This window comes from Paenibacillus wuxiensis (genome assembly GCF_040195695.1).
Lineage (GTDB): Bacteria > Bacillota > Bacilli > Paenibacillales > Paenibacillaceae > Paenibacillus_B > Paenibacillus_B suaedae.
Genome location: NZ_JBEFZI010000007.1, coordinates 288,357 through 511,910, shown reverse-complemented (window position 1 = coordinate 511,910; position 223,554 = coordinate 288,357). Strand labels below are relative to the sequence as shown.

Annotated in this window: 210 protein-coding genes, 4 tRNA genes, 1 other RNA gene and 2 pseudogenes (1 of these 217 cut by a window edge); 27 read left to right on the top strand and 190 right to left on the bottom strand. The window is 48.3% G+C overall.

Annotated elements, in window-relative coordinates; genetic code table 11:
- The 15 genes from ABN764_RS18805 to ABN764_RS18735 all read right to left on the bottom strand — a co-directional run.
- A partial coding sequence (locus tag ABN764_RS18805; RefSeq protein WP_446672719.1) for a transposase occupies positions 1–719 on the bottom strand: 719 nt, incomplete at its 3' end.
- Positions 720–879: 160 nt separating this feature from the next.
- Complete coding sequence (locus tag ABN764_RS18800; protein ID WP_021256612.1) at positions 880–1,164, bottom strand: DUF4183 domain-containing protein; 285 nt, start codon at positions 1,162–1,164, stop codon at positions 880–882.
- A gap of 167 nt (positions 1,165–1,331) precedes the next feature.
- Positions 1,332–1,616 carry a DUF4183 domain-containing protein gene (locus ABN764_RS18795; protein ID WP_446672718.1) on the bottom strand — a complete coding sequence of 95 codons (285 nt, stop codon included), beginning with the start codon at positions 1,614–1,616 and terminating at the stop codon, positions 1,332–1,334.
- 354 nt (positions 1,617–1,970) lie between these two features.
- Positions 1,971–2,411, bottom strand: coding sequence for a DUF4183 domain-containing protein (locus tag ABN764_RS18790; RefSeq protein ID WP_446672717.1), 441 nt, complete (start codon positions 2,409–2,411; stop codon positions 1,971–1,973).
- A 417-nt stretch (positions 2,412–2,828) separates the two neighbouring features.
- Positions 2,829–3,299, bottom strand: coding sequence for a phage holin family protein (locus ABN764_RS18785; protein WP_446672716.1), 471 nt, complete (start codon positions 3,297–3,299; stop codon positions 2,829–2,831).
- A 306-nt stretch (positions 3,300–3,605) separates the two neighbouring features.
- Positions 3,606–3,968: a hypothetical protein gene (locus ABN764_RS18780; RefSeq protein WP_446672715.1), complete on the bottom strand. Its 363-nt coding sequence runs from the start codon at positions 3,966–3,968 to the stop codon at positions 3,606–3,608.
- Positions 3,969–4,087: 119 nt separating this feature from the next.
- Entirely contained in the window at positions 4,088–4,330 is a 243-nt protein-coding gene (locus tag ABN764_RS18775; RefSeq protein WP_021256618.1) for a hypothetical protein, read from the bottom strand.
- 94 nt (positions 4,331–4,424) lie between these two features.
- Complete coding sequence (locus ABN764_RS18770; RefSeq protein ID WP_021256619.1) at positions 4,425–5,675, bottom strand: cation:proton antiporter; 1,251 nt, start codon at positions 5,673–5,675, stop codon at positions 4,425–4,427.
- A gap of 19 nt (positions 5,676–5,694) precedes the next feature.
- Positions 5,695–6,180: a cation:proton antiporter regulatory subunit gene (locus ABN764_RS18765; RefSeq protein WP_174810904.1), complete on the bottom strand. Its 486-nt coding sequence runs from the start codon at positions 6,178–6,180 to the stop codon at positions 5,695–5,697.
- A gap of 203 nt (positions 6,181–6,383) precedes the next feature.
- Positions 6,384–6,743: a hypothetical protein gene (locus ABN764_RS18760; RefSeq protein WP_021256621.1), complete on the bottom strand. Its 360-nt coding sequence runs from the start codon at positions 6,741–6,743 to the stop codon at positions 6,384–6,386.
- 133 nt (positions 6,744–6,876) lie between these two features.
- Complete coding sequence (locus ABN764_RS18755) at positions 6,877–7,125, bottom strand: DUF3951 domain-containing protein (protein ID WP_446672714.1); 249 nt, start codon at positions 7,123–7,125, stop codon at positions 6,877–6,879.
- Positions 7,126–7,215: 90 nt separating this feature from the next.
- Complete coding sequence (locus tag ABN764_RS18750) at positions 7,216–7,995, bottom strand: SDR family oxidoreductase (RefSeq protein ID WP_021256623.1); 780 nt, start codon at positions 7,993–7,995, stop codon at positions 7,216–7,218.
- Between the two features lie 420 nt (positions 7,996–8,415).
- Positions 8,416–8,733, bottom strand: a complete 318-nt coding sequence (locus ABN764_RS18745; protein ID WP_155987170.1) for a hypothetical protein — start codon at positions 8,731–8,733, stop codon at positions 8,416–8,418.
- Positions 8,734–8,866: 133 nt separating this feature from the next.
- The gene (locus ABN764_RS18740) at positions 8,867–9,658 is read right to left on the bottom strand and encodes a hypothetical protein (RefSeq protein WP_021256625.1); all 792 of its coding nucleotides are present in this window, start codon (positions 9,656–9,658) and stop codon (positions 8,867–8,869) included.
- A gap of 165 nt (positions 9,659–9,823) precedes the next feature.
- Positions 9,824–10,465 carry a YitT family protein gene (locus ABN764_RS18735; RefSeq protein ID WP_021256626.1) on the bottom strand — a complete coding sequence of 214 codons (642 nt, stop codon included), beginning with the start codon at positions 10,463–10,465 and terminating at the stop codon, positions 9,824–9,826.
- 650 nt (positions 10,466–11,115) lie between these two features.
- Here ABN764_RS18735 and hmpA point away from each other — a divergent pair.
- A complete protein-coding gene (hmpA, locus tag ABN764_RS18730; RefSeq protein ID WP_446672713.1) occupies positions 11,116–12,330 on the top strand; it encodes an NO-inducible flavohemoprotein in 1,215 nt (404 codons plus the stop codon).
- A gap of 105 nt (positions 12,331–12,435) precedes the next feature.
- Here hmpA and ABN764_RS18725 read toward each other — a convergent pair whose 3' ends face one another.
- The 5 genes from ABN764_RS18725 to ABN764_RS18705 all read right to left on the bottom strand — a co-directional run bounded on the left by ABN764_RS18725 (position 12,436) and on the right by ABN764_RS18705 (position 15,059).
- Complete coding sequence (locus ABN764_RS18725; protein WP_021256628.1) at positions 12,436–13,005, bottom strand: manganese catalase family protein; 570 nt, start codon at positions 13,003–13,005, stop codon at positions 12,436–12,438.
- Between the two features lie 51 nt (positions 13,006–13,056).
- Positions 13,057–13,326 carry a spore coat protein CotJB gene (locus ABN764_RS18720; RefSeq protein WP_028531226.1) on the bottom strand — a complete coding sequence of 90 codons (270 nt, stop codon included), beginning with the start codon at positions 13,324–13,326 and terminating at the stop codon, positions 13,057–13,059.
- 2 nt (positions 13,327–13,328) lie between these two features.
- Positions 13,329–13,646, bottom strand: a complete 318-nt coding sequence (locus ABN764_RS18715; protein ID WP_081677085.1) for a spore coat associated protein CotJA — start codon at positions 13,644–13,646, stop codon at positions 13,329–13,331.
- A 197-nt stretch (positions 13,647–13,843) separates the two neighbouring features.
- A complete protein-coding gene (locus ABN764_RS18710; protein ID WP_446672712.1) occupies positions 13,844–14,377 on the bottom strand; it encodes a GNAT family N-acetyltransferase in 534 nt (177 codons plus the stop codon).
- A 169-nt stretch (positions 14,378–14,546) separates the two neighbouring features.
- Positions 14,547–15,059 (bottom strand): Crp/Fnr family transcriptional regulator, encoded by a 513-nt coding sequence (locus tag ABN764_RS18705; protein ID WP_446672711.1) that lies wholly within the window; start codon positions 15,057–15,059, stop codon positions 14,547–14,549.
- Positions 15,060–15,312: 253 nt separating this feature from the next.
- Between ABN764_RS18705 and ABN764_RS18700 the strand changes: the two genes are divergently transcribed.
- Positions 15,313–15,750, top strand: a complete 438-nt coding sequence (locus ABN764_RS18700) for a YhjD family protein (RefSeq protein WP_446672710.1) — start codon at positions 15,313–15,315, stop codon at positions 15,748–15,750.
- A gap of 372 nt (positions 15,751–16,122) precedes the next feature.
- On the opposite strand, the gene ABN764_RS18695 is transcribed toward ABN764_RS18700, so the two are convergent.
- From ABN764_RS18695 to ABN764_RS18685, 3 genes and pseudogenes are all read right to left on the bottom strand, one after another.
- Positions 16,123–16,626, bottom strand: coding sequence for a YhjD family protein (locus ABN764_RS18695; RefSeq protein WP_021256634.1), 504 nt, complete (start codon positions 16,624–16,626; stop codon positions 16,123–16,125).
- The gene (locus ABN764_RS18690) at positions 16,623–17,891 is read right to left on the bottom strand and encodes a DNA polymerase IV (protein WP_021256635.1); all 1,269 of its coding nucleotides are present in this window, start codon (positions 17,889–17,891) and stop codon (positions 16,623–16,625) included. Before ABN764_RS18690 ends, ABN764_RS18695 begins: the two co-directional genes overlap by 4 nt.
- 147 nt (positions 17,892–18,038) lie before the next feature.
- Positions 18,039–18,249 (bottom strand): annotated as a pseudogene (locus ABN764_RS18685) (Y-family DNA polymerase); the annotation flags it as partial.
- A gap of 311 nt (positions 18,250–18,560) precedes the next feature.
- On the opposite strand from ABN764_RS18685, the gene ABN764_RS18680 reads away from it, so the two are divergent.
- Positions 18,561–19,292 (top strand): SOS response-associated peptidase, encoded by a 732-nt coding sequence (locus ABN764_RS18680; protein ID WP_446672709.1) that lies wholly within the window; start codon positions 18,561–18,563, stop codon positions 19,290–19,292.
- Positions 19,293–19,379: 87 nt separating this feature from the next.
- Here ABN764_RS18680 and ABN764_RS18675 read toward each other — a convergent pair whose 3' ends face one another.
- The 8 genes from ABN764_RS18675 to ABN764_RS18640 all read right to left on the bottom strand — a co-directional run bounded on the left by ABN764_RS18675 (position 19,380) and on the right by ABN764_RS18640 (position 27,220).
- Positions 19,380–19,943 carry a DinB family protein gene (locus tag ABN764_RS18675; protein ID WP_268624461.1) on the bottom strand — a complete coding sequence of 188 codons (564 nt, stop codon included), beginning with the start codon at positions 19,941–19,943 and terminating at the stop codon, positions 19,380–19,382.
- A gap of 63 nt (positions 19,944–20,006) precedes the next feature.
- A complete protein-coding gene (locus tag ABN764_RS18670) occupies positions 20,007–20,945 on the bottom strand; it encodes a helix-turn-helix transcriptional regulator (protein WP_446672708.1) in 939 nt (312 codons plus the stop codon).
- An 8-nt stretch (positions 20,946–20,953) separates the two neighbouring features.
- The gene (locus ABN764_RS18665) at positions 20,954–21,346 is read right to left on the bottom strand and encodes a cupredoxin domain-containing protein (protein WP_021256640.1); all 393 of its coding nucleotides are present in this window, start codon (positions 21,344–21,346) and stop codon (positions 20,954–20,956) included.
- Positions 21,347–21,676: 330 nt separating this feature from the next.
- Entirely contained in the window at positions 21,677–21,964 is a 288-nt protein-coding gene (locus ABN764_RS18660) for a stage VI sporulation protein F (RefSeq protein WP_021256641.1), read from the bottom strand.
- Between the two features lie 169 nt (positions 21,965–22,133).
- Positions 22,134–24,182, bottom strand: a complete 2,049-nt coding sequence (gene recG / locus ABN764_RS18655; RefSeq protein WP_446672707.1) for an ATP-dependent DNA helicase RecG — start codon at positions 24,180–24,182, stop codon at positions 22,134–22,136.
- Positions 24,183–24,200: 18 nt separating this feature from the next.
- Positions 24,201–25,079 carry a fatty acid kinase binding subunit FakB gene (locus ABN764_RS18650; protein ID WP_021256643.1) on the bottom strand — a complete coding sequence of 293 codons (879 nt, stop codon included), beginning with the start codon at positions 25,077–25,079 and terminating at the stop codon, positions 24,201–24,203.
- 23 nt (positions 25,080–25,102) lie between these two features.
- Entirely contained in the window at positions 25,103–26,845 is a 1,743-nt protein-coding gene (gene fakA, locus ABN764_RS18645; protein ID WP_512699559.1) for a fatty acid kinase ATP-binding subunit FakA, read from the bottom strand.
- 15 nt (positions 26,846–26,860) lie between these two features.
- Positions 26,861–27,220: an Asp23/Gls24 family envelope stress response protein gene (locus tag ABN764_RS18640; RefSeq protein WP_021256645.1), complete on the bottom strand. Its 360-nt coding sequence runs from the start codon at positions 27,218–27,220 to the stop codon at positions 26,861–26,863.
- Between the two features lie 170 nt (positions 27,221–27,390).
- On the opposite strand from ABN764_RS18640, the gene rpmB reads away from it, so the two are divergent.
- A complete protein-coding gene (rpmB, locus tag ABN764_RS18635; RefSeq protein WP_005548278.1) occupies positions 27,391–27,579 on the top strand; it encodes a 50S ribosomal protein L28 in 189 nt (62 codons plus the stop codon).
- 327 nt (positions 27,580–27,906) lie between these two features.
- On the opposite strand, the gene spoVM is transcribed toward rpmB, so the two are convergent.
- The 19 genes from spoVM to ABN764_RS18540 all read right to left on the bottom strand — a co-directional run bounded on the left by spoVM (position 27,907) and on the right by ABN764_RS18540 (position 49,721).
- Positions 27,907–27,987 (bottom strand): stage V sporulation protein SpoVM, encoded by an 81-nt coding sequence (spoVM, locus tag ABN764_RS18630; RefSeq protein WP_019424875.1) that lies wholly within the window; start codon positions 27,985–27,987, stop codon positions 27,907–27,909.
- A gap of 166 nt (positions 27,988–28,153) precedes the next feature.
- Positions 28,154–28,549, bottom strand: coding sequence for a hypothetical protein (locus ABN764_RS18625; RefSeq protein WP_227774553.1), 396 nt, complete (start codon positions 28,547–28,549; stop codon positions 28,154–28,156).
- On the bottom strand, positions 28,503–29,180 hold the full coding sequence (gene rpe / locus ABN764_RS18620; protein WP_072728821.1) for a ribulose-phosphate 3-epimerase: 678 nt from the start codon (positions 29,178–29,180) through the stop codon (positions 28,503–28,505). Before rpe ends, ABN764_RS18625 begins: the two co-directional genes overlap by 47 nt.
- Before the next feature lies 1 nt (position 29,181).
- A complete protein-coding gene (gene rsgA, locus ABN764_RS18615) occupies positions 29,182–30,099 on the bottom strand; it encodes a ribosome small subunit-dependent GTPase A (RefSeq protein WP_028531233.1) in 918 nt (305 codons plus the stop codon).
- Positions 30,100–30,159: 60 nt separating this feature from the next.
- Positions 30,160–32,310, bottom strand: coding sequence for a Stk1 family PASTA domain-containing Ser/Thr kinase (gene pknB / locus ABN764_RS18610; protein WP_268624464.1), 2,151 nt, complete (start codon positions 32,308–32,310; stop codon positions 30,160–30,162).
- On the bottom strand, positions 32,307–33,080 hold the full coding sequence (locus ABN764_RS18605; protein ID WP_174810498.1) for a Stp1/IreP family PP2C-type Ser/Thr phosphatase: 774 nt from the start codon (positions 33,078–33,080) through the stop codon (positions 32,307–32,309). Before ABN764_RS18605 ends, pknB begins: the two co-directional genes overlap by 4 nt.
- Positions 33,081–33,086: 6 nt before the next feature.
- Positions 33,087–34,139: a dual-specificity RNA methyltransferase RlmN gene (gene rlmN, locus ABN764_RS18600; RefSeq protein ID WP_268624465.1), complete on the bottom strand. Its 1,053-nt coding sequence runs from the start codon at positions 34,137–34,139 to the stop codon at positions 33,087–33,089.
- A gap of 214 nt (positions 34,140–34,353) precedes the next feature.
- On the bottom strand, positions 34,354–35,751 hold the full coding sequence (gene rsmB, locus ABN764_RS18595; protein ID WP_072728823.1) for a 16S rRNA (cytosine(967)-C(5))-methyltransferase RsmB: 1,398 nt from the start codon (positions 35,749–35,751) through the stop codon (positions 34,354–34,356).
- Positions 35,748–36,698: a methionyl-tRNA formyltransferase gene (gene fmt / locus ABN764_RS18590; RefSeq protein WP_090511587.1), complete on the bottom strand. Its 951-nt coding sequence runs from the start codon at positions 36,696–36,698 to the stop codon at positions 35,748–35,750. The genes rsmB and fmt overlap by 4 nt, the downstream gene beginning before the upstream one ends.
- A 3-nt stretch (positions 36,699–36,701) precedes the next feature.
- Positions 36,702–37,178, bottom strand: a complete 477-nt coding sequence (gene def / locus ABN764_RS18585) for a peptide deformylase (RefSeq protein WP_021256654.1) — start codon at positions 37,176–37,178, stop codon at positions 36,702–36,704.
- A gap of 87 nt (positions 37,179–37,265) precedes the next feature.
- Entirely contained in the window at positions 37,266–39,947 is a 2,682-nt protein-coding gene (gene priA, locus ABN764_RS18580; RefSeq protein WP_446672706.1) for a primosomal protein N', read from the bottom strand.
- Positions 39,940–41,274, bottom strand: a complete 1,335-nt coding sequence (gene coaBC / locus ABN764_RS18575) for a bifunctional phosphopantothenoylcysteine decarboxylase/phosphopantothenate--cysteine ligase CoaBC (RefSeq protein WP_446672705.1) — start codon at positions 41,272–41,274, stop codon at positions 39,940–39,942. The genes priA and coaBC overlap by 8 nt, the downstream gene beginning before the upstream one ends.
- A 290-nt stretch (positions 41,275–41,564) precedes the next feature.
- Positions 41,565–41,783 (bottom strand): DNA-directed RNA polymerase subunit omega, encoded by a 219-nt coding sequence (gene rpoZ / locus ABN764_RS18570; RefSeq protein ID WP_065290281.1) that lies wholly within the window; start codon positions 41,781–41,783, stop codon positions 41,565–41,567.
- Positions 41,784–41,928: 145 nt separating this feature from the next.
- Entirely contained in the window at positions 41,929–42,507 is a 579-nt protein-coding gene (gmk, locus tag ABN764_RS18565) for a guanylate kinase (RefSeq protein WP_174808851.1), read from the bottom strand.
- A 13-nt stretch (positions 42,508–42,520) separates the two neighbouring features.
- Entirely contained in the window at positions 42,521–42,781 is a 261-nt protein-coding gene (remA, locus tag ABN764_RS18560) for an extracellular matrix/biofilm regulator RemA (protein ID WP_005548256.1), read from the bottom strand.
- Between the two features lie 36 nt (positions 42,782–42,817).
- On the bottom strand, positions 42,818–43,702 hold the full coding sequence (locus ABN764_RS18555; RefSeq protein ID WP_028531238.1) for a YicC/YloC family endoribonuclease: 885 nt from the start codon (positions 43,700–43,702) through the stop codon (positions 42,818–42,820).
- A gap of 32 nt (positions 43,703–43,734) precedes the next feature.
- Positions 43,735–45,639, bottom strand: a complete 1,905-nt coding sequence (locus tag ABN764_RS18550; protein ID WP_174808850.1) for a bifunctional homocysteine S-methyltransferase/methylenetetrahydrofolate reductase — start codon at positions 45,637–45,639, stop codon at positions 43,735–43,737.
- 253 nt (positions 45,640–45,892) lie between these two features.
- A complete protein-coding gene (gene dapF, locus ABN764_RS18545; protein WP_446672704.1) occupies positions 45,893–46,723 on the bottom strand; it encodes a diaminopimelate epimerase in 831 nt (276 codons plus the stop codon).
- A gap of 163 nt (positions 46,724–46,886) precedes the next feature.
- A complete protein-coding gene (locus ABN764_RS18540) occupies positions 46,887–49,721 on the bottom strand; it encodes a cation-translocating P-type ATPase (protein WP_268624469.1) in 2,835 nt (944 codons plus the stop codon).
- 330 nt (positions 49,722–50,051) lie between these two features.
- On the opposite strand from ABN764_RS18540, the gene ABN764_RS18535 reads away from it, so the two are divergent.
- A complete protein-coding gene (locus ABN764_RS18535) occupies positions 50,052–51,869 on the top strand; it encodes an Rqc2 family fibronectin-binding protein (protein WP_268624470.1) in 1,818 nt (605 codons plus the stop codon).
- A 140-nt stretch (positions 51,870–52,009) separates the two neighbouring features.
- On the opposite strand, the gene ABN764_RS18530 is transcribed toward ABN764_RS18535, so the two are convergent.
- From ABN764_RS18530 to ABN764_RS18490, 9 genes are all read right to left on the bottom strand, one after another.
- Positions 52,010–52,957: a PHP domain-containing protein gene (locus ABN764_RS18530; RefSeq protein WP_446672703.1), complete on the bottom strand. Its 948-nt coding sequence runs from the start codon at positions 52,955–52,957 to the stop codon at positions 52,010–52,012.
- A complete protein-coding gene (locus ABN764_RS18525; RefSeq protein WP_142543569.1) occupies positions 52,954–53,868 on the bottom strand; it encodes a selenium metabolism-associated LysR family transcriptional regulator in 915 nt (304 codons plus the stop codon). The genes ABN764_RS18530 and ABN764_RS18525 overlap by 4 nt, the downstream gene beginning before the upstream one ends.
- A gap of 186 nt (positions 53,869–54,054) precedes the next feature.
- Entirely contained in the window at positions 54,055–54,492 is a 438-nt protein-coding gene (locus ABN764_RS18520) for a hypothetical protein (protein WP_021256666.1), read from the bottom strand.
- Between the two features lie 207 nt (positions 54,493–54,699).
- Entirely contained in the window at positions 54,700–54,963 is a 264-nt protein-coding gene (locus ABN764_RS18515) for a YlbG family protein (RefSeq protein WP_021256667.1), read from the bottom strand.
- Between the two features lie 30 nt (positions 54,964–54,993).
- A complete protein-coding gene (locus tag ABN764_RS18510; protein WP_021262570.1) occupies positions 54,994–55,413 on the bottom strand; it encodes a YlbF/YmcA family competence regulator in 420 nt (139 codons plus the stop codon).
- A gap of 91 nt (positions 55,414–55,504) precedes the next feature.
- The gene (locus tag ABN764_RS18505) at positions 55,505–57,484 is read right to left on the bottom strand and encodes a helicase-associated domain-containing protein (protein WP_446672702.1); all 1,980 of its coding nucleotides are present in this window, start codon (positions 57,482–57,484) and stop codon (positions 55,505–55,507) included.
- Complete coding sequence (locus ABN764_RS18500) at positions 57,444–59,150, bottom strand: DNA repair helicase XPB (RefSeq protein ID WP_446672701.1); 1,707 nt, start codon at positions 59,148–59,150, stop codon at positions 57,444–57,446. Before ABN764_RS18500 ends, ABN764_RS18505 begins: the two co-directional genes overlap by 41 nt.
- A 136-nt stretch (positions 59,151–59,286) precedes the next feature.
- Entirely contained in the window at positions 59,287–59,712 is a 426-nt protein-coding gene (locus ABN764_RS18495; protein ID WP_021256671.1) for a CBS domain-containing protein, read from the bottom strand.
- Positions 59,713–59,925: 213 nt separating this feature from the next.
- Entirely contained in the window at positions 59,926–61,116 is a 1,191-nt protein-coding gene (locus tag ABN764_RS18490; protein ID WP_446672700.1) for a M20 metallopeptidase family protein, read from the bottom strand.
- A 211-nt stretch (positions 61,117–61,327) separates the two neighbouring features.
- On the opposite strand from ABN764_RS18490, the gene ABN764_RS18485 reads away from it, so the two are divergent.
- Together ABN764_RS18485 and ftsW are read left to right on the top strand one after the other, a co-directional pair.
- Positions 61,328–61,669 carry a YugN family protein gene (locus tag ABN764_RS18485; protein WP_021256673.1) on the top strand — a complete coding sequence of 114 codons (342 nt, stop codon included), beginning with the start codon at positions 61,328–61,330 and terminating at the stop codon, positions 61,667–61,669.
- 34 nt (positions 61,670–61,703) lie between these two features.
- Entirely contained in the window at positions 61,704–62,942 is a 1,239-nt protein-coding gene (gene ftsW, locus ABN764_RS18480; RefSeq protein ID WP_268624572.1) for a putative lipid II flippase FtsW, read from the top strand.
- Positions 62,943–62,978: 36 nt separating this feature from the next.
- Here ftsW and ABN764_RS18475 read toward each other — a convergent pair whose 3' ends face one another.
- Positions 62,979–63,368 carry an Asp23/Gls24 family envelope stress response protein gene (locus ABN764_RS18475; RefSeq protein ID WP_021256675.1) on the bottom strand — a complete coding sequence of 130 codons (390 nt, stop codon included), beginning with the start codon at positions 63,366–63,368 and terminating at the stop codon, positions 62,979–62,981.
- 197 nt (positions 63,369–63,565) lie between these two features.
- Between ABN764_RS18475 and cax the strand changes: the two genes are divergently transcribed.
- Positions 63,566–64,630: a calcium/proton exchanger gene (gene cax / locus ABN764_RS18470; protein ID WP_174807859.1), complete on the top strand. Its 1,065-nt coding sequence runs from the start codon at positions 63,566–63,568 to the stop codon at positions 64,628–64,630.
- A gap of 143 nt (positions 64,631–64,773) precedes the next feature.
- On the opposite strand, the gene ABN764_RS18465 is transcribed toward cax, so the two are convergent.
- The 5 genes from ABN764_RS18465 to ABN764_RS18445 all read right to left on the bottom strand — a co-directional run bounded on the left by ABN764_RS18465 (position 64,774) and on the right by ABN764_RS18445 (position 69,834).
- A complete protein-coding gene (locus ABN764_RS18465) occupies positions 64,774–65,064 on the bottom strand; it encodes an Fpa/YlaN family protein (RefSeq protein ID WP_065290268.1) in 291 nt (96 codons plus the stop codon).
- Between the two features lie 300 nt (positions 65,065–65,364).
- Entirely contained in the window at positions 65,365–65,607 is a 243-nt protein-coding gene (locus tag ABN764_RS18460; protein WP_021256678.1) for an HPr family phosphocarrier protein, read from the bottom strand.
- Between the two features lie 111 nt (positions 65,608–65,718).
- Positions 65,719–66,834, bottom strand: coding sequence for an aminopeptidase (locus ABN764_RS18455; protein ID WP_021256679.1), 1,116 nt, complete (start codon positions 66,832–66,834; stop codon positions 65,719–65,721).
- Between the two features lie 100 nt (positions 66,835–66,934).
- Entirely contained in the window at positions 66,935–67,759 is an 825-nt protein-coding gene (locus ABN764_RS18450) for a hypothetical protein (RefSeq protein ID WP_174807860.1), read from the bottom strand.
- Between the two features lie 110 nt (positions 67,760–67,869).
- On the bottom strand, positions 67,870–69,834 hold the full coding sequence (locus ABN764_RS18445) for a GGDEF domain-containing protein (RefSeq protein WP_446672699.1): 1,965 nt from the start codon (positions 69,832–69,834) through the stop codon (positions 67,870–67,872).
- A 371-nt stretch (positions 69,835–70,205) separates the two neighbouring features.
- Here ABN764_RS18445 and rpsD point away from each other — a divergent pair, with 371 nt between their 5' ends.
- Both rpsD and ABN764_RS18435 read left to right on the top strand, forming a co-directional pair.
- On the top strand, positions 70,206–70,805 hold the full coding sequence (gene rpsD / locus ABN764_RS18440; protein WP_021256682.1) for a 30S ribosomal protein S4: 600 nt from the start codon (positions 70,206–70,208) through the stop codon (positions 70,803–70,805).
- Positions 70,806–70,976: 171 nt separating this feature from the next.
- Positions 70,977–74,123 (top strand): penicillin-binding protein 1A, encoded by a 3,147-nt coding sequence (locus ABN764_RS18435; RefSeq protein ID WP_174807862.1) that lies wholly within the window; start codon positions 70,977–70,979, stop codon positions 74,121–74,123.
- Positions 74,124–74,226: 103 nt separating this feature from the next.
- On the opposite strand, the gene ABN764_RS18430 is transcribed toward ABN764_RS18435, so the two are convergent.
- The 6 genes from ABN764_RS18430 to acsA all read right to left on the bottom strand — a co-directional run bounded on the left by ABN764_RS18430 (position 74,227) and on the right by acsA (position 81,909).
- A complete protein-coding gene (locus ABN764_RS18430) occupies positions 74,227–75,066 on the bottom strand; it encodes a PRD domain-containing protein (protein ID WP_446672698.1) in 840 nt (279 codons plus the stop codon).
- A gap of 59 nt (positions 75,067–75,125) precedes the next feature.
- Positions 75,126–76,565 carry a PTS transporter subunit EIIC gene (locus tag ABN764_RS18425; RefSeq protein WP_268624475.1) on the bottom strand — a complete coding sequence of 480 codons (1,440 nt, stop codon included), beginning with the start codon at positions 76,563–76,565 and terminating at the stop codon, positions 75,126–75,128.
- Between the two features lie 41 nt (positions 76,566–76,606).
- The gene (locus ABN764_RS18420) at positions 76,607–77,461 is read right to left on the bottom strand and encodes a carbohydrate ABC transporter permease (protein WP_072728988.1); all 855 of its coding nucleotides are present in this window, start codon (positions 77,459–77,461) and stop codon (positions 76,607–76,609) included.
- A gap of 40 nt (positions 77,462–77,501) precedes the next feature.
- On the bottom strand, positions 77,502–78,449 hold the full coding sequence (locus tag ABN764_RS18415) for a carbohydrate ABC transporter permease (RefSeq protein ID WP_446672732.1): 948 nt from the start codon (positions 78,447–78,449) through the stop codon (positions 77,502–77,504).
- Positions 78,450–78,558: 109 nt separating this feature from the next.
- On the bottom strand, positions 78,559–79,956 hold the full coding sequence (locus ABN764_RS18410; protein WP_083189027.1) for an extracellular solute-binding protein: 1,398 nt from the start codon (positions 79,954–79,956) through the stop codon (positions 78,559–78,561).
- Positions 79,957–80,184: 228 nt separating this feature from the next.
- Positions 80,185–81,909 carry an acetate--CoA ligase gene (gene acsA / locus ABN764_RS18405; RefSeq protein WP_021256689.1) on the bottom strand — a complete coding sequence of 575 codons (1,725 nt, stop codon included), beginning with the start codon at positions 81,907–81,909 and terminating at the stop codon, positions 80,185–80,187.
- A gap of 252 nt (positions 81,910–82,161) precedes the next feature.
- Here acsA and ABN764_RS18400 point away from each other — a divergent pair, with 252 nt between their 5' ends.
- Both ABN764_RS18400 and ABN764_RS18395 read left to right on the top strand, forming a co-directional pair.
- Entirely contained in the window at positions 82,162–82,800 is a 639-nt protein-coding gene (locus tag ABN764_RS18400) for a GNAT family N-acetyltransferase (protein WP_021256690.1), read from the top strand.
- Positions 82,801–82,823: 23 nt separating this feature from the next.
- The gene (locus ABN764_RS18395; RefSeq protein ID WP_268624479.1) at positions 82,824–84,011 is read left to right on the top strand and encodes an acetoin utilization protein AcuC; all 1,188 of its coding nucleotides are present in this window, start codon (positions 82,824–82,826) and stop codon (positions 84,009–84,011) included.
- Positions 84,012–84,093: 82 nt separating this feature from the next.
- Here the strand turns inward: ABN764_RS18395 and ABN764_RS18390 are convergent, their stop codons facing one another.
- From ABN764_RS18390 to ABN764_RS18375, 4 genes are all read right to left on the bottom strand, one after another.
- Positions 84,094–84,813, bottom strand: a complete 720-nt coding sequence (locus tag ABN764_RS18390) for a 5'-methylthioadenosine/adenosylhomocysteine nucleosidase (RefSeq protein WP_446672697.1) — start codon at positions 84,811–84,813, stop codon at positions 84,094–84,096.
- Between the two features lie 120 nt (positions 84,814–84,933).
- On the bottom strand, positions 84,934–85,938 hold the full coding sequence (gene ccpA, locus ABN764_RS18385) for a catabolite control protein A (protein WP_021256693.1): 1,005 nt from the start codon (positions 85,936–85,938) through the stop codon (positions 84,934–84,936).
- A gap of 123 nt (positions 85,939–86,061) precedes the next feature.
- Positions 86,062–86,397, bottom strand: a complete 336-nt coding sequence (gene ytxJ / locus ABN764_RS18380) for a bacillithiol system redox-active protein YtxJ (RefSeq protein WP_028531252.1) — start codon at positions 86,395–86,397, stop codon at positions 86,062–86,064.
- A gap of 88 nt (positions 86,398–86,485) precedes the next feature.
- On the bottom strand, positions 86,486–86,947 hold the full coding sequence (locus tag ABN764_RS18375) for a hypothetical protein (RefSeq protein WP_446672696.1): 462 nt from the start codon (positions 86,945–86,947) through the stop codon (positions 86,486–86,488).
- Between the two features lie 446 nt (positions 86,948–87,393).
- Between ABN764_RS18375 and ABN764_RS18370 the strand changes: the two genes are divergently transcribed.
- The gene (locus ABN764_RS18370) at positions 87,394–87,918 is read left to right on the top strand and encodes a type 1 glutamine amidotransferase domain-containing protein (RefSeq protein ID WP_021256696.1); all 525 of its coding nucleotides are present in this window, start codon (positions 87,394–87,396) and stop codon (positions 87,916–87,918) included.
- Positions 87,919–88,014: 96 nt separating this feature from the next.
- Here the strand turns inward: ABN764_RS18370 and ptsP are convergent, their stop codons facing one another.
- From ptsP to aroA, 4 genes are all read right to left on the bottom strand, one after another.
- Positions 88,015–89,733 (bottom strand): phosphoenolpyruvate--protein phosphotransferase, encoded by a 1,719-nt coding sequence (ptsP, locus tag ABN764_RS18365; protein WP_268624481.1) that lies wholly within the window; start codon positions 89,731–89,733, stop codon positions 88,015–88,017.
- The gene (locus ABN764_RS18360) at positions 89,730–91,610 is read right to left on the bottom strand and encodes a glucose PTS transporter subunit IIA (RefSeq protein ID WP_174808893.1); all 1,881 of its coding nucleotides are present in this window, start codon (positions 91,608–91,610) and stop codon (positions 89,730–89,732) included. Before ABN764_RS18360 ends, ptsP begins: the two co-directional genes overlap by 4 nt.
- A 167-nt stretch (positions 91,611–91,777) precedes the next feature.
- The gene (locus ABN764_RS18355; RefSeq protein ID WP_174808894.1) at positions 91,778–92,221 is read right to left on the bottom strand and encodes a CoA-binding protein; all 444 of its coding nucleotides are present in this window, start codon (positions 92,219–92,221) and stop codon (positions 91,778–91,780) included.
- Positions 92,222–92,336: 115 nt separating this feature from the next.
- Positions 92,337–93,644 carry a 3-phosphoshikimate 1-carboxyvinyltransferase gene (aroA, locus tag ABN764_RS18350; RefSeq protein WP_174808895.1) on the bottom strand — a complete coding sequence of 436 codons (1,308 nt, stop codon included), beginning with the start codon at positions 93,642–93,644 and terminating at the stop codon, positions 92,337–92,339.
- Between the two features lie 81 nt (positions 93,645–93,725).
- Here aroA and ABN764_RS18345 point away from each other — a divergent pair, with 81 nt between their 5' ends.
- A complete protein-coding gene (locus ABN764_RS18345; protein WP_021256701.1) occupies positions 93,726–94,043 on the top strand; it encodes a rhodanese-like domain-containing protein in 318 nt (105 codons plus the stop codon).
- Positions 94,044–94,082: 39 nt separating this feature from the next.
- Here ABN764_RS18345 and ABN764_RS18340 read toward each other — a convergent pair whose 3' ends face one another.
- Positions 94,083–94,598 (bottom strand): shikimate kinase, encoded by a 516-nt coding sequence (locus ABN764_RS18340; RefSeq protein WP_446672695.1) that lies wholly within the window; start codon positions 94,596–94,598, stop codon positions 94,083–94,085.
- A 227-nt stretch (positions 94,599–94,825) separates the two neighbouring features.
- Here ABN764_RS18340 and ABN764_RS18335 point away from each other — a divergent pair, with 227 nt between their 5' ends.
- The gene (locus ABN764_RS18335; RefSeq protein ID WP_174808896.1) at positions 94,826–95,143 is read left to right on the top strand and encodes a methyltransferase; all 318 of its coding nucleotides are present in this window, start codon (positions 94,826–94,828) and stop codon (positions 95,141–95,143) included.
- A 72-nt stretch (positions 95,144–95,215) separates the two neighbouring features.
- Here ABN764_RS18335 and gnd read toward each other — a convergent pair whose 3' ends face one another.
- The gene (gene gnd, locus ABN764_RS18330) at positions 95,216–96,625 is read right to left on the bottom strand and encodes an NADP-dependent phosphogluconate dehydrogenase (protein WP_021258050.1); all 1,410 of its coding nucleotides are present in this window, start codon (positions 96,623–96,625) and stop codon (positions 95,216–95,218) included.
- A 146-nt stretch (positions 96,626–96,771) separates the two neighbouring features.
- Positions 96,772–97,368, bottom strand: coding sequence for a YkzI domain-containing protein (locus ABN764_RS18325; protein ID WP_021256705.1), 597 nt, complete (start codon positions 97,366–97,368; stop codon positions 96,772–96,774).
- Between the two features lie 286 nt (positions 97,369–97,654).
- On the opposite strand from ABN764_RS18325, the gene ABN764_RS18320 reads away from it, so the two are divergent.
- A complete protein-coding gene (locus ABN764_RS18320) occupies positions 97,655–98,284 on the top strand; it encodes a YktB family protein (RefSeq protein WP_021256706.1) in 630 nt (209 codons plus the stop codon).
- 288 nt (positions 98,285–98,572) lie between these two features.
- Here the strand turns inward: ABN764_RS18320 and ABN764_RS18315 are convergent, their stop codons facing one another.
- Positions 98,573–99,751, bottom strand: coding sequence for an MFS transporter (locus ABN764_RS18315; RefSeq protein ID WP_446672694.1), 1,179 nt, complete (start codon positions 99,749–99,751; stop codon positions 98,573–98,575).
- 207 nt (positions 99,752–99,958) lie between these two features.
- Here ABN764_RS18315 and ABN764_RS18310 point away from each other — a divergent pair, with 207 nt between their 5' ends.
- On the top strand, positions 99,959–101,434 hold the full coding sequence (locus ABN764_RS18310) for an aminotransferase class I/II-fold pyridoxal phosphate-dependent enzyme (RefSeq protein WP_174808898.1): 1,476 nt from the start codon (positions 99,959–99,961) through the stop codon (positions 101,432–101,434).
- A gap of 58 nt (positions 101,435–101,492) precedes the next feature.
- On the opposite strand, the gene ABN764_RS18305 is transcribed toward ABN764_RS18310, so the two are convergent.
- On the bottom strand, positions 101,493–101,780 hold the full coding sequence (locus ABN764_RS18305) for a DUF3055 domain-containing protein (RefSeq protein WP_021256709.1): 288 nt from the start codon (positions 101,778–101,780) through the stop codon (positions 101,493–101,495).
- Positions 101,781–101,980: 200 nt separating this feature from the next.
- Here ABN764_RS18305 and ABN764_RS18300 point away from each other — a divergent pair, with 200 nt between their 5' ends.
- Complete coding sequence (locus ABN764_RS18300; protein WP_174808899.1) at positions 101,981–102,391, top strand: DUF1885 family protein; 411 nt, start codon at positions 101,981–101,983, stop codon at positions 102,389–102,391.
- Positions 102,392–102,510: 119 nt separating this feature from the next.
- Here the strand turns inward: ABN764_RS18300 and ABN764_RS18295 are convergent, their stop codons facing one another.
- From ABN764_RS18295 to ABN764_RS18280, 4 genes are all read right to left on the bottom strand, one after another.
- On the bottom strand, positions 102,511–102,816 hold the full coding sequence (locus tag ABN764_RS18295; RefSeq protein ID WP_446672693.1) for a DUF1292 domain-containing protein: 306 nt from the start codon (positions 102,814–102,816) through the stop codon (positions 102,511–102,513).
- A gap of 110 nt (positions 102,817–102,926) precedes the next feature.
- A complete protein-coding gene (locus ABN764_RS18290) occupies positions 102,927–103,526 on the bottom strand; it encodes a stalk domain-containing protein (RefSeq protein WP_021256712.1) in 600 nt (199 codons plus the stop codon).
- A 157-nt stretch (positions 103,527–103,683) separates the two neighbouring features.
- Positions 103,684–104,229, bottom strand: a complete 546-nt coding sequence (locus ABN764_RS18285; RefSeq protein WP_446672692.1) for an N-acetylmuramoyl-L-alanine amidase — start codon at positions 104,227–104,229, stop codon at positions 103,684–103,686.
- A 147-nt stretch (positions 104,230–104,376) separates the two neighbouring features.
- Positions 104,377–104,580, bottom strand: coding sequence for a hypothetical protein (locus ABN764_RS18280; RefSeq protein WP_028531255.1), 204 nt, complete (start codon positions 104,578–104,580; stop codon positions 104,377–104,379).
- A gap of 161 nt (positions 104,581–104,741) precedes the next feature.
- On the opposite strand from ABN764_RS18280, the gene ABN764_RS18275 reads away from it, so the two are divergent.
- Positions 104,742–105,479, top strand: coding sequence for an MBL fold metallo-hydrolase (locus ABN764_RS18275; RefSeq protein WP_446672691.1), 738 nt, complete (start codon positions 104,742–104,744; stop codon positions 105,477–105,479).
- A gap of 72 nt (positions 105,480–105,551) precedes the next feature.
- Here the strand turns inward: ABN764_RS18275 and ABN764_RS18270 are convergent, their stop codons facing one another.
- Both ABN764_RS18270 and ABN764_RS18265 read right to left on the bottom strand, forming a co-directional pair.
- A complete protein-coding gene (locus tag ABN764_RS18270) occupies positions 105,552–105,785 on the bottom strand; it encodes a DUF3892 domain-containing protein (protein WP_174811521.1) in 234 nt (77 codons plus the stop codon).
- A gap of 104 nt (positions 105,786–105,889) precedes the next feature.
- On the bottom strand, positions 105,890–106,333 hold the full coding sequence (locus tag ABN764_RS18265) for a GNAT family N-acetyltransferase (RefSeq protein WP_021258062.1): 444 nt from the start codon (positions 106,331–106,333) through the stop codon (positions 105,890–105,892).
- A 144-nt stretch (positions 106,334–106,477) separates the two neighbouring features.
- On the opposite strand from ABN764_RS18265, the gene ABN764_RS18260 reads away from it, so the two are divergent.
- Positions 106,478–106,642 (top strand): hypothetical protein, encoded by a 165-nt coding sequence (locus ABN764_RS18260; RefSeq protein WP_162833935.1) that lies wholly within the window; start codon positions 106,478–106,480, stop codon positions 106,640–106,642.
- An 88-nt stretch (positions 106,643–106,730) separates the two neighbouring features.
- Here ABN764_RS18260 and ABN764_RS18255 read toward each other — a convergent pair whose 3' ends face one another.
- From ABN764_RS18255 to ABN764_RS18235, 5 genes are all read right to left on the bottom strand, one after another.
- Positions 106,731–106,925, bottom strand: coding sequence for a hypothetical protein (locus tag ABN764_RS18255; RefSeq protein ID WP_021256718.1), 195 nt, complete (start codon positions 106,923–106,925; stop codon positions 106,731–106,733).
- 99 nt (positions 106,926–107,024) lie between these two features.
- Positions 107,025–107,183 carry a hypothetical protein gene (locus ABN764_RS18250; protein WP_161627341.1) on the bottom strand — a complete coding sequence of 53 codons (159 nt, stop codon included), beginning with the start codon at positions 107,181–107,183 and terminating at the stop codon, positions 107,025–107,027.
- Between the two features lie 440 nt (positions 107,184–107,623).
- Positions 107,624–107,699, bottom strand: a tRNA-Val gene (locus ABN764_RS18245).
- 181 nt (positions 107,700–107,880) lie between these two features.
- Entirely contained in the window at positions 107,881–108,552 is a 672-nt protein-coding gene (locus ABN764_RS18240) for a uracil-DNA glycosylase (protein WP_419149766.1), read from the bottom strand.
- 159 nt (positions 108,553–108,711) lie between these two features.
- A tRNA-Leu gene (locus tag ABN764_RS18235) sits at positions 108,712–108,800 on the bottom strand.
- Between the two features lie 298 nt (positions 108,801–109,098).
- On the opposite strand from ABN764_RS18235, the gene ABN764_RS18230 reads away from it, so the two are divergent.
- On the top strand, positions 109,099–109,977 hold the full coding sequence (locus tag ABN764_RS18230; protein WP_446672690.1) for a hypothetical protein: 879 nt from the start codon (positions 109,099–109,101) through the stop codon (positions 109,975–109,977).
- 158 nt (positions 109,978–110,135) lie between these two features.
- On the opposite strand, the gene ABN764_RS18225 is transcribed toward ABN764_RS18230, so the two are convergent.
- The 18 genes from ABN764_RS18225 to lspA form a co-directional block, all read right to left on the bottom strand.
- Positions 110,136–110,212 (bottom strand) — tRNA-Ile (locus ABN764_RS18225).
- Positions 110,213–110,236: 24 nt separating this feature from the next.
- Positions 110,237–110,313: transfer RNA gene (locus ABN764_RS18220), tRNA-Met, on the bottom strand.
- Positions 110,314–110,707: 394 nt separating this feature from the next.
- Positions 110,708–112,186, bottom strand: a complete 1,479-nt coding sequence (locus ABN764_RS18215; protein WP_072728853.1) for an ABC transporter substrate-binding protein — start codon at positions 112,184–112,186, stop codon at positions 110,708–110,710.
- 4 nt (positions 112,187–112,190) lie between these two features.
- Entirely contained in the window at positions 112,191–113,066 is an 876-nt protein-coding gene (locus ABN764_RS18210) for an ABC transporter ATP-binding protein (protein WP_268624489.1), read from the bottom strand.
- Positions 113,067–113,069: 3 nt separating this feature from the next.
- A complete protein-coding gene (locus ABN764_RS18205) occupies positions 113,070–115,934 on the bottom strand; it encodes an FtsX-like permease family protein (RefSeq protein ID WP_446672689.1) in 2,865 nt (954 codons plus the stop codon).
- Positions 115,934–117,052, bottom strand: a complete 1,119-nt coding sequence (locus ABN764_RS18200; protein WP_268632466.1) for an efflux RND transporter periplasmic adaptor subunit — start codon at positions 117,050–117,052, stop codon at positions 115,934–115,936. Before ABN764_RS18200 ends, ABN764_RS18205 begins: the two co-directional genes overlap by 1 nt.
- Complete coding sequence (locus ABN764_RS18195) at positions 117,015–117,887, bottom strand: ABC transporter ATP-binding protein (protein ID WP_021256726.1); 873 nt, start codon at positions 117,885–117,887, stop codon at positions 117,015–117,017. The genes ABN764_RS18200 and ABN764_RS18195 overlap by 38 nt, the downstream gene beginning before the upstream one ends.
- A 232-nt stretch (positions 117,888–118,119) precedes the next feature.
- The gene (pyrE, locus tag ABN764_RS18190) at positions 118,120–118,758 is read right to left on the bottom strand and encodes an orotate phosphoribosyltransferase (RefSeq protein WP_065292673.1); all 639 of its coding nucleotides are present in this window, start codon (positions 118,756–118,758) and stop codon (positions 118,120–118,122) included.
- A complete protein-coding gene (pyrF, locus tag ABN764_RS18185; RefSeq protein ID WP_446672688.1) occupies positions 118,758–119,498 on the bottom strand; it encodes an orotidine-5'-phosphate decarboxylase in 741 nt (246 codons plus the stop codon). The genes pyrE and pyrF overlap by 1 nt, the downstream gene beginning before the upstream one ends.
- 134 nt (positions 119,499–119,632) lie before the next feature.
- Positions 119,633–122,851, bottom strand: a complete 3,219-nt coding sequence (gene carB / locus ABN764_RS18180) for a carbamoyl-phosphate synthase large subunit (protein WP_446672687.1) — start codon at positions 122,849–122,851, stop codon at positions 119,633–119,635.
- Position 122,852: 1 nt separating this feature from the next.
- Positions 122,853–123,983: a glutamine-hydrolyzing carbamoyl-phosphate synthase small subunit gene (gene carA, locus ABN764_RS18175; RefSeq protein WP_021256730.1), complete on the bottom strand. Its 1,131-nt coding sequence runs from the start codon at positions 123,981–123,983 to the stop codon at positions 122,853–122,855.
- Positions 123,984–124,064: 81 nt separating this feature from the next.
- Positions 124,065–125,339 carry a dihydroorotase gene (gene pyrC, locus ABN764_RS18170; RefSeq protein WP_446672686.1) on the bottom strand — a complete coding sequence of 425 codons (1,275 nt, stop codon included), beginning with the start codon at positions 125,337–125,339 and terminating at the stop codon, positions 124,065–124,067.
- Between the two features lie 101 nt (positions 125,340–125,440).
- The gene (locus tag ABN764_RS18165; RefSeq protein WP_446672685.1) at positions 125,441–126,349 is read right to left on the bottom strand and encodes an aspartate carbamoyltransferase catalytic subunit; all 909 of its coding nucleotides are present in this window, start codon (positions 126,347–126,349) and stop codon (positions 125,441–125,443) included.
- A 5-nt stretch (positions 126,350–126,354) separates the two neighbouring features.
- Complete coding sequence (gene pyrR / locus ABN764_RS18160) at positions 126,355–126,897, bottom strand: bifunctional pyr operon transcriptional regulator/uracil phosphoribosyltransferase PyrR (RefSeq protein WP_021256733.1); 543 nt, start codon at positions 126,895–126,897, stop codon at positions 126,355–126,357.
- Positions 126,898–127,044: 147 nt separating this feature from the next.
- Positions 127,045–127,227 carry a hypothetical protein gene (locus ABN764_RS18155; protein WP_174807529.1) on the bottom strand — a complete coding sequence of 61 codons (183 nt, stop codon included), beginning with the start codon at positions 127,225–127,227 and terminating at the stop codon, positions 127,045–127,047.
- Positions 127,228–127,253: 26 nt separating this feature from the next.
- Positions 127,254–128,507, bottom strand: a complete 1,254-nt coding sequence (locus tag ABN764_RS18150; RefSeq protein WP_446672684.1) for an LL-diaminopimelate aminotransferase — start codon at positions 128,505–128,507, stop codon at positions 127,254–127,256.
- A 198-nt stretch (positions 128,508–128,705) separates the two neighbouring features.
- Entirely contained in the window at positions 128,706–129,674 is a 969-nt protein-coding gene (locus ABN764_RS18145) for an RluA family pseudouridine synthase (RefSeq protein WP_446672683.1), read from the bottom strand.
- Positions 129,675–129,700: 26 nt separating this feature from the next.
- Positions 129,701–130,213, bottom strand: a complete 513-nt coding sequence (gene lspA, locus ABN764_RS18140) for a signal peptidase II (protein ID WP_174807527.1) — start codon at positions 130,211–130,213, stop codon at positions 129,701–129,703.
- Positions 130,214–130,395: 182 nt separating this feature from the next.
- Here lspA and ABN764_RS18135 point away from each other — a divergent pair, with 182 nt between their 5' ends.
- Positions 130,396–131,142, top strand: a complete 747-nt coding sequence (locus tag ABN764_RS18135) for a TraR/DksA C4-type zinc finger protein (RefSeq protein ID WP_446672682.1) — start codon at positions 130,396–130,398, stop codon at positions 131,140–131,142.
- Here ABN764_RS18135 and ABN764_RS18130 read toward each other — a convergent pair.
- The 34 genes and pseudogenes from ABN764_RS18130 to ABN764_RS17965 all read right to left on the bottom strand — a co-directional run bounded on the left by ABN764_RS18130 (position 131,136) and on the right by ABN764_RS17965 (position 168,414).
- Positions 131,136–131,627, bottom strand: a complete 492-nt coding sequence (locus tag ABN764_RS18130) for a DUF5665 domain-containing protein (protein WP_419149762.1) — start codon at positions 131,625–131,627, stop codon at positions 131,136–131,138. The two genes, ABN764_RS18135 and ABN764_RS18130, sit on opposite strands and share 7 nt — an antisense overlap.
- Positions 131,628–131,802: 175 nt before the next feature.
- Complete coding sequence (ileS, locus tag ABN764_RS18125; RefSeq protein ID WP_174807526.1) at positions 131,803–134,895, bottom strand: isoleucine--tRNA ligase; 3,093 nt, start codon at positions 134,893–134,895, stop codon at positions 131,803–131,805.
- A 79-nt stretch (positions 134,896–134,974) separates the two neighbouring features.
- Entirely contained in the window at positions 134,975–135,175 is a 201-nt protein-coding gene (locus tag ABN764_RS18120) for a hypothetical protein (RefSeq protein WP_174807525.1), read from the bottom strand.
- A gap of 120 nt (positions 135,176–135,295) precedes the next feature.
- Positions 135,296–135,787 (bottom strand): DivIVA domain-containing protein, encoded by a 492-nt coding sequence (locus ABN764_RS18115; RefSeq protein ID WP_021256741.1) that lies wholly within the window; start codon positions 135,785–135,787, stop codon positions 135,296–135,298.
- An 89-nt stretch (positions 135,788–135,876) separates the two neighbouring features.
- Positions 135,877–136,668, bottom strand: coding sequence for a YlmH family RNA-binding protein (locus ABN764_RS18110; protein ID WP_446672681.1), 792 nt, complete (start codon positions 136,666–136,668; stop codon positions 135,877–135,879).
- A gap of 19 nt (positions 136,669–136,687) precedes the next feature.
- The gene (locus tag ABN764_RS18105) at positions 136,688–136,960 is read right to left on the bottom strand and encodes a YggT family protein (protein WP_036592436.1); all 273 of its coding nucleotides are present in this window, start codon (positions 136,958–136,960) and stop codon (positions 136,688–136,690) included.
- Between the two features lie 2 nt (positions 136,961–136,962).
- A complete protein-coding gene (locus ABN764_RS18100) occupies positions 136,963–137,415 on the bottom strand; it encodes a cell division protein SepF (protein WP_021256744.1) in 453 nt (150 codons plus the stop codon).
- Positions 137,415–137,805 (bottom strand): annotated as a pseudogene (locus tag ABN764_RS18095) (alanine racemase); the annotation flags it as partial. The pseudogene ABN764_RS18095 and the gene ABN764_RS18100, both read right to left, overlap by 1 nt.
- Positions 137,804–138,661, bottom strand: coding sequence for a peptidoglycan editing factor PgeF (gene pgeF, locus ABN764_RS18090; protein WP_446672680.1), 858 nt, complete (start codon positions 138,659–138,661; stop codon positions 137,804–137,806). The pseudogene ABN764_RS18095 and the gene pgeF, both read right to left, overlap by 2 nt.
- Positions 138,662–138,710: 49 nt before the next feature.
- Positions 138,711–138,998, bottom strand: coding sequence for a YlmC/YmxH family sporulation protein (locus ABN764_RS18085; protein ID WP_036592529.1), 288 nt, complete (start codon positions 138,996–138,998; stop codon positions 138,711–138,713).
- A 141-nt stretch (positions 138,999–139,139) separates the two neighbouring features.
- Entirely contained in the window at positions 139,140–139,922 is a 783-nt protein-coding gene (gene sigG, locus ABN764_RS18080; RefSeq protein ID WP_005548072.1) for an RNA polymerase sporulation sigma factor SigG, read from the bottom strand.
- A 130-nt stretch (positions 139,923–140,052) separates the two neighbouring features.
- On the bottom strand, positions 140,053–140,775 hold the full coding sequence (gene sigE / locus ABN764_RS18075; protein ID WP_028531271.1) for an RNA polymerase sporulation sigma factor SigE: 723 nt from the start codon (positions 140,773–140,775) through the stop codon (positions 140,053–140,055).
- Between the two features lie 97 nt (positions 140,776–140,872).
- On the bottom strand, positions 140,873–141,862 hold the full coding sequence (gene spoIIGA, locus ABN764_RS18070; protein WP_021256748.1) for a sigma-E processing peptidase SpoIIGA: 990 nt from the start codon (positions 141,860–141,862) through the stop codon (positions 140,873–140,875).
- Positions 141,863–142,100: 238 nt separating this feature from the next.
- Entirely contained in the window at positions 142,101–143,234 is a 1,134-nt protein-coding gene (ftsZ, locus tag ABN764_RS18065; RefSeq protein WP_072728869.1) for a cell division protein FtsZ, read from the bottom strand.
- A 52-nt stretch (positions 143,235–143,286) separates the two neighbouring features.
- Complete coding sequence (gene ftsA / locus ABN764_RS18060; RefSeq protein WP_021256750.1) at positions 143,287–144,531, bottom strand: cell division protein FtsA; 1,245 nt, start codon at positions 144,529–144,531, stop codon at positions 143,287–143,289.
- Positions 144,532–144,810: 279 nt separating this feature from the next.
- The gene (locus ABN764_RS18055; protein WP_268624501.1) at positions 144,811–145,734 is read right to left on the bottom strand and encodes a cell division protein FtsQ/DivIB; all 924 of its coding nucleotides are present in this window, start codon (positions 145,732–145,734) and stop codon (positions 144,811–144,813) included.
- Positions 145,735–145,847: 113 nt separating this feature from the next.
- Positions 145,848–147,131: a UDP-N-acetylglucosamine 1-carboxyvinyltransferase gene (gene murA, locus ABN764_RS18050; RefSeq protein ID WP_065292689.1), complete on the bottom strand. Its 1,284-nt coding sequence runs from the start codon at positions 147,129–147,131 to the stop codon at positions 145,848–145,850.
- A 756-nt stretch (positions 147,132–147,887) separates the two neighbouring features.
- On the bottom strand, positions 147,888–148,994 hold the full coding sequence (gene murG / locus ABN764_RS18045; protein ID WP_446672679.1) for an undecaprenyldiphospho-muramoylpentapeptide beta-N-acetylglucosaminyltransferase: 1,107 nt from the start codon (positions 148,992–148,994) through the stop codon (positions 147,888–147,890).
- A 5-nt stretch (positions 148,995–148,999) separates the two neighbouring features.
- Positions 149,000–150,097, bottom strand: a complete 1,098-nt coding sequence (spoVE, locus tag ABN764_RS18040) for a stage V sporulation protein E (RefSeq protein WP_021256754.1) — start codon at positions 150,095–150,097, stop codon at positions 149,000–149,002.
- A 47-nt stretch (positions 150,098–150,144) separates the two neighbouring features.
- On the bottom strand, positions 150,145–151,563 hold the full coding sequence (murD, locus tag ABN764_RS18035) for a UDP-N-acetylmuramoyl-L-alanine--D-glutamate ligase (protein WP_446672678.1): 1,419 nt from the start codon (positions 151,561–151,563) through the stop codon (positions 150,145–150,147).
- 3 nt (positions 151,564–151,566) lie between these two features.
- Positions 151,567–152,529, bottom strand: coding sequence for a phospho-N-acetylmuramoyl-pentapeptide-transferase (gene mraY / locus ABN764_RS18030; RefSeq protein ID WP_021256756.1), 963 nt, complete (start codon positions 152,527–152,529; stop codon positions 151,567–151,569).
- Between the two features lie 27 nt (positions 152,530–152,556).
- Entirely contained in the window at positions 152,557–153,963 is a 1,407-nt protein-coding gene (locus ABN764_RS18025; RefSeq protein ID WP_446672677.1) for a UDP-N-acetylmuramoyl-tripeptide--D-alanyl-D-alanine ligase, read from the bottom strand.
- Positions 153,960–155,447 carry a UDP-N-acetylmuramoyl-L-alanyl-D-glutamate--2,6-diaminopimelate ligase gene (locus ABN764_RS18020; RefSeq protein ID WP_446672731.1) on the bottom strand — a complete coding sequence of 496 codons (1,488 nt, stop codon included), beginning with the start codon at positions 155,445–155,447 and terminating at the stop codon, positions 153,960–153,962. The genes ABN764_RS18025 and ABN764_RS18020 overlap by 4 nt, the downstream gene beginning before the upstream one ends.
- Before the next feature lie 12 nt (positions 155,448–155,459).
- On the bottom strand, positions 155,460–157,394 hold the full coding sequence (locus tag ABN764_RS18015; protein ID WP_021256759.1) for a stage V sporulation protein D: 1,935 nt from the start codon (positions 157,392–157,394) through the stop codon (positions 155,460–155,462).
- A gap of 129 nt (positions 157,395–157,523) precedes the next feature.
- Complete coding sequence (locus ABN764_RS18010; RefSeq protein ID WP_446672676.1) at positions 157,524–159,707, bottom strand: penicillin-binding transpeptidase domain-containing protein; 2,184 nt, start codon at positions 159,705–159,707, stop codon at positions 157,524–157,526.
- 13 nt (positions 159,708–159,720) lie between these two features.
- Positions 159,721–160,110: a cell division protein FtsL gene (ftsL2, locus tag ABN764_RS18005; protein WP_446672675.1), complete on the bottom strand. Its 390-nt coding sequence runs from the start codon at positions 160,108–160,110 to the stop codon at positions 159,721–159,723.
- Between the two features lie 14 nt (positions 160,111–160,124).
- Positions 160,125–161,078 (bottom strand): 16S rRNA (cytosine(1402)-N(4))-methyltransferase RsmH, encoded by a 954-nt coding sequence (gene rsmH / locus ABN764_RS18000; protein WP_138184891.1) that lies wholly within the window; start codon positions 161,076–161,078, stop codon positions 160,125–160,127.
- Between the two features lie 64 nt (positions 161,079–161,142).
- The gene (mraZ, locus tag ABN764_RS17995; RefSeq protein WP_044356991.1) at positions 161,143–161,574 is read right to left on the bottom strand and encodes a division/cell wall cluster transcriptional repressor MraZ; all 432 of its coding nucleotides are present in this window, start codon (positions 161,572–161,574) and stop codon (positions 161,143–161,145) included.
- 190 nt (positions 161,575–161,764) lie between these two features.
- Positions 161,765–162,835 (bottom strand): DUF4349 domain-containing protein, encoded by a 1,071-nt coding sequence (locus ABN764_RS17990; RefSeq protein ID WP_446672674.1) that lies wholly within the window; start codon positions 162,833–162,835, stop codon positions 161,765–161,767.
- A gap of 196 nt (positions 162,836–163,031) precedes the next feature.
- Positions 163,032–164,318, bottom strand: a complete 1,287-nt coding sequence (locus ABN764_RS17985) for an adenosylhomocysteinase (RefSeq protein WP_065290512.1) — start codon at positions 164,316–164,318, stop codon at positions 163,032–163,034.
- A 99-nt stretch (positions 164,319–164,417) separates the two neighbouring features.
- Entirely contained in the window at positions 164,418–166,049 is a 1,632-nt protein-coding gene (gene bshC, locus ABN764_RS17980; RefSeq protein ID WP_174810251.1) for a bacillithiol biosynthesis cysteine-adding enzyme BshC, read from the bottom strand.
- Positions 166,050–166,225: 176 nt separating this feature from the next.
- Positions 166,226–166,612 (bottom strand): DUF3397 domain-containing protein, encoded by a 387-nt coding sequence (locus tag ABN764_RS17975; RefSeq protein ID WP_021256767.1) that lies wholly within the window; start codon positions 166,610–166,612, stop codon positions 166,226–166,228.
- A gap of 47 nt (positions 166,613–166,659) precedes the next feature.
- Entirely contained in the window at positions 166,660–167,649 is a 990-nt protein-coding gene (locus ABN764_RS17970) for a ketopantoate reductase family protein (RefSeq protein WP_446672673.1), read from the bottom strand.
- 120 nt (positions 167,650–167,769) lie between these two features.
- Positions 167,770–168,414, bottom strand: a complete 645-nt coding sequence (locus ABN764_RS17965) for an RsfA family transcriptional regulator (protein ID WP_021256769.1) — start codon at positions 168,412–168,414, stop codon at positions 167,770–167,772.
- A 336-nt stretch (positions 168,415–168,750) separates the two neighbouring features.
- Here ABN764_RS17965 and ABN764_RS17960 point away from each other — a divergent pair, with 336 nt between their 5' ends.
- On the top strand, positions 168,751–168,987 hold the full coding sequence (locus tag ABN764_RS17960; RefSeq protein WP_021256770.1) for a DUF2626 domain-containing protein: 237 nt from the start codon (positions 168,751–168,753) through the stop codon (positions 168,985–168,987).
- A 115-nt stretch (positions 168,988–169,102) separates the two neighbouring features.
- Here the strand turns inward: ABN764_RS17960 and ABN764_RS17955 are convergent, their stop codons facing one another.
- The gene (locus ABN764_RS17955; RefSeq protein ID WP_021256771.1) at positions 169,103–170,236 is read right to left on the bottom strand and encodes a class I SAM-dependent methyltransferase; all 1,134 of its coding nucleotides are present in this window, start codon (positions 170,234–170,236) and stop codon (positions 169,103–169,105) included.
- Positions 170,237–170,401: 165 nt separating this feature from the next.
- Between ABN764_RS17955 and ABN764_RS17950 the strand changes: the two genes are divergently transcribed.
- Positions 170,402–171,514, top strand: a complete 1,113-nt coding sequence (locus tag ABN764_RS17950) for a coiled-coil domain-containing protein (protein WP_446672672.1) — start codon at positions 170,402–170,404, stop codon at positions 171,512–171,514.
- Between the two features lie 88 nt (positions 171,515–171,602).
- Here the strand turns inward: ABN764_RS17950 and ABN764_RS17945 are convergent, their stop codons facing one another.
- Both ABN764_RS17945 and ABN764_RS17940 read right to left on the bottom strand, forming a co-directional pair.
- On the bottom strand, positions 171,603–172,967 hold the full coding sequence (locus ABN764_RS17945; protein WP_174810457.1) for an extracellular solute-binding protein: 1,365 nt from the start codon (positions 172,965–172,967) through the stop codon (positions 171,603–171,605).
- A 154-nt stretch (positions 172,968–173,121) separates the two neighbouring features.
- Positions 173,122–174,459 (bottom strand): PhoH family protein, encoded by a 1,338-nt coding sequence (locus ABN764_RS17940; protein ID WP_021256774.1) that lies wholly within the window; start codon positions 174,457–174,459, stop codon positions 173,122–173,124.
- A 156-nt stretch (positions 174,460–174,615) separates the two neighbouring features.
- Here ABN764_RS17940 and ABN764_RS17935 point away from each other — a divergent pair, with 156 nt between their 5' ends.
- Positions 174,616–175,149 carry a YhcN/YlaJ family sporulation lipoprotein gene (locus tag ABN764_RS17935; RefSeq protein WP_065290505.1) on the top strand — a complete coding sequence of 178 codons (534 nt, stop codon included), beginning with the start codon at positions 174,616–174,618 and terminating at the stop codon, positions 175,147–175,149.
- A gap of 73 nt (positions 175,150–175,222) precedes the next feature.
- Here ABN764_RS17935 and ABN764_RS17930 read toward each other — a convergent pair whose 3' ends face one another.
- The 12 genes from ABN764_RS17930 to ABN764_RS17875 form a co-directional block, all read right to left on the bottom strand.
- The gene (locus ABN764_RS17930) at positions 175,223–175,384 is read right to left on the bottom strand and encodes a hypothetical protein (RefSeq protein ID WP_268624517.1); all 162 of its coding nucleotides are present in this window, start codon (positions 175,382–175,384) and stop codon (positions 175,223–175,225) included.
- 82 nt (positions 175,385–175,466) lie between these two features.
- Complete coding sequence (locus tag ABN764_RS17925; protein WP_021256776.1) at positions 175,467–176,612, bottom strand: LCP family protein; 1,146 nt, start codon at positions 176,610–176,612, stop codon at positions 175,467–175,469.
- Between the two features lie 12 nt (positions 176,613–176,624).
- Positions 176,625–176,903, bottom strand: coding sequence for a hypothetical protein (locus ABN764_RS17920; protein WP_028531282.1), 279 nt, complete (start codon positions 176,901–176,903; stop codon positions 176,625–176,627).
- A gap of 60 nt (positions 176,904–176,963) precedes the next feature.
- Positions 176,964–177,248 (bottom strand): YlaH-like family protein, encoded by a 285-nt coding sequence (locus ABN764_RS17915; RefSeq protein ID WP_021256778.1) that lies wholly within the window; start codon positions 177,246–177,248, stop codon positions 176,964–176,966.
- A 40-nt stretch (positions 177,249–177,288) separates the two neighbouring features.
- Positions 177,289–179,136, bottom strand: coding sequence for a translational GTPase TypA (gene typA, locus ABN764_RS17910; RefSeq protein ID WP_021256779.1), 1,848 nt, complete (start codon positions 179,134–179,136; stop codon positions 177,289–177,291).
- Positions 179,137–179,309: 173 nt separating this feature from the next.
- On the bottom strand, positions 179,310–179,798 hold the full coding sequence (locus tag ABN764_RS17905; protein WP_021256780.1) for a LiaF transmembrane domain-containing protein: 489 nt from the start codon (positions 179,796–179,798) through the stop codon (positions 179,310–179,312).
- Positions 179,799–180,053: 255 nt separating this feature from the next.
- Positions 180,054–180,713 carry a TerC family protein gene (locus ABN764_RS17900; protein WP_174811290.1) on the bottom strand — a complete coding sequence of 220 codons (660 nt, stop codon included), beginning with the start codon at positions 180,711–180,713 and terminating at the stop codon, positions 180,054–180,056.
- 95 nt (positions 180,714–180,808) lie between these two features.
- A complete protein-coding gene (gene thiI, locus ABN764_RS17895) occupies positions 180,809–182,122 on the bottom strand; it encodes a tRNA uracil 4-sulfurtransferase ThiI (protein ID WP_028531283.1) in 1,314 nt (437 codons plus the stop codon).
- 49 nt (positions 182,123–182,171) lie between these two features.
- The gene (locus ABN764_RS17890) at positions 182,172–183,338 is read right to left on the bottom strand and encodes a cysteine desulfurase family protein (RefSeq protein ID WP_446672671.1); all 1,167 of its coding nucleotides are present in this window, start codon (positions 183,336–183,338) and stop codon (positions 182,172–182,174) included.
- A 239-nt stretch (positions 183,339–183,577) separates the two neighbouring features.
- On the bottom strand, positions 183,578–183,934 hold the full coding sequence (locus tag ABN764_RS17885) for a hypothetical protein (RefSeq protein ID WP_174809287.1): 357 nt from the start codon (positions 183,932–183,934) through the stop codon (positions 183,578–183,580).
- A 29-nt stretch (positions 183,935–183,963) separates the two neighbouring features.
- Positions 183,964–184,182, bottom strand: a complete 219-nt coding sequence (locus ABN764_RS17880; RefSeq protein WP_028531284.1) for a DUF1540 domain-containing protein — start codon at positions 184,180–184,182, stop codon at positions 183,964–183,966.
- A gap of 128 nt (positions 184,183–184,310) precedes the next feature.
- Complete coding sequence (locus ABN764_RS17875; protein ID WP_028531285.1) at positions 184,311–184,811, bottom strand: DUF3907 family protein; 501 nt, start codon at positions 184,809–184,811, stop codon at positions 184,311–184,313.
- 257 nt (positions 184,812–185,068) lie between these two features.
- Here ABN764_RS17875 and ABN764_RS17870 point away from each other — a divergent pair, with 257 nt between their 5' ends.
- Complete coding sequence (locus ABN764_RS17870) at positions 185,069–187,024, top strand: S8 family peptidase (protein ID WP_065290498.1); 1,956 nt, start codon at positions 185,069–185,071, stop codon at positions 187,022–187,024.
- 98 nt (positions 187,025–187,122) lie between these two features.
- On the opposite strand, the gene rnpB is transcribed toward ABN764_RS17870, so the two are convergent.
- The 28 genes from rnpB to addB all read right to left on the bottom strand — a co-directional run bounded on the left by rnpB (position 187,123) and on the right by addB (position 223,141).
- Positions 187,123–187,520, bottom strand: an RNA gene (rnpB, locus tag ABN764_RS17865) — RNase P RNA component class A.
- Positions 187,521–187,574: 54 nt separating this feature from the next.
- Positions 187,575–188,690 carry a Nif3-like dinuclear metal center hexameric protein gene (locus tag ABN764_RS17860; RefSeq protein ID WP_065290497.1) on the bottom strand — a complete coding sequence of 372 codons (1,116 nt, stop codon included), beginning with the start codon at positions 188,688–188,690 and terminating at the stop codon, positions 187,575–187,577.
- The gene (locus ABN764_RS17855; protein ID WP_174809288.1) at positions 188,666–189,433 is read right to left on the bottom strand and encodes a tRNA (adenine(22)-N(1))-methyltransferase; all 768 of its coding nucleotides are present in this window, start codon (positions 189,431–189,433) and stop codon (positions 188,666–188,668) included. The genes ABN764_RS17860 and ABN764_RS17855 overlap by 25 nt, the downstream gene beginning before the upstream one ends.
- On the bottom strand, positions 189,381–190,292 hold the full coding sequence (locus tag ABN764_RS17850; RefSeq protein ID WP_174809289.1) for a hypothetical protein: 912 nt from the start codon (positions 190,290–190,292) through the stop codon (positions 189,381–189,383). The genes ABN764_RS17855 and ABN764_RS17850 overlap by 53 nt, the downstream gene beginning before the upstream one ends.
- A 94-nt stretch (positions 190,293–190,386) precedes the next feature.
- On the bottom strand, positions 190,387–191,517 hold the full coding sequence (rpoD, locus tag ABN764_RS17845; protein WP_021256791.1) for an RNA polymerase sigma factor RpoD: 1,131 nt from the start codon (positions 191,515–191,517) through the stop codon (positions 190,387–190,389).
- Between the two features lie 35 nt (positions 191,518–191,552).
- Positions 191,553–193,400, bottom strand: coding sequence for a DNA primase (gene dnaG, locus ABN764_RS17840; protein ID WP_446672670.1), 1,848 nt, complete (start codon positions 193,398–193,400; stop codon positions 191,553–191,555).
- A gap of 38 nt (positions 193,401–193,438) precedes the next feature.
- Positions 193,439–193,918, bottom strand: coding sequence for a YaiI/YqxD family protein (locus ABN764_RS17835; protein WP_028531288.1), 480 nt, complete (start codon positions 193,916–193,918; stop codon positions 193,439–193,441).
- A gap of 244 nt (positions 193,919–194,162) precedes the next feature.
- Entirely contained in the window at positions 194,163–196,232 is a 2,070-nt protein-coding gene (glyS, locus tag ABN764_RS17830; RefSeq protein ID WP_446672669.1) for a glycine--tRNA ligase subunit beta, read from the bottom strand.
- Positions 196,225–197,112 (bottom strand): glycine--tRNA ligase subunit alpha, encoded by an 888-nt coding sequence (glyQ, locus tag ABN764_RS17825; RefSeq protein ID WP_021258134.1) that lies wholly within the window; start codon positions 197,110–197,112, stop codon positions 196,225–196,227. The genes glyS and glyQ overlap by 8 nt, the downstream gene beginning before the upstream one ends.
- 302 nt (positions 197,113–197,414) lie before the next feature.
- Positions 197,415–198,179, bottom strand: a complete 765-nt coding sequence (recO, locus tag ABN764_RS17820) for a DNA repair protein RecO (RefSeq protein ID WP_021256796.1) — start codon at positions 198,177–198,179, stop codon at positions 197,415–197,417.
- A gap of 36 nt (positions 198,180–198,215) precedes the next feature.
- Positions 198,216–198,356 (bottom strand): YqzL family protein, encoded by a 141-nt coding sequence (locus tag ABN764_RS17815; RefSeq protein ID WP_072728894.1) that lies wholly within the window; start codon positions 198,354–198,356, stop codon positions 198,216–198,218.
- 234 nt (positions 198,357–198,590) lie between these two features.
- The gene (era, locus tag ABN764_RS17810) at positions 198,591–199,511 is read right to left on the bottom strand and encodes a GTPase Era (RefSeq protein ID WP_370510413.1); all 921 of its coding nucleotides are present in this window, start codon (positions 199,509–199,511) and stop codon (positions 198,591–198,593) included.
- A gap of 84 nt (positions 199,512–199,595) precedes the next feature.
- Positions 199,596–199,982, bottom strand: a complete 387-nt coding sequence (locus ABN764_RS17805; RefSeq protein ID WP_044355817.1) for a diacylglycerol kinase family protein — start codon at positions 199,980–199,982, stop codon at positions 199,596–199,598.
- A complete protein-coding gene (gene ybeY, locus ABN764_RS17800) occupies positions 199,982–200,482 on the bottom strand; it encodes an rRNA maturation RNase YbeY (RefSeq protein ID WP_021256799.1) in 501 nt (166 codons plus the stop codon). Before ybeY ends, ABN764_RS17805 begins: the two co-directional genes overlap by 1 nt.
- Before the next feature lie 57 nt (positions 200,483–200,539).
- Positions 200,540–202,810 carry an HD family phosphohydrolase gene (locus ABN764_RS17795; RefSeq protein ID WP_446672668.1) on the bottom strand — a complete coding sequence of 757 codons (2,271 nt, stop codon included), beginning with the start codon at positions 202,808–202,810 and terminating at the stop codon, positions 200,540–200,542.
- 15 nt (positions 202,811–202,825) lie between these two features.
- Positions 202,826–203,794 (bottom strand): PhoH family protein, encoded by a 969-nt coding sequence (locus ABN764_RS17790; protein WP_021256801.1) that lies wholly within the window; start codon positions 203,792–203,794, stop codon positions 202,826–202,828.
- Positions 203,795–203,814: 20 nt separating this feature from the next.
- Positions 203,815–205,047, bottom strand: coding sequence for a sporulation protein YqfD (yqfD, locus tag ABN764_RS17785; RefSeq protein ID WP_446672667.1), 1,233 nt, complete (start codon positions 205,045–205,047; stop codon positions 203,815–203,817).
- On the bottom strand, positions 205,044–205,337 hold the full coding sequence (gene yqfC / locus ABN764_RS17780; RefSeq protein ID WP_021256803.1) for a sporulation protein YqfC: 294 nt from the start codon (positions 205,335–205,337) through the stop codon (positions 205,044–205,046). Before yqfC ends, yqfD begins: the two co-directional genes overlap by 4 nt.
- Before the next feature lie 256 nt (positions 205,338–205,593).
- Positions 205,594–206,145 (bottom strand): YqfB family membrane protein, encoded by a 552-nt coding sequence (locus ABN764_RS17775; protein WP_174809304.1) that lies wholly within the window; start codon positions 206,143–206,145, stop codon positions 205,594–205,596.
- A gap of 10 nt (positions 206,146–206,155) precedes the next feature.
- Entirely contained in the window at positions 206,156–207,163 is a 1,008-nt protein-coding gene (gene floA, locus ABN764_RS17770; protein WP_028531291.1) for a flotillin-like protein FloA, read from the bottom strand.
- Positions 207,164–207,239: 76 nt separating this feature from the next.
- Positions 207,240–208,607, bottom strand: a complete 1,368-nt coding sequence (locus ABN764_RS17765; protein WP_268624525.1) for an NfeD family protein — start codon at positions 208,605–208,607, stop codon at positions 207,240–207,242.
- A 233-nt stretch (positions 208,608–208,840) separates the two neighbouring features.
- Positions 208,841–209,284, bottom strand: a complete 444-nt coding sequence (locus ABN764_RS17760; protein ID WP_021256807.1) for a GatB/YqeY domain-containing protein — start codon at positions 209,282–209,284, stop codon at positions 208,841–208,843.
- Between the two features lie 15 nt (positions 209,285–209,299).
- The gene (gene rpsU, locus ABN764_RS17755; RefSeq protein ID WP_005547957.1) at positions 209,300–209,473 is read right to left on the bottom strand and encodes a 30S ribosomal protein S21; all 174 of its coding nucleotides are present in this window, start codon (positions 209,471–209,473) and stop codon (positions 209,300–209,302) included.
- A gap of 188 nt (positions 209,474–209,661) precedes the next feature.
- The gene (locus tag ABN764_RS17750; protein WP_021256808.1) at positions 209,662–210,003 is read right to left on the bottom strand and encodes a histidine triad nucleotide-binding protein; all 342 of its coding nucleotides are present in this window, start codon (positions 210,001–210,003) and stop codon (positions 209,662–209,664) included.
- 395 nt (positions 210,004–210,398) lie between these two features.
- Positions 210,399–213,998, bottom strand: coding sequence for an AAA family ATPase (locus ABN764_RS17745; RefSeq protein WP_446672666.1), 3,600 nt, complete (start codon positions 213,996–213,998; stop codon positions 210,399–210,401).
- Positions 213,995–215,194, bottom strand: coding sequence for an exonuclease SbcCD subunit D (locus ABN764_RS17740; RefSeq protein WP_446672665.1), 1,200 nt, complete (start codon positions 215,192–215,194; stop codon positions 213,995–213,997). Before ABN764_RS17740 ends, ABN764_RS17745 begins: the two co-directional genes overlap by 4 nt.
- 35 nt (positions 215,195–215,229) lie before the next feature.
- Positions 215,230–219,561, bottom strand: coding sequence for a UvrD-helicase domain-containing protein (locus ABN764_RS17735; protein ID WP_446672664.1), 4,332 nt, complete (start codon positions 219,559–219,561; stop codon positions 215,230–215,232).
- On the bottom strand, positions 219,539–223,141 hold the full coding sequence (gene addB / locus ABN764_RS17730) for a helicase-exonuclease AddAB subunit AddB (protein ID WP_446672663.1): 3,603 nt from the start codon (positions 223,139–223,141) through the stop codon (positions 219,539–219,541). Before addB ends, ABN764_RS17735 begins: the two co-directional genes overlap by 23 nt.
- Before the next feature lie 282 nt (positions 223,142–223,423).
- Here addB and ABN764_RS17725 point away from each other — a divergent pair, with 282 nt between their 5' ends.
- Positions 223,424–223,554: the beginning of a DUF1835 domain-containing protein gene (locus ABN764_RS17725; protein ID WP_446672662.1), read on the top strand. 847 nt of this gene lie beyond the right edge of the window; the window shows 131 of its 978 coding nt (coding positions 1–131); its start codon is at positions 223,424–223,426; its stop codon lies off the right edge, out of view.

Here is a 223,554-nt window from a genome sequence, read left to right as displayed (position 1 = left end):
TTTAATCGCGGCAAAAAATCTTTACGCAACAACCGAACTGCTTTTTTTAGTGGTTTATCTTTTGGTTGTTCCTGCAGCTTTTGTTCCAGTTTCGCTACCGCTTGTTCCAACTTCACGCTCGTGACTTCGCTCGATTCGCCCAGCTCTAGTAAATCTCGATCTTGTAGTTCCTGCTCTTCCTGTCGCTCTGCTTCTTCAATGCTCGTAAACAATACTTTTACTTTCTCTTGCAAATTAGCTCTGTGCTTCGCCACAGATTTTCCCCATACGAAGGTGTACTTATTCGCATTCGCTTCGATTTTCGTACCGTCTACAAAATAATGCTCCATCTTAATGTACTTCTCCTCAATAAGGAAACCAAGGATAGATGTGAAGATCTTTTCAAGCACGCCTCTCATTCGCTCGGAGCGAAAACGATTAATGGTACGGAAATCCGGACGCTGTCTGGCTGCAAGCCACATAAAAGGAATGTTCTCCCTCACGGCTTTAGCAATTTGGCGAGAAGAATAAATACGTTGCGTGTAGGCGTAGATGATAATTTTAGTGAGCATTTTCGGGTGGTAACTATTTCGGCCTCCACCGGGATAAGCTGCTGCAAATATTTGATCGTCTATGCGATTCACCGCATGATTGATGATACGAACGAGGTGATTTTGGGGAATGTCTTCTTCCAAATCCATTGGCAGATAAAGTTGATCCATGCTATATTGAATGTACAAAGAAACCGTTCCTTTCGTAAATGGTGGGTGGTACTTCCATTTTACTAAAGAACGGTTTCTTTTTGTTTTACATATTTGAAAACAAGGGGGCGTCCCAAGTCTTTTTAGACTTTTGGGACACCCCCGATATTTAAACACACACACTATTTATATATCGGCATTACGTTACGACAAATTCGACGAGGATTGGGGTAGCAGGGTCAAGCGCATCTCCTCCAGGAATCGTTATCGTTGTTGTCGTTACTGTCGACGTATCTGCTGTCTGGATGGTGCCATTAATATAGAGAATATAATAAGCGAATAAACCTGGGAATGCTGTTGCTGCAGCACCAGCGTCATTCGTAAAAGCTGTTGCGGCAACCGCGAATGTGGCGCCAGTTCCAGTCCCGACTCCAATCGTAGCTGCAAATTTCCGACTTGCTACAAATGGTTGAGTAATAGGCATTATTTTCTCCTCCTTTTCTTAAGGGATGCTATATTAGATGCAAGTGGGACAAGTATTGAACCTTGCAGTTGTCTTGAAGAAAAAAACACATTTAAAAGCCAACAAAAAACTGCTCTGGAATATAACCAGAACAGTCTATGATCAGCATATGAAACAATCGTTCTTGGTTAATTCACAATAAACTCAACGATGAGCGGCGTGGCAGGATCAAGCGCATCGCCGCCAGGGACTGTTATTGATGTTGTCGTAACTATAGACGTATCTCCCATTTGGAGAACCCCATTGATATAAAGGTCATAGTAGGCAAATGAGGCTGGAAATGAAGTTGCTGTAGCACCAGTATCATTTGTAAATGCTGTGGCCGCAATCGTAAACGCAGCACCTGTTCCCGTGCCTGCTCCGATGGTCGAACTGAATTTCCTGCCTGCCAGAAACGGTTTAATAATTGCCATTTATTTCACTCCCCTTTTGAGATACCTTATTTGATGCTGATCCTAGAGGTACTGATTGTGTACATGATATGGTGAACGCTCAGGTTACAACTTGAATCTTTTCCAACAAAATAAACATGCTTGCAAAATTTTCGTGTTTGCTTTCCTCCAACAATCTTGGAGAAAGAGAAAGTATACCTTCTTTGGTTAAAGGTCTTTCTCGACTTATGGTAATATCTATGTATCCTATTTTTTCACCTCCTGTTGTAAGATTGCGGATCGAAATTATATCCCACATACAAGAAACAAGCGACTAATTGGTTCCTCATGATCTGTTCCCCGCTTTTTTTATGTTTGTTCGATCCCTAATCCGAATCACCCCATTTCCGCATGAAAAATTCGTATGAACTGAAGCGTTATAGGAACGCCGTCCACTGGCACCTCATCAATGGTTAATGCCCCAGCCGACACCTTGTACACAATAAGCGGCTGAAGAACGCCGTTGATGAACAAGTTCGTGTAGGATACAGTTGCCGGATCCAGTATGTCCGAGCTTCCGTATTGCGGCAGCGCATTCTCGTTCGTGTACGTGGATTTTACCCCGTCGCTTCTTGTAATGAATTGGAACGTTTCTACCTTCAGCACCTTGCCGGTCTCCGGTGGAGTCGGTGGTACCGGTGGAACAGGAAATATTAGCGCGCACCCAGGGGGTGGCCATACGCTTCCGGACGTCAGCCCGCTCGCCTGGGCATATTCGAATTTCAGCTTACTACTCCAAGGTTTCGACGTTATGCGAATCGCATTATCACCGTTCATATATCCACCTGTCCCCCCTACCCAAATTTATGTCGTGCTTTGATAATGCTTATGATATTCATATCCTTTTAGCCTGCTTAGGGCATATGTACATTCCATAATCAAATCCGCAAAAAAAGGCTGCACAAGAGCCAATTAACAATGCTCTGAAACAGCCCTTCGTCATCGTGTTCCGCAATATTCAGCCGAAAAACAAGCAACTTGATAACCATCATCCGGTCTCTGACCGGCCTTACCTGAAATTTATGTAGAAGCAACATATTTTCCACAAAGACAGCCTTCCTTCGAGATCATTCACGTTCACGGATAGAATAAGGAGTGCCTCTCATTCCAGCATCAAACATACTAGCTGTCCAAGGCCACTCCTTCCTTCCACCGCGGCATCGCGTTCAAGGCTCGTCCTTTTTGAACAACAGCTTAGATTTGAGGGGAGTTGTCATCTTTCTCCTGCTGGTTGTCTCGCTTATCCCCCTTCTGACTGTCGTCTCCATCGTTACTTTTATCCTTCAATACAAAGATCGCCTTCTTGATTACATTTGGGACTGGCACACCGAGTCGGCCCCCATTCTCAACAATCGACAACACTTCATTAGCCATATAAAAATAGGTTGTCGCATCTCGAATCATCTCTTTGCTGTCAAACGCGATATCGATCTGATGAGCGAGTGCAATAATGAAGAAAATGAATACTTTGCGCGCTATCCCGATAAGACCGACCCGGCTCAACAATTTCCCTTCCACAGCGGAAGCTAACATCCCTGTCACATAATCTAATATTACCATCGTTAACAGAACCTGAACTAACGCAGGCCATCCTCCAAATACAAACGAAAACGTTCCTCCAACAGCTGCAGCACCCGTTTTGAGTAGAAGATTGAATCGGTCCATGCTTGCCCTCCTCTGCAGTCGTATACACTTTGGCCTGTATCTAGCACTTTCAATGCCTCTGCTAGAGTATTGACGAAGCACTCGCAGACCCTGACTATATGTTATGCAGCATGCTCGTTGCCCGACAAAGGCAAGCCTCCTAACTCGCTTTCATTGCAACAATGGACAGGATGATTTTGATCTACTAGAATGAAAGATTTGCACTCAGTCAAACAATGGCCTGACCTCCGCTTCCCCCCGCAATTGATCAACAGCAAAATACGGTACCCCACAGAGTACCGTTTCGTTTCCCTATGCCCCTATTCCTTATTCAATATTCCGGCTCGCTTCAATTGTCCCTTTACCTTGGACTATCCGTTCATGGCTCACTTGAATGGATGATCCAATGTCCATCGAAATCCTTGCAGGAATGAGTTCGAAGGTAGAGACAACTGCCCGATGATCAGACGGCCATGGCGTAATCGCAATATCAGTATAGGGACCTCTCTCGCCTACAATACGGCTGTCAATCGTAGCAGACGGCCCTCCCGCATAGACAAAATCAATGCGATCATGCACCTCGTCCAGGGCGATATGTCCATTCCCTCCTGGCGTCCAAGTCACGGCCGGCTTCGTGAGCGGATCCGAGTGCACTTCCCGATAGGAATCTCGAAACTGTAGCTGCTCCAATCGTATGGATACCGGCCATTCGACACGCTCGATTCCCCTTCTAGTCCTCTAAGAGAAAAACAAAAGCCGCTGAATGCTCAGCGGCTCAAATTCGTAACCATCATAGATGGAATGTTCCATTACGCATAGGGTTCTGCTAGACAGTACTCGTCCTCCATATGGCGAATCCATTCTTCCAGCTCATCCAGCTGTTCGAAGGTTCGTACCGCAATAGGAGCACGGTTAGGTACGTCTCTCTGCAAGATGACAGTATCGCCCGCCATCATCCGTTCCCTTGCATGTCTATAGATTGTATCCACCCGTTTCCAATCCTTGTGTTCATAAGCGCTCCCAATCTGCGTGAGATCGATAGTGATATTCATACGCTATCCCTCCCTTGAATGGGTATGCCTTACAATATATAATATAACCTATTTTTCTCAAAACGTACCCGATTTTTAAAGATGAGCCATCCAACTATACACCATCTGAGTTCGTGCTCTGTTCCTTGCCACGAACTCGCTTCTTCCCGAATAGCGATTTACTCCCTTGAATCCCCTTATCGACCAGGTTGTATATGCGCTTGGACTCCTTCGTTAAGAGTGGACCTAAGATCGCAAGCAACAATACATATAGCACGGCAAAAGATTGGACAACCGGTAGCAGCCCTCCAGCTTTGCCGATATTCGCCATAATAATGGAGAACTCTCCTCTTGAGGCCAATGTGAAACCAATGTTAATGGAAGCACGGCTCGATAAGCCTGCTGCGCGACCTGCCAGCATCCCTGCGATGACATTCCCGATTATTGTTAAGATCACGGCGACAATCGCCATACCAACTGCTCCCCCTAATGTCATCGGGTCAATCGTTAAGCCGAAGCTGAAGAAGAACACAGCCCCAAAGAAATCACGGAAGTTGATCACATAATGTTCAATCCGCTTCACATGCTGGGAATCAGCAAGTACAAGTCCTACTAATAGAGCTCCAATCGCCTCTGCCACATGCAGTGTTTCCGAAAATCCAGCTACGAGGAACAATGTTGCCATCACCAAAATAAGGAACAGTTCTGATGATTTCCCGTTCAAGATTCGATCAATGAACGGCATCGCCTTGCGGCCCAAAATAATGAATAACAAAATGAATACAAGTGCAGATCCCGTTGTCATCAGTACCGTTCCGAGGGATGCGCCCCCGCTAAGTACAAGACCGGACAAAATGGACATATGAATGGCGATGAATAAATCGTCAAACATAATCATGCCCATAATCACTTCAGTTTCCGGATTCGCCGTCCGTTTTAAATCGACCAATACTTTCGCTACTATCGCGGTTGATGAACTTGTCATAATCCCGCAAATGACCAGTGTCTCCGCAAGTGGCATTCCCATCAGCCAACCTATCAGCAAGCCGGAGACGAAGTTAATCGCAATATAGGAAATTCCTCCAACCACGATGGATTTCCCTGATTTGAGCAAGCGTCCTACGGAGAATTCCAGCCCCAAGTAGAACAACAGGAACAGTACCCCAATACGACCCATAAAATCAATAAAGACTGAACTCTCAATGAAACGGAAGTCAAATATCCAAAAATGCGGCGCGTGCGGCCCAACCGCCATCCCGATTAGAATATAGAAAGGAATGACAGAGAAGCGAAGCTTCGTTGCAATAACGCCCACTAGTCCAATTAAAGCAATAGCTAATCCAACCTCGAAAATAATCGTATCCATAGTTCACCCCGTTTTCTGCTTATTCGCTTCCACTTAACAGCCAAGGCTTAAGCAGCTTAATATGTTGTCTTTCCCCTGCAACGACAAGCGTTGTATGAGCAGATAACACGACATCAGGTCCTGGATTGATTATTTTTTTATCCTTTTCAAGAATCGCTATAATCGTTGCCCCTGTCGTTTCGCGTACTTTAATTTCTCCGATGCTCTTGCCAACGCAGGCTGCATGAGGCTCCACCTTGTACCATTCAATCATGAGGTCATCCAAGGCAACATTGACCGTCTCGAGTGCCTTCGGCTTATAGATAAGCCCACCAACGATAGCAGCAACTGCGCGCGCCTCATCATCATCCAATGTCACCATCGAAATACTCTCTTCTTGATTCTGCTGATCAAAATGATACATTTCTCGTCGTCCATCATCATGCACTATGATGACCAATTGATCTCCATTGCGAGCTTCCAACTGATATTTACGACCGATTCCTGGCAATTCTGTTTCTTTCATATTCAAATGAAATCCCTCCAACCGTCCATAGGTTTATTTTTCTCACATTGTGAAATAAGGAACTTTATATACATGTCAAATACATCTTTCTTGCAGCACAAAATAATCCATGTAAATAACGATTTTTAATGCCATAGAGAACATCTTGCACTGCTATTCCTTATTCAATTTCAGGCACAGTCTTGTGAATGAATGTAAGAGATTTACACTACGAACGTAGAGGTGAATTTGATAGGCATGAGAAATAAACGCTTCCGTATAACGAAGAAACAGCTGTGGAGATACCTAATAACAGGGGGCATACTAAAGGTGAATTCCTTGAAGAAGAGAATAAACATCACTACAATCTTCTTCACAAATAGCTGCTTCATGGCAGAGGTATGCCGTGAAACCGGTATAAACTGCTGCTCATGAAAAGACTTCGTCAGCTTGGAAGGATTGTTCCAGTTGACGCGATCTTCCTCGACCATAAACGTGGAAAATACCGAACACAAAAGCAGGAGGGCAACACACACAACACCAAGTATGCTGTTTTTCTCCCACTGCACACTCAATCTTGTCATATCGCACCCCCTGTCGTTAGTTAATCGTACATTTTTTTATTAGAAATAAAGATTATCATGCAGATCTGTATCAAGCAAGAAAGATCGAATATCCATTCTCTGGATGAACGCGATTCCGCTCAACTGCAATGGTTCACTTCGACGCTCGAGTCGACATTGCGCCAGATGATTGTGGATCCTTATCATCACCATGACCGTCCTGTACTTCATGATCTTCCTTCTCATCATGAAATTCCATGCTCGATTGCGCTGTAATATAATCGAAGGGCGTATAATGAACCTCGACCGGCTCCCGCTTCACGAATTGCTTGTAACCAACCCATCCTACGATCATCATCAGAAATAAACTAAACATGCCGGTCATAACTGTGAAATAGATCATTGCATCCTCCTCAGTCGCAGAAATGAGCGTTACTAGATACTACGCAGTACAAGTGGAAACGTTTCATTTTTTTCATAATCATTCATTCGTCTAATTACGGAAGCCCCCATCTGAATGGATAATCTGCCCCGTAATCCATTCTGCTTCGTCACTCACCAGGAATGACACTAAGCGCGCTGCATCCTCTGGTGTACCAATGCGCCCCGTTGGGAACTTCGGTCTTAAGAAGTCCTGCACGAATGCTTCCATTCCGGAATCGGTCGGACCAGGATCGATCGCATTCACCGTAATTCGATGAGAGGCCAGTTCAGCAGCCAACGAAGTAGTGAAGGCGGATACTGCCCCCTTTGAGGCTGCATAAGCCAAGTTGCCAGGCTGCGGTTCCTTGTCCTGCCCGGACACGAAGTTCACGATTCTGCCGCCTACTTCCGCTGCCTCAAGCCGCTTCGCGAATTCCACTGATAACATCATCGTTCCTCTTACGTTCACGATACAATGATGATCGATAATCTGTGCCGTCACATGGTGATGGTCGACCTCTATACAATGTGTAGCATTGTTAATGAGGATCGTGGGTCTGCCTAGGCGATTCTCGACTTCATCCAGCAGCCGAACAGCAGCATTGGCATCGAAGTAATCGAGCTCCATATGTTCTACCCGAACCCCGTATTCCCTAAGCTCCTGTGCAAATTGCTCTGGCCAGCTGCCATTCGCGTCCTCATAGCCGGTCTCCTTATCGTAGTGGCACAAGTGTGTAAAGAACACATCGACGCCTTTCGCTGCAAGCTCTCTGCAAATAGCTGCACCAATTCCTTTGGAGCGGCTTGCTCCAGTTACAATTGCAATATTACGTCTATTCTCGTTGTACATATTTATCGTCTCCTTATGGGTAAGGAACGGCAATCGCAAGCGTATCGGAGATGCCCATGTACCAAAAAAAGCAGACACCCATGGCGTCTGCTTGGTCAGTTCATAGCACTTAACCTTGCGTTCCTTGTAATGGGTATAAATAGACACACCTATCCCGTCATCGAATCTCGTTCGGAATGGTACGATCTATTCAGTTACGGCTCCATTACAAAGTCCACATATTAAATATGAATCCCCTCTCATACATCTCCTATGCCCTATTGTATGCCTACATTCGTAATATATCAAGGTTTTCTTGCCATCATCCGCCGCGGGCTGCACGTACTGTGCTTGGGATGAGCTCACTGTCAAAAAAAGAAGCCCGGCAGAATGCCGAGCTCCTCTTCTCATGCTTTGTGTCATTTCATGCGCCATTTTCAACTAGCGAACAAATCGCAGCCATACAATATCTCTTCCTTCATTGACCCCAATGCGCACGTTTGCTCCAGGATGAATACTTCGATACTCCTCACCTTGAAGATCAGTGGATCCAGTCAAGCGGAATACTTCCTCACGATCCCCCGAATGAATCGTAAGCCGCTCTGCCTCTATTGCCTTGACACTGCCTTCATATTCTTGCACGACAACAGCCGCCTTACCTGGCTCGATCATCGTGGAATTCACGAAGCCAATCGTAAATGCAGCGGTTCCACCAATAAGTACGATTACAGTTAGGACAATCCACATCCATTTTTTCATACGCAATTCCCCTTCTGACTGACTCGGTGCACATACCGCCTTTGCTCCATCAGCGTTTGCCTTCATTATAACATAGGCACTCATGTACCTCACCTTATCAATGACTACGGTGCTTATACTAAGTTCCTGATGTTTATCCTTGGGCAGAGTCAATCTGGGCAGGTTCGCCAAGCTCTAATACCGCCTGCTGCTCGGCAAGAATTCCTGTCATAATCGCTGCATACAATTCACCGATGACCGCACTGGATTCATTGAACGGCTCCAAGCCATCCATCGTCAATACACCGTACGTTCCAAGTGAAATGCAAATCAATGAGCGATAGGGACTCTTCGATTCTTGATTGCGTTCCCAATCCTCGTCTTTCAGCACATCTGCACATTGGACAGTAACCTGCTTACGAAAGGAACGTCCCGCTACAGAGCGATCGATATGAAGATGGCGCTGTCCAACATAATGGTTCGGGAAGCCAACCGAAGCAAGCTGTAGAATTAGTATCGGCTCCTCATACTTCCAAATGCCACAGCGATGATGACCGCCTGGAGCGCACTTCATATCTACGGCGAGCATATCCAACATCCGCTGCAGCAGGAAGTTCGATTCGTGAAGAACAGCATACGGGTCTGCCATTCCCCGCAACCCATTAAGCGCATCAGCGAACGGCTTCATATTGCGCAGCGCGGACAGCATTTGAGAAGATGCGTGCTCCGTGAGGCCTCCTGTCACTTGCAAATTGTCCACTTTATCCTGCAGTAGCTTCATTCGATCCTCCCGATTGAGCACCTCATGAATAACTTCGGTAAACTTCTTGTTAATATAGAGTGTCTTAATGAAATAAAACACCAATCCTGCCGCAATCACAACAGCAAAGAGCTGATATGACCATGCCGGCAGCTTGTCAAGCATCGCTTTAATGATCGCTTCCATATCGTCCCTCCTCTCTTACCTGTCCTTGGATCAAGAATATGACGGAGAATGAGCGAACATGCATTCTGCCTTTGATTTTTTTCGAATATAACAAGAAAGAACCGTTCAGTCCTCCCTGATCAGGAAGCAACCGAACGGTTCTCTGTATCCCAAACTCGTGCTTGATTATCCGTGTTGATGCCCAACTGCTGGTCGTACCGGGATGGAACGACTGCGTGTCGTGCCAATCTGTACCGTCCACGTAATTACCTTGCCTGCTATGCTGACAGCTAGTATCGTATACAGCGTGTCGACAAGCGGCAGGAAGAATAAGGACAGCAGCAATACCGCTATATCAAAAATAATAAATACTGTACCTATGCTTAAGTTCATCTTACGGCTCATAAATAATGCCAGAATGTCATCACCGCCTGAAGCGCCTCCATGACGCAGCACGAGACCTGCTCCAAGTCCTGTCAACAATCCAGATAGAACAGCTGCAAGCACCATATTACCGCCTAGATTCATATTCCATGGCGAAAAGCGCTCGCACATCTCGTACGTTAACGAGAACACTCCTGTTGCAATTGCCGTATTCATAATGAATGTCCGCCCTTTCAAAAACCAGGCAGCAATAAATACCGGAACATCCATGCATAACACGGTCAGCGCCGGCGACCAATTAAACGTATACTTGCCAAGCAGCGCTAAACCAACAAACCCGCCTTCAGCCAAATGATTCTGAAAATTAATGTGATAATAACTGAAAGCCAACAACATTGATCCTACCATCATCCAAAAAATCTTACGTAATTGTTCGTTCCCCATCTTCGTAACCTCTCGTTTCGTAATGTAGCCCTTCGACTAACCGAGAGGAGACGGATAGGGGTTCCTATCCTTCGAACCATCATAATTCACGCATCCTTCTCGTGTCAGTCTCCGTCATAGCGACAATTGACAAATCAACGAGAAGAAGCTAGATGTAAGAAAGATCATAACGTTTCCAGACTGTCCTTTGGGGTTTCATCCTTCGGGGACGCATTGGTATCCTGATCCTTTCTTGTTTTGTCTTTTGTATTGCTTTACTGATTGTATTATACCATAATGTATATTCCCTCTAAACCAATCCCATTCTGCAAATATCGCTGTCGTTCGGATTTATTTGCAATGAACTGCTCCGAGCTTGGCATAGTCCTAGTTAAGATCGATATCCTCCCTGATTTCCTCCGAATTACTCACAAATTGGACACTTTTACATTTCATTTTTCAATTTTGTCCTATTCGTTGTTGCGTTCCTCTTCTGTTACTCCTCTATTTTTTCATCATGTTCATAAAGCTATCATATTTAGTGTGCGCGAGATCACATTGTGACGAATATCACATCTATAAAATAACAGCATAAACACTGTGATGCCGCATGCATTCGTTCATAATCTACTGCGCATCGTATGATCGTCATTAATAAGGAGGAAACTCTTATGTTACAACCTCGCACGATTGAAATTGTGAAATCTACAGTTCCTGTATTAGCTGAGCACGGCTCTCAAATTACAACACGCTTCTATCAGCTCTTGTTCAGCAATCATCCAGAGCTGCTTAATGTATTCAACCATGCCAATCAACGACATGGCAAACAGCAGATGGCACTTGCCAATGCGGTCTATGCCGCTGCAGCGAATATTGACCGATTGGAGACAATCTTGCCAGTCGTACGCCAAATTGCCCAGAAGCACCGGGCACTTAACATCAAGCCAGAGCACTATCCAATTGTCGGCAAGCATCTTCTGCTTGCTATCAAGGATGTACTAGGCGAAGCTGCTACTGATGACATTATTGAAGCCTGGGCAGAAGCATATGGCGTTATTGCCGACGTATTTATTCAGGTAGAGGCAGAAATGTACCAGGAAGCCGAACAGCAAATCGGCGGCTGGTCAGATGTGCGACGCTTCCTCGTTGTCCGCAAAGTGGAGGAAAGCGACATGATCACCTCCTTCTACTTGAAGCCTGAGGATGGACAGCCAATCTCCTCCTTCCTTCCTGGCCAATATTTAACGGTTCGGGTTCAGCCGGAGGGACATGAAAATACCCATTATCGCCATTACAGCTTGTCCCAAGCCCCTCAATCCGATACTTACCGCATTAGCATAAAGCGCGAGAGCGGCGGCGAACATGCACCTGCCGGCATCGTCTCCACCTATCTGCATGACGAGGTGCAAGTAGGTGATGTCATCGAAGCGACTGCACCTGCTGGCGATTTCACGTTGAAGCCAGGTACGGCCCCAGTTGTGCTGATTGGCGGCGGTGTTGGGCAGACACCTCTTCTCAGCATGCTGCACACGCTGGCGGCAGCAGAACCGAAGCGGGATGTCTATTCGATTCAGGCTTCGCGCAATCAAGCGGCGCATGCTTTTGGTCAAGAAATGAATGATCTAGCCGCTCAGCACAGCCATATCCATACTTTCTTCTGTTATGAGAAAGGCAGCGAGGCAGAAGCTTCTGTTCACACCGGCTTCGTGGACGCGCAGTGGCTTAGCTCCATCGTTCCCGCTTCCGTATGGGAGGATGCGGACATTTACTTCTGCGGCCCAGAACCATTCATGAAAGCCATCTATCGAGCAGTGAAGCAGCTTGGGGTTTCTCCTGAGCGTATTCATTACGAATACTTTGGCCCAGCAGGTTCCTTAGAAGTTTAAACCGCAATGACGACAGAAGGGACACTTCTTGCGCTCAGCAAGGGTGTCCCTTCTTCATGTTCGTTATCCGAATCTCTCAACATTCTCTATATACATCTGCGGGAATTAGAATACTTTTTTCAGTTCCCGCTCTTCCTTCAAAATCTCTACAGCCTCCCGGAAGCGCAAGGAGTGCACGACTTCCCTCTCACGCAGGAACTTCAATCCATCCTGCAAGTCGACATCATCCGTCATGTCGATTAACCATTGATACGTAGCACGCGCCTTCTCTTCTGCCGCAATATCCTCATACAGATCCGCGATCGGGTCGCCCTTGGCCTGTATGTAGGTCGCCGTCCATGGATCACCAGCCGCATTGCTGTAGAACAGCGCTTTCTCATGCGCTACAAAATGTGGCCCCAGCCCTGCATCTTCCAGTTGTCGCGGTGTTGCATCCTTCGTCAGCTTATATACCATCGTGGCGATCATTTCGAGGTGAGCAAATTCCTCGGTCCCAATATCCGTCAACAGCCCAATTACTTTATCTGGTATCGTATACCGTTGGTTCAAGTAGCGCAGCGCCGCTGCCAGCTCTCCATCCGCCCCCCCATATTGCTCCATCAACAGCTTCGCCATGCGAGGATCACACTTGCTGACACGTACTGGATATTGCAGCTTCTTCTCATAGATCCACAATTCCGCATCCCCTCCTGTCCATCAAGTTATTTGCCGCCTGACGACACACTGCTAAACCTGCCATGGCCAAGGCGTGGTAGCCCATGTAAATGGACAGCCCGAATAAGAATGGCCGAAGTTCATAAGCGGGCCATACTGCTCTTGGAACTGATGGGCAACCTTCATTCGCTCACTAACGTAGTAATTGAACTGCTGAATCGCCTGCAGATCTCCCGGATGAGTGTCCAAGTACAGATTCAGCTCCAATAATACGAAGTCGATTACTTGCAGCTGCTCCAAGCTTCTGCGGTATTCCTCGGTTTGATAAGGATGTACACTCATCGTCAAGCTTCTTCCTCCCCTCGCTGGTTTCTGCGGGAATGGTACGGGCTGTATAGGGCAGGCCATAAGGTTCCACAGCGTAGTGCCTGCGCAGGTGGAAACTGTGGGAGATTAGGCGGCTGGAACGTGATGAACTGGTTGATGGGTACGACAAAGACGGAATAAGGCAGTGGCGGACAGGGGTCACACGGACTTCGGAACGGGAAAAATACACGCTCCTGCGGCACAGCCTGTTCCGTCGGACAACAGCCGCTTCTCTCTTGCTGTCCAACCGGAGGCAGATCTTCTGAAGCTAAATTTCGCTGTAATTCGTGTTCCATGACACTCTTTACGCCTCCTTGCATTCATGTTCGCATTTACTCGATCTCTTACTTGTATGTGAGAGTAGGAATGTCCCATGTACATAATTTAAGCCAAGATGTGACAGATCTGCTTCTCTGTACACCTTGGCTTTGTTGGCGGTATAGGAATGAATGTCAAATGATAAAGAAAGAGTGTTGAGCTTCGTTTCTGTCGCTTACGATACAATCCCTTTGTTGGTGATGCCGTATATCGCTTGCTGTTCGCTAAATCTTTGCACCGTATCCCGGAAGCTCATGCCGATTCGTTCCAAGAGCCTGCATGAGGCCTTGTTCGCAGCTTGTGTTTCGGCGATCACTTCAGGCAATCCTAGTCCGCGAAATGCGTAATCAATCACTGCTGTAACTGTCTCTGCCGCATATCCAGAGCCCCACCATTCAGGCAGGAGCTCATAAGATACCTCCGTACTAACGCCATCATGGTGCCTATCCAGAGAAATCAACCCGATAAACGCATTCGTTTGCTTTTCTCTAATGATCCAGAACGAGGCTCCTTCCTGAGAAGCAAGCATTCTGCGGAAGCTGCCTGTAATCGCCTCTTCCTCTGTCCATGCCCCGCCCAGATATTTGCGTACCTCCTCGTTCACATACAGCCGTCTTACATTATCATAGTCACTTGCTTGCAGCTTGGTAAGTGTACAACGTTTCGTCTCAAGCAACATATAGCCCTCCGATATGATTATAGGATTCAAAATGATCCTCCTATTAAAGCACACTTGGGTGGCATTTGAAATCCCATCCTATATCTTTATTTACATAGATCTATATCTACACCGGCACGAGCCCTCACGGCACAGCGCTTGTCAGCTTCAAATAGTTCGCGCATGTTTATGTAATTCCTAAGCATGCATGTTATCCATTCTACCCGTGTTGACCCTGACGAAGAAGCCGATTTACTGTTTCCCGCCGCACACCAATAAATTGGCCGATTTCTTCTTGTGTCAATAATTCGGTAATAGGCATCGTATCCGCATAGCTTCTCAGCCATGCTGACAACAGCTCTAGTCGTTCATTCGGTGTCCCGATAGTCAAATGATCAATGCGCTGCTGCATGAAACGCAGCTTATCTTGAAGCAGCTTCGCAACATCCAGCGCCTTGTCCGGCTGCTGCCGCAAGCCTTCATACCACTCCTCAGCCGGAATCCGTTCCACGACCGTCTTAACCATCGCGATCGCTGTTCCGTGACATTCCTTCGGCGTGATTAAGGAATGATGCGGGACGATTTCGCCCGTGTATACGAGGTTGAACAAAATAATATTGCCGTTTTCATGCAAGCGTGTAACCTTGCACAGCCCGCTTATAATGCGGTACAAATACGTTCCTGGATCTCCTTGTCGAAATAAAACTTCTCCCCGATGCAGTGTCATAATCATTTTTGCTGCCCCCCTAATTGCCGTTCCGTCTATGAATGCTGCCGCATTCGCACGTATGTTGTACCTATTGTACCGATTTCTCACCCTTTTGACCACGTTTGGTTGTTGAAATGCGAATGTTTGTTCGGTATTATGGATATAATAAGAACAAGGGTTCCCCTTCTGTTCTTTTTAAATAGATGTCTCATGCCTCACACGACATGAGGCCATGCATATGGCACACACGCGATATATACAAGGAGGAAGAACGCGCATGGGCACACCATTCGCATCGAACGGCTCTCCCCCCCACAACGGAGAAGATGCCTACATTGTCAAGCAATATATTATTCAAACGCTAATCTTGGATGTGCTGGAACGCGACATTGAACGGATTGGAGCCTCTAATTTGAAGATGGCCGACATCTACACACAATGTCTAAGACAAGCGCAAGATAATGTTTCTCTCGATTTGTACCGCCTACGCAAACAGTTTCGCAACCGCGGCATTAAAGTGTATGAGGAGGAACGGCTTGAACATGGGATTCGTGTCCAATACGTATGCCGAGGCTATCAACATTCGTTCTACATGCTGCGCGGCTTGATTCGTGCAGAGGTGAAGAACCGCATGCAGGCTTACTTGAACATTGCCGCCTCCCAAGCTTCGAATCCAGACACAAGTATGGGCAGTCCCCTTTCTCGGCACCAATAGGTTTACAGCCCCATATTCACCGCTGCCTCATCCTCATCTTATCCACTTCCTCAGAACAATGCCCCTTGGTTAAGGACGGAGCAGCCGCTCTTCTGATGCTTGCTAAGGGGCATTTCTGATCACGTGCTTTCCCAGCATCGTCAATGAGACAGCCCGCAGAATTCACTGCATCCTCGAACCTTCGATTGTTGGAGTCTATCCCCTATTAACGCTGTGGATGAATACACAATGGAAAAGATAAAAACCTGTTGAGGATTTCTCAACAGGCTAACCAGTCCCGAGTTGGGGAAATTGGCATTCTTCGTTATGGCTTTGTCAGGCTTAGAAGTCAAATTAGGCTCAGGTGCTCTCTTTCTTCTTCTCTTGACTCGATTAATAACGCGGCTCTATTTCAACTAAGTTGCTTAATTTAGTGGTAAGTCTGTCCGTGTATCGAGCTAACCTTCTGCTTATCTCCATCTTCATGTACTCTTTCGTTATATGAAAACTATCCTCATAGCCATGGTACGCATAGTGTAATATCATTGTACTATCATGCTTCTCTTCATCTACAATACGAATTTCTTTTTTCAACATCTCCTGTCTTCTTTTGGACAGGTCGGTAGAGATATCATTTGCAAGGATTTGAGCAGCCTTGGTATACAGAGATTTCAATGTCTCAGAGGATCCCTTCATTTCGTGAATTTTCTTAGTTACCATCGTACACATCACCGAAAGTAGAACATAATCGCGCATTAATTCAATATCTTCCCTCTTTGGCTGGTTTAACTCCCCGCTTGACGTATCACTATGCCTTCTCAACAGAGCCTCCCGATGTTGCGGTAACATCATCCGGCTGGACTCCCAAAGACCATTCTTTTCGAGCTTTTTACTCATTTATAATGCCCCCCGATTTTCAGGGATCTCTCTACCGCTTGACCTGCATAGGTAAGAGAAGAAGCTCTGATAATTGCCGCATTGCCATATCGATCCTTAATCATATCCGTCACCTTATCCAGTGCTCTAGCTCTGACTTGATCTTCAAAGAGCGTTAGTTGATACTGCTGGTCATCTTCCAATGTGCTTAGCATAACACCTACACGACGTACAGGCATTCGATCCCAATATTGATAAAAAATTCGCTTGACCATATCAAATACTTTATTTGTATGATTCGTCGGATCCGGCATTTTCATTTGGCGTGAGAATCCTGTGGGCGCTTCATACGGGCTGCACATGCAGCTTACGGTTACGACCCAGCCCATATACCCTTTTATCCGACAATCTCGGCAGACTTCCTCCGTCAACTCCAACAGGATAGTATCGATCTCCGTAGAATGCACATAATCCCTGGGCAGGGTCATCATGTGACCAATCGATTTGGGAGGTGTTTGAAATGTACCCGGTGTTACCGGACTATCATCCAAGCCGTTCGCAGTTCGCCACATCACCTCGGCATGAATATCCGACTGTTTGCCGAATCGAGCTCGAAATTTATTTTTGAGCTGGGGCAATGGAGTTCTCGCAATATCCCCAATCGTAACTATCCCTAGTTTCGCAAAATGCTTGCACATTCGAGATCCAACACCGAACATTTTATGAACGGGCTCTTTCCACAGCATGGTGGGAACGTCGGATGGATGCAAAGTAAAAATACCGCTTTTATTTTTTTTGGCCCAAATATCCGTTGCCGTCTTAGCCAATATTTTATTGGTACCGATCCCGATTCGAATCCGCACCCCTGTCTGGAGCATTACCCGTTTCTGGATTTCCTTCGCAATGGTGATTGGATCACCAAAAATGGATTGACTGGCTGTCACATCCAAAAATTGTTCGTCAATACTAAACACTTCAACCAAATCCGTAAACTCTTCATAAATCTGAGTAATCATCAATGAAACATCGATATAATGCTGCATACGAGGACGCATAATGATGAGATCGGGGCATTTCTTGAGTGCTTCACCCAACCGTTCGGCTGATGTCACACCAAAACTTTTAGCGATCGGGCACGCGGCCAGAATAATCCCTGAACGACGTGTAGGGTCACCAGCTACTGCTACTGCTTTATTTTGATATTCTGGATGATCTGCTTTTTCTACACTTGCGTAGAAGCTTTCGCAATCGGCCAAAAATATTACCCTTTCCCTTTTCTGACTCACATTAAAGCCCTCCAATAGTTATAAATCATATTACATACACAATCACAAAATAAGAACGTATATTCCTATTGTATGACGAACGTACATTCGTTATGCAAGTAATTGGCTGCCCGCCACATCCAAATGCTGTTCATCCATACGGGGCTAAACAACAATAAGGTCTGCACATTTACTAATGACTTCGCCAAGCCGAGCCACTCCGCTGTATGACACCATGCTTCTTAGTTGTAGGGCAAGCTGCCAGTGCGATACCAGCACGACGAGCAGGATCGCCTACTACAACTAGCAGACGATCCTTGTATTCAGGGTGTGAAGCCTTCCCCACACTCGCATAGAACGATTGACAATCTGCCAACATAATAACTCGTTCTCATGATTTATTCGGTTTGCCATCCACACATCCTTCACCCCACCGAGAACATTTGTTCTTATATACACAGAATACCGAACATATATTCTCTTTTCAACAGGGATATTTTGAAAATTTGGATCGAATAGCGTCGAGCAGGTAAGGATCTACTGCGGATGGCGTATAACTCCAAATTCACGCTGAATGTATGTAAAGTTTAAGTCGTTTCATGTGACTGAGGGATCACCTCACGGGAAGGAAGAGAATGTGATATGATGAGATCACCATAGGATAGAACGGACAAGAGAGGAAGACGTAACGTGTGTGGACGATATACATTAACCGTGACCATTGAACAGCTAATGGCGCACTATCTGCTTGATTCAGGAGCCCTCGTGCCCTTCCATGAGCCGCGCTACAATATTGCGCCGAGCCAGCAAGTACCTGCTCTGATTCATGATGGTACGAAGCTGCGGCTTGGACCGCTTAAGTGGGGCCTCATTCCAGCTTGGGCGAAGGACGAGAAGTTCGCTGCACGAACAATTAATGCGCGCGCCGAAACCGTTCGGGACAAGCCCGCCTTCCGCCTCCCATTCCAGCGGAAGCGGTGCATTATACCAGCAGACAGCTTCTATGAATGGAAACGAAATCCAGATGGAACGAAGCAGCCTATGCGTATTAGACGCACTGATGGCGGTATTTTCAATATGGCAGGATTATATGACACATGGGTCAATCCCAATGGGGAGAAAATCAGCACCTGCACGATCATCACGACGACTCCGAACGAGCTGATGGAGCCGATTCATGATCGAATGCCGGTTATTTTACCAGAGGATCAGCTGTCATTCTGGCTTGATCGCCGAATGACCGACACTGGGAAGCTTCAATCCGTTCTCCTTCCCTATCCGTCTAAGCTAATGGAGGTCTACCCTGTCAGCGCTAAGGTGGGGAATACACGAGTGGACGATCCCTCCTGTATCGATCAGATAAGCGAGCAGCACCAAGAGGAGACACCAGACAGCGTCCCCCCTACCTTATTTACGCTATAAACCTATCGCTAGCATATAGCAGTATCACGCCATGCTCCTTCATCTCGCAATCGCGCACCTTAGAGCATCCGATACTCCGATGCTCATTCAATACGAGGCTGATGGAGTTCCCCGGAGAAATTCCGCCAGGCGTCCCCGCTGCAGAGCATGGTGACGGAAGTGCATATCCACAAGCAAGTACCATTCCATCGCACTCAAGTAACCGAAGCCTGGATGCATCGTTCTATGATGCTCTGGAATCGAAGCTATAACAGGTTCAAGTTCGTTCATGCGCCGCAGTACTGCCTGCATGCCTTCTACAATCTCCTCCTTGCTGGCGGGTTGAGGTGGCGTATATTCTGGAGAGGCTGGCACCTTCACACGAATAGGAGGGATGCTCCCAGCCGCGAAGACCACACTGCCCTGCTGCGTCTTCTCCAACTGGTCACTGCTAGCTGCATCTGCAGTCATGTCGCGGCATACTTCCACCTGACGAAGCTGCATAAAGAGCGCAGAGCGGATCAAATGCATATAGACCTGCCCGAGCGACCACTCCTCCTCGCTTGGCTTGCGTGTAATCTCCTCCATATTGTAAAGATCAAGCTCTTGCACAACCTGCTTCACTGATTCCTCTAGGCTTAACAGTGACTGATGCGGGGTCATATTTGTCATTAGTAAAGCTCCCTTCGAACGAATATACCCCTACTATACGCGAACGCTACTGACAACAGTATGTCAGTAGCGTTTTAACTGCTGCAATATTTTTTCTGCCTCAAGGCGGACAAGCTCTGTAAGCGACTCCGGTTCCAATACAACAGCTGCCGAACCCCACCCTAGAATCCAACCAAGCACATCTTCAGCTTGTCTCACTCGCAATGTCACAAGTGCCCCTTCTGGATGTTCCTCCATGGTATCGATAAAGAAATATCCCTGCTCCTTCACACGCTCAGCGGCAGCGGCGTGCAGAAGCACACGTACAAGGAGCTGGCGATCATCTGTCGGCTGATAAGACTGTAGGGAGAATTCGGGCGGACGAGTGAATGATTCATCGAGCAGTTCTAAATCCTGTATGCGACTAAGTCGGAAATGTCTAAGTCCCTGTCTAAGATGACAATAAGCCACCATCGACCATGTTCCTTTGATATGCACAATCCCGTAGGGATCTACCTTGCGAACATGTTCTCTACGGCCATCGTCCCCTTGAACAGGCTTCACATAGCGGAAGCGCACACTTCGCTCCTCCATTACAGCACGCCGCAGCAGAGCAAGTCCTTCTGCATGCGCAGAAGGGGCAATGAGCTTCAAGGAAGAGCGCATCCGTTCCGTATCTTGCCGTACCGATTGTGGCATGACTGATTCAAGCTTGCGCCGAACGGATAGAATCGTATCTTCATGGGCCCTTCCGAACTGCTGCTCCATATAATCTACGCCAAGCAGAATCGCCTCTGCTTCCTCTGCTGTAAAATGAACAGGCGGCAGAAAATAGCCATCCATGAGCGAGTATCCTTGGCCGGGAGCTCCGATAATCGCAACCCCTGCTTCACAGAGCGCCTGAATATCGCGATAGATTGTACGGACACTCGTCTCGAATACAGATGCCAGATCCTCTGCACGCAGCGTACCTCTGCGCTGCAGCTCCAGTACAATCGCCATCATGCGATCCGTCTTATTCATCGCTAGCTTTACTCTTCGACAACAAGCTCGCCCTTCATTCCATCATGGCCAGAACCGCACATGATCGAACAATGGAACTCAAATGTACCCGCCTTATCTGCTGTGAACTCGGCAGTTGCGCCATCTTCCTGCAGTTCTACGTTGTAGTCCTCCAGCTTCAGACCGTGCAGACCCTGCTTATTGCTCAGCGTCAGCTTCACCTTATCGCCCTTCTTCACCTTAATGGTTCCAGGTTCGAATTTATAATTCGTTGCCTTAATGGTTACCGCACCTGTCCCTTCAGAGGAAGTAGCCGTCCCCTCCAACTCTTTGGCGGAATCTTTCGCCGAGCCGCAGCCAGCAAGAGATACAGCCAGCAGCATGGCAGCTAATGCAGCTGCGCCAATTTTCATCTTCTTCATGTCATTCGCCTCCACATATAAATTGATTAAGAAATGTCAATCATCTACAAACGTTATACCCCTATATAAGCATATTTTGCATGTACGGATCGCAAAAAAATCGAAGTGTGCCGAATTCGTCACCATTGCAAGGCCATTTCGTGAGCAATGTACTCGATGATCATCATTCTCTACTATTCAGAATCCTCCCTAGACCTATATTGCTGCAATGAAGCCAAACCCTATTAACCAGCATAGATCCGGCATAACGCACAAGAAGCCCAGTCCTCCTAAGAGAACTGAGCTTCTGCGTATAACTATAGAACCAAGGCTTCAAGAAAAGGGCGTGTATCAGCGGAACATCCCCCATAGCTTCAATAAATGGAACGTATTGTTCGGATCGATCTTCTGCGCAATGATAAAATCAGCGAACTGATCCTCCTGCTGGCTCGTTAGCGGCTCATTGAGCACCTTCGCGATTTGCTTCATCAAGCGCTTAATTGTCGCGCGATTTTGCAAATCTGCCTTGCTCAATCCTTCGACAAGCTTTTTCACACGATCTTTCGTCACCGGATTTTTCAATTTCAGCTTTATTCGCTCCACCAGCTGTGGGCTAATGCCATATTTTACATAACTCATGCGGGCAGCACCTCCAGAACATATCCTGCAAATCCATGCAAGTTCAAAAAGGTTGGTTATCAAAATCATGCGTTTTGAACAACCTCTAAACGGAATACTGTTCCAATATATGCTTGCCCGCTTGTCTACTATCCGCCCGTTTTCAATCTATCCGCACTACTACCATCGACTAATCGAGAAGCTCCCCTTGGAATAGCTGCTCCTGCTGGGCAGCATCGCGGAGCGGAGCGTATTCAAGCGATGTCCAATACGCCTCAGATCGGATAAGCTCTGCTGCATCATCCCGCGCCTGTTCCAGCACAGCGAAGTCGCTCGACATATCCGCGACCTTGAAGTCTGGCATCCCGCTCTGCTTCGTTCCGAAAAAGTCGCCAGGACCGCGCAGCTCCAGATCGCGCTCTGACAATTCGAAGCCATCGTCTGTTTCCGTCATAATGCGCATACGTTCTTGCCCAACCTCCGACTTCGGATCCGCAATGAGCACGCAATAAGACTGATGCTCGCCGCGTCCGACACGTCCACGCAGCTGATGAAGCTGAGACAAGCCGAAGCGCTCTGCATCCATCACGATCATGAGCGTCGAGTTCGGTACATCAACACCAACCTCGATTACAGTCGTCGATACAAGTACATGAGTTTCTCCTGTACTGAATGTGCGCATGACCTCGTCTTTCTCTGATGGCGTCATGCGGCCATGCAGCAAGCCAACATGCAAATCCGGAAAGGCTTGCTGCATTTGCACATGCACATCAATCGCATTTTGCACATCCAGCTTGTCCGACTCTTCAATAAGTGGACAAATAATATAGGCTTGGCGACCAGCGGATACCTCACGACGGATGAAGCCAAGCACTCGATCCATCATGTCATGCTTCACCCAGTATGACTTAATGACTTTGCGTCCTGCAGGACGTTCACGGATTGAGGATACATCCATATCGCCAAATGCCGTAATCGCCAGCGTGCGCGGAATTGGCGTCGCCGTCATCAGAAGCACATCTGGATTCATCCCCTTGCGCCGCAATATACTCCGCTGATTGACACCGAACCGATGCTGCTCATCTGTTACGACAAGGCCGAGCTTCCGATAATGAACATCATCCTGGATAAGCGCATGCGTCCCAACCAAGATATCGATCATGCCCATCTGCAAGGAAGCAAGCAGATCCTTCCGTTTCCGTCCAGTCAAGCTGCCGGTTAACAGCCCAACCTCAATGCCATGCGGTTCGAACAGTTTCGTTAGCGAACGCATATGCTGCTCCGCTAATATTTCTGTGGGCACCATGAGCGCTCCCTGATAGCCTGCACGTACGGTAGCGTACAGGGCAACAGCGGCAACAACCGTCTTACCAGAACCAACATCACCCTGAAGCAGACGGTTCATGCAGGTGTTGGCCCGCATATCACGTAAAATATCGGTTACAGCCTTCTTCTGGCCATCTGTAAGCTCGAAGGGAAGACTGCGGACGAACTCGCGAATTGTCGCATTATCCACCTCATGTGCAACGCCGTCGGCACGCTCGCGAGTCACCGCACGGAATACATGCAGCTTCAACTGGAATAGCAGCAGCTCCTCGTAGACCATTCGTCTTCGTGCTTGCTTGCCTTCCTCCGCATCTTGCGGCATATGCATCGCTCGTACTGCCTGCTTGCGCGGCATCAGCCGATAGCGCCGCATCAATTCCGGGGGCATTAGCTCAGGAATTGCTTCTCCGAACTGTTGGAGCGCTTGGGTGATCGTCTTGCGCATCCATGTCTGCGTAATCTTGCTGCCAACCGAATAGACCGGCTGCAAGGTATTCTTACGCCCTCCCCCACGGTCAGAGAATTCGGATGTCGACACCGTCATTTGCAGCCGGCGTTGATCCCACTTCCCTGTCAATACAATCTCCCGGCCTTGTGTCAGCTGCTCGCGCAAGTAATGGCGGTTGAACCAGGTGGCCGTAATGAGCCAATCTTCTACCATCACCTTGCAGGACAAGCGAGACTTGCCCCCAAATCGCTGAAGGACAGGAGCACTCATCACCCGTCCCTCAACAGTTACTTTCTCTCCATCCTTCAGCTCGCTAAGCGGACGAAGATGAAAATCATCATAACGATATGGAAAATAATCAAGCAAATCAGCAACGGTAGAGATGCCAAAGGCGTGAAGCTCTTGTTGTTTCGAAGCGCTCACGCCTTTGATCATCGTAACCGGACATTGTTTAAGTTCAATCATAATTGCACCACACTTACCCTATTGCATAGATTCGGCAGTATCCGTATCAGCGCGCCACATGAACACAGCGCCTACGCCTGTTCCGACGTGGGTGCCGATAACGGCTCCGATGGCCGTATATGACAAGGAGCGAATATCAAACCGCTCCTTAATCGCTTCCATTAGTTCATCTGTTGCAGATTGGTCACTCGTGTAGCCCATCACGACATGAACCGGATGGCCTCCGTGATCCCGCTCCAGCAGTTCAACGATGCGTGCAACAGCACGCTTATGACCGCGAACCTTGTCCACTGCACATACTTCACCTGCACGATCTACAGACAAGATAGGCTTAATGTTTAGCAGAGTACCGAACATCGCAGCAGCTTTGCCGATACGTCCGCCTTTATGCAAAAATTCCAATGAATCCACTAAAAAGTATAAAGAGCGCTCCGCTTGATAACGATCAATCATGGACAGTATCTCGTCCTTGGATTGACCTGCTTTCGCCATGCGAGCCGCCTCAACGACAATCAATCCAAATCCATAAGAGGCTGACATCGAATCAATAATTGTAATATCCGCCTCATCCTCGATCATACTCTTGGCGAGAACCGCAGATTGATACGTTCCGCTGAGCGCTGCGGACAAATGTATCGAAATAACTTGGGTGTCTGATTCTGTAGTCAAACGCTTATATACATCCAAAAACTCAACTGGCGAAGGCTGAGATGTTGTAGGAAGCTTGTCAGCTTGCACCAGCTTCTCATAGAACTGTTCCGCGGTAATCGTTACAGAATCTTTGAACATATCCTGACCGAAATGCACCTTGAGCGGAACCATCTCGATTCCGTAGCGTTCACGCACATCCTGCGGAATATCCGCTGTACTGTCCGTTACGATACGAATATGACTCATACAGAATCCCCCTCCACATTGTCCTACTCTACGGAGATGATATAGGAATAGATTGGTTGACCACCTTGATGCACTTCTACTTCAGCGTTCGGATATTGCTCGCTGAGCCATGCAACAATCGCTTCCGTATCCTCGTCCTTCGCTTCTTCTCCTGTAAGAAGCGTCACGACTTCCCCATTGTTCTCCAACATCTTCGTCATCAGCTGCTGCAGCGTATCCGCAACCGATTCCGTCGTCGTTACGATCTTCCCGTTTACAATACCCATATAATGTCCAGCCTTAATTTCCAGACCATCCAACGTCGTATCACGCACCGCGTACGTCACTTGACCAGACGTAATATGAGCGATAGCGTCCTCCATCGCACAGCGGTTCACTTCCAAGCTCTCGTCTTCTTGGAAGGCGAATGCCGCTGCAATCCCTTGCGGAATTGTCTTGCTGACAAGTACTGTTACATCACGTTCCACGATTTCTGCAGCCTGCTTCGCAGCCATCACGATGTTAGAGTTGTTCGGCAAGATGAAGATATGCTGTGCCGAGATCGACTCAATAGCGTCGATGAAATCTTGTGTACTTGGGTTCATCGTTTGTCCCCCAGAAAGCACAACGTCTACGCCCAAGCTGCTGAAAATATCCCGGATGCCATCGCCCATTGCTACAGCGATAAAGCCATAAGGTGCAAGTTCTTCAGCTGGTGGCTCTACCAAAGTGGATTCTACAGCTACTTCCTGTACAGGAATTTCTGCAAATAATTCAGGCATAGCAGACACATCACCGTGTTCGCCATGAATGATCTCACGGTGCTGCTCACGCATATTCAAGATGTGCATTTGCGTCAGCTCTCCATATTCCATGGCCAGATCGAATACTTCACCTGGCTTGCGGGAATGAACGTGAACCTTAATGATCTCATCATCTGGAATCACAATGATCGAATCCCCATTTTTGGCAAGCGCTTTCCTGAAATTGTCTTCATCGAACGGCTTAGTTACTCCGCGCGTACGATCAATGAAAAATTCCATATCATACAAGAACTCAATATCTTCCGTATGCAGCTTCGCTTGTGCAGAAGCATTCACATGCGGAGTCGCTGCTCCGGATGGTATATGAACGGCTGCAGACGCAGTCGACTCATGGAAAGAACCATCTGCGGATTCCAGAACAGCCAAGAAACCTTCATAAATGTATACGAGGCCTTGTCCACCGGAGTCTACAACGCCTACTTGCTTGAGCACGGGCAGCATATCCGGCGTCTTCGCTAATGCTTCCTTGGACTTCGCCAATACCTCACGCATAAACTCCGTCAAATCCGGAGTACGACGAGCAATTTGAACAGCGTACTTGGCTGTTTCCTTCGCAACTGTCAGAATCGTCCCTTCAACCGGCTTGACGACAGCCTTATAAGCGGTATCAACACCACTCTGCATCGCATGGGCGAACTGAACCGAGTTCACCTCATCCAAACCAGCAACACCACGGCTAAAGCCGCGGAACAATTGAGACAAAATAACACCCGAGTTACCCCGGGCTCCCATTAGCAATCCTTTGGACAAAACTTCTGCCGACTTGGCGATGGATGCAGACATCTTCGCTTTCAGTTCAGTAACGCCTGCTGTCATCGTCAAATTCATATTCGTTCCCGTATCCCCATCAGGTACCGGAAAGACATTTAATGAATTGACATGCTCTGCGTGGCGATTCAGACTGTCCGCACCACTTAGCACCATATTGGCAAATTGTGTTCCATTTAAAGAACGTATATTCAACGAATATTCCCCTTCCTAGCTTAATACGCGTACGTCTTGGACAAAGATGTTGACTTGCTCGACTGACAGGCCAGCTACATCATTCAATACATATTTCACTTTCTGTTGAATGTTGTGCGCCACTTCGGATATTTTCGTTCCGTAGCTAACAATAATATATAAATCGATATGTAGCGCATCTTGCTCCCGGCGCACTTCGACACCACGCGTCAGATTTTCGCGACCAAGCAGCTCAGCAATGCCGTCCTTCAACTGCTTGCGCGAGGCCATGCCCACAAGTCCATAACATTCCATTGCCGCTGATCCGGCGATGACTGCTACGACCCCTTCGGAAATATTCACAGCTCCGAGATTGGTATCCAATTGAATGGCCATGGTTGTTCCACCCCTTTTTGTGAGTATTATGGACTAATCAACATTGTACTATAATAGAAAACAGAAATAAACAAAGTTTTTGATTCAGTTGACGAGGCTTTTTCATATATGATATCATATTTGAGTATTTAATTGTATGAGGGTTGTTTTGGGATAAGGAGGTGTAAGGCATGGCTCGCAAATGTTATGTAACGGGGAAGAAACCTGGATCCGGTAATCACGTGTCGCACGCGAATAACAAAAACCGCCGCACTTGGGGCGTTAACGTTCAGAAGGTTCGCATCTTGGTAGATGGCAAACCTAAACGCGTCTACGTGAGCACACGCGCTTTGAAAGCAGGTAAAGTGACTCGCGTCTAATCCCATGTAAGATATACAAAAAGCACCTTGACGCGATCAGGTGCTTTTTTTCATATCGGGATGAACTCCTCATTGACATCGTTCAATGGGGAGTCTTTTTTTGATTTTTCCTTATTTTACATGAAATGACATGATTTTTTATGCCATCTCGCAGGAAACGGTCGGACCTCCGAACGGGACGGAACAACCGTTTCTGCTGCATGCCGGAACCCGCTATCGTTCATATATGTGCTGAGCCTGTTGCTCCGTTCCCGCTGCCCTTCATATACGAATACGTTCGGGTGGTGGATGATGGATACGGATTCAGCATCATGGCCGCCAGGAACGTCAGTTTTTTTGAAACGTATTTAAGATGGCCTTGACGAAACCTCCCAAGAACTTAGGCAGCTTAAACGTATAGAACTTCATACTCCACCCTCCTCGTCATCTCATCTACCCTACACTTCTATTCCCGACATGTCCGAAAGACCCGTCATGATAAGAAAAAAGGTTACATGAGATCTGTGCTCATGTAACCACTATATGCCGACCCCACAAGCTCTATGCATGGAGAGCAAGCCCGATTCTGAAGGATTCAGGCAGCAGGCGTAGGCAATTGCTTCAAATATGTGACAACTGACATCATGAATAAAAAGATGAAGTAAAACAATACGGACAAGGATACAAACCAGATCCGAATGCTCTTGGTCTGATACCGCTTGAAGAACTTGTATCCAAGAAACAAAGCCCCCACCGAGCATACCAAGTTAATCGGAAAGGTCAAAAATGCATACAATCCTATTAGTGATCCGCACACAAAGCTGTACAGCGTCAGCATTAGCGCTGTTACCCACATGCTTTTCTCCCCTTTGCCACTCAGCAGCATCACGCGCGTTCTCCCACACGCATATCCCATGATGCCGCTGCGCAATCTAGTTGCCGTGTCACCCTCTTCTTGCTGCTTCGCGAAGCACACGAATCGCTTCTGCACGATCCGGTGCCCCATACACCGCGCTGCCTGCCACGAGTACATCCGCTCCCGCTTCTGTAACGAGGCCAGCTGTTGCTGCCGATATTCCTCCATCCACTTCAATATGGACGTCCTGTCTGCCACGTTCATTCAGCATTGTACGCAGACGCTTGATTTTATCCGTCATCGAAGAAATGAATTTCTGTCCGCCGAACCCTGGATTAACCGTCATGATGAGGAATAAATCCACATCACCGAGCAGCTCCTCAACAGCCGACAGCGAGGTGCCAGGATTCAACGCGACGCCTGCCTTGGCACCACATTCCTTAATTTGATGCACCACACGATGCAGGTGCGGGCAAGCTTCCGCATGTACGGTGATGACATCGGCTCCTGCCTTAGCAAAGTCAGGAACGTACTTCTCCGGCTCCACAATCATGAGGTGAGCGTCCAATGTCAGCTCCGTATGCGGACGGATAGCATCTACAATGAGCGGACCAAACGTCAAGTTCGGAACGAAGCGGCCATCCATCGCATCGATGTGGATCCAGTCGGCGCCACCTCGCTCTACGTCACGAATATCCTCCGCAAGCTTCGCAAAGTCAGCGGACAAAATGGAAGGGGCAATTCGGATGTCGTTCTGCTGTGTCATGTTAGTACCTCCGTTTTTTCTCTTTCATTTCCTCGAAAAATAGCACATAGTGCTCATAGCGGGATTTCGCAATATCGCCTTGCTCCAAAGCCATCTTTACCTGACAACCGGGTTCATGAATATGCGTACAGCCACGGAATTTGCAGCCGTCTGCATATGCTCTGAACTCGCGGAAACAGTCTCCAAGCTGATCAACGCCCAGTTCCAAGAAATCCAGCTGGCTGAATCCCGGAGTATCCGCAATATAGCCGCCACGGGGCAATGCAAGCAGCTCCACATGACGTGTCGTATGCTTGCCTCGGCCGAGACGATGGCTGATCTGGTTCGTCTCCAGCGATACGCCGGGCAGCATCGCATTAAGTAGCGATGACTTGCCGACACCAGACTGACCCGCAAATACACTGATGTCTTGATTCAACTTGCTCTCCACTTCACTATAGCCATACCCGCCTCGGGCACTGGTAGAAATAACGTCGTAGCCGACATTGGAATACAAGCGAATTGTCTCTTCCATCTCCTGACGTGCAGCCGACTGCTCTGTCTCTGGCAGCCCTTCGATGATGTCGCACTTCGTCAACACGATAACCGCATCAAGTCCCGCGTGCTCGATATGTACAAGGAACTTGTCCAGCAATTGGCGGTTCAATACGGGTTCAGCTACCGAGAAGACAAGCGCTGCCAGCCCCACATTCGCAATTGGCGGACGAATCAGCTCTGTCTTCCGCTTCTCAATCTGATCTACCGTACCTTCTCCATTATCCGTCATAGAGAAGGTGACGCGATCCCCGACAAGCGGGGACACGCCTTTCTTCTTGAAAATGCCGCGGGCACGGCACTGAACGACCTCTTCATCTGTAGACTCATCGGGCCGAACATAATAGAAGCCGCTCAGCGCCTTTACAATTAAACCTTCTGGCATATATGTTCCTCCAAGCTCTTCACGTTCCTGCTGTTCATTGCACGGCAGCGAGGCCAACTGTTAGTTCCCAGTTTCCTCACCGCCTGCCCCTGCCTCTCCGTTCTGTCCATCTGTTCCATCCGCAGGAGGTGTGACCCCTTCGCCATTGCCTTGGCCGCCACCCTGCTCTGGAGTGCCTCCTGGCGGTGTAGTAGCCGGAATATCAGGAGGTGGTGGGATGTGTACCGTTCCCTGCTTCGCATCGGTATAAGAGACAGGATAAGCATCTACGAATTTGCCGTCACGCTCAAAGGACACAGCTCCATCCTTATTTGGTGCAAGAATAAGCTCCACATTGAACGTTTTGGCCGTCGAAATGGTCTCTGTTCCCCATTCCCTCTTCTCTCCGCGTGCATCCGTATAATAGATCCGAATCTTGCTCGACTTGCCTTCCACTTCCGGATACACCGTTAACGGGAACGTATATCGCAATGCCTCAGGCGGATAGCCTGAGCTAATGTAGATACGAACTTCCGCACCCTTCGTCACCGGATCATTTGCCTCGTACGGCTGCTGCTTAATTACCTTGCCTTGTTCTTCATAACTAGGCTCTTCCACAACCCCGTCCCTAGCCAGCTTCAGTCCACTCGATTCAATCGCGGCAATGGCCGCTTCCTTGGTCATGCCTTTCAAGTTCGGCATGCCGAACGATTCCTTGCCCTTGCTGACCATAAGCTGAATCGTTGTCTTCTTTGGATCGACCTCCGTATTCGGGCTAGGAGACATGCTGACGACCAGACCTTCTTCCAACTCATCATCATAGACGAGCTTCTTCTCAATCTGTGAATTGTCGAAGCCTAGATCTAACAGCTGCTGTACGACATTGTCGACCGACTTCCCCTTGTAATCAGCAAGCTTCACAAGCGGGGTGCCTTTGCTCACATATAAGCGAATGGTCGAGCCTTCCTTCACCATCGATCCAGGGGGCTTGCTCTGGTCGAAGATTTTCCCCGCCTCGAAGCCCTCCTTATATTCCTCAATTACAGGATCCTCAATCTCAATCTTGAGAGCGCCCAGTTCCTTCTGGGCCTCTTGTAACGTCATGTTGATCAGTTTCGGAACTTCAACATCCTTCACAACAAGCACACTCTTCACGTAATACACTACACCGATTAAAATCGCTAGGAATACAACTGTCACACTTGCCCAAATCGCAGGTTTTACCCAAGACTTGCGCTTGCTTGCTCCAGCTGCAGCAGATGATGCCGAGCGCTCAGGAGGCTTTCCCGTCCTTCCCTGAGGGCTAGCTGCATGATCTGACGTCGTGGAGCGAATTGCAGGCATCACCCGTGTTTCTTGATCGTCATCATAGACAGGCCGCGGCTTGAAAGTAATTTTGGGCTCATGCAGACGTTCAGGCAGCAAGCATGTCTCCAGATCACGCATCATCTCGGCTGCGGATTGATATCGTTCAGCAGGATTTTTGCGCATCGATTTCAGAATGACGTTCTCCACACTCTGAGGAATATGCGGATTAACCACTCTTGGTTCATCGAACGGCTCCTGCAGATGCTTCAGCGCCACGCTGATCGGGCTCTCCCCAAGGAACGGAAGCTTGCCGGTAAGCATCTGATATAACACAATCCCGAGCGAGTATAAGTCAGACTTCTCTCCTGTCGACACGCCCTTCGCGTGTTCTGGAGAAAAATAATGAACCGAGCCGACCACAGATCCAGTCTGTGTGATCGTCGATGAAGTAACCGCGCGTGCAATCCCGAAGTCTGTCACCTTGACGCGGCCGTTCCGGCCAATTAATATGTTATGCGGTTTAATGTCGCGGTGAATAATATGATTCTGATGGGCATGATCAAGTGCGTCACAGATTTGCGTAGTGATTCGCACCGACTCGTCAACCTGCAGGGGAGCCCGCTCTAGAATAATCTCGTTCAGATTATGCCCTTCTACATACTCCATAACGATAAAGTGAGTATCTTCTTCCTGTCCAACATCATAAATGCTGACTACATTTGGATGAGACAACGATGCAGCAGACTGAGCCTCCCGGCGGAATCGGCGGATAAACTCTTCATCATGAACGAACTGCTGGCGCAATACTTTGACTGCTACATAGCGGTTCAGCAAATTATCAAGCGCCTTGTACACAAGCGCCATGCCGCCTCCACCAATCCGCGTAATGATTTCATAGCGACCAGACAGTATGGTGCCAATCATGAGCTACCCCCCTCTTCCACAACGCTGTTCTCCAAACGATCCAGAAGGACAATCGTGATGTTGTCATCCCCCCCGGCATCAAGCGCTTGTCCGAGCAGACGATCCGCCTTGACAGGCAGCGGGAGCGAAGGATCAATGACAACTCCCCATATTTGTTCAGCATTCAGCATATTCGTCAATCCATCACTGCATAGAAGCAGCACATCTCCAACACGAATTTCAACAGATAGCAGATCCACTTCAACCTGCTCGTCCGTTCCGAGCGCACGAATAAGTACATTACGCCGCGGATGACGCTCTGCGTCCTGTGGTTCGATCTGACCGCGCTTCACCAGTTCATTTACTAGCGTATGATCATCAGTCAGCTGCTTAATTCCACTGCGATTAATCACATAGGCTCGACTGTCGCCGATATACCCGATAAATCCTTTCCAATCGGATTTATCGAAGAGGGCCGCGACAATTGTCGTTCCCATGTGATGATATTTCTCATCTTGAGAGGCAATATGAAAAATCGTTTGGTTCGCTCGGATAATCGCCTGTTCAAGCGCACTGCCCAGCATCTCCTGATCCAAATCACCTGGCAATGCTGACAATTCAGATATAACCGTCTCGACAGCAAGTCGGCTTGCAATATCTCCCGCCTGATGTCCACCCATTCCATCGGCTACGATAGCTGCGTAATAGCCGTTCGACAACTCGGACAGGAAAGCACGGTCTTCATTGACCGCACGGACGCGTCCTACATCAGAACGTTGTACAGCTCTCATTTTCGATCACCTCGCATTAGACTCCATATGCTTCGCTCGCAATTGTCCACACGCTGCAGCAATGTCATGCCCCTGCTCCCGGCGTATCGTCGAATTAATACCTCGATCCTGAAGCGCACGGTGGAATGCAAAAATATCGTTGCGAGGGGTACGTACATAATTCCGCTCCGGTACATAGTTGACCGGAATCAAGTTGACATGTGCGAGCATTTCCATACGTTTCAATACATCTGCAAGTTCTTCCGCATGCTCAACCTTATCGTTCACACCGCCAATAAGCGCGTATTCGAAGGTTATACGGCGTCCAGTCTTCACTTGATAATGCTTGAGCGCCTTCATCACTTCCTCGAATGGGAATCTGCGGTTAACGGGCATAAGCTTCGAACGCAGAGCATCATTCGGCGCATGAATTGAAATCGCCAAGTTGATTTGCGTATTCTCGTCAGCAAATTTGTAAATGCTTGGCACAATGCCGCTCGTTGATACCGTAATATGACGTTGTCCGATGTGCAGCCCCTTCTCATGGATCATAATGCGCAGAAACGCCATCGTCGCATCATAATTTTCAAACGGCTCTCCCGTCCCCATAATAACGATGCTGCTCACGCGCTCTTCGGATTCGTCCAGAATTTTCTGCGCAGCGACGACTTGGGCTACAATCTCGCCCGCTGTCAGGTTCCGCTTCAACCCGCCAAGCGTAGAGGCACAGAAGGTACAGCCTACACGGCATCCGACTTGGGTCGTTACACAGATGCTGTTCCCATAACTATGCTTCATAATGACAGTCTCAATCGCATGATCATCGTGTAGTCCGAATAGGAATTTATACGTTCCATCCTGCGATTTCATGTGTGTAATTTCTTTCAGTGTTACAAATTGGAAACTGTTCTCCAACTTCTCACGAAGCGACTTGGACAAGTTTGACATCCCTCGGAAGTCATCCACACGCTTCACGTATAGCCAATCAAAAATTTGTCCGGCACGGAATGCCGGCTCTCCTTGCTCCTTCAACCATTCTTGAAGCTGTTCAAATGTTAGATCGTATATAAATGGTTTCATTCGTTTGTTCAACCTCTACCTTTCCTCAATCATGCAGTTCGATTTATTTTACCACAAATGGGCGAAATGCTAAAAGCGCGTGTTGCAAGCAGCAGATCTTCCCTGGCTTGAAAAAGAAAGCCGCAACGTTCAAGAAGCCTCGTCTTGAGCGTTGCGGCTTATGCTTCACACCCTATGCAGGTATCAACATCATGCGATTCGCACGATGATATGCTTACTTGCGCTTCTTTAGGCAAGCGATGAAGAAGCCATCCGATTCCGCATCATGCGGCAGTACCTGCAGCATGCCTTCCGGGCTCCGCTTCAGTGCCGCAGCGAGGGGCTCCGCTGGAAGAGCCGCCTTCCACGTATCATCCAGTTCCCAACCTTCCTCAGCAGCGTATGCTAGGAAGCGGCGAACCACATCCTCATTTTCCGCACGCTCAACCGTACAAGTTGAATAGACGAGGCGTCCGCCTGGGCGAACCAATTGAGCTGCCTGATCAAGCAGCTCAGCTTGAAGGGAAGCAATAGATGCTACGTCCTCAGGACGCTTGGCCCACTTAATGTCCGGCTTGCGTCGAATGACACCGAAGCCTGTGCACGGTGCATCGAGCAGCACTGCATCAAAGCTGCCAGAAGGCAGTTCGCGGCTTAGTGTGGACGCATCCACATTCATCATCGCTACTGATGTCAAGCCAAGACGTTCAGCCTGATCTGCGATGAGCGCCACCTTATGAGCATGAACATCATTAGCCACTACCTCACCCGTATTGCCCATTCGCTCCGCAATATGTGTCGTCTTGCCTCCAGGAGCTGCACAGCAGTCCAGCACTCGCATGCCAGCCTCAGGACGAAGCGCCTCAACGACGAGCATGGAGCTCTCATCCTGCACAGACAGTTCGCCATTGCGATACCACTTGCTTAACGCCAGATTCCCTGCACCCTCAGCTACGATTCCATCCTTCGAAAGTGAAGAAGGCATTGCATTCAAGCCTTCCTCCTTCATATCGGCAAGCAGCTTCTCACGATTCGTTCGCAGCGCATTTACACGTACGCTACCGTGCGGAGGACGATTGTTCGCCTCACACATCGCTGCTGTGTCTGCTTCCCCGTAAGCATCGACCCAGTCGGAGACAAGCCAAGCCGGATGCGAATGCTCCCATACAATTCGTGAGACCGGATCTGAACCAGCAGGAGTATCCCATAAATTCGGCTCGCGCATAATCGCTCGCAGCACTCCATTGGCGAAGCCGCCCATGGACTGTCCACCGCGTCGCTTCGCAATCGTAACCGCTTCATTGATGGCGGCATGGGCAGGAATGCGATCCAGATAATGCAGCTGATAGGCTGTCATGCGCAGCAGATTGCGCATCCACGGCTTAAGCTTGGACAAACCACGCTGCACCTTCTGCTCCAGCACACCATCAATCGTATTCAATCGCTGAATCGTTCCGTATACAAGTTCTGTCGCTAGACCTGCGTCAACTCGCGGTAAATTCGCTCCTTGGAGTGCCTGGTTCAATTGCAAATTGCTGTAGGAGTGCTCCTTCTCCACTTGAACAAGCACCTCGAGCGCAACATCGCGTGCTGTCTTGCGCTTCTTCGCGCCTCCCGAATGCTGCTCGCTCACTTCAGCACCATCCCTTGCATCATCTTGCCGCCGCGAACGAATTCGCTAGCAGCCATTGCCTTCTTGCCAGCAGGCTGAACCTCGGTCAGCCACAATGTGCCTGCACCTGTCTGAACCTCAATGCCGCGTGGGCTAAGTGTCAACACAGTTCCCGGCTCCTGCGATCCCTTGGATGCATCAGCCTCTGCCTTGCTCGGCGCCTCACAAGCCCACACCTTGAATACCTCATCGTTCCACAACGTAAATCCGCCAGAGAACGGTACAAGGCCGCGAACCTGATTGAAAATCTCACGCGCAGAGTGTGACCAATCGATCTTCTCATCCTCGCGCTTCAAGTTAGGGGCGTAAGTTGCTTCCTCATGAGGCTGCGGTATCGCCTGGATACGACCTGCGATTAGATCCGGCAGCGTATCGATCAGAAGCTGTGCTCCTGCAGCGCTTAACTTCTGGAACATCGTGCCGGCATTGTCCTCATCCGTAATCGGCACTTCAATCGGTCTGATCATATCGCCTGTATCCATGCCTTCCGCCATATACATAATCGTTACACCAGTCACCGGCTCGCCATTCATGATCGAACGCTGAATTGGTGCACCTCCACGGTACTTCGGCAGAAGTGAACCGTGTACATTAATACAGCCGAGACGCGGAATATCAAGCACAGACTTCGGCAGAATCTGTCCATAAGCTGCAGTAACAATAAGATCCGGCTCCAAAGCGCGAATATCCTCTATCGTGGTAGAGGTACGAAGCTTCTCAGGCTGCCATACAGGAATCCCATGCTCCAGCGCAGCAGCCTTCACTGGTGTAGGCGTCAGCACACGTTTACGCCCTACCGGACGATCCGGCTGAGTAACCACCGCTGCAACTTCGTACCCTTCCTTTAACAAATTCTCCAAGCAAGGAACCGCGAACTCAGGCGTCCCCATAAATACAATCTTCGTCATCATTTATTCCCTGCCTTCGCGGGGCACCTCATATACCCGTTCTGCAATCTCGGTGAACAATACACCGTTCAAATGGTCGATCTCATGCTGGAATGCACGCGCCAAGAAATCTTCAGCTTCGACCGTAATTTCACGGCCATTGCGGTCAAGCCCTTTTACCGTGATTTTCTGATGGCGGAGTACGTCGCCATTGATTCCTGGAATGCTCAAGCAGCCTTCTGGGCCAAGCTGTTCCCCTTCCGCAGACAGGATAACAGGGTTCACCATCTCGATCAATCCATGCTCATCGCCGACATCTACAACAATGACACGCTTCAAGATACCGATCTGCGGTGCAGCAAGTCCGACACCTTCAGCATGGTACATCGTATCTGCCATATCTGTCAGCAGCTTCTGAATATTCGGCGTAATCTTAGGAACTTCCTTTGCTATTTGATGCAAAACCTCATCTGGTTCGTGTACAATAATTCGTAATGCCATCGGGCACACCTTCCTTTTTGAATCGTTTATTTATAGTTTATTCACCGTATACACTGATGACAAATGCTCAGTGCTTTTTATTCATCCCTACATCATCATTTGCGGGTCGATATCTACATTGAACCATACATCCTGTTCTTTGGAGACCATGTCGAACTCCGTCATCGCATCTGCCATCAAGGAGGACAAATCAACATTTCCTCTGCTCTTGATAATGCATTGGAACCGGTAGCGGTTCTTAATTCGCGGAATTGGAGAAGCAACTGGCCCTAAGATCTCAACCGCGTTGGCTGCTTCGTTCAGCCCATGAAGCCATCCTCGCTGCTCAGCCAGCTCCTTTAGCCGCAGGGCAGCGTTCTCTGCGACACGCACGAGCAGCGGAAGCTGTTCATGGGTCATAGAGAGCAAGGCCAATCGACAAAAAGGCGGAACCATCTGCTGCCTTCTATGCCTTAGCTCATCTGAGGCGAAAGCCGAGTAATCATGCTGGGCAGCATGGGTAATGGAATAATGTTCCGGTGCATACGTCTGCACAATTACTTCGCCTGGCAGCTGATGTCTGCCAGCACGGCCTGCGACCTGCGTAAGAAGCTGGAATGTCTTCTCCGCCGCTCGGAAGTCCGGCATGTGCAGCGCAGAATCCGCAGCGATAACACCTACCAGTGTCACATAAGGGAAATCAAGTCCCTTCGCGACCATCTGTGTCCCCAGCAGTACATCTGCCTTGCGTTCACCGAACTGGGCTAGCAGACGTTCATGCGATCCCTTCTCCGTCGTCGTGTCCACGTCCATCCGAATGACACGTATGCCCGGAAAACGCTTGGCTAGCTGCTCTTCAACACGCTGTGTCCCTGTGCCAAAGTAGCGTATATGCTCGCTTTCGCATGAGGGACAGACGACTGGTGCCCGTTCCGCGTACCCACAATAATGACAGCGCATATGCCCAGACTTCATATGATAAGTCAGCGAAATATCACATTCAGGACATTGGGCAACATACCCACACGTCCGGCACATCACGAATGTGGAGTAACCACGTCGATTCAACAGCAGAACTGTCTGCTCTCCCCGTTCGATCCGCTCCTCCAGCGCCTTCTCCAGCGGAGCGCTGAACATCGAGCGATTGCCTATCTTCAGCTGCTCACGCATATCCACAATCGTCACGGGCGGAAGCGCTCTGCCACCAACGCGGGTTGGCATGGCCAGCGGAGCCAAATCCCAAGCAGGCGGCTCCAGCCCTGACGGCGGAGCTTCATATCCATGAAGCTTGGCCGCGTAATACGTCTCCATAGAAGGCGTCGCTGATCCAAGCACAACAACGGCGTCATGCAGTCTAGCTCGCTCTACGGCGACATCGCGGGCATGATACTTCGGTGTCTCCTCCTGCTTATAAGAGGTTTCATGTTCTTCATCCATAATGATAAGACCGATATGCTCAAATGGAGCAAATATGGCAGAACGCGCTCCAATCGCGACCTGAACGCGCCGCTCTCGTATTTTCCTCCACTCATCGTAACGCTCCCCTTGGGACAGGCGACTGTGCATAACAGCCACCTTTGAGCCGAATCGTCCCTTGAACCGCTCTACCATTTGAGGGGTCAGTGATATTTCCGGTACCAGCACGATCGCTTGTCTGCCGGAACGGAGACAGCGGTCGATTGCCTGCAAGTATACTTCTGTCTTGCCGCTTCCGGTCACGCCGTGGAGAAGAAATGATTGTGCACAGCCCTCATCCAGCATTTCGGTAATTCGGCTTAGAACGCCCTGCTGCTCTTCTGTTAGAGGCAGCGGCTGAGTCGGCTTGAAGCGCCGGTCGGCGTATGGATCACGCATAACCTCAACCTCGTCGACGACAATCAATCCTTTGCCTTCCAAGGCTTTCACCGCAGAAGCATTGAGCGAGCGAAGTGGAAGTTCCCCGCCGAATTCAAGAAGCTGCCGAAGCAATTCCTGCTGACGGCGAGCGCGAGCGCCAATCTCCACCGCTGCTTGCTCAGCCTGATCCGGTTCCACAGCAAGGCGAACACGCTTCAGCTTCTTCACGCCGATACGATCTTTAATTCGCTCTGTCTCCACGAGCCACCCGTGCTGCATCGCCTCTTTGATTAGGGCGGCTCCGGCTGGGAATGCCTGCAGCAGCTTATCGGCAGCGATTGGCTCGTTCCGTTCTACATAAGCAAGCAGTTCAGCGGTGAGGCTGTCCGCAAGCAGTTTATGCGGCATAAGCTCAAGTTGATCGGGAAGCTGCGTGTCCACAATTGAAGGATCGTCAGCCTTCATCTGCTCTTCATGAAGGCGTGTGTGATGCATATACAACACCGCATCTTCCCCAAGTTGAACGGCCTTCTCCCGTTTGCCCTTCATTGCGCCGGGAATCATAACCTGCAGCGCTGCCGTCAAAGTACATACATAGCGGTCACTCATCCACTTCGCAAGCTGCACCAAATCAGGACGCAGAGGAGGGACAATGTCGAGCAGCTGCTGGATGGGCTTCAATCTAGACTTCGGCACATCCGTCGTATCTGACAGTCCGATGACGAATCCTTGTACGGTTCTCCCGCCAAAAGGAACCCCAACCCTGCTGCCAATTTCGAGCCATGCCTCCATATCCTGCGGCACTGCATAATCAAATGGGCGATTCGTTGCCTTGCTAGATACATCAACAATGACCTGAGCCACATTGCAGCGAGTTCCTTCATCCAAGACTGTGGCCCCCACCGCATGGAACAAAGGCTCATGTGCAGGCATCCAGTCATGTTCACTACTCAATCGGATGCACCTCTTCAGCGCCTGCCAGCACCCGGGTCGGATCCTTCATTCTCGATGCAGCCAACTGCAATATACGCTTCGCAACCCCGCTCTTCGCCATAAGCGGAATTCGTTCTACAAGACCTTCCGCGTCATAAATCGATACCTCATTGTTATCAGATCCAAATCCACCTTCTGATCGCGATACATCATTCGCAACGATGAGATCAAGCCGTTTGCGGCGCAGCTTATCTGCCGCGTATTGATCAACATGCTCTGTCTCTGCGGCAAAGCCAACGAGGAATTGCTTCGACTTTTGGCGCCCAAGCTCTTCTAAAATATCCGGGTTCCGTTCCAACTCAATGATGAGACGTTCCCCAGTCTTTTTCAACTTTTGAGGTGCCCGTGCGACCGGACGATAGTCCGCAACTGCTGCTGTCTTCACAACCAGATCAATCTCTGGATAGCGGCTCATGACTTCCTCGTACATATCCTGTGTGGATTCCACGCGGACAATCGTTACCCCTTCTGGCGGGCATACTTGCGTTTGTCCCGCCACTACGACCACCTGAGCCCCCATATTTCGCGCCGCCTCTGCGATAGCAAATCCCATCTTGCCTGAGGAATCATTCGTTATATAGCGAACGGGGTCAATACGTTCAACAGTTCCACCTGCTGTGACAAGTACCGTTTTTCCATATAGAAGCAGTTCTTCTTGTGCAGCAGCTTCTGGCGGTACGCCAGAGCCATTCGCCTTGACGCTTGTCATCACATTGCTCGGCCCGAATCTCTCAGGCAGCTTGTTGGAAGGCATCCACTGTTTGAGCTGCTCGATGATATGCTCGGGCTCTGCCATTCTTCCCTTGCCTGTATAGCCGCAGGCGAGGAGGCCCTCTTCTGGCTCTATGAAGTGGACTCCACGCTCGCGCAGCATCCCCATGTTATGCTGAACTGCAGGATGGACATACATATGTACATTCATCGCTGGCGCAACAATGACAGGAGCCGTCGTTGCAAGCAGCGTTGTCGTCAGCATATCATCCGCAAGCCCGTGTGCCATCTTCCCAATTACATTCGCTGTTGCAGGTGCTACCAGAATCAGATCAGCCCGATCCGCCAAGTCAATATGAGAGACGACAGATGCATCCCTCTCGTCAAACGTATCTGTATATACGAGATGACGAGATAGCGTTTGGAAAGTCAACTCGGTAATGAATTCCGTTGCCGATTTCGTCATAATGACGTGAACCTCTGCACCTTCCTGCTTCAGCTTGCTGCACAAGGCAGCAGCTTTATAAGCGGCAATGCCTCCAGTAACTCCGAGCACTATCGTTTTCCCTTGCAACATTGTATCCCGCCTTTCCGTTCAGCCGACATGCCGAAATCCCCTTAGCCGCTAGCGATTCATGACCATACTGCATGGCGATTAATCGGCCCAATATGCCGCCGAACGTATCATTCTTTAGGAATTATTGCTATTACAGTACTTCCTTGTTCCTTCTTCTTGAAAAAAATAACAACCTTGCGGTTGTTATCCTTTTTCAAACTTGTATGAACTTCCGTCCTGCTATGCGCCACTGGTCAACTCGTGCCTCATTCTCTGACCAAGAGCCTTCCAGCTCGCATTTGCAGTTGTGTTTATTCACCTGGTTGAAGCTGACTGTGGTCTTGCTCTGTGTGAATGTAATCGCCATAAATTTCTTCCAAAGCCACGCCCACTTGTTTATGGGATTTTGGGTTTTTCAATTCCGTACGACCGCCTTCACGCAATTGGCGCGCACGGCGTGAAGCTGCAACTACCAAAGAATATTTACTGTCAACCTTTTTCATCAATTCATCAATGGAAGGATAAAGCATGGTTCAGCACTCCTTTTTTCGTATCTTCGCTTCTGACGCAGACGCCCAGCAGACAATATATGCCGTTTATCTACGTTGTAGAAGCCGCTCTCTTCTAACAACCGTGACAAGGCACACTTCCAATGAAAGTGCGCCTTGCTGCAGCTTATTCTTGAGACCCAATCTTACAATGTTCGGCAATGATGATGCTCTCTATACGCTTGCACGCAAGATCAATCTCGTCGTTAACGACCGCGTAATCATAGTTCTCCATTAACGCAATCTCTTCAACGGCTACATTCATCCGGGAATCGATTACGTGCTCCTGCTCTGTACCGCGACCACGAATGCGATCCTTCAGCTCGTCGAGCGACGGCGGGAGCAAGAAGATGAAAATTCCGTTCGGGAATTTCTCCTTCACCTTCATTGCACCCTGCACTTCGATTTCCAAAATAACATCACGGCCTTCAGTCAACTTCTGTTCAACGAAGTCACATGGTGTTCCGTAATAGTTACCTACGTATTCCGCATATTCAAGCAAACGATCTTCCTCGATCATCTGCATGAATTCCTCGCGTGATTTGAAGAAATAATTCACACCGTCTACTTCGCCGGCACGCGGCTCGCGTGTCGTTGCAGACACGGAATAAGTAAGATCGTTGGTTTTCTTCAGTAAAGCTTTGCATACTGTGCCCTTACCGACGCCAGATGGGCCGGACAGCACAATCAATAACCCCTTCTTCATCTTCGTCTCCATCTTATTCGTCGTTGTCGTCATCCTTTGTAGATAGACGGTGAGCTACCGTTTCAGGCTGCACAGCGGACAAAATGACATGGTCACTGTCCGTAATAATTACGGCACGCGTACGTCGGCCGTATGTAGCGTCAATCAGCATATGACGGTCTCGAGCCTCTTGAATGATTCGTTTAATTGGAGCCGATTCCGGGCTCACAATCGAAATGATCCGGTTGGCAGATACGATATTACCAAATCCGATATTGATTAGCTTAATCGCCATTACAGGTCCTCCCTCTACTTTCGAGCGCTCCACAATTTATTCAATATTCGCTGCTTGTTCGCGAATTTTCTCCAGCTCCGCTTTCATTTCAACGACGCGGTTCGTTATTTCCAAATGATTCGCCTTGGAGCCGATGGTGTTCGTTTCGCGGTTCATTTCTTGTACAAGAAAATCAAGCTTGCGTCCTATCGCTTCATTACTTTCGAGCAGTCGTCTGAACTGTTCGAAATGGCTCTTCAGCCGCGTCAGTTCTTCATCAATGTTGGAGCGTTCCGCAAACAGTGCCACTTCCAGTGCAAGCTTATGCTCGTCCATTGGAAAACTGGCATCCAACAGTTGTTCGATACGTTGATTCAGTTTCGCTCGATAATCGGTCACAACGACCGGAGCCCATTCTGTGAGTTCCGAATGGAGCAATTCCAACCGGCTCAGTCGTTCCGCCAAATCTCGGTTGAGGTGGCTGCCTTCCATGGCGCGCATCCTGCACAATCCATCCATTGCTTCCAGCAATCCCGATTCCAGAGAAGCAGCAAGCTCCTCCTCCGACCAAGAGGTTAACTCTCTAACCGTGAACAAATCAGGAAGCGAGAGCAAGTCGGTAACCGACAAATCTCCCGCTACACCATACTCACTTTGAACTTTCGCAGAAGCTTGAAGATACGCTTCGAGCGTTTGCCGATTCAATTCCACAACCGACTTAACCTCGCCGTTCCGCTCCTTATTCATAAACACATCGATTCGGCCGCGACTAACCTTCTGCTGAACGATGCGCCGAAGACGATCCTCATAGCATGTCCATTCTCTCGGCAAGCGAAGCACAGCTTCGCAGTAACGATGGTTAACAGACTTCGCTTCAATCGTTATCTTGTACCCGCCAATCTCGCGGGTAGACTGACCGTAACCAGTCATACTATAGACCACGGGCACCACATCCATTACCCTATTTTAATTGATTATGTCAGACGATACAAGGGGTCTGCCTGGCGTTCCGCTTTTTCCCATACATACTGGGTCAATTCGGCTGTCATTTCATAGAACATGAACGGTGTCATGAAATAGATGCCCTTAAAATGGGTAAGCGCGACATCCAGCAGTTCCTTCGCGATGGCGACCCCTTCCTTGCGCCCAGCTTCCCCTTCTAATCCGCTCATTCTACTACGTACTTCATCGGACAGTTCGATACCGGGAACCTCATTGTGGAGATATTCAGCATTGCGTCCGCTCGCAAGCGGCATAATCCCGATAAAGACTGGTACATTAAGATGTTTCGTACCTTCTGCTATCCGTACAATTAACTCTTTATCATAGACGGGCTGCGTCATAATGTAATCCGCGCCGGCCTCGATTTTCCGTTCCAAACGCGCAATCGCTTTATCCAGATGCTTCACATTCGGATTGAATGCGCCGCCAACGACGAACTTCGCCTTCTGCTTGAGCGGCTTGCCTGAGAATGCGAGACCGCTATTCAACTGCTTAATCATCCGAATGATCTCGAAAGAGGTCATGTCGTATACCGAGCTCGAGTCAGGAAGATCACCGAATCGGGCTGGATCTCCCGTTACAGCGAGCACATGGTCAATGCCAAGTGCATGAAGGCCCATCATGTGGGACTGAGTTCCTATCAGATTGCGATCTCGGCATGCAATATGGACAAGCGGGCGAATGCCGACTTTATCAAGTGCCATGTAACCAAGAGCCAAGTTGCTCATTCTGGTAACGGCAAGCGAATTATCTGCCAACGTCAGAGCGTCAATCCCCGCCTCCTTCAATACCTGCGCACCCTTCATGAACTTCGATACATCCAGATCACGAGGCGGATCCAGCTCCACGATGACTGTATGACGGGATCGCACCATATCGACTATTGATTCCTCAGCATCGTGTCCATGATCACAGCCGTCGTAGCAAGCAGCACCGTCTTGCCAAAGCATAGATTCTGATTCCTCTTCAATAATGATGCTTTCCACAGGCTGCACAGGGAGCTCAGGAACTTCCACATCCCGAAGTGCTTCTACGATCGCCGCAACATGTTCAGGTGTCGTTCCGCAGCAGCCGCCGACAATCCGAGCACCCATCTGCACGAATTTAACCGCGCTTTGCGCCATATATTCTGCGGATGCAACGAAGTTGTAGCGTCCATCGACATAATCAGGCAGACCTGCATTTGGGAATGCAGACAACGGCAGGTCGATACGCCCTTGAACACCCTCTAGCGCACGCAGCACGCCATTCGGACCCATATGGCAGTTCAAGCCTACTACATCCGCTCCATCGTCACGCAAGACGCGGAATGCTTCCAGCAAGCTCTTGCCATCCTTCGTTCTGCGAGATTCCTCCACGGCGAATTGACAGATTACAGGAACATCTTGATCCAGTTCACGCACCACTTGCAAGGCAAGACGCATTTCTTCCAGATCGTAGAAGGTCTCAAACATAATGCCGTCAACGCCTTCTTCCAGCATGGCCGACATCTGTTCATGATAATCTCGAATGACTTGGTTGGTATGAACATTCTCACGTTTACCTGCTCGAATAGAACCAAGCGCACCTATCACATAAGCTTGATTTCCTGCTGCTTCACGGGCAAGGCGGACAGCCGCTCTATTAATATCCTTAACGAGATGCTCTTTGCCATGTCTGTAGAGCTTCTCCCGATTCGCAGTGAATGTATTCGTCTCTAGCAGGCCCGCACCTGCATCCACATACTGCTTATGGATATTGCGGATCACATCTGGATCGGTGACATTCAGTATTTCATACGAGATACCAACAGGATACCCAAGTTGATACAAATACGTCCCCATTGCACCATCGCCAATTATGATTTGCTCGTGCAGTGCTTCCCGAAAGTTCTTCATCCTGTCTCGCACCCCAATCTCCCATCGTTGGTGAATCCTCTGTATATAGTAGTAACTTGCTTAGTAAACATTCTATCAAGAAACCGCGGTTCATCAAGTAAAATCGCCCATTTTGTTCGTCTTTTTTTGAAAAACTCATAGAATTTCCACCAAAATACTGTGTTATACGTACATCACAGCATAAAAAAGAGGCCCGCTGCATCCACTACAGCTGACCCCTCATGTTCTTATCTCATCCTGTTTATTAAGTTCCTTACTCCCATACACCATCAAATACAAATGTTGCAGGTCCTGTCATGTAGACATGATTATTCCCCGCATTCCATTCAATAAATAAGTCTCCTCCTGCAAGCGATACGGTTACCGCTCTGTCCGTCAACCCATTAAGCACACTCGATACGAGCGTCGCGCAAGCGCCTGTTCCACATGCTAGGGTAGCCCCTGCTCCCCGCTCCCATACTCGCATCGTGACATGATCGCGTGTATGAATAGAGACAAACTCTACATTGATGTTCCGCGGAAAATAAGAGTGACTCTCCAACAGCGGCCCCCATCCTTGGATATCGAACGTTGCTGCATCATCCACATAGATGACACAGTGTGGATTACCCATAGATACTGCCGTAAACGTAAAAGCGTGGCCGCCTGCTTCAATTGGCTGGTCAATGACAGCAGGCTTATCAAATACCGTCGGTATCTGCAGCCCTTCAAGCACTGGCTCTCCCATATCTACACGCACAGCATGGACGCATCCGTCCTCACGAATGATCTGAACATGCTGCACACCAGCCTGAGTCTCGATCGTAAGCTCATCTCGCTTCACATATCCATGCTCCACGACATAGGTCGAGACACATCGAATCGCATTACCGCACTGTTCAGCTTCTGACCCATCCGAATTAATAATTCGCATTCTCACATCAGCAGATTCAGAAGGCAATATATATACAAGACCGTCAGCACCAATACCGAAATGGCGATTACAGACTGCAACCGCCAACTCAGATACGTTAGCTGGAAGCTCCTGCTCTCCATGAACAATAACGAAGTCATTGCCGAGTCCATGCATCTTTGTAAATTCCATCGTAATCAACCTTTCATACGGCAAACTCAGTTTGCATTATTGACCACATTTTAGTCATTCATAACAACTCAAAGTTTACCGAATCAAGGCTCATTAATCTATAAACCTAGTGGAGTAATATTTGCACTTTTTGCATAAATACATTCTTCAACATTTACCAACTTCAAGCCGCTCTTCGATTGGAGGTAAAAGCGGGATTCGCCCCACTTGGCCGTCCCGACTTCTTGCCGGTCAGGACTGATCCGATCCCCATCAAGAAGGTTGGAATTCCAGCCATAACAAATGTAATCGCCCAATCTCTGAAGTTGAGCGGAACCGTCTTGAATATTGGCTGCAACGACTCGATATAGAGCACACCAAGCAGAAGCACAACCGAGGAGGCAACTGCCAGCACCAAGTAGCGGTTCTGGAAGAAATTCCGATGGAAAATCGAACGAGAGCTTCGGCAATCAAACACATGGATAAGCTGGGCTAGTACGAGTGTCGCAAATGCAACGGATTGAGCCTTCGTAAGCTGTGCAGCACTGTCTGGATCCGTACTCCATGTAAGCCAAAATGCGATTAACGTACATACCCCAATCAAGATGCCTCGGCTAATAATTTTCCAACCCAATCTCCGTGAGAAGATACTTTCCTTTGCAGACCGCGGCCGATGCTCCATTAAATCCTTCTCAGGCTGATCGACGCCGAGCGCCATTGCAGGCAGCCCGTCAGTCACCAGATTCACCCATAAAATTTGTATCGGTACAAGCGGCAAGGGAAGTCCTAGTATCATGGCAAGGAACATGACTAATATTTCCCCTACGTTCGAAGCTAGTAAGTATCGTATAAATTTGCGAATATTCTCGTAAATGCCGCGTCCTTCCTCAATAGCCGCTACGATCGTTGCAAAATTATCATCGCTCAGGATGAGCGATGAGGCTTCTTTGGTTACATCGGTACCTGTTTTCCCCATCGCAATGCCGATATCTGCAGCCTTAATGGCAGGAGCATCATTAACACCGTCCCCTGTCATCGCCACAACATGACCCTTGCGCTGTAATGCCTTTACGATTCTTAGCTTATGCTCTGGCGAAACCCTCGCATATACATAGGCATTGTCCACGACCTTATCCAGTGCATCATCATCCATCATAGCAAGCTGCACTCCGCTCATCGTTAATCCGCCGCGCGGGATGATGCCGAGCTGATTGGCGATCGCTTCTGCAGTTAATTGATGATCACCCGTAATCATAACCGTCTTAATTCCAGCACGTCTGCAGATAGCAATGGCTTCTCTTGCCTCGCGGCGCGGCGGATCAATCATACCCGCTAATCCTGCGAACACGAGCTGGGATTCCACTGCAGATTCATTCTCCGCATCTTCACTGGGTTTCATTTCACGATAGGCAAGCCCCAGTACACGGAGCGCCTGCTTCGCCATAGCTTCGTTCGCTGCTAATGCCTTCTGCTTCAATGTCGCCGTGAATGGAACGACCTTGCCATCCCACAGTGCATAGCTGCACCGTTCCAGCAGCACATCAGGCGCACCCTTTACCAAAGCGAGACGACCACCCTGATGCTTCACAATGACAGACATCCGCTTGCGATCCGAGTCAAAGGAAATTTCTCCAACGCGTTCATACACGGCGGACAATGACTGCGGCGTCATCCCTAACTTCGCAGCCAGTACAACCAGTGCTCCTTCTGTTGGATCACCCTTAATGTCCCAGATCGGCCTCAGCTCTTCCTTTTCTTTGCCCGCAGCTTGCTTACCGTTCTTCCCTTTTTTACGTTCAGTCGGAGCGGCTTGTTGTTCGGTCGGATAAGATTCGATAAGGGTGGCATTATTGCACAATGCACTGATCTGCAGCACTCGGCGCAGCGACTGATCATGCTTCAAATCCAACTGCTTGCCTAGTTCCGTAATTTGTCCAGTCGGCTCAAATCCTTCCCCGCTAACTTCAAGTGAACGACCACCTGTCCATATGCGGGTTACCGTCATCTTATTCTGCGTAAGTGTTCCTGTTTTGTCCGAGCATATGACAGAAGCGCACCCTAACGTCTCCACAGACGGCAGCTTGCGAACGATAGCCTTGCGCTTAATCATGCGCTGAACACCCAGGGCTAGCGCAATCGTTACGATCGCTGGCAATCCTTCAGGAATTGCAGCAACGGCCAAGCTGACACCCGCCAAAAACATCGTCATCGTGGGTTGTCCATGCATAATACCAGCAGCCACAACCACAACCGTCACTAGAAGGGCGACGATAATTAGAATTTTGCCTAATTGCTCAAGACGATGCTGCAGCGGAGTTTCCATCGATTCGGTGTTTTCGATCAGATCTGCGATTTTCCCCATCTCAGTGTCCATACCAGTTCGAATAACAACGCCTTTGCCAGAGCCTCGGGTAACCATTGTGCCCATGAATCCGATATTCTTCATGTCTCCTAACGGGATATCTTCCTTGTCTATCGGCTTGGCATGCTTGCCGACAGGTACTGACTCTCCCGTCAAGGCTGATTCCTCAGCATAACAGCTGTTCGCCTCAATCCAGCGAATATCGGCAGGCACACGATCTCCGCTCTCCAGAAGCACGATGTCACCGGGTACAAGCTCACTCGCAGGCACACTGCGCACTTGCTTATTGCGAAGCACATTGGCCGTAGGCGCAGACATCTGCTTCAATGCATGAAGCGATCGCTCCGCTCGGAATTCTTGAATGAAACCGAGTACAGCATTCAGCGTAATGATTGCAATAATCGTTATGGCATCAAGATACTCTCCGAGTATCCCGGATACGAGCGTAGCACCGGCAAGCACCAGTACCATGAAATCTTTAAATTGGTTCAAAAACAAGGTGATCGGCGAGATGCGCTCTCCTTCTGACAGCTCATTATGCCCAAAACGCGTTTGGCGAGACGCCGCTTCTTCTTCAGTGAGCCCTTCTTCCCTGTGGACTCCCAGCGCTTGAAGCAGTTGCTCCGAAGATGCCTGGTGCCACTTCATTTGATCCATGGTTCGTACCCCTTTCCATTCCCGTTATTGTTCCGTATGAAACCCTTGCAACAGTGTCCAAGCAGACAACCTCTACGCTATAGGTATTCGGACGAGTTCAAAAATATCCCAACGATCCAAGAGACACTTAAGTTTTCATTAAAAGTATGGCATGATAGGAGATACAGCATATTGACGTCCGTCATATGCGCTTTTGTTCACAAATGAAGGATGATCAGTTCCCGCTACTAGAACGAAGCACGGTATATGTAGAGCATATGCTTAGATATACCGCTTGCTGCGGCAGGCTTGCCGAGGAATTGAATTTCGATAGACAGGAGTTAGTTCATAATGTCATTAGATGGAATTGTAACCCGTGCCCTCGTCGATGAACTGCAACAGACGGTAGGCGCTCGCATTCTTAAATTATATCAACCTACCGAACACGACTTGATTCTGCATATCCGAACGGGAGGCAAAAATCGCAAACTGCTGCTCTCCGCCAACCCAACGTATCCGCGCATTCATTTTACAGAGCATTCGTACATGAACCCGCCGGAACCGCCAATGTTCTGCATGCTCATGCGCAAACATTGCGAGGGCGGCGTTATTGAGAAGATCGAGCAGATTGGCCGGGAACGTATTGTACATATTACCGTTCGTTCGCGGGATGAGCTTGGAGATGAATCGCTGAAGAAGATCATCATTGAGCTTACAGGCAGACACAGTAACATTATCATTGTTGAACCGTCATCATACACCATTATTGACGGCATTCATCATGTCACTCCTGCCATCAGCAGCTTCCGCATCGTCATGCCTGGATTCACATATACGGCACCGCCTGAACAGCACAAACTGGATCCGCTGAGCGTGGAACCCGCTACCTTCCTATCCATGTTTGTGGAGCAAGCGGAAGAGTCAGCGAAACAACCGGAACAACGCATCGACTCCAAATATTTGTCCAAATGGCTTGTCCAGCACTTCTCGGGTGTAAGCCCACGATTGGCCGATGAGATCGTATGGCGTACAGGATTGTACGCTGTACCAACCGCCACGGAATCCACCGAGGAGACGCGTACACCGGAAACATTAGCCCAGCACCTGAGCGAAGCCTTTCTCCAAGCAATGGACGATGTCGCTAATCAGCGGTACAAGCCTACCCTGCTTGCAGATGAACGCGGAAAAACGTATTTTTCAGCGCTGAATATTACCCATATTCACGGGGAAGCTCGATACTTCGATACAATGAGTGACTGTATGGAGCACTTTTATGGGGACAAGGCCGAGCGCGACATGATTAAGCAGCGTGTTGGCGATTTGTTCCGCTTCCTGCAACAGGAGCATACGAAGAATGCGAAGAAACTCGACAAATTAGAGGAAACGCTTAATGAGGCACAGGATGCGGATCGATTACGCATTATGGGTGAGCTGTTATTTGCATCCCTGCATATGATTACGAAGGGTGATAGAGATATCACACTCATCAATTATTACGATGAGAACGGTGCGTCCATGACGATACCGCTTGATCCGCTGCTCACTCCTTCAGACAATGCACAGCGTTATTTCAAAAAATATAATAAAGCTAAAAACAGCATCGCCGTCGTCCAAGAACAAATGTCTGCTGCCAAAGAGGAAAATCGCTATTTTGAAACGCTTATGCAGCAGTTGGAGGATGCAACGGTGCAAGATGCGCAGGAAATTCGAGAGGAGCTTGTTGGCCAAGGCTACTTGCGTGACCGGGGCCGCAAGGACAAGCGGAAGAAGAAGGATGGACGTCCAACCATCTATTGCTACACGTCATCGGAAGACATTCCAATCTACGTAGGTAAAAATAATTTACAAAATGAATATGTAACCAATCGCCTCGGCAAGCCAAACGATACCTGGCTGCACACCAAGGATATCCCTGGATCACATGTTGTCATACGCAGCGAACAGTTCGGAGATGCGACATTAGAGGAAGCAGCCCAGCTTGCCGCTTATTTCAGTCAGGCGAAGCATTCCAGCCAGGTGCCTGTTGACTATACACTTATCCGCCATGTGCGGAAGCCTAACGGAGCCAAACCTGGGTTCGTCATCTACGAACGTCAGAAAACGTTATTCATTACCCCTGATGCAAAACGCATTGAGGGCATGAGCCTGACCGTGAAGCAGGGCGGCTAACCGCAGTCTTGCACAGTATACCAACCCGCTCACATACGAAGAAGACCTGCTAATCAGCAGGTCTTTTTTCTCTATTCGTTCAAGTTGATCCTGTTAAGGAGTATCCCGAATTTGTTTGCTAGGTCTTAGTTCATTTTCATTTAGCTTCTTCGCTCCGCTTGATATTGCTCTGACCGCTCTTGAAGCTGCTGAACCATTTGCTCATGAACCCTACGTCCGCCCAAAGCCCCATGGAATACATCCCCCTTGCGCGCACCGTGGAAGTCAGAGCCTGCCGTTTGCAGCAAGTCTCTTGCAATTGCCATCTCGCTATAACGCTTCGCGTCCTCTTCCGAATGATCCGAATGCCATACCTCTATGCCATCCCATGGCGCCGTATCCAGCAACTGAATGACCAGATCATCACGATGGTAGATGCCCGGATGTGCCATAACTGCAGCACCGCCCGCTTCATGAATCCACCGCACTGCCTCTTGTGGCCGTATGCGCGGCGGGTTCACATAAGCCTTGCCGCCAGCACCCAAATACTCATCGAAAGCCTCCTTCATATTACGAACAACGCCTCGGCGAACCAAGGCATCCGCGATATGGGGGCGTCCTACCGTCTCGCCTGGAGACAGCGGCCGCCCAAGCTCGGACACCACTTCCTCCATCGTCAGTGGAATTCCCAGCTCCGTCAGCTTCGCTACAAGCATTTCATTGCGCCGCTCCCGTACAGCTCTCAAATCAGCCAACCGCTCCAGCAATCCCGCATCCTCAATATCTAAGAAATAACCAAGCACATGAATATCAATTCCTTCTTCCACCGTACTGATCTCAACCCCCGGTACGATGTGAATGCCATACTGTGCGCCGGCCTCAATCGCTTCAGGCACACCAAGCACCGTGTCATGATCGGTAATCGCCAGAGCCCTCAGACCCGCTAAATGGGCGAGCCGCACATTATAGGCAGGCGATGTCATCCCATCGGAAGCTATCGTATGGGTATGCAGATCCGCCCCGCCTGGCTCGACACTAGAACCGCCCATTCCTTGTCTTGCAAACAACATCGTCTCATCCACTTGAATGTCATCCTCATGCTTATTCATCGTAATAGCTCCTTATCATGTCGATTGCGCAGCATCGTCAGCAGTGCCGTCGCAGGCAGCGACAGCAGATCCGCTTGGGCATGAACCGCATAAAATTGTCGCTTCATGTTCACCTGCTGAATGCGAACAGTCTTCAGCAGCCCGAGCGCTTCTTCATGCCGTACAACATACGGCGACAGCATCGTTACGCCAATTCCTGCCTCTACAGCAGATTTCACCGCTCCCGTGCTTCCTAGCTCCATCACAACATGGAGCTTCTCTGGGTCAACTCCCTGCTGGCGAAGCGCTTCCTCCATCACAATGCGCGTACCCGATCCCATTTCCCGCAGCACAAATGGATAAGACAGCACATCCTCAAGCTTCACTTCACTGACCGCTGCCAGCGAGTGATCCCGCGGCACAACCAGCAGCAGCTCATCCTCCATAATCGGCTCGACATGGATGTCATTATCCGCTACCGGAGCTTCCACGAGCCCGAGATGCAGCTGTTGACTGCGAATCCCCTCTACAATTTGTGAGCTGTTCATCACGCGCATATGGATGTCCAAATGCGGGTGCAGCTTGGCAAAATGACCGAGGAACGGCGGCAACATATATTCACCAATGGTCAAACTCGCTGCAAGCACAAGCTTGCCATGCAAGTCGAGTGTATAATTTGACATCATTTCCTCTGTTTCACGAACAAGCTCCATACAACGCTGTGCATAAGGGAACAGCTTATGGCCCGCCTCAGACAATTGCAGCTTCTTCGTAGAACGGTGCAGCAGCTTCGTTCCGAAATACTCTTCCAATGCCTGAATCTGCATCGTTACCGCCGGCTGGGTCATATGCAGCGCTTGCGCAGCAGCCGAGAAGCTTCCTCTTGTTGCGACGTTATAGAAAATATGCAGCTGATGAAAGTTCAACCCCATACGCCTTTCCCCTCTTTCCTAACTCTTCTGCTCTATTATAGCGTAAATCCGTAAGATGCAATAAGACTTCTCCTCCCACTGATATCATGCCGGCACCAACTCAGCTCGATGCTGTTGCCAAATCAAAAAAACCAATCAGATAATCTGATTGGCCTATTATATATGCGATGCAACTCGGAGAAGCATTCATCTATGTTTGCGGCTATTCTTCACCAACGTCATGCGCCGCGAATGCCGCAGCCATGAATAATATGTCTTCAAATCACGCAGTTCCATCGTCTCCGACATCTTGCCGAGAAAGGTAACGATAATCATCTTAGACAATGGATCACCTGCCAAATCGAACTCCGTGTCCGATTCCACGAACTCTGCTACCACAACCAAATCATCATCGATTAAGAACACATCCTGCTCATTACGGTAGTAAGAGATGATCCGATTCTGCTTCAAGCTGTCCCATATGAACGCTGCTATAGACTCAATATCCGCCTCTTCCTTCGCGATACGATCATTCCAGCGAGCCCGTGCATGATTCGTAATGACAACATTGGCTACTTTCTTATCGCCTAACAACACATAGAAAGGTTCATAGGTGCTCCATCGATTCATTACTTTATCTCTCATTGGCTTCACCACTCTCCACCATGTTAGGTCTTTATATCTATGTACATATACCCAATATATTACATGATGCGCCAACTGTTCACAAGTTCAAGACAGAACTTTTTCCTTCATTTTAGGAAATCTTTAACATAAAATCAGAAATTACAAAAAAATAGCAGCCCCCTCCAAATAGAATGGAGAGTTCTGCTATTCTGCTCTAATCTGATTTTACATACCGTAAAAACGAGTTTTGTCTGGAACATCCTTACTGTATTCCGTTTTAATCTCATTTCGATACGAGCGCTCAATCTTCTTCACGTAATTCAAGCGTTTCACATTTTTGACCGTCTCTTCTGCCTTCTCCGCATTTACATAAAGAACAGCATACTGCATCTTCTTCGATACATAGTGAAGCGTTCCGTATTTATCCAAGTTGCGCGCTGCTTTCACATCGTTTACCCAAATGATATACCCCGTCCGTTCAGGAATCATAACTCTCCTCGCTTTCCCCTAGCCGAGCTGCTATGAACAACTGCTGCAGCCGCCGCTGCAACCGCCGCTCCCACATCCACCTTTCGGTTGTGGATCATTGCTCGGCACCTTGATCGTCTCAGATACTGCAAGAGCAATTGTTTCTGACAAGTTGTGCAGCAGCTTATCGACTGCTTCCTCAGCTTGCTTGAATTGAAATACTTCTTCTATAGACTCCAGCTCATGCTGTACAGCGAGCACTTCATCCTTCGCCTTATGATAATCGGGATGGAAGTGACCAAATCGCTCCGCTTCTTCAAAACGTTCCTTCTTACGGGCAAATTCGCGTACGAGCTGCTTAACCTGCTCATTGCCTTCCATGCGTTCTTTCCACATCACATAATCGGCAACCTCTATTGACTGGTTGATCATGTCGCCTAATTCATATGCATTGGTGAGCAGAACGGCCATATCGGCAACATCTTGCTTTTCTTCTATTGGCACGTTATCACGCTCAATTCTCTTAAAAGTATTGCGATTGAGGGCATATAGCAGTCCAACCCTACAGAAGCCCCTCCGGTACGATCAAGCGAACCTTGTCCCACTTCTCAGGAGACAGGTTGACAGGCTTGTCGCTCGACAGGCACGGCAATACGTAAGCTGTCACCGCCCAGCGCTTGTCATCAGACACCTTCGAGGTTAGCGGCACAATCACGTGCGATCGCCCCTCTTCCTCGACTTCAAGCTGTGTCTGATGCCGAATGGCGGCCATCACCATATCACGCTTCGTTGAAGTATGATAGGGCCGCAATGCCTTCGTCCATTGGCTGGAAATGTCGTCGTAGCTATTCTCATCAACATCCTGCGCCATCGAACCGGTATCCATTTCATAATACTGCAATGAGGATGGACTGTAAACTGGCCCTTCATGATCTGCTTCCAGTTCTTCTTGTTCGCGTACCTCATCCTGCCAAAGGCATGGCATGCGCATCCGCTCTTCTCCACCCCAGCGCTGCAAGGGCGGCAGCTCGAAGCGAGTCAGCTGATTGGATACTTCATCAACATGTTCCCGATCGACAATATAATCGAGGGCACCTACGGGAATAAGCCATCTTTTGAGCGGCTCAGAGCTGTCCATTGCGCACTGTACAGCCTGGGCTGTATCCGCATCTGTACAACGAAGCAGAATGACTTCTGCGAACTGAACTCTTCCGTATTGACGACCCCACATTTCGATTGCATCGCGTACATGCCCCGGTACTCCCGTCAGCGAGCAGTTCTCTAGAAACGACAGAACCGACTGAACGGAGCGACCATGCTCCAATCCGTTCTCGAACGAATCACGAGTCAAGCGATACGTGTCCATCTGATCGGACTTCCACAGTTCGGCAAAGACCTCCAATTCGAAGCGAATGAGAAATGAGGTGTGAGGCGGCACCATAATCTCAAAATCGGGCTGGACGAATAGAACGCGTTGATGTACACCTTCTTCCTGTTGTATGCTGCGGAACATCCAGCATCCATCCGACGTGCCAACATCGCACAACCCTATGGAGTGGGCCGTTCTCAGCCAGTCCCGAATTTGCCCTCGCACCGCCTCATATGTATGTTCAGTTTCTTCGAGCCACCCAAGATGCCGACAAGCGTTCACAACACTCTCTTCTGAGCTCCACTTGCGCAAACTTCCATAGTAAAGTGCGGAATAAGCAATATGTCTTACCAACGCCTCATTAGGCAAATAGTGCTCAATCACAACTTCGGCTATAGCTCGAAGTGCTTCGTGCGAAGGCAAGCTGAACCACCACTTCAACTGTTCAATCTGCACCGCATAGCTAGTTGGGGCTTTACGCAGCAGCCCTAGCCGGAGAGCCATATCCAGCACGATAGCTACATGCACGGGCAACGACTCTGCAAACGGAATTTTGATGTTCCAAGATGCAAGTGCTTGTCCATCCAAACGAAGCAAGGAATCAAGCCGCGTGATTGCCCTCTTATGCAGGTTCCCTTTAGCCGTAAGCGGAAGGCCTTCATTCATGGCGTATACGAGCATTTGGAACAAATCAGTCAGCATCCCCTTGGAAGCTTCTACCGAGATTACACCGCCTCCAGGGAGAGGATGAAGGGAATACAGGAACGCATCTTCCATTTCCGCTCCTTCCGGTACGTAATCATTCTTCGAGAACGCATCGTTTAGACGCATTGCAAGCAAATGCTCGTAAATGTCCTTCGGAATGAACAAAAGCCGTTCTCCCCATGATGTTCGGACACTTGCCAACAGACCTGACTTCAACAACGATCCGCAAGCAGCGCGCAGCATCGCCCCTGTTGCCTGAGGACCATGCCATTTACGCAGAGAATCCAATGCGAAAGGGAGAGTAGCGGTTCGATCGAGCATGACATCGTACGAGACTCTATGCTCCTCAGACAGTGCTGCATATGCCTCGGCAATCCGGGCAGGATTGTCGTTGAATGTTCTCCACTGCTGGCTGCGTGGATGCTCCTTATCCTGTTCCGTCCGCTTCCATAGTTGATACGTATTCATGGCTGCCCTCCTGTTGCTCAATTGCATATTGGTACCCCTGTTCCACGAGGAACCGCTGTCGCTTCAAGGCGTAATCCCGCTCCTTCGTATCTTCACTCACAACTGAATAGAAGCTTGCTTGTCTCCCATCCGCCTTCGGACGAAGCAGTCTTCCTAACCGCTGGGCCTCCTCCTGCCTTGATCCGAAGCTGCCAGACACTTGTATCGCTACCGTAGCATCCGGCAAATCCACAGCAAAATTAGCAACCTTGGAGACAATCAACACTTGTATAGCTCCTTGCTTGAACTGCGCATACAACTGCTCCCGCTCCTCTTGCGGCGTCTTCCCAGTCAATACAGGGGCATTCAGTGACTGCGATAACTGATCCAACTGCTGCAAATATTGCCCGATAACCAAAGTTGGAACACCGGGATGGCGCTGAAGGAGGCGCTTTACAGCCTCTATCTTCAATTCATTCTCTCCCGCGATTCTTGCCTTGTCTCGCTCGCCGGCTTGAAGGTAGTACCGTCTGCCAGCCTCTGATAAGGGTACACGAACCTCTACACAATCCACCTCGGCAATCCAACCATCCTGCTCCAGCTCCTTCCAAGGGAGCTCATACCGCTTCGGACCAATCAAGGAAAATACATCCCGTTCGCACCCATCCTCACGGACGAGTGTGGCCGTCAAACCAAGCCGTCTGGTTGCCTGTAAATCTGCCGTTGTGCGAAATACAGGAGCCGGAAGCAAATGCACTTCGTCATAAACGATAAGCCCCCAATCCCGCTCATGAAATAAGTGCATATGCTGGCACTCCCCATCCTTGTCTTGACGGTAAGTCATCATTTGGTAGGTAGATATCGTTACCGGCCGTACCTGCTTCGTTCTTCCCGTATATTCGCCAATCTGTTCATCTAACAGGGTCGTTCGCGCCAGTATTTCCCGCTTCCACTGCTTCACTGAAGTTGTATTCGATGTGAGAATCAAAGTCTCGCTTTGCAGCTCAGTCATAGCCGTAATCCCAACAATTGTCTTGCCCGCTCCGCATGGCAGCACAATGATGCCATCTCCCGCAGCACGTTCTTCACTGCCGATAAAAGCCCGTACGGCTTCCCGCTGATAATCCCGTACTCGGAAGCCCCCTTCATCTCGAAACCGGAAATCTAGCGGCTCCCCATCTCTGAATCCAACCCGATCCACAACCGGATACCCCGCGTTAGCAAGTGCCCGCTTCAAGCGTCCACGATGTTTCGCTAATATAGCGACGCTTCCATCCTGCGGCTTCCCTGTGAACAATCTGCCGACCTCTCGATCTGACAACATGCGCTCTAACACTCTCGCATCCTTAGCATGCAAGGTAATGCTGGATTCTTTTTCTTCCCCATGCAGGACGAATAAGCCATACCTCCCCATCCACATCCCGATCTCTTGCTTGGCCTTAACAGGAACAGGGTAGGTTGCATGAGCATCCAGCACCGAGCAGACCATCTCCGCAGTCTTGCCGCTTGCCGCAGCATTCCATAGCGTAATTGGAGTCATTCGAAAGGTATGCAGCCCGTGCGGATTCTTCACTAACTCGGCAAATCCTAAAAGAGCTCGGCGTACAACTGAATAGCCATCGGACTGCGCATTAACCACTATCGTCATGTCCTGCTGAACTGCGAGCGTAAACATCTCTTTCGTCATTTGCCGCACCTCCCTTCGCTTGTTAGTATTTTTATCTATATAAGAATCCCCGAACTGTCCTTAACACAAAATGCAAAAAAGTCCATCCCTCCTCATAACAGAAGACGAGATGAACTGTACATGTTACATGTCTTGCCTAATGTGTGTAAGGCGATTCAGAAATCTCGCTGAGCGCCTGGCCTGCTTCATCCGCAAATGGCGTCCGTTTCGCTAAGTCGCCGATGGACACGACCCCTACGAGCTTGCCGTTCTTCACGACAGGAAGACGTCTAACTTGCTCTTCAGCCATCAATGCAGCTGCGTCGTCAATCGTCGTATCCGGTGATATGCTAACGATCTCTTCTGTCATAATATGCGAAATCCGCGTGGAACCAGGGTGCTTGGCTGCAATGCCGCGAAGCACCAAATCACGATCCGTTACAGCCCCAACGAGTCGTTCTCCGTCAACTATCGGAATAAATCCCGTATCGTATTGCTTCATCTTGACGGCTGCCTCGTAGATGTTATCCAATACTGTACATGATGCACAGTTTGTCGTCATTACCTCTTGTACCGTTGACATCAGCATCCTCCTATTCAGGCATAGGTTGCCCTAATTGGGGGAGATTATCCAAGGTTATCAACCATTCTCCCAGTATAGTGCGCTCTAATGCTCAGCCACGTATGTAATTGCCGAACACGTATTGCTGAATAAGAGGTTAGCTGTCTCAAATTTATTCTCATCCAATGGAGTCTGTTACGTATTCTATACTACTATATCACAGGCAGCCAATGGCTACTTCTTCTCGGCCAATGCATCCATAGCTAATCCGATCAACATCTGACCAGCGAGCAACATGGCAGACTCGTCGAAGTCGAACTTCGGATGATGGTGTGGATAACGAGCGTAGTCCTCGTTACCAGCTCCGACAAGTACGAAGCAGCCTTGAATCTGCTTCACGTAATAGGCAAAATCTTCGGCTGGCATCATCATCTCTGCTTCCCGCACGCAATCCTGCCCCACCACTTCTGCTGCAATGCGAAAGACACGATCAGCTTCGCTGTTGTCATTCACGAGTGCCGGATAGCCAACTCGAAATTCTAAGTCATATTCAGCTTCGTGCATTGCACAAGTCAGCTCTACGATACGCTCGAAGCGCTGACGAAGCAGCTGGCGGACATCCGGATCAAACGAGCGTAATGTCCCCTTCAATTCCGCACGTTCTGCAATCACATTTTGGGTCGTACCCGCCTGTATGGAGCCAATGGATAGTACCGCAGGCTGAAGCGGCGATACGTTGCGGCTAACGATGGATTGCAGCTGCTGCACAAGCGAGGCTCCGATTAATACAGCATCTGTGCACAGATGCGGCATTCCTCCATGCCCGCCCTTCCCTGCAATCGTCAAGCGGAAGTCATCCACAGCCGCCATCATCGGCCCTTGACGCGTAGCTATGATGCCTGTAGGGATTGGTGTCCATAGATGAACGCCGTATATCCGATCTACACCTTCCAGCGCGCCATCACGGATCATAGCCTGAGCGCCGCCAGGGCTCACCTCTTCCGCAGGCTGGAACAGCAATCGTATCTCTCCTGACCAATGGCTTCGATGCTCTGACAGCACCTTAGCTACCGACAGCAGCGCAGCCGTATGTCCATCATGACCACATGCATGCATCACGCCAGCAACCTGTGAACGGTATTCACACTGCTTCTCATCTTGAATCGGAAGCGCATCCATATCTGCACGCAGGGCAACGACTGCACCATCACCATTGCGAATGCGGCCTACCACTCCGTTGCCACCAATGCCGGTTTCAACCTCAATTCCGAAGGAGCGCAACTGTTCCGCTACAAATGCGGATGTCTTCGATTCTTCATAGGACAGTTCCGGATTTTGATGCAAGTAACGTCGCCATGCAATCATCTGCTCAAACTGCGCTGACAAAGCTTCCTTCCATAAGGACGATGCCTGAGACACACTCATCCTTCTCTCCCCCTACGTTTCCATTTTCATAATTGTACCATAACATGCATTCTTTCGTAGACATCTTTGCATGATTCTGCCTGAAATATGGAGCCATATCCGCTCCTGCTAGAGGTGTCTTGCGCAAGCGTAGGAAACATACTATCATGGTAGAGAGTAAAGATGGTTGTACTTACAAGGTAGACGAGAACTCGAAGGAGGAAAGTGGTACATGATAATCGAAAATTCTGGCCTGATCGGGCTTGAATCCGACCTTGCTTATCTTGATGAAGCAATGGAGAAGCTCGGTTTCTTTCGCGGCCAATGGGAGTATTACCGTGCTACATACGACTTGAAACTGGAAGCAGGCAGCGAAGACTATTATTTGCGTATTAACACACGGGTGAAGGAAGGCAAGCTGGAGAAGCCAGATGCGATTCTGGCAATCGAAGCGGTCTACATGGGACGTGCGTCTTTCCCGCACGGATTGGATTACGAAACACCCATTCCGCAAGCACAGCTCAACACTGCTACCCAACGCCTGCATCAATTGAAGGAAGCGCTTAGCGCGTAGTGGTTCTCATTTGAGTAGAACAACATATAAACCCATGAAACGAGATACCCCGTCTCCACCAGCCAAAGGCACGCCGGATTTCACCTTGCTCGTGCTTACGTTATTGCTAGTAGGATTCGGTGTCGTCATGGTATATAGTGCGAGTTCTAGTCTAGCTGCCGTTTCTGCTTTATACAACCATGATGCACTTTACTTCGGCAAGCGTCAGCTCATGTGGGCTGGATTTGGATTGATTGCAATGCTAATCGCAATGAATATCCCGTACAGGATGTATAAAAAGTTATTTATCCCTTTATTTATTGCTACGATTATAATGCTAATGCTCGTCCCGTATATAGGTAAGGATGTGAACGGAGCACGCAGCTGGTTTGGCGTCGGTTCAATCGGGATACAGCCTACAGAACTGGCTAAGATATCAATTGTTCTGTACCTGGCCGCCTTAATTACCAAGAAGGGCGAGAAATTTCGAGATTTCAAAAAAGGACTCTTTCCTGTTATGATTATCGTCGGCTTCGTTGTCGGCCTGATCATGCTGCAGCCCGACTTTGGGTCTGCCATGATTCTAGCCTTCTGTGCCGGTGTTATCGTCATTGCAGGCGGAGCCAACCTGAAGCACATCATGAATTGCCTGTTGGTAGGACTGACAGGTGTGATTGTCGTTCTAGGATTGCATTATTTGTTATCGCCTGGGAAGCTGACGGACGGATATCAATTCGCCCGCATCCAGTCCTGGCTCGATCCTTTTCACGATTCGCAGAATACCAGTTATAATCTCCTGCAATCGTTGAAGGCGATCGCTCATGGCGGATGGACTGGCGCCGGGTTCGGTCAGAGCATCCAGAAGCTGCTCTATCTGCCCTACCCGTATAATGACTTCATCTTCGCTATCATCGCCGAGGAATGGGGCTTTATCGGAACAAGCATATTCCTGATCGTTTATTTGATGTTCATCTGGCGCGGCATCATGATCGCTCTCCGGTGTCCAGATACGTACGGGACACTTGTTAGTGTCGGCATCGTTGGGATTATTGCCGTTCAAGCCTTCATTAACATCGGAGGCGTAACGAGAACGATCCCGATAACCGGTGTCACGCTTCCACTCATCAGTTATGGCGGTTCCTCGCTGCTCATTACGATGGCGAGTATCGGCATATTGCTCAGTGTGTCACGCGAGGCGAATCGGATGAATCATGATAAGAAGCCAATTGGGAGCTTGCCGAATTCCCGCGAGCGAACAACCAAAAAAGACTACCGGCCTCTTAGGTCCGTGTAGTCTTTTTTTTCGTGGTGTGCATGCAAGCATAAGTGCCTATTTACTGATTCGCTGGATCTCTTCCAGTTCCTCATCTTTAAATGCGACGCCCTCAACCTTAACATTAATTTCAACGACGCCTAGTCCGGTCATATTCTGAACCGCTTCGCGGACGTTTAATTGCAACTGGCGGCACACTTCCTGAATTGGCATGCCATACATGACAATCACTCGTAGATCTATAGCGGCTTCCACTTGGCCTACCTCTACAGATACACCCTTTTGTACATTCTTGCCGCTCAATCGCTTCGCCCAGCCTTCGGACAGTCCGCCTGACATAGCAGCAATACCTGGAGTTTCAAGCGCAGCAAGACCAGCGATTGTGGCGACGACATCGTCGGATATCCGAATGTTACCTTCCTGCGTGTTCAATTGTTCCTCAGCCATCGTCATCCTCCTTTCTGTCTCCCCTATATTGTAGTCGATTTTTGAACATGAAAGCAAACAGTGTATTCAACTCGAATCAGATTCAATTTCACACCGACGATATGGATCAATTGGCATAGTTTACAAACGAAAATCAGTTCGCTATATTAAATATCAGATGTTTTGCCCATACCTTATGAACGTTAGGAGTGATCGGTTTGCGCAACCGACTGTTTTTTGCGCTTTTGTGCACTACATTCGTCCTTAGCGGGGTAGGTCATTTCCTTCACTGGAATATGACATTGCAATTCGTCATCTCCGCAGTCTCGATTATTTTCGTCGCCGGCTTTCTTGGACGGGCCACAGAGAGTGTATCCCACTACGCAGGCCAGCGGCTCGGTGGCTTCCTTAATGCAACCTTCGGCAATGCAGCTGAGCTGATCATCGCAATCTTCCTTGTTCGGGAAGGATTGTTCGACATGGTCAAGGCCAGCTTGACTGGTGCGATTATCGGCAACTTACTGCTTGTATTAGGGCTTAGCTTATTTGTAGGGGGCTTAAAATACAAGGTGCAGCGCTTCAACATCGAGCTTGCAGGCATGAACGGTTCTCTGATGCTGCTTGCTGTGATTGCCTTATTCGTGCCTGCCGCATTTTTCACCACTCATTCGATTAGTGCAGAAGGCACGAAGACGCTCAGTCTCATTGTTGCCGGCGTATTGATCGCTGCTTACTTGCTCTGGCTCGTGTTCTCTATGATTACCCATAAGGACCTGCTCACCGATGAATCAGCGGTTGGCGAGGAACAGGCAGAAGAAGAGCCAGCTTGGTCAAAATCAAAGTCTATCGTATTCCTGCTCCTAGCTACGGTTATGGTCGCATTCGTGAGTGAATGGCTGGTTGGCACCCTTGATTCGTTCACCGCACAATTCGGCTTATCCGAACTGTTCGTAGGCGCATTCGTTATTGCAATCGTCGGTAACGCCGCAGAGCATAGCGCAGCCGTCATGATGGCGATGAAGAATAAGATCGGCGCAGCTGTCGAGATTGCAATCGGCAGCAGCTTGCAAATTGCTCTGTTCGTAGCACCAGTACTCGTATTTGTCAGTGCTCTCTTCGGGCAAACGATGGACATCGTATTTACAACCATTGAAATGGTGGCCATTGCGGTCTCTGTCTTTATCGCGAAGTCGATTTCTCAGGATGGACGAACAAATTGGTACGAAGGACTGCTGCTGCTCGCTGTGTATATTATTCTTGGCGTATCATTTTACCTCGTATAGGCGTTCTGATTCATGATTCGTGTATGGAAGCAGCTTGCCGTTGTCTCCTTCCTTCCATTTTCCAACAAAACACAAAAAGCTTGGGACTTGTCCCAAGCTTTCTTTGTATTCAGTCGTTTACGCACTGAGCAATTTCATTCATCTTATTTCTCTTCTTTGTTCAATGCTTCATACAGTACAGCAAGATTCCGCTCTAATCTGCTGACCAGCATACGTCCGACAGTCTCTTCTACCAATCCCGCTCTAACTGCAAAATCCACCTGTCTAGAAAAACCATACATTTGCGTATCTAGCACTTCCTCATAGAGAGGGCAGTAACGCGTCGCCAAGTTCTCCATTTGAACTTGAATGAGTTTCTCTATTTGATGCGCATCATCTTCAAGCAGAGCGAGCGCTTTATCATTGATCTGTTGTACCACATCCGACGAAGACATGCCTGATTTCCCCCCTATGACTCGAAGTCACGTTTGTTCTATTTCTAATATTAGACGATCATGACCTGTAACACAAGATGCACCGCGAACTTCTGTATGACAATGCGCACTTTTCCACCTGCAATTCCCTGTACCAAAGTGAAGCGACGCCTTGCATGGTCAGCATAATTGCCATCTCATAGAGAAAAACTTGAGAGAGCAAAAAAATAACAGCGTATTTCAATAATAAGCAGAAAGTGCTTGTCCAAAAGAAAGAAGAGCCGAGACAATACGTCCCGACCCCCCAATTCTCGATCCGAATTATTCGGCTACAACAGTTACATTCAGACCATGCTTCTCGAATACTTCAGACATAGCTACTTTCGCTTCGTCTACATCCGGTCCATGAACATGCAGTTCATACGCTTGATTGCCAACGAGTGTCGTGAACAAACCAAGAATACTTTTTACGTCAATGTATTTGTTGTCGGCTTGTAACACAATCGAAGATCTGAATTTGTTCGCTGTTTGCGAGATTTCCACAATTGCCGTGTTATTAGACATTGAAATCCCTCCGTCTCAGTAAATCACATCTAATTTATACGCTTCCATCATACCGTGAATAAGAGGCTGGGCGCAAGGTGAAATCCATCAGATGAAGCAGGCAAATATAGACTACTTCAAATGTTCAGGGTTCAAGCATTCCAGCTCTGGAATAACAAAGCGACCGTCTTTGCGAACAAGCACATCGTCAAAGTACATTTCGCCGCCGCCGTACTCTGGACGCTGGATCAGAACCAGATCCCAGTGGATGGAAGAGCGATTGCCGTTATCAGCAGTATCATAGGCTTGCCCCGGTGTGAAGTGAATGCTGCCTGCAATCTTCTCATCGAACAGAATGTCCTTCATCGGGTGTAAAATATACGGATTGACGCCAATTGCAAATTCACCGATGTGGCGAGCACCTTCATCCGAATCCAAGATTTCGTTCAAGCGATCCGTATCATTGCTTGTTGCCTCCACAATTTTACCGTTCTCAAAACGGAATTTCACGTTCTCGAATGTGAACCCGTTATAGATGGACGGTGTGTTGTAGGACAAAGTGCCATTCACCGAATCACGCACTGGAGCCGTGTACACTTCTCCGTCTGGAATGTTCCGTTGTCCGGAGCATTTGACAGAACCAATGTTCTTGATGGAGAAGCTGAGATCTGTTCCTGGCCCGACCAAGCGCACCTTGTCTGTACGATCCATCAAGTTTTTCAAGGAATCCATCGCAGCATCCATCTTGGAATAGTCCAAGTTACAAACATTGAAGTAGAAGTCCTCAAATGCTTCTGTCGACGTGTTCGCCAGCTGAGCCATGGAGGCATTCGGATAGCGAAGCACAACCCATTTCGTGCGTTTAACGCGTTCTTCCATATGTACAGGATGGGAATAGATCGACTCGTACAACGCCATCTTATCTTTTGGCACATCGGCTAATTCGTTCGCATTCTCACCAGCACGGATTCCAATGTACCCCTGCATATTCTGCATCCGAAGCAGATCATACTCTTTCCATGTCTCCATCTGCTCTTTCGTTGCATTCAAGAGAAGCGAACGCAGTACAGAACGATCCGTCAGCTGTACAAATGGACGACCGCCGCGCTTAGCAATCTCATCCACTATACACTTAACCAATTCACGCTCAGATCCAATCATCTCTACAAGGATATTTTCCCCTGGTTGTACATCAACAGAGTATCCAACCAAGTTTTTCGCAAGCTGTTCTATTCTTGGGTCTTTCATCCTATGGTTCCTCCTCGGTCGGTTAACATGAACTTACGATTATCATTGTATCACGATGATCGTGCAGAGTCAGCGTGTTCCTGCACGGTACAGCAGACTTCTACTCATAAATGAATTGAGACTGCATGTGAACCAATTCTTCTCTCGGTTCCCCTTGCTCCTTATAGGATGACGTTATCCAACCTTCGACATAGGCAGGGAGTGAATCCCGCTTATTCACCCACACGACATACTTCGCCTGCACCGCCGCATCCTCCAGTCTTGCATGAAGCTCCTTGCGGCCTTGGGCAGCAAGAGCTGCTAACTCCTTCTGGAGCTTCTGCTCATCAGCCTGCGACATGCTGCCCTTCATTTGCTGCAGCTGCACGTTCGGTGTAATCAGCCGATCGTAATCTTCAACCAATTGTTTGGTATACATGCGCTTTGCCTGATCTGCATCGATTACGATTTGCAATGGAATCAGGTCTGCCCGCTGCTTCGCATCGATGCTCATTACACGCATTTGGTTGGGCAACCCAGCATGCGTCTGAACAACTGGATCAGAATCCGTCAGCAGCTTCACCCGCTTCGCCCCATCGATTCGAAGCTCTTCCAATTGTCGCAGAGGATTCCATCTGCTCTCGGTCGTTGTCTGCTCCGCTTGAGGACTGATTCGCATATGGGTACCCTTATGCTGTTGAATTTCCCCCTCGTATCGCAGCTGCTTGGCTAGCAGTTTATCTTTGCCTGTTCGGATTTCGGCCATGCCCTGAAAGCGGAACTGATCCTTGCCTACCATTCCATTGAGCGCTCTATCGAGCAATACATCAGGAGGAGTATGGTCGGCAATCGAGCATCCATGAGCAATAAGCGCAACAATCAGCAAAGTTGCCATCCATATGACACGGCGCCGCTTCTCCCGTAATGTTGATCGTGCTATGGTCATTAAGTCACCTCCACTGTAAATGAACAAAAAAAAGAGGTCGGAATTTGCATTCCTGCCTCTTTTAGCGTGTCACGTCTGTTTTGGAATTATGCGGCGCACCAAAATGATGCTTACTGCTCCTTCTTGCTCATTTGAATCTGATTGCGGCCGCCATGCTTCGCTTCATATAAGGCGACATCCGCACGGTAGAACAGGGATTCAACACTGATCTTCTCATCCTGCCAGTTCCAGTCCGCGATGCCGCATGAGACTGTTACCCGCGGGTCTGTCTCGTTCGCAACCCGGGCTCGTATGCGTTCAGCCACCCGTAGTGTTTGGGGCAGGGTCAACTGCGGCAAATAAATTGCAAGCTCTTCACCGCCCCAACGAGCTGCAATATCAGTCTCCCGAATTGAAGTACGAATAATCCGGCTGACTTGGTTCAATATTTTATCGCCAATTTGATGGCCATACGAGTCGTTAATCTGTTTAAAGTAATCGATATCCGCTACAATCAATGAACCGCAAAAGTCGTTTTTCTGCAACCGATCAATCTGCTTATCCAAATAATGCCGAGCATAGAGACCAGTCAGCTGATCTTTGTTGGCAAGATGCTTTACCCTAGCATGCAAGGTGGCGTTGGCAATCGCAAGGCCGATATGAGTGGCAAGCATTTGCAACAGTTTCAAATTCTCATATGTAAAGAACTGCGGCCGCTTGTCTGCCAGCACGACAATTCCAACCAGCTCACCTCCGCCAAATAACGGTGCAGCAATCACAGAGCGCAGTCCAAGCTTTTCAAAGAAGTGCATGGATGTAGGGCTCTGTTCCTTGCTGTCTGAGACAATAATTGGCTCGCGCAATGAGATCATGTAGCCGAACAATCCTTCATTCGCTGGCATATGAGCACCATCAAATTCTTCGAGGTTGCAGGATACAACCTCAAAGCGGTTCTTCTCGGCATTGAGCTGCAGCAGTACGCAGAACTCAGCCCCGAATACTCGGAGCAATTCGTGCGTCGCATCCCGGAATACATCCCGCAACCTCAAGCTCTGATTAATTCGCTTCGTCAAGTCATTAATGAAGCGAAGCTCTTGAATGACTTCATTGGCCTGCTCATGAAGGCGCGCATTTTCAAATGCCGTACCTGCTGTCTCGACCACGAGTTGAATGAGCTGTACATCGGAAGGATCCGGTTCCTCGTATGGAAAGCAGACTTTCAGCACGCCGTACGAGCCCTGCTTGCCGCAGAGCCCGAAGGCAACTTCGGTGTGACCCTCTTGCGTCCGGCCGTAGCATAGCTCTCCCTTCATAAATGCCTGCATGACAATCGGATCGCCCCAAGACTTGAACACGAGTGTCTTCACCTTCGGGTTCACACTATGGTGATCCTGTGATAGATACACTTCAATGCTCGATTCCGGCACAAGCCGCTCTACACTTTCCATTATTTGCGTCAGCACCGCATCAACATCAATTCGATCATGCATGTGACGCACCACATTATATAGAACATCTCTGCGTTTGTATTCTCGTTCAACAATGCGCTGAGTGTACATAAGTTCCTTAATAAATGTATATTCGAATGCAAGGTAGAACTGCGAGCGAAGCGCGTGTGTCCACGCCTCCAGCGCTGTCATGGCTCCACTCGACATAGCTGCCGACAACCTGTAAGCAACGGCTGCGAATACATTTTGCCCCTCGCGTGTCTGCAGCGGGCAGATAACCAACAGTCCATTGTCTATAGCTGCTGTTGTCTTGGTTCGTTCTTGCAAGCATTCATTCAACGCTATACTTATCCTGCTATCCGCATGCAGTGCCTCATCCCCTGCCAACCATCCTCCAGCATAATCGTAAATCGCACTGCTTCCAATTATAGAAATGGCTTCATACGGCATATCCTTCAGCCATGCACGATATGCGGATTGCAATTGCGAGGCAATATAAGGGAAATCATGCGTCGTCACGTCACGCTGAAGCAGCCATCCTTCTAATGCCAATTCTTCGTCGACAGGAGCAGGATCTTGGCAATCCTCTGTCTCTGTCTTTATGGGTTCAAATTCAGTTGTGTATTGTGGAAGTTGACGTTCCGTCATCCTCTTCTCCTTCATTTTCGAAAGGTTGTTCAATTTCTATCATACATGATTTTGCAATTAAAATGTACTATATCCCGAAAACCAATTCTATTTTTTTGGTCCATTTGAACCATGCCAAAAGATCTAACTAGAAATCAGATTCTAACTCAATTTGATTATATAGCTTGACAGGAGCGTACTCTATCTTATAATATTATGTGATGTATATGGGCGAAACTGTTGTGTCACCCTCACGATAATCATCACCGGCTAGGCAGCGGCTGAAAACCTGAGTCGGAGCTGACCGAATTATCGGAAAGCATAGGATGATTTCGACGCAATGACACCCCACAATCTAACGATAATTTTGATTGAGAAGGAGTCAATATAACATGGCACGTTACACAGGTCCTAAATTTAAATTGAGCCGTCGTCTTGGAATTTCCTTGAGCGGTACAGGTAAAGAATTGAAGCGCGCGTATCCTCCAGGACAACATGGTCCAGGACAACGCAAAAAATTGAGCGGCTACGGCGTTCAATTGCAAGAAAAACAAAAATTGCGCCACATGTACGGTTTGGGCGAGAAGCAATTCCGCACACTGTTCAACCGCGCATCCAAATTGCCAGGTATCGCTGGTGAGAACTTCATGTTCTTGCTCGAAAGCCGCTTGGACAACTTGGTATACCGTCTTGGCTTTTCCAACTCCCGTGCAGGTGCTCGCCAATTGGTAGCACACGGTCACGTGACTGTAAACGGCAAGAAAGTAGACATCGCGTCTTACCTCGTATCTCCTGGTGATGTAATCGGCTTGCGCGAAAGAAGCCGTAACTTGAAAGTGATCAAGGAAGCTCTTGAAGGCCGTCATCACTTGGCAGGATACATGGAGTTCAACGAAGCTGCTATGGAAGGTAAATTCGTACGTTTGCCTGAGCGCGGCGAGTTGTCCCAAGACATCGATGAAAAGCAAATCGTCGAGTTCTACAGCCGATAAGATTCGCTCTATCGCATAGAAGCGACACCACAATCGCCTTCCCTAGCGGGAGGCGATTTTTTTATTTTTCCTGCTATATTATCATCAGGAAATGCGATAACGGACGCTCTTTTTCCTCTCACTTTTATGGTATAATGGAAAGCGCTGCAATTACTAAGGAGGAAATAATGCATGGTTGAGGAGAAAGTGACGGAAAGCGGCAAAAGACCAGCACGCAAGAGGTCGATTGGCCGCACGATATGGTCCGTTATGAAGTGGCTCATGCTGTTCGGCCTGCTATGCGGCTTATTTGCTGGTGGCGCTGGTCTCGGTTATGTAACGTCCTTAGTCAAGGACGAACCGGTTCGCCCACGAGAAATGATTCAGCAGAAGATTCAGGAGAATGCCATAACCGGATTCGCTTTTTTTAATGACGGCAATCCGATCGGACAGCTTCGAACCGAAGAGGATCGTCGTCCCGTCTCATTAAAAGATATCCCCCAATCCGTCATTGATGCCCTTGTTGCGATTGAAGACAATCGATTCTATGAGCATATGGGCGTTGATATTCGCGGACTGTCTCGGGCTGTTGTACAGAAAGTAATGAATCAATCTGTGCAGACAGGCGGCAGTACGCTTACTCAGCAATTGGCAAGACGTGTATTTTTGAATTTGGATCGTACCGACAGTCGTAAAGCGAAGGAAATACTGCTCTCCATGCGTATGGAGCGTGTATTGTCCAAAGATGAAATTATTGTTGCATACTTGAATAAGGTTCCTTTCGGCAACGGTTCAACAGGCTACAACTTATACGGAATTAAAGCAGCAGCAAAAGGTATTTTTAATATTGATAATCTGAGCAAGTTGAACATCGCCCAATCAGCGTATCTTGCAGGCCTTCCACAGCTTCCATCCGCTTACTCGGCCTTTACCGGTAAAGGTGAAGTCAATGAAAAAGGGATTGCACGCGCAATTGAACGGCAGAAGCTTGTTCTCAAGCGAATGCTTGAAGAAAATAAAATTACGATGCAGCAATATAATGAAGCACTGGCGTTTGATATTCGCAAATCAATTGCCCAGCCTCGGGAGAAGGCATACGCTACATATCCATATCTGATGATGGAAACAGAACGTGCCGCAGCAGAAGTACTCGTACTTCAGCAGAATCCTGGACTTACGAAGGCAGACTTGCGCAAGCGCGAGAACAACGATATGCTGCAGTCGGCACGCGAGCAACTGCTTCGCGGCGGTTATCTCGTGTATACCACCATTGATAAGAAAATATATGATGCAATGAAGCGAGTCTCTGCTAATCCTGATAACTTCTCCCCTGACAGCAAGACGAAGGGTGTTGAACAGGTAGCATCGCTGATGGTCGACCATAGAACAGGTGCCATTCTTGGCATGATCGAAGGTCGCGACTTCAAGATCGAGCAGATGAACTTCGCCACGCAGATGCTGAAGCAGCCCGGCTCGACAATGAAGCCGCTCGCAGCTTACTTGCCGGCACTGGATCAAGGGTTAATTCAACCCGCATCCATATTGGACGATGCTCCAATTGTACTCAAGGATGGCTCCAAGGGTTACCACATTCCAGGCAACGCCAACGGACGCTATCAAGGTCTTGTTACTGCTCGGAGCGCATTAAGTCAATCGCTCAACTTGCCGGCGCTCAAGATCTATATTGAGAAGCTCGGTGTAAAGAAGGCGCTGGACTTCGTACAGAAGCTCGGCATCACGACCATTCAGCCTGAAGATTATTACGCGCAGACTGGCGTCATCGGCGGCTTGCGGTATGGAGTAACGGTTGAAGAAATTACGAACGCGTTCGGAGCAATTGCCAATCAGGGCGTATTCAACGATGCGTACTTAATTAGTAAGATTGTAGATTCCAATGGCAATATCGTGTATCAACACAAGGAAGATCCGCAAGCAGTTGTCTCGAAGCAAAGCGCATACCTGATGACTGATATGATGAAATCCGTCATTACGGATTCCAGAGGTACCGGGCGCCGCGTGAGAGGCGAATTTGATCTCTACGGGAAAGTTGAGGTTGCGGCCAAGACCGGATCAACCCAGAACTATGCGGATACGTGGTTCATCGGCTCGACACCAGATGTCACGATGGGTGTATGGGTCGGTTACGACAAGCCGATTCATGTACTGAACCGCGACGCTCGTTCACGCTCAACAGAGATCTGGTCGAAGGTGATGAATGAGGTGAACAAGGCCAAGCCTAATTTGCTCCACACGAAGGAGTTCACACGTCCTGACGGTATCGTGAGCATGACTGTGTCTGGTTATAGCGGCAAGCTTCCGAATGAGTTAACGAGACTCGGCGGCAAATTCGTCACGGATATTTTTAACCGTAAATATGTGCCGAAAACCGAGGAAGACGCGCTTGTTCACATGAAGTATATCACCTATGACGGCGTCAACTATATTCCACATGACAGCACTCCTGCCGATATGATCGGTGAGAAAGTAGTGCTGAAACGCGAGAAGCCGATTCAAGTGCTCGTGGAGGAATTGAAGAAAGCGCTGGGGCATCTCTCATCCAGCAGCAATCGACGCTCTTTTTCGGATTACTTGCCAGAAGATGCTAACAACGACGCGCCTGCGAAGGTCGATCCGCGCAAGGATGACGGCAAGGCACCTTCTGCACCACGGAGCGTTCGAATCGCTGCCTTGAAGAGCGATGCTGTTCGCATCACCTTCTCGCGCAATCCAGAATCCGATGTTGTAGGATACCGTCTGTATCGATCAATGGGCGGCGGCGCTTACCAACAACAGAGCGGAACCGTTCTGACCGGAGAAGAGACGAGATTCACTGGCTATGTATCAGGCAACAAGCAGTACAGCTTCTATGTAACAGCTGTCGACGTGGGCGGTCATGAATCGATCCCATCGGAGATTGTACAGTGGGGCTCTAATGGTTCAGGATCTGGCACAGAGGTAACGCCTACGCCGGGTTCCAATGATCCAACAGAATCTGGGAGCAGCAATTCAGGTAGAGAGGAGAGCAGTCATGAAGTTGACAACGGCAGCGGACAGGAACCGCAACGGGCTGCTGCTCAGGTACCTGATGCACCAAATGGACTGAAGATGGCACTAACGGACATGGGCGTGCGTCTCTCTTGGAAGGCTGCGTCCAACAATCCAAGTGAATATTATATCTATTATAGTGCGAGCCAGAACGGCTCTTACGAACGCATCGGCTCGTCAACGTCAACGGACTTTGAGTTGATTACTTTGACACCAGGCGGATGGTATTATGTGACTGCTACAAATAGTGCAGGAGAATCTACTTCCTCTCCTGCCGTCCAGGTCAATAACTGAGCAAATTACACAGAAGGGGGTGTCCCAAAAGTCTAAAAAGACTTGGGACGCCCCCTTTTTTTCATTCTGTATGTTCTTGTCATTGCTGCATGCAAAATCGCATTTATATGCTTACATTTTTCCGTTGAACAAGCCGTTCCAAATGCATTGTAAGAAATCCGATTTCTTCAGGTGGAACCGTCTTCTCCAGCCCTTCTGCAATCCAACCTGCTAATAACACAGCCTTCTCGTAGGCTTCTTCATATTCTTCACGAATCTGAACGAGAAGCGGATTATTTAGTGTCTTCCCTGCCCGTACCCGATCTATGAGTCCCTTCAGATGTCCGATGAACAGGACTGTAGAAAGTGATTCGTCAAAGTCTATCCCAATATTCTTTCCTTCCTCCAGTACCCTCGATATCATCTTCAATTCTGCAACTGACTTATTGCCCTTACCGCCCCTTCGTGCACCGTGGAAATGCATAGCCAAAAAGGCAACCTCATCTGGAGGCAAGTTCACTTTCAGCTGATCATTCAAATAGTCAATCGCTCGTTCTGCCACTCGGTATTCATCTCGATACAAGTGCTGAATTTCGAACATAAACGGGTTGCTGATGACAAGCCCGCGCTTGCAGCGTTCAATCGCTAAATTAATATGATCAACGAGTGCAGAGTGAATCGTCTCCGAGAAATCCCCTTCTAAATGCCCCTGAGCGAAAGCGATGACCTCTTCGACCACACCAATAATCTTGAAATCAACCGCATGCAGAATATGCTCGTAATGCTCCCGCACATCCGTTGTGTGCAGTAAAAATTCCTGTTTAATATCAGATGCATCTACCTCCATCCCAGGCTTTTTTTGAAAGCCTATCCCTTTGCCAAAGGCAATGGAGTTCTTCCCATTGGATAGTTTGGCCATTACCACATTATGCGACAGGACATGAACAATCTTTCGTTCAATCATCCGCTCTCCCCTTCCAAGAATCGAACTGCCCAGCTGATGGATAACTGAGAATGTGCCCGCTAACCGTTAATAAATGCCGATACACTTAATCTTCGCTCAATCTTCTCCCGCAACAGCTCCGAATCCGTCCCCATCACAATATGAATGTGACCCTTGGCTACACGCATCATGCCATATGCACCAAGACACATAATTCCTACTTCATCTACCTTGGATTCATCTTCAAGCTGCAGCCGTAGTCGAGTAATGCACGCATCAACAGAGCGAATATTCCCCATTCCTCCTATATAGCCAAGCAACCGTTCCAATAGAGCATCTGCATCATCTTGCGTTCTAGCAGTCGGGCTCGGGCTTGTTGCCCCGCTCGCCCGATCCTCCTCTCGGCCAGGTGCGTGGACATGAAACATCCGAATCGCGATAGTCGCAGTCACATAATACAATCCAAAATAGAGGACGCCAAGCAGCAGTAAGAGCAAAGTATCCTTTACGCTCGTCCACGATATGAACATATCGATAAAGCCCGCTGAAAATCCAAACCCTGCTCGTATGGCCATGAGATCTGCAAGCATGAGCGCTAAACCAGTGTACAACGCATGTATCCCGTAGAGGACAGGCGCCGTCAACATAAGCGTGAATTCAAGCGGTTCCGTAATTCCGGTCAGGAAGCTTGTCAGCGAAGCTGTTAGCATAATCGAAGCGATACGCTTGCGTTCCTGCAATTGAGATGAGCGGACGATTGCGAGTGCGTAAGCCGGCAAACCAAACATCATAACAGGAAAAAAACCGGCCATAAAGGTTCCCGCCGTAGGATCGCCAGCATGGAATCGCCACAAATCCCCTCGTACTATCGTCCCTGCATCTGTTACATATTCTCCAATTTGAAACCATGCAATATTGTTCAGTATATGATGCAATCCTGTAGGTATGAGCAATCGGTTCAACAAGCCATACAAGCCCGCTCCCCAGCCTTTCGCGGTCATGATACTGGTACCTGCATCACGAATAGCCTCTTGAATCGCGGGCCAAATAAGACCGACTCCAACTCCTACAATGACCATAACCAGTGAAGAGATGATCGGAATGAAGCGCTTGCCCCCGAAGAAGCCGAGTGCTGCCGGCAGCCGAATGCCATGATAGCGCTTATACAATATTGCCACAATTGCCCCGCACAGCATCCCGCCGAGCACTCCCGTATCGAGGGCAATTTCATTCTCGAAATGCTTCATGACATTGGTAAATACGAAGTATCCAACAGCAGCGGCCAAGGCGGCAACCCCTTGGCCTGATGTTAATCCGATCGCTACCCCAACTGCAAAAAATAACGGCATATGATCAAAAATGGCGTTCCCGCCTAATTTGCATACACTTGCTGCTGCGTCCACCCACGGAATACTGGATTTGATATCTCCAATCCTCACTAATATTGATGCTGCGGGAAGCACTGCAATGGGAATCATCAGCGATCGGCCAATTTGCTGCATATACGTCATCATTTTCATTCGCAACACCGCTCCCCTTACCTAGCTGCTAGGATGCTGCATTATTTTATCGCTCCGGCCATCATGCCGCTTGTAATCTGCTTCTGGAAGATCATATATAAAACCAGCACAGGGATGATTGAGAGCAGCAATCCCGCGAATAACGGCCCCCATTCTGTCCGATACTGCATCTCTGCCTGCATGATTGCGATGCCGACAGGAATTGTATACTTCTCAGGATCGTTCACCAGCACTGTACCAATAATATATTCGTTCCAAATGTTCAACACGTTCATCATGCCGACAGAGATGAGTCCAGGCTTGGCAAGTGGAAGCATAATACGGAAGAAGACCCCATAATGCGAGCTTCCATCGATGGAAGCTGCCTCATCCAATTCCTTAGGCATTGAACGGAAAAATCCCACGAGTACAAATACACCAAAAGGCAAATTAGTCACCGTATAAACAAGAATCAGTCCAAGGAGAGAATTATCTAGATGCAGATTGGAAAGTAGAAAAAACAGCGGTATCAATCCAAGAATAAGAGGAATCATCATGCTGGACAAATATAGATTATACAGTGCCATGCTGCCGCGAAACGGAAATCTAGCGATAATATATGATGTCGTTGAAGAAAGCAGCAAAGCCAACACTGTGCTTACAACCGTAACAATTAACGAGTTCATGAAGTACGTTCCTAGGTGATAGTTGTTCCATACTGTTGTAAAATTAGCCCATTCAAACGGCCACTCCGGCAAGCTCCACGGCGCATTTAGCAGGAACTGCTGATTCGTCTTGAACGAGCCAAGGATGGACCACAGCAGCGGATAAATGACGAGTAACGTCCATATCCCTAGTAATGCATACATCAAAGCTCTAACCATCATATAAGAACGCTTACGAGGATATTGCTGCATGGATTCCATAGGCCGCCCTCTCCTTTTCCAGTCGAAATAGTTAAGCCATTTCAATTGCATCTCTGCGCAATAGCCGCTGAAGCGCCAACGTCGTAATGAGCGACAGAATTAGAATAAGTACGCCTATCGCAGAAGCATAGCCGAAATGGAATTGGCGGAATCCCATCTGATACAAGTACGAGCCCATGACCTGTGTCGCATTATCCGGGCCACCTTCGGTCATCATCCATACGATAACAAATGATCCATTTAACGTCGTCATCACAACCCATAAAATCGATACTTTAATTTGTTCCCACGTAAGCGGCATCGTAATGCGCCAGAACTGCTGCCATTCCTGAGCGCCATCGATGCTGGCCGCCTCATATAAATCCTTCGGAATGTTCAAGATTCCTGCGATAACTAGAATCATAACGAATCCTACACCCGCCCATATTGCTGGAGGAAGCAGCATCCACATCGCAAGATTTGGGTCTCCAAGCCATGGCGTCTGAACCTTATCCGCCGTGAACAATGACAAAAATGAATTCAAGAATCCGATGCTTGGGTTATATATATAATTCCATAACACTCCAATGACAACGACAGACAGAATATTCGGGATAAAGAACACCGAGCGGAAAAACCCGCTCCCACGGATCCGAAAGCGAGTCATCAGCACCGCGAATAAGACCCCCAGCCCAACAATGCCAACTACTTTCCAGAATACGAAGAAATAGTCATTCAGAATAGCCTTCCCGATAATCGGATCATTCGCTAATTCGCGATAATTATCAATACCGATTAGGTTCTTCGTCTCCGATCCTCCCGACCAATCTGTGAAGCTGAAATATAGCCCATGAAAAATCGGATATATCATAAATAAACAGAAAAATAACAACGTAGGTACGGTAAATACGAACATGAAGATCTGGCGCTTTCGCTTCCATGAAAGGCCGACCCGTCCGCTCATATCCCCCTTAACAGGAGTCTTTTGTGCAGGCACCATCTTGTTCAACCAACCCCCTCCTTATCGCTCTCCATTCATCAATTTGTCGATGCGGATTAGGATGCATACGTCTGTTCACGCATGCATCCTCTCTTAACCGCTGTACACTTTACTTCCTTGCCTTCGCAGCAGCCTTCTCCATACGCTCCATCCATTCATCTGGAGTAATGCTGCCCATCATAAGCGCGAGTGTGGAGTCTGATCGCACCTTATCCACGTCCGCATTCAATTCAATGTAAGGGGCGACAATGGTATTGTCAGAGCTATAAAATTTCATAGCTGTCTTGGACAGCCCACTCGCATTGGATTTTTCCAAATCTGCCTTCAAGTTGCCCAGTGCACCTGTCTCTTCCGCCCATGTAATGGCAGATTGCTTCGTGAACAAAAATTCAAGGAATGCTTTAGCGGCTGCTGGATTTTTCGCCTTCTTCGCTATGCCAACCGTAGCTGTAAATGGAATGGCTACAAATTTTCCGCCCGGCTTTTGAGTAATGGATGGAATGAAACCGAATTCAAAACCTTGCGGAACATCTTTCTTCATTTCATTTTCGAGCCAGAGTCCATTCGGGATAAACGCATTTTTATGTTGCAAGAATAGCATTTGCGAATCGATATGGTTAATTGGGGCTGAAGCAGGATCAATGAGACCTGCATCACGCATTTGCACCATTTGCTCCAATGCCTTCTTCACAGGCTCGCTCTTGAATACGCCTTCCTTCAAAGCGAACATGTCCAGCAGAATCGAAGTATCGTTGTTGTTGTTCACGACGAATGCGGAATCCATCACACCACTTTGGAAATAGTATGGATACTTGCCTGTAAATATAAATGGTGCATTGACCTTGCCAGACTCCTTGATTTTCTTCGCTTCGCTCATAAAAGTGTCGAAATCCTTCGGTTCCGCCCAGCCATTGTCTGCAAAGAATTTCTTATCGTAGAAAATTCCCCAGGAACCGAAAACAAATGGAATTGTATACGTTTTGCCGCTGTAATCGATTGGCTTCAGCAGCAGCTCATCTGAAATCTTGTTGCCGTCTGCGTTCTTGGCCTCTTTAAAGTAATCAGTCAAATCCATCAGTTGATCATCTTGCACCATTTGGGTTGCATTTGAACCCGCACCGTCAATGTAGACGAAGTCAGGAGGATTGCCTTGAATCCAGCGCGGCTTCATCTGATCATTGATTTTCGGGCCTGCTGACTCTTTCACATTTACATTTGGGTACTTCTTCTGAAACTCAGCGATAATCTTCTTCCAGCCCTGATCCCCATATCCGCCGACGAAATACTGAATTTCAAAATCACCGGACACCTCACCGCCAGATGAATCTGTCTTGCCAGCATCGCTGTTGTTGTTTTGTGCTTGCTCCGTTGTCTTTCCACTGCTTCCGTTATTCGATTCCCCATTCTTCTGACTGCCCGAGCTGCAACCTGCTGCCGTCATTAAGACAAGTGCACTAATGATAAGCAGCAGTAAGGATCTGCCCCACTTGTGATGCATTCCGTTCATGGATATACCCCTCTCCGTCAACATGGATTGAATTCGCGATAACGGTGCAACGACAAAAAAAGGCATACGTTAAGAAGGCAGTCACATAGCGACTGAACTTCCATAACGAATGCCCTTGCGGTAACATGTTATGTCCATTCTATTGTACTTGTCGTTTCGCGTTGCAGATTCGCTTCGCTATTGGGATAATATCCCACGATTATGGATTTGTCAACAAGATTTCAGGGATTAGTCCTCGATCGTTGATAAATCACCTGTTGGCAGGTTCAGTTCCCAAGCCTTAAGCACACGCCGCATAATCTTGCCTGAGCGTGTCTTCGGCAATTTATCCTTGAACTCAATCTCGCGAGGAGACGCATGTGCAGACAATCCTTCCTTAACGAACCGCGCTATATCCGCCTTCAATTCGTCTGACGGCGTATAGCCTTCCCGCAAAGAAATGAAAGCCTTTATAATCTCACCGCGCATTGGATCAGGCTTGCCGATAACACCTGCTTCAGCAACTGCCGGATGCTCTACCAGCTTGCTCTCTACCTCGAAAGGCCCAACGCGCTCACCTGAAGTATTAATGACATCGTCAATACGGCCTTGGAACCAGAAGTAGCCCTCATCATCCATGTAGGCAGAATCACCTGACACATACCAACCAGTCAGACGGAAGTATTCCTCATACTTGGCAGGGTTGTTCCACACCTTGCGCATCATCGAAGGCCACGGCGTACGAATTGCCAAGTTACCCATACGGAACGGAGGCAGCACGTTGCCTTGATCATCAATAATTGCGGCTTCTATACCTGGAACAGGGCGACCCATGGAACCAGGCTTAATGGCCATTGCTGGGTAGTTGCAAATCAGCTGCCCGCCTGTCTCTGTCATCCACCAAGTATCATGAATCCGATGATTGTATACTTTCATTCCCCAGCGAACAACTTCTGGATTAAGTGGTTCACCGACGGACAAGACGTGGCGCAAGCTCGATAAATTAAAGTTCGCAATCACGTCATCTCCAGCACCCATCAACATGCGGAATGCAGTCGGAGCGCTGTACCATACCGATACCTTATATTTCTCAATCGTCGCATACCAGTCTTGTGGACTGAAGCGTCCGCCGCGAATAACGTTCGTAGCCCCATGCAGCCATGGTGCGAAAATTCCATACGAAGTCCCCGTTACCCAGCCCGGATCTGCCGTACACCAATATACGTCGTCTTCTTTTAAATCTAGTACAACATTGCCAGTATGATAATGTTGCAACATAGCATTGTGAACATGGAATACACCCTTCGGCTTCCCTGTCGAACCAGATGTATAGTGAATAAGGAGTCCATCCTCGCGCTGCAGCCATTCGATTTCAGCTTCCTCGGAAGCTGTAGACATTTCTGCATGAAAATCCACTATACCTTCTTCTTGTTCTACGCCCTCGCCAACAAGAACGATATTCTTCAATGCTGGCAGCTCGGAGCGAGGAACACGATGAACGAGCGATGGCGTCGTCACGATCGCAACCGCCCCGCTGTCCTCCAGACGATCCCGAACCGCTGTCTCCATAAATGCTTCGAACAGAGGACCTACGACCGCACCGACCTTCAATGATCCTAGCAAGCTGACGTACAATTCAGGCGTACGCGGCATGAAGATGAAGATACGATCTCCCTTCTGAATGCCAAGCTTGCGCAGCACGTTCGCGAACTGATTCGTCTTGCGGCTCAAGTCAGCAAACGTATACGACTCATCACGCGCAGCATCGCTATAATAGAGCGCTACCTTATCACCACGCCCGTTCGCAACATGCCGATCAATCGCTTCATAAGCCATATTCACTTTACCTGTCTCATACCATGAAAATTGCTTCTCTACGTCTTCCCATTTGAAATCGGCCGACCATTGTTCATAGTCACTCATGTTCGGATTGCTTGCTATAGCAGCAATAATTTCTCCCTGCACGTTACCCATATTGTTCCATCCTCCTATATCTTTTTCATTCTTTATTCATGCTTCACTATTCACGCCTAAGCGCAATAAATCGCTTTCATGAAGAACTGTACTAAAGGACGATGATGCAGTTCGTGGTGTCAAGGGAAAAAATCATGAACTTTAAGGCAAAATCATTATAGCATACGTTTTCTTTTTCGCCTATTCTTTTCCTTTTCAAATCAACCTTTTTTTGCTATAACGGAATGGAAGAGACGAAAGGAGCTGCTCGGTGTGGAACATCCAAAGAGATACTACGCTCATGTTATTCCTCATACGGAACGAGAACGAGTTGTCGTCGTCGAAGGCCCCGTACGTTCCGATATTCTTCGCACCTTGACTATGCACACCGATCTGAAGGCATTCCGCAGGCCAGCAGAACAGCAACAAGCACTTATCGAGATTGCGGATTTGCCGGAAGGACGCATTATTATTGCTAGGGAAGGCTCTACCATCGTCGGATATGTCACCTTCCATTACCCTGATGAACTAGAGCGCTGGTCAGATGGGGGAATGGATGATCTCATTGAGCTTGGCGCCATCGAGGTAGCCAAGGATTATCGCTCGCTGGGCCTTGGCAGAAGCATGGTATCGACGGCTTTTGAAGATGAACAGATGGAACGCTATATTATATTTACGACTGAATATTATTGGCATTGGGATTTAGACGGCACCCGGATGAACGTATGGGACTATCGTAAGATGATGGAGAAATTAATGGAATCCGTAGGCATGATCTGGTATGCAACGGATGATCCTGAAATTTGTTCCCACCCTGCCAACTGCCTTATGGTCCGCATCGGCAAGGACGTCCCGTTAGCGTCAGAGGAGCAATTCGATCGCGTCCGATTCCGCCAGCGGTTCATGTACTAGTATTGTAGAGAGGGATGTTGGACATGTCAGGTAAGGCCCTATACTTCATGCATGAGGAAGCCCTCCGTTATCGATTTAATGCAGATCACCCATTCGATCAGCAGCGGCTTGCCATGACTCATGACCTGCTAGAGTACGCCGAAGCATTAGATGAAGGCGCTGTCATTCGCCTTCAGACGCAAGCCTCTGATACCGAACGCTGGCTGCCCCTCATTCATCGCGCTGACTATATCGACGCAGTGAAGCATCTCAGCGATCCAAACCCATCAACCGAATGGGTAGCCCGTGCCGCACAATACGGCCTGCATACCGAGGATACCCCTTACTTCACAGGGATGCATACAGCGGCATGTGCGATAGTTGCCGGCTCCATCGCTGCATGCGAGGCTGTCATGTCTGGAAAATCACAGCATGCCCTGCATTTAGGCGGCGGCCTTCATCATGCGTTCGGCGATAAGGGAGCGGGCTTCTGCGTCTATAATGATGCAGCTGTTGCAATTGCATGGCTGCAGCAAACGTACCAAGCACGTGTCCTCTATGTGGATACCGATGTCCATCACGGAGATGGCGTTCAATGGTGCTTCTATACGAACCCGGATGTGTTCACTTATTCCATCCACGAGACAGGGAAGTTTCTGTTCCCTGGTACCGGCTTCGTTCATGAACGTGGCGGCGGCGAAGGGTTCGGCGCGTGTGTCAATGTTCCTCTGGAGCCGTATACGGAGGATGAATCTTGGCTGGAATGCTTCACTGAAACCGTGCAAAGTGCGGCCGCGGCATTCAAGCCAGACATTATTATCAGCCAGCATGGCTGTGATGCTCATGCACTCGATCCATTATCTCATATGCATTGCAGTACCCGTATCTACAGTGAAATGCCGCGTATCATTCATCGGCTTGCTCATCAATACTGCGATGGCAAGTGGGTTGCCGTTGGCGGCGGCGGCTATGACATCTGGCGTGTCGTACCGCGGGCTTGGAGCATGCTGTGGCTGGAGATGAGTGAGCATCCACTGGCTCATTCGTTACAGAACCACACCCAGCAGCCATTGCCGCAGCAGTGGTTAGCGAAGTGGTCGATGCAATCGCCTGTGCCTCTCCCGCATACCTGGCACGATGATGCCACAGAGTGGGCGCCAATGCCGAGGCGCAGCATTATCGAAGATCGTAATGCACGTGCCAAGGAGCTCGCACTTGAATATATCCGATAGAACGAGCAGCGGCGCAGGCAGGTCCGATGTATGGGACTGCTTGCGCCGCTCTATTTATCTGTTGGAGGCTATGATTTCGCAATTAGACCGTAAGTCCTTGCAGCATGCTGTCTACAATTTGATGGGAACGATGCGACGCTTCCACCGTGAATTCAGCAAAGTTCACATGAGCAGAGCCGTCTGCCTTATCCGACATTGAGCGGATAACGACGAACGGAATCTCATTAATGAAGCATGCTTGCGCTACAGCAGCCCCCTCCATCTCTGTGCAAGCCGATCCGGCGAACGTCTCATGCAGTTGACGCACTTTGTCCCGATCTGCAACAAATTGATCGCCTGATAGCACGACACCTTTGCGATATCGGCCTGGAACAAGCTGTTCACACGCGCGTTCTGCCAGTTCAATAAGACCCGTATCCGCCATAAACTGCGAAGTTTCTTGAAATGGAATGATCCCTGGAGCAAAGCCTAACGCTGTGACATCCATATCGTGATGCATGCACGATGTCGAGATGACAATATCACCAATGTTCAACTCTGGATGAACCGCACCTGCTACACCCGTGAATATCACCTTCGATACATGGAAGCGGTCAATGAGCACCTGCGTGGTGACAGCAGCATTCACCTTGCCGACTCCAGACTTGCAGATCACGATATGCTTGCCGTGAAGCGAGCCTTTGTAATAACGCAATCCCGCTACATCTACTTGCTCTACAGGCTTAGCTGCCTGAAGCAGCAATTCGATTTCCTCATCCATCGCCCCAATTATACCAATAACCGCTTCATGCGCATTTGTCATCGAGACCTACCTCCTGTATGTATATCATCTTTATAATCATACAAAAGGCCCCAATACATGGGGCCTTGCGTATATACCAACACGGTATCTTTATTGATTCACATGCACCAACCGATAACCCTATACTTCACTTACAGACAAACGAAGTATTGTCTCATGCGGCAAAATAACACGTGAATGTTCTACATTTTCCTTCTTCATCAGCTTCGTCAGCAAGCGCATCGCAACCGCACCAATGTCATACATTGGCTGAGCTACTGTTGTCAATTGCGGACGAACCATAGACGCCATACGGATATTATCAACACTGATGACAGAGAAGTCATCTGGCACCTTCAAGCCAGCATCTTGAATGCAGTGGATTGCACCGATAGCCATCTCATCCGTTGCGGCAAAGATTGCCGTCGGACGCTTCTTCAAGCCGAGGAAGTACTTCATCGCCTCTACGCCGGACTCATAGCGGTAGTTGCCGATTCGAACCAAGTCCTCCTTGTATTCGATGCCCGCGCCTTCCAATGCACGCTTATATCCTTGGAAACGAGCAAACCCGTTCGCAGGATCTTGAAGCGTACCGCTGATCATCGCAATATCGCGATGTCCATGGCGAATAAGCGTATTTACGGCATCAAATGCTGCTGCCTCGTGATCGATATCAACCGATGGGATAATGCCATGCTCATCTGTAGTTGCACAGAGAACAATCGGCACCGAAGCGGTACGGAATGCTTGAACATGATCCTCCGTAACAACTCCGCCCATGAACAACAGTCCGTCCACCTGCTTCTCCAGCAGTGTATTAATAACCCGAATTTCTTTCTCCTTCTTCTTGTCCGCATTGCACAGGATGATATTGTAATGATACATATTGGCAATATCTTCAATACCGCGCGCTACTTCGGCAAAGATAGAATTCGAAATATCAGGAATGACAACCCCAACGGTTGTCGTCTTCTTACTCGCAAGTCCGCGTGCAACTGCATTCGGGCGATAACCTAAACGTTCAATCGCTTCGTATACCTTTTTACGCGTTTGCGGCTTCACGTTCGGGTTGTTATTGACAACCCGGGAAACGGTGGCCATCGAGACGCCCGCTTCTCTTGCTACATCATAAATAGTTACCGTCACGATCCTTCTCTCCAATTAACGATAAATTTGTTGCGACCATTGATATTATGTTAATGATACGCTATTTTCAGAAAATTCGCAATGTCACGAGCAAATCAGCTACCGTTTGTCATTATTTACCGTTTATTGCCCAAGGACGCTCTCCAGCTTGTCGTATCGTATCGCATGATGCGATTCATTCCATGCTGGCTCCCCATCCCGCAATACAATGACCTGAGGGGATTCGTGCTGAATGCCGAGCATATCCGCACACGCGAGCGAGACATCACGATTTTCCACAACCAGTATTCGGCCTATAGCAATCCCTTGCGGCTCGAAATCCTCAGCTACCTTCACCATCTCTTCATCCGCATGTGCGCTAATTGGACAGCGTGTGCTGTGCTTGAATAGAATAACTGTCTGCTCCTTCGACCGTTCAATTAGTGATTCCAATGCTTCCATCGTCGTAACTGCTTCCATCGTAGTGCCCCCTATGCTTCGATATATATCCCCTGTCATGTATGAGAAGATCATTCATATTCAAAGCAATGATCTATGAAAATGCGCTTTAACTTATTTTAACCCGATATGACTCAAAACTAAAACCGGAAATCTGCTTTAATCTACATTGCAGCTCATCCATCCATAACGTGTCATTGCATGTTCGAGCAAATAAATACAAATCAAGCAATTGATTGACACGCTCTGCAATGCGGTATTCCAATCGAGACAGCATATCATCGCTTTCTTCTTCATCCAGCAAGGATACGATGACACTGGCCAGCTCATTCTGCTCATCAAATGACACATGCAGAGGAGCTTTCCCAAGTGCAAGTGGATTCTCAGCAATCATATCCATGCGGCTGTGTATGAGAGCGGCTACATCTTTTTTGACAAAAGCAAGCAGTTCCGAACGCCCACAACTCACACAAGTCACCACCGGAACGCGGTGGATATGAATTGTACGCGCATGTACAACGGTACGAACGGTAATATCCATGTAATGATCACAAATGCATCTTGTATACATATCATTCACCCCTGAACATACAAGGTAGTCTTACCATATCTCTAGATGAACCTTATGACTTCTTGCTGCAAATTTGTGCAGATTTCTGTATTTCGATTTTGGGTTATCCTAATATTCGACTACGCTCCACAATCTCCTTCCATGCGTGGATATGTATTTTTTTACACTTTTAACAGCGGATCGATTGTCGTTTTTCTTTTTTCAATGAGGAATATCACGTTGCCAAGGCAAATCGTACATGCCCATGTATGCTTTTTGCAGGCAATATGGTTAAATAATAGGTGGACAACACGCGATATTCTGTTGTCTATGATCGTAGGTCATAATGGCAAAAGAGACAATGGACATTGTATGGGAAAAATCCCAATTCTCTGAGAGAACTGCAAGAAATAGGAGAGGCTCCGTGAAAAGCTCTGCTATAACCATACGAAGGAGGGACAACATTCATGCGTTTAAGTGGCAAGCGAATTGTTGCATTTGTAGATGAAGAATTTGAAGATTTAGAATTGTGGTATCCGGTACACCGTGTGCGCGAAGAAGGCGCTGAAGTGCATCTGGTAGGTCTAGAGCGCGGCAAGACCTATATCGGCAAATATGGTGTTCCTGCAACCTCAGACTATGCTTATGCAGATATTGATGCAACTCAATATGATGGCGTACTCGTCCCTGGCGGGTGGGCACCGGATAAGATCCGTCGCTACGCCGACGCCCTTCGCATAGTGAAGGAAATGGATGCAGCCGGCAAACCTGTCGGACAAATCTGTCACGCTGGCTGGGTGCTTATCTCTGCAAAAATCTTGAACGGTCGCACAGTGACGTCAACACCGGGAATTCGCGACGACATGGAAAATGCAGGCGCCACATGGCTTGACGAAGAAGTTGTTGTAGACGGCAACCTCGTATCTGCACGAAGACCGCCTGACTTGCCTGCCTACGGCAAAGCTTTCTGCGACAAGCTTGCAGAGAAGTAAATGGATATCTCGCTTCATGCGAAAAAGGCATGCCTTAGTTTCGGTACTAAGGCATGCCTTTTTGTATATGGTATTTCTCCTTGAAAGGATCTCCTATTAACGCTGTTCAAGCACCATCTCAATCTCTTCTTTCGTTCCGGACTCGAACACACTATCTGCAATACGCTTGCACTGCTCCACCGTCGAACGGCGAACTGCCGCCTTCACGCGTGGAATGGAGCGTGAGGACATACTTAGTTTATTCACGCCAAGTGCAAGCCAAATCGGAACCGCCCGCGGATCCCCTGCCATTTCACCGCATACACCGACCATAATGCCTGCCTGCTTCGCCGCCTGAACCGTATAACGAATCAAGCGCAGCACCGCTGGATGGAAAGGATCATACATATGTGCAATCTGCTCGTTCATCCGATCCACGGCTAGTGTATACTGAACCAAGTCATTCGTTCCGATACTGAAGAAGTCAACTTCCTTCGCCAGCTGATCGGCAATCATCGCAGCGGCAGGAACCTCAATCATAATGCCTACCGGCAGCCCTTCATTGAATGGAAGTCCTTCTTCCCGCAGCTCTGCCTTGGCCTGTTCCAATACGGACTTAGCCGCTTGCACCTCATTCACCGATGTAATCATCGGGAACATGACCATAATCGGGCCATGTGCGCTTGCCCGCAAGATCGCCCGCAGCTGCGTCTTGAACAGATCCTGCCGATCGAGACAAATGCGAATCGCCCGATACCCAAGGAATGGATTATCCTCTTCCGGCAGATTCAAATAATCCATTGGTTTGTCTCCGCCTACATCCAATGTGCGGATAATCACCGAATTATCCTTACAATGCTCTGCCGCCTCCAGATAAACCGTAAACTGCTCCGCTTCTGAAGGCGGATATGAACGATCCATGTACATGAACTCGGTACGGAAGAGACCAACCCCCTCCGCTCCATTCTGATCGGCAATATTCAGCTCACGTGTGGAGCTGATATTCGCCCCCAGCTGAACAACGAAGTCATCGAGTGTGACAGCTGGCAGGGATACAATCTTCTGCAGCTCGTCTGCTTCCTGTACATAGGCATCACGCCGCGCTTCATAGCAAGTGATCACATCTTGTGGCGGAGCAATATGTACGATGCCATATTCCCCATCGACAATGACGGTATCCCCAGTCTGAATCGGCTTCGCAACTTTCCCTTCCAGTCCAAGCACAAGAGGAATGCCCAGCGCTCTAGCCATAATGGCCGAATGCGAGGTTTTCCCGCCTTGAAGCATCACAATGCCAAGCACATTCTTCGGATTTAAATGAACCAACTGTGACGGAGACAGCTCCTTCGCAACAAGAATATACGGCTGTGTGTCCGTTGGAAGTGTAATTTCCGGTGCACCCAGCAAATGCTTGAGCAGTCGGTTGCCGACATCCTTGATATCCAGCGCCCGCTCCTTCATATATTCATCATCGAGCAGATCGAACATCGTTACGAAATGATCGATCGCTTCCTTGACCGCAACCTCGGCAGCTTTATACTGCCGCTGAATGATCCCTTGAATCTCATTCATGAAGATCGGATCTTCCAGAATGGCCAGGTGCGCATCAAAGATGCTGGATTCTTCACTGCCAACCATTTCTTTAATTTCACTCTTAATAAATTCTATCTCATGCTTCGAGGAGCGGATTCCGTCATACAATCGTTCGAATTCACGCGCTAAGTCGGTTGGATCCATCTTTTCCTCAGGAACATCCCACTCCCAAGTCGGCAATACGAATGCTTTGCCTATGGCAATGCCTGCGGATGCACCGATACCTTGGACTTTCTGTGTCATCGGCTTGCACCTCCAACCGCGTGTTCATGCATAATGACTGACATGACTGAAGTCTGTCCCTTCCGAACAGGCGCATATGGCGCTATACTCCACGAAGCGACAGTGTCTGAGTTCGTAATCACCATCGGTGTCGCGAGCGATTTACAGCGCTTCTTCACTTCCGGCAAATCGAATTTTATGAGCAGCTGTCCCGGTTTCACTTCATCACCTTCCTGTACTACTGCTTGAAAACCGGCGCCATTCAATGATGACGTCTCAATTCCTATATGTAACAATACTTCTAACCCTTCCGGCGTTTCAATGCCGATCGCATGCATCGTAGGGTAAATGTGGCGGATGCGTCCGCGCACAGGCGATACAAGCTCTCCCTTATCCGGATAAAAAGCTACGCCATGGCCAACGAGCTTCTTGGCAAATATCGTATCCGGCACTTCTTCGATTGGTATCATCCGCCCCTGTACGGGTGCCACGAACCAGATTTGATTCGGATCACGCTGCAGGCGCTTCGCCATTTCGTCCTTAATCAGCTCCGAGTAGGTTCCAAATACGACCTGAATATGCCCGCCCCCAAGACGAATGACCCCTGCTGCACCGATAACACGAAGCGCGTGACGATCTACCAACTTATCGTTCTTAACCCTTAATCTCAATCTCGTAATACAAGCCTGCAGATCAATGATGTTATCTTTACCCCCAAGCGCCCGAATAATAAGCGGCACCCTCGGCAGCAAATCTCCTGCCATATCATCAAGCAATGAACCGTCAACTCTGCCTGGCGTCGGAATTTGGAATCGCTGAATGGCGAAGCGGAACACCACATAATAAATGAATCCGAATGCGATTCCAATCGGGATAATCCATAGCGCCTTCGTTGCTTGGTGGAAGTTAATCACATAATCAATCGCTCCTGCTGAGAAGGAGAAGCCGTGTCTCACACCAATCTCAGCGGTCAGCCACATCGCAGCTCCGGTTAACAGCGCATGGACAACGAACAGATACGGCGCTGCGAACAAAAAGGCAAACTCAATCGGCTCGGTAATCCCGGTCAACAATGACACACAGGCAGCCGTAAAGTAGGTTTTGCGCACCTTCGGGCGCAAGTCCTCTCGTGATTCATGCACGATGGCCAGTGCGACTGCCGGAAGTGCAAACATCATAATGGGATACATGCCTGCCATATAGATGCCAGCATTCGGATCTCCAGCGAAAAACCGCGGCAAATCTCCCGTGAAGGTCATTCCTTCACTATTCGTATAGGAGCCGATTTGGAACCAGTATACGTTATTAAGCAGATGATGCAATCCAAATGCCACTAACACCCGATGCAGAACCCCGTATAAAAATACCCCAAATCCCCCCATCGCAAGCAGCTCCTGGCCAATAAACATGACCCCTTGCTGTAAAATTGGCGAGAACAGCTTCATCAGCCATGAAAGCAGGATTGAAGCCATAATCGTAATCGCAATGACGAATCTCGGGCCGCCAAAAAACTGTAAATATTCTGGCATTTTTATGTTTTTGAACCGTTCATGCAAGAAGCCTGCCATTACCCCAAACAGGATGCCGTTGAGGATCGTTGGCTCGAATGTAGCTTGCCATTGGACGAGCAGCTGCCTGAAAATAAACATACCGAGCAGGGACGATAGTGCAGCTACCCCGGCATTATTAGACAGTCCAAGTGCAACCCCGACTGCGAAAATATAAGGAAGAACAGCAAACACCGTCTTCCCTGTCAGTTCAAATAGTACCGCAGTATCCGTCAAGCCTGCGCTGTGAAGCAAATTGCCGATTGCTATCGCAAGCGCGGCGGCGGGGAGTGCGATTAGCGGCTGCATGAGCGCACGCGACAATTGCTGCAATCGCCCTAATTGATTCAATGCACATCCTCCCTTCTACCAAGAATGGTAAGGGCATCACGCTTTGTTGTCAAAGCATTTTACAGCCGCGTCCCTCTCTCGTAGCCACTTCTATCTCCTATCACACGAAAAACCGGACCCCTTCATCGCAGCAGCAACTAGGAATGCCCGGCTTTCGTCTTTACACTTTATGTGGAAGCAGACTCACCCTTGCCATGCGGCAATAAAATCGAGTCCAGTACCTTAATGCACAAATCCATCACGACAGTCATTCCGTGCTCTTCTGCAATGGCAGCCGCTTCTTCACTAACGATCCCCTGCTGCAGCCAAATTGCCCCTGCGTTAACAGCCGCAGCTTCACGAGCAACATCCGCACAGTATTCACTGCGTCGGAACACATTAACAATGTCGATATGATCCGGTACATCACGCAGCGAAGCATAGCATTGTTCTCCAAGGATGCTCTCCGCCTTCGGATTGACCGGAATGATGCGGTATCCCTTGCGCTGCATTGCCTCCGCCACCATATAGGACACGCGAGTTGGATCGTCAGATAGTCCGACGACTGCAATGTTTGTGCTGCTTCGCAGCAGCTCCTTGATCGCCTCTTGCGATGGATGCTGATAACTCATCGTAACAACTCCCTTCCAATGGACAGCATACTGCTGGTTTATCAATCATTGTGTATCATACATTACATATCATGCAATACATTATGCTGTACATGTCAAGCAAAAGTATCATGCATTACGCATTTTCTTCGACCCATTCTACTTGCGCTCCCAGCGCACGCAGGTGATCGAAATACTGCGGATACGACTTGGCAACATGGTGAGCATCCTTAATTCGAATCGGCTGCTCTGCGCGCAAGCCAACTACCGTCAATGCCATAATAACACGATGATCATAATGAGCGTTAATTTCTACGCCTCCTGTAACGCCTTCTGGGCGTCCATGAACAATAATCTCCGCTTGACGCTCCTCCACATTCGCTCCAGCCTTGCGAAGTTCAGTGAGATAATCGGTAATCCGATCACATTCTTTGTATCGTAAATTCTCTACATTATAGAAGCGGGATGTACCTTCTGCGAACACCGCAGCAGCCACCATAGCGAGGACTGCATCCGTTGCCACGTCACCATCAATCTCAACGGCCTTCAGCTTGCGATTCCCTTGGACTCGAACAACGGAATGCTCATGCTGAAGTGGAACTTCCATCATGCGCAGCACATCGACTATGGCTCGCTCTCCTTGCTTGCTGTCCTCAGTCAATCCGCGAATGATCACATCAGAATCAACGACGGCCGCAGCAGCGAGAACTGCTGCAGAGCCCGGATAGTCGCCCTGCACCGTATAGGTCTTCGCTTCATATTGTTGGTTGCCGGCAATCTTGAAATACATCAGATCTTCTCTCGCCTCGATCCGAATGCCCGCTTCCGCAAGCACTTCAAGCGTCTGTCCAACGACAACCTTCGATTTCAAATCATCTACTACTTCAATTTCACTGTCTTCCTCCAGCAATGGAGCCAAGAACAACAGCGAGCTTAAATACTGCGAACTAACATTGCCGGATACCTTGATTTTTCCTCCACGTGGTTTCCCACCGCGGATCGTAATCGGAAGTTTGCCTTCCCGATGCTCAATCGCTACGCCCATTTGTTCAAGTGCAGTAATCAAGTCGTCGTGTGGACGCTTCCCTAAGGAATCCGGATACGAATTAACAAACTTCACTTCCTCCAGCAGAGAGGCTGTGCCCATCAAGAAGCGCAATACCGCTCCTGCATTCCCTACGTTCAGCTCATGAGAATTACTCAATGTTGGATGCTTACCGAAGCCGGTAATGACAATCTTCTCTTCGTCCTCAACCAGTTGGGCACCCAAATCACGGAGGCAGCGGCGCATCGCATCGCTGTCTTCACTGTGAGCTGGATAATAAATCGTGCTTGTCCCCTCTGCCAGTGCAGCTGCAAGAAGATAGCGTGTCGTATAGTTTTTCGAGGATAAGGCCTGAATATCTCCTTGCAGTTTTGGTGTTGATCGAACGATTACGTCCATGCGCTTCCACTCCTTTATCTTTCAACGTATAATAACTCTTATCTCGAATGAATTCCAGATAAGAAAGGATGCCTAATCGTTATGAATCCAATTGCTCAAATTGATGTGGCTGTGCTGAAACAACGCCTAGAACGCGGCGAAGCACTAAATTTAATAGATGTACGGGAAGATGAGGAAGTCGCTCACGGGATGATTCCCGGTGCCAAGCATATCCCCATGAATGAAATCCCAGATCGTCTCGACGAAATCGAGCGGACAGAAGAAATCATTTTCATTTGTCGAAGCGGATATCGCAGCGAACGAGTATGCGAATACTTGCAGCATATCGGCTTGGAGGGCTGTGTCAATATGGAAGGCGGAATGCTCGCCTGGAGCCAATTGGAGCACACCTCTAAATAACGCCTCAAATAATCTGCACGCCCCTCCTGCTAGGGGCTTTTATTCACACTTGCCTTCGACCAGCTTACAAATGCGAGCAGCCAATTGCACAGCTGTCTCATGGTCGGTCAGAACTGTTGTATGTGCAAAGTCATACAGTCCCTCTCGCTGCTGCATGAGCTTAGACACCTGTGCTTCCACATCGCCTTGAAGCAGAGGACGATTGCGATCCCGCTTCACACGCGACAGTATCGTCTCCTTGCTTGCTGCTAAATGCACGATGAAGCCTCCATCCCGCATCAGCTCTCGATTGCTCTCCTGGAGGACAATGCCACCGCCCGTTGCAATGACGTGCCTTGTCGGACTGTTCAATATTCCAGCTAGAACATGACTTTCTTGTTCTCGAAAATAAGCTTCTCCATCAGAGGCAAAGATATCAGGAATCGTACGACCCTCTAGCGCGACCACAGCAGCATCCAAGTCTGTAAAGCTGCAGCCCAGCTTCTTGGCAACTTCTTGCCCAACCGTCGATTTCCCGGTGCCCATAAATCCGATTAAAATAATATGCTGCATCATTTCCAGCCTCGCTTCTCTAAATCAAATGGCTCATCGTGAACGAGTAGGTCAGATGATGACCAATATGACGGTAAACTTCCCACATGATACCACACGTTTCTTTTATTCGACAATGGTGATAGGTATAAAATGAAGAAGTTCAACATAAAGATGAATAATGGCCCTGCCATCGTCAATGAAATTAAGTAATCGTCTAGTGCCATTTTTTATGTAGGAGTGAATGAGACATGCCCCAATTGCCTGTCCCAGAACCGCATCCATCCAAATCGACCATCCAGCGCTCCACATCTGTTCGCCTGGCTCGTATTATGGATTCGAATCACCCATTGTGCAGGGAAGACATCGTATGGGCGCTGAATGTAGTTAAGCAGCAGCTCACAGATCATCCTGACAAGTGGGCTATGCTTGAGCCGAATCAATTGGTTCGCCGCTTTCATAGCTATGCCGAAATCTCTTCTCTGCTCGTGCACAGCAGCAGTTACGGGCAAGAATCGGATCGGATTCGCAAATATTTGGCTGAACTTGTATCCGGTTTATATGAATGAATGCGAATAATCAACCGTACGCAAAAACAACGCCGAGTCCTAAGCAGGCTCGGCGTTGTTTTTTGATCTCTATTATGACATCCAGTTGTAATGGAATGTTCCTTCTTTGTCTACACGCTTGAATGTATGCGCACCGAAGTAGTCGCGTTGTGCTTGCAGCAAGTTCGCTGGCAAGCGCTCTGTACGATAGCTGTCGAAGTAAGCAAGTGCACTTGCGAATCCTGGAACAGGAACGCCGTATGCAACCGCAGTGCTGATGACTTCGCGCCAAGCGTCTTGGTACGTTTCCACGATATTTTGGAAATATGGATCAAGCAGCAGATTCTTCAGCTCTGGTTCGCGGTCGTAAGCTTCTTTGATGTTCTGCAAGAAGCGGGAACGGATAATGCAGCCGCCGCGGAAGATCATTGCGATCTCACCATAGCGAAGGTTCCAGTCGAACTCTTCGGAAGCCGCACGCATCTGTGCGAAGCCTTGCGCGTAAGATACGATCTTGGACGCGTACAAAGCCTTGCGGATGCTCTCGATGAATGCCTCCTTGTCCCCAGTGAATGCAGGGGTCTTCGGCCCTTTCAACACTTTGCTCGCTACAACGCGCTCGTCCTTCAATGCGGACAAGAAGCGGGAGAATACGGATTCCGTAATCATGGACAATGGCACGCCAAGATCAAGCGCGCTTTGGCTTGTCCATTTACCCGTACCTTTTTGACCGGCAGAGTCAAGAATGACGTCAACCATTGGCTTGCCTGTTTCTTCATCGTACTTGGAGAAGATATCTGTTGTAATTTCAATTAGATAGCTGTCAAGCTCGCCTTTGTTCCATTCTCCGAAGATGGAGTGAAGCTCCTCAGCACTTACTCCCAATACATTCGTAAGCAAATGATAAGCTTCACAAATCAATTGCATGTCGCCATACTCGATGCCGTTGTGAACCATCTTAACATAGTGGCCAGCACCGTCCGGCCCAATATATGTACAGCAAGGGTCGCCGCCTACTTTTGCTGAAATGCTTGTCAAAATTGGCTCAACCAAGCGATAAGCACTTTCTTGGCCGCCAGGCATGATTGCAGGGCCTTTCAATGCGCCCTCTTCACCGCCGGATACGCCTGTTCCGATGAAGCGGAAGCCCTTCTCTTCCAAGTACTTGCTGCGACGCTGTGTATCAGGGAAATGAGCGTTACCGCCATCAATAATAATATCGCCTTGATCCAAGTGTGGAAGCAACTGCTCAATCGTTGCATCTGTAGCTTGTCCAGCTTGTACCATAATCAAAATTTTACGTGGTGCTTCAAGAGATTGTACGAATTCCTCAATGGAATATGTACCAGTCAGGTTCTTGCCTTCTGCTTCGGCAATGAGTGCATCTGTCTTCTCGCGGGAACGGTTGTATACCGATACTGTGAAGCCGCGGCTCTCGATGTTAAGCGCCAGGTTCTTACCCATTACGGCAAGGCCAATGACACCGATTTGATTGTTAGCCATATGGTTGTTCCACCCTTTATCCATAAATTTATATAGTTTGCATTACGCTTATTGTACAGCACAGCAAAACACCCTGCAACCATCTCGCCCTTGCAATTCATCCATACATTTGGCGGATGGGAGGGTGATTAAACCATGAATAACAATTACCATTCCAGCTGAATCATCTCGGAACGAAGCTCATTCAGCTTCTCTTTGCATCTCTCTATAACAGCTATTTTTTGCTCATTCATCGCCTCAAACAGCTCCGCGAGCACATAATCCATTTCGAGCCGCAGCACACGCATACGCTGCTCTGCCCGATTGGATAAGAATGCCTGCATCATCTCCTCAGTAGTTACAATAGGCCTCTTCTGATACAATACGCGCTGCTTCGGCCCTATGACCTCAACCAGACGAATTCGTTCGCCGAACAAAATATTCTCGATAAAAATCTGTCTATCTTTGAACCGTTTGACGACCGCATGCCCGCGTGAATCGCCGATCAGTTTTTCCATAAAGTCAGCCAGCTTCTCATCCCGAATCGTATAGTCGCCGACAATTTTGTAGCGCTGCTCCATACGTTGGAACCGAAGTTTGACCAACTTCCTTCCTGTTCGGATAGATACGATAAATAGCGATTCATTTTCACTCCAATACAAGGAATAACCTTCTTGTATAAGATCACGGATGAGGTTCTGGATTTGCCGACGGTCAAAGCGTAGCTCCAGGTTGCAGTATTCCACCTCGTCGCTGCGATTCACGGCAATCCCTCCTTACCTTGTCGTATATTCCATCATATGATTCATCAACTTGGATTATTGACTGGATTTCCAAACAAGAGGCTTGTTCCATCAAAATATAATAATTATAATTTGATAAACATTCTCAATATATTATGATATACTGAGTGGGTGACTGCTTGTTCGACACAGGCAACATGCACGGACTACTTGATGTTTAAATTCCCGAGCGAGTAAGTAAGTGAGTTTCGATAACTTCTGTACCAGCTCGTGTATAGATGACAACAGCTTAGAAAGGAAGAGATGAATGACGTTTTCTGGATTTTCTCCTTCAGATTTTGAAACCTTTACAATTGAGGGGCTTGATGCCCGTATGGAGGCCATTCGTGATCGTATTCAACCGAAATTCCGCACCATTGGAGAACAGCTAATTAGTGATGTAGCGATGCAAAGCGGAACTGAAATGTTCCTCCATATTGCGAAGCATGCTCGTCGTACGGTTAATCCGCCGAAGGATACATGGCTTGCCATTGGGCCGAACAAACGCGGATACAAATCCCTTCCCCATTTCCAGGTTGGCTTGTTCGATGATCATGTCTTTATTTGGCTGGCTTTCATTTATGAGGTGGCGAACAAGCGCAACATTGCGCAGGCGATGCTTGATGACCAAAAACAACTTAGAAGCATCATCCCTAATAATTATGTATTGTCCATGGATCATATGAAGAAAGACGCCGACCAAATCGGAGATCTGAGTGAGACGGAGATGGCTGACAAGCTTACCCGCTTCCGGGATATCAAGTCGGCAGAATGGCTGGTTGGACGCCACGTTCCGATGAATGATCCGCTGCTGCAGAACGGCGAGGCCTTTATGGAGCTTGCTAGGCAGACGTTCACGACGTTAATGCCACTGTACCGGTTGGCTGTCGAAGCTTAATTAACGTCATATAGAGGTTGTTCAAAAAGTCCACTTTTGATCACGAAGTAAATCATGAAGTGGACTCGGCATCGAAACTTGAATTCAGCCGGGCCTTCCGGTGCTCACGTACCCAAAACGTACGCTCCGCTCCTCAGGCCCTAGCTTCATCCAACTTTCTCGGTGCTGAAAACCGACCTTTTTGAACACGCACATATAACGTCATTCACGACATTCACCACAAAAAAACTGCGCTCAGCGATTATGTAACCAGCAATCGCCAAGCGCAGTTTTTGCACATGTTCTTGTTTATGCAGTTGTGTTCGCGGCCGTCTGATTTCGATCCAGCACAGCAAAGCGGATAAGAAGCCAAATCGCAGCAACACATAAGACTGCTCCGATTATGTAAGGAAGATTCATGTTCCATCCGAACAGCCCCGTGGCAAGCAGCGGCCCTATAATACGGCCAAAGCTGTCCATCGAAGAATTCAAACCTGAAGCAACACCCTGGCTAACCGTCGTCTTCTGTGTGATCAATGAAGTTACACACGGGCGGATCAAGGCATTGCCGATACCGAACACGCATAAGTAAATGGTTGCGTCGACAACACTTGAGGACAACAAGAGCAGCAAAAATCCTGCAGCAGATATAATCAGACCTACCGCAATCGCCTTCTTCTCTCCTCCACTCTTGATGTAGCGTCTTACAACCCCACCTTGAACAAGCGCACCTGAAAGGCCACAGAAGAAGAACATGTATCCGATCTGCTCCTCTGTAATTCCTGGGATTCTAGCTGCTTCAAAATACAATAGCGTCGCTTCCAATCCTGCCAGCGTAAAGGTAACAAAGAAGGACAATACATACAAATACTTCATTCGTCCCGTAAAGGCTGTCCAGCGTGAAGGAGCCGAGTCGCGGCTTCCCTTGCGCTCCTCAGGAGTCAGCGATTCCTTAAGTAATACGAAGCCTAGCACGCATGTGATAAATGTCAATGCTGAAGCTGCGAAAAAGGGCGTATTATAACCGTATCTGCTTAAAATACCGCCAAAGGCTGGCCCAAATGTAAAACCTAGCCCAATCGACATTCCAACAAAGGCCATACCCTTCGTGCGTTGCTCAGGTGTCGTGATATCGGCGACGTAGGCAACAATAACTGAAGCTACAGCACCAGAGAAGATGCCTCCCAATGCGCGGGAAACATACATCATCCAAAGCTCACCATTCGCTAATCCGAACAGCAGATAACTTATACTGAACCCGAGAGTCCCGATAAGGATGATGGGACGCCGACCAACCTTCTCCGACAATGCTCCCCATATTGGAGACACCACGAACGCAATTAATGAATAGATCGAGAGCATAAGCCCCAAATGAAATTCATTGGCGCCTGCATTCGTTATCATTCGAGGCAGAACCGGAATCACGATACCGAAGCCAATGAACACCATCATCAGCATGAACATGACAACGGACATTTTCTTTTTCATGACAATTCCCTCCGATATGTACATCCTATCACACCATACCTTGAAACGAAAATGAATAAAGTGCGAATACTTATTCATGCTCCCCCCTTACTATAGAGGAAAAAGATCTTGCATTCCGGGTCGTTTTTGTTAAACTAAACCTTGTTTGCGCAGGACACGCCATGCGCAGCTTAGTAGATTGCCAACATGAAAGGTTGTGATACGGCGATGAACCATCATCGGACGCCCTTATTTACCGCTCTTACGGAACATGCCTCCAATAATCCGGTGCAGTTCCACATTCCAGGTCATAAAAAAGGCGCAGGGACAGATGCAGAATTCCGAAGCTTTATCGGAGATCAGGCGCTCTCTATAGATCTGATTAACATTGCTCCGCTTGATGACTTGCACCAGCCTACGAGCGTCATCGCCGAGGCGCAGCAACTTGCTGCTGACGCACTAGGTGCCGATTATACGCTCTTCAGCGTACAAGGCACAAGCAGCGCAATCATGACAATGATTATGTCCGTATGCTCTCCAGGAGATAAAATCCTGGTTCCACGCAATGTTCATAAATCGATCATGTCCGCCATTATTTTCGCCGGTGCAAAGCCTGTATTCGTCTCGCCAGCGCGCGATGCGAATTTAGGAATCGATCACGGCATCACAACCAGCTCGGTACGCAGAGCCTTGGAGAAACACCCAGATACGAAAGCAGTGCTCGTCATTAATCCAACGTACTTTGGGATTTGCGCGAACTTGAAGGAGATTGTCGACTTAGCACATTCTTACGATATTCCTGTACTTGTTGATGAAGCACATGGTGTTCTTATTCATTTCCACGAAAAGCTGCCGATGTCAGCCATGCAGGCCGGTGCCGATATGGCTGCGACAAGTGTGCATAAGCTGGGCGGTTCCCTAACCCAGAGTTCTGTGCTTAATGTAAATACGAAAAATGGACTCGTGAATCATCAGCGTGTACAAACCATATTCAGCATGCTGACAACGACTTCCACCTCCTATATATTGCTGGCATCTTTGGATACATCCCGTCGCAACTTGGCTCTTAACGGTCATGAAATGGCGGAACACACCATTGAGCTGGCCGAATTTGCCCGTCAGCAAATTAATGAAATTCCTAGCCTGTACTGTTTTGGCGAAGAGATTCTCGGCGGAGAAGCGACTTACAGCTATGATCCGACGAAGCTGACCATTCATGTCCGCCATTTGGGGATAACCGGTTATGAAACGGAGAACTGGCTGCGGGAGCACTACAACATCGAAGTCGAACTGAGCGATATGTACAATATTCTCTGTCTCGTCACGCCGGGCGACTCCAAGGAGACGCTCGACATTCTGCTCCGCGCATTGCGCGACTTATCCAGTCTTCACCATGAACGCAATGAAGTACAGCAGCTCGTCGTCAAAATTCCGGAGATTCCGCAGTTGTCCCTCATTCCGCGCGATGCCTTCTATGCGGATACTGAGGTCATACCTTTTAAGGAGTCTGCAGGACGAATTATTGCAGAATTTATATACGTTTATCCGCCTGGCATTCCGATCTTGCTTCCAGGCGAAGTCATCTCGCAAGAAAACATCAATTATATTCGTGATCACGTGGATATTGGGCTTCCGGTTAAGGGACCAGAAGATCGCAATATTGAATTTGTTAAGGTTATTCGTGAGGAACGCGCGATCTTCTAATGCACAATACAGGGTGCCCCGATATGGGGCACCCTGTATTCATTCTCTGCAGGATCATTCAGTATTGATCCTGCACCTCGAGTGGATGTATTCGCGTAAGCAACAGCTGCGCCGCTTCACTTGCCGCCTCAGCATGAGGCAAATTGAATTTGACTTGGAGAATTTCTGGACGCAAATCATCCGCACATAATAATGTCGAGCGACCAGTCTGCATACATACAACTAATGTCTTGCCGATAAAATGATCGGAATAAATGAGTGCGAAATCATAACGAATCTGTTCTGTGGCCCAACCGACAAAGGTAACATTTGCTTGCTCCGAAACTTCATACAAATGGTCAAACATCGCACACCTCCTCGGGATATCCTTTTCCAAGAACACAAACCATTTAATGGTTATACGATCGAGTATAACATAAATCGCGTTCCTAGAACAAGATTCGAACTTTCATTCCATGTAAATATTGCCATCACATTCAGTCAAATGGTATGATGTAAGCGATTCGTGCTATAAGTAGAAGATGTCCCAAGGGGAGGATAGATTCGATGAGTCAAAGCGCATTCATTACGTTTGTCGATGGTTCGGAGGTTGCGTCCATTACATTAGATGAATTGAAGGGCCAACTTCTCCATTACCGGGAACAAACCCAATTAACCGGAGAACAATTAGGCTGGGATTATGCCGAGGCTGCCTTTCCATATACAATTGAAACAAAGCCCGGGCAAGAGCAGGAATGGTTCTATTTAAAAGGTTCCAATCCATTATATCGACATATCGTATTTGGTGTTGGCGAGAAAGAGGATTCCCGCCGCTTCGTGCAAATGGTTCTGCCTGACGATGCCACTCACGGAGACAAGGCCAAAGGGAACGAGTTGTGCAAATATTTGGCGAAAAAGTGGAAAGCGGAACTTACGCTGTTCAACGGTAGAATTATGTATTACAATCCACGAAAATAAGAGCATCTATAAGAATATCCCAATTGATCCGCTCCGAACGGAATCATGCTCTAAAAAAGAACAAGCCCCGGAATTCTCCGGAGCTTGTTCCATACCTGTATATTGGCAGAGCGAATGAATTACTCGCCTTGCTCAGCTACCAATTCGTTGTATGCTTGCTGTACGCGTTCCCACTCAGCGTCATCTTCGATAGGAAGCATTGCCATTTCTTCGCCTTGCTCTTCCAGACGTACGATAATGCCGTCCGCTTCTGGATCGTTGCGTTGGAGAAGAAGTGCATATAGCTGCTCGTCGACGTTGAACGTCTCGACCATCGTCATGTCGATTTCGTTGCCGTCTTCGTCTACCATTGTAATAATCAATTCATGATCGTGATCGTGGTCGTGATCGTGTCCACATCCGCAATCATGGTTATGTTCGCTCATGAGTAAATCTCCTTTATGTTCAGGTAGTGGTTATACTCACGTATCGTACCACTTTCTGCGAAAGAGGTCAACGAACGCCTACTCGCTTCAGTATGTATAATAACCAAAAGCTAAAGTTTAGATATTGCAGGCAACTTTTTCTGCGATATAAGGGTGAATTCACCATTCTTCTGTCTTAAATAACAAGAGATCATATAGTCGCCCTTAGCCTTGAAATCATACTTATGCTCATTCGTACGGAACCAGAAATTATCTTCATTTGTTGGAACACTCGATTCCTGAAGCTCCGTTGTCTTCCCTTTCGGATCTGTGATCGTAATCTTGATCGCATCAACTGTCGACTGCAAACTGTCGACTTGGACGAATACTGTAAATGAAGTCTTCCCCGTCTCGACTTTGCCAAATGTTTTATTGTCCTTGAACAGCAGCAAGTCCACATTAGGCTTGTCAATTACAACCTTCTTATTGGCATCATCCCAGAATATAAATGCCTGAAGTGCTTCTTGTATTTGTCGTACAGACAAATAAGCACGTCCATCTATCATATACCCGCCTTCATTTACCGCATTCCCATTCAGAACAACATCAATCTTCTCAGCCACTGGAGCGGCTTGCGCAGAACTAGGTGCGACATCTGTCTGTGCCGATGCATACGCTCCACCCACAATAGAACCAAGCAGAACGAATGCTGCAAGTCTCCTGCATTTCATCTCGTTACCCCCAAATTTCTTTGTTGTAAAGTTATACTCCGATCATGCTTTAGAGTTGCGCCTAATGCGCAAATAACTCTCATGTGCATTCATACTATCATGAACAAAGCCATGAACTATTTCGCCCGCAAAAACTTGTGGTATCCCAGCAATGCTCTCACCCTTCCTTCATATGCCGCAAATCCTCATATAACCGGCTCCATGGAAAGTTAGGGCCTGGACAGTTCGCTTTTCTTATGGCATCGATCTGAAAATGTCCCAACACATGTTCATAATCCAAGGAGATCCAATGTCCCCACTTCTCCATTACATATCGTTGTATATAACGATGCAAACGAAGACATGCCTGATACTGTTCGTCTGTCAGCAGCCCGTCCATTCCTTCATGCTCGATTGATACCGCATATCGATTAGGATTCATTCCTTTTTCACGTACAACAAAAGCAGGCGCTAAGGCAATTCGTTCTCCTTCTAGTCCTTGTGAGAATGCCATTCGCTCAATGGATACATATTGATGAATTGTCCCATTCTTGGACACTGCAAAATGAGCTGAAGAAATCTTGTTGTCAGGACATGTGTACCATGCATCTAGACTCGTTAAGCTCTGAGCAGAAATATGATTCACAATAATTGCAGGGATCTCCCCCTTGCGATCACTCGAATTGCTATGCTCATTTCCCTTCCATACAATCTCCAACTGCATCACGATCCCCCCATTGTTCAATAGGTAAGACGATTGTAGGTGATTCGCGCGATCCGGAAATCCATTATGTCCCGGGAAATGATTGGGTGTGCAACAGACATGTTATCACCCCGGGAACATGTACCCTATTGTGTAGGGTAGGGACAATTAGCCGCCCAGTTTGGTACGGGTTAATATACAGGGAACGCCATTTCCAACTGCGCCTGGCTGAGACATCCGCTCCACATAATCCATCCCGCGCGTGCAGGGTGTCTTGCACGCTTCACACCGATCTGAAGTTACTATTTTCATCGTGAACTGTTCACGACCAGACTGTAGACTCGTCTTCTTTTTGCCTTTCCCCTTCGTCATGCCCTTCACCCGCTTCATGTGCATTTCACGTTGCCTGCCGCTTCCGGCCGAACCTGATTATTGCACATTATGCAGATTGCGCTGCCTTGCTTGTGCATTTATCCCAGACATGGTACAGTATAGGCGTAATTCTAGCCTTGTCAGCCAATAGGAGGATGAAGATGAACCTTCACATACAAATGTTAGGGACAGGCAGTGCATTTGCCAAATCATACTTCAATAATAACGGATTACTTTACTCTGGTGGATTCACACTGCTCATCGACTGTGGAATTACGGCACCGATGGCTCTACACCATTTGAATAAGTCATTCTCTGACATCGATGGTGTTCTTATCTCTCATATTCATGCTGATCATGTTGGGGGATTAGAAGAATTGGCCTTCCAGATGAAGTTCAAATATGGACGTAAGCCAAAACTGTACATAGCTTCTCCACTCGTATCCGTATTATGGGAGCATACATTGAAGGGTGGACTAACCCAAGAGGGAATAAGCTGCTTAGAGGATGTATTCGATGTACATGCAATAGAGCCAGGGCAGCCATATGACATTGCAGCGGGTCTTACCGTCGAATTATTAGAGACTCCACATATTGAAGGCAAGCGCAGCTTCTCTCTTCTTATTAACAATCATTTTTTCTACAGCGCTGATATGCAGTTCCAGCCGGAACTGCTTCACCACTTAGTTGAACAGCGTGGAGTAACCACGATCTTCCATGACTGTCAATTAGGTGGGAATGGAGAGGTTCATGCGACATTGGCAGAGCTCTTGACGCTTCCTGATACACTGCAGGAGCTTACCTTCCTCATGCACTATGGAGATGAACGGCCGCAGTACGAAGGGCATACTGGCGCCATGTCCTTTGTCGATCAACACCAGCTCTATACAATCGAATAATGCACCAAAGAGCACTTTACAACGACCCAATTTGGCCGCTGCAAGTGCTCTTTCGTTATGTCTTCTATACCGTTATTGGAAAGTCGGCAAATTATCCAGATTGTTGCTTGGATCACCATCAGCATCTCCACGAATATAAGTACCGCCGTCTCTTCCCTTGAAGGCATTCACACCCGCAATTTCTCCATTTTGCACGGCTTGAAGAGCCTGCTCGTAATTTAAGATTCGGCCTGTATTCGTTTGGAACGCCGTTAGATCCCCGTCCCCATTCTTCTGAACAGCTACAATGGATTCTCGCTGTGACATGCGAACATCATCCTCCTAACTATATACATCCTACATTAGATGCGTTTATTAGGTAGAGTGTCCATAACCCACAACTTTTATGAACCGAAAATCGGTACAACGAATTACAGCTTCTTCTCCATGCGAATATGAGGAATACCCGCATCCAAGAATGGCTCCTCTGACACTGTCTCATACCCTAAAGAATGATAGAACCCTTCCGCTTGGCACTGACCGTCCAGCACGCATTTCTCCACACCGTGTTTCTGGGCAATTTGCTCCAGACCTACCATTAAAACTCTTCCAATCCCTTTCCCGCGGAATGGCTTTCTTACTGCAATACGCTGCATCTTTGCAGTGAATTCATCCAACAGCTTCACTCGTCCTGTTGCAGCGTACTGTCCGTCTGACATCAGCAGGACGTGAAAGGCCGGAGCATCCAAGTTATCGTACTCGTCACATTCTTCTTCTTCTGGTACATGTTGCTCAGCAACGAATACTTCCTTTCGTATCGCAATACACTCGTCCAGTTGTTCCTGTGTCTTAACCTCAATGATTTCAGCAGCCACTCCCGCTCACCTCCGAATGAAATGTTGCAACAGCGATTATGTATAATATCTTAGCTGCTGCAAACGAATTTATATTATACAAAAAAATGAATTTCATGTATAGTTGCAATAACGGACACGCTTACATTAGCAAGGGGGTACACGATGGATCCGATACTGGCTACAGTAATCGCAGTTGTTGTCATGGTAGTAGGCATGGTGCTTCTGCTTCTCTACGTGACGAAGAAAGCCTACGCACGTAAATGGGATGCAGAAGAGCCTATAGACAGCACAGCTAGGCAGCCCAATCATTCATCCAACACAGATTAATGAAGCATAATGAACGACATTTATGAAGAAAACAGCCCTGGAGATCCTTAGGATCTCTAGGGCTGTCGGCCACTTGTATGGTTATACTCTAGGGCTCATACACTTCCTCAATAATTGGCTTACCATACACATCCTCATAGATCGGTATCTTCTTCTCTACAGGATCAATCCCAGGATAGAAGCGACTTGCGTCGACAGCGTTCATACTAAGCCCAACAAGCAGGACGCCCGTGATGATTCCGGCCAACATTACCACGCCTATTACGTTCCATCGTCTACGCATGCTGCTACCCCCGCTAACAACACTAATAACTTCACGATATAGCCCCTATTCTCACCGTAAAGTTAATCCCTTAAACATCTCATGCCCTTGCTCATGACTTCATTCCTTTTTGCTGGTATCCTCTTCAACTGAGCGAAGCCATACAAATTGCTCATCATGCTTTGTACTATCAAAGATGAGAAGCTTGGATAAAAACCAACAGACAACCGCTACGATCCCGAACACACCGATTATCCATACACTCAATTCGGCTCCCATAACCCAACCTCCTACGCTTGTCCCCATTCAATAGCGAAACATTCGTTATACCTTCACTATATGAAAGCAGTTGCAAGTTTAGTTCTTGCAATTACGAACAAAATAAAAAAGCATCCATCACCCGTTAGATACGAATGAGAGATGCTTGATCTTGTAATAATATATATTTCGAGGCATACACACTCGCTTCCCCTACAAACAAGGCATGACGGACTTGATCACCTCAGAGAAATCAATGAAAATAGGCAGAGAATGAGTTATATTAAACTATATCATTGATCTTATTTTTCTTAATGCATGATGTTGACAAATATAGTGGTTTTGTATCATCTGTCGCATCACTTTCATTGAGCAAAGAAGATTCTGCTGCAGGTTTGCACTGTTCAAAGGAATAGAAATAGAAAAAGCCTTGATAATCAAGGCTTTTGATGTTAAAAGTATGGTGATCTGTAGTGGGCTCGAACCACTGACCCCCACCCTGTCAAGATGGTGCTCTCCCAGCTGAGCTAACAGATCATGTTTATTAACAAATTTAATATAACATCAATATATTACCATGTCAATTACTAGAGCTAACTTTTCCAAAATGATCGGCAGCCACATGAACCACTTTCACAGTTATCGCTCACACCTTCTTACAAGCATACAACAACTTACTATTCCATGAAAGCAGTTCACGATGACGCCTATTCCTTATTTAGATATTAGGGACTTGCCAGTCGATCTCCTGCTCGCCCCATTCGCGCAGCTTATTATTAATTTTCGAGTACGGCTTGCTTCCAAAGAACCCACGATGTGCAGACAAGGGGCTTGGATGCGGCGCTTGTACAATATAATGCTTTGACAAATCAATCATGCTCGCCTTCGCTTGTGCATGGCTTCCCCATAGAACAAATATGATTGGGCGATCTCTGTCATTCAACAATTGAATGATACGATCGGTGAACTTCTCCCAGCCCTTCCCCCGATGTGAAGCTGCTTGTCCTTGTTCGACGGTCAGTACTGTGTTAAGCATGAGGACGCCTTGCTTGGCCCAGTGCAGCAAGCTTCCGTTGTTCGGCATCTTCAGACCAACATCTGCTGCGCCCTCTTTGAACATGTTCTGAAGTGAAGGCGGCAGCTTAACACCCGGTTGAACGGAAAAGCTTAATCCATGAGCTTGTCCTGGCCCATGATAAGGATCTTGCCCAACGATGACAATCTTCGTATCCGCATAGGACGTCGCATTCAATGCAGAAAATATAAGTTCATATGGCGGATAAATGACTGCACGCTCGTATTCTTCTCGAAGCCAGCCCCACAGCTGCTTGAAATATGGCTGTCTAACTTCCTCGTGAAGCAATTCCGCCCAATCATTCTGTACATGCATTCCCACTGGACATTCCCCTTCCATGTCGGTATCTATTAGTCTATTACGATTATGTAATCCTCAAATCATTTCACATTTCATATTAAAAAAGAGTATAAAGCAAAAAACTCCTCACTTGTTCAAGGCCTGAACAGGAAAGGAGTTCTCATCATCAATACGTGGTGCCGAGGACCGGGATCGAACCGGTACGGTAGTCACCTACCGCAGGATTTTAAGTCCTGTGCGTCTGCCAATTCCGCCACCCCGGCATATTTGCCACATCGTCATGTGGTTCAATATGCTGCATCATTGCGCACTACAAGCTGCTCATCCACTTTCGCTTCAAAACACTGTACATCGCAACCGACAAGATATAATATATCATACGCCTTCATATGATGTCAACAATAAATTTATCAATGTGAATGTTCGCAATTGAACATTCATCATCTGGCCTTTTTCCTCCTATTGAATTATCTTCACATCAATTTTGTTACCATTATTTTCATTGGAATATTTGGCTTTTGTCGTAAAATAGAACTACTACCATCTAGGAGGATCCGGGCAGTGAAGCGAATAACTACCCTACTATGTGTTTCTTTTTTACTCCTTTCAGGCTGTTCTAACATCTCGCAATCCTCATATGACGATATGGTATCTGCGAACGAGAACCTGACCGCTAAAGTAAGAAACCTGCAACAAGAAAATACACAATTAAAAGGTACAATTAACGAGTTAAAGAAAGAAATCGATGATATCAAAAATGGAGCTGACCGCATGCTTGCCGGAGCGAGAGATAGTCTTACTAAAGGGGCATTAGGCAACGCAAAGGACAAACTAAATGCTTTAATGAAGAAACATCCCGGAAGCAAGGAAGCAGGCATCGCCAAAACATTGATTTCGCAAATTGAAGAAAAAGAGCGTAAGAAGATCGAGGCCGAGCAGTTGGAGAAAAAACGTAAACAAGCGGCGGAAGAAAAGCGCTTGGCGCAAGCACTATCTAAGATGAGAAAAAGTGTAGATGAAGTCAAAAGTATTACCTGGTATTATGACAAAACTTCACCTCACTATGCGAATGAGAACAGTTTCTTCTTATATATAGGGAAAGAAGCAAATATATCTTGGCTGCGGTTGCGTATTCAATACGAAGCTGAAAATTGGCTGTTCATCGAGAAGTACACATTGAAAGTCGATGATAAGACCTATTCCATCTTCCCTAATAGGGATGAGATCATCCGAGATAATAATACCCGAATCTGGGAATGGGCCGATGTCGCTCCATCTGAATCAGATATCTCAATGATTCGCGCCATTATTAAATCAAAGAAAACCATCATTCGCCATGAAGGCGATACTTATTATGATGACCGTACGATAACAAAAAAAGAAAAGGCTGCACTTCAAAATGTCCTCGATGCCTACGATGCGTTGCAAAAAAGAAAATAGCGACACAAAAAAGGAAGCCCCTCCGCAAAACGTTGCAAAGCGGGCTCCCTTAGATCCTCAATAATAAAAAAACACCTATCTCATGCAAATCTAGCAAACTGCTAGAACTGATGATGAAAGATGCACTTTACAAAACTATGTATCTATGAAATTAGAATTGGTGGGCCCTGAGGGACTCGAACCCCCGACCAATCGGTTATGAGCCGACCGCTCTAACCAACTGAGCTAAGGGCCCTCACCATTGCAATTTCATGAGGTTTGGTTGCGGGGGCAGGATTTGAACCTACGACCTTCGGGTTATGAGCCCGACGAGCTACCAGACTGCTCCACCCCGCGATATGATTCAACAGCTGAACTTCTTCAGCAGCGACAAGTATTACTATACAATAGTTGCATATGTTCAGTCAAGAGAAAAATTAAAATAGTTTGAATTTATTGTACATAATGGGCTAAGGAAGAAATCGCACCCCGTATTTTCCTCTACGTGATCGATATACTTCAATCTCCTTCATTGCCTCATATCCATAAATCCAAGCATCATGCTCAAGCCGCTGCTGCAAACAACGAGCTTGAAATCTGGAATCGTACAACTTGCCCCAATAGACCCAATGCACTTTATCACCCTTTTCTTGTCATCAGCATCCTCCCCTTCCCCCTACTATTCCCCAATCGTGCAAAAAAGAACCGGCAAGCTCACTTGGAGCCACCGATTCTTCCTTCATTACGATGATTAGCCCTTGTATACGTTTCCTGGAGGAGTATCATTACCGTTCGGATTCTTTTTCGCTTGAATTAAAATTTGGTTCCCTTTTGTTTCCCATTCCTTCAAGGCATCCGCAACGGATTTCTTCTTCTCGATCACTTGTTGCATCAACTCCGTACCAAGCTGATTGATCTGCCAGTAGCTTCCGTCCATCATGAACTTCTCCATATCTGTCTTTGTAGGAGGAACCGGCTTTGTTTTGTAGAACGCACTTACGTTAATGTTAGTGCCATCCTTAGGCTTAATGTACTTTTGACGAGATACCATTTCCCAACTGCTGCGGGAACGAAGCTTAGCCCAATCTTCACTATTAATAAACTTCATGAATTCCCAAGCATCGTCTGGGTTAGCTGCTTTTTGATTGATTGCAAAAATATTATACAGCTGAGAACCGCCAGATACTCCAGGAGATTCTGGATGTGACGGAATGGTTACAACATCCCAATCAAACTTCGTAAAGCCTTTGATTTTGTCAGCATTCTTCATGGCATCTGACAATTCCGTATTAATGTAATTATAGTCTCCGATCGCCATAGCAACCTTCCCGGACAGGAAGTTATCATGTCCGAACGGATTTTCATTTTCCGGCGTTTGAACAGGCATTTCAGTACTGTTGGCAGGTGGGACGATTTTCTTGATCGCCAGATCACTTACCGTTGTCCATACTTTTTCCCATTGCGGCGTGTTTACCGTCATCTTCTCGCCTTTTTCATCGAACATACGAAGATTTAATGGCGGAATATATAAGTTCATCATATCGCTAAACACATCGGAGCCATTATAACGATTGAAGCTGAAACCATATTTGCGATCTGCTCCGTCACCTTTCGATAGGTTAGCCGCGAGCGTAAATACTTGATCCCATGTCATATTATCAGTCGGCGGTGCAATGCCTGCATCACTGAAGAGTTTCTTGTTGAAGAACAGTGCATTCGAGGAGAATGTAGGCGCAAGACCATACAAGCTGTTGTCTCCCATTGCTTTTATCCCATCAATAACCGTTGGGACAAAGTCGGACAAATCAATACTGTCCTTCTGTACAAGCGGATCAAGCTGCTTCAACATTCCATCTTCCACAAGCTTGCGGAACTGGAACGAATCCGTGACGATGATGTCAACTGGATTCGCAGAATTCAGCAGTTTTTTCATCGCTTCATAGCGATCCGGCTGTTTCTTCGGATCTCCGGAATTATCATAACGCATATCTGCACCATCAAGTGCTGGAACAAGCTCAATACGGATTCCTTTATGTGTAATTTCAAATGTATCAGTCCATTGCTGACGGAAATAGGTGTCGTCGTATCCTCCATACTGCATTCCAATACGCAATACTCGCTCTTGTCCTGGAACAACCTCATCTTTGTTCGTACAAGCAGCCAGCATTGGGATAATCATCGTCAATACCAGTGTAACCGTCAATAATTTACGTACCCAGTTTTTTTTCATCTGGTTACTCCTCCAATTCCTTAGGTGTGCGGATAATAATTTTGTCTCCGTCTAATTCCATAGATGCCTTGTCTTGAATATCGAGGGCTTCCAAATACTCCTTTGGCACTTGCAATCGACCGACTCGATCAACTACCACGTAGGCTTCATGATGATCCTGAAGCCCGAATCCTTCCTCACCTCCACCAGCAACCAAATTCGGATTACGCTTGATGAATTCTGTGCTAGTTAAGCCGTCACGTATCGCAACGACACGATCCACCTTCCCTGCAAGCGACAAATCATGGGTTACGATGACCACCGTCACCCCTAATTCCCTACTCATACGGCGGAAAATATTCATGATCATATCTGATGTCTGCGTATCCACAGATCCAGTAGGTTCATCAGCAAGCAGCATTTGTGGACGATTCGCAAGTGAAATCGCAATGGCCACCCGCTGCTGCTCACCGCCTGATAGCTGTTGCAGCTTATTGTGCATGCGATGACTTAGCCCAACCCATTCAAGCAGTTCTTTCGCATATTTGCGATCCATCTTGCCGGCCAGCATCATTGGCACTTCAACATTCTCCAACGCTGTCAAATAAGGAAGCAAGTTGCGCGCATTGTTCTGCCAGATAAATCCGACAGTATCCCGCTTGTATTCAACAAGCTCTTTATCCGAAATCTTAAGCAGATCCCACTTCCCTACCTGAACGGATCCGGCGGACGGACGATCCAACCCGCCGAGTATGTTCAGAAGTGTCGATTTCCCGCTGCCGCTGTTGCCGATAATCGCCATCAGCTCACCTTGCTTGACTGACAGGTTCAGCCCTTGCAGGGCAACAACTTCAATATCATCTGTTTTGAATATTTTAACAAGTCCTTCACATTGTATCACCGATTAACGCTCCTCTCCCATCTTCACGGCTTGATGGACACGTAGACGACGAATATGCATGAACAACAAGGTCGCCCCAGTAAAGATCATCACGCCAACGACGATGTACAGCTGGATCGTATCTCGTGATTCAAATACAATCCGGAATGGCGGTACCTGCATCTTGGAGCTTTCTGCCGTTTGTAGGAATGGCAGGAACAAGCGGCTCGCCACCTTCCCAAGCAAAATGCCAAGCAGGATAGAAAGCCCTGCTGTAAATAGCTGTTCCAGCAGCAGCATACCGGTTAGTTGTCTGCGCGACAACCCCATTGCGCGCAAAATCCCGAACTGAAGCACACGTCTTGTCAAGTTAAAGAACCAGAACAACAAATATCCAATCAAGGAGATAATAACAGATATTAAGAAGCCCATACTCAGAATGCCAAATACGCCACCCCGGGTAGGATGCTTGCTCTGTGTTGCAAGCTCGCTTCGTACATCCGTCCTACTGAATATTTCTATCCCTTTCTTTTGCAGTTCTGTAAGGACAGGACCTAGTGGTGCTTTGTCCTTCATCTTCAACCATACCTCATACGGTGTGATTGGTACTTGATCATAAATATAATCTAAGTTCGCAATAAAGAACGGTTTCTCGTCTGGATACATACTCGGCCAATATGGGAGAACCCCAACAATTACGAATTCAACCAACTGCTCACCAAACCCAATGGAGATGATGTCGCCTTCCTTCAATTGGTACTGCTTCGCGACATTGCTCGGGATAATCACAGCGGATTCCGTATACTTCCCTAGTGCATCCAAATAGTGGAACGGATGGGATGGGAACAAGTCCTGACGGAACCAGGCTACCTTCGAGAAGTCGACATTGTCGATTCCCATAATCTCACCTTGACCAATCGAACGTCCGGAAATGATTACATTCCCCTTCGTCTTCAACACACGTGCGGCTCCTTCAACACCAGGCATCTTCTTGAAGAGCTCGAACGGCGGCTCCGTGTAGATCGTCTTGCCCGCCTTCGGCGGCTGGTTGCCACCACCACCTTGCCCTGGATTACCTCCTCCTCCGCCTCTGTTGTTTCCTTTGCCATTATCCTTGTCTCTAATGATCTCTTGTTCAGACTCCCATACCGTCTGGATAACGACGTCTGTACCATATTTGTACAAGGTGCGTTCTGTCGAGTTAATGTCAATCGTGCGAGCTGCTGACGCATTGTATACGCCTAGACCAAGCGTAAGAATGAGCAAAATCATAAGCGGATAATACGTCTTGGCAGAACGGGACAACTGCGTAAGCGTCAAATATAGCGGAACTGGCAGCAGCTTGCCGCCAATCCACTGCACGATTTTAAGAATAAGCGGGAACAATCGTAAAAAGAACAGTCCGCACGCAAAAATCGCGAGTGCCGGCACAAAAAATAGAAATGGCTGTACTTGCAGCTGATCAGAGCTCACTCCTGATTGGAATGTCAACAACTGTCTCTCATTAAGCAGGTAATAGCCATAACCCGCCAAGCCCAGCAGCAGGACATCAAGGAACCAGCGCTGCCATACAGGCTTGCGGTCTGATCGTGCCATCTTCTGCTTCAAGTTCACGATAGATGAACGAGCGAAGACTACTGCTGGTATAATGCTTGCGAACAAGGCAATGACAACTGCAGCCACGCCAAACAAAACAGCATCTGTCGTAAATCCTACCGGAATAGACTTCCGATTTACGAACTCCAGGAAGCCGTTCGCTGAGCCTATTGACTTCGCCATAAACCAGCCGAATATAGGGGCCAATGCCAGAGCCAACAAGCCGAGAATGATTCCTTCCAATAGATAAAGCCATATAATCTGCCGCGTACTTGCTCCACGGCTTCGCAGCACAGCAATATCACTTTGCTGCTTCTCTAGCGATTGACTTGCATTCATCGCGATATAATAGAACACCATTGCAATCATCGGTGCAGCAAGCGTGAACAGCATCATTTGCAACTGTACGCTCTGACTGCGGAATTCATTCAATACCTTCGCGAAGGAAATCTCCACTTGCGTTCCCTTCAGCTTCTGGTACAAATCAATATTCAAGCGTTCCAGCATAGAGCTAAGTGAGGACAACTGACTTGTCTTTACCTCGCGCAGATCAAACGCATAATACCAGCTGGATACAGAGATCGGCAGCTTTTTCTGTTCCATCAAATGATCGAACGTTGCCGGTGAGACGTACAAGGAATTCATCATTCCTTCTAAGCCCTGGAACCAATAAGCACTCGTATCTTCTTTCGGCTTAAAAGTACCTACCAACTTCACCTTCAGCACGGTATCCGTGCCGGTTACTGGGTATTCAAGCTCGTCACCAATATGGAGATCATTGCGGTACATGGCTTCCTCCATCATGACAACCTGCAATGTCCCATTCTGCTCGCCATCTTCATATTCCTTACCCAGTGTCCACTCTACTCGGTCGTTCAAATCGGATAAAGAGCCAAGCGTCATCGTTCGAACCCGGCTGGCATCAACCTTGCTCGGATCTACAGGGTAAACTTCTGTTCCTCGGAGCGAACGCGCATTGACAAAGATTTGAGCTGGAAACCCAACCTGCGCCTTCACATCCTCACGTATGTAACGATCAACTTCCTTTAATTCTTTCGGATCCGTCTTGGTTCCACCTGTCGCCTGGTACTTGATTGACAACGAGCCGGCTGGCATCGCTGCACTATTGTCCTCCAATGTCTTCGAGACAACCCGCTTCAAGGCGCCATCAGCATACATCGGAATGCTGACTGTAAAGGATACAGCCACAATGAGCCCTAGAAGTGTGCTGAACGTAAGCCAGCGGGTATTCCACATTTTCCGGAATAGAAACCGCAACAAAGGAATGCCCATTAGCGACCCACTACTTTCTGTCCAGGCTCAAGTCCTTTTTTGATTTCCAATCTCGTTGCATCCTGTTCACCGATTTCCACGTCAACCTCACGTTTTCCATTGTCATCAACGACTTGAACATAGGTTCTAGCACCAAGCGTACGAAGTGCGGATGGCGGGATATAGACAACATTGCTGCGTTTCTTCGTAATAATGGTCGCACCAAGCATGGATCCACGCGTTACTGTAGAAGGCAGCTTATCATTCAATGTCACCGTTACATATTTATCAATCCGATCCTGTTCAGGCATATTGCCCCCGCCCGGATTGTTGTTGTTGTTCCCTCCGTTGTCCTTGTCTGATGTAGGAGCAGGAAGCGCCTTAACCTTTCCTTTTAAAATTTTGCCTGTCGAATTAATGCTTAGTTCAACATCCATTCCAGGGGCAATTTTCTTCAAATCATCCTTCGGTACATCCACCGTAACAACCAATCGGGATGTATTGGCGATTGTCGCGACAGGGTCATACTTCTTCGTCATATTCCCTTTCTTCGCAGCGACGTTAACGACCGTTCCAGCGAATGGAGCAGTAACCAATCCTTTTGCAATATCGTTTTCTACTTCCGCAATCTTTTCGAGAGCCTCTTCGTATGCGATTTGCTCATCTTCGAATAGAATTGGATCCATCTCATCCTTCTGGCGGAGCGTTTCTTTCATCTTCACTTCCAACTTGCGAAGCTCTCTCCGCTTCGAACGCAGGTCCCTTTGCATTTCTTCAACATCAAGTACTGCCAATACCTGACCTGCCTTTACGTTGTCGCCGTTCTTGACCTTTACATCCTTGACAGGCTTATTATCAAGCGTGAAGAAGAACGTCTCTTCCTGCTCCGACATTACCTTCCCTGTTGCCTTCACATCAGATATCCATTCGCCCTTCATAACATCATATTCGGGCTTCTTCGAGATTGCTGGCGGCGTAATTGTCGGCAGCGTCTCTTCTTGTTCCTCATCTGGAAGCAAGGAACATGCAGAGGTAAGCATCATGACCCCGCACATCAATATCAGCGCGGAGCGGCGCCATTTCTTCCTTTTATCTACTGCCTTATGAGATGAATTTTCCGTCGACCATTTCATAAACATGATCAGCTACCTCCAAAATTGTAGGATCGTGGGTTGTCATACAGATTGCGATCTTCTCAGAACGTATAATTTGCCGGAATACTCCCATGACCTGTGCACCCATCTGTGAATCAAGTTCTGCTGTAGGTTCATCTGCAAGCAGCAACAGAGGCTTATGCGCGATCGACTTCGCAATCGCAACACGCTGCTGCTCACCGCCGGACATTTCGAACGGACGGTGCTTCATTCGCTTTCCGAGACCAACCAATTCCAAACAATGCTGTACGCGTTCCTTCCATAAATGACGCGGAATGTTCGCCATACGCAGCGACAGCTCGACATTCTCATATGCAGATAACAACGGCATCAAAGCAAACGCCTGAAATATGAATCCGATATCATTGCGTCTTGTAAAGGTGCGCTTGTTATCGCTCCAAGATGAGAGCTCCTCTCCTCGAAAATAAATCTCGCCTTTTGTAGGCAGGTCCAGACCGCCGAGCATGTTAAGAAGAGTCGTTTTCCCTGAACCGGAACGACCTTTCAGCATTACCAACTGACCTGGGTTAACCTGCATATTGATGCCTTTCAGGACATGAAGCTTCTCACTGCCCACTTGGAAGGTTCGTTCCACACCGCGAACTTCGAGGATAGGTTCATCTGTAGCGACAGGAACCGCACGTTCAGGCCATTCTGAAGATGTTTTTTTGTCGTCTATGTATTTCGCCTCATTATTCGCAACTGTCTCGTCCTGATTATGCACTGCGAGATTTGGGGTTGCCTCGTTAGCCTCGACCTCGTCAGCCTGCTTCCGTTTGCGAAGCCATTTCATCCTTATATCTGCCCCTTTCTCGGACATGACGTCAAACTCTCCTCAAGTATAAACGAAAGTTTTGCGTGAAAAGTTACAATGTTCTTAACCGTTTTTCTGTAAAAATGACAAATATTCTGATTATTTTTTGGTAGTCTTTTGTCAGTTCATGACTCTAGCAAAAAAGAGACCCTTCCTCATGATGCAGGAAAGGTCTTCAAGAAATGTTATCTATAGAAATAGAATTCAAAATCAAATTCAAATTCGCCTTCTTTTCTTCTTAGTTGCCCCATGTCGTTGGATCATGACGCCATGCTTGGAGCACATCCATATCTTCGGCTTGAATAACACCATGGTCCAATGCCGTCTGCGTCAGTGCTGTATAGTTCGACAGCGTGCGAAGTGGAATCCCTGCTTCCTCGAATGCAGAAGTTGCTTTTTCCAATTGGTAGCTGAAGATCGCCAGTACTGCCAATGGCTCAGCTCCTGCTTCCTTGACGGCAAGTGCGGCTTTCAAGGAGCTTCCACCTGTAGAAATCAGATCCTCTATGACAACAACCTTCTGTCCAGGACGAATAATTCCCTCAATTTGATTTTGCTTTCCGTGGCCTTTTGCCTTGTCGCGAATATAAGCCATTGGCAAGCCAAGCTTGTCCGCTACCCAAGCAGCATGCGGAATGCCTGCTGTAGCTGTGCCTGCGATAACTTCTGCATCAGGAGCGTATTGTTTCACCAAGGAAGCAAATCCTTCTGCAATTGCATCTCGAATCTCTGGGTAGGACATCGTCAAGCGATTATCGCAGTAGATTGGAGATTTAATGCCTGACGTCCACGTAAATGGCTCATTTGGACGAAGCGCTACCGCTTGGATATTTAATAGATGCTGTGCAATTGTGCGTTCCAGGTTCGTTGTAGTCATTAGTTCAACAGCTCCTTCATAATAGATAGAATCGCGTCGCGTGGATTCGGTGCAGCAGTTATCGGGCGGCCGACCACAATATAATCTGTTCCTTGCTCAAATGCTTGTGCTGGAGTCATGACACGGGATTGGTCACCCTTTGCACTGCCTGCTGGACGAATCCCAGGCGTAATCGTCTGGAATGCTTCTCCGCAAGCAGCCTTAATTGCAGTTACTTCTTGAGGCGATGCCACAACTCCGTCAAGCCCTGCTAGCTTCGTCAGCTTCGCATAACGTACGACAGTGTCAACTACCTTACCAGGAATTCCGAGTTCCTCATTCATGACCGTTTCATTCGTGCTCGTTAATTGCGTGACTGCAATCACGACGGGTCGCTTCAATTCCGCATTTTCAGCCAGTGCCGCTTCAACACCCTCCATAGCAGACGCCATCATCGCTGCACCGCCGCCGGCATGGACATTGAACATATCAACGCCTAGCTTCGTGATGCTGTTCGCTCCACCCTTAACTGTGTTCGGGATATCATGCATCTTTACATCAAGAAAAACTCTGTAGCCTTTATCCTTCAGCTCGCGAACAAACGCTGGGCCCGCCGCATAGAACAACTGCATGCCTACCTTCATATAACAAGGGATTCCTTGCAGCTGCTGCAGCAGCTCTCTCGCTGCGTCTGCATTCGGATAATCCAGTGCGACCATAATTCTGCCCGCCGCTTCTGCCTCGCTCCATCGTTTGTTCATCGTGACACCTCTTCGTATTTTTCTCGTGCCTTGCCCCAAGCTTCGTCCATAGCCTATTCATACTCCGAGGAGGCCTTGCGGCCTCCTCGATTCTGCTTCTATTGTGAGACGATACTCGTCTATTTCTTCAGTGATTACTTCTGAACAACCGGCATTGCACGGGATGAGAAGTTGATTTGCTCCAGCATGCCCAGCAGCGCGCGTACAGTATCCAGCGATGTCATGCAGACTACGCCGTTCTCTACTGCTTCGCGGCGAATGCGGAAGCCATCGCGTTCTGGCGTTTTGCCCTTCGTCAAGGTGTTGACAACGAAGTGCGCCTCTCCTCCGCGGATGAGATCCAGAATGTTAGGCGAGCCTTCTGTCAGTTTCTTGACATTTGTCACGCTCAGACCTGCATTTTCAAGCGCAACCGCTGTTCCACCAGTCGCAATGATCTTGTAGCCAAGGCCCACGAAACCGCGCATCAATTCAACTGCTTCTTCCTTATCCTTATCTGCTACGGTACAGATGATGGCGCCAGTTGAAGGAATCTTCATACCGGAACCGATAAGGCCTTTGTACAATGCCTTCGCATATTGCTTGTCGCGTCCCATAACTTCACCTGTTGATTTCATCTCAGGACCGAGTGTCGGTTCAACGCGGCGCAGCTTCGCGAACGAGAACACAGGAACTTTGACCGATACATGGTCATCTTCTGGCCACAAGCCCTCTTGATAGCCAAGGTCACTCAGCTTCGTACCCAAGATAAGCTTCGTTGCCACATTCGCCATTGGAATGTTCGTCACTTTACTTAAGAATGGAACCGTACGCGAGGAGCGTGGATTCACTTCAATCACATATACTTGGTCATGGTAGATGACGAACTGGATGTTAATCAAGCCGACCGTCTTCAGTTCCTTTGCGATGCGAATCGTAACATCCACGATTTGCTGCTTCAGCTCTTCGGACAAGTGCTGTGGTGGATATACCGCAATCGAGTCACCGGAGTGTACCCCTGCGCGCTCAACATGCTCCATGATACCAGGGATAAGCACCGTCTCGCCATCACAGATGGCATCGACTTCAACCTCTTTGCCAAGCATGTAGCGGTCGATGAGAACCGGATGCTCAGGGTTGATTTTCACTGCTTGCTCCATGTAGGTCAACAGTTCTTGGTCAGAGTACACGATTTCCATTGCGCGTCCTCCCAGAACGTAGGATGGACGAACAAGTACCGGGTAGCCGAGCGATTGTGCCGTACCTACTGCCTCGTCAACAGATGTTACCGTGCTGCCTTGCGGCTGTGCAATATGAAGGCGCGACAGCAAAGCTTCGAATTTCTTCCGGTCTTCCGCTTCATCGATGCTCTCCAAGCTCGAACCGAGAATCCGCACACCAGCAGCTGCCAGCGGTGCTGCAAGGTTGATAGCCGTTTGTCCACCAAATTGGACGATAACCCCTACCGGCTTCTCCTGCTCAATAACATTCATTACGTCTTCGAAGAAGAGCGGCTCGAAGTACAAGCGGTCTGATGTGTTGAAGTCCGTTGATACGGTCTCAGGATTGTTGTTGATGATTACTGCTTCATACCCTGCATCTTGAATCGCCCATACCGCATGTACAGTCGAGTAGTCGAATTCGATACCTTGACCGATGCGAATTGGACCAGAGCCAAGTACTAAGATTTTTTCTTTATTGGATTCAATAACTTCATTTTCTACTTCATAGGTCGAGTAGTAGTACGGTGTTGTCGCTTCGAACTCTGCCGCACATGTATCGACCATTTTATAGACAGGCTTCAAGCCTTGTTGTACCCGATAGTCACGAACCTCAGCTTCCTTCGTGTAAGTGCCGCCAGGCTGACCTTCACTGCGCAGTTCAGCAATCGCGCGGTCTGTGAAGCCCATGCGCTTCGCTTCGTAGAGCGTTTGCTCAGTCAGTGTTTCTTCTTCACGAATGCGATCCTCAAACTTGACCATGCCTTCCAGCTTGTCGAGGAACCACCAGTCGATTTTCGTGAGATCCTGCAACTGCTGCAGTGTGTAGCCGCGGCGGAATGCTTCTGCCAGCAAGAACATGCGCTCATCATCTGGTGTTTGCAGACGATATTCCAGTGTTTCTTTGTCCAGTTCTTCCGTACCTTTCAACATCAAGCGATGTACGCCGATTTCCAGGGAGCGGATTGCCTTGTGCATGGACTCTTCGAATGTACGTCCGATAGCCATGACTTCGCCAGTTGCTTTCATTTGCGTACCGAGCTTACGGTTCGCTTGTGTGAATTTATCGAACGGCCAGCGTGGAATCTTCGATACGATGTAATCGAGTGTAGGCTCGAAGCATGCGTATGTTTGCCCCGTAACTGGATTCACGATTTCGTCAAGTGTGTAGCCGACCGCGATTTTCGCTGCCATCTTCGCAATCGGATAGCCTGTTGCTTTCGAAGCGAGTGCAGAAGAGCGGCTGACACGAGGGTTAACCTCGATGACGTAGTATTGATAGCTGTGTGGATCCAGCGCAAACTGAACGTTACATCCACCCTCGATGTTGAGCGCGCGGATAATTTTAAGCGATGCGGAGCGCAGCATTTGATACTCGCGATCCGACAGCGTTTGGCTCGGTGCTACGACAATACTGTCGCCTGTATGGACACCTACCGGGTCGAAGTTCTCCATGTTGCAGACTACGATACAGTTGTCGTTCGCGTCACGCATAACTTCGTACTCGACTTCCTTCATGCCCGCGATGCTCTTCTCAATCAAGCACTGTCCGATTGGACTGTAGCGGATACCTGATGCAACCGTATCGCGCAACTCTTCTTCGTTCGTGCAAATACCGCCGCCTGTACCCCCAAGCGTATAAGCAGGACGGACGATGATTGGGTACCCAATCGTATTTGCGAAGTCAACTGCTTCCTGTACCGAGTTGACAATAACACTTTCCGGTACCGGCTGCTCCAGTTCACGCATCAGGTCACGGAACAAGTCACGGTCTTCTGCGCGCTCAATGGAATCTAGCTGCGTCCCGAGAAGCTTCACGTTCTCTTGCTCAAGCACACCTGCACGAGCAAGTTCCATAGCCATATTCAAGCCAGTCTGGCCACCCAGTGTCGGAAGTAATCCATCTGGGCGCTCTTGGCGGATAATCTGTGTTACAAACTCCAGAGTAATCGGCTCGATATACACCTTATCGGCCATATTTGTATCTGTCATAATCGTAGCTGGATTGCTGTTGATGAGAACGACTTCCATGCCTTCTTCTTTCAGTGCTTCACATGCTTGTGTTCCTGCATAGTCGAACTCGGCTGCCTGACCGATTACGATCGGGCCTGATCCGATAACAAGAATTTTCTTGAGGTTGTTATTTTTCGGCATTTTATAGTTCCCCTTTCAGCTGTGCTACGAGCTCCGCTTGGCGCGGAGTCTTAGGTTGATTGCGTTTATGCTCTCGAATCATATCAATGAATTGGTCGAACAAGTAGCTGCTGTCATGCGGACCAGGAGCCGCTTCTGGGTGATATTGTACCGAGAAGGCTGGATACTTCGCATGTGCAAGTCCTTCAATTGTTTTATCGTTATTGTTGATATGAGTTACTTTCAATTCCGTACCTTGTACCGAATCCTCCAGAACTGTATATCCATGGTTCTGAGAAGTAATATAGCAGCGATTCGTTGCGAGCTCTTTAACCGGATGATTTCCACCGCGATGGCCGAACTTCAATTTCCCAGTGTCAGCTCCGCAAGCGAGTGCGAACAATTGGTGTCCCAAGCAGATACCGAAGATTGGGTACTCTCCAAGAAGCTCTTGCAGCATCTTCACAGCATGCGGCACATCCTTCGGATCCCCAGGGCCGTTGGACAATTGAATTCCATCAGGGCGCAAGCGCCGAATTTCGTCTGCTGTTGTGTCATGAGGAACGACGACTACATCACAGCCGCGCTTTGTCAGCTCACGCACGATACCGCTCTTCGCGCCGAAGTCGACAAGTACGATACGTTCTTTGTCACCAGGGCTGGAGAACAGCTGCTTCGTTGAAGTGCGTGCTACTTGATCCCGCATCAATTCTGCAACACCTAGCATTTCCTTCAATTCTTCTATTGATTGGTTGCCCGTTGTCAGCAATCCCTTCATCGTACCGAAATGACGAAGCTTGCGAGTCAGCATGCGCGTATCGATGCCGCTGATGCCTACGATGCCGTATTCTTTCAGAAGACGGTCTACCGAATACTCAGCGCGCCAGTTGCTAGGAACTTCTTCATGTCTGCGCACGACGAACCCGTTTACGTAAGGACGAATGGATTCGAAGTCATCGCGCGTAATGCCGTAGTTGCCAATCAGTGGGTACGTCATCGTTACAATTTGTCCACAGTAAGATGGGTCGGACAATACCTCTTGATATCCTGTAATCCCTGTATTAAATACAACCTCACCTACAGACTCACCGTCTGCACCGAACCCCGTTCCTGTAAAGAGGGTACCATCTTCCAACAACAATCTTGCTTGCATGTTCGTCACTCCTCGCTCTCTATCTTGTGCACTTCACGTTGCTATTCTTATCTATCTATAATGGACTATCTATCAATCTTGTTACTTGCTCCATACAAGACGGCCGTCTACGAATGTCTTCACTGGCCATCCCTTCAAGCTCCAATCTGTGAACGGCGTATTCCGTCCCTTAGTCAAGAATTCGTCCGGATTCACCTTGTGCTCGGTCTCCAAGTCAATAACCGTAATGTCTGCCGGCGCGCCTTCTTCAAGACGTCCTGTATTCAAGCCGAACGTTCTTGCCGGGTCGCTTGTCATGCGATTGATGAGCAGAGATAGCGGCCATTTGCCTGTCGCTACAAATTTCGTATAAAGGAGTGGGAATGCTGTTTCCAATCCGACAATACCGAACGGTGCAAGCTCCATCCCTTTGGCTTTCTCATCTTCACTATGTGGTGCATGGTCTGTTACGACAATGTCGATTGTGCCATCTACCAGCGCCTCAATGCAGGCTTCTACATCGCGAGGAGAGCGAAGCGGTGGATTCATCTTCCAGTTTGCATCCAATCCCGGGATATCTTCATCTGAGAGAAGCAGGTGATGTGGACATATCTCTGCAGTCACCTTCACACCGAACTGCTTCGCTTGACGGATAAGCCGAACGGACTGTTCTGTGCTAACGTGGCACACATGATAATGTACGCCTGTCGCTTCTGCCAGCAGCACATCCCGGCCTACATGAATCGCTTCCGATTCATTCGGAATCCCCTTCAATCCATGCTTGCGGGCGAACTCTCCATCTGTTACTGCCGCACCTTTAACTAGCGAATCATCTTCACAATGTGCGATAACCGGCATGCCCAGTTCCTTGGCCCAGTTCATCGCATCCTTCATCATTTGGGCATTCTGTACGCCAACCCCATCGTCAGTGAAGCCGACAACACCTGCATTTTTCAAGGCTACAAAGTCTGTAAGCTCTCTTCCCAGCTCACTCTTCGTAATTGAGCCATAAGGCAAGACCTTCACATAGCCTTCTTGCTCAGCCTTATCGAGTATAAGTTGTACTGTTTCTGGTGTGTCTGTGACTGGACGTGTATTTGGCATACATGCGATTGTTGTAAATCCACCCTTTGCCGCGGAGTGAGTACCTGTTGCAATCGTTTCTTTATGTTCAAAGCCAGGCTCTCTCAAATGAACGTGCATGTCGATGAAGCCTGCCGATACGAATTTTCCTTCGATGTCATGAACTTCTGCTCCCGCTGGAGCAGCTTCTTCGCAATTCGTAATCCGACGGATGACGCCTTCTTCCATCCAAATGTTAGCGTCCATTAATTCGCCTTCGGTATTTAATATCTTTGCATTTGTTAATACGATCATCGGTTTCTCTCTCCTTACGGTGCCATTGTGAAGTTTTCGTCCGTTTGGTTGGTATCTTTTAATTTCAATCTATCGATTTCTTCTATATGAAGAAGTGATTCCTATGAGAGTGCTCGCTCCAGTACTGCCATCCGTACGGGAACCCCGTTTGCCATTTGCTCAAAGATTCGCGACTGTTCTGCCTCAACGACCTCGTCATCGATTTCTACATTGCGATTGACAGGAGCTGGATGCATAACAATCGCATGTTTCTTCATCAATGCGACGCGTTCAAGCGTCATGCCATACTCTGACCGGTACGCCTCTGTCGAGTGCATCACTTCTGATTCATGACGCTCAAGCTGTACGCGAAGCATCATGACCACATCTGACTGCAGCGCTTCATCCATCGTCACATACGGTGCATCCAAATCATGAGCACGCATATTATCCGGTGCACAGAAGCTTACGTTCGCTCCGAACTTGCGAAGCGCGTATAAGTTCGAGCGTGCTACTCGGCTATGCTCAACATCTCCAACTATCGTGACATTCAGTCCATCTAGCTGTCCAAAATGCTTGCGCATTGTGTACAGGTCGAGGAGTGCTTGTGTAGGATGCTCATTATTGCCGTCGCCTGCGTTGATGAGCGGCATATTGACGCGTTCCGCAATTTGTTCCAAGAGCCCAATTGGCTTCAAGCGGATAACTCCTGCATCCATGCCCATCGATTCGAGTGTTCGAACCGTATCGTAGATTGATTCGCCCTTCTCTACACTCGAGGAGGATGCAGAGAAGTTAATAACCTCTGCACCTAGACGCTTCTCGGCTACTTCGAACGAACAGCGGGTGCGCGTGCTGTTCTCGAAAAACATGTTGGCTACAAATTTATTTTTTAATGCATCTTGTACTTTAACATCCTGCCCATCCCAATGTGCGGCTCGATTCAAAATGGATTCGATTTCGAATCTGCTTAGTGACTTTAAGCCCAGTAAGCTGCGGTCTTTTACCGTACGTTCCAACTGTATTGTCATTACTGCTACCCCCTGTGGTGTACGATTTTCACTTCATCGATGCCGTCTAATTCCTTCAAGGCAACTTCAATCTCTTCGGTGCGTGAAGTCGGTACGTTTTTACCGACATAATCAGGTCGAATCGGCAATTCCCGATGCCCTCGATCTGCCAGTACCGCCAGCTGAATCATTTGCGGTCGGCCCTGATCCATTAGTGCATCCATTGCTGCACGAATCGTCCGCCCTGTATAGAGCACATCGTCGCACAAGATAATTTTCTTATCCTGTATTGGGAATGGCTCACTAATGTCTGCCGCCTCCCGCTCTTCCCGCTTCTTGTCATCGCGATATCTCGTGATATCCAACTCTCCGACTTGAATGTTCACATTCTCAATCAGTTGGATTCGTTCGGCAATGCGCCTTGCGAAGAAGATCCCTCTTGTCCGGATTCCGACAAGTACACAGTTTTCAATGCCTTTATTTCGTTCGAGAATTTCGTGTGCGATCCGTGTTAGTGCTCGTCGAATCGCTGCTTCATCCATAATGATGTTGAATTCGGTCGTGCTCATTTGGATTTTGTCTCCTTCCGTTTTCCCACCCTTACACGAGTAAGGACTGGGCTGTTTATTGATAGTGTGCGCAGATACAAAAAAACTCCTTGCCCGTAGGCAAGGAGTTGTGCATTCACGATATGCGCGGAAAGAAGCTGCATGAAGCTACAGCGCAGAAGTAGAAGCTCTTCGCGATCCATCATAGCTCTCGGCATCTGACGGACATGCTTCTTCCTTCCACTCTTCACGTTGTTCTTTCTCGTAAACGAGCGTTACCTTGCCAGTCTCACGGGACTGAATTAAAGGTCTTATTTGATTAACTGGATTATCCCACTTCTCACGATCCATGTCAAGCAATAGTACTCATATAAATTTTAGAAAATATATTCAACGTCGGTAAGTCTGCGCTTGAGCTCACTCATTACACGCTTCTCTTCCGCCTCGCCCCGGGCCTGGAACGTAACTGAAAACCGAATAAAGCGTCCTGCATCATCCCAAGGCACTGTCGAGATTAACTTCTCTCGAATTAAATATTGGGAGAAGTCCTCAGCCGATCTGAATTCTGGCCCTCCCTGTACCGCCTTTGGCGCTTCAACATAGAGGAAGAAGGAACCTTGCGGCTTAACGGCACGGAATCCTGCTTCATTAAGTGCTGCAACTAGCAGGTCATGACGGCGAGAGTATTTGTCAGCGATCGCTTCCGTAATCTCTGGATGAGCCAGGCCGTATGCAGCTGCCTTCTGGATCGCGATGAACTGGCCGGAATCGTTATTGTCCTTAACGTCACCGAATGCCTTCACAATGAGCGGATTGCCAGCAATAAAGCCAATGCGCCATCCCGTCATGTTGTACGACTTGGACAAGGAATGGAGCTCAACCCCAACGTCCTTCGCCCCAGGTACACTCAAGAAGCTTAGCGGCTTGTTGCCGTCATAGGTCAACGCTGCGTAAGGGGCATCATGTACAATGATGACCTTGTGCTGCTTCGCCCAAGCAATGGCCTTGGTGAAGAACTCAACACTCGCTACTGCTCCAGTTGGATTGTTCGGATAGTTCAAATAGAGCAGCTTGGCCCGTTGGCACACCTCTTCAGGGATCGCATCCAAATCAGGCAAGAAGTTATTGTCCGCCGTAAGCGGAATGTTATACACTTCTCCTCCTAAATATTTCGTGTGCGTACCCATTACCGGATAGCCAGGAACCGTCATAATCGTAATGTCCCCTGGATTGATGAAGCAGGAAGGCAGCATCGCAAGCGCTGGCTTCGTACCAATGGAATGAAGCACCTCAGTGTCTGGATCAATCCCTTCGACCTGAAATACTTCTTTCAAATAGGTTGCCGCAGCATGCTTAAACTCTGCGATGCCATTATCAGCATAACCACGGTTTTCAGGCTTGGACGCTTCTTCTGCCAATGCAGCCACGATACCTGCGTCAGCCATTTCATCCGGTTCACCGACACCCATATCAATCAGTTCCACATCAGGGAACTGTAATTTGGCAGCAGCCTTAGCTCGTTTAATCTTTTCAAATTTGTAGATATTCGTGTCTTTTCCATAATTGGCTCCGCCAATTCGCTCTGCAAATGTATGTTGAATATATGTGTTTTGATAAAATTCTGTCGTCATCTTATCCAGCCCCTTCTCCTGCACCAGTCTTATATCATCGGTTATGATGCCAATGTATTAACTATGCTTGATAATGACGACGAAAGGAATGAACGATCTCCAATACAATTTGCACTTTTTTCACACGGAAATTAGAATATACACTGCTTTACAACTAAATATCATGGTTTAATTTGCATAATTACGACTACACAGCAACTATCTATTGCGAATGGAATGAAGCAAGTTCTCCATGTCTTCCGGAAGCGGAGCATGAAGTTCCACAGTCTCCCCGCTTGCAGGATGTACGAAGCCCAGCGTCATGGCATGTAATGCCTGTCCATTCATAGTCAGACCGCGCGTCCCTCGACTGTACATTGGATCCCCGACAAGAGGATGACCAATGAATTTCATATGCACACGGATCTGATGTGTACGACCTGTCTCCAATTGCAATTCAACAAGAGTCGCGTCTCCGAACCGCTCCATTACTTTAAAATGTGTCACCGCATGCTTGCTGTTATTCTCGGTTACGGTGTACATCTTCCGATCATGGGTATCACGCCCAATTGGGGCGTCGATTGTTCCTTGATCATGAGGCACATTCCCGTGCACAAGCGCCACATATTTCCGTGTAACCGAATGTTCTTTCAGCTGTGCTGCCAGGTGAACATGTGCGCGATCATGCTTGGCCGCCATCAGCAAGCCTGATGTATCCTTATCAATGCGGTGAACAATTCCGGGCCGCAGTTCGCCGTTAATACCAGACAAATCACGACAATGGAACATCAATGCATTGACAACCGTCCCCGAGGTATGTCCTGGTGCTGGATGGACAACCATTCCACGCGGCTTATTAATTACAATAACGTCCTTATCTTCAAAATATACATCCAGTGGAATATCCTCAGCTACAATATCAGCAGACTCCGGCTCAGGCATTGCCAGTGTGATGACATCTTCGGCAGCTACTTTGTAGTTCGGCTTCACTGGATTACCATTCACGAGCACATGCTGATCACGTATCCATAGTTGGACTTGTGACCGAGAAACCTCTTCTTCAATTGACTCTGTAATAAATTTGTCGATCCGATCTTTCGCATTAGCCGACTCGACCGTCCATATGTATGGGTATGGTTCTCGACCTTCGTCCCCTGCTTGTTCTTGCAATCGATGTTCTTCTGTCATTGCTTACAATCCCCTCTATGCTAATCCTATGCTTGGTTCGATGAATGATCTTGTTGTTCTGCAGGTGTACCCGTGCCGGATTGATTCTCCCGCTTCACGGTTACGAGCGCATCAAGCAGTACCAGTCCTACGCCGATACAGATTCCCATATCTGCTACATTGAATATTGGGAACGTGTAAGACCCGAAATTGAACTGCAGGAAATCAACAACTTCCCCTGTAAGCAGACGGTCGATAAAATTGCCGATCGCCCCACCTAAGATCAAGCTGAGTCCCAGTGGCAATATAACTCCACTCTGGTGTTTAATCTTCTGCATATACCATACAAGTCCGATTACTACCACTATCGTAATGACAATGAAGAACCAGCGCTGATTTTCCAAAATACTGAAGGCCGCCCCCGTATTCCGATGCGACGTAATCAAGAAAAAGTTACCGATTACCGGGATTTTCTCTCCCAATTGCAAATTCGTAGCGATCATCCATTTGCTTACTTGATCAATCAGCAAAACGATAAAGGCGATAATATAGTACCACACGTGCCACAGTCACCTCATTTAATTTTTATTAAGTGTGAAAGAACTTGAAGCTGTGCTCATTGTATCACAGGAGCCGAACCCAAACCAATCCAACGCCTACGCCATTTACCACGCAGGAACGTCCTTCAACTTGCACATGCTAGACATAAGTTACGCCAACGCGAAAGGAGCGTTCTGCACGAATGAATCGACTATCCTCTGAACAATTAAACAGCTTGCAACAACAATTGCTGCAATCCAAGGCTCAGATCGAGCGCCGTCTTCATCACGGAGATCATTATGGTTTGTCCAATTCCTTACGTGAAAACACAGGAGAGCTGTCTACACTGGACAATCACCCCGCGGACGTTGGTACTGAGATGTTCGAGCGCGGTAAGGACATCGCACTTAATGAGCACGATGAAATATTGCTTGAACGCATTGATACTGCCCTATCCCGCATGGATAAGGGACAATACGGCAAGTGTGTTGTATGCGACAAAGACATCCCTTATGAACGTCTTGAAGCCGTCCCTTCCACGATGTATTGCGTCGAGCATTCCCCTGAGCAGATTGTGTCCGAACGTCGGCCGGTCGAAGAACAGTTTCTTATGCCTCCATTCGGGAGGACTAGCCTTGACGAAGATACGCAAAATGGCTTCGACGGTGAAGATGCTTGGCAAATAGTCGAGTCCTGGGGGACATCCAATACACCTGCCATGCATGAAGAACGCGACGTCGATGATTATGGCAATCTCTACATCGAAGCATCCGAAGAACTCGATGGCTGTGTTGAAGCCTATGAGAGCTTTGTCGCTACGGATATGACAGGACGCCATGTAACGATCGTTCGCAATCGTCAATATCGTCAATATATGGATAACCAAGAGGGCGTCGGGTTATTCGAGCCTGATCAAGAATATGATGCCGATTACGATGGGAATCAATAGAACTTCGCATCAAGCTGATGTTGAACAATTCGTACAATGTCAGCGATAAAATCACCGATGATAGGCAGATTGAGCGCGCCTAAATATTGCAAAATGTAGACAATGATAGCCGTAAATAGCGTAAATCCAATCGCAATTCCAACACCGCGTGCCGCTCCACCCATGAGGTTCACCCAGATCAGCTTGCGCGGATTGAACAGCAATTCATTGTATTCTGAAATTCTAGACTTCTCCATCGCTTGTGCAATTTGCAGCGTATAATCATGAATGCTCTTCATCATTTTTTTAGCATCATCTTCATCTTGCGTAGTGGTGATGGATACGCCTGCTTTTGATTCTCCTTGGGTATCCAATGAACTCGAATCCGTCAGTTGCTCCTTACCCTTGGTTATGCGAGTATCATCCTCTTGTTGAATTATTGTCTGTTCACGCTCGGCACGTGGGTTCTGTGGATTTGTAGAATTGTTCGAATCATGCGCTGTCATGACATTTCCTCCTCTGTGAAAGCCGATGTACTGCATCCCCTTATATCGCAAAAAGAGCGTGACCGAACAGATGGATTAACCATCTGCAAGGTCAACGCTCTCCCCCTCTTATTCGTCCGCGATTAACGACCACTATAGACTCCCCTGAATTGGAAATATCTATACGCAAAAACTGCTACGCAATTGCGACTCGGATCGTCTTCTGTCCTAAATCAACGGATTCCATACCCTCTTGAGAACCAAACGACAAATTCGCAACGAGTACGTTATCACGCAGTGTGGACTCGAACGCTTGAATCGCCGCTTGCAATTGCGCATCGACATCCAGAACGATATCGACCCGTTTCTCAATTGGCAGATCAAGCTTCTTGCGCAAGTCTTGGATACCGCGAACAACTTCGCGAACCCAGCCCTCTTGCTCGAGTTCCGGCGTAATCTCCGTATTCAATGCGACTGTAATTTGATAACCTGATGCTGATGCGAAGCCAGATTTCGCTTGCTTCTCAATCAGAAGCTCCTCACGTGTCACCTCGAAGCTCTCACCGTCTTGGTTCGTGAAGTTCCATACACCGGATTCGACGATACGACGAGTGTCCTCAGCAGCCATCGACTTCAAAGCGCCCTGCAGGACACCGACATTTTTGCCGTATTTCTTGCCCGCTACTTTGAGGTTCAGCTTCAATGTGAAATCAACAAAGCCGGAGTCGCTTGTCTCGAGGCGAATCTCCTTCACATTGATCTCTTCCTTGATGACTTCTTCATAAGCCTCCAGATGGAATTCACGATCCATGGACACGATAAGCTCAGACAGCGGTTGACGCGTCTTGATGCCTGTTTCATTACGTACGTTGCGTGCCAGCTCAACGATTTCGCGAGCTGTTTCCATATCGCGTTCCAATTCTGCATCGATCAAGGCTTGATCTGCAACAGGATAGTCAGCTAAGTGCACACTCTCGCTTGTGCCGCCAAGATTCATGTAGATGTCTTCTGCAATCATCGGAGCATATGGCGCGATAAGCTTGGACAACGTGAGCAGAACACGGCGAAGCGTTTGGTAGGCGGACAATTTGTCCTCTGTCATCTCGCTGCCCCAGAAGCGGTCACGGGAACGGCGGATGTACCAGTTGCTCAACTCATCGATGTAAGACTCGATAGCTTTTGCCGGATTCAAGAAGTCATTCGCTTGCAGTCCTTTGCTTACACTTGCGATCAGCGTATGCAAGCGAGACAAGATCCAACGATCCAGCTTGTTGTTCGACGGACGCTCTTCATATGCACTAGCATCATATTTATCAATGGAAGCATACAGCGCATAGAAGGCATGCGTGTTCACAAGCGTATCAATTACTTTGGATTTCGCTTCTGCTACGATTTGCTTCGAGAAGCGCTTCGAGTTCCAAGGTGCACTATCCGACAGCAATGCCCAGCGGAATGCATCTGTACCGTATTCATTGATAATATCCCATGGGTCGATTACATTGCCCTTCGATTTGGACATTTTCTGTCCATTTTCATCGAGCACGTGACCCGTTGAGATAACGGCCTTGTATGGCGCTATGCCTTTATACAGTGTTGCAACGGCGAGCAAGCTGAAGAACCAGCCGCGAGTCTGGTCAATTCCTTCACAGATGATGTCTGCAGGGAACTGTTCTTCGAACTTCTTCTCATCTCCGAACGGATGATGGTGCTGAGCGAATGGCATCGAACCACTATCGAACCATACGTCAATAACTTCTGACGTACGTTCCATCACACCGTGTTCGCAATGTGGACAGTGCAGCTTAACTTCATCCACATATGGCTTATGCAGCTCCAGGTTCTCATCTACCGGCGTCGTCGCACGATCGCGCAAGTCTTGATGGCTGTCTGGCGAGTATTCACCTTTACAGGATCCGCATACCCATACGTTTAGCGGTGTGCCCCAGTAACGGTTACGGCTAATATTCCAGTCCACCAAATCTTCCAAGAAGTTGCCGAAGCGGCCTTCGCGAATATGACCAGGGTACCAGTCGACCTTGCTGTTATTTGCTATTAATTGATCTTTAACCGCTGTCGTCTCAATGAACCACGATTCTGTCGCATAGTAGAGAAGCGGCGTTTTGCAGCGCCAGCAGAATGGATAGCTGTGCTCGTATTTTTCCTTGGAGTACAAGGTTTCGTTCTCAGACAGCTTCTTCACGATGTCGATATCGCAATCCTTCACGAAGCGGCCTGCAAAATCAGTAATCTCATCGTTATAGCGGCCTTGGGCATTCACAACACTGATGAAGCTTATTCCGTTCTCACGGCAGCTCTTGTAGTCGTCTTCACCGTGAGCCGGGGCCATATGAACGATACCCGTACCGCTGGAATCTGTTACGAAATCAGCAGCGACGATAAGATGTCCCTTCTCGGGCACCACATATGGGAATGGAGCAGCATACGTCTTGCCAATGAACTCAGAGCCTTTATGCTCAGACAAGATCGTGTACTCGCCCTGCATCACATCTTCAACCAGATTTTTCGCAACGATATATACACCGTCTTCTTGCTGAACGCGAACATAATCCATGTTCGGATTCATCGCAAGTGCAGCGTGTGCTGGCAATGTCCACGGTGTGGTTGTCCAAGCAAGCACATATTCGCCATTGTCATGCAGCTTGAACTTCACAGTTGCAGACAAATCCTTAACCGTTTCATAGCCTTGTGCTACCTCATGCGAACTGAGTGTCGTTTGGCAGCATGGGCAATATGGACTTACACGGTGCCCACGGTACAACAATCCTTTTTTATGAATCGTGGACAGGATGTGCCACACACTTTCAATATAGTTGTTATCAAGCGTGATGTATGGATCATCGAGATTCGTCCAGTACCCGATCGCTTCCGTAAGCTCACGCCACTGCTTCTCATATTCGAATACACTCGCTTTACATTTTTTAACGAATGCTTCTACCCCATAGTTCTCAATTTCCTGTTTGCCAGAAATGCCAAGCTGCTTCTCAACACCAAGCTCTACAGGTAGACCATGTGTATCCCAGCCCGCTTTACGCACGACACGATAGCCGGACATTGTCTTGTAGCGGCAAATAAAGTCCTTAATTACACGTCCGAGCACGTGCCCAATATGAGGCTTTCCGTTTGCTGTAGGCGGTCCTTCATAAAATACGAAATTAGGTTTGTCTGCGCGATGCTCGATGGACTTGGCAAATGTATCTTCCGCGTTCCATTTCGCCAATACACGCAGCTCCCGTTCCCGGGCGCGTTCTTTGACATCAACTTTTCTCACAGTGATACTTCCTTTCTTCGATACATAATTGAGGAAACAAAAAAACCTCCTCCCAAAAAGGGACGAGGTTCTGCTCGCGTTACCACCCTTGTTCCGTCCAACAATGACTTACAACATTGTCGTACGGCACCTTCATCATGCATGCTTCTCCAAGCATACAAGCCCCCAATAACGGAGGGGATCCGGATATGCTTACTACGCCAGCCTTAATCCAACCAGCTGCATTCGGCATATCTTCTCTGGGATGATGTCTGAACACGATTCGTTCGTCGGTTCTCACCTGCTCCGACTCTCTGAAGAACGGATGGGCGTGTCAGTGCGTTCCCGTCATTGAATATCACGTTATTAATACATATTTATATCGTGTTTTGCGGCAAATGTCAATCAGCCGCCCCTACGACTAATACAATTCTTTAACTTCCTTCACTTCTTCACGCTCAAGCGCATCCCAGCCGTCTTGATTGAGCAGCTCCATCTGAGCCTCAACCAATGTGCGGAAGCGTGCACGATAAATCGAGGATTGCTTCTTAAGCTCCTCAACTTCCAACGCAACTTTGCGCGACTTCGCCAGTGCATCGTTCACGATGCGATCTGCATTTTTCTCAGCTTCTTTGACGATAAGCTGTGCTTCCTTCTTCGCATTGCTCTTCACTTCATCCGCAGCTTCTTGTGCAACGATGATCGTTTTGCTCAAGGTTTCCTCAAGATTCGCGAAATGGTCAAGCTTGTCCTGCAAGGAGTTTGCATGGTTTTGCAGTTCCTTGTTCTCGCGAATTAGCGCTTCATAATCTTTAATAATCTGATCGAGGAACTCGTTAACAGCGTCCTCATCATAACCGCGCAGCTTGCGGCTAAATTCCTTGTTATGTATGTCTAGTGGTGTCAATGGCATCGTGTGCACCTCCTCAAAATTACAAAAGCATGCGGCAAATCATGTCTTTTCGAACCCTCTTAGCTGCAAACGTACAAACTACAGCGAGCTCAACGTGTATAAGTACCTACCGAAATACGCATGCGGCCTTTTTTCGACACGCCTTCAATTTCTATTACTTTGAATCGTCCGAACCCTTGCAAGGAGACAACATCCCCCGCTTGGAGCTGGGTGGACGGATTTTCTTCTACCTTCCAGTTCACCTTGCATCTCCCCGCCTTGATCGGGGTTACGATCTTCGTTCGGCTAAGTCTGAATACATCGCTAGCAATTCCATCCAATCGAAGGGATGCAACACTTATGGACATCATATTCAGCTCTGCATGAGCAGTCCGAAGCTCGGATAATGGGACAATCTCGGTCATTACATTCACGCGATGTACCTGACGCAGATGTGTATCGAGAAAAGCCCCAATTTCTTCTGTGATCACAATGTGGCAACGATCATCGTTAACGTGAATATCGCCAATTTTGCCTCGCTTTATGCCAAGCCCGAGCACAGCTCCCAAGAAATCGCCATGCTCAAGCTGCCCCCAATTGCGGTCGGAAGAAGTAATTTGAAGGACTTGCATCCCCATTTCTTCTCCGTCTGCGTAAACATAATCGGGAGCAATGAGCGCACGCTTGCGTTCGGCCTGCTCATGCCCTCCATCCAAGCGCAGCTGAACATCAGCATTCCGATTGACCAATGTAGCCACAATAAAAGCTTGTCTCGGATCCAAAAAATCAGTACGACGGATCTCGTGGACTTGCGCCGCACGTTCCACCCACTCCGCAGCGCGATCGACAAACACACGCTCATCAGGGTGAAAGTGCGTATAAATATTTTCATTTGCTGTCATCACTAGCACTCACCTATTGCTAAATAAAATACTGAAGTACAGCAATTACACCTCTGTACACGAACTCAAGCGTGAACAATGCCACGATTGGGGAAATGTCCAGCATCCCGCCGATTGGCGGAATAATACGGCGGAACGGAGCCAAATAAGGCTCAACAATCTTGCCTAGAATCTCGCCGATAAAGCTCTCGCGTACATTAGGTACCCAAGACATCAAAATATAAACAATAATTAACCATCTGTATATGTTGAACAGGTAATACACGTATTCAGCAATCTGATACTCCAACAAGGTCACCTCGTTTGCATGTTTTCGTAATCGTCGTGTAGGATTTCTGTGATGGAACCTTGAATTTCAACCTGCTCGGGGGTACACACGAATATATTTCCACCAACCTTGGATATGTTTCCGCTTAATGCATAGACCGTGCCACTCAAGAAATCAATAATCCGAAAAGCTTGATCCTTCCGAACTCTTTGCAAATTCACGATAACCGAGCGCCGTGAACGCAAGTGATCCGCAATCTCTTGGGCCTCATCATAAGAACGCGGCTCATATAGCACCATCTTGGAGGACTTCTGTGAGTGTATGCTCACTACATTAGCAGCCTTAGAGGATTTGCGCTGGTCAAAATTCGGCGCTTCTACCTCTTGCTCGTTCATATCCGTTACTACCTTCTCACGCTCAATGATTTCTTCTTCTTCTTGAAGTCCTAGAAAATTCATAAATCGGTTCATTACACCCATTACGTTTCCCCTTCCTTCCCAACTAGGACGGATCCAAATCTCAGCCATGTCGCCCTCTCTTCCACAGCGACTTCAAAATCATTGGGCATCCCCATCGATAAGTGCGGCAATGATATGGACAACGATGATCCAAATTCGTCTCGCAACTCACGTAATATGCCGTAATCTGCGAAATACGGGTCTCGTATGTTCCGGTTCAGCTTCGTATGGAGCCATCGTCATTAGTCCAATCGGCTCAATATGAGGAAACGCGCGCAATTGCTCCACAAAAGCCGCGGCTTGTTCCGGTTCTAATCCATGCTTGGATTCCTCACCCTAGATATTCACCTGAATGAAGCAGCGAATGTTCCGCCCTATAGCTTCGATTCGTTGCTGCAGCGTCATTCTGTCATCCCTTCTTCCAGCCAATCCAACTCATCATGCGACCGGTCGTCCCACCCTCTATTCGGTGGGAATAGAACATATCTATATTGCAGCCGGTGCACAGTGTAGTACATTCGATATTTGTTGCCAAAATTCCTGCTTGGATCAACAAATGTCGATTCAATTCACGCAAATCAAGCATAGCATGCCCAGATGTTGTCGGACGGATGATCTCATTCTGAACTTGATCCGCTTGTGGATCGCCTGCGAGCACACGCCTCACTTCGCCAATTACGCGCTCGTCCACCTCATAGCAGCAGGAGCTAATCGATGGTCCAATCGCTGCTTGAATATGCTCAATACGGCAGCCAAACTGCTCCTGCATCTTATGTACCGTTGCAGCGCCAATATTGCTGACGGTTCCTTTCCACCCTGCATGTGCAAGACCGACCACGCGCTGGATCGGATCTAAGAACATCAATGGAACACAGTCGGCATAAAATGAAGTCAACAGAACTCCCGTAACATCAGTAACCAAAGAATCCGTATTTTGAATCGCATCTTCACGATTCAGCCTTCCTTTTCCACGTTCTTCCTCTGTAACGACATGAACATGACTTCCATGCACCTGCTCACCACATGTCCATGCTTCAAATGGCATGCCGCACGCTTTGGCGACAAGCTCGCGATTATGGATGACATCTGCCTCATTATCGTGTACATGCAGCGCACAATTCAATGAGTTAAAATGCTCACTGCTCACGCCGCCATTTCTTGTTGTGAAACCAGCCGTCAACTCTGGATAAGCCTCTGTCCATTTCTTGACATTCAATAGGACAGGCCCTTCTGCTGCCTCAGGCTTCTGTAATTGAAATGGTTCCATGACGATAATCACCTCACCGTACAGTTTACCACAAACCGTACGGTGAAGCCTATTGTTTCTGTACAAAGGCAGTGCTGTCATATTCTTCAGTTCGCGCCTGCTTCATTTCCTCCATTTTCACCAGAACGACATCAGCGCCGATCTTAACAATATTTCGCCAAGGAATGATCAACTCGCTTCCGCCACCGAACAACCCCATGAACTTACTGTAATTGGGAACCACGATGGATTCAATTCTTCCCTGTTTCATATCGAGCTCTACATCGCTTACTTGACCTAATTTCTTGCCGTCGATAATGTTGATTACATCCTTCGTTTGAAAATCAGAAATTTTCATCGCAATCACCATTCCACCAGGAATTTGACCGTAGCCAGCGTACATACCTTAGTATATGAATGCATTGGGCAAAATGCCCTGACAGACATAAAAAAAAGCCGCCGCTTAACCGCGGACGGCTTATCTGTTCAAACTAGGTATTTACGTGCGAACATGCTTCTGCATCTGATTGATTGCGGATTTCTCCAACCTAGATACTTGCGCTTGTGAAATACCAATCTCGTCTGCAACTTCCATTTGGGTTTTGCCTTCGAAAAAACGCATCGATAAAATCATCTTCTCACGTTCGTTCAACTTCCGCATTGCCTCACGCAGCACGATCTCTTCGATCCATGACACGTCCTTATTCTTCTCATCGCTAATTTGATCCATCACATAAATCGGATCGCCGCCATCATGATAAATTGGCTCGAACAAGGACACAGGATCTTGAATCGCATCAAGTGCGAACACGACATCTTCCTTCGGAACATTCAACGCCTCCGAGATTTCGTGAATCGTCGGTTCACGAGAATTCTGATTGGTTAAGGAGTCACGCACTTGCAATGCTTTATACGCGATGTCCCGCAAGCTTCTGGACACCCGGATTGGGTTATTGTCCCGTAAGTATCTGCGAATTTCTCCGATAATCATCGGAACCGCATATGTAGAGAATTTAACATTCTGACCAAGGTCGAAGTTGTCAATGGCTTTCATTAATCCAATACAGCCAACTTGGAATAAGTCATCAACGAATTCGCCTCGGTTGTTAAATCGCTGGATCACACTCAATACGAGCCTCAAATTACCGTTTACCAGCTTCTCCCGAGCCGATAGCTCGTTTCGCTCCTGTAATGACACGAACAATTCCCTCATTTCGGCGTTCGTGAGGACGGGCAACTTCGATGTATCGACACCGCAAATTTCGACTTTGTTTCGGGTCATTTGTATTACCTCCCAGGGATGAAACATTAATGTACATTATCTCCCCGGGGTGCTTTTTTATTCCTGCGTTTCCTGCGCCTGATTAGTTCCGATTGAGCCGTATTCCGCACCCGTTCAAGCAGTGAAACGTTTACACCATCTTATTAAATTCTTTGCGCAAACGCTTAATAATCCGTTTCTCAAGCCGGGAAATATACGACTGGGATATGCCTAGCATATCGGCCACATCCTTCTGTGTCTTCTCTTCTCCATCTGTCAATCCGAAGCGCAGCTCCATGATCATTCGTTCCCGATCACTTAGCTTATCCAAGGCTTTGTGCAGCAGTTTGCGGTCAACCTGCTCTTCAATATTTTTATAAATTGTATCGTTCTCTGTTCCAAGCACATCCGATAACAGCAATTCGTTGCCATCCCAATCAATATTGAGCGGCTCGTCGAAGGATACTTCTGTTCTTGTCTTGCTGTTACGTCGCAAATACATCAAAATTTCATTTTCGATACAGCGCGATGCGTACGTAGCAAGCTTGATTTTCTTTTCTGGATCAAAGGTGTTAACAGCCTTAATCAGTCCAATAGCACCGATCGAGACCAAATCTTCAATATGGATGCCTGTATTTTCAAATTTGCGCGCAATATAAACAACGAGACGCAAATTACGCTCAATCAACATTGCTCGTACTGCTGACTCCCCGGTCGACAGCCGTGACAGCAAAAACTCCTCTTCTTCCCTGGTTAATGGTGGAGGCAGAGCCTCGCTTCCGCCAATATAATAAATCTCATCCCGCTTCAGTCCTAGCCAGAATAACAGCCGATAATAGTGAAGCTGCATCCTCAGTTTCCATTGCAAACGCATCGCCAATCCTCCTACAACTTAGTGATGACAGGGTCGTTCGTATAGGTACATCAGTATAATCGATAGAATAATAGCAATGTTCATCCTAGCAGGCCGCTTACGAAGCACGGTGAGTAGAATCCGGCATAGCATGATAGGCAGACTCATTCTCTGAAGTTTGCAGCAAATCTGGATGCACGATAGCTTGGAAGGCACCATCATGTGACAATGTTCCGCCATCCAACCCGATAATTACTTTCGTACATAGATAAGTCTCGTTCTCTGTGCGTATCCGAACCGAATCCGGACGCAGTCCCATCATCCACTGCATGTCACGATTCACCCCACGATAAGGGATGAGCCGTAGCCGGGATTCGTCCAGCATTCCTCCGTCTTCACTTGTACCCTTCCAAGACTGAAGCATATCAAATGGCTGCTCTGACCGAAGCCTCTTCAACCATTCAGAAGGCAGAACGCCCTCCCATAGCCTCGACTCCGTTACCACTACAGGCGCTCCTCCTAGTGGGTCTCGCAGATGATTTCCCGTATCTACGAGTCCTGTACAATGTCGAACTGTATCGCCTATATAGATATCCAATTGCACCAGCTGCTTCACTACCTGCTGCTGTCTTGCACTATGTCGCCATACGAGACGGAATAATGCGTAAGAGGCAGGAAGAGCTACTACGAGAAAGCCGATTCCAGCTTGAAAGGTAGTGCGATGAGCATCCATCCATTGTGTCGCACGATCGGATATTGTCCAAGCCCGCGCATCCTGCAGCAAATATTGCAGCCCAAATGCCCCGCCAGCAATGACAAAGGCTGAAAAATAAAAGACAGCAACATTTTTAAGAAAATATCCGGCATTCTGAAATCCAAACGCCAAGATGATCATAAGTATAGATAAGAGTAATTTGCCAACATACGTATAGAGGATTGGATAAGAAGGAATAAAGAGCACTGCTGCATACGCAGTACCCAAGCCTGCTGCGGCAACGATCCGCCAGCGCGAAAACTGGATTCCGCGGATCTTCGCAGTCATTCGCAGCAGCGTCCAATCCAATACTAAGTTCAGGCCGAATAGAAGATCGGCATAGATGACGGTCAATGCGCTTCCCTCCTTTTTCTGCCGCCAACTATTGGGAAGTTATTAATTAGTATAAAGAGTGATGTATTCGAAGTCTGTCTAATGATGGGTGTGGAATGGCACTTTTTTTGTCGATCATTCCAATCTTCATCGGGAAGGACCATTAGATAACAGCGCTAGTCGCCGTCGGAGGTAGTTGTGGAAAATGCAAAAAGCGTCTGCCCTTAACGGGCAGACGCTTATAGTAAAGTAGTACGTATTATTCGTTATTTGTGCTGCGTGGACGGTTACGCAAAAACGTCGGAATATCCAGCTGATCAGACGCTGGTTGATTGCCGAACGGGCGCAATGTAGACGAGGAACGAGATTCCTGAGATTCGCCAGAGTTTGAACTAGTCGAGCCAGTAGCTGGACGACGTCCTGGAATTGGCGCAGCCGCCTTGCTCTCGAATCCTGTCGCAATAACCGTAACTTTAATATCGTCCTTCATATTCTCATCGATGATCGCACCGAAGATCATATTTACTTCCACATCGGAAGCTTCCGTAACGATTTCTGCTGCTTCATTGACTTCATACAAGGACAGATTTGCGCCACCTGTAATGTTCATGATAACACCACGAGCACCATCAATGGAAGTCTCGAGCAATGGACTCATGATCGCCTTGCGTGCAGCTTCAGCAGCACGGTTCTCACCGTTCGCAACACCAATCCCCATCAAGGCAGAACCACGCTCAGTCATAATCGTCTTCACGTCCGCGAAGTCCAAGTTGATAAGACCTGGTACCTGGATCAAGTCAGAAATACCTTGCACAGCTTGACGGAGTACGTTATCAACCTCGCGGAAAGCTTCCAGCATTGGTGTCTTCTTGTCTACGATTTCTAGCAAACGGTCATTCGGGATTACGATAAGCGTATCTACCTTTTCCTTCAATGCTTCGATACCGATTTCTGCTTGCGAAAAACGCTTGCGGCCTTCGAATGTGAATGGACGCGTAACGACACCAACAGTCAATGCGCCGCATTCCTTCGCGATCTCAGCAATTACAGGAGCAGCACCAGTACCTGTTCCGCCTCCCATACCGGCAGTAACGAATACCATGTCTGCACCTTTCAGCGTATTGCTGATCAACTCGCGGGATTCTTCTGCAGCCTTCTTCCCTACTTCTGGGTTCGCACCTGCACCAAGACCGCGCGTCAATTTGTCGCCGATCTGCAGCTTGTGCTCGGACTTCGCAAAGTGAAGCGCCTGCGCATCCGTGTTTACTGTAATAAATTCAACGCCCTGAACGCCATTATCAATCATTCGGTTAACCGCGTTGCTACCGCCGCCACCGACACCAATAACTTTAATTTGGGCCAACTGTTCCATCTCAAATTCAAATTCCAACATGAGTCCTCCATCTCCTCTTCATTGTGCACCGATGGCCTGAAGTCAACTTTTATTAAATGAATTCACTAAACATATTTTTTAACCGATCAATGAAGCTAGGTTTGTTTGATGATTCCATTGGAGTTGGCTTCCGAGTTGCCGCTTTCTTGGCGCCACCTGCACTGCGTGGACGAACGGAGCGCAACACATGATGCAATACCCCAACACCGCTTACGAATCCTGGATCGCGTACACCAATAAAGTCAGGTACCGCGATTCGTACCGAAGTCTGCATGGCAGCTTGGGCGGACTTCAGAACTCCAGGCATAGAGACTGTGCCTCCAGACAGAATATACCCACCTGGCAGCTCCGTGAAGCCAAGTCGCTTCACTTCATTTTTGACAAGCTGGAATATTTCTTCCATACGTGGTTCGATAATGTTCGCAAGAAATACTTGATTGAATTCCTTCTCCACATTGCTGCCGATACGCGTTACTTTGAACACATGATCCTCTAGCGCGTCCTCAATCCATGCACAGCCGAACTTCAGCTTTACTTTCTCTGCATGGTCAGACATGGTTCGAAGACCATATGCGATATCGTTCGTAACGAAGTCCCCTCCAATAGGCAATGTAGACGTAGCAGCAAGCGTTCCATCTTGGAACACAGCAATAGTTGTAGCACCTGCACCGACATCTACAAGGACGGAGCCCATCATCTTCTCATCTTTAGACAATGCCAACTGCCCTCCGGCAAGAGACATTAATATTAGATCCTTGACATGCAAGCCAGCCTTCTCCACACAACGCAACAAGTTATGTACAGCTGTCTTCGCCCCAGTTATAATCGTGGCATCGACTTCCAAGCGAACACCTATCATGCCTCGAGGATCATGAATATCCTCCAGTCCATCAACAACATATTGCTTTGCAACCACGTCGATGATTTCACGCTCTGGTGGCAAAGCAATAACTTCTGCTGCTTTGAGCACACGCTCAATATCCTCTTCGCCAATCTCACGGTCTTCATTCGATACCGCGACAACTCCATGGCTGGATTGCAAGCCGATATGATTGCCTGATATGCCTACGTACACTTCCGTAATTTCAATGCCGACCATTCGCTCCGCATGCTCTACCGCATTACGAATTGACTGGACAGTCTGATCAATATCTACAATCGCACCTTTGCGAATACCTTCTGAGTCAGCAGATCCAACGCCGATAATTTGCAGCGTTCCGTTGTTAATTTCCCCGATGATAGCGCGCACTTTGGATGTACCGATGTCCAAACTCACAATGATGTCATTGCTGCTCAACCCGTGGCACCTCCTAGTTCCCAATCAATTGGTATGTTTGTATCCCCGGACACTTTGTATGTATTCAACAAAGTTTAGTCATTCCCTCTTTTTTCTACAAATTTTTTGAAGACAAATTCCTTCCATATAAGCAGTAACCGTCTTCTTTCTTAAAAACGTGAAGAAAAAAGAAGGAGAGAACGGAAATACCCATAAGTTTTATTCTAGCATTTTTTCCGTTTATTGAGTAGAGTTTTTTTATCTCTCCATATTTTGCTCATTCATGGATGAACCATTGTCTTATTCCGTTTCCTTGTTTGTTTCTTGGCCTTTCTCAGGTTCCTTTAAATCATTCTCTGCGTCAGCTCCTTTTTCCTGCTCAGATCCACGTACTTTCTCATTTGTATTCTCCGAGCCGGTGCCTTCCTTAGAGCTTTCAGCTTCTCCCTTGTCCTCTTTGGCTCCCTCGAGAGCCTCGATGTCATTTGGCAGGCTGGAATACGGAATATACGAGTCTGCCTTCAGCATCGTTATCCGTCCAGGAGACTGAGATTCCACGACACCGCTCAAGTAAGCTATCTTATCAGGAAGTAGAGGCACAGTCGTAACCACTTCGAACCCAGAACGTGTATACATCTTAATCCGATCAGGATAAGAAGAGGACGGGTAGTAGCGGATCTCCGAAATATCAGCCAGCAGCCCTCTTGGCGTAGCCGCAAGTGCCTTGCTTAGCTCGGTCTTCAATTCGGCTTGACCTTCCCACTGTGTAAGAACCGGCTTCTCCAGTACAAGCTTCTGCTTATCCTTCAGCGAGATCACCGCACCGTTCTCCAAGCATGCTTGGATGCTCCCATCTTCCGTCAACTCATAAGCAACTGGGGCATATTCTTGAATATAAATTTCAATGACACTTGGGAACTGCTTGTCCACTTGAACCGATTTGACAAATGGGAACTCCGCCTTGATTCGTTCCGCAACAGAACTTTCACTCGTTCCGAAATACGGTTCACCCGGCTTCACACCACTGCTGCTGCTTAATTGTTCATAACTGACGAGGTGATTCCCAATCCAGCGAACTTCTTTTATTTTACTGATTGATGACCTGAAGAACAGGACAACAAGCAGCACAACTAGAAGGAAGAGGAGCAGCCATTTCACTCTGACACCTATCCGTTTCTTCCTCACCGGCTTATCAGGCAGCGGGGGTATCGTTCTCAATGACACTGGATTCATCCCCTTCTATCAATACACATTTCAAAGTAACTAGAAACATCAATACGAGAATTACTACAGTCCCCTTCCGTATCAAAGAAGGGGACCGAGTATAAATTATTGCATTATCCGTTGGCAATATCAAGCTTAGGCACAGACGTGATTCGTTCAATCTTCGCGCCGAGCCTAGTAAACATATGCTCGATACTATCGTAACCGCGATCAATGTGATGAACATTCTCTACGACGGTACGACCGCTTGCGGCAAGCCCAGCAATAACGAGCGCCGCTCCTGCGCGCAGGTCGGTTGCCTCGACTGTCGAACCATACAATTCTGGCACACCTTTGATAAATGCATTACTCAGATCAACCCGAATATCTGCTCCCATTCTGGCGAGTTCCTCGACATGCCGGAAACGGCCTTCAAATACCGTCTCCTTCATCACACTTACCCCATCAGCAAGTGACAGTAACACCATCAGCTGAGATTGCAAATCAGTCGGGAACGCAGGATATGGTGACGTTACAATTCGCTCTACAGCCTTCGCTCTACCAAAGCTAGTTACGTTGATTATACCATCACTCGTTGCGATCTGAACACCGGCGCGGCGCAGGATATGGATTAGCGAAGTCAAGTGGCTCGCATGCGCATTGGTCAGCGTTACTGCTCCTCGGGTTGCCGCAGCGGCTATCATGAGCGTACCCGCTACAATGCGATCAGGCATCACTTCATATTGGCTTCCTCTTAGCTTCGTAACGCCTTCAACGACAATTGTGTCTGTACCGGCTCCTGACACCTGTGCACCCATGCTGTTAAGAAAATGCTGCAAGTCAACAATTTCCGGTTCTCTTGCTGCATTCGTTATGACACTCGTTCCTTCTGCGAGAACGGCTGCCATCATCACATTCTCCGTGGCACCAACACTTGGAAAATCAAGATGAATATCTGTCCCAATGAGCCGTTCTGCACGGCATGTGATTCGATTGCCGCAATGCTCCAGCTCTGCGCCTAATGACTGCAGTCCACGCAGATGCAGATCAATCTTCCTCTCACCGATTGCACAGCCACCTGGCTGATAGATGTGAACCTCCTTAAACCTTGCAAGCAGCGGCCCCATCAAGAAAATAGAAGAACGCATCTGGCGCATCAAATCCTCCGGCACATGCGTGGAATGGGCGCCTGACGTATCAATGGAGACCGTCCCTCCATCTTGGATCGTCCTGCAGCCCAGACTTCGCATAATGTGCTGCATGACTTCGATGTCTAGCAATTGCGGAACGTTCTCTAGCCTAACGATGCCATCGGTTAGAATCGAGGCTGCCATAATTGGTAAAGCGGCATTTTTAGCTCCTTGGATACGAATCGTACCAGATAGAGGCCTTCCACCCTCAATCACCAATTTGTCCAATGTGTCACCTCCGAGATTACCGCTCACCCACTACTCGATTTTCGGCACCAACGCTGCATGATTGTATCTCTTGAATCATCTGTTGAATGCACGCTATAAGGGCAAGCACGTCTGACGCTGTTGCTTGACCGGTGATAACAATGAAATTGGCATCCCCTATGCTGAAGAGCTTAGCGTCGCATTTCCGACAAACCTGTTAAGCAGCGCAGAGGGCCGTATGCGAAAAATGCACAGGAAAAATGCACAGGTTCCGTCATTTCACTCACCAATTTCCCTATCCCAGTTCAATCTCAGCAGTATCAATTATTCGTGACACATCCGACCCGTGCGCTCCTGCACTCATGGATACGGCGCTTCAGACCGTTCATGAATGCGCTCAGCATATTCAAGCCTCGACAGCTCTACACTGTGTGTGGATAGCTCCATCTGCATGAATGGAGGGTCGCTCCAGCATACCAATTTGCCTTCCTCGCTTCCGTGGCAAAGCCACGCCACACCATCTCACAAGGATTGTGAGCTGCCGTCAGCTATACTTAGGTTCATATTCACAAGCCGTGCAATCTTGAAGAGTGTACGACGAGGCAGCGGTCTGGGGGAATCTGTCACGATGTATAGAGTATATTATGTTCGGGCGAAACGTTGTGTGACAGGAGCCCATTCCCGATTCTTCTACTATATGACGTTCTGACAATTTCAGGACAATAGTTGCATCAAACCCTTAAGCTCGTAAATTAGGCACAAAAAAATCGGGCAAGCTTACTTGCCCGATAATCGTTGTAATTCAGCTACTACTCTTGCAGCTGCATCTGGCTTGCCAAAAGACTTGGCAGCGTCAGACATGTTTTTTCGCTTCGCTTCATCAGTCATCAACGACTTGATATGGCCGAACAAAGCTTCTGTCGACAGTTCTTTCTCGGTAATCATAATGGCTGCTCCCTCATCCTGCAAGGAGCGCGCATTCGCTTCCTGGTGATTGTTCGTCACATTTGGCGACGGGATCAAGATGGAAGGAATTCCGAGAGCAGTCATCTCTGCAAGTGAAGAAGCTCCCGCTCGACTGACAGCGAGCGTTGTTGCCGCAAGCACTTCAGGCATGTTGCTGATGTAAGGCAGGACATGCAGATGATTGCGAACTGCATCACTCGTCTGCAGCACAGCCTTCCGTGTATTTTCATAATAGTTCTGCCCCGTCACATACACGAAGTGTACATCCGGCAATTGCTTCAGTAATGGCGCCATGCCGATCATCGCTTCGTTCACTGCCTTTGCACCTCGGCTACCGCCTACGATGAGGACAATTCGGCTGTCGCTCGGCAATCCGAGAGTCGCGAAGCCGCGTGCTTTCTCCGCTTCCATCACTGCCGTTGCTCGCGGATTCCCACAATAAACTACGTTTTTTGCTTTCTTGAAATACGGAGTCGATTGCTCGAAGCTAACCGCAACTGTACTCGTATATCGGCTTAGAAACGTATTCGTCAAGCCTGGAATCACATTCTGTTCATGAATGACGGTCGGAATTCCAAGCTTCGCTGCAGCGTATACAACGGGACCGCACACATATCCACCCGTTCCAACGACTACATCAGGCTTGAATTCTCGCAGCATTTCTTTGGCCTTGCCTACACCGCGAATGAAACGCATGATCGTCTTGAAGTTTTCCATTGAAAGCTTGCGGCGAAATCCTGTAATTTCAATCGCCCGAAAATCCAAGCCCTCTTCAGGAACGAGACGGCTCTCCAATCCCTTCTCTGTTCCGATATATAAAAAAGCGCTGCCGGGATACTGCTTCTCGCATTCCCTTGCAATGGCGACTGCCGGGTAGATATGTCCACCTGTCCCGCCACCGCTGAGCACGACGCGCATGACTTTCACCTCGCATAACGTGATATATTCAGTAAAATTCCTAGTGCAGTCAGCATTAAGGTCAGCGACGAGCCACCATAACTAATTAATGGCAGCGTTATTCCCGTAACTGGCATGAGTCCAATTACGACACCAATATTAATGATCACTTGAACTGCCACAATTCCAACAATGCCTGCCGCCAGCAGGCTGCCGAATTTATCAGGCGCCGTCAGAGCAGTTCGCATACCTCGCCACACTAAGATAAGAAATAAAATCAAAACCGTAACTGCACCTAAAAATCCTAGTTCCTCTGCTAAAATCGAGAAGATAAAATCAGTTTGCGGCTCAGGCACATAGCTGTATTTCTGGCGGCTGGCACCGAGGCCAAGTCCCATAAGACCGCCTGGCCCTATAGCAAATAACGACTGAATCGATTGGTATCCAGCCCCCAGCGGATCCTGCCAAGGATCAAGAAATGCGGTAATCCGCAGAAGCCGATAGGGCGCAGCGAGCACGAGTCCAACGAACCCAGCTACCCCAACTGCAGCAAGCGACAGCAAATGCTTCATCTGAGCTCCCGCCACAAAAATAACAAGCAGCACCGCACCAACCATGACCGTTCCTGTACCGAGATCCGGCTGCAGCATGATAAGTCCGAACGCCGTTCCCATAATCGCAAGCGGCGGCAGCAGCCCCTTTGTAAAGCTCGTAATGCTCGTTTGCTCCTCGGAGAGCATTTTGGCCATGAACAGAATCATCCCGAGCTTCATAAACTCGGACGGCTGTATGCCAAACGAACCGATGCCTAGCCAGCTTCGCGCCCCACCCCGAACATTGCCGATTCCCGGAATGAGAACAACAATCAGGAGCACGAAGCAAATAAGAAGTCCAATCTTCGCATATCGCTTCCATACGCGATAGTCCGTATTCATCGTAACGAACATCGCAGCAATCCCCAGCAGAGCAAACAGCAATTGACGCTTAACGAAGTAGAACGAATCTCCATATTCCCGGAAGGCGAGAACAGCACCGGCGCTGTATACCATAATCATACCGATCGATAGCAGGGACAGTACCGAGACGATTAGCCACAAATCGGGCGCAGTGCGTGCTTTGACCATGCGGTACACCTCTATTAGGACAATGTAGGGGCTTGAACACCCCCCTACTACAGACTATGCACCGCCGCTTTAAACATGCGTCCCCGATCTTCATAAGACGGGAACATGTCCCAGCTTGCACATGCTGGTGACAAGAGAATGATATCGCCTGGCTTCGCATAAGCGTGCGCCATATCGACAGCTTCCTTCACTGCGTCGGCTGCATGATCTACATTGTCGACGACAGATATATCCGTTAAACCTGCCTTCTCGGCAACTTGTTTCATAATGTGACGCGTTTGGCCCATCGTAACAACTGCCTTCACTCGCTCTCCCATAATGGGGATCAGCTCATGGAAGTCCAGCCCTCGGTCAAGTCCACCCGCAATAAGAATAATATTGCGTTCGAATGCGCCCAATGCCATCAGGGTAGCCTTCGTATTCGTAGCCTTGGAGTTATTGTAGTACTTCACACCGTCTTGCTCGCATACGAATTCAAGACGATGCTCTACCCCTTGGAACGAACGCAGAGGCTCTGCAAGTGCTGAAGGCTCTACACCCGCAGCAATCGAAATGGCACACGCTGCCAAGGCGTTGTCCACGTTATATCTTCCTGGGATGCCGAGTTCCACGACAGAAAGAATCCGATGCAATTGGCCTGTGCCATCTGCATAGACGATCATTCGCTCCTCTTCCTTCGCCTCAAACTCATAGGATGGCTCTACGAATACGCCGCGCTCCACGCGCTTCATCGAAGATACCCACCACTTCGTCGCTTGAATATCGGATGCAAGACTACAGCAAGTCTCATCATCTGCGTTCAGCACCGCAATATCTTCGCTTCCCATATTGGAGAATAATCGTGCCTTCGAATTGACGTAATCCTCCATTGAGCCATGATAGTCAAGATGTGTCTCAGCAATGTTAAGTAAGCATGCAATGCGAGGGCGAAAAGCGCTTGTCCCCTTCAACTGGAAGCTGCTGAGTTCCACAACCAGTGTATTGTCCTCGTCCGCATCCTGAGCCGCCTGACAAAGCGGAGTGCCTATGTTGCCTGCAACAATCGGCTTCATTCCTGCAGCTTCCAACGTCTTGCCTACCCATGTTGTCGTTGTCGTCTTCCCATTGCTTCCCGTAATCCCGATAATCGGAGCTGGACTCAGCTGATACGCAACCTCTACCTCCGTTACGACCTCGATGCCGAGTTCCACAGCGCGGGCTACTGGAGGAGCCGTATAGGGGATTCCCGGATTTTTGACTACAAGCGATACCTGCTCATCGATCAAGTTATCTGGATGATGCCCGCATACAACACAAATGCCCAAAGCTTCTAATACCGAAGCTTCGGGGCACTTGTCGCGATCCTTCTTATCATTGACGGTGACAATCGCACCGAACTTGTGGAACAATTGCGCTGCGCTGACGCCGCTCTTGGCTAAGCCAAGTACGACAACGCGCTTCCCTTGATACGTTTCTGGGTGATTCATTCGTTACATCCCCTTGTTGATCCATAATCCAAGTCCGGCTAATACGATTCCCGCAAGCCAGAACGTAATAACTACTCGCCATTCCGACCATCCGCACAGTTCAAAGTGATGATGGATCGGGCTCATCTTGAACACGCGCTTGCCGCGTGTCTTGAAGGATACGACCTGAATAATTACCGACAGCATTTCAATGACGAAGATACCGCCAATAATAATGATGAGCAGTTCTGTCTTCGTTAGAATCGCTACCGCTGCAATGGCTCCACCAATCCCGAGCGAGCCTGTGTCGCCCATGAATACCTTAGCTGGATGCGCATTGAACACGAGGAACCCGAGTACTGCGCCAACCATAGCTGCTGCGCTGACCGCAGCCGATATTTCCGATGCCTGCATCGCGATGATTGCAAATGCCGAGAAGGCAATCGCACTTGTACCGGCAAGCAAGCCATCCAAGCCATCTGTGAAGTTGACCGCGTTGCTCACGGCAAGCATCATCAGGACGATGAACGGATAGTAGAACCATCCGAAATCAAGCCCTAGAGACGTCCCTGGTATCGAAATAACTGTACTGTGACCGGACTGCCACAACAGGAAGCAAATGAGTCCTGAACAAATGAGCTGTCCAATCAGCTTCTGCTTTGCAGTTAAACCGAGCGAACGTTTAAAAATAATTTTAATATAGTCATCTAAAAATCCAATTAAGCCAAATCCAAGTGTTGCGATAAGCAGCACATAGAAATCGGTATCCATCACCGAAAATTTAAGGAAAGAGAGAGCGAACGCAAGTAAGATAATTGCGCCACCCATCGTTGGCGTTCCTGCTTTTTTCAAATGAGCCTTCGGACCATCGTCACGAACCTGCTGACCAAACTTCAACCTACGAAGAAGCGGTATCGTTAACGGGCCCAATATGACGGCTAGGAGAAAAGATACACCGATTGTCATTAACATCAACTTGAAGTCCAATCCTTACACCTCCCGTTACACAACCCATTAATGATGGACACTAGTCCATTCATTAACAACTTCTTCTAGTTTCATTCCTCTGGATGCCTTCACAAGCACGGTATCGCCCGCCTGAACATGCTGCAGCAGGCAAGCCTTCAATGCTGCCTTATCATCAAATGAATAAACGGCGTTCTCTGCAAAATGTTGCAGGGCACCCGATCCAATTTCACGGCCCAGTTCGCCATACGTGAGCAATAGATCCAAGCTGCCCGGGCGTATGGATGCTCCTACTTCATAGTGGAGCCTCGCCTCATCAGGGCCTAGCTCTAGCATATCGCCGAGAATCGCAATCCGTTTGCCGCCCTGCAGTTCAGCAAGCACGTCAAGCGCAGCCTTCGTCGCAGTCGGACTTGCATTATAGGCATCATTTAACAACACCCATCCGCCAGACGTAATCGTCCGTTCAAATCGCATCCCGCTTATTTGTGCATTGCCAAGACCATGCGCAATCTGCTCGTCAGTCAGACCGAACAAGCGGCCTATTGCAACAGCAGCCAACGCGTTAATGACATTGTGCTTGCCTAAGAGCGGAAGCTCGACAGTCAACGCATTCTGACTGCCTGATGCCGCAACTGTGAATGTTGTCCCCGCCTCATGAAGATCGATATGCTCTGGTCGAACATCACATTGCATACCTGCACCGAAGCGAATAACTGACATATGCTCAGGCCGCTTCGTCGCTTCTTCTGAAAGTGCCATGTCAACGAGTGGTTCGTCTCCATGACAGATGAGCACTCCATTTTCTCGTAGTCCGCTAGTAATTTCTAGCTTAGCACGCGCAATCTCTTCCCGGGAACCAAGCTGCAGCAGATGCGCTTCCCCGATGTTTGTAATGACTGCTGCGTCAGGCTGAGCGATGGAAGACAGAAGTTCAATTTCACCTCTTCCGCTCATCCCCATTTCGAGAACTGCAATTTCCGTATCTTTCGGCATGGACAATATCGTTAACGGAAGGCCAATATGATTATTGAAATTGCCATCCGTCTTGTGAACACGATAACGTTCCGCAAGAACAGAAGCAATCATATCCTTCGTGGTCGTCTTGCCATTGCTGCCTGTAATGGCTACAGCCTTAACCTGCTGCTGGGCTAAATAAGCTTGTGCCAGCCGCTGAAGCGCCTCTAATGTGTTGTCCACCATAATGAGCGGATAGCCTTGCGGCATATCGTCATGATTGGACTGCCACATCGCAGCCGCTGCCCCATCCTTCAAGGCTTGATCCGCATACAGATGTCCGTCGAATCGTTCCCCTTGAAGCGGCACGAACAATACACCAGAATCGATCTTGCGCGAGTTCGTGCTAACCCCTTTTACCGTGCGGTTCCCATAGGAGGGATCAGAGAGTGTCCCTCCACACAAGTCCGCTACTTCTCGTAACGTCGTTTCAATCACTGAACTTTGCCCCTTATCGCTTCTTTGGCCACCAAGCGGTCATCGAAGTCAAATGTTTCCTTGCCGATGATTTGGTAAGTTTCATGGCCTTTCCCCGCAATCAATACTACATCGTGCGGGCTTGCCATTTCAATAGCTTTCGTGATGGCAGCACGGCGATCAACGATGCATTCATAACGGCTTGGATCCAAGTTCACTTCATGAAGGCCCGCTACAATATCCTTAATAATCAAATCAGGGTCTTCCGTACGAGGGTTATCGGAAGTTACGATGGAATAATCCGCGTATTTCGCCGAGATTTTGGCCATCAGCGGACGCTTCGTACGATCTCGGTCTCCACCACAGCCAAATACACTGATGACACGTCCTTCAGCGAACTCCTTCACCGTCTGCAGCACATTCTCCAGTCCATCCGGTGTATGCGCGTAGTCCACGATCACGGCAAAGGATTGTCCTGCCTCAACAGCTTCTACACGCCCGTCAACTCCAGCAACACTTTCAAGGCTCACACGAATCGCATCCAGTTCGATGCCTTCAATGAGTCCTACAGCAATCGCTGCTAATGCATTGTATACATTGAACTTACCAACCATACGCAGCTGAATGTCTGCCGAGCCTCTGAATGTATGAACTGTGAAGCTCGTTCCTTTTGCCGCAATCCGAATATTCTCGGCACGAACATCCGCCTGCTCTGTCATGCCATACATGATCGTCTCAGCGGTTGTCATGCTTGCGAAGTATTCAGAAGCCGGGTCATCTGCGTTGAGCACCGCATAGGAGCGATCTTCCTCAGCGTCAGAGAATGTATTGCCTAGCCGTGAGAACAACAGGCCTTTGGCTTCACGATATGCTTCCATCGTCTCGTGATAGTCCAGATGATCTTGTGTTAAGTTCGTGAAGACAGCCGTACGGAAACGGCAGCCTTGTACACGTCCCTGTACGAGTGCGTGGGAAGATACTTCCATAGCCACGGCATCTACACCCTCGTTCACCATGTCATGAAGCGACTTTTGCAGTTCGAAGGCATTCGGAGTTGTACGCGACATTGGGAACACCTTGCCTGCATAACGCATTTGAATCGTTCCGATGACACCTGCATTTCGCTTCGCATCATTCAAGATTTTTTCAATCAAATACGTGGTTGTTGTCTTACCGTTCGTTCCCGTAATGCCAATTAGATTCATACTGCGGCTAGGTGAACCATAGAACGCATCTGACAGTACTGCAAGTGCATGTCTAGCACTCTTCACAATCAATTGAGGAACTGGCAGTTCCAATTCACGTTCTACCACAAGTGCAGCTGCACCAGCTTGAACCGCCTGCTCTGCATAACGATGACCGTCTTCGGCCGTACCAGAAATACAGAAGAACAGATCCCCCTGCGCCACATGGCGTGAATCCATCGCGAGTCCTGTTACGACTGTATGTTCGTCTCCCTTGCACTTCGCTGTCAGCATTCGTGAGCAAGTTTCAGCCAATTGCATCTGTTGCATGAATTATTCCTCCGTCTCTTTCTCTTCTCCCATATAGATTCGTATCGTAGATCCTCGATCTACACGGGTTCCGGGCTTAGGCGCCTGATGAATAATGGTGTTGCCCGTACCGGATTTGGCTAATTGAAAATTCATATTCATATCTTCGTAGATATCAGTCAAGGTCTTCCCTACTAAGTTAGGAACGACAACAACCGGCGTCTCATCGAAACGATACTTGCGAGAAACTTGTTCCTTCCGCGGTTCAACGCCCATATAATGGAGCGTATCTTCCATAATCCGCTTCACAATCGGCGCGGCTACAAGACCACCGAATTGTATGCCTTGCGGATTATCAACTGCTGTATAGATAACAACCTTCGGGTCATCAGCAGGTGCGAAACCAACGAACGATACAATATGCTCGTTCGGTGAATATCTGCCATTGATAACCTTCTGTGCGGTACCTGTTTTGCCACCAACGCGATAACCATCGATGAAAGCATTTCTCCCCGTACCTTGAGCAACCACATGTTCAAGAGCATCGCGCACCTTGCTTGAGGTCTCTGGACTGATGACTTGTCTGACCAATTCCGGCTTAATATCTTCAACAACCATCCCTGTCTCCGGCTGAATGAATGACTTCGCCACATGCGGCTTGAACAGCTTGCCTCCATTGATGGCCGCAGAGACTGCCGTAATTTGCTGAATAGGCGTGACAGATACTCCTTGTCCGAACGCAGTAGTGGCAAGCTCAACAGGGCCTACCCGGCTCAGCTTGAACAAAATCCCGCTTGCTTCTCCACTCAGGTCAATGCCTGTCTTCTGTCCGAAACCAAAGTTGCGTATGTAATCGAACAATGTCTCTTTACCCAGTCGATTACCAAGTGCAACAAAGCCCGGGTTGCACGAATTTTGGACGACTTCCAAGAAGGTCTGACTGCCATGACCCCCGCGTTTCCAGCAGCGCAGCTTCGCTCCACCGACTTCTACACGTCCAGGGTCAAAAAAATGTTCATTGTACAGATCAACCTTGCCCTCCTGTATCGCGGCAGCAAGCGTAATGATCTTGAACGTAGAACCCGGCTCATAAGTCATCCAAATAGGCAGATTGCGATCATATACATCAGAGGGGAAGTCCTTGTAATGAGCCGGATCGTAGCTTGGCTTGCTTGCCATTGCCAAAATTTCACCCGTATTCGGATCCATGGCAATCGCCAGCGCCTGATTCGGCTTCAATTCCTCCATCGCACGATCAAGTTCCCGCTCCATAATTGTCTGTATCTGCTTGTCAATCGTCAATTGCAAATTTAATCCATCTCGGGGAACGATGTACTTTTCTGAGGAATTCGGCATCTGATTGCCGCTTGCATCAGACAAATAAGCGATGTTGCCTCTCAAGCCGGTTAATGCAGAATCATACCTCTGCTCAATACCTGTCAACCCTTGATTGTCTATACCAGTGAAGCCGAGTATATGAGCCGCCAAATCGCCATAAGGATAATATCTTTTATTATCCTCTGCCACGACGATCCCCGGCAAGTTCAACTCCCGCACTTTTTCCGCTGTTTCAAGCGATATTTTACGACCGCCGCCCTTAATCTGCTTCACAGACTGCCCTTTCGCAATCATGCGCTCTACAACTTCCGTTTTCATCCCAAGGAGAGGTGCAATTTGTGCTGCAGTGGCTTTCTGGTCTTCAATTTGCACAGGAATAGCCCATATCGTTGGAGAACTGATATTGTAGGCGATTCTTTCGCCTTTGCGATCCAGTATCTCACCGCGCTTCTGAGAAATAGGAATCTCCCTCCGCCACGAATCTTCTGCCAGATTCGCCAGATCTTTGCCCTCCCACAACTGCACATACGCCAAGCGGACAATGAGCGCGATAAATCCAATCGATATGAGCACCATTCCAACGATTAACCTCTTACGGATCGTCACCCCTGTAACCTTCATATATACCCTCCCTCGTCCGACATCGGTTCATAAACAACCTATTCGGGACAACCAGCGGATAGAACAAGCTTCAAGAGGATGATCCGTAAGCCTACACAAGACCACTTTTTTCCTTCTCCGCCTCACACCTTACGGATGTTTCGGCTCCAATTTAATATGAACGATACGTGCCCCATTTTCATTGGTTTCTTTTTGTTCGGTGACGTAGCCTTCTCCATCAACACGAACTTCCCAACCGAGCATGGAGGTGATCTCCATGACATCACGCAGCGATTTGCCCTTAAAGTTCGGCAAAGGCAGCTTATCAGGCTCGTCAGTAAGCAGGTATATCCGTTGGCCGATTGCCAATGGCTCGCCTGGCGCCGGATATTGACGCTTCACTTTCTGCCCTGCTCCAACCGTCTCGAAGACGATGCCTTGCTCAGCCAATCGCTGTTTGGCATCGTAAGGCTTCAGGCCCTGAATATCAGGTGCCTTAACGGTTGTTGGTGCACCCGTCTTCTTGTCACTGCCCTTTTCTTGGCCGGAGATTGAAGAAGGAACACCCATGTAACGCAGCGACTGCGATACGATCTTCTTGAACATGAGCGGCGCTACAAAGCCGCCACCTTCCCAATAATCCTGCGGATCATCCACAACAACCAAAAGAGCAATACGTGGATCCTCAACAGGAGCAAAGCCGACGAAAGATACTACCGCACGAGTCGTGGCATATTCACCGTTAATGACCTTCAATGCTGTACCTGTCTTGCCGGCAACGCGATATCCTTCGATATACGCATTTTTACCTGTACCAATCTGCTGATCCGCAACAACCTGTTCCAAATATTCACTTACCGTTTTTGCAACGCCTGGGTCGATTACTTGACGAACTACCTCCGGCTTGCGTTCAGTCACTTCACCCGTAACGGGATCATGAACCTTCCCAACAATATGCGGTTTCATAAGCTTGCCGCCATTTGCTACAGCTGCCACTGCCATAATTTGCTGGATTGGCGTAACTTGAACCTTACCGTGTCCGTACGATGCCGCAGCCACGTCTGCCGGATATTCAAATCGGATAAGACCATTGTTCTCTCCGGGAAGTTCAATGCCTGTCGGTTTGCCAAAGCCAAATTTCTCAATGTACGCCTTCAAGCGATCTTCCTTCAATTGCTCAAATCCAAGTTTAACGAAGGCAACGTTACTGGATCGCTTAAGACCTTCGAAGTACGTAATTCTCCCCCATCCATCACGGTTAACGTCGTGGATGAGCCGTCCTCCCGCATAGATGCGTCCAGAAACGAATGTCGCATTCGGATCAAAGATGCCTTCCTGCACAGCCGCGGCCAGTGTCACAATTTTGAATGTTGAGCCCGGCTCATATCGAGACTGAACCGCATGATTGTAAAAAGCTGCAATGTCCTTAGCATCCCAATACGTATTCGGATTGAAATCTGGCATATTCGCGAGCCCCAATATATCGCCAGTCTTCGGATCTGCTGCTATTACCGTCATGCTATGAGGAGAGTATTTATTGTACACCTCACGCATTGCATCTTGAATATATTGCTGAATATTACGATCGATAGTGAGGTATATGTTGTCTCCATCCTTAGATGGCTTGTATACTTCCGAAGCCTTCGGCAGCTTATTACCCATCCGATCTTTCTCATATTGGAGCATCCCTGCAGCTCCGCGCAGCTGTTCGTCATACAGCTTCTCAATTCCGCCGATCGGATTGCCCTGCTTATCTGTATAACCAAGCACATGCGACGCCAATGATTCTTTCGCGTAGAAACGCTTCACCTCAGGCAAGAGGTAGAGTCCGACATCTCTCAATTCTGTCGTCTTCTTCAACTCATCTGTGAAGTCTCTTAGCTTCTGTGCAGTCTCATCGTTCACCTTCCAGCCTTCACTGCGAACTTCTACCTGCGCATAGAACTCATCCTTGTCTTTCTTCTTGCGGACGAGCTCATACAATTCGTTCTCAGGTTTCTTCAGTATGACGCTCAGTTTTTCTACGATAAGCCGCTCTACATCAATATTCTTCTCAACTAACTTCTTCGAGGTGCGCAGTTCCTGAATGATCTTAGGGCCGACCGCTACTGTGTATGCAGGTGCATCCATAGCAAGCACTTCACCATTCTTGTCATATATCGTGCCTCGAACTGGGGTAATCTCCTTCTTCACAGCCCAAGACTGCTTGGCTTCCGCCATCCAAAATGGCTGATTAATAACTTGGTACCAAAACAGTCTCCCAATAATGACAATAAAAAAGAGGGTGAATAAGCCCCCGATCGTCAACGTGCGCAACTTAATTCGTTTGACCATCTTCATCCCTCGTTTAATCGTTTCCTACTTGTTGTTTGTATACATCAATTTCAGATAATGTCTCAGGGAAGCGCAAACCATTCTTTCTTGCTTCGCGTTCAATCCGATTCCAATCGGACAGCTTCTCCTTCTCCACCGTTAGCTCCGACACTTCATTCGTCAGTGCAACCGTTGCCCGCTTCGTTTCTTGAACCTTCAGGTTCATGTTGTAAATATTGGCATACCCACTAATGATGAACAAAGCTACGCCCGCGCAGAAACCGATTGTGCCCAAATAAAGCAGCTTCTCTCGAGTAGGTAGAGTAGATTTCCGGGTTACCTTCTTCTTCGTTTGACGATATCGAGGCTTCTGCTGTGTCTGTTTCTCTGGACGCATCGCCAGGTTGCCGCGCACATAGGCCATTTATCTGCTCCCCCTCATCCCAATTTTTGAGCAACACGCAACTTAGCCGAACGCGACCGCGGGTTGTCTGCCAACTCGTTATCATTCGGGGCAATTGGTTTGCGATTCACTAACGACAATACACTTTTGTGGCCACATGCACACATTGGCAAACCCGGTGGACAGGTGCATCTTCCAACATACTCATTCATAATATGCTTACAGATCCGATCTTCCAGCGAGTGGAACGTAATTACGGCCACTCTTCCTTCCGGCTTCAAGCAGCGTACCGCTTGATGCAAGGCATCTTCAAAAGCGCCAAGCTCGTCATTAACAGCAATTCGGAGCGCCTGGAAGCTTCGCTTCGCAGGATGTCCGCCTGTTCGTCTTGCAGCAGCAGGAATACCTGCCTTCACCAGCTCTGCGAGTTCTCCGGTCGTCTGAATGGGCTGCTTAGCACGAGCTGCCCCAATCTCTCTGGCAATCCGCTTCGAGAATTTCTCTTCCCCGTATTGATATAGAATTTTCGCGATATCGGCTTCTGACCAGCCATTGATAATATCGTAAGCTGTCAATTCGCCATTCTGATCCATACGCATATCCAGCGGCGCGTCATGGTTATAGCTGAATCCGCGCTCTCCTTCATCAAGCTGAGGCGATGATACGCCAAGATCGAATAGGATCCCATCCACTTGTGGAACTCCATCCACCTGCGGTACACCCGCTTGAATCAATGCTTCCTCCAAATGGCGGAAGTTGGTTTTGACAAGCGTTACGCGATCCAAATAAGACGCAAGCCGAACCTTCGCATTATCCAACGCCCAATCGTCCTGATCCAGCGCAATTAGTCTTCCGGCAGATGACAGCTGAGAAACAATTCGCTCGCTGTGTCCAGCTCCTCCTAGCGTACAGTCGACATATATGCCGTCAGGACGTATTCGCAAGCCTTCTACCGATTCTTCTTTCAACACGGTAATATGATGAAACAACGCAATACCTCCCAATTTCGGTTCCCATCTAGCTGCGATGCGTTATGATAGTCCTGATGTTCACCTAAAAATTAAAATCAACCAACGTCTCCGCAATTTCGTTAAATGCGGATTCCGACTGCTCTACATATTGTTCCCAAGCATCCTTGCTCCAAATCTCTACCCGATTCTGGACACCGATAACCATGCATTCTTTTTCCAAATGTGCATAGCCGCGCAAATGGGAAGGGATTGTAACCCTACCTTGCTTGTCCCATTCACATTCACTTGCCCCAGAAAAGAAGAAACGGGTAAAGGCTCTAGCATCAGCCTTCATTAAGGGAAGTGCCTTTAACTTCTGCTCAAGTGCTTCCCATTCATTCATAGGGTAGACGAAGAGACACTGATCCAACCCTCGAGTCAGTATAAATGTGGTTCCTAAAGAGTCACGCAGCTTAGCAGGTATGATGAGACGGCCTTTGTCATCGATGCTATGTTGATACTCGCCCATGAACATCAGCCACCACTCCTCCCCCTAAATCCACCACAGTACCCCACTTTCCTCCACAACGAATGTATACTTCGCCATAAAAGAAAAAAATCCTGCTAGAAAGCAGGATTTTATTGCGAAATAGGCCTATATAAATTTTGGATATGTTTCCATTAACACATACAAAGACAGGACATCAGCATGCCTAATCATGCTCTTACCTTCTATCTTCGCCATTGTCTACAGCCGAGTTGCCTGTGTCACTCTGCACTTCAGAAGAATCCGCAGCCTTGTCTTTACTTGCGTCTTCTAATGCTGCCTCTGCCGCCTCAGCATCTGCTGGTGTTATTGATCCCAACACATTCTCCCCGGTATTCCCGCTCAAGTTTCCATTCCTTCCTCTCTTCTTTCTGGTGATAAGCCAGATCGGAGTTCCGATAATGAGCAGCGCACAAAGAAAAGGAAGCAGCGCAACAAGCACGAGAACAATAGACTTCACACATTTTACAAGAGCGTCCCAACTGCCTACAAGGGTATCCGCAACTTGAGTTCCAAATGCATCCTCAAGCGCTTGACCACGCTTCGCTTTAAGCCGTTGAACCATATCCAATGTAATCGTGGACATCGCTACATTGTTATCATAATATCTCATTTTCCCCACAATTTGTTCAATTTCCGATTGTACATTCCCCAGCTCATTCGAGAAGTTTAATAAATCTTCCGATTTCGTGGCCTTCTCCATGAAGGACAGCAGTCTTGACTCTACTGTGCGGCGCGCCTTAAGCCGCGCCTGTAAATCAACATACTCCTCGGTCACATCATTAGCCGAATATTGACGAGTATAGGAGATCGACTCCCACTTGCCTAGCTCATCAATGAACGATTGAAATCCAACAGCAGGAATTTTAATGACATAGGATCCGCCTCGCTCGCTGTCTGTCGCCTGATCCGAAAATTGCAGCACATAGCCTTGTGATTGCGCAATGAATCGATTCAGCTTCTCTTTCACAGCCCCGTAGTCGGCAACTTCCATGCGAAGCTGCGCTTCATAAATGAGCTTGCGATCGGTCTTTACCTGCACTTGCTGCCCCGCACCCACCTGTAATGGTTCCTCTCTACTTACAGCAGCATCATTACTAGTCGCTTCCATCTGAGCCGCTTCTGGCGCTGTATTCCCCGCCATTTTTAACCCTTGACTGTCTGATGCCGAACTACAGCCACCAAGAAGCAGCAACAGCAGAAGCGACGCCAGCACGACTGTTTTCCATCCCCAATTTCTCTTTTTCATCCCGTATGCCCCCTCTATCATCTTGGCATGGATATCTTGGATGTAATGGCTTTGTTCTCCATACTCAATCAATAGACGAATTGCCAGGAAATATGTTGCATAGGTAAGCTTCATACCCAAAATAAAACCGCCACTAGCCTATCGCTAATGGCGGTTCTTCCTTCTTGTCTGATACAGGCTTCATCGCTTCATTCCATCAGTGCTCTTGCCAGCTCTCCAAGTAAGACTTTTGCTCGCTGCTAAGCGTGTCTACGGAGATTCCGAGCGACTCCAGCTTGTAGCGTGCAACTTGCTCGTCAAGCTCATACGGCACATTGACAACTTTTTTCCCAATGGATTGATATTGATCATTTACATATTTCAAGGACATTGCTTGAAGCGCAAATGTCATATCCATAATTTCAGCTGGATGGCCATCCCCTGCAGCCAGATTGACTAGACGGCCTTCAGCCAGCAAGTAGATGCTGCGGCCATCTTGCAGCTTGTATTCTTCAATGTTCTTGCGTACCGTACGTACAGATGTGGAACGAGCCTCAAGCTCAGGCTTATTCACTTCAACATCGAAATGTCCAGCATTGGACAAGATGGCACCGTCCTTCATCACGTCATAATGCTCACCACGGATGCAATCACGGTTGCCTGTGACGGTCACAAAGATATCTCCTACACGAGCGGCTTCGATCATCGGCAGCACTGTAAATCCATCCATGTAGGCTTCTACGCCTTTGATCGCGTCCACCTCGGTAACAACGACATTCGCGCCGAGACCTTTGGCACGCATGGCAACACCCTTGCCGCACCATCCGTACCCGACCACGACCACCGTCTTGCCGGCTACAACCAGATTCGTTGTACGATTAATGCCATCCCATACCGACTGACCAGTACCATAACGGTTGTCGAACAAATACTTGCAATACGCATCATTAACGGCAACCATCGGGAATTGAAGCGTGCCATCTTTCTCCATCGCTTTCAAGCGGAGAATGCCTGTAGTCGTTTCTTCCGCGCCGCCTCTCACTTGATCACGCAAGTCAGGGCGCTCAGCGTGCAGAATCGAGACCAAATCTCCGCCATCGTCGATAATCAAATCAGGCTTCGTCTCCAATGTGTGAATAAGCAACTGCTTATATTCTTCCGGATCTGGGTTGTACTTGGCGTATACAGTAATGCCGTCTTCAACTAGCGCAGCGCATACATCATCCTGCGTCGACAACGGGTTGCTTCCTGTTATCGTTACATCTGCGCCACCAGCTTGAACGACCTTCGCCAAATAAGCGGTCTTCGCCTCCAAATGAAGCGATATTGCTACTTTGAGTCCTTTGAACGGCTGCTCCGCCTCAAATTGTTCCCGAATGCGGTTAAGCACAGGCATATGCGCTTGAACCCATTCAATTTTCAAATGACCTTCTGGTGCCAATGCAATATCTCGGATGATGCTCTTGTTTGCCGCATTTGTATTACGAGTTGGTGTATTACTCATGGACAGTTCATCCTCTCCCATTTTGGATTAAGAAGCCATTTCATGATCCGTCTTGATTTCAGGAAATCGGGTCTTTCCAGCTCATGCTCTTAACATAGCTTATGACAATAGGGCGATGCGATGTTCCCCTCTCCATACGACAGGAGCCTCCATCAACATCGCAAACCAATTCTCACCGTAACGGCAGGCATACCCCAGCATATTCAATACACGTTCCTGTGGTTTGCCAAGCGGATGAAGGGAGACATGCAGCCGTTCCCACTGCCGCAAACCTGATTCATGCTGCTTCGCCATCGCGTCCTTAGCACGGTGATGAAGGAAATCAATCTGTTCAAGTACTTTATTATGATTCGTAGCACCAAGTTTCCCAAGTGCAGGAAGCGATACGACAAGGTCCTCCAGCAGCTCCGTATATCTGGTATCCACTTCTGCACGCAGCGTCTCGAAGCGTTCATCCAAGTGAAGTGCATCCTGCGCTTGCAGCCACGAAGCTCTTCTTGCTTCGTAATGATACACAACATCTTCAACCGACAACTCATACTTATCCAGAAGCTTATTTAGTGTCCCCTCAATACAAGTAAATCCCATGCGTGGCCATATGATTGGCATTCTCATGCCCAGCTCTCTGAATGCCTGCTTCGTCTGCGCCCAGTAAGCAATTTCTCCTGGTCCAAGCACGGTAGCCAGTACTGGGAATAAATAGTCCTGCATAAGCGGTCTCGTCAATACATTATTGCTCAGCTCCTGCGGTGAATTCCGTGCGATGTCCAACATCTGCTCCATCGTGCACGATATTCCTTGGCGATGATTGACGAATTGCCCGTTCTCCTTATGCAGCAAGTGTCGCTCCCCGTCACGCACGAGGAACACATTCGCGCTGTGTTCGGAACGTATCGCCTGAGGGCTATAGCCATAAGAAGCAAGCTGCTGCTCACTGGTGTCGTAAGCCTTCTCCAGTCGGTCATTGTGCTGGAGAATCGCCTCGAACATAGGCGCTTCAAGCTCGCGCAGTCCGTCATCTGCCGAATCGATGAGCACCAGTCCATATTCACCAAATAGTCGGCCCATAGTCGCTGCGAAGGAATCTGACAGCGTGGCACAAGTAGCCACTGATTCGCGCAGGTGCTCGAGCAGCCCTGGTGTAAACTCCGTCTTGGGCAAGGAACTCTCTAGCTCTGTAAGAACCGATTCCCATGCAGCAGCATCCAGCTTCACATGGCTCACAGGGGCACGACGATCACCTGGCTTCTCCATTCGTATACGCTGTACAGCAGGATCGGAGGTTACCACATACGTATGATCAACCTCATCAAAATCATGATCCTCTCCAGCAATCCAGAAGACAGGAACCACTGGTCTTGCTAATTTGATTTCTGCTTCTTGCGCCATTCGAATAATGGAAATTGCTTTATACAGAACAAGCAGCGGACCCGTAAACAAGCCGCCCTGCTGTCCCCCTACAACGACTAACGACCGCTCATCCTTCAGTCGTTCTATGGAATCTCGTACAGCTTGGCTGTTATTGAACCGCTCATTATAGCGGGTAAGCACATCGGCCAAGCGTGTGCGATTCACTCTTAGCTGTCCTGAACGCTCCACCCAATCCGCTCTCTTCTCCCAATCCAAGTCCGGATGATATTCGTAGAACGTCTCGACAACAGATGGTTCGCGTTCCATGTACTGTACGGTCAGCGGTTGCTGAACCGGAATAGATAATATTGGCCATTTCAAAGATAGCCGCCTCCCTTTTTGCCTCGTCTCGATTGTACACAATGCGGCTTCTGACCGTCAAAACAAAGATTATGTATTCCATTCCTTCATGCACAATTCAACAACTAGCTGCCATCATCCATTGATATTGACGCATGAGTCCTATCAATAATCTACCTTTATGAGTATAGCTTATCCTACATGCTTGCCGAATAAATAATTATTCCAATTAATAGCAAGAAAACGTACAGTACGCCAAGCAAGAAGAAAGTTATTCGCCAAATGACACGAATCAATTTTCTCGGATCCCACCTGCCATACTTCTGCTGTTGCAACCCACCGATTAACCCTGCTGCGATTAACAGAAAGAACAGTATCCAATAAAATCCTGCCTTAGAATCAAACAACGTATTATATAAACCGCCTACCGAGGCAATGAGAAACACCGTCGTTATATCCATTGCCAGCTTAATTGCCCTCTTCTTCGGTTTAAGCAGCCCCCTACCAATTAGCCAAGTAATAAGAAATGGGAAGAAGGGCAGTAAAGAAAGCAGAACGAATCCGTCAAACATCAGTTGAAACATATTCGGGTAGACTCACTCCTCTCAACAAGGGATCAGCACGGGAAATGTTATTCGCAACTTGCTAGAATAAGACGGTACATCATACGATGAAGCGGTACTGCAACCTCATATCGATCAGCCATTCGGATAAGTGCCCCCGTTATTGCCTCTATTTCTGTCCTTCTTCCCGCTTCTACATCTTGAAGCATGGACGACGAATTGGACGAAGTCATCCGGCACACCTGAACAACCCGCTCCCAATCCTTCTCTTCATCGATGGAAATATGAGCCGCTCGGTATACCGCAGCAGCCTCACCGAACAACTCCTTCATTAAAGACAGCCTGTCCTCTTGCAGCAGCAGTTGACCGTTCTTGATGCGTAGCACAGCCGTTAATGGGTTAATAATGACATTGACAAGCAATTTCTGATAAACCATACCTTCGATGTTGTTCGACAAAAACGTTTGAAATCCTGCATTTTCTAGCAACTTCTTTGTTGACAAACATAAAGAATTGACTAATTCCTTCTGTTCTGTTCGGCTTCCAGCAGGCTCCCAGATGCCAATTGACGTATGCCCGTGCCCCGTATGTACAACCTCATTGCAATTTACTCGCTTAGCCGCTTCCGTTGTAACCGCCCATATTAATTGCTCGTGCGGCCATATCGCACTAAGTGCTTCCATATGACCAACCCCATTCTGATAGCACACCAATGAAGCTGTCTGCTCTCTAGGAAACTTCTCTAACTGACTAAGAAGCTCAGAATCAATATGTGTCTGCTTCACGAACAACCATATGCTGCTCGCTCTCATACCTGTCCGTTCAAGTACTTCTCCTGCTTCTGCCAACGGATACGCATGTACTGGATAGATATGGGCCTGCCTCCCATCCAGATCCTCGAGGTGAATCCCTTGACTACGAATTAGCTCCGCCTGCTCCGGAGTTCGTGTCCACATCCTCACCTTCGTATTGCTGCTATCTATTGAATTACGTGTTCTCATCAGCATCGCTGCATGAAGCAGCCCCAATGACCCCCCGCCAATAATATCGATAACCATATCAGGCACCTTCCCTTGTGTACAAGTATCTATTTGTTATATCAAACCGAATGCAAAAACACAAAAAAGCGCAAAGAGTGAGCAATGCTCTCCCTTCACGCTTTCTGTAAGCGGATGGAACTATTCAATTCGCTCTAGATTGCCATTGGCGTCCATCCGAAAGCGAGTTTTGGAGTCGTCCTCTTCTTCACTTAAAATCGCTAATCTGCGAGCACGATCCATAATTTGAATGAGCGCCTTATAATCATCATTTACCGTACGGTAATCCGTTTGAACGGCATTCACCTGTTTGGAGAGATACTCATTCTCTTCACGCAGACGGTGATACTGCTCTTCCTTCTCATGCAGTTCTTTCTCCGTATGCTTCAATTGACGCGACAGCTCTTGATAACTGTTGCGCCATTGACGCAAGAAGCGGATCACCATATCCATGGAAAGTGATTCTTCGGTAATGAGCTCTGGCTTAAGGCCGACTTCTTCACTGTCCGCCAATGCAATAGAGGCCACCTGTGCACCAATAGGCTGCTTTTTCATATAGTTTCGCTTTTGACGCTGTGCTTTTGCAAGCTGAATGGCAGCTTCATATTTTTTACGGACACAGCTATTCCAGCGGAATCCGCAAGCCGCAGAGGTGCGGCCAATCTTTTCCCCTACTTCTTCAAAAGCAGCTAGCTGGGTACTTCCTTCTCGAATATGTCTTAACGTCACTTCTGCCAAAATCAAATCATCGTCCGCTGTCCACGCATCTTGTCTAATTGCTGTCATGCGATACCCTCCTAACGACACTCATTCAATTCGGTTGTATACAGCACCCACGCCATATGCATTGAAGCAAGTGACGAAGGATGATCAGTCGGTAATCAACCGCTTATTCCATCTCTATGCCCATGGTAGAGTTCATAGAATCTATCGGATACTAAAATGTATATCCATTTTTTCTATGAATCATACGTATGCCTGTCCATACAATAGATCACAATGAAGGTGAGATTCCGAAAAAGTTCGTTAATCCATCAAGATTGGCAGTTTACACCAGATGGCTAGAACGCTATAATGTCAATAGTAAATGTTGGGTTGAACGTAACGAGAGGGGGATGAATCGTGGCACGGATGTATCGCGTACTCGGCTTCTGGACATTAGTAATCGGTCTGATGGCGTTCGCAGGAGACATGATTGAGATGGCGCTCCTATTCTTCATGCAGACTGCTTTTTTTGTGTTGCTGGGTTACTTGAAATTGTCCGAACGTACATATACAATGCTGTTTTGGGCGTACATGGTCGTATGCTTCAGCGGCTTTTCGTACTGGAGCGTCTTTGTTATGAAAAACCCTTACTAAGCAGCATCACTGTCTGTTGACTTGTTGCGGACGGATAATGAATGAAAGAATGAATAGATACAGAAAGAAGCGTCAAGAGATCGGCGATCTCATGGCGCTTCTTTTGTGTTGAATCTTATAATATTCCAATTTCCGATTCCGAACCGCAAGACAGCAGGAGTACATGAAACCGTTCACTCATCTGATCACTCAGCAGCAATTGTCGAATGGCACGATTGCGACGCGCTTCCGCACTGAACGGATCTGGGTTGGTATGCTGCTGCAATTCATTTAGCAACCCCTGTTCGAGTAAAAATGACTTTTGTGTCATATAACCGATGATCGCAGCATTCACTTGCTTCGCAACACGCTGGCAAATATCGAAATCCACCATCGACGTGATATCTTGCTCGCCAATATGAATCCAAGGGTTGTCATGAGCCTGATGACGATGGTAACACATCAGTGTCCCCTCCATCCGATGTGCTGCTGTCAGCTCATTCGTTCCATCCCCATAATCAATAAATATGAACTCTGCTTCCCCCACCTGACTTAAAATTGAGGTCATCCAGGCCGTCATCGCAATCCCCGCATCAAAAATTTGCTGATCCACAAGTTGAATTTCATGTTCCTCTAGCCATAGGAGAATATCTTCCGTTGCGGGCAGCCATAGCGGCATGAATTGCTCCTTCTCCTCATCCCACTTCACATAGCACTGTTCATACCGCCCATCATGATGCCGGATGCGCTCGACTGGGAATGCATCAAGCAGTTCATTGGCTACAACGAACAGGCGCCGTGTAGGAGCCTCTTGTTCAAACACCTGTTCATCCCACCATGTAATTGGAACCCGCTCTCCTCCGAGCAATTCGGATACTAGTCTCTGATGATGCGGGCTTCTTTCCACAATGACATGCTTATAGCCTTCGAAGCGATCATACTTAAGCCGCTGGCTCATCTGCAGTGCGAGTCGTCCTGTACCAGCTCCCCATTCTACCAGCGTGATGGAATCAGCATCCCAGCCACGCTCCCTTGTGCGTCGTTCTACATAGACAGCAAGCATCTCAGCCATGATTGAGCCGATATTCGAGCTTGTATAGAAATCGCCATTACGCCCGATCTTCGGTCGTTCTGACATATAATATCCGTCTGTTGCGTGATACAGACAGGTGCCCATAAACTGCGAGAAAGGGATGCAGCTGCTATCGGATTGTTCAATTTGGTTAATTAAGTATTGAATGAGGACGGGATTCGGCTGATAATGAGACATACAGTCCTTCCTTTCTATCTATGCAGGTTCAATAGAAGTATCTTGCTAAGTCATGCAAGTATCATCCATGTATACAACTCTATGTACACAACCACGAGTTCAGGTCATGTCCAACCCGATCTGAACATACGATAATGTTGTGCAACTATTTAAGGAGGTCGCCTCATGACCATAACGACACGCGCATGGCGCTCGCTTATCGGACTTCTACTATCGATGCAGCTCATCGCGATCGTTCCGTGTGCGACAGGTGCGGAGCCAGCTTCGCCTGTACAATGGAGCATTCAGCCTACCGCTGAAGAGCTACAGCTGCTTCAACAGAGTCTCTCTATCACAGAACTGGATAAGGAGATCGATCGTATCTCCGTTCAGGAAGCATCGACAGCCAAAGAACGTTCACGAACGGAAGCTGAGCTTCAGACCCGCGAAGCCGCCTTGGAACAGAAGCGAGAACAAGCCGGTCGTGTGCTTCGCGCTTATTATATTGGAGAACGAGACATGATGCTCCAGGCTGTTCTCTCTGCGGATCAGCTGCAAGATATGTTTCAGTTATTCGAATATTTCCAGATCCTCTTCCAGTCTGATCAGGACATTATGAATGACTATAAGGAACAAACGAAAGCCTTGCGTCAGACAAGAGATCAGCATATTCGTCTGGAAAGGGAGCTTTCAACGGTACGCACTCAGCTGATTGATCAGCGCGATCGGCTCAAGCGGCTGCAGCAGAAGCTGAACGCTGACATATCGGCCAGCAGTGATCCTAAAGCGATGAATGCACTTATACAAGAGTTTACAACTTACTGGCAGAACGTTGGACTTTATGAAGTTCGTCATTATTTCCGAGCATTGGCCAATGCGATGAACAAGCTCCCCGATTTTGTCAAAAATAGTGGAAGCCTTAGCATCGAGGGTACTAATTATACGATCACAGTCAAGGAAGAACAACTCAATCAGTTTCTCCGTGAGCAGGATCCCATGTTCGAAACCTTTGCATTCCAATTCAAGGAAGGCATGATCGCCGCTGAAGGCTCGCGCTCTGGCATGAGCGTACGTATCGAAGGGCATTATACGATAGAATCGGAACCTGAGAATCGAATCTTGTTCCATGTTGATCGAATGTTGTTCAATGGGCTTGAACTGCCCGAGTCGACGCGTACAGAGTTGGAGCAAAAATTCGATCTTGGCTTCTACCCGAAGCAGCTCGTATCTTTTATTGAAGCCAAAGAAGTGACAATTGAAGACAAAAGCCTTACCGTCAAGCTGGCGCTCAGCTGGTAAGGCGGTAAGGCTAGAACTTCTCCTCGTTCAGAGAATCAGCAGATGGCCGTATCCAGTGCATTGTACCATGGATGGATACTCAATCCCGCTATCTGCTGATCGTGCTTGAATGATTCCATTCCTTCTGGAGCTGCTCCGTTGTTGCAGCCCCCTTCAGCCAAAGCTCAGCTGTCCCAATCCATCCATAAATCGGTTCCATTGCATGAAATAACGCTGCTCCTTGATTGGCTTGAGGCAGGAACATATCTGGCAGCCAGCGACGGATATCTCTCCAGCGATCTATGTATGCTTGTTCGTGAGCAGGCAGCACAGACAATGTATCGTACCATTCTCGCTGAACCGCAAGACTTGTCATATAATCAATCCATTGCCTTGCCTCCGCTTCATGCTGTGAACTGGAAGCAATCATATAGCTTCTGCTTGTTGCCCACTGCCCAGCAGGAAGATGTACATCGGCTGGCGCTTCAATCGCTAGCGGTTCACTAACCTCGGCCACTGCTTCCGAATAGGGAACGATCCCAAAGGCTACTCGACCGGCACGCAGCAAATCCCACGTATCTGATTTGCTCGCTTTCTCTCCCCAAGGTATAAAATGAGCTCGATAAGACTCCAGCTGGGCTAACTGTTGGTTCCACTTAAGACCGGATCCTTGCGCATTGTCGGCAACTCCCTTCGCATACCAATCGGCACGCATCAATGGCGCTTGATTCACTTCCGGCCGTAGCAAGCCCAACCGCCGAATTAACGATAAGAAGGCTTCCTTATCTCCATCATGCCAGGCAAACCAGGCTTGAGGCATAGCACGCAATTCTACAGCAGCTGTACCACGCTCAAGCAGAGCAGAAGCCCCCTCCTGACTGCTAGGGTCAAGGATCCTCTTCCACTCCTCCCAATTAGAAGGCAAGGATTCTTTGGTTCTGCCGGCCATTAATTCCTTGTTCCATACCAGCACATAAGGATCAATCTGAGCAGGTACTCCCCACGTATACCCATTCCACTTCAGTTGATTCATTAGCCATGCCGGAGAGGAGAAGCCAGCATTCGATGACTGCTCAATCGGCAGCAGCCACCCCTTTTTGGCAAAGCCCATTACGGAAACACTGTCTGACAGCATAATGTCCGCACTATATTCCTGAACCAGCTGATTGAACCATTCAGCATCAGTCAATTTATCTGTCGTATTGACAAGCTCTACATAGATGCCCGTTTCGTCAATAAAAGACTGATTGGCTTGATTGAGTTGGATAAATGATATAGGTGACAGGTTCACCTGCACTCTTAGCTGCTTCCACGTTTCTGGACTCTTCTTCGCCTTAGGCGGGCGATTGGCTACCTCATTCGTTGAGGGCTGTGATGGTACGAATAATTGATCATCTATATGAAATTGGGACAGCAAGAGTAACGAAACGAAAATCATAATAACCGCAACTAGCAGCTTTTTTAAGTTCGGCACTCATTCTCCTCCCACGTTACCATTTTTGACTTTTCCACATCCTTATTGTAGCACCGAACGCACTAGCTGTCCCTATCTGAATGCGTCATTAGAGCAAAAAAATAAGCCCCTGGGACTATCCAGAGGCTCTGAGGGCTGTCGCTCACTAATGACTCTATAGGAGATCAGCTGCAAGCTGAGCGAGTCGGGAGCGTTCTCCCTTCTCAAGGGTGACATGGCCGCTTACACTTTCTGTCTTAAACCGTTCCACCAGATAGGTGAGACCATTGCTTGCTGAATCCAGATAAGGATGATCAATCTGAGCCGGATCTCCCATGAGGACAATTTTACTTCCTTCCCCGACTCGGGATACGATTGTCTTCACTTCATGTTTGGATAAATTCTGAGCCTCATCAATGATGATGAACTGTCCCGGTATGGAACGGCCACGAATATAAGTGAGCGCCTCAACTTGGATATTGCCCATACCCAGCAATATTTTCTCAATGTCCCCAGCTTTTTTCGTATCGAACAGAAATTCCAAATTATCATAAATCGGCTGCATCCAAGGCCGAAGCTTCTCTTCCTTCTCCCCTGGCAAATACCCGATATCCTTCCCCATTGGCACTACTGGCCTTGCAATGAGAAGCTTCTTATACTTGCGCTCATCTTCCACCTTCATGAGGCCAGCTGCAAGCGCCAACAACGTCTTGCCTGTACCTGCCTTCCCTGCCATAGTGACAAGGGGAATATCGTCATTGAGCAGCAGCTCAAGCGCCATACGCTGCTGAGCGTTCCGTGCAGTAATGCCCCACACGGGATCATTACTGAGAAATAGCGGCTCAAGCTTCTTGGCGTCTGCGCTTACCTTGAGCAAAGCAGACTTACTCGTCCCCATGTTATCTTTCAAGATGACGAATTCATGCGGGTGAAATGACATATTGACATTTAAGCTGCGGATGGGGAGATGCCGGAAGGAATAAAATTCATCGATCACCCCAGGATGAACGAATAAGGTGACGCAGCCATTGTACAACTCATCGCCAGATTGTACGGTGCGATCTGACATATAGTCCTCTGTATGCAATCCCAATACATCTGCCTTGATTCGTACAAGCACGTCCTTGCTTACTAGAATGACAGTTGCTGGCTCGGATTGCCGTTCCTCCTGCTCTAAATGATAATTCAATGCCACAGCCAAGATCCGATTGTCATTCGATACTTCCCCGAACATCTCCTGTACTTTGACAAAGCTGCGATGATTCAACTCCACCTTCAACGTTCCACCGTTGTGCAGTTTAACCCCCGAATGAAGATGGCCTACATCGCGAAGCCCGTCTAGCAAACGGGAAACAGTACGGGCATTGCGCCCGATTTCATCTGCATTTCGTTTCTTCGAATCAATCTCTTCCAGTACAACTGCCGGGATAATCACTTCATTGTCGCCAAATGCAAATAATGCGTTCGGATCATGCAGCAACACATTCGTATCCAGTACAAAAATTTTACTCATACGATCTCCCTTTCAGTTCGCATGCCCGTACTTGCAACACCAGCGGACAGCCGCGCTCGGTGTTACATAAAAAATGCAGGCACCGCTCACACTATAGTCAGTACACATGCCGCACTACTTATTTGACCAACGAACAAAGAAAGGAACGATGAATTCATGCGTATGTTGCTAATTGCCATGCTTGTCATCGGACTCATCGCCGGATGCGGCAACGCGAATAAGCACGCTGCTACGAATAACTCCTCCAATCAGGTTAAGGCGAGATCGACGAATAATGGAAAACCGGTCATTCACGATCGGGAAGCCGTTCGCGAACACTTAACTGCGCTGGCTAGGAAGGTGCCGGGGGTTCGCAACGTTAACTGTGTCGTATTCGGCAATACCGCAATTGTCGGGATTGACGTCGATGCGAGCCTAGAACGCTCTCGAGTCGGAACTGTCAAATATTCCGTTGCAGAGGTTCTCAGCAAAGACAAATATGGCGCCCATGCACTTGTTACCGCAGATATCGATTTGAATCAGCGTCTTCATGAGATGGCGGTTGATATTCGGCAAGGCCACCCTATTTCTGGCTTTACAGAAGAACTTGCAGATATTATGGGCCGCATCGTGCCGCAGATGCCAAGCGACGTCCAACATATTGATCCATCCCGAAATACAGACCAGCCTAAACTGAAAAAACAGATGTAGCTGCATGATTGCCGAACGGCCGCGTGAAGACCGGACAAGCATATTGACGCACGAAAAGCCTAGTGGGGTTCCACTAGGCTTTTCGCATGAAGACATCGTCATATTCATGATCCAGCATAACAGCTGCAGATGGGCAATAGGCCGTCCCGATGTCTGTTTGATCGGATAACAGATGAGACCCTTGGGACATCTTATGTTGCAATAAGGGATTACTCATCATCAAAGCTTCGGACATCACTCAGACCTCCTCCACATCATAATTGCAGCTTTACTCTATTATATTAATGATGCTTCAAAAATTGCATACCCTTATCCACTTAGGAGCCAGGTTGGGTTGTATTCGCATGCTGCGAGTCCGCTCCGCCTTCTCCGGATAAGGTTGATTTCAATGATTTGCCGGCAAGTACATCCTTAATCGCCTGCTTGCCCTCTTCCAACTTCACCGTGTCCGGATAGATGTACGGGCTAACCCAATTCCCATCTACTGAAATGTAGTGAATGTTATCGCGGTTAATTCCTAAGTACGTAGAAATGGAACTGCGAATTTGGTCCGGTGTCATATCAATTTTAAAGTTATCAGCCATCGCATCAATAACGCCTGTTACCTTTGTTAGACCGCCAAGCGATTGCATGTTGCCGACGATTTCCTTCAGCACTGCATTCTGGCGGACGTTGCGATCCGCATCTGTCGTGCCCTTCGTCATTGGACGGCAGTTCGATTTGCGGTAGCGAACGAAGTCAAGGGCGTTCTTGCCGTCGAGCGTCTGTTGGCCTGTCTTCAGCTTGATATGGGTTCCATCCGCATTATCGTTATAGCACATGTTCTGATCCACGTTCACGTTGACGCCGCCGACTGCATCCACGACATCAGAGAAGCCTTGGAAGTTAATCACTGCGGCATAGTCGATCGGCATGCCCATATACTTGCCAAGCATCAGTTTCATCTCATCTTCTGGAGTAGCGCTGTCCAGCTTGCCTTGCTCCTTAAGTGTGAAGAACTTCGGATAATAATGATTTAGCTTATCCGGATGATAACCGGGCAGTTCGAAATACGTATCACGCGGCAAAGAAACAAGCACCGCTTCCTGTGTTTCCGGATGCATTGCGCCGACCATGACAACATCAGTACGACGTCCAGGCAGCTCTGGCCGATAGTCGATACCGAGCAAGATGAAGGAAAAAGGCTCCTTGTTCGGTGAAAGCGTATCTTGCACCGTTGAACTGCCGCCGCCCTGTTTAGCAACTGTAGAAATATCGTTCAACTTGTTGTTCGCATACCAAGCAAAATATCCGACAATGAATATAACGACAACAGCTGCGATAAGCGCGGTGATAAGGGTCACCTTCAACCATTTCGGCATCCCTCGCTTCTTCGTGGAAGACTTCCCTTCGGAGGGCTTCCTCTCAGGCGACTTCCGCCGTTTCTGCTTCGTTCTAGGTGGCAATGGTGTCGATGAATTCATATCTTACCTCACTTACTCATTGTATTTCGGATTCGCTTCGATGTCCTGCCATAATCGCTCTGCATCTTCGCGGTCGAATACTTCTGTACTCATTTCTTCTTCCCGCCAATACGTAATGACATATCGCTCATCCGATCCATCCAAGCAAGCCTCGAAGGAGGTCAGTTGATGATCCTCCTTCAAGATTGTCTCAAAAAATTGTACCGTCTCCTTCGCTGCCCCATCATCCGGGCGCTGCTCAGACACAATATGAATTTGCAGCCAATTGAATAGTGCAACTTGCAGCTTCATCATCCGGCCTTCTCTCCCCTTTGCGTGTCGGTGATGGTGATAACGATGACGCACAATCCATTAGTTCTTTGAATCTGTCGCCTTCTTGCGGCGAGCTTCCATAAAATAGCGAATGCGTACCATGAACATCAAAGCGACCGCGACAAACAAACATTGAATGATTGGCAGCTTGTCTATTTGAAAGATGAGCAGAACAAACGCACCCAATCCCATCAGCAAATAGATCAGTACCTCCTTCAATATCGGGAGTTTCTGCACACGGAAGACTTTATTGAACACATACACGATTAACAGATAAATAAGCGCATAACTTACAAAGGGATGGGAAGCCAACCATTCCTGCATCGTAGACGCTCACTCCTTTGCCAAAGTTGTCCAAATCCCATTATACATGGGATTCGGATACTTTGCGCGTCTTTTCTGCGCGTTCACGCTCGCTTTTGTTCAGTATTTTTTTGCGCAACCGTACAGAAGACGGTGTAATCTCGCAATATTCATCATCATTCAAATACTCTAAAGCTTGTTCCAAAGAGAATAGAACAGGAGTTTTCATCTTGACAGTATCGTCTTTGGTTGCGGAGCGAACGTTCGTCAACGCCTTCTCTTTACAAATATTTACGACGATATCGTTGTCGCGGTTGTGCTCACCAACGATCATACCTTCATAAATTTCAGTACCTGGGTTTACGAACAACGTACCGCGATCTTCAACGGACATAATGCCGTACAGTGTTGAATTTCCTGTTTCTGTCGATACGAGAACGCCTTGGTGACGTCCGCCAACTTGACCGCCAGCATATGGGCCATAGCTGTCAAACGCGTGGTTCATGATGCCGTATCCGCGTGTCAGCGTCAAGAAGTACGTGCTGTATCCGATAAGACCACGTGCAGGGATCAAGAACTCCAAACGCACTTGGCCATTGCCATGGTTAATCATGTTGACCATTTCTGCTTTTCTCGTTCCCAAGCTTTCCATTACCGGACCTGTAGCTTCTTCTGGAATGTCGATAAGCAAGCGCTCGATCGGCTCCGTCTTCTTACCATCCACAACTTTGATGATAACTTCTGGTTTCGAAACTTGCAGCTCGTATCCTTCACGGCGCATGTTCTCAATCAAAATACTCAAATGCAATTCACCACGACCCGACACGATAAATGCATCCGGGCTGTCGGTCTCTTCAACACGAAGGCTGACGTCTGTCTCCAGTTCCTTCATCAAGCGCTCGCGCAACTTACGTGATGTAACCCATTTACCTTCACGCCCTGCAAATGGGCTGTTGTTCACGAGGAACGTCATTTGCAGAGTAGGCTCATCAATATGAAGAACCGGAAGTGCTTCTGGATTCGCCGGATCTGCAATCGTCTCACCAATGTTAATATCCTTAATGCCCGCAATGGCAATGATATCGCCCGCTCCAGCTTCTTCTTGCTCAACACGCTTCAACCCTTGGAAACCGAACAGCTTCTCGATGCGTGCCTGCTTCGTCTTCCCTTCACGGTTAATAACCGCTACAGATTGACCTTGACGGATCGTACCACGGTTCACACGACCAATCGCAATACGTCCCATATACTCGTTGTAATCGAGCAAAGTAACGAGGAATTGCAATGGCTCTTCTGGATTTTCAGTTGGTGCAGGGATGTGGGAGATGATCGTCTCATACAACGCCTGCATGTTCTCTTCCTGTTTCGCAGGATCGGATTCCATGCTCGATGTACCGTTAAGCGCAGATGCATATACAACTGGGAAGTCCAATTGCTCATCATTCGCATCAAGCTCGATGAACAGCTCAAGCACTTCGTCGATGACCTCTTCTGGACGAGCATTTGGACGGTCAATTTTGTTTACAACAACAATTGGCGTCAATTGGCTCTCAAGCGCTTTGCGAAGTACGAACTTCGTTTGCGGCATGCAGCCTTCAAATGCATCCACGACGAGCAATACGCCGTCAACCATTTTCATTATGCGTTCTACCTCGCCGCCGAAGTCAGCGTGGCCTGGTGTATCTACAATGTTAATCAGATTATCTTTGTACGTGATGGCTGTATTTTTAGCCAGGATCGTAATTCCGCGTTCACGCTCCAAGTCATTGGAGTCCATTGCGCGTTCTTGAATAGCTTCATGCTCACGGAATGTACCGGATTGTTGAAGCAGTTTGTCTACCAAAGTCGTTTTCCCGTGGTCAACGTGTGCGATAATTGCGATATTGCGAAGTAAGCTTCTGTCTTGCATCGTAAAATCTTTCCTTTCTGGGTGTGGAATCATACCAAAAATCCAAATCAAGCTAACCACGAATAAAGCCGCCATAGAGGGCGGCATCTATTCCTACGATAGGTCATTCTGAAGCATGTTAGCACGGACACTTCAGAACTTTACGCTTACATGTTCGCCAGCTAGTGCTTCCATTAACGGAATCGATTTCTGAGTCCGCCAAATGCAAGCCCTGCTCCGGCAAGTATGAGTGCAACGGCAATCATATACGTACCAATTGCAAATACGAGCATCAAGATCAGCATGGATACACCGACCCCACCGAACAACAGCGCGCCTTGCCATGCGCCTCTCGGATGGTATGGATCGTATGCGTAGTATCCATACAGGCCCACGCCAATCCCAATGAGAAGCAGTGGCCATAAATACCCGAACAGTCTCCAATTGATCCAGTGGCTTAGCATGAACAGGACGCCATACATCGTCAGCATACCTGCTGGAACCATCATTACAGGCGGCAGGATTGCCATTCGTGCAAATACATACAAGGCAATACCGATAAGGAACATGAGGAGCGGCCACATCGTACCGCCGATGAAAGCAAACACTCCCATTTTCCCAAGCAAAATGAATAAGCCTGCAGCCAATATAGCAATGCCAATCACTTGTTGGTTTCTAGGCATAGGTCAACCTCCATGTCCAGATTTCTGATTCGGACACGATGTGACGCAATTCGCGTCGTTTTTTACTTTTTCTAGTGTATATGAAAGTTCGTAAAATTACTACCTGCTCCTTGAAAAAAACACAATACCCTTACCAAACCCTCCTGAGACTTCCATAACCGCCCTCTATTCATAATAGAAAAAACCTGCCATCAGCGTACTTCGGCAGGTACAAAGCATCTGTTCCGATTATCTATTGCAGAAGATCAAAAAGAGCTAATAACGTACCTGGCGCCGAAACCAAAATCCGAGCAGCACGACGAGCGCAAGAGCGATCCACGGGAATCCGTAATGAAGCTTGCTCCACATGGCAGGCAGCCATACCGCCAATCGTTCATCAGACGCAATCATCTCGCCCGCGGTATAGCCAAGTATCCCTGCACCCGCATACAGAAGCAGCGGCATTTTCTGAAGCCATATGCTGATGAACCCGCTTCCCCACACAATAATGGGAATACTTAGTGCTATGCCGATTGCAACAAATGCCAGATTTCCCTTGGCTACCGCTGCAATCGCCAGCACATTGTCGAGACTCATGACCACATCGGCTAATAGAATAATTCGAATAGCCCCCCATAAAGAGTGGGCCTCGTTATCCCGCGTATCTGCAGGCTCCTGTTCAGCAATCAGTTGAACCGCGATAACGAACAACATAACCCCTCCCGCAGCCTTCAGGAGCGGAATGTTGATTAACCATAATGCCGCTACAGTCAGCACAATGCGAAGTACAACCGCGCCTGCGGCGCCCCACCAGATGGCCTGCTGCTGTTGTTGCCTAGGCAAGCGTCTGCTCGTCATGGCAATTACGACTGCATTGTCTCCACTAAGCACCAAGTTAATCAGCATAATCTCCACTAACAACCATATCGATTCCACAGCCCGTCCCTCCCCTGTAGTTAGGTCTATGACAGAGGAGGCCGAGCTATTCCGCTATTCGCTAGCCAATGCGCAGAACAAGTCAATCCAATTGTTTAGAACCAATCTCCAGTTGCTGGCGCTGCCGGCCCAGCAGACTCATCTGCTTTCTGTACAACCTGAGCAGGCTCATTCGCATTCGCTACCTTGTCTTTGTCTTTACCCGACAACACGATTGCATCATCAGGCGAGCCACCCGCCTTCAGCAGGATCGCTTCCGTGTTTTCCACAGCAGCTTTAATGAGATCATCCAGCTCGGGGATAGAACGTTCCGCATGCTCAACGATATTCAAATTCGGATTCGTCGCCGGCGATTTCGGAATGAATAGAGTACAGCAATCTTCATAGGGAAGAATGGACAAGTCGTAAGTTCCGATATACTCTGCTTCACGAATGATCTTATCCTTGTCCACCGTAACAAGCGGACGAAGCAATGGCAGATCTGTCGCACGGCCGATGACATTCATGCTGCCAAGCGTCTGGCTCGCAACTTGACCCAAGCTGTCTCCCGTTACGATTGCCAGCGCATTGCGCTGCTCTGCAATTTGTGTGGCAATGCGCAGCATGGCACGGCGCATCAGCGTAATAAGCAAGTTATCATGTCCACTCTGATGAAGGCGAGTCTGGATATCTGTAAAGGGAACCATATGCACACGCATCCGTCCTGCATAGTTCGCAAGCACTTGAGCAAGATCGAGCACCTTCCGCTGCGCCCGTTCACTTGTGAACGGATAGCTGTGGAAATGAATCGCATCCAGTTGCAGCCCTTTGCGCAATGCTTCATAGCCGGCAACTGGACTGTCAATCCCCCCAGATAGAAGCAGCACGCCGCGGCCGTTGGATGCCAATGGGAAGCCTCCCGCACCTTGTACAACTTCGCTATACACATAGGTCCATTCTTCTCTAACCTCAACGCGCAAATCAATTTCAGGCTTGCGCACATCGACCTTAAGCCCCTCAAACTCGCGTAGCACAGGCGCACTAACAAGGTAATTCATCTCCTGGCTGCCATGCGGGAATCCCTTCCAAGCACGCTTCGCAGAAACTTTAAAGGTTGTCCCATCCGCAGGATTCATCTCACGGATTAATTGGACGGCCGTTTCAATTATCGGCTCTAGCTCAGAAGGAGTTCGTTTAACTGGACTAATGGACACCACACCGAACACATGCTTGAGCACTTGAATCATTTCGTCTAATGGCTCACCATTCAGCTCAACATAGAGTCGACCGTATTCTTTAATGACTTTAGCATTAGGAAAAGGACTGAGCATTGCATTGACATGCTGGTAAGCTGCCTTTTCAAACTTGCTGCGGTTCTTGCCTTTAATTGTGATTTCCCCATAACGAAGAAGAATCATATCGTATTCCATGATTTTCTCTTTCCCTGCCTTTCGCTTGCTATCGATTCCAATACCTATATTATCGCTGCACAAGAGATTGCAATTGTTCTGTCATTTGCTTGAAACTCTGTACAAGCCGCTTCAACTCATCCTCAGAGCAGTTCGCATCCAGACTGATGCGGATTCCGCTTGCAGCAACTTGAGAGTCATGCGTCATCGCCAGCAGCACACGGCTGGGCTTATGGAGCTTCGATGAACACGCGGATTGTGTTGAGACAATAATGCCACGCTGTTCGAGGGCGTGAACCACAACCTCTGATTTCATTCCAGGGTATGATACATTGATGATATGTGGAGCGCCATATGGAACAGCAGGACTGTTCACAACAAGCGGCTTCATCTGTGACAAATGCTCAAGTACGAATTGACGCAGGCGAACAAGCTTGTCATAGCATTCAGACTGCCCTTCGACCGCTAGTCTGACCGCCTTAGCAAGCCCTACAATGCAGGGGACATTCTCTGTACCAGGACGAAGCTCCCCCTCTTGAGAACCTCCATACATTAGCGGCTTCAATCCGACTTGCTTCCGCTTAACGAGCACACCAGCCCCACGTGGCCCTTGAATCTTATGTCCCGAGAGACTATATAGGTCTACACCCCATTCAGCAAGACGAACGGGAACCTTGCCCAGGCCCTGCACCCCATCCACATGGAACGTTACTTTTGGGTAGCGGCGCAGCATATCTCCAATTTCTCCAATAGGCTGTATAGCACCCATTTCATTGTTGACGTGCATGATACTAACGAGTACTGTATGAGGCCGAATTGCAGCCTCCACTTCGTCAGGACGAACTCGGCCGTTCTCATCCACAGGAAGGTAGGTAACCTCAATCCCCTCCTGCTCTAACTGCTGAACACATTTATATACGGATGCATGTTCAACTTCAGATACGATCATATGGATTGGCTTGCCTGCAGCTTGATAGGCCTTCGCAATTCCGAATATAGCAATGTTATTGCTCTCTGTCGCCCCTGATGTGAACAGTATATCTTCAGGCTCCACTTCCAGGGCGCGAGCTACAACCTCGCGCGAGCGTCGAATAAGCTGCTCTGCTTGCCCCCCAGCACCATGAATCGATGAAGGGTTGGCATACACCTGCCCCATCACCTCCGCAACCGTCCGAATAACATCCGGATGGGGGGGAGTCGATGCACAATGATCGAAATACAACTGAGTTGCGCTCACCACATTCCCTCCTCATGACAACAAAAAAGATCAAAATCGGATCGAGGCGCAATCGGCTCCTCACCGTTGTTGATCTCATGTACGAAATAAGATGTTACTTATTTTACACGTTTCAACATAAAAGCACCATCCCTAATCCCATGTTCTTATCGATCCTTCATGCAGCTAATGCTCCCTTGCTCCCCATATAGAAAAAGCCTGATCCGGGGCAACTTACCGGTTCAAGCTTGAATACTCACTTATGATGACATCGTTATGAATTGGACAAGGACGGCTAATAACCCAGCAACGGTCGCAAAGATTCCAGATGAACGACTTCCCTGCAAGTAGGCAAGAACACCTAACGCGGCGGCTCCAATCCCCATCGGAATTGGAAATAGAAAGAAGGCGATAATCGAGAAAATAACGGCCAGCATGCCAATACCCGACCAATGATTGATCTTCGAATGCTGTGTTGCAATGCGAAGCGTGTCTGAGAGAGTTCCCGCTTCTTGCCCAAATTCTACATCCTGCTGCTGTTCTCGATTTCTCGCGGTATGACTTCTAACCCGGTGCCGCTTCAAACGGCGTGAATTGCGTGCTTTGTGACCTGACATCACACCTCACTCCTAGCTTCCGTTCAAGATCATTTGGGCACAAACGTCTGACAGCATGTTGAAGAGGACTTAGAGGCTGTATCCTTATGATCGCCTCGGAACGATTCGTCCGCGAACTCTGAATTGGCCTTTACATTAGCATGTGCATCAATATCAATCATAATTTCAGAAGCTTGACAGCGAAAATCCCCCCAAAATTTACAGTTGGATACGCTGCAGCGAACTACAGGTTTTTCACTCACATCCATCACCTCCGTGTTATCAGCATGTCCTAGTCCGTGATGTCATATCCTGCTCTCTTCCTGCCATGATCTAACGAAAAAGACGCTCCGTGGCATAAACGGAACGTCTTCGTAATTGATATATTTGGAATTCCTTATTTCGAGCCTTGCATACGACGCTGCGTTAAATAGTCACTCTCATAATAGGCCAGCTCATCGCGGAGATCTTCGAACAGCTTCACAACCGACAGAACAATATCCCTCGCTGCTCGAACAGGCTTCTTCCGGAAACGAATTGCGTCTTGACCCGTATACGCGTATCGACCATCCTCTGAATAACACTCATTCTTCGGGTAGAAGAAGGCATTCACACAATGATGATACACTTCGTACAAGCAGCGCTCGCCAAATGCCGTATCAAAGGTTGCTCTTCTTAACGCAACACCCAGCCGTTCATAGCTCTGCTCCGTGAATACGAGCAAATGCCGAATATCCGTCAGGAATCCTTTATAGAAACTAACAGTCTCGTCTTCCTCATTCCCTTGAACAAGAGCAGTTAGCGAATACTCATTTAAAAATTGCTCAAGCTTATCAATCGCTTCCTTAAGTTTGTCCTTCGAAACTTCGCATTGCTGCTTCACATTGGATGCTGGCATGAAAGCTCCCCCTTACCCCATTCGTCCATTTGGAATTTCAACTCTTCGGGCATCCGATTTGGAATCATTTTCATTTCCCCTTCATCCTACCACAATCCGATCATGATGGGTATCATTTTCCGCCGCGTCCCGAATAAATTCGTGTACCAATTCTCAACCTATAAACAGGTCTGTTCACGATACGATATCTGCAGCCGAGAGGCGCTTGATATCAAAAGACAGGACAATTAGGAAGGAACGCTAGAGGAGGAAGTTGTATGCAGCGACGATATGTGGTTGGAATAGTTGCTCTCTGTGCAGCCGTACTTACGATTCCGCTATTGTGGGCTCCAGATCGCCATCCCGAGCCAAGGGGCATGACGACAGCCGCACACGAAGAGAGCATGAAAAAACAAATCCTGAATCAGGACGTTACACGCACAAGCCGGATGTTCGCCATTGATTCCAGACGTGATCTGGAAGATGCGCTTGCCAATTGGGGAGCCAAGACTCATGCCCAGAAGCAGGATACCGTTCAGCAATTTATGAAATCCCATCCCCACTTCGTGTACATGAAATGGGTCGAAGGTGGTTCAACCGCTTGGGAGAAAGGAAATGTACCGAAGGATGAGCGCTGGGACGCCAACAAGCAGCTCGAGAGTTATGTTCGGACTGCTACCATGAACGTAACGAAGCAGCAGTCATATTCCTCTCCTGAAGTGTTAGTGAATGGGAAAAGCCATATGGTCATTGGCATTGCCTCTCCCCAATCGCAGCAGGGGATTGTCGCAATCGTGAATCAAGATGTCATCCAGACCGTACGCAAGCATCAGCAAAAAAATCTTCGACTTGTACCTTACCCGCCTGAATCCAAGTACCGTGTCAAGTCTGTCGATTCCAACTCGATGCGGGATGTAAAGGTTCAAGACGGAGAAGATAACGCCGGCACAAGCCATTATTATGAGAATGAAATCGTCGTGCGCTTCCGTTCTGACCCCGACTCCATTCAATTGCAGCGTATGATGCGGGATACTGGGTGCGCACACCCGCGCAAGCTCGGTTACACGTATGTGTTTCGTTCTCATAAGATGAGTGTTAAGCAATTAACTTCTTATTTCAAACAATTCAATCCGATATACAGTGAGCCTCATTTTCTATATATGACAAATGAGAAGCCCTCACCAGTTCCATCGACTCCTTCTTCTCAAGCTCGCCCCAAGACATTGAATGAACCGACACAAGGGGATGCTGCTGAGGAGCCAAATGATGCGTTGTACAAGGCTTATCAATGGAATTTGCCGAATATCCATACGAACCGAGGATGGATGACGAGCAAAGGGGCCAAAGATGTCATTGTGGCGGTTGTCGATACCGGCGTCGATTCCAATCATCGTGATTTGCAAGGCAAGCTGCTGAAGGGTTATAACGTCTTTGATAAAAACCAGCCTCCAAAAGATGAAGTCGGACATGGTACTCATGTAGCCGGCATTATTGGCGCTACTGTCAATAATGGTGAAGGCATTGCCGGGATTACATGGTACAATCCGATTCTTCCAGTCAAAGCGCTTGACAATAACGGATCAGGTACATCGTACTCTGTTGCGGAAGGAATTATTTGGGCGACTGACAATGGAGCCAAGGTCATCAACATGAGCTTAGGCAACTATGTCGATGGCGCATTTCTGCATGATGCAGTCAAGTATGCCTATGATCGCGATGTCGTGCTGATCGCTGCAACGGGCAATGACAATACCCGGCGTCCTGGATACCCTGCTGCTTATCCAGAAGTATTTGCCGTATCCGCTACGGATGCGAATCAGAAGCGCGCTTCCTTCTCCAACTACGGCAACTACGTAGATGTTGTGGCGCCCGGCACGTCGATTGCAAGCACGTATCCGAACAATCAATATGCGGCATTGTCAGGCACTTCAATGGCTTGCCCGCATGTATCCGCATTGGCTGCACTTATTCGCTCCGTGAATCCTTCGTTAAAGAATACGGAGGTGTACGATATTATGCGGCAGAGTGTAGTCGACTTAGGAACACCGGGTAAAGATATGTATTATGGCTATGGTGAAATTGATGTCGCACAGGCCCTAAGCCTTGCAGAGCAAGGAACAACATCATTGTCGCTGCTTCCGCAAAATATTGCACGCGAAATCAAGCGCACGATTGCTCAATATGTGAAGCGTCCATCTACGCCATCTTCAATAATCCCCGCTTCCCAGCCGTAAACGACTTATTGCCGTGGGATGGGACATAAACCAAAAACCCCCGCACAGCTTGTGTGCGGGGGTTATCTTATAGGCTTCGAACAATAAGTGTTGTAGCTCCGGAAAGTTTGCCGTAAGCCGGGTTCTGTACTGATCGTGGTATTACGGGAGCTACCCTTCCACTACAAAGTGACAATCATCTATCTAGACCGTACATTGCTGCACGGTTCAAGCGACCAACCCAGACGCACCTCGGGCTAAGGCTGCCCTTGCGGGCATGCATCTCATTAGGTCTTGCTCCAGATGGGGTTTACCAGGAACGAAGTCACCAACGCTCCTCGTGGTCTCTTACACCACGGTTCCACCCTTGCCTGTGCTGCCGAAGCAGCCATCGGCGGTCCATTTCTGTGGCACTATCCTTCAGCTCGCGCTGACTGGACATTATCCAGCACCCTGCCCTATGGAGCCCGGACTTTCCTCTCGTGACCAAGTCACCAGCGATTGTCTGTCAAACTTTCCGTCAACATTCGTTAGTATACAAGTTTCGCGCAAGAAACTCAACCGTCAACTTTTACAAAAACTGAAATGGCTCGGTATTTGTGGAAGAAGCTACGAATTGCGTCGATACTCCCTTGTCAGATGCCACCTGCTGCAGGCGTCCTGCGACATCCTGCTTCATCATCTTCTCTGCATTATGGCCCGGATCAATTATTGCAAGACCTGCAGCGAGTGCATCGTGGGCAGTGTGGTAATCCACATCTCCCGTGACGAGCACATCCGCTCCGTGGAATATCGCATGATGGATATATCGGGCGCCTGAACCGCCGAGGACAGCAACCTTGCGCACAGAACGATCCAGATTGCCGACCACGCGTACATTCGATACCTCGAAGCTGCTCTTCACCTGCTCTGACAATTGATGAAGAGTTACAGCTTCAGTCAGCTTGCCTACTCGGCCCAAGCCATACTCTGTTCCTTGAATATCTACAGGGTAGAGATCATAAGCGACTTCCTCGTATGGATGCGCCTTAAACATCGCTTGCAGCACACGGCTTCGAACCGACTTCGGAATAATTGTCTCAATTCGTACTTCTGGTACATTCTCCAGCTTGCCCGCTTGTCCGATATGCGGATTCGTGCCGTCGCCAGGCTTGAACGTGCCGAAGCCTTCACTATTGAAGCTGCAATGGCTGTAGTTCCCGATGTGCCCAGCCCCGGCATCCAATATTGCAGCACGGACTTCATCTGCATGCGTCTGCGGTACAAATACAACCAGCTTGTGCATCTGCTCCTGCTGCAGCGTTTCGAGGACACGGACATTCGTAAGCTGGAGGCGTTCCGCCATCAAATCATTCATGCCCCCTACTGCCACATCGTAATTCGTGTGTGAGATGTATACCGAGATGTCATGCTTGATGAGCTTCTCATATAATCGGCCGGCAGGGGTATCTGTCTGTAAATGCTTCAAAGGTCGGAAAATGATTGCATGGTGAGCGATAATGAGGTTCGCTTGCTGAGCGATAGCTTCCTCCACGACCTCTTCATTCACATCGAGTGCAACGAGTACTTTCGCTACTTCCTTATTTAGCGAACCTAGTTGAAGCCCAATTCGATCATCTGGTACAGCCAATGACTTAGGCGCCAGCTGCTCCATCCACTGAATTATTGTTGACCCTTTCGCAAACATTCAATAATCGCCTCCAGTTCCGCTTTGTTCTGAACGAATACTTCTCGACGCTGCTTCGCCTCTTCACTCTCGGCCTGTTCCATCGTACGCAGTACACGCTCCCGCTTCGCTACTTCACGCTTCCATTTCTCAAAGAATACATCTGTAGGAGCTTGCGACAGCAGTGGGCCGAATTGCAGCAGCCACTCCTCTGACAGCGTCTTCCCACATAATAAAGGCCGAGTCTCGTACAGACGAGCGTTATGTGTCTCTGCTGATTCGAACTGGCGCTCTGCAAGCAGAACCTCATAAATTTTGCCGTCTTCCTCTAAAATATGCTCCTTAAGCAGTGCCCAGCCTTCCTTGCGAAGCCAGCGACGAACGGTATCCTCGCCCACATTCGGCTGGAGGATGAGTCGCTTGACCCCCTCAAGCTTCTCAGGTTGAGCTGATAAAATACTGACAATGAGGCTCCCCCCCATTCCAGCGATAGAAATGCAGTCCACCTCATTAGGCTCCAATACGGCAAGCCCATCACCAAGCCGGACCTGTACAATATTCTCCAAGCGAGATCCGAGCACTTGGCGTCTAGCTGCTTCATACGGACCTTGATTCACTTCACCTGCGACGCCATAAGAAATAATGCCTTGCTTTGCCAAATAAGATGGCAGCAGCGCATGGTCAGAACCGATATCTGCAAGTTTGCTGCCTTCAGGCACCCAATCCGCAATCCATTGTAGTCGTTTGGACAGTTTGATGTTCACGAATCCATTTCACCCACTGTTGTCTAAAGTAATATCCCATGTAAAACGTAATAAAAAGCTTCATTAGCATAAATAGCAGAACCTCGCCACCAGCATTAAGCTTCAGTACGATGACCCTGCCAAGCCAAGCGGCCTCAGGCATATGCCAAGCAATCAGGGAAGCTATCAGCAGCCCTGCTGAAGCTGAAGGAAGAACACTGTGCATCACCCAAGCCATCCAGATGAATAATAAGCTCTCTGGAAGCCACAACCACTGCGTCTCAATGAGCGTAAGTTCTCCCCCCATTGAATAGAGAATTACCGCATAGGCGATCGCCAGCAGGAGCCAACCGAACCCCTGCATTCCGCCGCGCCGCAGTAGCAATCCTGTTATGATCCATAAGAGCCCTGCTCCAATCAGCCACAGCGCCACGCCATACCAAGAAAGCCATTGATGCAGCATGAGAATGGCAAGCGCGCCAAGCATGCTTACAGCGTTGCCGAGACTTATAAATACCGCGATTTGCACTTTACTTTTCTTTGCCGCATACTTTGAATTGAAGACGGCAAGCCCATAGTTAATAAGGGCAAATAAGGCGACAGCCCCAATTTGCATTGGAATGTCAAAAGCGGTAAAATGAAATCCAGCAGTACAGAACAAACCAGAAATGATAAATAACGCCAGCCATTTGGCGGCAGGAAGATCGGCCAGCCATTCCGCGAAGCGTCTGTTAGATACCACAGACGGCTCAGCTGCTTCTTTTGATTCTGGCAGTTGGTACAATTGAGCAAGGAATTCGCAATAGCGTTCCGGCAATAATCGATTATGTCTCCAACGTGCAATTTCCTGCGACATCCATTGGCGCTGCTTCTGATCCATGAGGCTTGTCACGCTCCTGTGTGGGAATGCCTTACATGGCGACAAAAGACCTTCCCCACGCATACTGCGCGCAAGAAGGTCTCGTCGTTAGCCACTATTCAAGAAAATCTTTAAGTCGCTTGCTGCGGCTCGGATGACGCAATTTACGAAGTGCTTTCGCTTCAATTTGGCGAATCCGTTCGCGTGTGACACCGAATACCTTGCCTACCTCTTCCAAGGTGCGAGTACGGCCGTCATCGAGACCAAAGCGCAAACGAAGCACATTTTCTTCACGTTCTGTCAATGTGTCAAGGACATCCTCCAACTGCTCCTTCAACAGCTCATATGCTGCCGCATCAGCAGGTGCCAATGCTTCTTGATCCTCAATGAAGTCTCCCAAGTGAGAATCGTCTTCTTCACCAATTGGTGTCTCAAGCGATACCGGTTCCTGAGCAATCTTCATGATCTCGCGTACTTTCTCAACACTAAGTTCCATCTCTGCTGCAATTTCTTCTGGAGTTGGTTCGCGTCCAAGTTCTTGAAGCAATTGACGGGATACACGGACAAGCTTATTGATCGTTTCTACCATATGAACAGGGATACGGATTGTACGCGCTTGGTCGGCAATCGCTCTTGTAATCGCTTGGCGAATCCACCATGTTGCATACGTACTGAACTTGTATCCTTTGCTGTAGTCGAATTTCTCAACAGCCTTAATCAGTCCCATATTTCCTTCTTGAATCAAATCGAGGAACAGCATTCCGCGTCCAACATAACGCTTCGCAATGCTGACTACGAGGCGCAAGTTCGCTTCCGTCAAGCGTTTCTTCGCTTCTTCGTCCTCCTGCTCAATTCGCTTCGCAAGTTCGATCTCTTCTTCTGCTGACAAGAGTGGAACACGGCCGATCTCTTTTAAGTACATCCGAACCGGGTCATTAATCTTAATTCCCGGTGGCAGCGATAAGTCATCATCGAAATGGAAATCTTCGTTATCCCCATTCTCCCGATCACCATTATTGCGATTGCCCATTCCATCTTCCGTTTCATTTACCACTTCAATGCCCAAATCAGACAGCTGTTCATAAAACTCATCCATCTGCTCAGGGTCTTGATCGAACGTCGATAATTTTTCAGTAATATCTTTATAGCTGAGCGAGCCGCGCTTTTTACCGAGCTCAATCAATTGATCCTTCACATGTTCCAACGCTGCTTCGGCATCTAGTCCAGTATGTTGATCATTCGCCATTTTCCGACTCCCTCCTCCCTAGAAACTTCTGCTTCCTACCGCTTCAGTTGTTGCTCTAGGGCTATAATATCTTGTGCAATTTGCGCGGCACGCAAGATGTCTCCAGAACGCTCCGCCTGCACCATTTCTTCCTTTTTACGCTCAATTTCACGATGTCTAGGCACTTTCAAGATCTGACCGATGTAATCATCTAATAAGGCGGTGTCATTTCGCAATGGAACTTCAGCCATCGATATGGATGCAGCCGTTTTCTCTAATCGGTCATCTTGCAATGTCGCCAAATAACAACTGAAATCAGGCTCTTTGCCTTGCGCGTAATAAGCATATAGATAAGCGGCAAGTGCCGCATGATCATCTACATTGAATTGCTCACCAAGATTCCGCTCCACATAGTTGGACACTTCGATATCTTGGAACATTAGTGCCAGCAGACTGCGTTCTGCATAGACGTATGCTGGACGCAACACGGGCGGGGAGATAACTTGTTTATCATTCCTAACATTATTCCACCAATTGTCTTGATTATCCCCGTTTTGGTTGTTTTTTTGCAGTTTTTGACGGATATTCGCGCATTCTTGCTTCAAAGAAGCAATCGCTGAATCCCCTGATAATTCAAGCAGTGAAGCGAGCTCCTTCAAATGCATTTCCCGTTCGACAGGAGATTCAACCTTCGCCACAACACGCAACGCCGCATCTTTGAAGCGCCGTTTGCCATCATCTTCTAGCAGTATATGATTTCGGCGTAAAGATATAAGCTTGAATTTGGTTGGCGTAACAGCTGACGCGATGATCGCGTGCCTGAACCGCTCAGCTCCATGTGCCTTAATAAATTCATCAGGATCCATCCGATCAGGAAGCATGGCGACAGCAACATGCAGGCCGCTTCCCTCTAATAGGTCAATCGATTTCATGGCGGCTGCTTGTCCAGCATCATCGCCGTCATAACATAACGTAACACTGTCTCCGAGCTGCTTCAGCAACTGGACATGCTCAGAGGTTAACGCAGTTCCCATTGTTGCAACGCCATTCATCACTTGGGCTTCCCAAGCTTGAATAACGTCTGCAAAACCTTCAAAAAGAACAATTTCTCCGCTGCGCTTAATGTGTGGTCTTGCTTGATGCACATTGTACAGCAGCTTCGATTTGTTGAATAGCATGGTCTCGGGTGAGTTCAAGTATTTGGGCTGACTTCCGTCCAGTACCCTTCCTGCAAATCCAACAATGCGTCCCCGGCGATCCCATATCGGGAACATGACCCGGTTACGGAAACGATCGACATGCCCTTCACCATTCGTTCTAGCCGATACGATACCGCCCTTCTCTACCAGAGCTAGGTCGAACTGCCGTTTCGTTAGAAACTTCACGATCATATCCCAATTCGGCGGTGCGTATCCAATCTGAAACTGTTCGATGAGCTTGTCATTAATGCCGCGTTCACGCAAATAGCGAAGCGCTTCCTGCCCTTCCGTTGTATTCATTAATATGTAATGATACATCTTCGCAGTCAGTTCATGTGCTTCAATCAGCCGATCCTTCGCTTCATTCCGCGGATTGCGTTCAGCATACGAGTCGCCGCTTCCCCATGTTATAGGAATGCCTGCCAACTCAGCCAGATGGGTAATCGCTTCAGGATAGGAATATCCTTCAAGACCCATCACAAATTGAATGGCTGTGCCGCTCTTCCCGCAACCGTAGCAATGGAAAATTTGCTTCTCCGGCGTGACCGTGAACGATGGTGTCTTCTCTGAATGAAAAGGGCACAGCCCCTTCAAATATTTACCGTTCTTCGATAAGTGGACGTATTGTCCAACAATATCGACGATATCGTTGCGCTTCAATACTTCATCGCGAACTTCGTCAGGAATAAGTCCATATCCGTTCATCGTCATTCACCTTCATCTGAACACGTATTACTAATTCGCTATGGGCGCATTTTCTCCTGCTCACGAAGCAAAAGTTTTGTCAGTTTATGTTGGAAAATTTCGCGATCCTCTTCACTCATCGCTCGCGGACCTTTCGTTCGTAAACCTGCTCTTCTCGCTTTGCTTGAGATATGCCGCCTTGTCAGGTACTCATCTACATTATCGCCGGTTAGCTCGCTGCCTCTAGGCGTAAGTACGGATGCACCTCTTGGCAAACAGAGCGCGGCCAACCCGTAGTCGCCTGTAACCACTACGTCCCCTGACCGCGCTGTGTTGGCAATATAAATATCCGCCGCTTGAAACGCTTGATCCACAAAAACAGTATGAATATCAAGATTCATGAGCTGCCAGTCTGGAGCAAATGCAGCATAAGAAGCTACAAAAATAACCCCTGCACCCATCTCAATGGCTGCGGCAACGATTTCGTTTTTTACAGGACAAGCATCGGCGTCTACTACGATTCGAAGTTTAGAAGACATGTTCTCACCATTTTCGTAAAGCGTCGGAACTTTCATTAATCGTTTCACCGTTTATATTATATACGCTGTATCGTTTAAAATTCCTGCTTCGAAATCCGGATTTCCTCTACATTAACTCAGATTTTGTCGAATCGATGAAAATAAGGATGGAACATGTCGAAGAGAATCCGAAGAATCCCTTCTTCATGTTCCATCCATTTACTGCTCCTTACTGGCCATAGACGATAAATCTCATTGTTGCTTATTACGCCCAGACAAGCTTGGAGAAATCTGCGAAGCGCTGAATGTCATTTGCAATATTCGCAAGCAAAGCCAAGCGGTTCACCCGCACCGCTTGATCCTCAGCCATAACCATCACTTGTTCGAAGAACGAATGGACTTCATCCTTCAGCTGGGACAATACGCTCAGTGCCTCTGATGGATTGCTATAAGCTGCTTCATAAGCTTCATGCACACGCAGCCAGCTCTCATGAAGATTGCGTTCTGCATCCTGCTCGAACAGCTCAGAACGTATCTCCTTGCTGTCTGCTTTAGCAGCCAGATTACCTACACGGTTGAACGATTCAACCGTCAGCTTAAACTCATCTGCCTGTACAGCATGCATAAGTGCTTCTCCACGAGCTACTGTGAGCTTCACATCGTCATAGCCAGCAGCCATTACCGCATCAACAACATCGTATCGAACGGAATCAGACAACACATTCTTCACCCGCAAGCCGAAGAATTCATACAATTCTTTACGAACTTCCTCACGTTCACGTTTCAACAATCCTGCTTGTTCATATACATCAAGCGTAATGTTGAAGATCGTATGCAAAGTAAGTGGAAGATTGCGTTCCAGTAGAATTTGCACAATACCTGTCGCCTGTCTCCGCAAGCCATATGGATCCTGCGACCCTGTCGGGATTATGCCGATCCCGAAGCAGCCAGTCAACGTATCCATCTTATCAGCCATACTGATAATCGAACCGACAAGCGAAGCTGGTGCTGGATCTCCAGCGAATCTAGGCTTGTAATGCTCGTTGATTGCACGGGCTACCGCCTCTGGTTCCCCAGCCTTGCGAGCGTAATCCTCACCCATAACCCCCTGCAATTCAGGGAATTCATAGACCATTTGCGTAACAAGGTCGAACTTGCAAATATCCGCAGCACGGCTTACCCACAGCGCTGTCTCACGATCCGTCTGAACCGCTAGTGCCAATGCATCTGCAATTGCATGAATGCGGCGCACCTTATCCCCGATCGAGCCTAGCTCCTCGTGGAACACGATTGAATCTAGCTTGTGTACGCAATCGATAATTTTCAGCTTCTGATCCTCTGCATAGAAGAACTTCGCGTCAGACAGGCGTGCACGCAGCACCTTCTCGTTCCCTTTTGCAACGATATCCAATCCCTTGGAGTCACCGTTGCGCACGGTTACGAAGTAAGGAAGGAGCTGTCCCTCTGCATTCAATACAGGGAAGTAACGCTGATGCTCACGCATCGAAGTAATCAACACTTCTTGAGGAATGTTCAAGAATGCTTCATCGAATCCACCAAACAATACGGTAGGGGTTTCAACCAAGAACAGTACCTCTTCCAGCAAATCTTCCTTAATCGCAATATGCCAATCCTTGCTCTTCGCAAGCTCTTGAATTTGGTTCTTAATATTTGCTTCGCGTTCTGCCACATCAACGATGACGGACTGTTCACGAAGGCGCTCCACGTATTGAAGCGGCGCATCAATAACCGCCTCATCACCAAGGAAACGATGTCCACGAGTTGTGCGGCCCGCTTTTACGCCTGCAATTTCAAGTGGGATAACATCCTCGCCATGCAGAGCAACGATCCAGCGAATCGGACGAACGAAGCGCATATCCTTCGCACCCCAACGCATGTTTTTCGGGAAAGTCATTGCATGAATAATAGAAGTCAATCCCTCAACAAGAACATCCGCCGTATTCGTCCCAAGGCTGCTCTTATTCGCGTAGATATACTCGACTCCGTTCAACTCTTTGAAGAAGAATTCCGACGGATCTACGCCTTGACTGCGTGCAAATCCAAGGGCTGCCTTCGACCACTCACCGCTCGCATCGTGAGCAATCTTCTTGGCTGGCCCCTTCACTTCCTCATGAACGTCTGTCTGCTTATCTGCAACGTCCTGAATGAGCACTGCGAGACGTCTTGGTGTTGCATACGCAGATACCATTCCGTAGGCAATGCGCGACTCTGTCATCCAGCGCTCCGTACGCTCCTTCAATTGGTCCATCGCACTGCGAATGAAACGCGCAGGCACTTCCTCTAAGCCAAGCTCGAGCAATAAATGTCTAGGCATCTTGTTCCTCTCCTTTCTTCAAGAGTGGGAAGCCAAGCTTCTCACGTTCTTCATAGTAAGTCGCAGCCACATGGCGCGCAAGATTGCGCACGCGTGTAATGTACCCTGTGCGCTCCGTTACGCTAATCGCGCCGCGTGCGTCAAGCAGGTTGAATGTATGGGAGCATTTCAGCACATAATCATATGCTGGGAATACCAAATGAGCATCCATCGCACGATTTGCTTCTTTCTCATACATATTGAACAGCGTAAACAACATCTCCGTATCGCTTACTTCGAATGTATATTTCGAATGCTCGAATTCAGGCTGGTGGAATACGTCGCCATAAGCTACGCCTTCTACCCACTCCAAGTCGAACACATTTTCTTTGTCTTGAATATAGGACGCAAGGCGCTCCAAGCCGTACGTAATCTCTACAGCCACTGGATGTGCATCGATACCGCCCACCTGTTGGAAATAAGTAAACTGCGTAATTTCCATACCATCAAGCCATACTTCCCAACCTAGGCCCCATGCACCCAAGGTTGGCGATTCCCAGTTATCCTCTACAAAACGAATATCGTGGATTGTCGGATCGATCCCCAGGCGGTTCAAACTCTCCAGATACAATTCTTGAATATTGTCTGGAGATGGCTTCAAAATAACTTGGAACTGGTGATGCTGATACAATCGGTTCGGGTTCTCCCCGTAACGGCCGTCAGCTGGACGACGAGATGGCTCTACATAAGCTACATTCCATGGTTCTGGCCCGATGGAACGAAGGAAGGTCATCGGGTTCATCGTCCCTGCACCCTTCTCTACATCATACGGCTGTACGATGATGCAATTCTGCTCAGCCCAAAATTGCTGCAGCGTCAAGATCATTTGTTGAAAATTCACAGTCAGGACTCCTTTGCCTCATATTGACGGCATTGACGTATGGGAGAATGCAAAAAACTCCCGCCTCTACGCCTGATGCCAGACGTAGGGACGAGAGTTATATTCCCGCGGTTCCACCCTACTTGATCGAAATAAAGTCCGATCCACTTTCACATGAGCCTTGCTCCAAAGTGCCATTTCATTCGTTCGTTCGTTCAGGCTTCCACTGCCCCTGAATCGCTGCATTCAAACGCTGGCGAACTACTTTCTTCTTCAACACAAGGTATACCTCAATTTATTGATTTATTATAGCGAAATGGATATTACTCGTCAAGCTGCGCCAGATCATATTTCTCCATCTGCTCAAGGAACTGCAATGATTTCAGACGTACCCCAACATGCGTATCCATGTAACCACGCATGCAAGCCCGAAGCTGCAGCTTAGTTGCAGGCTTCAATGTAATATTGCCCAGACGATGCAAGTCTGTCATCTCGAATTTTTGAAGCAATGCAAGCATTTGCAGATTGGCGACGTAATTCGCATGTTCCCTCGGCTTGCAGCTTGCACACAGCGCACCACCTAACCGCCAACTAAAAGCAGCAAGCCTCTCCTCTGTACCGCAAGCGACGCATGCATGCAGTTGAGGAGCTACGCCAGTTCGCTGCCACAATTTCATCTCGAAGAGATGGGTTGTCACCTGTACATCCTTGCCTTGGGCAATAGCTTGCAAGTAGGCATGGAATTGATCAAACATTGGCCCCCCAGCTTCTTCATCATGCAGTGCCTTATCCACTAATTCAGCCGCATAGGACGCATAGGCTGCCAGATGGAGCTGCTCACGAAGCTGATGATTCGCCTCTACTATCTCACAAGAATTAAGAGTACCAATATGCCCCATTCCACGAAAGAACACGTACTCCCCATAAGTGAACAACTGAGTCGCCGCAGCATGTCGGCTGCGAACCTTTTTCGCGCCGCGAACAAGAACACCGACTTTGCCGTGAGATTTCGTACAAAGTGTGATGATCTTATTGCCTTCCCCATAGTCCATGCTGCGGATGACAATTCCTTCAACCCGATATAACACTCTCGTCCTCCCATGATTGACGCTGCATAATCATTATTAATCTGTCGATTGCTCCACGATTGGCGCAATCTCTGTTGGGTGCTCCTCAAGCTCTTCAGTCATTCCTGCCTGCTTATATAGCAAGTAAGCGTCGACATCCCCCGTCTTCGCAAATACATTCCATGAAAAATCACGCATTGCTACAATCCCCTTTCGTTAAGAGAACCTTAATCAATGACATGCTCCTATGATGCCCGCAAGCAACAATAGTGGCAGTTATAGTTGCTGTACCTGAAGCGGACGTTCGATGCAATATCTTCGGATACAGACCAGTAAGACTATGCGTCATCATTTAGGTTGTGCTGCTTAGAAGGGAATATCCATTGCAAAAATTGGAGTGTATGGTTTAGACCAGCCTGTTCCTCGCTAGATTTACTCGTGTCTAAAACCAAGATCGCGCAAGACTCGATCCTGATTTCGCCAATCTTTTTTGACTTTCACCCATAGCTCCATGAATGTCTTGGAACCGAGCAAGTTTTCGATATCCTGTCTCGCCAACTTTCCAATTTCTTTCAACAAGGCACCCTGCTTGCCGATAACAATTCCTTTTTGTGAATCCCGTTCCACGAAAATAACTGCCGAGATATATACAACGCCATTCTCCTGCACACGCATATCCTCGATCGTTACCGCAATGGAATGAGGAATTTCTTCTCGCGTCAGGTGCAATATCTTCTCGCGAATTAATTCTGCAACGACGAATTGCTCCGGATGATCCGTAATTTGATCATCTGGATAGTACTGCGGTCCTTCTGGCAAATAGCCTCCGAGCACATCCAGCAGTCGGTTGACATTGCTTCCATTTATCGCCGAGATCGGCACAATCGCTGCGAAGTCGTGCAGCTCATTGTACTCTGTAATCATCGGCGGTAGAGCCTCTGGATGAACCTGATCGATTTTGTTCATGACGAGTATGACAGGAGTACGGACTTTTTTCAATTGTTCAATCACATATTTATCTCCGCCGCCAAGCCCAGCAGATACATCGACAAGGAAGAGAACAGCCTCTACCTCATTCAAGGTGTTCAGTGCCACATTGTTCATATAATCGCCGAGCTTCGACTTTCTCTTGTGGATACCGGGAGTGTCCAAAAATACAATTTGCGAGTGATCCGTTGTGTACACGCCATGAATTTTGTTGCGTGTCGTTTGCGGCTTATCTGACATAATGGCGATTTTCTGGCCGATCACATGGTTCATCAGTGTAGATTTGCCGACATTTGGGCGACCTACAATCGCGACGAAGCCCGATTTATACGTATTACGATTCATTTGATCTTGATTATGAAACATGAATTCCCCTCCAAAACTTCTCTGTATGTGCATACACGGCGCTCTGCCGTTCAATAACGACAATAGCGCCGTGTATGAATGTCTTCATCCGTGCATAACGCGCAGAATCGTACCAAGCAGCTTCATTCCCGGTTCGAAAAAGATAGCAACGCCAACTATAACGGCGAATACCGCCGTCACGAGCACGGCTCCTGCGGCGGTATCTTTGGCTACCTTCGCCAATGGATGCGGCTTCGGCATCACGAGATCGACGACAGATTCTACTGCGGTATTCATTAATTCAGCTGAGATTACGATGGTAATGGCAAGTCCTAGCCACAGCCAGTCCGAAGTCGATATTTGCAGTACAGCCCCTAATAGAAGTGCCAACACACTCATTGCTGCATGTACCCTCATATTGCGCTGCGTTCGTATTGCATAGGCTATTCCTGCGAAGGCAACACGAAAGGTATCGCTCCACGGACGCTTCATTAGCGGCGCAAACCTACCTTCTCTAGCACTGCTTCCTGCTTGTCCATCATAATTTGTTCACTTGGCTCATCCTGATGATCATATCCGAGCAAGTGCAGGAAGCCGTGAACAAACAAGAATCCAATTTCACGCTCCAACGAGTGACCATATTCATCCGCCTGCTCCTTGGCACGTTCTGTTGAGATGATGATATCGCCAAGCAGATCATTCATCTCATCCAATTCTTGCTCATCCTCAATTTCGTATAGAATGTCCAATTCCTCTTCAACAGATTCGTTCAAGGCAAAGGACAATACATCTGTCGGACGATCAATTCCTCGATATTCACGATTTAACTCATGAATTTGCTCATTATCAACGAACGTTAACGCGACCTCTCCCTCTTGAATGCCCTCCATCGCCGCAGCTTCCTGTAGGATACGCTCCAGCAGCTCAATTAGGGAAGGATCTATCGGGTAAATGTCTTGATCGTCATTCCATTCCAGCTTCATACTCGACATGTTCGTTGCTCCTTACTTGCAGTTTTAAGATGTACGTTCAACCGAATCAATCGTAGGCTACGACTTCGGAGCTTCCGCTGCAGCACCCGCGTCCTTATTCTTCAACTTCGAGTCATCCGGATACTCAATACGGGAGTGGAAGATTCCCATTACAGTCTCCTTCAGTGACTGAGCAACAATATCCAGCTCGCGCAGTGTCAGATCACATTCGTTGAACTGATTGTCGTCCATCCGATCCTTCACAATTTTATGAATCATCGATTCAATTTGCTCGACCGTCGGATGACGAAGTGAACGCACTGCAGCTTCCACACAATCCGCTATCCCTACAATAGCCGCTTCCTTCGATTGAGCTTTAGGCCCAGGATAACGGAAATCATCCTCAGTAAAGTCAGGCTCAATACCCTGTTCTTCCGCCTGCTTCTTCGCTTTGAAGTAGAAATACTTCAAGAAGGTTGTACCATGATGCTGCTCAGCAATATCTCGTATCGGCTTCGGCAGCTTGTAATCCTTCAGCATCTCAGCGCCGTCCCTGGCATGAGCAACGATAATGGACGTACTCAGCTTCGGATCGATTTGATCATGCGGGTTGTCCATATTCGTCTGATTCTCAATAAAGTAACTTGGACGCTTCGTTTTGCCGATATCATGATAGTAGGCACCTACTCGACACAGCAGTCCATTCGCACCAATCGATTCCGCAGCCTGCTCAGACAGGTTCCCTACCATCACGCTATGGTGATAGGTCCCCGGTGTTTCTGTCAGAAGTTTGCGCAGTAATGGATGGTTCGGATTGGACAATTCAACCAGCTTGAGTGCAGACAGAATGCCAAATGTAACTTCAAAAAACGGCATCAGTCCGAGTACAAGCACAGATGTGAGCAGTCCGCTGGCAAAGGCAAATGCAGCCGACAGCATCGTATGACTCTGATTCATTGGCTCTCCATATAGCATGGACAGCGTCAGAGCTGTTACACTGCCGAAGATACATACCATAATGCCTGCCTTCAAGATCGTGGAGCGTTGGCTTGCACGATGAATGGCGAATATCGCTGCGTAACTGGTCACGAGCGCAAAAAATCCAAAATGGAAATCAAACAACGTGCCTTGGTTGGTGTTCAAGATCATCCCCGCAAGGATACTCAGAACGACTGCACATATATACGCTAGCGGCAGATCGATGAGCAGGGTAATCAGCATAACCCCCATCGCAGTTGGCGCGACATACCCAATATAAGGGATTTCCTTCGTCTGCGCGTAGCCGATTATATGAATCGCAATAATATTGATTATGAAAATCAACACAAGCATCAGCAACTGCACGTTGTTGAACTTGAAATGAGTATGGCTTGACTGACGCATAAACATAAACAAGACGAGTGAGAACATCACCGACAGAAGCAACAAGCCAAATTGCGGCCAGTAGTTAACTTCTGATTTCAAAAGATCGTTCTCTTTCAGCAAATCATAAGTCTCTTGAGAGATAACCTGCCCTTTTTTAATAAAGATATCGCCCTGCTTAATGAAGATTGGCTGCGTATTCTCCCGCGCCTGAACCTTTGCATCCTTCGTTGCGTCATCATTGTAGAACTTGTTTGGCGTAATGCAGAGGCGAACGAGCTCCTGCACCACCTCGCGAGCAGAGCGTTTATCCAGCGAGCTTGCATTGACGTATTCCGGCACCTTAGCTCGCGGCACAGAGGCATCTGGAACCGCGTCAGCCATCAGCTTAGACACTAGTTCCCGAGCAACAGGCTTCATTTGTGCGACGTCTTCTTTAGTCAAGCGTGCAATTTTCAGATACGTTTCTTCAGGGATATCGTACTTCTGCTCGTCAATGCGTTTCTTTACTTCGTCAAGCAGTGCACTCGAATATGTATCCTTATTGCGGCTTGTCGTCAGAAATTCCCTAAGATACTTATTGACCTCATCAGGGATGACGGTGCGATATAAGCTGATCTTCTGTGCGTACGATATGAGCTCATCGTCATTTAACTGGTCGATACGCTCGAACAAAGAATCGATTAAGCGCTCATTTTTGAGCGAGATAATCTCATAAATGGGCTGCACGCGCTCGGCAGCCTGCTCTTGGGCTTTAAGCGTTGCCTTCTTATCTGGGATTTGAATCGGTGCGATAATATCCTTCTCACTCTTCGCATTGACTTCAATATCCAGCTTCTCCGGCAGAATGCTCGGCGCCAAACTGAAATAAAATAATAATGTTAATAAGAAAAACAGAAGAAAACGTACACCTACGCTATACTTCCACCCCGTCATATTGACTTGACGTTTGCTATTTCCGTTGCCGGAACGATTTGTCTGTAGCATAGAGAACAGTCCTCTCTATCCTTGGTTTTCGCTTTCCTTCTGGTAAGCTGTAATAATTTTCTGCACTAAGGAATGACGAACGACATCCTGCTCGGCAAAATGCACGAATCCGATCTCCTCAATCCCGTTCAAGATTCGCCCTGCTTCCACGAGACCAGATCTCTTACCGCGAGGCAAATCAATTTGGGTAATATCCCCGGTAATGACCATCTTCGATCCGAAGCCAAGTCGTGTCAGGAACATCTTCATTTGCTCAGGCGTCGTGTTCTGTGCCTCATCCAATATGATGAACGCATCATCCAGCGTCCGTCCCCGCATATAGGCGAGAGGCGCAATCTCAATCAATCCACGCTCAAGAGCCTTAGCTACCTGTTCCGTGCCCATCACGTCATACAGCGCATCATAGAGAGGGCGCAAATACGGATCTACCTTCTCTTGCAAATCTCCAGGCAAGAAACCAAGGTTCTCTCCGGCTTCTACTGCAGGCCGAGTCAAAACGATTCGCTTGACGGCTCCTTCCTTCAACGCAACGACGGCAAGTACAACGGCAAGATACGTTTTCCCTGTACCTGCAGGCCCTACACCGAATACGATGTCTCTCTTCTTAATCGTTGATACATAATGCCGCTGACCTATTGTCTTAACGCGGATCGGTTTGCCGCGGTATGTATGTGCGATTTCGCCCCTGAATAAATCAAGCAGCTCGTCAACCTTCCATTCCTGCGCTAAATCGACTGCATACATGATATCCCGTTCAGACAGGATAATATTGTTGCGAATCAGCTCGAGCAGAACGAGGAATAACTGCTCCAATTTTTCAGTTTCTTCCGCTTCCCCCGTAATGACAACCTCCGCCTCGCGCGATGTCACTAGTGCATCTGTACGGCTTTGAATCAAGCGCAGATGCTTATCTTGCGGCCCGAACAGGGCTAGTCCTTCAGCAGCATTTTGTAGTGAAATTTTAACAGTCTGTTGTTGCGACAAAAACCTCAGTCTCCTTGTATTCAGTGTCCTTGTTCATGTGGTTCTGATTCCGGTTGTGATTTCTGTTCAAACTGGCGAACAAGCGGAAGTTCTTCCGCTATTGATTGCTCCACTTCAAAAAGCACCTTCATGACCACTTTACCATTGTCCGTCTTCTGATGCAAAATTTTTTCCGAATGAATGCGGGCATTAGGTCCGTTCTTGCCGAGCACATCCGCCCTAGCTTGCTTCAGTCCTGCCTCTGCAGCTTGCGTCTCCGTTCGTTCCTCAGATGCGAACTGAACTTCCTTAATTTTCTCATTTGTCCAGCCAATAGGCAGCGACAACTGCCTCCATTTCAGCGTGTTGTCCTCCTGCAGCTGCTCATAATGAGCATAAGGAATATCTCCGAATCCAGAGACCATAAGCCTCCGGTTGCCTGTCACGATATATTTTCTCTCTTTCTCTTCCCCTGTGTATACTTTATGCTTCATGACGAGCGGCGAGGAAATCTCATATTGGTGCCAGACGAGCCCTCTTGCTTCTCCCTTGGCCGCCACATCCTTCGGTTCAGTTTCAGTTCCAACGGCCCCGGAAATAAGTACAGCGCCTTTTTTGACGCGGGCATTGCGGGCAACGACAGCTCGTCCATTTTCCGCGATAATATCAGTTACGATTGCATCCTCTGAAGCAACAATATGTCTTGGATTAACCAATTTCAATGAATCGGGCTTCGTTGCTTCAATCACTTGAATTGATACCCTGGTCCCTTCCCAATTGACTCCCACCCATGATGCCTCTTTCAGCTTCGTGTGCATCGCCTTCGCAATTAGATCAGGGTCACGCAGACGGAATGTCCACTGAAAAGGATATATCCCCTGCTCTTTCGCAGCCGCAAGCACCTGCTCTGTTGGTATGCGATCATTGCCCTTCACATCAATGGACCATACCAGCGAGGAGAGCATGTACAATCCAAGCATAAACATAGCAAAGCCAATCAAGAAGAACTTGCGGCGGATAACTCGTCTCAACGCAAAAGGCCATCCTATCCGCTGCTCCACATGAACCCGACAGCCTGTCTGCTTCAAAATGGGCCTCAGGTTAAAATAATCAGACAGCAGTACATAGCACTGGAAGTCTTGAAACGAAGTCCGCTGCACATCCCACACTTGGATTTGTTTGGAGACGACAGCATTAATAAAAGACTCCGCATTCCCTCCTCGAATGCGAACCCGAACATAGCCGCGAGCATTGGCCAACGTAGGTGCCTTCACTTCATTTCCCCCGTTCCATTGTATGTGATATTGCGTATGATTCCTTCAATACGTATCTCTTCCGTCCATATCGCCCGAATAACAAGCTCTGATCCGGATATCTCTAGTTCTCCATTGGTTAGCGCCAAACGAACCAGCTCGTTCGAAAAATGCACAATCCCGCGGTGGTTCTCAACGATAAGATGCCGATTTCCAATCATGGCTAACCGGGGCGTATCCGATAATGTATCCTGCGGCAGATCCAGCCAATTCGCTGTCCAGTTGCTTAATTTGCGGCCAAAGCGACTCATTTTGCGACGGGCCCCCTTCCTATTCGTTACAATTTATGCGCAGAATGACGCGATTATAACGATTGCAGCGACCCTTCACGCGAGATCCTCGAGGAATATTCCATGTTAATGATTGTCTGTGGAACTGCAGAAATAAAAAAAAGCCCCACTATGCAGGCTTAGCACGTATTGTACTAAGCCTGTATGTGGAACTTCTCTCTTCGCCTACAGCTGTTCCTGAACGGAACAGCAAGGACTTGTATTAATACTTATAGATTCAGCGGCGATGCTGATAGGGACGCTTGGCACGCGGTGGGCCGAGTACCTCCGCCCAAATGACTCCCTGCATCACTTCATCAGGTGTAACTGCACGGCTTGAAGAACCCTGCCCCTGTTCGGGTGAAGCAGCTGATGAAGTATGGCGCTTAGAGAATCTGGAAGCTGATCCGGACGAGATCGAGCTCGCCATTCGGTCGATTGCAGCCAGACGCTGCTCTAGCTCCGTAAGACGCGCCTCATCCGAGTCAATGAAATCATACGAGTTACCCGGACTTGAAGCCATCCCTGCTGGCGCTGGACGTTCAGCGCTGGTCGTAAACACAGGCTGACGTTCTGGCTTGCGTTCTACCTCCTCATATTCCTCCTCGCCTGCATCCTCATACCTCTTGTCATCGCTGCTTTTTGCAGCCCCTCCACTAAAATCAGGCATCCGGTTGGTTTTGTCCTTTTTCTTCGAGCCGCCCAGTGAAGAAAAAAGAGCTCCCAAAATAATAATCGCTATTAACGGATTGCTTGTGACGAAATGAATAATCTTCTCAATGATCACCATGGCTCATCGCCTAGCTTTCTGATTTGTTGTCGTGATTATTGTTGGGATTGTTGTCGGATACCTTGCCGATTGTACCGCGCATTTGCGTATCAGCTTCAATGTTTTTCAAATTCATATAATCCATAACACCCAATTTGCCGCCGCGAAGCGCTTCAGCCATAGCAAGGGGCACTTGAGATTCCGACTCAACAACAAGTGCACGCATTTCAACGACGCGTGCCTTCATCTCTTGCTCATGTGCGACTGCCATTGCACGGCGTTCTTCTGCTTTTGCTTGCGCAATGCGCTTATCCGCCTCAGCTTGCTCAGTTTGCAAATGTGCACCGATGTTCTTACCTACATCGACGTCTGCAATATCAATAGACAAGATTTCAAAGGCCGTTCCTGCATCCAAACCTTTGCCGAGTACAGTACGGGAGATAAGATCTGGATTCTCCAGAACGTCTTTATGGGATGCGCTGGAACCTACAGTTGTAACGATACCTTCGCCAACACGCGCGATAATCGTCTCTTCCCCAGCACCACCGACTAGGCGCTCGATGTTCGCACGTACGGTAACGCGCGCACGAACCTTTACTTCAATACCGTCCTTCGCCATAGCGGCAACGATAGGCGTTTCAATAACACGCGGGTTAACACTCATTTGCACCGCCTGCAATACATCGCGTCCTGCAAGATCGATTGCTGCTGCGCGTTCGAATTCAAGATGAATATTCGCACGTTGTGCAGCGATTAACGCATTAACAACACGGTCAACATTACCGCCAGCCAAGTAGTGACTCTCCAGTTGGTTAATATTCAGTCCAAGACCAGCCTTAGTAGCCTTAATCATTGGGTTGACGATACGGCTTGGCGTTACACGGCGCAGACGCATAGCGACGAGTGAGATAATCCCGATCTTCACCCCGGATGCAATAGCCGAGATCCAGAGCATTACTGGGAAGAAGCTAAAGAATACACTTAGTGCAATAACAATAACAACCCCTATTAATAGCGCAGTTACCGTAGATGGATCCATATTCAATCATCCTCCAATATTTTGTTATATGTGTGAAGCAAGGGTTAGAACCTATAGTCAAAAATACATAAAGGGGTCAATCTTTGGTCAACGATCGTACGACAATTCGTACGCCCTCCACCTCAACAACCTCAATCTCTTCGTCACGGCTTATAAAACCGCCATCTGTGACGACATCATATTTGATATCTCCAATCAAAGCCGTTCCCGATGGACGCAATGTTGTTAATGCACGCCCTGTCTTCCCGAGCAGCTCTGTATGATTTATATTCGACACGTAACCTTCATCTGTCGTCAAGGAATCACGGAGAATGAACTTATTCCAAATGCCGCGGTGCTTGAACACACGAACGACAATGATAACCACAACCAGAGCAGCTGCAAAGGCAATGCCAAGCGACATCAGCGCATCTGCAGTATCATTAGCAGCTCGCACGACACCCGTAATCAAGCTTAACGATCCTAGTATACCCAATATGCCGAAGCTTGGGATAAACAACTCCAGTGCTAGCAGTATTAGCCCGATGATAAATAGTACGATGGTCTCCACCCCCGCTAGTCCTGCAATGTAGTGACCGAAGAAATACAAACAAAATCCAGCAATCCCCAGTATTCCTGGGACACCGAAGCCTGGTACGAACAGTTCAATTGCAACACCTGCGATTCCTAGGAACAGGAGCAATGTCGCAATCCCTGGATGAACAACAAAGGCTGCAATTTGTTCTGAGGTAGAAGGCTCAATCTGAACAAGATTTGCTTGATCCAGCTTCAACTGTTTCAACAGATCTGCCGTATTGGAAGCTACATATTCCGCATAGCCAGCTTTGCGCGCATCCTCCGAGCTCAATGACAACACCTCACCCGATGGTATTGTCCGTCCCAGCTCCTTAATTTCGTAAGCGCCTTGCAAATCAGCCATTGCTTGTGCAACGAGCGGATCTCTGCCATTTTTTTGTGCAACGGCTTTCATTTTGCTAACCCACATGGCGACCAGCTTCGGATCATTCACGTAATTATGAGCTCCATCAACCAAGGCTGCCGATCCGATTGCACTGCCTGGAGTCATTGCGATCTCATTGGCGCTAAGTGCAAGATAACTGCCTGCCGATGCTGCATTGCCCTCTACAAACATAATCGTACGCACAGGACTGGAGATAATTCTCTGGCTGATATTTCCCGCAGATTCCAATTGTCCACCCGGTGTGTCCATCTCGATAATAATTGCTTCAGGACTTAGCTGTTCTGCCTCATCAAGTGCACGGAACAGGAAGGATTCCATAACTGGATTCACCGTTCCCTTCAGTGGAAGGACAATCACATTGTGTGCCGAACTGCCTTCCGCTTTCACTTGAGCGCTTACAAATGGGATGCAGGAGAACAGGAGCATGATCGCTGTCAAAACTAAGGTGGCTAATCCTAGTGGTTTCCCTCGAAAATACCGCATGGTGAATGACTACCCCCTTTCTTATTCTGTTGTAGACAAATGCGATACGTGCTATTCAAAAAGCTTGCTGACAATTGTGGCATGACTCACATTGTGAAAACAGCCCTTTTGAACACATATAATAATACGTCCTGATCATGCCTTGCGTTTCATCTTTAGATATATAGAAAAAAACACTCCTTATGAATAAGGAGTGTTTTTTATCGTTTCGTCAATAGACGTAAAGAGATCGTTTATTGCAGACATTGTTGCACGACAGAATTGACTAACTTGCCGTCTGCGCGCCCCTTCACCTTTGGCATGAGGGCACCCATTACTTTCCCCATGTCGGCTTTCGAAGAAGCACCGGTCTCTTGGATGGTCTCTTGTACAATCACTTTTATCTCTTCTTCGGAAAGCTGAGCAGGAAGATAAGGCGTCAAGATATCAATTTCCGCCCGAACCCCATCTGCCAAATCGCCTCGACCTGCTTTTTCGAACTCGTGGAGGGCATCTTTCCGCTGTTTGATCTCACGACCTAGAATTTCAAGCACTTCATCGTCATTCAAAGTTCTTCTTTCATCTATCTCAACATTCTTGATCGCCGAACGAACCATTCGGATGGTGGAGAGTTTGAACTTGTCTTGACTTTTCATCGCTTGCTTCATATCTTCGTTCAATCTTTGGCTAAGATCCATTGGTGCGTAATCCTCCTAAAACTTTCTCTTGCGGGCAGCCTCGGACTTCTTCTTGCGCTTAACGCTTGGCTTCTCATAGTGCTTGCGCTTTTTAACTTCAGCCAATACGCCATCCTTCGCGATGGAGCGCTTAAAGCGACGAAGTGCAGCATCGATTGTCTCGTTTTTGCGAACTTTCGTTTCAGACACCAGTTATCCCTCCCTCCGAACAGACCGTCCAAGAACAAAAACACGGTTCATCAAATTACATTATATGTGATTGTAAAACTAGGTGTCAACCATGTGAACAGATTATAACGACATTTCATGGTTGGAAATGTTTGCACAGCGGATTTTCCCGCATGTTTATCTGCCACTATATGGCTATAATAAGCGATTTATCCAACCAATGCTCCCAGCTGTTCGCCGCCAAGCAAATGATAATGGATATGGAATACCACTTGTCCACTATCCTTGCCGCAGTTGTTAATCAAGCGGTATCCCGATTCTGCAATGCCTAGCTCACGTGCAATTTGCTGAGCAGCGCGATGAATGTCTCCAATTAGGGCGAAATCCTCGCCTTCAGCATCGTTCATTGTTGCAATATGTTTCTTCGGAATCACGAGAATATGTACTGGAGCTTGGGGAGTAATATCGTGAAAGGCTACTACCGTATCATCCTCATACACTTTTTTCGAAGGAATGGAGCCTTCGACAATTTTACAAAAAATACAATCCATCTCTTTTCATTCCTCCCTTATATGTATTCGCTCTGAGCCTGAATTCAGGCTGTATGTCTCTTAATTTGGCGTACCCTTATCATAGCAAAAAAAAGAAGCCTGTCCAAGTGATCTATAAAAAGCATTAGCGTTTGTATGCGCACATACCGTACTATGAGGTTGGAATTTATCAAAAAAAGGACAAAAAAAAGAGCACCTCGTACCCCGCAATTGCGGGCAGCGCGTCAGCGCTGTGAGCGTACTGTTGCTGCAAGCATCGCGACTCTGATTCATTGATCACGACTGTTTGCAGACACAATACGATCACCGAGGTGCAACTAGGAAAATTATTGATGTCGGCTGTCTGTATTATAACAGCCTGTTGAAACTGTTACTGTGAGCTAGTTCACAACTATCTAATTCGTTTCCATTACGATTCGTGACCCTTCTCCTGCTTGTTCTGCCGGTATGACAGCCAGCTTTCTCGCCAAGCGAGCACGCAGCTCCGGAACATGGCTGATTACCCCAACTGACAAGCGATCCGAATGCAGCTTCTCCAGTGCGGTAACAACCGTATCAAGAAGCTCAGGATCGAGTGTCCCGAATCCTTCATCAAGGAAGAAGAACTCGAGAGGGTACTTGCCTCGTAATTGAATCTGAGAGGACAGTGCAAGAGCCAGTGCAAGCGAAGTCAAGAATGTCTCTCCTCCCGATAGTGTAGATACCGGTCTGCGGATACCTCCATTGCCATCATCGCGGATGACGAAGCCCCCGCCAGAATCCACTTCCAGCGCATAGCGCTGCTTCGTTAATACCTTCAATCGTTCTGACGCAGCGCGGCTAACCTGCATAAGCTGTTCTTCCGCAATAAATTCAACGAAGGCGTTACCGCGGAATACAGCCTGCAGCTGGTGCAATCGGCCCGCATATTCTTCGGTGCGCGAGCGTGCTTCCTCAAGTTCTGTCCAGCGTGCATGCTTGCTACGTAACTGCTCCGCGTCCCGCTCTGCCTTTGCTTTCCGAGCAAGGGCTTCCTCTGCCGCTGCTTCGGCCGCCACTTTCTTCTCGCTGCAAGCGTTCCACTGCTCGTCCGTAACCACTGAAGAACCTATTCGCTCTTGCAATCGATTCAGCTGCGAACTAACATCCCGAACTGCATCGTGATAAGCGAGCAGCGTTTGCTCTAATTGTGAGGTGAGTTCTTCTGTCATCCGAGCGGCATGCACATCTGAAATTTCTGTAAAGGAAGACTTCGACAGCAGATCTTGAAGACGTTGACCGCTCACTTCTACCTGCTCGGCAAGACTCGTCAAGACTTGCGCAGCAAGAGCCGCCTGACGGCCTGCAGCTTCGCTTGCAGCCCGTAACCTTTCAGCCTCGTCCGCTGTTCGCTTAACTCGTTCACGAAGCTCCGCTAGACGAGCTGATGTAGCTGCTGCAAACTCCTCTATGGATTGCTTCTGCAACCATGGCTTCAACCGAGTCTCGTAATCCCCTAGTAGACGGGCAACACCATTACACTCCGCTTGCGCATTGACACGCTCAACCTCAGCAGCTTGACGCTCTTTCGTGTATTGAAGAATTCGTTCTTTCATTTCCTCTATATAAACTGCACTCTTCTCCAGTCGTTCCCGGCAATCGCTCACGACTGCTTCTCTTGCAGTCCATTCCTGCTGCAAAGACGGCATCTGTGCAAATTCCCATTGGAACGCTTTGTAACGAAGATTCCATTCCTCATGCTGCTTGGCCAGAGCCTCTTCTGCTTCCTTCCATGCACGATTGGCGTCACGCAACGCCACATATGAAGATTGGTAGCTAGACGACAATTGCTGCAGCTCCCACTGCTTGCCTGCAGCATCCTTCAGCAGTTGCTCCATAAGGCCTTCCATTGTACGAGCATTCTGGATGAATGACTGCACGTCTTGCTGTAGAGCTGTCAACTGATTCTCCACTGCAGCCAAATCCAATTCTTTAACATCTTTGTACGTATGTGATCCTGCTTGCTCAGATGCTGCTCCTTCGCCGGCTTGCAGCGGCGATTCACCTTCCAACAGCATGTCCTTGTTATCTAAACCGAACGATTGCGCGGCAGCAAGCTCGGTCAAAGAGTCTCTCCACGAAGGATGTTCGCCTCTCAGTTGGTCTTCTTCAGCCACTGCTGACAACTGATCGCGTATCAGTTGCGACGCTCGCTCGGACACTTCCTGCAGACGCTGCATCCAGGTCGAGAACTGTTCACGACTACGAGCTGCTTCAGCTTCCACATCCAGAAGCAATCGGCTCGATATGTTCTTCAGTTGCTCCCATTGCCGCCAGCGCTCGTCTCCATTTGTGGAGTTGACCTTAGCACTCGCATGTACATGGGCGGGGGCTGGATGTTCCTTCGATCCGCATACCGGACAGGACTCATTATTAACCAATGACAATGCTAACTGGACAGCCATTTGCTCCGCTGTTTCCTTCCACTGCTTCTGGCGCTCATCATCCATTGCCAATTCGACCTGTACAAAGAGATGGCTCACTTGCTCGCGAAGCCGTCTCCAACATGTTCTTGAATGAAGCCCCTCTTCCAGTTTATGCCGAATCGTCCCAGCTGCGGACAACAGCTCTTCAAGCTTATCATTAAGCTTGCGATTGACAGCTTCTGTCTGTGCTTCATGCTTCATTCGATGATTATTCAACTCATTGGAGCGTCCTTCCATGAACGTGATCTTATCATAGTAAGAGATCGCCTCATGGAAGTGTTCCTGCTCCTCGGCAGTCTTGACATGTGCCGCAAGCGTCGTTCGAAGCTCCTCTTGACGTGCCGCCGCCTTCTTAAGCAGCTGCTCTGATCGTTCAATATCAGACGCTGCAGAGTCATAACGTGCATGGGCACTCTCCAAGCGGAGCTTCCATTCGCCCTCCTCCTTGCGCAGACGCTCGCATTCCTGCTGCAGGCGAACTGCCTCTTGAAGCCGCTCACTCCGACGGAGCAATTCCGGCTCTTCACGCTCTTGAACGTGCTTCGCCTCCTCGGCAGCAGTCACAGCCTTCTGTGCATCCGATGCAGCGATACCCGCTTGTTCTTCACGAGATGCATGCTCTGCCACAGCCATGTTCCGCTTTACAATCAACTGCTCCGCTTCCAAGGCAACAGGTGCAATCCGCTCTGCCTCTCTCGCACGATTCAGCTTCGTCTCCTCTTCAGCGCGCTTTGGTGCCTCATTCTGCAGCTCAGACATTCTTATCGATATTCGTGCATGCTCCTGTTGAAGCTCACGCTGCTCAGCCATAGCGTGATACTCCTGCTCAGCAGCCTGCTTGGACGCCTTGGCCAGTTCTGCCTGTTCCGCCGCTTCTGTCAATGCCTGTTCTGCACTCGCCAGCGCTTCCTGCGAGGCATCACCCAATCCCTGCTGTTCAGCCGAGTAAGCCATCAGTTCAGCTTCAGCATCCTTGGCACGACGAGATATACGAGCAGACAGCTCATCTCCGTATTTCTCAAGCGAGAAGAGACGCTGAAGCATTTGACGTCTATCACTGCCCTTAAGCGACAAGAACTCTGCGAACTTACCTTGAGGAAGAACGACTGCTCTTGTGAAGTCATCCATTTTCAATCCAATGTGCTGTTCAACACAGCGAGTTACCTCAGCCAGCTTGTCAGCTAAGACAACCTCGCCTTCAGGCGTAATCTCAACAAACCGACTGACCGAGTTGCTTACTGTAATATCGCCCGTCCGCTTGAACCTGCGCTCTACGCGGAACGCTCTACGCTCCCCAGCACCGTTCAACTCAAATGTAAACGCAACGGACAATTGATTTTCCGCCTGATTCAATATGCCCTGCGTGCCATTCGTAGCTCGCTCTACCTTCCCATACAGTGCGAGCGTCATCGCATCCAAGATCGTAGACTTGCCGCTTCCTGTCGGGCCAAATATACCGAATAAACCTGTCTCGCACAGTGTTCGGAAGTCGAGGCACTGCTCTTCTCGATAGCTTTGCAATCCTGCCAGCTTCAACTCGATTGGCTTCATGCGCCTTCACCTTCCTTCTCCAGCCCATCTTCTCCGATCAATTCCAAGAAGCAGTCCACTAATGCATCATCAGGCTTAGCTCCTCCAGTCTGACGCTCATAGAACCGCCGGAACAGTTCATGTACCGGTAGTTCACTACGGCTTCCTTCTTCAGCCGCAATTCGTTCAATCTCTGGATAAATGGGACGAATATTGACGATACCTTCATGATTTCGACGCAGCTTCTGAATCTGCTCTAACGTCAGAGCTTCTGTAAGATGAATGCAGACATCCAGCCAAGCACCAACATCCTTGCCCTCCTCAATCCAGCGAAGCGTCTCTTCATACCCACCGCGAACATTCCATTTCATGAGCGGCTTGCCGGAAGAGAGGAATCGCTCCTGAGGAACAGCCTCCTGACCTGGTGCCAAATCCAGCAGAGTGACCGACTTCGCCTGACCCGCCTCTGAGAAGCTGTAGCCGAGCGGCGATCCACTGTAGCGAATAACCCCCGGCCCCTTCACTGCCTGTGGCCGATGTAAATGGCCAAGTGCACTATACTGCGGTGCAGCAGGAGCTCCCATACAAGCGAACACGCTTGGATCAACAGTATAAGCTCCACCCACCTGAATTGGGCGCTCAGAATCACTCTCCAGTCCGCCAAGAACGTACAAATGACTCATAATCAAATTAACGGTAGAAGGTCGAAAATGCATAGCCTGATGAAGCAGCAGCTTCCCTACCTTCGCGCTGTATGCACTGCGCAGCTCATGTTCTTCATTGGAGGCTGTAAGCAGCTCTCCTAATCGCGCCTCAGATGGATAAGGCAGCCCTGCAATAACTGCATCTTCCCCCGTTCTCGCACAATGAATGGTCACTGGCTCCAGACTAGGCTGCCCGATTAGCGTCACGCCAAGCTCATGCACGAGTGGCGCTGATGCCGATAAGCGATCTGGGTGGTCATGATTCCCGGAAATAATTACGACCGGGCGCTTGCCCTGCTGCGACAATCTGGCAGCAGCCTCATAGAACAGCTGCTCTGCCGCTGCCGGTGGGTTAACCGAATCATATACATCCCCTGCGATCAGGATCAGGTCTGCCTGCTCTTCATCCGCCAGCTGTATGAACTCTTCTACGAAAGCAGCCTGTTCGTTTAGACGGCTCCTGCCTTCCAGCGTCCGCCCAAAGTGCCAATCCGCTGTATGCAAAATACGCATGGTTGTCTCTCCTTTCTTCCTGCGATTCTAATAGACTATAGTTCACACGCTTGCTTAGCATCGAAAAAGTACAGCACCTTACGGTCGACTGGACGATGCCATATCTGTTCGATTGCACGTGCGTATAAATTCAACTGGAAACGATAATGCTCCGTTAGTGCCTCTAGGCTGCCTCGATGTGCAAGCACCTTATCTGTCTTATAATCGAGCAGCACGAGCTGCCCTTCCCATTCGAACAGGCAGTCTATGACCCCTTGAACAAGTACCGTCTCCTGATCAAGCAAGCCAGATGTGTCTCGTGCCGCGAAGGTCGAAGTTGCGACAAACCGCTCCATCGACGATTTCCCCGACCGATCGTTGTCCAGCGTTGGTTGTTCGCTAGAAACTGGCTCAGCTACCGGCACATCTTCATGAGCAGGGGGCTCCTGAGCGAGATTGCTATTCCCGGAGCTGAGATGCAGCTGTCTCGTCAATTCGATCGTATAAGCTTCAGCAGCTGTCAGACCATAGCTGAACGGAAGCTCTCGCTTCACCCATGTTGCCTGCAGCAGTTGACGGCCAACTTCACTCTCGAAAAAGCCAGCTACCGCAGCTTGATCAATCGCTTCCGCCTGCTTGTCCGTCATATATTGATGCTGTACCAAATAGAGCAGAGTATTGCGAACAGTATCTATCGTCACATCCGAATGCAGAGGCATATGCTGCATAAAGAGATGATATAACGTCCCCCGTTCCGTTGGCGTCACCTTGCTAGCCTCCATAAATTTAGGACGGCGCAGATGCAGCGTGAAGCCCTCTTCTCTCTGAGGAGAAGATGTAGCGGAGCTATTCCCCCCTGATATCTCCAAGGAATGTCCATTGTCCATAGTTGTTTCATTTCCAGTCATCGCTCTATCGACCAGCTCATGCTCGTCGGTACTTGGCTCTGAAATCCATTGGTCGGCTGGCCATTCATCCGACGCCGACATCCGTTTCATTTCCGTGACTGAAGTCTTCGCTGGTAGTAAAGTTGCAATCCGATTCGGATCCCGCCAGCGAAGCCGCTCATCCAGCGCAGCTTGCCAATCGCTTGACGGCATGTTCTCCTGCACTTCCAGCCGCTCCAATGCCTCAAGCACCTGCGCCTTATCCTCATCCAGTTCCACTCCGCCGAGTGCTGTACCAGATGCAAGAACCGCGGCGGACATAATTGACAGTCTCCACTCCGAGCGATCGTCATGCAGGCACTCCCCGTTCCGATTCGGAAGCCCCGCGAATCGGCGCCATTCCGACGCGGACATATGTCGAATAACAGATGGCCCGATCCAATCCATGTAGGAACGTGCCCGTGCCACCATATAATCAGGCAGCAGCAAGGACTCTACATCGAGTGCTTCTCCCCACTCCCGAATTGACTTCTCTGGATCATTGACAGTACCGATTAGAATCATCTTCTCCTTCGGTCTTGTCAAGGCTACGTACAGCACCCGCATCTCCTCAGCAAGCAGTTCCAGTTTCATTTGCCTGCGAATTGCTAAGTTCGGAAGTGTCGGGTAAGAAACTCGGAGCTCTTCATCTACGAACTTCGGCCCAAATCCGAGCCGCTTGTGCATCAAGAATGGCGAGTTCAAGTCTTGCTGATTGAATCGCTTCGACAGTCCTGCAACAAAAACAACTGGAAACTCCAGCCCTTTACTCTTATGAATCGTCATAATGCGAACTACATCTTCTTGTTCCCCTAACGCACGAGCAGTTCCCAAGTCTCCTCCTGTATCGCGCATGCGGTCAATAAAGCGTAGGAACCGGAATAGACCGCGAATGGAAGAGGATTCGTATTGACGTGCCCGATCATATAGCGCTCGCAGATTGGCCTGACGCTGCATACCTCCTGGCAAGCCGCCTACCCATTCGTAATACCCCGTCTCCCGGTACAGCCGCCATATGAGCTGCGATAGACTTCCTTGACGTGCCGCCGACCGCCAATGCTCCAGCTTGTACAGAAAGCGATACAGCTTATCCTGCAAGTCAGTGTCGCTTGATACCTCCTGAGCTTCTTGTTCTCCCGCTTCGGTTTGCATCATTTTACACACAGCATCATAGAAAGAAATACCCTTTCCCTGAAGTCGAACTTGTGCCAGCTCTTCTGCCGTAAGTCCGACAATCGGAGAGCGGAGAACCGCCGCCAATGGAATATCCTGCTGCGGATTATCAATAACACGAAGCAAAGAGAGTACAACCTCTACCTCCGTAGCCTGAAAATAGCCCGTATTGAACTCGGCGTAAGCAGGAATGCCTTCCAATCTCAGCTCTTCTACCATGAGCGGTGCCCATGCTTGCGTCGCCCGAAGTAAAATTACAATATCCCGATACGTCGCTGGACGCATTCGCTTCAAATGCTTATCGTACACGAGGAACGGTTCTGTTCCTTCATCCCCGAGCAGCCTGCGGATTTTTGCCGCAATTGCCCGCGCCTCAAGGCGTGCTGTTTCCATTTCAGCAGGATCAAGCGCTTCGACAGCCGCAGCTTCCACATCTGAATCAATATCCTCATTTTCATCGGAGGCCAGCTCACCATCAGAACTTGCACTAGCCTTCTCAATGAGCACCAGTTCGGCTGCATAGTTTTGGCGTTCTGCAAGCTGCTCCATATTCGGCTCGCGCTGAGCAGCACGCAATTCATCGCTGATTTGTTCCAAGGTTGGATAAGTCGCCCCGCAAACGAGCTCAGCAGCTTCATCATATTTCAGCTCAGCTACTCGGTCATTCATGATCTGGCGGAACAGCATATTGACCGCATCTACTACACCCTGTCGGCTGCGGAAATTGCGTGCCAAATCAATGCGTATCCCCTTCTGCTCGGAGCTATCTGAAGAATAAGATTCATATTTGCTCAAGAACAGACCTGGTTCAGCAAGGCGGAAGCGGTAAATACTCTGCTTAACGTCCCCTACCATGAAGCGGTTGCCAGCGCCGGAACGCGTAATCAGATTCACAATCGCTTCTTGAACCATGTTCGTGTCCTGATATTCATCGAGCAGGATCTCAACGTATTGTTCTTCATACTGTCTAGCTGCTTCTGAAGGAATCGTATGCGCTGGTGTCGAGTCTGGATGGCGCAATATTCGAAGGCAGTAATGCTCCAAGTCCGAAAAATCCAGCCATCCCTTCTTGCGCTTTGCTTCCTCAAAGCGTTCACCGAATTCAATGACAACATCAGCCAGCGTATGCATGATTGGGGCTATCACGTTCAGTTCCTGTAGAAATTGCTCTGGTGTTCTGCGGAACAATTCGTCCCGCAGCTGCTGCAGCCTCGCTTTTGCTTGGTCGCGAAGACGCTTCACCTGCTCCTGCAGTGATTTATCGTACTTATCTCCCCGGCAAGCAGCCAAACGGCCGAACGCCAATAAGTCAAATGAGGAGAAAAGCCTCTCCCATGGTTCATGTTCAGCGGCCTCAGCCAATGCAGCAGCACCTGACAATTCCTGAATTAGTGCCTCCCGATAGGGCTCAGGGCCTCCAGGAGCGTCCAATAATCGATACGCCTGCCGCAGCAGTTCTACAATTCCATTCAAGGTCAGGCGTGCATCCTGCATAACACTTGTCGTCCAAGGTGACTTGCCCAGTTCTTCCACCGATTGCACCTCGAACGAAGCGGCCATCTCCTTCATCCATTCATCCGGCCATGGATGACTGCGCGAGAAGTCGAACAACTGCTGCACTAAGCGGAATGCGGCTTCATCGCTGCGTTCCCCGCTGAACCAATCAACCATTCGCTTGAATTCCGAGTGACCGTCCGCATAGCGCTGTTCAAACAATTCCTCCAATACGTCCTGCCGCAGCAGCTCTGTCTCCGTGTCATTTGCTATGCGAAAGGCCGGATCGAGCTGCACCGATTGGAAATGGCGCTGAATAACCTCTAGACAGAAGGAATGCAGTGTCGTGATAGAAGCGCGATTCAATAGCGCCAGTTGACGGCGCAGATGCTCAGAATCAGGCTTCGCCTCCAATTCCCGCTCCAAGGCAAGCCGAATACGCTCTCTCATCTCAGATGCAGCCGCCTTTGTAAAGGTTGCAACAAGCAGCTGGTCGACATGGACGGGTTGTTCTTCATCACTAATCGTCCGAATAATACGCTCCACGAGAACCGCTGTCTTCCCTGATCCAGCAGCAGCTGCGACAAGCACATTTTGTCCCCTGTCAACGACAGCACGCCATTGTTCATCTGTCCAGGTGCTTCCTTCCGGCTTATCTGGCAGCACCCTTACTGTAGGCGATGCCTCTACAGCATCCGAACGAGACTGTGTCCAATTCAGCAGATCGAACTCCAGCTCCTGCTGCCGCTTGCCGCCGAGCGCTTCGTCCCCATTATGATTTTCGTTCTGATTCATTGTCCGCTGCTCCTCCTTCCATCTTCATCCACACTTCGTCCTTCGTCATCCGCGGCAATACATGATAGTCGTTGCCTTCGGTCAACTCATCGAATTGACAGACTGGCTTATAACTGCAAAAATCACATGCCTTCTTCGTCCCAAGGCGATAAGGGTCTATCCGAACATCACCATCTGTAATCCGGGTTCCGATATCTTGGATCACATGGCGAGCCGTTCCCCGCAGCATATCCCATTGCTCCGTAGTCGCAACAGATGCATTGCTGTAGAACGACCCATCCGCCTTCACCGCAACCGGGAGAATGTCTGAATACCCTTTTTCAAGCGGCTCATCCATCAAGGACACAACTTCGCGATCCGCCAGGACGAGTCCACGCATTTTATATTTCTTCATCATTTGCTCATAAGCTTGCTCCACACTCATTCCATTCGCCGCCTGCAACAAAGGATTGTGAACATGGAAATAGAGTGTGCCAGCGGGCAATGCCGACGAGCCGAGCCACAGTTCCGCATACGTAATCAATACATCCAAATAAGTGAGCATTTGCAGCGACAGACCGTAATACACTTCCTGCAGCTTCAAATCTGTCGAACTCGATTTATAGTCAATGACGCGAAGCAGCACGCCGTGGTCACTGTCCGCCTTGTCCACCCGGTCAATCCTTCCGATGATCTCCATCGTACATCCATTGCTTAGAGTAAATCGAAGCGGCGGCAGCGGCTTGTCCGGACCAAAATCCATTTCCAGTCCAATTGGCTCAAACTGACCTCTGCGAGCATGCTCTCCAAGCACGGAAGCAGCACGGCCAACGATTCGCTTCAGCTTGAGCGAGATATGCTCATAACGCTTCGAGCTAAGCAGAATCTCCCCTTGCAATTTTGGGGCAAGCATATCCACGATACGATCTGCTTCTGCTCGACATTCATCCGCCGACAGCGCTGCCCAAGTTCGATTCGAGCTCTGCAAATCTATGGCAAAGCGGCTGAGCGCTGCATGGAACAACTGCCCGATGTCTGGAGCCTCCAATCGATATACCCGACGTTCCTTCAGCTTCAAGCCATGGGAGGCGAAGTGCGAGAACGGACAGGCTACGAAGCGCTCCATGCGAGACACACTGGTTCGCAAGGCAGTACCGTACAAGTGACGGCTTGTGGTCGGAGTAAGTGTCTCTGCTTGATTCCGATACAATAGCGAGCCCATCAGCACCTTCAGCCGATCATGCCATGCTGGCTGCGCGGCGAACCAGCGGTATACATCCCACCATATATTCGCCATTGGTCTTCCTTGGCGCCACTGTCGCAGCTGAACAATCAGGTGTTTCAGCGCAGATTCCGGATAGACAGCGAATTCCGATTGCTCCTCCTCATTCATGAATTCATTCGGCTCAGCCATGACGAGCCGCTCTTGTACACGTGGGAACATGCCGCGTACATGCCGAACCACCTCGGACGGCAGCAATGTCTTCCCTTCTTCATCAGCGAGTGCGTAGCTAATCCACAGACTGTCGCTAGGCGTCGCGAAGGACTGATAAATTAAGAACCGCTCGTCCAGAAGCTTGCGGCGGACGCCAGGCGCGAGCTCCATGCCTATCTGCTGCAGAGTGTCCCGTTCATGCTCCGTAAGCACGCCATCCTCAATCGGACGAGCCGGTATAACGCCATCGTTCACGCCAAGCATATATAAGTGCTTAATTTGGCCGGGTCTTGTCCGATCCATCGAAGCAATGAGCACTTGATCCAGCGCTGGCGGAACAAGCGCCATCTTGATGCTCTCAAATCCGGTATCCAGCATGCCGCCGAACAATTCAATGCTCATCTTCTCTTCGCCGACCATCTCTACCATTTGATCCAATATATCTAAGAGAGCCCCCCATATTTGCCGATGTTCCCGTGATAGTTGAACCTCTCCGTCAAGCAATGCATCTTGGCTCATGCGCTCCAGCTTATGAGGCACACCAAGCGCCATCCAGAACGCATACATAGCCTCGCACATGCCGCGAACGTTCGAGCTCGCCTTCATTGCGCGTGCAAGCTCAGCAATCGGATCGGCAATGATGCTGCGGCATTGCTCCACCCACTCTGGAGCATGTCTTGGCCGTTCAACAGCCTCAGCTTCTTCAGTTGTGCCCTCCGCTGCTCCATCTGCATGATCAGGATCAAGCGACATTTCCGGCATTGCAGGCCATGGACGCTTGCTTGTCCACCTGCCCCCTTCGATGCCGCATGCAAGCACATAGTTCTCCAACTTGTCAAAATGCTCTCTTGTAATCGAACCATCTTCGGCCAGCAAAAAATCGGTTTTGACAAACCGAAATACTGCGTCGTATTTCCAATTGCCTATTATGATATCAAGCACCGCTCGCGTCATCTCAACAAATGGATGATGCAGTACTGATTTCTTCTGATCCGTAAAATAGGGAATCCCCGCCTCGGTGAATACCGTATCAATCAGCTCACCATAATGTGCAATGTTCCGCACCATTACCGCCATGTCCCGCCAGCGTACCTGCTCGTTGCGCACACGCCGCAGCATTTCCCCAGCAACCGCTTCAACCTCGGCGCGGCGATGTACTGCCGCCTGCACCGTAACCTCTCGCTTCGTATCGTGATCGGACGCATGGCTATCCTTGCTCTTCACATTAACTTCCGGTTCACGATAGGGCACTTTGCGTTCAAAATGCCGCTCCAGATGAGCAAGCTTCGGAGAAGCTGTATAACGAGGAAGTGGCGCTTCCTTCGAGTCAAGATGCGTTATGCTTCCGATGTCCACGCCAAGCGTATCGGCCATCTCTAGCAGCTTCAGCATAGTAGTTGCCGTTGGATGGAACAAATTCAGCTCATGCGGAACTTCGCCAAGCGCATAAGCCTTATCCAAACACAGCGTCACACTTACATTCGGCGCATGGAGAATGAGCGAAGCGAGAACCGCATATTCTTGTGGGGTAAATCCGTGAAACCCGTCAATCCAAATATCAGCGTTCTTCACGTACTCCGATGCTGCAACACCCTCGGACAACCGAGCAAGCACGTCTTCCCCATCCAAGTAACGACCAGCCAATTCCGATTCAAACTCATGCAGGATGCTGGAAATGTCGCGAAGCTTCGCGGATAACAGCGGTTGTCCTGTCATGTGAGCGTCCAGAAAAGCAAGATGCTCCTCAACTTCACTGGACTCTACTCGATACCGCTTCATCTCATCAAAGAGATCGTTAAGCTTCTCGATAAATCCGAATTGTTCTGCTGCACCCGCAAATAAAGGCAAATCTGACTTGCGGCGCTGCAAAATCTTGTAGAGCAGCATCTTCTTGCCCTCTTCATTGATCGCTGTTAGTGCAGTGCCGCCAGCCTCTTGCATGACGCGATACGCAAGTCGCCGGAAGCTTAGTACTTGCGCTCTCAATATGCCAGCGATTCCATCCTCACGAATGAGTGCATGCTCTGCCTGAAAGGTTGCCTGTTCGGGGACTATCCATATAATCGGTGCCCCGTCCGCTTGGCTGCGAAGCTCATCTCGTACGCTTCTTAACACATGCTCCGTCTTGCCACTGCCGGAACGACCGATGACAAAATGCAACGACAAAGTGATCCCTCCATTTCCCTAAATGCGATTCATGGCATCTACTTGCCACGATATGATACACTATGATCAAACCAATAATTGGTATATAATTTCGGTTACACCCGATTCTAGCATTAGGTTTCATTATATCATATTTCAAACTAGCGATAGAACACATGTTTGGAAACGATGCCGATATTCGCCATCTGCTTCTTGTGAGTTGCAGTGCATCACGTAACTTCGTAATCGAAGGCGAGGCTCATGTTCAACCTACCCTCTATTCGAATAAGGAGGCTGATTGTCATGATACATATTGTCAATGGAGATTGTACTGCCATGCAGCTCACCAAAGTCGCCGAACAGCTGTGGAATGAGCAGGTATGGGTATATTCAGAGCTGCTGACCGAAGGCCCCGTATACGCTAGGCTTGAGCA

Bases quoted from the DNA above. Each gene is read 5' to 3' on its own strand.
- ABN764_RS18800 (WP_021256612.1), bottom strand. From the start codon at position 1,164: ATGCCTATTACTCAACCATTTGTAGCAAGTCGGAAATTTGCAGCTACG.
- ABN764_RS18795 (WP_446672718.1), bottom strand. From the start codon at position 1,616: ATGGCAATTATTAAACCGTTTCTGGCAGGCAGGAAATTCAGTTCGACC.
- ABN764_RS18790 (WP_446672717.1), bottom strand. From the start codon at position 2,411: ATGAACGGTGATAATGCGATTCGCATAACGTCGAAACCTTGGAGTAGT.
- ABN764_RS18785 (WP_446672716.1), bottom strand. From the start codon at position 3,299: ATGGACCGATTCAATCTTCTACTCAAAACGGGTGCTGCAGCTGTTGGA.
- ABN764_RS18775 (WP_021256618.1), bottom strand. From the start codon at position 4,330: ATGAATATCACTATCGATCTCACGCAGATTGGGAGCGCTTATGAACAC.
- ABN764_RS18770 (WP_021256619.1), bottom strand. From the start codon at position 5,675: ATGGATACGATTATTTTCGAGGTTGGATTAGCTATTGCTTTAATTGGA.
- ABN764_RS18765 (WP_174810904.1), bottom strand. From the start codon at position 6,180: ATGAAAGAAACAGAATTGCCAGGAATCGGTCGTAAATATCAGTTGGAA.
- ABN764_RS18760 (WP_021256621.1), bottom strand. From the start codon at position 6,743: ATGACAAGATTGAGTGTGCAGTGGGAGAAAAACAGCATACTTGGTGTT.
- ABN764_RS18755 (WP_446672714.1), bottom strand. From the start codon at position 7,125: ATGATCTATTTCACAGTTATGACCGGCATGTTTAGTTTATTTCTGATG.
- ABN764_RS18750 (WP_021256623.1), bottom strand. From the start codon at position 7,995: ATGTACAACGAGAATAGACGTAATATTGCAATTGTAACTGGAGCAAGC.
- ABN764_RS18745 (WP_155987170.1), bottom strand. From the start codon at position 8,733: ATGAAAAAATGGATGTGGATTGTCCTAACTGTAATCGTACTTATTGGT.
- ABN764_RS18740 (WP_021256625.1), bottom strand. From the start codon at position 9,658: ATGGAAGCGATCATTAAAGCGATGCTTGACAAGCTGCCGGCATGGTCA.
- ABN764_RS18735 (WP_021256626.1), bottom strand. From the start codon at position 10,465: ATGGGGAACGAACAATTACGTAAGATTTTTTGGATGATGGTAGGATCA.
- hmpA (WP_446672713.1), top strand. From the start codon at position 11,116: ATGTTACAACCTCGCACGATTGAAATTGTGAAATCTACAGTTCCTGTA.
- ABN764_RS18720 (WP_028531226.1), bottom strand. From the start codon at position 13,326: ATGAGTGTACATCCTTATCAAACCGAGGAATACCGCAGAAGCTTGGAG.
- ABN764_RS18715 (WP_081677085.1), bottom strand. From the start codon at position 13,646: ATGGAACACGAATTACAGCGAAATTTAGCTTCAGAAGATCTGCCTCCG.
- ABN764_RS18705 (WP_446672711.1), bottom strand. From the start codon at position 15,059: ATGATTATGACACTGCATCGGGGAGAAGTTTTATTTCGACAAGGAGAT.
- ABN764_RS18700 (WP_446672710.1), top strand. From the start codon at position 15,313: ATGGGCACACCATTCGCATCGAACGGCTCTCCCCCCCACAACGGAGAA.
- ABN764_RS18695 (WP_021256634.1), bottom strand. From the start codon at position 16,626: ATGAGTAAAAAGCTCGAAAAGAATGGTCTTTGGGAGTCCAGCCGGATG.
- ABN764_RS18675 (WP_268624461.1), bottom strand. From the start codon at position 19,943: ATGACAAATATGACCCCGCATCAGTCACTGTTAAGCCTAGAGGAATCA.
- ABN764_RS18670 (WP_446672708.1), bottom strand. From the start codon at position 20,945: ATGAATAAGACGGATCGCATGATGGCGATTGTACTGGAGCTGCAGCGC.
- ABN764_RS18665 (WP_021256640.1), bottom strand. From the start codon at position 21,346: ATGAAGAAGATGAAAATTGGCGCAGCTGCATTAGCTGCCATGCTGCTG.
- ABN764_RS18660 (WP_021256641.1), bottom strand. From the start codon at position 21,964: ATGAGTTATGTAAAATATGGCATTAGCCCACAGCTGGTGGAGCGAATA.
- recG (WP_446672707.1), bottom strand. From the start codon at position 24,182: ATGATTGAACTTAAACAATGTCCGGTTACGATGATCAAAGGCGTGAGC.
- ABN764_RS18650 (WP_021256643.1), bottom strand. From the start codon at position 25,079: ATGAGTCATATTCGTATCGTAACGGACAGTACAGCGGATATTCCGCAG.
- ABN764_RS18640 (WP_021256645.1), bottom strand. From the start codon at position 27,220: ATGGCCATTCAATTGGATACCAATCTCGGAGCTGTGAATATTTCCGAA.
- rpmB (WP_005548278.1), top strand. From the start codon at position 27,391: ATGGCTCGCAAATGTTATGTAACGGGGAAGAAACCTGGATCCGGTAAT.
- spoVM (WP_019424875.1), bottom strand. From the start codon at position 27,987: ATGAAGTTCTATACGTTTAAGCTGCCTAAGTTCTTGGGAGGTTTCGTC.
- rpe (WP_072728821.1), bottom strand. From the start codon at position 29,180: ATGACACAGCAGAACGACATCCGAATTGCCCCTTCCATTTTGTCCGCT.
- rsgA (WP_028531233.1), bottom strand. From the start codon at position 30,099: ATGCCAGAAGGTTTAATTGTAAAGGCGCTGAGCGGCTTCTATTATGTT.
- pknB (WP_268624464.1), bottom strand. From the start codon at position 32,310: ATGATTGGCACCATACTGTCTGGTCGCTATGAAATCATTACGCGGATT.
- ABN764_RS18605 (WP_174810498.1), bottom strand. From the start codon at position 33,080: ATGAGAGCTGTACAACGTTCTGATGTAGGACGCGTCCGTGCGGTCAAT.
- rlmN (WP_268624465.1), bottom strand. From the start codon at position 34,139: ATGAAACCATTTATATACGATCTAACATTTGAACAGCTTCAAGAATGG.
- fmt (WP_090511587.1), bottom strand. From the start codon at position 36,698: ATGACGAAGATTGTATTTATGGGGACGCCTGAGTTCGCGGTTCCTTGC.
- def (WP_021256654.1), bottom strand. From the start codon at position 37,178: ATGGCATTACGAATTATTGTACACGAACCAGATGAGGTTTTGCATCAA.
- coaBC (WP_446672705.1), bottom strand. From the start codon at position 41,274: ATGTTGCAAGGGAAAACGATAGTGCTCGGAGTTACTGGAGGCATTGCC.
- rpoZ (WP_065290281.1), bottom strand. From the start codon at position 41,783: ATGCTTTATCCTTCCATTGATGAATTGATGAAAAAGGTTGACAGTAAA.
- gmk (WP_174808851.1), bottom strand. From the start codon at position 42,507: ATGAAGAAGGGGTTATTGATTGTGCTGTCCGGCCCATCTGGCGTCGGT.
- remA (WP_005548256.1), bottom strand. From the start codon at position 42,781: ATGGCGATTAAGCTAATCAATATCGGATTTGGTAATATCGTATCTGCC.
- ABN764_RS18550 (WP_174808850.1), bottom strand. From the start codon at position 45,639: ATGAAGAACTTTCGGGAAGCACTGCACGAGCAAATCATAATTGGCGAT.
- dapF (WP_446672704.1), bottom strand. From the start codon at position 46,723: ATGGAATTTACAAAGATGCATGGACTCGGCAATGACTTCGTTATTGTT.
- ABN764_RS18540 (WP_268624469.1), bottom strand. From the start codon at position 49,721: ATGGATCAAATGAAGTGGCACCAGGCATCTTCGGAGCAACTGCTTCAA.
- ABN764_RS18535 (WP_268624470.1), top strand. From the start codon at position 50,052: ATGTCATTAGATGGAATTGTAACCCGTGCCCTCGTCGATGAACTGCAA.
- ABN764_RS18530 (WP_446672703.1), bottom strand. From the start codon at position 52,957: ATGAATAAGCATGAGGATGACATTCAAGTGGATGAGACGATGTTGTTT.
- ABN764_RS18525 (WP_142543569.1), bottom strand. From the start codon at position 53,868: ATGGGGTTGAACTTTCATCAGCTGCATATTTTCTATAACGTCGCAACA.
- ABN764_RS18520 (WP_021256666.1), bottom strand. From the start codon at position 54,492: ATGAGAGATAAAGTAATGAATCGATGGAGCACCTATGAACCTTTCTAT.
- ABN764_RS18515 (WP_021256667.1), bottom strand. From the start codon at position 54,963: ATGATTCCTGAACGGACGGGGTATATCATTTGGGTAAACGATGTGAAA.
- ABN764_RS18510 (WP_021262570.1), bottom strand. From the start codon at position 55,413: ATGGCCGTTCTGCTCACCAATGCATATGAATTAGGCGACATGATCAAC.
- ABN764_RS18505 (WP_446672702.1), bottom strand. From the start codon at position 57,484: ATGAATACGTATCAACTATGGAAGCGGACGGAACAGGATAAGGAGCAT.
- ABN764_RS18500 (WP_446672701.1), bottom strand. From the start codon at position 59,150: ATGACGAAAGAGATGTTTACGCTCGCAGTTCAGCAGGACATGACGATA.
- ABN764_RS18495 (WP_021256671.1), bottom strand. From the start codon at position 59,712: ATGTCAACGGTACAAGAGGTAATGACGACAAACTGTGCATCATGTACA.
- ABN764_RS18490 (WP_446672700.1), bottom strand. From the start codon at position 61,116: ATGAGTGTGTCTCAGGCATCGTCCTTATGGAAGGAAGCTTTGTCAGCG.
- ABN764_RS18485 (WP_021256673.1), top strand. From the start codon at position 61,328: ATGATAATCGAAAATTCTGGCCTGATCGGGCTTGAATCCGACCTTGCT.
- ftsW (WP_268624572.1), top strand. From the start codon at position 61,704: ATGAAACGAGATACCCCGTCTCCACCAGCCAAAGGCACGCCGGATTTC.
- ABN764_RS18475 (WP_021256675.1), bottom strand. From the start codon at position 63,368: ATGGCTGAGGAACAATTGAACACGCAGGAAGGTAACATTCGGATATCC.
- ABN764_RS18465 (WP_065290268.1), bottom strand. From the start codon at position 65,064: ATGTCTTCGTCGGATGTGGTACAACAGATCAATGATAAAGCGCTCGCT.
- ABN764_RS18460 (WP_021256678.1), bottom strand. From the start codon at position 65,607: ATGTCTAATAACACGGCAATTGTGGAAATCTCGCAAACAGCGAACAAA.
- ABN764_RS18455 (WP_021256679.1), bottom strand. From the start codon at position 66,834: ATGAAAGACCCAAGAATAGAACAGCTTGCGAAAAACTTGGTTGGATAC.
- ABN764_RS18450 (WP_174807860.1), bottom strand. From the start codon at position 67,759: ATGACCATAGCACGATCAACATTACGGGAGAAGCGGCGCCGTGTCATA.
- ABN764_RS18445 (WP_446672699.1), bottom strand. From the start codon at position 69,834: ATGACGGAACGTCAACTTCCACAATACACAACTGAATTTGAACCCATA.
- rpsD (WP_021256682.1), top strand. From the start codon at position 70,206: ATGGCACGTTACACAGGTCCTAAATTTAAATTGAGCCGTCGTCTTGGA.
- ABN764_RS18435 (WP_174807862.1), top strand. From the start codon at position 70,977: ATGGTTGAGGAGAAAGTGACGGAAAGCGGCAAAAGACCAGCACGCAAG.
- ABN764_RS18430 (WP_446672698.1), bottom strand. From the start codon at position 75,066: ATGATTGAACGAAAGATTGTTCATGTCCTGTCGCATAATGTGGTAATG.
- ABN764_RS18425 (WP_268624475.1), bottom strand. From the start codon at position 76,565: ATGAAAATGATGACGTATATGCAGCAAATTGGCCGATCGCTGATGATT.
- ABN764_RS18420 (WP_072728988.1), bottom strand. From the start codon at position 77,461: ATGCAGCAATATCCTCGTAAGCGTTCTTATATGATGGTTAGAGCTTTG.
- ABN764_RS18415 (WP_446672732.1), bottom strand. From the start codon at position 78,449: ATGGTGCCTGCACAAAAGACTCCTGTTAAGGGGGATATGAGCGGACGG.
- ABN764_RS18410 (WP_083189027.1), bottom strand. From the start codon at position 79,956: ATGAACGGAATGCATCACAAGTGGGGCAGATCCTTACTGCTGCTTATC.
- acsA (WP_021256689.1), bottom strand. From the start codon at position 81,909: ATGGGTAACGTGCAGGGAGAAATTATTGCTGCTATAGCAAGCAATCCG.
- ABN764_RS18395 (WP_268624479.1), top strand. From the start codon at position 82,824: ATGTCAGGTAAGGCCCTATACTTCATGCATGAGGAAGCCCTCCGTTAT.
- ABN764_RS18390 (WP_446672697.1), bottom strand. From the start codon at position 84,813: ATGACAAATGCGCATGAAGCGGTTATTGGTATAATTGGGGCGATGGAT.
- ytxJ (WP_028531252.1), bottom strand. From the start codon at position 86,397: ATGGAAGCAGTTACGACGATGGAAGCATTGGAATCACTAATTGAACGG.
- ABN764_RS18375 (WP_446672696.1), bottom strand. From the start codon at position 86,947: ATGTATACAAGATGCATTTGTGATCATTACATGGATATTACCGTTCGT.
- ABN764_RS18370 (WP_021256696.1), top strand. From the start codon at position 87,394: ATGCGTTTAAGTGGCAAGCGAATTGTTGCATTTGTAGATGAAGAATTT.
- ptsP (WP_268624481.1), bottom strand. From the start codon at position 89,733: ATGACACAGAAAGTCCAAGGTATCGGTGCATCCGCAGGCATTGCCATA.
- ABN764_RS18355 (WP_174808894.1), bottom strand. From the start codon at position 92,221: ATGAGTTATCAGCATCCATCGCAAGAGGCGATCAAGGAGCTGCTGCGA.
- aroA (WP_174808895.1), bottom strand. From the start codon at position 93,644: ATGGACGTAATCGTTCGATCAACACCAAAACTGCAAGGAGATATTCAG.
- ABN764_RS18345 (WP_021256701.1), top strand. From the start codon at position 93,726: ATGAATCCAATTGCTCAAATTGATGTGGCTGTGCTGAAACAACGCCTA.
- ABN764_RS18340 (WP_446672695.1), bottom strand. From the start codon at position 94,598: ATGATGCAGCATATTATTTTAATCGGATTTATGGGCACCGGGAAATCG.
- ABN764_RS18335 (WP_174808896.1), top strand. From the start codon at position 94,826: ATGCCCCAATTGCCTGTCCCAGAACCGCATCCATCCAAATCGACCATC.
- gnd (WP_021258050.1), bottom strand. From the start codon at position 96,625: ATGGCTAACAATCAAATCGGTGTCATTGGCCTTGCCGTAATGGGTAAG.
- ABN764_RS18320 (WP_021256706.1), top strand. From the start codon at position 97,655: ATGACGTTTTCTGGATTTTCTCCTTCAGATTTTGAAACCTTTACAATT.
- ABN764_RS18315 (WP_446672694.1), bottom strand. From the start codon at position 99,751: ATGAAAAAGAAAATGTCCGTTGTCATGTTCATGCTGATGATGGTGTTC.
- ABN764_RS18310 (WP_174808898.1), top strand. From the start codon at position 99,959: ATGAACCATCATCGGACGCCCTTATTTACCGCTCTTACGGAACATGCC.
- ABN764_RS18305 (WP_021256709.1), bottom strand. From the start codon at position 101,780: ATGTTTGACCATTTGTATGAAGTTTCGGAGCAAGCAAATGTTACCTTT.
- ABN764_RS18300 (WP_174808899.1), top strand. From the start codon at position 101,981: ATGAGTCAAAGCGCATTCATTACGTTTGTCGATGGTTCGGAGGTTGCG.
- ABN764_RS18295 (WP_446672693.1), bottom strand. From the start codon at position 102,816: ATGAGCGAACATAACCATGATTGCGGATGTGGACACGATCACGACCAC.
- ABN764_RS18290 (WP_021256712.1), bottom strand. From the start codon at position 103,526: ATGAAATGCAGGAGACTTGCAGCATTCGTTCTGCTTGGTTCTATTGTG.
- ABN764_RS18285 (WP_446672692.1), bottom strand. From the start codon at position 104,229: ATGCAGTTGGAGATTGTATGGAAGGGAAATGAGCATAGCAATTCGAGT.
- ABN764_RS18280 (WP_028531255.1), bottom strand. From the start codon at position 104,580: ATGACGAAGGGGAAAGGCAAAAAGAAGACGAGTCTACAGTCTGGTCGT.
- ABN764_RS18275 (WP_446672691.1), top strand. From the start codon at position 104,742: ATGAACCTTCACATACAAATGTTAGGGACAGGCAGTGCATTTGCCAAA.
- ABN764_RS18270 (WP_174811521.1), bottom strand. From the start codon at position 105,785: ATGTCACAGCGAGAATCCATTGTAGCTGTTCAGAAGAATGGGGACGGG.
- ABN764_RS18260 (WP_162833935.1), top strand. From the start codon at position 106,478: ATGGATCCGATACTGGCTACAGTAATCGCAGTTGTTGTCATGGTAGTA.
- ABN764_RS18255 (WP_021256718.1), bottom strand. From the start codon at position 106,925: ATGCGTAGACGATGGAACGTAATAGGCGTGGTAATGTTGGCCGGAATC.
- ABN764_RS18250 (WP_161627341.1), bottom strand. From the start codon at position 107,183: ATGGGAGCCGAATTGAGTGTATGGATAATCGGTGTGTTCGGGATCGTA.
- ABN764_RS18240 (WP_419149766.1), bottom strand. From the start codon at position 108,552: ATGCATGTACAGAATGATTGGGCGGAATTGCTTCACGAGGAAGTTAGA.
- ABN764_RS18215 (WP_072728853.1), bottom strand. From the start codon at position 112,186: ATGAAAAAAAACTGGGTACGTAAATTATTGACGGTTACACTGGTATTG.
- ABN764_RS18205 (WP_446672689.1), bottom strand. From the start codon at position 115,934: ATGGGCATTCCTTTGTTGCGGTTTCTATTCCGGAAAATGTGGAATACC.
- ABN764_RS18200 (WP_268632466.1), bottom strand. From the start codon at position 117,052: ATGTTTATGAAATGGTCGACGGAAAATTCATCTCATAAGGCAGTAGAT.
- ABN764_RS18195 (WP_021256726.1), bottom strand. From the start codon at position 117,887: ATGTCCGAGAAAGGGGCAGATATAAGGATGAAATGGCTTCGCAAACGG.
- pyrE (WP_065292673.1), bottom strand. From the start codon at position 118,758: ATGACTACAACGAACCTGGAACGCACAATTGCACAGCATCTATTAAAT.
- pyrF (WP_446672688.1), bottom strand. From the start codon at position 119,498: ATGAACAAACGATGGAGCGAGGCAGAAGCGGCGGGCAGAATTATGGTC.
- carB (WP_446672687.1), bottom strand. From the start codon at position 122,851: ATGCCGAAAAATAACAACCTCAAGAAAATTCTTGTTATCGGATCAGGC.
- carA (WP_021256730.1), bottom strand. From the start codon at position 123,983: ATGCAAGCAAGATTGTTGTTGGAAGATGGTACCCTCTTTACAGGAACG.
- pyrC (WP_446672686.1), bottom strand. From the start codon at position 125,339: ATGATCGTATTAACAAATGCAAAGATATTAAATACCGAAGGCGAATTA.
- ABN764_RS18165 (WP_446672685.1), bottom strand. From the start codon at position 126,349: ATGACAATACAGTTGGAACGTACGGTAAAAGACCGCAGCTTACTGGGC.
- pyrR (WP_021256733.1), bottom strand. From the start codon at position 126,897: ATGAGCACGACCGAATTCAACATCATTATGGATGAAGCAGCGATTCGA.
- ABN764_RS18155 (WP_174807529.1), bottom strand. From the start codon at position 127,227: ATGGATCGTGAGAAGTGGGATAATCCAGTTAATCAAATAAGACCTTTA.
- ABN764_RS18150 (WP_446672684.1), bottom strand. From the start codon at position 128,507: ATGACGACAGAATTTTATCAAAACACATATATTCAACATACATTTGCA.
- ABN764_RS18145 (WP_446672683.1), bottom strand. From the start codon at position 129,674: ATGACAGAAGAACATCGATTGCAAGAACAAGCAGGGGACGAAGGTCGA.
- ABN764_RS18135 (WP_446672682.1), top strand. From the start codon at position 130,396: ATGAATCGACTATCCTCTGAACAATTAAACAGCTTGCAACAACAATTG.
- ABN764_RS18130 (WP_419149762.1), bottom strand. From the start codon at position 131,627: ATGACAGCGCATGATTCGAACAATTCTACAAATCCACAGAACCCACGT.
- ABN764_RS18115 (WP_021256741.1), bottom strand. From the start codon at position 135,787: ATGCCATTGACACCACTAGACATACATAACAAGGAATTTAGCCGCAAG.
- ABN764_RS18110 (WP_446672681.1), bottom strand. From the start codon at position 136,668: ATGACAGCAAATGAAAATATTTATACGCACTTTCACCCTGATGAGCGT.
- ABN764_RS18100 (WP_021256744.1), bottom strand. From the start codon at position 137,415: ATGGGTGTAATGAACCGATTTATGAATTTTCTAGGACTTCAAGAAGAA.
- pgeF (WP_446672680.1), bottom strand. From the start codon at position 138,661: ATGGAACCATTTCAATTACAGAAGCCTGAGGCAGCAGAAGGGCCTGTC.
- ABN764_RS18085 (WP_036592529.1), bottom strand. From the start codon at position 138,998: ATGAAAATTTCTGATTTTCAAACGAAGGATGTAATCAACATTATCGAC.
- sigG (WP_005548072.1), bottom strand. From the start codon at position 139,922: ATGACCCGAAACAAAGTCGAAATTTGCGGTGTCGATACATCGAAGTTG.
- sigE (WP_028531271.1), bottom strand. From the start codon at position 140,775: ATGCGTTTGCAATGGAAACTGAGGATGCAGCTTCACTATTATCGGCTG.
- ftsZ (WP_072728869.1), bottom strand. From the start codon at position 143,234: ATGTTGGAATTTGAATTTGAGATGGAACAGTTGGCCCAAATTAAAGTT.
- murG (WP_446672679.1), bottom strand. From the start codon at position 148,994: ATGCGCGTCGTGCTCAGCGGTGGCGGGACAGGTGGACATATCTACCCG.
- spoVE (WP_021256754.1), bottom strand. From the start codon at position 150,097: ATGGTCAAAGCACGCACTGCGCCCGATTTGTGGCTAATCGTCTCGGTA.
- murD (WP_446672678.1), bottom strand. From the start codon at position 151,563: ATGAATCACCCAGAAACGTATCAAGGGAAGCGCGTTGTCGTACTTGGC.
- ABN764_RS18020 (WP_446672731.1), bottom strand. From the start codon at position 155,447: ATGCAATTGGCTGAAACTTGCTCACGAATGCTGACAGCGAAGTGCAAG.
- ABN764_RS18015 (WP_021256759.1), bottom strand. From the start codon at position 157,394: ATGAAGGTTACAGGGGTGACGATCCGTAAGAGGTTAATCGTTGGAATG.
- ABN764_RS18010 (WP_446672676.1), bottom strand. From the start codon at position 159,707: ATGGTCAAACGAATTAAGTTGCGCACGTTGACGATCGGGGGCTTATTC.
- ftsL2 (WP_446672675.1), bottom strand. From the start codon at position 160,110: ATGGCCTATGTGCGCGGCAACCTGGCGATGCGTCCAGAGAAACAGACA.
- mraZ (WP_044356991.1), bottom strand. From the start codon at position 161,574: ATGTTCATGGGCGAGTATCAACATAGCATCGATGACAAAGGCCGTCTC.
- ABN764_RS17990 (WP_446672674.1), bottom strand. From the start codon at position 162,835: ATGAAAAAGAGAAATTGGGGATGGAAAACAGTCGTGCTGGCGTCGCTT.
- ABN764_RS17985 (WP_065290512.1), bottom strand. From the start codon at position 164,318: ATGAGTAATACACCAACTCGTAATACAAATGCGGCAAACAAGAGCATC.
- ABN764_RS17975 (WP_021256767.1), bottom strand. From the start codon at position 166,612: ATGTTTCAACTGATGTTTGACGGATTCGTTCTGCTTTCTTTACTGCCC.
- ABN764_RS17970 (WP_446672673.1), bottom strand. From the start codon at position 167,649: ATGGTTATCGATATTATTGGCGGGGGGTCATTGGGGCTGCTTCATGCA.
- ABN764_RS17965 (WP_021256769.1), bottom strand. From the start codon at position 168,414: ATGACAGCAATTAGACAAGATGCGTGGACAGCGGACGATGATTTGATT.
- ABN764_RS17955 (WP_021256771.1), bottom strand. From the start codon at position 170,236: ATGTCTCATTATCAGCCGAATCCCGTCCTCATTCAATACTTAATTAAC.
- ABN764_RS17950 (WP_446672672.1), top strand. From the start codon at position 170,402: ATGACCATAACGACACGCGCATGGCGCTCGCTTATCGGACTTCTACTA.
- ABN764_RS17940 (WP_021256774.1), bottom strand. From the start codon at position 174,459: ATGAGTAAAATTTTTGTACTGGATACGAATGTGTTGCTGCATGATCCG.
- ABN764_RS17935 (WP_065290505.1), top strand. From the start codon at position 174,616: ATGCGTATGTTGCTAATTGCCATGCTTGTCATCGGACTCATCGCCGGA.
- ABN764_RS17930 (WP_268624517.1), bottom strand. From the start codon at position 175,384: ATGTCCGAAGCTTTGATGATGAGTAATCCCTTATTGCAACATAAGATG.
- ABN764_RS17925 (WP_021256776.1), bottom strand. From the start codon at position 176,612: ATGAATTCATCGACACCATTGCCACCTAGAACGAAGCAGAAACGGCGG.
- ABN764_RS17920 (WP_028531282.1), bottom strand. From the start codon at position 176,903: ATGAAGCTGCAAGTTGCACTATTCAATTGGCTGCAAATTCATATTGTG.
- ABN764_RS17915 (WP_021256778.1), bottom strand. From the start codon at position 177,248: ATGCAGGAATGGTTGGCTTCCCATCCCTTTGTAAGTTATGCGCTTATT.
- typA (WP_021256779.1), bottom strand. From the start codon at position 179,136: ATGCAAGACAGAAGCTTACTTCGCAATATCGCAATTATCGCACACGTT.
- ABN764_RS17905 (WP_021256780.1), bottom strand. From the start codon at position 179,798: ATGCCTAGAAACCAACAAGTGATTGGCATTGCTATATTGGCTGCAGGC.
- thiI (WP_028531283.1), bottom strand. From the start codon at position 182,122: ATGGAATACGATATGATTCTTCTTCGTTATGGGGAAATCACAATTAAA.
- ABN764_RS17885 (WP_174809287.1), bottom strand. From the start codon at position 183,934: ATGTCAGGTCACAAAGCACGCAATTCACGCCGTTTGAAGCGGCACCGG.
- ABN764_RS17880 (WP_028531284.1), bottom strand. From the start codon at position 184,182: ATGGATGTGAGTGAAAAACCTGTAGTTCGCTGCAGCGTATCCAACTGT.
- ABN764_RS17875 (WP_028531285.1), bottom strand. From the start codon at position 184,811: ATGCCAGCATCCAATGTGAAGCAGCAATGCGAAGTTTCGAAGGACAAA.
- ABN764_RS17870 (WP_065290498.1), top strand. From the start codon at position 185,069: ATGCAGCGACGATATGTGGTTGGAATAGTTGCTCTCTGTGCAGCCGTA.
- ABN764_RS17860 (WP_065290497.1), bottom strand. From the start codon at position 188,690: ATGTTTGCGAAAGGGTCAACAATAATTCAGTGGATGGAGCAGCTGGCG.
- ABN764_RS17850 (WP_174809289.1), bottom strand. From the start codon at position 190,292: ATGGATCAGAAGCAGCGCCAATGGATGTCGCAGGAAATTGCACGTTGG.
- rpoD (WP_021256791.1), bottom strand. From the start codon at position 191,517: ATGGCGAATGATCAACATACTGGACTAGATGCCGAAGCAGCGTTGGAA.
- dnaG (WP_446672670.1), bottom strand. From the start codon at position 193,400: ATGAACGGATATGGACTTATTCCTGACGAAGTTCGCGATGAAGTATTG.
- ABN764_RS17835 (WP_028531288.1), bottom strand. From the start codon at position 193,918: ATGTCTTCTAAACTTCGAATCGTAGTAGACGCCGATGCTTGTCCTGTA.
- glyS (WP_446672669.1), bottom strand. From the start codon at position 196,232: ATGCCTAGACATTTATTGCTCGAGCTTGGCTTAGAGGAAGTGCCTGCG.
- ABN764_RS17815 (WP_072728894.1), bottom strand. From the start codon at position 198,356: ATGCGTGATTTTTCATGGAATGTATTTGCGAAGACGGGGGATGTCGAC.
- era (WP_370510413.1), bottom strand. From the start codon at position 199,511: ATGTTTCATAATCAAGATCAAATGAATCGTAATACGTATAAATCGGGC.
- ABN764_RS17805 (WP_044355817.1), bottom strand. From the start codon at position 199,982: ATGAAGCGTCCGTGGAGCGATACCTTTCGTGTTGCCTTCGCAGGAATA.
- ybeY (WP_021256799.1), bottom strand. From the start codon at position 200,482: ATGTCGAGTATGAAGCTGGAATGGAATGACGATCAAGACATTTACCCG.
- ABN764_RS17795 (WP_446672668.1), bottom strand. From the start codon at position 202,810: ATGCTACAGACAAATCGTTCCGGCAACGGAAATAGCAAACGTCAAGTC.
- yqfC (WP_021256803.1), bottom strand. From the start codon at position 205,337: ATGAGTCGCTTTGGCCGCAAATTAAGCAACTGGACAGCGAATTGGCTG.
- ABN764_RS17775 (WP_174809304.1), bottom strand. From the start codon at position 206,145: ATGGTGATCATTGAGAAGATTATTCATTTCGTCACAAGCAATCCGTTA.
- floA (WP_028531291.1), bottom strand. From the start codon at position 207,163: ATGGATCCATCTACGGTAACTGCGCTATTAATAGGGGTTGTTATTGTT.
- ABN764_RS17765 (WP_268624525.1), bottom strand. From the start codon at position 208,607: ATGCGGTATTTTCGAGGGAAACCACTAGGATTAGCCACCTTAGTTTTG.
- ABN764_RS17760 (WP_021256807.1), bottom strand. From the start codon at position 209,284: ATGGATCTTAGCCAAAGATTGAACGAAGATATGAAGCAAGCGATGAAA.
- ABN764_RS17750 (WP_021256808.1), bottom strand. From the start codon at position 210,003: ATGGATTGTATTTTTTGTAAAATTGTCGAAGGCTCCATTCCTTCGAAA.
- ABN764_RS17745 (WP_446672666.1), bottom strand. From the start codon at position 213,998: ATGAAGCCAATCGAGTTGAAGCTGGCAGGATTGCAAAGCTATCGAGAA.
- ABN764_RS17740 (WP_446672665.1), bottom strand. From the start codon at position 215,194: ATGCGTATTTTGCATACAGCGGATTGGCACTTTGGGCGGACGCTGGAA.
- ABN764_RS17735 (WP_446672664.1), bottom strand. From the start codon at position 219,561: ATGAATCAGAACGAAAATCATAATGGGGACGAAGCGCTCGGCGGCAAG.